The organism is Halomonas sp. RT37, from assembly GCF_040070525.1.
In the GTDB taxonomy this organism is placed as follows: domain Bacteria; phylum Pseudomonadota; class Gammaproteobacteria; order Pseudomonadales; family Halomonadaceae; genus Halomonas; species Halomonas litopenaei.
Map to the genome: position 1 here is coordinate 2,576,546 of NZ_CP098827.1, position 226,533 is coordinate 2,803,078.

Consider the following 226,533-nt stretch of genomic DNA (forward strand, 5'->3'; position numbering starts at 1 on the left):
CTCCCGCTACCGTTCCCTACTGCCTTTGCAATCACATCCGATCCATAATCGGTGACATTTCACGCTTATTCAGCAAATATTCTGGTCATCATTGCCGGCCTGAAACGCCCTACTTGTTGGCCAAGACATCCCCGAAACATCCTTTCACGCCCACGATCATTCCTGGCTACGATATTGCTCAGGGCGCATCCTCTTCTCCGACCAGGCTGGCGACAAACTCGGTCAGTAGTTCAGGCCAGGGCTCGCCCTTGCGCGTGAGCACGCCGTAGTAGCCCAGCGGCTCACCGATGGTCAGCGGCAGTACCGCGAAACGGCCTTGAGAGAAGGTGGTCTTGACCACCGAGCTTGGCAACAGCGACAGGGTATCGGTACTCGCCACCAGCTGAAGCGAGGCCTGGGTGGAGGTGGTCTCGATGACGTTGCGCGGCGAGGCGACGCCGGCCTCGGCCAGGGCCGCCTCGAACAACCCGCGCATGGGGCTCGCCATGGGGTGCAGCACCCAGGGCCAGCGCACCACCTCGGCCAACTCAGGCGTCCCCTGACACAGCGGATGGTCGGGTCGCGCCACCACCGACACCGGCTCCTCCTTGAGCGGCAGAAAGTCGAACAGATGACGCTGGGACGGCTCGGTGTAGCGGCCAATGACGGCGTCGAGCAGCTTGTATTCGAGATCCACCAGCAGTCGATCGCTAGAGTTCTCGATCAACGAGATGGCGAGCCGCGGCCGGTGCGACTTCAACTCCGCCATGGCCCTTGGCAACATCACCGGGGCGGCACCGGGTACCGAGCCAAGCGCCAGCCGACCGTGCCCGCCTTCGCGCAGTGAAGCCAGTTCTTCGACCAGCCGATCGGTGTCGTTGAGCAGACGCCGTGCATAGCGCAATACCGTCACACCGGCGTCGGTCGGTTCCATCCGCCCGGGCTCACGCAGAAACAGCGGTATTCCGAGAAATCCCTCGATGTCCTTGAGCATCTTGCTGGCCGCCGGCTGGCTGATATTCAGCTGCCTTGCAGCCGCGTGCATGTTACGACTTTCGTCCAAGGCGACCAGCAATACCATATGCCTGATCCGTAGCCACGTCTTGGCGTGAATACCGCTGTCATGGGGCATGTAGCGCATCATCCCGATGATTGAAAAACACATGATAACCTGAGGTTATCAAATGGCCAAAAACTTGGATTGGCCGTTCTTTTAGCGCTCTGTTTAGACTGCCCTCACTGACAATAGAACGACGAGACAGCAGCAACAGAGGAACGGGAGAGCAACCAGAGAGGTAGGCGCTTTCCGCAAGCAGCCAACCGCTGATCGACGCCCATGATGCTTTCCCTGGCCACTCGTCGGACAACCAACAATATTCACCACAAGGCCGCCAGCATGACCACCATCACTCGGGTCGACGCCCGCGATATCCGCTTCCCCACCTCACGCCAGCTCGATGGCTCCGATGCCATGAACGAGGCACCGGACTACTCGGCCACCTACGTCATCCTGCACACCGATCAGGAAGACGAGGGCCACGGTCTGAGTTTCACCATCGGCCGCGGCAATGATCTCTGCGTCGCTGCGGTCAACGCCCTGGCACCCACCCTGGTGGGCCGCAAGCTCGAGGACATCACCGCGAACATGGGCACCTTCTGGCGCGAGCTGACCAGTGGCGATAGCCAGCTGCGCTGGCTGGGTCCGGAAAAGGGCGTGATGCACCTGGCCAGCGCCGCCCTGGTCAATGCTATCTGGGACCTGTGGGCCAAGCGTGAAGGCAAGCCGATCTGGAAGCTGCTTACCGACATGAGCCCGGAACAGCTGGTGCGCTGCCTGGACTTCCGCTTCGTTACCGACGCCATCACCCCCGAGGAGGCCATCGCCCTGCTGCGTCGCAAGGCCGGCACCAAGGGCGAGCGCGAGGCCGAGATGAAGGCCGAGGGCTACCCCGGCTATACCACCTCCGCAGGCTGGCTTGGCTATTCCGAGGAAAAGATGCGTCGACTGTGCCGCGAAGCCCTGGCCGAGGGCTGGCAGCACTTCAAGCAGAAGGTCGGTGGCGACATCGAGGAAGATCGCCGGCGCGCGGCGATCCTGCGCGAGGAGATCGGCGAACAACGCACCCTGATGATGGACGCCAACCAGATGTGGGATGTGGACGAGACCATCGTCAACATGCGCCGTCTGGCCGAGTTCAATCCTCACTGGATCGAGGAGCCCACCAGCCCCGACGACATCCTCGGTCACGCCGAGATCCGTCGTCGCCTCAGGGGCGGCCTGGAAGGTGGCATCGGCGTCGCCACCGGCGAGCACTGCCACAACCGGGTGATGTTCAAGCAGCTGCTGCAGGCAGGCGCCATCGACTTCTGTCAGCTCGACGCGGCGCGTCTGGGCGGGCTAAACGAGGTCATCATCGTGGTGCTGCTGGCGGCCAAGTACGGCGTGCCGATCTGCCCCCACGGCGGTGGCGTGGGCCTATGCGAATACACCCAGCACATCTCGCTGTTCGACTACATCGCCGTCTCCGGTTCACTGGAAGGTCGCCTGCTGGAGTACGTCGACCACCTGCACGAGCACTTTGTCGACCCGGTGCGTATCCGTCAGGGTCGCTACCTGGTGCCCGAGGCGCCGGGCTACAGCATCACCATGAAGCCCGAGTCCCTCGAGATGCATCGCTACCCCGAAGGCGCGGCCTGGCAAGACGCCTGAGCCGCTCCACCGGCCAGCGGCCCCGGGATGAAACGCTTCCCGGGGCCGCTGGCCAGCACGCCAAGCAAGGGCCAGAGCGCTACGCAATGGCCAGCACGCCACGCAAATTGGAGAGAAGCATGACAACAATCACAACGTCCGTCGCCCCCTTCACCCGTCGCCGCCTGGGCGCGGCCATCGCCGCCCTGACCATCGGCAGCCTGACGCTGGGTGGTGTTGCCACCGCCCAGGCCGCCAGCGAGATGCCGCCGATCCCCGAGGTCGACGGACCCGTGGTCGAAGGTGACGGCAACGACTACACCCTCAAGTTCAGCATCGGCACCACCCAGTCCGGCGCCCAGTACCGTGGCCTCGAGTACTTCGAGGACATCGTCGAGGCACGCAGTGACGGCCATATCCAGGTCGAGCTGTTCCACAGCGCACAGCTTGGCGATGACCTCCAGGCGGTCAGCGCGCTGCAGTCCGGCACCCTGGAGATGACCTCGCCGTCCACGTCGCCGCTGGTCAACATGTTCCCGGAGTTCGCGGTCTTCGACCTGCCGTTCCTGTTCCCCACTCCGGAAGTGGCCGACGAGGTGCTCGACGGCGAGATCGGTGATCGCATGCTGGAAACCGCCAGCACCAATGGCCTCAAGGCCCTCGGCTGGGCCGAGAACGGCTATCGCCAGCTGACCAACAGCCAGAACGCGGTGGCCTCGCCCGAGGATCTGGATGGCCTCAAGGTCAGGACCATGCAGAACCCGATCCACCTGGATATCTGGAAGACCCTGGGCGCCAACCCGACGCCGATGTCCTTCGCCGAGCTGTTCACCGCCCTCGAGCAGGGCGTGGTCGACGGCCAGGAGAACCCCTGGATCACCATTCAGTCGTCCAAGTTCAACGAAGTGCAGGACTACGCCACCGAGTCCAACCACGTCTACACGCCCTTTATCACCCTGGTCTCCGAGCGCTTCTGGAGCCGTCTGCCCGAGGGCTATCAGGATCTGCTGTCCGACGCCGCCAAGCAGATGGGCGACTACCAGCGTGAAGTCAGCCGCACCCTCAACGACCAGATCAAGCAGGAGCTGATGGACGAGGGCATGAACATCACCGAGCTGACCCCGGAACAGGTGGCCACCTTCCAAGAGACCCTGTCGCCGGTCTATGACGAGTGGCGCGAGAAGATTGGCGGAGAGCTGATCGACGATATCCGCGCTGTTTCCCAGTAAGCCCTAGCCCGACCCCGCCGCTGTCGGCGGCGGGGTCGTCGTCACCACGGAGGTGACCCATGACCACCCTATCCTCCACTTCCACCCCGGGACTCCTGGGGTGGTTGATTACCACGCTGCGCATCGCCGTCGGATTGCTGGTGCTCGGCGTGGTGTTCTGCGTGACCGCCAACGTCTTCGGTCGCTTCGTGCTCAATACCTCCTACGCCTGGGCCGAGGAGCTGTCCCGGGTGCTGTTCATCTGGCTGGTACTGCTTGGCGCCGGACTCGGCAGCCTCGAGAAGGAACACGTGGCGGTGACCTACTTCAAGGACCTGGCCCCGGCCGGGCTGCGCCGCGTGCTGGGACTGACCGCCGTGGCGGTGATCTACCTCGTCTGCATCTGCATCCTGCTCGGCTTCAAGGAGCTGATCTCCGGCTATACCAGCGCTACCCCCATGCTCGGCATCCCCAAGACCTGGCTCTATAGCGCCATGCCGGTGATGGCAGGGCTGACCCTGATCGCCAACACCCTGGCCCTGGTGGCCCTGCTCAGGAGGTCCGAACCATGATCCTGTGGAGCATCCTTATCGGGCTTGCCATCTGCATCGTCATTGGCATGCCGATCTCGTTTGGCCTCGGCGCCATCAGCCTGTTCATCTTCTTCTATTCCGACTATTCGCTGTCGCCCATCGTCGCCCAGGCAGTCAACGGCCTGGACTCCTTTCCGTTGCTGGCCATTCCGCTGTTCATCCTGGTCGGCGAGGTGATGAGCGAGGGCGGCATCGCCACCCGCCTGGTCCGACTGGCCAGCGCCATGGTCGGCTTCGTCGCCGGTGGCCTGGGTCAGGTGGCAGTGATGACCTCGATGTTCTTCGGCGGCATCAGCGGCTCCGCCGTGGCCGACGCCTCGGCGGTCGGCAGCATGATGATCGAGCCGATGAAGCAGCATCGCTACAGCGCGCCCATGGCCACCGCCATCGTGGTCGCGGCCTCGGTGGTCGGCATCATCATCCCACCGTCGATCCCGATGATCCTGTTCGGCGTGGTCACCAACACCTCGATCTCTCAGCTGTTCCTGGCCGGCATCGTGCCCGGCATCCTGATCACCCTGGGACTGGCGGCCACCACCTACGTGCAGTCACGCAAGAACGGCAAGGGCCAGGCCTTCTCCTTCCCGGAACTGACCAGTGCCCTCAAGGACGCCATCCTGGCGCTGCTGCTGCCGGTGATCATCGTCGGTGGCATCCTCACCGGGGTCTTCACCCCCACCGAGAGCGCCGCCATCGCGCTGGTCTATGCCTTCGCGGTGTCCTTCTTCGTCTATCGCAGCCTGTCGCTCAAGCGCTTCTTCGAGCTGTGCGTGAGCACCGGTCGACTGACAGGTGTGGTCATGCTGCTGCTGGCCTTCGCCAGCGTGCTGGCCTGGCTTCTGACCGCCAACATGATTCCCCAGCAACTGGTAGTGAGCCTGTCCGCCATCACCGAAAACAAGCTTCTGCTGCTGCTGATCCTGTCGGCCTTCCTGCTGGTGGTGGGCTTCTTCATGGACCTGACCCCTGCCATGGTGATCCTGGCACCGCTGATGACGCCGGTGGTGGTCAAGCTTGGCATCGACCCGGTGTACTTCGGCGTGCTGATGTCCTTCATCCTGGGTATCGGCCTGATCACCCCGCCGGTGGGCACCGTGCTCTATGTCGGCTGTGGCGTCGGCAAGGTCGGCATGGAAAGCCTGGTCAAGAGCCTGCTGCCCTTCTACTTCACCCTGGTGGCACTGCTAGTCGTATTCCTGCTGTTCCCGGGAGTGGTGCTGTGGTTCCGATAACCCCGAACTTGAACAACCTGGGCGGCCCCTGGCCGCCCGCCGAGCGGAGAAGCCCCCGATGAGCGCCAACGACGACCTGCTGACCTTTCTGCGAGAGACCCTGGGCAGCACCGGCGTGCTGACAGACGACCTCGAGCGCTATCGGGTCGACTGGGCCGGCGCCCGCGGCGGTCTGCCGTTGGCGGTGGCTCGCCCGGCGACCTCTGAGCAGGTGGCGCAGGTACTCGGCTACTGTCATCGCCACGATATTCCGGTGGTCCCCCAGGGCGGCGGCAGCGGCCTGGTCGAAGGCGCCCTGCCGGACAGCCAGACACCGGAGCTGGTCATCAGCCTGGAGCGGCTTAATAAAATTCGCTCCATCGATCCGATCAACTTCACCCTGAGCGTCGACGCCGGCTGCGTGCTGCAGACCATCAAGGACGCCGCCGAGGCCGAGGATTGCACCTTTCCGCTGGCCCTCGGCGCCCAGGGCAGCTGCCAGATCGGCGGCAACATCGCCACCAACGCCGGCGGCCTTAACGTGCTGCGCTACGGCATGATGCGCCAGCTGGTACTGGGTATCGAGGTAGCACTGCCGGACGGCCGTCTGCTCGACGACATGAAGGCACTGCACAAGAACAACACCGGCTACGACCTGAAGCAGCTGTTCATCGGTGCCGAGGGTACCCTGGGCATCGTCACCGGCGCGGTACTCAAGCTCTACCCCCGTCCCCAGGTGACACGCACGGCGCTGATCGGCTGCCCCGACGTGGCCTCGGTGCTGAAACTCTATGCCCAGGCAAGACGCAGCTGCTGCGACCTGCTGACCGCCTTCGAGCTGATTCCGCGGGCCTGCATGGAGCTTGCCCTGGAGGCCGATCCCTCACTGCCGGACCCGCTGGATGCACCCCACCCGGTGTACGTGCTGATGGAAGTCGCCGCCAGCGGGCCTGCCGATCTCGACAGCATGATCGAGTCGCTATTCGAGCGAGGACTCGAGGAAGGCCTGCTGGAGGATGGTGTGCTGGCCTCCAGCGATACCCAGGCGGCCCAGCTATGGCAGCTGCGCGAGGCCATGCTGGAAGGCCAGCAGCGCCGCGGCGAGCACCTGCGTACCGACGTCTCGCTGCCGATCTCCCAGCTTACCGCCTTCCATGACCAGGCGGAGGCGGCGATCACCGAGGCCTCGCCAGACTCTCAGGTCATCGCCTACGGCCACGTCGGCGATGGCAACCTGCACTTCAATATCCTGCCGCCGGCGCATCTGGACGACGACGACAAGCGCAGTCTGCTGCATGAGCTGGAAGAGCAGCTGTTTGCCATTGTCGCCGAGTTCGACGGCAGCATCAGCGCCGAGCACGGCATCGGTCGCGTCAAGCAGCCCTACTTCCTCGAAAGCCTGTCGGCGCCGGAGCACGACATCATGCGTGGCCTGAAGCGCCTGCTGGACCCCCGCGGCCTGATGAGCCCCGGACGCATCCTGCCCAGAATGCAGCGCTGAGCCATCGACTTCCCCTTTTCAACAGATAGAGGCCCTAACATGAGTCCCCGCCTTACCGCCCGCGACATCCTGCCCGACGACGCCGACCGTGCCCTGCTGGTCGGCCGAGTGTGGCGCGACGACCAGCAAGGCCCCGTCCTGGTAACCGTTCGCGATGGCCAGCTTATCGACCTGTCGGCCACCATCAATGTCATGGCCGACCTGCTCGAACGCGACGACGCCGCCGAGCTGATCGCCAACGCCGAGGGCGAGTCCCTGGGTAGCCTGGACAGCCTGCTCGAAAATTCCTGCCAGACACCCCAGCGCGCCCCGCACCTGCTCGCGCCCTGCGACGTCCAGGCGATCAAGGCCTGTGGAGTGACCTTCGCGGTCAGCCTGCTGGAACGCGTCATCGAGGAGCAGGCCGGTGGCGACGCCGCCCGCGCCGGCGAGCTGCGCGAGGAACTCAAGCGCGTGATCGGCGGTGACCTGTCGAAGATCCGCCCCGGCTCCGACGAGGCCATGGCGCTCAAGGCCGAGCTTCAGTCCCGTGGCGCCTGGTCCCAGTACATGGAGGTCGGCATCGGCCCCGACGCCGAGGTCTTCACCAAGTCGCAGCCGCTGTCCGCGGTGGGCCAGGGCGCGGCGGTGGGGCTGCACCCGTCATCGCGCTGGAACAACCCCGAGCCCGAGATCGTGCTGGCGGTGGATGCACAAGGCAACGCCCGCGGCGCGACGCTGGGCAATGACGTCAATCTGCGCGATGTCGAAGGACGCAGTGCCCTGCTGCTTGGCAAGGCCAAGGATAACAACGCCTCCTGTGCCATCGGGCCCTTCATTCGCCTGTTCGATGACCACTTCTCGATCGACGACGTGCGCTCGGCCATGGTCAGCCTGCGCATCGAAGGCAACGACGACGACTTCCTGCTGGAAGACCAGAGCGACATGCGCGAGATCAGTCGCGACCCGCTGGACCTGGTGGGCCAGACCATCGGCGCGCATCACCAGTACCCCGATGGCTTCATGCTGTTCCTCGGCACCATGTTCTCGCCGATTCAGGACCGCGACGGGCCCGGCCAGGGCTTTACCCATCACCTGGGTGATGTGGTCACCATCTCGACGCCTAGCCTGGGCGCTCTGGTCAATCGCGTCGAACGCTCCGACCAGCTGCCCCCCTGGACCTACGGTATCCGCGCCTGGCTCGCCCACCAGCGCGGCTGACACCACGCAAGACCCGCACGAACCGACATCTCCCTTTCTGCCTCGCCCTCGGCGAGGCTTTTTTGTTTCAGGCCGCCAACTGTGCCATTACGCGCTGCTACTCAAGCATTTGCGCATGCGGTATGCGAGTTCCCGCGCCGGACATGGCGAGTGACATGGCTCTGACATATACCTTCAAGACCCCTCCCGCCGATGTCAGTCAGTGTTTCGACATATGACGGTTGTTCTTGCGCAAGGCGCATTGCATCGCGAACGCAAGATCAGGAACAACGCAAGGTCAGGAACAAGACCGGCAACGTCATCGCTGCACTCGCGCGAGCGAGGGGACCAAGGAACATCGACCATCATCAGACAAGGGCCTCAAGGCCCGGATAAAGGACAGGGAGCAAGCCAAAGGCCACCCAAGAAGCCTGCGCCGCCCTTGCCGTGACTCGTCGCCGTCAGCGCAGCACCCGTGGATGGATGCGTCCAGGTGCGCCTCGGTGACCAAGGAGGACAGACCATGCTCAGGATTTCCCGTCTCACCGCCATCGCCGCCGCCATGGGCGCCAGCCTGATCACCTTTGACGCGGTCGCCGAGACCTACTTCGAGATCACCGACGGGGAGCTCACGCGCCCCACCGGCTTCCGCGAATGGGTGTTCGTCGGCACCCCGCTCACGCCCAATGACATGAACAACGGCAAGGCGCCTTTTCCCGAGTTCCACGCCGTCTACATCGATCCGGAAAGCTGGGACCACTGGAAGGAAACCGGTGAATTCCGCGATGGCGCCATCATGATCAAGGAGCTGATCAGCGTCGGCAGCAAGCAGGCGGCCAGCGGCAACGGCTACTTCATGGGCGAATACATCGGCCTCGAGGCGACCATCAAGAGCAGCGAGCACTTCCCGGACGAGCCCGGCAACTGGGCCTACTACAGCTTCTCGACGCCGGACCACTCGAGCCTCAAGGAGACTGCGGCGCCCTTCCCCACCGCAGCCTGCAACGCCTGCCACGCGGCGGCGGCTGCCGATGACTTCGTCTTTACCCAGTACTACCCGGTACTGACCGCCGGCAAGGGCGCCGGCGACGACGCCGGTGGCGGCACCCAGTCCCAGCTTGGCAACGACGGCTGATCGGCTGTCTGGCCCCGTTCCGACAGTCCAGGGCCTGAACCATCGGCCAGGGAGTCAGAGTCAGGAACGGGGACCATCTGGAATATGGTGCCTAAAGGTGCCAATGAAAGGTGCCAATGAAAGGTGCTATGTAGAAACGTGCGGTACGTGCACATGCGAACCGCAGCCGGCCGTATAGACATATAAACACCCGATACCCAGTAGCACGAAGGCAGGCAAGACAAGCACCTGGCACCACCGAGCATGAAGCGATGGCGGTGACCCTGCGTCACCCTATGGCCTTGCAGGGTACGTCTACCGGCGAGCCACTGGATTCGCCCCGGAGTCCAGAAGTGGCATAGGGGCTGCCCCGAGAGAAGGATGTCTCTCGGCAGCGATATCCGCCATCCTTCTTGCGTTCCCTGCCCTCCTGGCGGCCCTCCCCGGCCGCCTTTTTTTATGTTCTCGGCGCCCTCTTCCCGCGGACCAGCGTTATCCGTCCCCGCTCTTTGCTATCGGCCATATTCCGCTACCCCGGCTCTCTTGATCCCTTGCGACCAAAGTCGGCCCTTGGCGCCAATTGCAATCCAGCCAACCTGCGCCATACTACGGATAATGTCATGCTAGCATCCTGTCATACCACCTAGCGAAAACCCGCGGCACCAGCAGGCTTCAGCTAGAGGGAGAGCACCAGGCCTTCGTCACTACGACACCTGATGTTTCGCCGCCATGACAACAACCTCGTCGCCCCTGCCAACAGGAGACATCATGCGTCTGTCAGGAAAGACCGCCTTGATCACCGCCGCCGGCCAGGGCATCGGTCGCGCCACCGTCGAGCGCTTTATCGCCGAGGGCGCGGAGGTCCACGCCACCGACCTCGATCCGGCCAAGCTCGAGGATCTGGCAGATCGCCGGGGTGTCCGCTGCCACACCCTGGATGTGACCGACCCTGCGGCGATCGCCGAGCTGGGGGCGAAGATTCCGACACCGACCATCCTGTTCAACTGTGCCGGTTACGTGCATAGCGGCAGCCTGCTGGAGTGCTCCATCGAGGACTTCGATCGCTCCATGGCGATCAACGTCACCGCCATGTACCACACCATCTCGACCTTTCTTCCCGGTATGCTGGAGGCCGGTGGTGGCAGCATCATCAACATGGCGTCGGTCGCCAGCAGCCTGAAGGGTGTTGCCGGACGCTTTGCCTACGGCACCAGCAAGGCCGCCGTCATCGGTCTGACGCGCTCGGTGGCGGCGGACTACGTGACCCACGGCATCCGCTGCAACGCCATCTGTCCGGGTACCGTGGAGTCGCCCTCCCTGGCGCAGCGTATTCGCGCCCAGGCCGAGGCTCAGGGACAGGACGAAGCCCAGGTGCGCCAGGCCTTCCTCGACCGCCAGCCAATGGGACGCCTGGGCAGGCCCGAGGAGATCGCCGCACTGGCCGTCTATCTGGCCTCCGATGAATCGGCGTATACCACAGGTACCAGCCAGATCATCGATGGCGGCTGGCTGGCGTAAAAGACGACACAACGACATCAATCCATCGACCTTATCCATCCAATCAACGACAAAGGACACCCCATGAAACTGCTGCGATTCGGCGCCCCCGGCCAGGAAGCTCCCGGTATTCTCGACGCCAACGGACGTGTCCGTGACCTGTCCGGCGTCATCGATGACGTTGCCGGAGAGGCCCTCGGACGTGACAGCCTGGCGCGCATCGCCGGTCTCGATCTGGAAAGCCTGCCCGAGGTTCCCGCCGACACCCGTATCGGCCCCTGCGTCGGCCAGGTCGGCAAGTTCATCTGCATCGGCCTCAACTACGCCGACCACGCCGCCGAGAGTGGCGCCGAGGTGCCGCCGGAGCCGGTGATCTTCAACAAGTGGACCAGCGCCATCTGCGGCCCCGATGACGACGTCATTATTCCCCGCGATTCCTCCAAGACCGACTGGGAGGTCGAACTCGGCGTGGTGATCGGCAAGGGCGGTCGCTATATCGACGAAGCCGACGCCCTCGAGCACGTGGCGGGCTACTGCGTGATCAACGACGTATCCGAGCGGGAATTCCAGCTCGAGCGCAGCGGTACCTGGGACAAGGGCAAGGGTTGCGACACCTTCGGTCCCCTCGGCCCCTGGCTGGTGACCCCGGATGAAGTGGAAGATCCCCAGGCGCTGAACCTGTGGCTCGAGGTCGACGGCAAGCGATACCAGGACGGCAATACCCGCACCATGGTCTATCAGGTGGCCTACCTGATCAGCTACCTGAGCCGTTTCATGAGCCTGCAGCCAGGCGACGTCATCTCCACCGGCACGCCGCCTGGTGTCGGCCTGGGCCAGAATCCGCCGGTGTTCCTGCGTCCGGGTCAGACCATGCGCCTGGGCATCGAGGGCCTCGGGGTGCAGACCCAGAAGGTCGTGGCGGATTCGAACGCATGAGCCAGTCCGACCAGCCCATGACCGTGGCGGTGTGCGTCGAACCAGGGCAGATGGCCCTGGAACAGCGCCCCCGCCCCGAGCTTGCCGGCGGCGAGGCCCTGGTGCGCATTTCGCGCATCGGGGTCTGCGGCACCGATATCCACGCCTTCGGCGGCAACCAACCCTACTTCGAATACCCCCGGGTGCTGGGGCACGAACTGGCCGGTACGGTGGAGGCCCTTGCCGACGACGTGGACGAGGCGACCCGTGCCCGCCTCGAGCACCAGCCGGTGTACGTGATCCCCTACCTGCACTGTGGCGAGTGTCGCGCCTGCCGGCGCGGCAAGACCAACTGCTGTCAGGCGATGCAGGTGATCGGCGTCCATCGCGACGGCGGCATGGCCGAGTGGCTGAAGGTTCCGGTCGATCATCTGGTGGCCTGCCCGGCACTGGAACCAGACGAGCTGGCACTGATCGAGTGCCAGGCCATCGGTGCCCACGCGGTGCGCCGGGCCGCGGTGGAAGCGGATGAACTGGTGGCGGTGGTCGGCGCCGGACCCATCGGCATCGGCGTCGCCCAGGTCGCCCGGGCCCGCGGTGCACGAGTGCTGCTGCTCGATACCAGCGCCGAACGCCTGACCTTCTGCCGCGAAGCGCTCGGCTTCGAGCAGACCCTGGTAGTGGGTGAGGACGATCCGCAGGCGCGCCTGGCCGGTCTCAACGACGGCGCCCTGGCCGACGTGGTGTTCGACGCCACCGGCAACCCGAGCGCCATGGAGGCCGGCTTCGGCCTGGCCGGACACGGCGGCCGCTACGTACTGGTCAGCATCGTCAAGTCAGACATTCGCTTTGACGACCCGAGCTTTCACGGCCGAGAACTGACCCTGCTCGCCAGCCGCAACGCCACCCGCGAAGACTTCGACTGCGTCACCGAACTGCTGGAAGAAGGCCGTATCCAGGTGCGCCCGATGATCACCCATCGTGCCAAGCTCGAGGCCCTGCCGGAGACCATGCCGGTGTGGTGCGGCGGTGAGGCCGGCGTGATCAAGGCGATGATTCACCTCGATCGATAAGTCGGCGCCAGGACCGGCAAGCTCCCTTCGACGGGCACCGAACACTCTTTCACCAGGCGGCGTACGGCACCCACCGTCATCTGCTGCACCCGATCACCAGGCCGTCACGATAACAACGTCAACGCCTTTGCCGAGGACCGTCCCATGTCCACACAGTCATCGACCACCGCTGCATCGAACAAGGCAGCGTCGTCCAACGCGACCATCGCCAGCGACCAGCCCGCCCAGGAAAGCCTGCGGGTCCATCCTGCCGACAATGTGCGTGTCGCCCTGCGCGACCTGCCCCAGGGGCACCGCATCGACGAGGGTGCCGACACCCTGACGCTGGTGGAAGCCATCCGCCACAAGCACAAGTTCTCCCTCGAGGATCTGGCCGTCGGTGACACCGTCACCATGTACGGCGTCACCGTCGGCCGGGCCACCCGGGCGATCGCCCGTGGCAGCGTGATCCGCACCGACAACCTGGAGCACTTCACCCACTCGGATACCCCGGTCACCCGCCGGGAACACTGGCAGGCACCGGACGTTTCCGCCTTAGAGGATCACACCTTCGATGGCTTCCATCGTCCGGACGGTGGCGTGGGCACCGCCAACCTGTGGCTGGTGGTGCCGCTGGTGTTCTGCGAGAACCGCAATATCGAGGTGCTTCGCCAGTGTGTGGCGGACGCCCTGGGTGACGACCCTTTCCGCGACTACAAGCAGATGGCACGCCAGATGCTTCATGGCGATAGCCCGAGCCATGTGACCGAGCCTCCCTCCTCGCCCTTTCCCAACGTGGATGGCGTGCGTTTTCTGACCCATACCCTGGGTTGTGGCGGCACCGACGACGACGCCCAGGCGCTGTGCAACCTGCTGGCGGGCTATATCACCCACCCTAACGTTGCCTGCGCCACGGTGCTGAGCCTTGGCTGCCAGAAGGCCCAGATCGCCATGCTCAAGCAGGCGGTGGCAAGCAAGGACCCGCAGGGCCTGCGCCCGGTGCACTACCTCGAGCAACAGGCCAGCACCAGCGAAGACGCCTTGATCGAACAGGCCCTGGGCACCATCTTCGATGGCCTGCGCGAGGCCAACCAGGTGACCCGCCAGCCGGCGCCGCTATCGGCCCTGCGCATCGGGGTGGAGTGCGGCGGGTCCGACGGCTTCTCGGGTCTGTCGGCCAACCCGGTGGTGGGCGGTGTCATCGATCGCCTGGTTGCCCTCGGCGGCAGCGGCATCCTCAGCGAATTTCCCGAGCTCTGCGGAGTCGAGCACGAACTGCTGTCGCGCTGCGTCGACGACACCACCGCCGAACGTTTCTCGTCGCTGATGCAGGCCTACCAGCGCCACGCCGACGCGGTCGGTGCGAGTTTCTCGATGAACCCCTCGCCGGGCAATATCCGCGATGGTCTGATCACCGATGCCATGAAGTCCGCCGGGGCCGCCAAGAAAGGCGGCGATAGCCCGGTGGTCGAGGTCCTCGACTACACCGAGACCGCCACGCGGCCCGGCCTGGCGCTGCTGTGCAGTCCCGGCAACGATGTCGAGTCCACTACCGCTCTGGTCGGCTCTGGCGCCAACCTGGTGATCTTCACCACCGGGCTCGGCACGCCCACGGGTAACCCGGTGGCACCGACCCTAAAGGTCGCCAGCAACTCGGACCTGGCCCGCCGCATGGCGGACATCATCGACTTCGATAGCGGAGCGGTGATCCGGGGCGAGGCCTCCATCGACGAGCTCGCCGATGACCTGCTGGCGCTGTGCATCGAGACCGCGTCTGGGCGCTACACCACCCGCGCCGTGGGGCTGGCCCAGCACGACTTCATTCCCTGGAAGCGTGGGGTGTCCTTGTGAGAGAGCCTGTGAGCTTCCCTTGAGAGAGCCTGACAACATGCAAAACGCAACCACCGTCACCCTGATGCAGTTCGGCATCGGCCGTTTTCTGCTGGCCCACGTCGACCTGTTCGCCAGCCAGGCCCGGGACGAACACGGCAGTGATATCCGTATCATTGCGGTACAGAGCTCGGACCGTGCGGCCGGGCGAACCAAGGCCCACGCCCTGGCCCGGGACCCGCTCTACCCGGTCAGGATGCGCGGCCGACGTGATGGCGAATTGATCGATACCACCCATCAGGTCGACAGCATCACCACCGCGCTGGTTGCCAGCGAAGCCTGGGCCGAAGTGGAGCGGCGTTTTCGCGATGAGGTAACTCACGTGGTCTCCAACACCTCCGAGGCGGGCTATCAGGTCCCGGCGGGCGATGGCCCACGGCGGGACTGCCCCGAGAGCTTCCCCGCCAAGCTGACGCACCTGTTGAAGACCCGCTTCGACGCCGGCCGTCCCGGCGTCACCCTGCTGCCATGCGAGCTGCTGACCGACAACGCCCTCAAGCTCAAGGACGTCATCCTGGAATTGGCACAGGCCCACTACGACGACGATGGCTTCATGGCATGGCTCGAGCGGGACTGCGTGTGGGCGGTGACCCTGGTGGACCGCATCGTCTCCGCCGAGCTGGATCCGGTGGGCGCCGTCGCCGAGCCCTATGGCCTCTGGGCGATTCAGCAAACGCCCGGGCTGGTGATGCCGTTCTCCCACCCGGACGTACATCTGGTCGACGATATCCGTCCCTTCGAGCGTCGCAAGCTACACCTCTTGAACCTGGCTCATACCTGGCTGGTCGCTCGCGTCATGGATCTCGGTCTCGGCGAGGAGGTGACACTGGTTCGCCAGGCGATAGACGACCCCCGCCTGGGAGACGAACTGGAGAAGATGCTGCGCCAGGAGGTGGTACCGGTACTCGATCAGGAACTTCCGGGCATGGAACTCGAGGACTACGTCGACAGCATTCTGGATCGTTTCCGCAATCCATGGCTGGACCACCGACTGGCCGATATCGCCCAGAATCATCCCCAGAAGCTGGAGCGAAGGCTGGCGCCGGTGGTACAGATGGCCGCCCGCCAGGGTCGGGACGTACCACGCCTGGCCAGCGCTTTCCCCTCGACGGCTTCCGCGTCGACCTCGTCCCTGTCCTCGACCTGACAACGTCCTGGCCAGGCTGGCGGCTCACTCAAACAAGGCACCCTTCAATAACACGCCGCCGCCGGATGTCATCCGGCGGCGGCGTATGGCTTCGGCTCACGCCCTTGGCCCAAGGCCGTTCTCATTGCCCGGTGCAGCACGGGTGCTTCCGCTCCCTCAGGCTCAGGCGTCGTCCTGGCGACCCTTGAGGCGTTGCTTGAGCTGCATATAGGTGCCGTAGTGACGATCGAGGTGCCGTCGCATGGCGGCCTCGGCGGCTTCCGGGTCCCGGACGGCGATGGCCTCGACGATCTCGGTGTGGGCCTCCAGGGCAGCCAGGTCCTCCCCGGGCTGCTGCAGCGCCAGGGCGCGACGGTCATCGAGCCACTCGGATAGTGCCTGATGGATGGCGTCGTAGATGGGGTTGTGCCCGATACTCGCCAGGACGCCATGAAAGTCGTTATCGGCCCGCTTGACGGCGGCTTCATCGCCGATCACCGAACGCTGATGCGCCAGAGCGTCGCGCAACGCCTGGATCTCGTCATCGCTTGCGTGCTGCGCCGCCTGACGGGCCAGCGCGACCTCGAAAAGCGCCCGAGCCTCCTGAAAGTACTGCTGCCCTTCGGGTTTGGCCAACAACTGCCGGGTGACCCCGGACAGCCTCGCCATCACGGCCTCGGCGGTGGGCCGGATAACCCGTGCCCGGGTGCCGCTGTTGATCGCGATCAAGCCTAGCTGCTGCAGGTAGAACAGCGCCTCCCGCACCGCCGGGCGCCCGACCCCGAACTGCTCCATCAATTCACGTTCGGACGGCAATTGATCATTCTCGCCCAGCCGCCCTTCGAGGATTTCAGCCTCCAGTTGTTCGGCCACCTGCTCGGACAGCGTCTTGCGCTCCACCCGATATTTGCTCATCGACGCGGGTCTCCCTCGATCCATCACCCGGAGCGTCTCCGGGACACGGCGCACATGGTACTGCAAGGCGCACCCCCTGGGCAGCAAGGCGTCACTGCGGCACACTCACCCCCCGGGCCAGGCCAAGCCTCGACGGCGCTCGGTCAGTGCTCGGTCAGCGCCGTCAGCGCAAAGCGCTCGGCGATCTGGCGATACTGATCGCGCTGGGCATGGTCCAGGGGAATGCCGGTCTGCTTGCGCTCATCGCGGGTCTGCCACTCGCGATCCCCCGGCGCCAGCACCCGCTGACCCTCTACCGGCGTCATCTCGCGCAGATCCTTGAGGTACTCGGCCAGGCGACGCTCGAAGGCGCTGCGCTCCTCGAAGGCGCCCGGGTCCATCACCAGAAAGAAGTGGCCGACGCCGCGCGGAGTCGACATGTCCGGCCCGCCCATCGGCAGCAGGCGAAAACCGTGGACCATGTTGGCCAGGGTCGAACTCAGCACCTCGACCATGCCACCGAGCCCGGCCCCCTTGAAACCGAAGCCGGCGCCACCTACCGGCAACAAGGCGCTGACCTGGCGGGCATCGGTGGTCGTGCTGCCGTCGCTGGTCGCGGCGATGTCCGCCGGCAAGGGCCGTCCGATGGCCGCATACTGCTGCACCCGATTCATGGGCACCGAGCTGGTGGCCATGTCCAGCAGATACGGATCCTCGCCGGCCACCGGTGCAGCGAAGGCGATCGGATTGGTGCCGTGGAAGGCCCGCTGACTACCGTGGAGCAGGACGAACGGATCGGAATTGCAAAAGGCCATGCCGAGCATGCCCTGCTCTGCCGCGGCGAGGGCGTAGCAGCCGGCGGCACCGAAGTGCGACGAGTTGCCGACCGCCACCGCACCGATGCCGACCTCCCGGGCCATGCTGACGGCATGATCGATGGCCCGATACCCGGCCAGGTGGCCGAAGCCATCATCGGCGTCCAGTACCGCAGTGCCGGCCAGACGCTGCTTGATGCTCGGCGTCGGGCTGCCCTTGATCCGCCCGCCTTGCAGGGCGTTGAGGTAGTGCGGCAATAGCCTCAGGCCGTGGCTGTCGGTGCCCATCAGCGAGGCCGTGACCAACGCCTTGGCCACCGCTTCCCGGGAGGCCTGATCGGCGCCGGCAGCCGCCAGCGCCTGTTCGATAAAGCGATGCAGATCCTTGTAATCGACCCGACAGGCCTCGTATTGACTGGCACTCATGGGGATTCCTTGTGAGGGGGATAAGGGCCGCAAGGCGCGCGCCGATCGCTCGGCGCCGCCTTGACTCGGCCATACCGCGTCACCGCCGCAGCGGCGACCCGGGACTCAGCGGTAGACCAGCGTCGGCAACCACAGCGAAATCGCCGGAATGAAGGTCACCAGCAACAGCGCCACCACCAGAGGGATCAGGAAAGGCAGGGTGCCGCGCATGCACTTCTCGAAGGAGATATGCGACACCCGCGACAGCACGTAGAGCACCATGCCCACCGGCGGGGTCAACAGGCCGATCATCAGGTTGAGCACCATGATCACACCAAAGTGCACCGGGTCCACCCCGGAGGCCACCGCTACCGGCAGCAGCACCGGCACCAGGATGGTAATGGCGGCGATGGTCTCCATGAAGCAGCCCACCACGATCAGCACCAGATTGATGATCAGGAGCACGGCGATGGGATTGTCCTGGAAGGGTCCCAGCAGCCCCATGACGTGCTGGGTGACCTGGTTGCTGGTCAGGATCCAGGCGAAGATCGAGGCGCCGGCAACGATGAACAGGATCACCGCGGTGGTCTCGATGGTTTCCATGCTGACCTTCAACAGTCGCCGCCAGGTCAGGGTACGGTAGACCAGTCCCCCCAGAATCAGCGCATAGACCACCGCCGCGATCGCCGCCTCGGTCGGGGTAAAGGCACCGGTGACGATGCCGCCGACGATGATCACCGGGGTCAGCAGCGACAGGAAGGCCCGCGAGAACGTCTTGCCCAGCACCGAGACCGAGAACCGCGCGTCACGCTTGTAGCCGCGACGCCGCGACAGCCAGGTGATCATCACCATCAGCGTCAGACCCATCAGCAGGCCCGGCACCAGGCCGGCGGCGAACAACTGCCCCACCGAGACCGACGCCATCACCCCGTAGATCACCATGGGCAGGCTTGGCGGAATGATTGGGCCGATGGTCGAGGACGCTGCGGTGATGCCTACGGCAAACTCCTGATCATAGCCGGCGTCGCGCATGGCCTTGATCTCGATGGTGCCGAGGCCACCGGCATCGGCCACGGCGGCACCGGACATCCCCGAAAAGACAATGCTGGCACCGACGTTGACGTGGCCCAGGCCCCCACGCATCCAACCCATCAGCGCCTTGGCGAAGTCAAAGATGCGGGTGGTGATGCCGCCGTTGTTCATCAGGTTGCCGGCGAGGATAAAGAAAGGGATCGCCAGCAGCGGGAAGCTGTCAATGCCGTTGACCATGCGGTGCACCACGACCACGTCGGGCACGCGTCCTGTCAGCAGAACGTACATCAGGCAGGAGCCGGCCAGGCTGATGGCGATGGGCACCCCGCAGACCAGCAGGGTAAATAGGGCGGCAAACAGAAACGAAAGGTAGTTCTCGAAAAACGCCAGCGCGATGCAGCCGACGACCGCCAGTGCCGCCACCACCGGAGGCACTGGCGATCCGCGCCGGGCACTGATCATTGCTTCAGTCATGGGGTTGTTCCTTGTTCGTGGCGCTCAGTCGTCATCGTCGCGAAACATCAATTCGCTCTCGCCGGTGCGCCAGTGACGCACCGCCAGCTGGATCGAGCGCACCAGCATCAGCACCACCCCGAAGAGCACCACGTAATAGAGCAGACTCTTGGGCAGGTCCACCGACACCATCATCGAATTGGTGCGCTGGGCCAGCTGCCAGGTGATCCAGGCCAGCATGCCGAGAAAGGCGATACGCACCAGATCCACCAGGGTCCACATGACCCGGGCGGTGGGCTCCGACAGGTAGCGATAGAAGAATTCCACGGCGATATGCGAGCCCTTGCGGGCGGCCATGGCGCTGCCGAGAAAACCCACCGCTACCAGCAGGTAGCGGGCGATCTCCTCGGTCCAGGCGATGGAGTTGCCGAGCACGTAGCGACTGAAGAACTGAACAAAGACGTCCAACGCCAGAAGCCAGAAGACCACCAGCGTCAGATAGTCCTCGATGCCGTAGTCACCCGGCCGGATCCGGTCGTCGTCATCGGGCACCTCGAAGGCGCTGGTGGTCTCGTGTTCGACGCCAGGGTCACTCACGTCAGATCGGGTCATGAAGGATCTCCCGAGGGAGGGCGCACGGCGCCCTCCCCTCCGTCGTTTACTGGCCGATAGCCTGGAGGCGATCGTAGGTTTCCTGGTCCCAGGTCGCCGCGTCACCGTTGTGAGCCGGCATCACTGCTTCGCGGAACGGTGCGGTGTCGACCTCGTTGACGGTGACGCCCTGCTCCTCGAACCAGGCCACCAGGTCCTGCTCCTGCTGCACGATATCGGCGGTGATCTTCTCGCCGGCCTCTTCATAGACGTCACGGAAGATCTGCCGATCCTCTTCTGACAGGCGATTCCACAGCGGACCGCCGGCAATCGTGATCAGGGAGTCGGTGATATGACCGGTCAGGTTGATGACGTCCTGAACCTCGTAGAAGGCCTTGGCCTTGATCGTGGGCAGGGGGTTTTCCTGGGCGTCGACGACACCCTGCTGCAGGGCCAGGTAGACCTCGGCGAAGGCGATCGGCGTGGGATTGGCGTCGACCTGCTCGGGGAACATCATGTACATCGGCGCGTTGGGGACGCGGATCTTCAGGTCCTGCATGTCCTCCGGCGTATTGATCGGCTCGTTGGACGTGGTGTGGCGCTTGCCGTAGTAGTTCATCGCCAGCGGCACGTTGCCGGTAGCGTCCTCATAGCCCTGGGCGATCTCGGCGAACAGGTCGCTGTCGACGTAGGCCTGCCAGTGATCGAAATCGCGGAACATGTAGGGCGCACCGGCGATGCCGATGGGACCGTAGGAACGGCCGGCGAACTGATTGCCGGTAAAGATGAGGTCGACGGTGCCGAGGCTCAGCCCCTCGTTGATGTCGGCTTCCTTGCCCAGTGAAGAGGCTGGGTGCACCTCCACCGAGTAGCGGCCATCGGTGCGTTTCTCGATCTCTTCGCCGGCCCAGACGGCCCACTCGTGGTAAGGCTCCGAGGTCTCGTAGACGTGGGCGAAGGTCAGCGTTTCCGCCTGGGCGGCCGCCGACAGACTGACGCCGACCATGGCGGCGATCAGGCTACGACGAATGAAGCGGGCGGGCGGCTGGCAGTGATTGGGGCGCATCTTGTTGTTCTCCCGGGCTCTTGTGGCGTGTGGAGTGTGCAAGGTGGATGCACGCAATCGAATCGACAGGCTCCATGCCTGCGCGACTGTATACGTGTCATACCACCGAGACTGAATCTAGTTGTCCCCACTGGCCCATGCAAGGAAGTGACGACGAGACTTTGGTCGATGCTCCACCAACGTCGGCCATGAAGAGGCACCAGTGCAAGGGAGCTTTGCAGGCGTGTGCGGAAGATCATGGCGCCTACCCACAGGACCTGGGACTTATCCTGCATCGCCCTGACATCACCGGCCTGAGCCTGGTCCCGCAGACGCTCGCCCTGGACGCCAGCAGCCTGCCGTCAGACTCGCTGGCCGGCGAAACGAGGCGACCTCACCTATGCTCCAGTAAGCCACGACGCGATCCCCAGAGGATCCCTTCGACGAGCCCGGAGACACGCCGTGACCGACAATGCCTATCTTGCCCCTCGACTCACCCTGCGCGTGGGCGTGACCGGGCACCGCCCCAAGGACCTGGCGGAGGCCGACCATGATGCGCTGGGCAAGGCGGCTCAGGACATACTCGAACGCCTCGCCACCGAGACGCGCCGGCTGGGAGCACAGGCCGAACCCGGCCTCTATGCCGATGAGCCTGCCTGCATGCGACTGGCCAGCGCCATCGCCGAGGGAGCCGACCGGCTGGTCACCGAGGCGGCGGCCTCACGTGGCTACGAGATCAACCTGATCCTGCCCTTTCGACGTCGGCAATACGCCGACGACTTCGATGGCGACGCCCTGGCCGACTACTGGCGCTGGTTCGAGCATCCGGCGGTGACCAGCTGTACCGAACTCGACCTCGGCGAGCCCGGCGATCAGCGGGAAGCCGGCTACGAGGCGGCCGGCCATCTGGTGCTGGCGCATTCCGACGTATTGCTGGCGGTATGGGACGGCAAGCCCTCACGAGGGCGTGGAGGTACCGCCGAGATCATCGACGAGGCACGCCTGCGTGGCCTGATCACACTGTGGCTCGACCTGCAGGGCCAGTTGCACCTGTGGGTCCCCCGAGAGCACGTCGTCGAGCCCCTGGAAGACGGCGACTGGAAAGCCCTGACGCCAGGTGACATCAGCCAGCTACTGAACGACCGACTCGAACAGCTGCTGTTGCTGGGCCGCGGCCCCGACGACGCCAGCTGCCCGCTCAAGGGCCTTGGCGACTTTGCCCGCCAGACCCCACGGCCGCGCACCCGTCACTGTGTTCATGAGTGGCTGCGCGCCCTGCTGGTGCGCGACATACCCTTCGCCACATCGGTCGACCTGGGGCTTGAACGTGAACGCAGCGGAGCCTGGAAGGAAACACTCAGAGCCGCACACCATCTTGGCGGTGATAGCTACGAGGCGACCCTGGACCAGCGCCTGCGACAACGCTGGATCGCCGCAGACAATCGCGCCATCGACTACGCTCACCGCTTTCGCAGCGCCTACACCACCAACTTCCTGCTGGCAGCGCTCGCCGTGCTGGTGGGTCTGCTGGCGGTGCTGGCGTGGGACAGCAAGGGCGTCAAGGCGCTGCTGGTCAGCATGGAGCTTGCGATCATCGCCAGCATCCTGTTCATCACCTGGCTCGGGCGTCGTGGGCAGTGGCAGAGCCGCTGGCTGGCCTACCGCAGCCTGGCCGAGGCGATCCGCCCGGCACGGCTATCGCTGCTGATCGGTACCTCACCCGTCGGCGCCGCCGAGCCGCCGGTGGACAACGGTCGCTTCGACTGGATTCCCTGGTACGTGCGCTGCTCACTGCGGGAAATCGGCCCACCCGACGCCGTCGTCTCCGGTGATAGCCTCAGGCGGGCCCTGGACGTGGCCCTGCACGAAGAGATCGACGGCCAGATCGGCTATCACCAAAAAACCGCCGAGCGCCTGGAGACTCAGGACGATCGCCTCGAGTACCTGGCGAAGGGGGCGCTCTGGCTGACGCTGGCCAGTGGCGTCCTGTATCTGGTGTGCTATCTGGTCTACCTCAACGGTCCGGCACTTCCGGCGGAGCTCTACAAGCCCGTAGCCACTCTGCTCGGCGGCTTTCTGCCGGTGCTGGGCGCGGCTATCTTCGGCATCCGCGCCACCGGCGATCTACGTGCCGCCGCTCAGCAGTCCCGGCGCATGAGTCAACGCCTGAAGCGCCTGGGCAGCAAGCTGACCTCTCGCCTGAACACACCGGAGCGCCCCGTGGTCCGTCGTCTGCTCGGTCAGCTGCAGCTGACGATGGCCGACGACCTCAAGGTCTGGAGCATGATTTACAGCGAGCGGGAACTGGTACCCGGATTCTAGGGCTTGTCTGAAAAGTGCCTGCACTCGGTAATACGGCGTTAAAAATCGGCTGGTGCGCCAGCCCGGTCAAAATGCTCATTTACACCCCGTAAACTGCGCTTTCTCACCGATTTTTGCCTTGTCTAACCTTCGCTCGTCGACTTTTCGGACAGCGCCTAGGCACGAGTTCTAGCCCTCGCTTCCAGCACCTTGAGGCTTTTCAGTGGCGGGCACCCACTTTGCGGCGCTCCGCCACTCCTGAACCGTCAATTCAATGAACGGTCGGCACTACCTTCAGCGGAAAGTTGCAAGCGACCGGCAGTTTCTCGATCAATGGGTCGTCATTGATCATCTCGATGTTTCCGCGAAAAAATACTTTCATATCAGCAGCGAACAGCGCGTTTCCGTAAAAGATCAGAGTGGACAGCAAAAAACTGCTGGTCGCCTCATCGGATCGATGGAGACGGGGAGGCCGGTAGAGCGCATCTGGAGTCGGACCTTCCCCTCGCCCTTCCTTGGTGGCTGACCAGAAGTCCGCTGGTAGCAGGGGATCGTCTTTGCGCTCTAGCACATAGAAGGGCCCGGCATCGCCTCGAACAAAGAAGCAGAAGAATGACAGATAGTCCACCACATTTGCCTCGTCAAGACGCAGGCTGGCCTCGGCATTGGCTTGATGAATCGGTGCCGAATCTCCGTTCAGCCTGAGCCTCGCACCACCCGCATGCTCCAGAAAGCAGACTCTTGTCTGGTCTTTCCAGTCGTCACAGACAAGGCTTAGCAGAAACATGTCATCATAAAATGGTAACTGCCTTCGCCAACAGGTAATTTGTGAGTCACGCCAAGGCAAAAGATCGATAGGCGCCTCCTTCTCCAGGATACTGTCAACGATATCTGAGCCAACCTTCTTCCATGAGTCCTCATTACAGAACAATAGCGACATTATTATGTTCCTCTAGACCTTGGATATTTCATCATGGATTCGATAACATCAATGCAGCTCTCTGGCGCGAGGTCTGTCAACCTCCTCCCATACTCATCAACGAGGTCATCGACCTCGATTTCACTCAGTTTCTCAAGTTCCACTCGCAGCGCCTCGACGTTACCTCGCCTTGCCAGATCGGCCAATTCCTCGAACAGGGATTTAGCCTCATGCAATTCATCATTCTGCTCCGCGGGAAGGTCGACAGGATCAGGAGCGCGTTCAAATTCGTGCTGCAATGTCTCAGGCGCAAGATCACCCGGCGTCAACCCCCATTCGTCGGTCGGTGCCTCCTTGTCGCAAGCCTCCACCAGTTGTTGATAGGCAATGAGGTCTCCATACATGGCAGCGGTATGCAGCAACGTACGTTTGGTATTTTTTTGCTTATAGAGAGGGCGCGCGCCCATTTCCAACAGCACCGATAAATAGCGTGATGTTTGACCGGTGCGGATAGTGGCTATGACCGCCTGATTCAATAGATGGCTAAACCCGCCTTTACCGGGATGTTCTTTCGCTTTCCATTTATCAACGATCAGATCGAATATACAGGATGATCTCGCGTAGATCGCCGCGACAAGGCCATTGGACCTTACGCCATACCTTTCCCAAGGGTCAAATTTAGACAGCTTCATAAGTCTAACGGCAATATCACCCATTCCATGTTGAATCAGCAATTCCAATGAAAGTTGTTTATTCTCTCCCGAAGCTCCATCCGTGACCTCTCCTCCTGCCAGAAGAGATTCGACCCCCCTTCGATCACCCGTCGTGATCATATGGTTGAATACCGAACTACCGTCTGGCAATGCCCCTACTATCTTCGTCATAAGATACCGCCGAACGAGCGGAAGGAACTTTGCTCTTTCCAAGACATGGATGCCATCTTCTGTTCTTATGCTAAAATCTATATCTGGGCATGAATCCAACAAAGCCTTTACAGTACGCAATGCCGCTTGTCGTGAGGCTCTGGTTTCGGGTTCCTTGTTTACATCCTGACCTGACGCTACTCTTTTCTCCGTGTAAAATTCTCGATTCGCACCTGCCAAGGCATAATGCAATGCGGTCCAATCCTTCTCTTGAATGTTGACCGCATTACTGTTCTGTCGATTGACATCACAGGCCGGAGCGAGCAAGGCAACCACCGCCGCATGACGATTTTCGGCGGCAAGCATCAAAGGCGTTTTCCCCGCTTTATTCTTGGCCTCGAACTGGCCGCTAAAGCTCGGGAATCTCTTTATTCTTTCAACAACTTTAATAGATCCATGTGCCGCTGCCATATGAAGCACGGTATCATCAAAGTTTGAAATAGCATTAATGGGCAAACAGTGACAAAAAATCTCGAAAGTGTCAGTCTTGTCTGTCATGGCTGCGTAATGCAACGGTGTAAAACCCTTGCGATCACGAAGCTTTTCAGGATCGAATCCCTGAATGCTCATGAGTCGTTTACAGATTCTTGATGCCCCCCTCAGAGCGGCAATATGAAGCATCGTCGTACCATCCGGCCCTGAAAGACTGTCCCACCCCGCATTTTCATAATTGGGTAAAAGTAACTCAAAGATATCCAGGTTTTTTTGCCATATGGGGGCCGCTATTGTCGGCCATCCATTCACGTCAGTATTTAATGGATGGTGATCATGTCTTAGCAACATCCTGACAGTGCTGCTACTCGTCCAGGCGGCGGCATCCAGTGCCTTTCGCCCTTTCCACGATCGGCATTCTATACATTCTGGACACCTTCGTATAAATTCTTCCAGGGTGTCGTCCATTCCGTACATTGCTGCGATATGTGCGTAAGTTGCAAAGACCTTCCCGCCCCTTTCGACCGGCGTCTTTGGCGCATCACTTCTGGACAGAAGCGATTGGCAGTAGTTCTTCAATGCACGATCTTCTTCCGTCATATCATCATCTAAGATAAACGGCCAGTATCGTATATAACCGTATAGAACAACAGCGGCTTCATGAATGGATTCACGATCTTGCGGATTTTTTTTATCTCCTCGGGTTTCCCGCCAGGTCAGTGAATCCCTACGAAACCGCCTGTCCAGTTCAAGTTCGTCTGCATAGCTTTTCAGCCATTCGTTTGCCAGCGGCCATTGCCGGATAACTGACTGATGAATGAAGCGTTTCAGACCGTTGCTTTCATTGACGACGAGTCTGACATCTGCGAGCGCCTTGATCCTGTCGCGAAAATCCCTGCTACCTCCGTCGCCCACGGCGCGCAGCGTTATTGATTCTTCGACGGAGTTCGATAGGCCGACAAGTGGTTTGAACAGGAAATTCAGGTCAGCGAGTCGCTGAACCTTCTCATCTTCTACCAACTCGGCGTTAAAAGACTTGGCTTCACCGGGCAATGCCTGCTCAACCAACAGCCCAACTTCATTGTCAAGGTCCAGGTAATCCTTTACTTCCTCATAGCTAATAAAGTGGTCCGCACCGTGAAATCGGCTCCACAATGACGGAGACGCTCCGCCTTCATTTTCGGTGTTTTTTTGCTCGACCAACCCGGCTCCGACCAACGACTGCGCCCTTTCATAAAGTTGCTCAAGCAGCAGCGATAGCAAAGGAAGTGGTGACGATAGATGGCCATGCTTCTGATTGTAGTTTCCAAACGAATCAATCAGGCTCCGTGTTATTTTTCCATCCAACTGAATATCTGGAAGAAACGGGCTCTCTATGACTTCCGTCAGGAATTCGTCACCGCTTGATAAACGGATAGTCGCTCCGGGCTTCAAAAATACCGTCGGAATTGATATTAAACTGGGTGAATGACTAATGTTCGCTTCAGAATCAAGATAGTCTACTTTCAATTTCTCGATGGTGTAGAGGCAACAGACCACTCCGCGCTTCGTTGCCTCTTCGATAAAAGCCAGAAAAGGACCCCAAAAATCAGCATAAGGCCGCCTTTCCGCATTTGCCAGATCATCGACAATTTCTTCAAACTGATCCAGCCCAACGACCAGAGGTTTTCCGCCAAAATTATGTTTAATCGCCTCTTCGATAATATTCGTCACTACCGTTGGTGCTCTAGGCCCCACAAGGCGTCCCTCAAGTCTCGCTTCCGCAAGCTGTCCTCCAAATAACGGGTATCTGATTGTGACCTGGTCCAGGAATTTCTCAAGCACGTTGGCATCGGGGCGACCCGTACTATCATGAAGATCGCCTGGGCGTACCGCTACGACAGGAAAAGGGTTCCTCCTGTCCTTTCCGTTGCCTGCCAGTTCCGCCAGTAGCCCTCGACGGAGAAAAGAAGACTTGCCGCAACCACTTTCTCCTACAATGCGAACCGAATAGGCTCTACCATCGTCTAAAAAACATCTAATCTTTAATGCCTCATCGACGGCCCTATGGCTTCTACCCGGCAGTGGACAAGGATCATCCATATCATAGTAGTCCAGTCCTCGATAGGGATTTTCAAATGATGCTGACTCGGGGGTCAATCGCTTGACGAACTTGCTGATTTCCCCACCAGCCTCATCAAAGCTTTGAAAACAATGTAGAGGAAGACTTCTTTCAGAAAATGCCTTGATAAAATTGATCAAAGCACCAGTCTGAACCATATAAACATCTTTTGTCCACTTAATCTGCTTTTCATGATCATCTGTTTTATCGAGTATTTCCTTACTTTCTTCGCTGTACCAACTTCTACCATTAAGGCACACTCCTTCATCTTTGTCGCAGGATACAGGAGAATCACTAAAATAACAGACAAATAGTCGGCTTATTTCTTCATTTGGCTTGTCTTTAAAACTCTGCCAAGCGTCGAGAACCTCAAAGACAGGACCTGTGAGCGGATACCACCCTTGATCTACGAGATCTTGTTGCTCTTTGGGTTCGGAAGGCCAATCACCCGGCATTTTGAGTCGGTAGCGATATACATTATTGGTCTCTGTCCATAACGTAAAATCAGGCATGGGCTGGCACTGGAAATTCGATAACGGTTCACCAATCCTTTCGCCAAGCAGACAGATAACGCCTATACATCGCGGATCGGAGGGACGTAGAATATTTTCCTGATAGGTCTTTAGTTGATCAATCCCCTGTTCCTCGATCCAGGTTCGCCATTCCATAGCTTCGATAAAATTATGCCGCGCCGCCCGCTGCAGTTTCGCACTGGACGTGTCGCGCACCCTTTCCATATAGTCTTTCATATCTCGGGAATAAGAAATGAAAAGCTGATCGTTATCCGCCCGAGAACGTCCTGCCTCTCTCGGCATGATGTTTTTAATTGGCATACCTCCTCCTTCCCGATTTTTTGCCATCTTATATCTGTCGCCATACACTTCAGAACAAAAATACATTCTAGAATGCGACTGTTGTAACAAATCTTCCTGTTGGAAATTTTGTATTTCCTCTCTTTCTTGTCGACACCACCCATCAATCATGGCTCGCTAAACACACACGAGCCTCCATGTCGACAAACGCAGTAAATTTAGCGATTCGATATATCCAAAATTTTTACCTCTCTCGACCGCTCATTACTTATTCAAGCAACCTCATCTTGAGAAGATTGCTTTCGTGCAAAAGACCACCATGTAAAATCGATTGTGGGCTTTTCCATTGAGCCTTCCCGGGCAAATCGCTAGAGAGCGATTCCAGCCTGGCCCAGCGGTCGTCATCTGCTACCACCACCATGTCGCAATACTGAAGTAGCCAGGCATCCGCCAATTGGTACTGTTGGTACAACGGGCACCTTTGCTCCTCCTTGTCACGGCGATGACCCAACCGTTCAAGATTGCCAAAGCGCAGTGGCATTTCCAGATGACGCGTCGCCCTGGCCGCCATGGCGCAATACTCTTCCACCGACTCCAGGCGCTGCTTGTCATCCTCGGCGAAGTCCTGGTACAGAATGTCGAAGGGCAGCGGCAGCACCAGCATCAGATCAGCGTCCAAAGCGTCGATCAGATAGCCGGTCAACTCACGCTCTGGTCCCTCGGTGAGTGCACTATGGATCTCGTAACGGATCGGCATACCAGCGGCAATCGAGGCGGCTCGATCCAACAACGGCTTGAGATCGACAACTGATGTCTTCCCCGACTGCTTGCGTCGCTGACGGCGTTCTTCCCGATCAAGGGTCGCCTTGCCGAGTCGCTCGCACCACTGGCGTCTGACGTCACTGTCCTGGGTCAGACGATCCCGGGGGTGACGAAAACCTCCCGTCACACCGATTCGGATACAGCGACATACCGTCTGCTGGTGACCTGTGGCTTCGGCCAGCAGCATCGGCAGTTGGACGATGCCCTTGCGATCGTAACCCCGGGTCTGATCCGACAAGTCGTCCCAGGAGACCAGGTTGTCGTGGACACGGGCCGGATCGACGCGCGGGCTCCCGCCTCGCCAGCCATTCAGATAGTGAAAGAGGTTCCAGCGATCATGCTCGACTCGCGACAGTCGCTCCCAGGGCGTCAAGGCCGTCTCCGTCGCATCCTGGTGGTCCACCGGCTGTGGGCGCCTCGAAAGCAGCAAGCGCTGCCAGGGGCTGCCCAGTATCAGGTGGGCGGGTCGCGATGGCCCACGCTCGATTTCTACAGCACCGCTCGCTCGACCAATGGCTACCCACCAATCGCCACCTTCTTCCACCAGCAGCGCCAGCGCCGTCAGCCGCGCCCCCTGCTCCAGCACGATACACTGTTGTCCACCATCGGGAGTCTCCACCTGCAGCTCTCCCTCGCGTGGCGACGATAGCCGGCCACCCTTGTCCACCACGCCAAGGCGAAAGCAGGCTGATACCCAGGATTCCGCAAGTCGATCGAGACGAAGATCTGTCCCTGCCTCGACTCGTTGCTCACCGTCCGACTTCCAGTCCTCGCACGGTTTGAGCGAGGAGTTTGCCTGGTGCTTTTGCCCGTGGGGCAGATCCCACTGCATGACATTGCTCGGCAAGGCCTCGCCCTCGCTATCGAAGGCCACCAGCAGGCGACGATGCTCAGGCTCAAACGCCAGGCCCCAGACCGGCTCCGAGCTGATCCGGGCGTCCTTTTCGGCCCTCTCGATCATGCTCTTTGCCTCGCTCCGCCCTTGTTGCCTGTGACCATCGTCGTCAGGTGTCAGTACCACCGAAGGCTCTGAGGCGACGCAGTGGAGTGCCCGCAGCTTGACCGGTACGTGGTCGGCCTGGGCTCGACTGGAGCGTTTGAAGAATATCTTAAGCTCCTCCCACCCCACGTTGGTCTGCTTTTTCCAGACATTGCCTGGCGCTGCTGCCATCGGGCTGTAGCTCTGTTCATGGAAGGTTCGAGCCAGATTGTCGCGGCGCTCATTGACCAGCGCTTCCCACTTCATGACCTCGTCGAGCATGCCAAAGGGCGTCAGGCCATCGGGTATCTCGTAGCGCCTGGCGTCGCCCTGACGAGTCCCTGCCTGACACCGAGTCATGACATCAAACAACCTGGCGAGTCCTTGACGCCTCTTGAGCCTGACAAAGACGGGGGCGTTCCATGGGCGGATCTCTGCGTTGACGCAAAGCGGCTCACGGGATAGCAATTCGCCCCTTAGTGCCAGGGCAAGCCGTGCCGACAGGCTGTCATCATCGATGCACACAAAGTGCTGTGTCGGAGGAGTCCCGGCGAAACGCGCGCATTCGGTGAGGCCTGCCCTCGGTACCCGACACGCATCCTCCAGAGGGTAGCGTCGAAACTCCACCCAGGAGGCAAGCTCCTCGCGCGCCGGCAGTTCGGCCAGTGAATCCGGCCAGGCGTCTCCTGGTTCTCGCGTAAAACGGCTGATGCACAGCGAGGCACCGCCATGCCGCATCGCGGCAGACAGCTGCAAGAGGTGAATGATCAACGCCTCGGCCATGGGATTGTCGCCGTACAGGGCGATGTGGATTCGATCGGCGTCGGCGACCCGAGCGTAGATGTCCGGTCCGTGCTTCGCCAACACCTGACGCGCGCTGGATTCGAACAGATTGAAGAAACGCAGGCTGACGCTCTGTTGCAGCGACAGCCGACTGGCATCTTCAGCCCGACGCGCCAGGGCAATATCGTCCACGTGCACCATCAGTATGGTGCGGCTGTCATTGGGATCGTTCGACGATGGCCGTTGTGTGAAGCACCCATTGCGAATGGCAATGGCCAGCTCGATATTGCGGGTATCATCGGGCAGGGTCAGCAGAATGGTTCGAGCACGCCCCATGCAGGCGCGCTGGTGAATCTTGCTATCAAAGACGTCGCGCACCAACACCAGATAGCCGCGATCGAGGCACCAGTCGATACCGGGATTCGAGGCATCCTGCTCGATCACCACCAGCCCGCTGCGGTGTCGCAAGCGCTGCAACAAGGGCAATGCCTGTCCCTGGCGGTGGTAGGATTCGACAAACTGCATTCCTAGCTCACCCAGACCACAGACAACGACGCGCCCCTTGCCATGGACGATTCTGGCGGTAGCCTCCAACAGGACTCCGTGGCAATTGCGAAACAGCGCCAACACCAGCGACAGCGTGGCCAACAGGCCGAGCAGTCGAACCCCATGTATTAGCCTGTCTGGCGGACCCTCACCGTGAGCACGCGCCAACAGAGTGCTCGTCCAATCCGCTTGGCCGGCGAACAGCTGCAAGGTGCGATAGACGTTGGTCAACCCCGGGCCGTCATCCACGTGAGTCGCGAGATAACTGCCGAGTATCAGCACCATTGCCGCAGCAAACTGCGGAACACGACCAAGCCAGCGCCTGCGATATTGCAGCACCAGCACCAACAACAGCAGCACCAGCAACAGAGCGCTCAGCGTGCCCCAGGTCTCCAGCACCTGATACAGGTTCTCCCCGCCACCGAAGCCGGCGGGCTCGCGCTCGCTCAGGCACTGTTTCGATTCAGGGTCACACGCCATCGTCGATGGCCTCCCGCCTCACCTCTCCTATCTATAAGAAGATAGCGGCTGACTTGCTCCGCCTTGGCACGGAATTCATGATCACGAAGAACCAGTTTTTTGACGCTCTGTTTGGCGCCGAAGCCGTTGCCAAGACGACAGCGCCTATCTAGGGTGAAGACAGCCCCCCGGCCCCTGCTGCACCACCGGGGCTTCTGAAGCGGTAGCCCCAATACAGGCGGAGGCCTGCATGGACCGAGATCGCTGGGAGACATTTCTCGAGAAGCACCTCACGCCTGCAGACCAGGCCTTTCCCAGCGTGCCGCCCGTCCCGGGGGACTGGAAGACGCTGTCCCCCGAGGACAGTCTGCCGCTGTTGCTGGACCTGACCCAGGCCCAGCTCGCCGGCGATATCCGGCCCACCTGCGAGTGCTTCACCGCACTGGCGATCCGCGCCATGCCACTGTTGTGCTATCGCCGTCATCTGCTCTGCGACGTCCTGCTGGAGACCGAAGAAGGCCCCGGCCTATTCGCCTTCATCTATGGCCAGAGCGGTGTCTGGCCGCTGGACCTGACCAGCAAGGCGCTGTTTCGACTGAACAGTGTCTATGGCGACCCCGCCACCTCCCCGGCCGCGGCGCTGGAATACCTGCACCTGTTCACCGGTTTCATCATCGGAGGCGCCGAAAGCGGCCGTTTCCGCGTGCTGGAATCCGCTGACTATTTTCCCTGGGTCGATGCCGATCCGCCGCCTCAGGCGCTCGATGCGGTCCGTCAGGCGCTGTCCAAGGTGAGCTATCCCCCCCGTGTGGTATGCGCCAACGACGAAGCCGACGCGCCAGCCCCCATGACCTTGCACAGCGGGGATCTGGCTGAACAGCGCTCACTCAACAGCGACGTCGACAGTCCGGTCGTCGCCTGGCACATCCAGGTACCGGTGGTCTACGGGCGCTCGCTGTGGGACTGCGACTTCACGGTGCTGCGCGACGGCGAGGTCCACATGGAAGAGGACCGCACCCTGCTCGACGATCTGCCGCTGCGACTGGAACGCTTTATCGGCGCGGTGCGCCTGCCCTGAATCAGCTTACCTGCGCTGAGCCCCCTTGCCTGCCCACGAGGACCGCACACCATGACCCTGGTACCGGATGATTCGCCTCTGCCCCCTCGTCGCCTGCCGTCATCGGTGGAGGGGGACGGTCTGCTGGTGGGCTGGTCGCTGGAGCAGGGCCAGCCTCATCAGCCGTTCGGTTTCCGCATCGGGGCACCCACCACCAATGCGAACCAGGAGCAACTCGATCCGATCCTGTTCGAGGGCAGCGGCCATCTGATGACCATTGCCCCCACCGGCTCGGGCAAGGGAACCGGCTGCATCATCCCCACCCTGCTGCGTTATCCGGGGCCGGTGATCGTGGTCGACCCCAAGGGCGAGAACGCGGCGGTGACCGCCCGTCGTCGCCGCCAGATGGGCCACAGGGTCATCGTGCTCGACCCCATGGGCATCACCGACCTGCCGGCGGATCGGCTGGACCCCACCGACATCGTCATCCCCAATTCACGCACCGAGCTCGATGACATCGCCATGCTGTCGGAGCTGATGATGGAGTCACACGGCTTCGACGGCCGTGACCGCTTCTGGCTGCAGCGCGCCCAGCAGGTGCTCAATGGTCTGCTGCTCTACCTGATCCGCAGCCAGCCGGAACAGCGCAAGGGGCTGCTCGGCAAGCTACGCAAGATGGTCAGCCAGGACACCGAAGAGCTGGCCAAGCTGGCCGAGCGCATGCGCCAGATGCAGGATCCGGACCTGGAAGCCACCGCCGCCAGTCTGACCCTGCCGGCCGAGACCACCCTGGCCGGCTACATGGCCTTCGCCCAGAACAGTCTCGGCTTCCTGCGCGGCGAAGCGGTACTGGAGGCTACCCAGGACTCCACCTTTTCGCTGGATGACGTCACCCGCGGGGAACTGGTGTCGATCTACCTGGTGATTCCCCCCGAGAAGCTCGAATCCCACGGCCGCCTGCTGAGACTGTGGATCGGCGTGCTGATCGCGGCGGTGGTGCGCCGACGCCGGGCGCCAGCGCTGCGCACCCTGTTCCTGCTCGACGAAGCGCCCCAGCTCGGCCCTCTGCCGCAGCTGCGACAGGCCATCACCCTGCTGCGCGGCTACGGCCTGCAGACCTGGAGCTTCTGGCAGGACATGAGCCAGTTGCGTCAGCTGTATCCCCAGGACTGGCAGACCATGCTCAACAACTGTCGGGTGGTGCAGTCCTTTGGCGTACCCAACATGAACGCGGCGATGGACCTGGCGACCCTGACCGGCTTCCCGCGCCCGGAGGAGCTGCTCGACCTGGATTTCGACGAGATGCTTTTGCTGATCGCCGGCGACGAGGCACGCCTGGCCAGGCGACCGGAATACCGCAGCGACCCGCTGTTTCGTGGCCAGTTCGACCGCAACCCCTTGCACGACAGCAGCCGAGAGATCATGCCCCAGGCGCTGCGTCCGCAACGTCGTCTGCGCAGAGTCAGTCCGGCACGGCCAAAGCCTACGCCACCACCGGTGGTCGATCCTGCCTTCCTGGATCGACTGCTGGCGCAGTGGGCCTGACGCCCGGGACAGGACCCAGCCCATGAGCGACGTCTCCCGCGAGCCCCCGAGCGCCACAGCGACCGACCTCCCCCCTCCCGGGACAGCCGGTTCATCTGGAAACACCTTTCCGTCGCTGGAACACCCCAGCATCTTTCTTGCGTCACCCGGTGACGTGGCCTACCTGCGCCGCGCCTGCAGGGACGAGATCGAGACGCTGCATCACCAGGCCGCCGACGATCACGGCCTTCGGCTCTACGCCTGGGAGGTCGATACCGCCGAAGACGGTTTCGATGATGCGGTGCCGGCCCAGCAGCAGATTCCCCACCCCTCGGATCCCCTCTGCAGAGGGGTGATCTGCCTTTTCGGTGAAAAGGTCGGTAGCCCTCTGGCAAGCCATCACCCCATCGATGACCTGCGGGTCCTCGATCCCATGAAGCCCGACGACGGCGGCGATACCCCAGGCCTGGTGATTCCCTGGGACAACGCCTGGGCCGACCGTGGTGGATTCGCCCTTACCGGTTCCACCTTTGAACTGCTGGCCACCCTGGCCTACCGCGAGCGACAGCGTCAGGAGGCATCGGCAGGATCTCGCGCACTGCCACTGCTGCTGTGTCTGGTCGGGCCGAGGGACCTGCTGGACACCACCGAGCCACTGAAAGCCGCCTGGGGCAACTATCGTCACTTTCATGAATGCCAGGACAAGTGCGGAACGGATTCGGCCTGCATCACCAGGCGACTGGAAGACCGCACCCAGCAGCTCAAGCAACTGATCAATCTGGTGGCCTTCGTGCAACGTCGCGGCCACGTCATTCGTGTCATCGATTCTCAGGACGCCTTTATCGGTGAATTGCGACGTTTCATGGAGCGGGACCTGAACCTGGCCCTGACGGCGTCGGACCGAGACCCCTTCAAGGGTCTGGAGTCCTACGACGTCGGGGACCACGCGCTTTTCTGCGGGCGATCCGACCAGCGAAGCACCTTGAGAGAGGAACTCAAGCAGCGCTGGAACCAGCAGGACCGGGTCCCTGTGGTCTGGGTCGAGGGCGGAAGCGGCTCGGGCAAGTCGTCGTTCCTGCGTGCCGGCATCATCGGAGCCCTGGTAGCGGACAGCGCCGATCATCGCTGCCTTGATTGCATATTGCGCCCTTCCGACCTGGCCCCGGATAGCCGAGCCACGGACGCAGGAAGTGGCGACAGATGCGTGCTGACGATGCTCTTCGACGCCATCGTGAAACGCCTGGAAGGCGCCGGCTGGTGCGATGAACCAACTGCCAGGCGAGCTCGCCGTCTGCTGGGAAGGACGTCAACGGACCTGCGTATCGAAGCCCTGAACGAGGAGTTGTGTCTGCTGCTGGACGCCGCCACCACGCGCCTGGCTCGACCTCCTCGTCTGCTGCTGGGGTTCGACCAGTTCGAGGAGATCGTCGACGCTCTGTATGGCGAACAGCAGGAAGCCGAGTTCTGGGATCCGCTGGTGCAGTGGCTCCACGCGGCCCATTCATGCCGCGCCCTGGCCTCGCGTCTGGGCATCTTTGTCACCCTCCAGGGAAACCGTCAGGAGCTGGTGGAGCGCGACAGTCTGCTCAACGAACTCCATGCCACTGGCCAGGTAACGAGGATGTCGTTTCCTCCTGACAACAGTCTCGACGAAATCATTCGCAAGCCCTTCCGGCTGACCGGACGCCTGGCCATCAGCGACGCCCTGGTAGCCCGGCTCAAGGACAATATCCAGCGGATTCGCGGCCATCATGGTCGAGGCGACGCCCAGGACAGCCTGCTGCCGCTGTTGTCACTGGCGCTGCGCAATCTCTACGAGCACGGCCTGCGGCTTGCCGAGGAAGCCACCATCGCTGACTCGGCGTCCCTGGGTGACGCTATCACCACGAGCTTTGGCCGCAGTGGTGACCGCCAGGCCGACAACGACATCCAGGGGCTCGGCACCAGCGCCACAGCAGGTTTCACCGAGAGCGCGTCTGGCTCCGAGGCCTTCCAGACCACCGGTCACCTTCGTACCCCCGACGGGGGCGACCGCCAGCGGGAGCCCCCCCTGTGGGTACTGGACACCGCCAACGCCGAGGGCCACGACAGTATCGAAGGCGCCATCACCCAACTCGCCAATGAGGCCTTCGAGCAGGCCAAGGCGGCGTCCGGCGCACTGTGGTCGGATAGCGTCGTCGGTGACCTGCTGCGTCGCCTGGTGGATTGGCGCCAGGTCGGCGAAAAGCATTTTACGCTACCCGCCACGGTCTTCCCCGCGGCGGATGCCACAGACGCCTTTCAACTGGCCCGGGCGTTGCGCGAGCGGCGCCTGCTGATCGATGAACGCCACGGGCGTGTCCGCCTGGTCCACGAAGCGGTACTCCACCACTGGCCCCAGGCCAGCGAGTGGCTGGAACGGGAGCGCCCGGTACGCGAATGCGTCCGCCAACTGGTGGGGGAAGCCGAGCACTGTCTTGCCAGCCCGCCGGACGCCGCGCGCTGGAACGCCTATCGCCTGCTCTACCTGGATCGCGCGGCCCGGGTGCTGGCGATCTGGCATGATGTGCTCGGCGAAGGCCCGCCAACGACCAAGGAGCTTGCCCGCCTGCGGGAGTTCTGCCTCACCCTGCTGCTGCTGGAAGCCGATCCTGCTGCGGTGGTCGCCCAGAGCCCTCGCAAGCCGACACACCTGATCCTGGCCACCTTCTACCAGCGCGCCGATATCATCGCGGCAATGGTGGCCAGAAGGCCCGAGGCGGTCGATCTACCTCGCAAGGATGGCCGCACCGCGACCTTCTGGGCGGTCTGGAAAAACCGCCTCGACCTGTTGCAACCGCTGCTGGCGGCCGGTGCCGATCCTGACCACGCCGATGAGGACCACTGGCGCCCCGTACACCTGGCGGCACAGGCAGGAGCCGTCGACTGCCTGCAGCGACTGGTGGAAGCAGGGGCCAGCCTGGACGCACAGCAAGCGCCCCACGGCCAGACACCGATGCACCTGGCCGCGCTCGCCGGCCAGCACAGGGTGCTCGACTACCTGATACAGCAACGCGGCCAGAGCCCCGACCTCACCAACGCCAACCGTCAGACCCCGCTGGAACAGGCGATCGCCAACGATCGAGCCGACACCATCAGCCACCTGATTGCCCTCGGGGCCGACCCGGCAGCCCCCCATCAGACGCACTGGAGCTATCTGCACTTCGCCGCCCGCGGCAATCATGTGAAGGCCGCCGAGGCGCTGGTGGCCAAAGGACTCGAGATCGACGCCAGGTTGGCCAACGACGCCACGCCGTTGCACCTGGCCGCCTACAATGATCATCCGGAAATAGCCCGCTGGCTGATCGAACGCGGCGCCGACCTCGGTGCCCTCGCGCTCGCCGCGGACTGGGGCAAGGAAAGCAGCGCCCGGGAACGGCTGGATGCCTGGCGCAAGGAAGGCGCAAAGGGGGTCCCGTCAGGCAAGCTCGGCGACTTCGAACACACCCCCTTGCACATCGCCGCCGCCCGCGGAGCCACCAGGGTGGCCGAGCTGTTGCTCGAGCACGGGGCCGATCCCGCCGCGGCGATCGGCGACGGCCGCACGGCGCTGCACCTGGCCGCCGAGCACGGCCACCCGGATACCCTGGCCCTGCTCTGCCATACAACTGCCACACTCGACGCCAGAGACCATCGAGAAGACACCAAGGCAGAGCAACCGATCCATCAGACCGCGCTGCAGGCATCGGTGACCGGTGGTCATGTCGCCTGTGCCGAGGTACTGCTACGCGCCGGCAGCGACCCGAACACCCAATTGCACTGGCCTGGTCGCAGCCCCTTTGCCGGCTGGAACCTGGTGCACCTGTGCGCCGATCGGGGAAATGCCGAGCCAATCAGGCTGCTGGCTCGCCACGGGGCCGACATGCAGGCCACCACCCCGGATGGCCGCACGGCGCTTCACCTGGCCGCCCTGGCCAATCGAGCCGAGGTCGTCACGGCATTGCTGGATCTCGGCGGCGTATCGGTGGATGTCCTCGACAAGCACGCCATGAGCGCCCTGCAGCTCGCCTGCCTCAAGGGCGCGAGCGAGGCGGCCAAGGTCCTGCTCATCGGGCAGGGGGTCATCGAGCAGGCGGACATCGAGCAGGCAACCGAGCCAGGCGTTGCCACAAGAGGAAGCGCCAAGGCGCCCCTAGCCCCCACGCTGCTCCACCTGGCCTGTGTCGGCGGAGCGCTGGACCTGGTCGAGACGCTTATCATGGCGGGGGCAGACTGTGACGCCAGCGACGCCGAGGGCTGGCACCCCCTGCACCTGGCCGTACAGTTCAATCACCAAACCCTGGTCGAACGGCTTGTAGCCGCCGGCGCAGAGGTCGATGCCTGCGCAGAACAGCCAGGCGTCACCGCCTTGCAACTGGCCGCCGAAGGCGGTTACAAGGACATCGCTATCGTGCTGGCAGACGCCGGAGCCGATATTGACATGGCCACTCGTGACCGCGATGCACCGGTGCTGATCGCGCTGTCACTAGGCCAGTTTCCACTGGCGCTGGCCTTGATTCAGCGAAACGCCGATGCGGCCATGCGAACTCGCGATGGACGCAGCGTCGCCCAGGTATACGCTGAACGTCTGACCCGGACATGCACTCGCGACGACGCTGGACGCGCCCTCGAGGACGGCCCGGTGGCCGACCCCAGGATACTTGCCTGGCTCGAAGGCGCGGGTCAGTCCACCGCGGTTATCGAGAAAGCGGTGGCGGCCTTGCGCGCCCCTGCGGCGGATGGGGACCAGGAACAGTGCGCAGGCACCTCGCCCAACGACATGGACCCCGATCCAGCGATTGCCCGCGGCGCTCTCGCCCCGACCCTGGAAGGCAACCCCTGGCAGTACCCCTGGCGGCGCTGCAGGCCGGCATTTGTCGAGTCCCACTGGCCCTGCGGCAGCCGTATTGATGGAAAGCATCTCGCCGACAACAGACTGGTGGCCGACGCCTGCCGACTGCCCTGGTACCCCGACGCCACCCTGATACGCCTGCAACATCCCGACTGGATGCAGGGCCTGGCGCTGTACTTCGTCGAGGAAGGCGCTGCTGGAGACCACGTGCCGCGCCCGCTGACCCGGCTGACCGGTACTGCACCGCCGATCCACGAGTTGAACGCTCGCCAGCCGATCCAGCTTTGCGCTGCCAATGCGCTCGGCTACCTGCGCTTCTTCTGCTTCTTCGTCAGGGGGCCGGACGGTCCCTTCTATATTGTCGATTCGCTCGAGGATCCGCTGCTCCCGGTCCATCCCGATATTCAGGCCATCGTCGCCGGAAGCTGTCACGCGCCGCGCCAGGACCCGGCCGATGACGAAGACGTCTATCGCTACCTGGCGACGCTCTACTATGCCGACGCCTTTTTTCTCGCCCGCTTCATGCTGAGCGCCAGCGGCAACATCGAGATGCTCGATGACGAACCCATCGGTGCCGGATTGCCCGAGCGCATCCACGCGCCGCTGGACTGACCAAGCTACGGACGTCAGGACGACGGAACCGAAGAGGCGGTGGCATCTGAACCGCCCCCGGCCATCAGCCGCGATTCGCTCATCGCCAGCGCTTCGGCGATTCGCTCGCCCCCTAGCGGGCCCTTCCTCGAGCGCCAGTACGCCAGAATCTGCGGGAACTGATTGAAGCAAAGCCCCTGTTGACTGACGACCCGCCGATCCAGCGGAAAAAGGCGCAAGCCTTGCTGCATCAGGCCGTCCGCTCGCCCCTCTCCCCTCGCTCTCAGCAACTCGACCAGGGTCAGTGGATCGTCGCTACCGAAGCGTTCTCTGGCGGCGGCTCGCGCCTCCATCACACGCTCCAGCAGGGCGCGTGCTCGCAGTTGCAGCCGCCTGTCGAGGCGCGCAGCAAAAATGACGGGGGCCAGCCGATTGAGGTCCGCCTGGGTCACGCCGGGCAGCCACACCAGTACACCGGAACGCATGGAAGGCACCAGATCCAGGCGATTCACCTGATCACAGAACAGACAGGCCGTCACGATATCATCGACATTGCGACTGTCAGTCCCCAGGGTCACCGCCTGCTGATACTTGGCGCTGCGAAAGCCACAAAAGCGACAACGGTAGTCGTCCCTGGCCCAGACCGCTTCGCGCGCGCCTGGCGGGGTGCAAGGTATCCCCGTGCAACGATAGCCAAGGACGTCATAGGCGCTGGTGGGACGCGCCAGGCGAAAACGCAACTTGTCGGCGAGCAGGGAGTCTTGTTCAGACAGGGGACAGGACATGGCGCAACCTTGGCCAGACTGGCCATCCAGAGGACTCGATCGGGACACGGGGCCGCACTACGCAGCCAGTGCGCACCAGATCAAGGCGTGTCGTGGACGCAATCGTGCTTTCATTGACGCCGGTCAAGTTCAGCATAGCCTGCCGGCGCGTCCGCATGACGGTTTCGCCCGTCCATCGCCATGGTCTCGCCTTGGCGGCGCCCGGTTCACGCCTACGACACTGCACACCCGCCCTGCGGCTGGTAACATGAAATGACGCGACAGGCGGCATCACATCAAGCCAACCTAGACGTTGGGGCTCATGCAGCAGTCCCGGGCGACAAGCGCCCGATACCGCGGCGCGCCGCTATCAGAGATATAGCACACTATCAATGCAGCTATGCTGAAAACGCCGTCGCCCCCCGGAGACCCAATTCCCCTTAGGATCAATTTGTGACAGTCTACTGCGAATCATCATGAGAAGACCCCGCAATGAGCATTGGCTCGCCTCGGTCAAATCCATGATCCCAGTTTTCACCTTTTCCAGGAGTATCGGCATTGATCAGGGTTCTTGTCGCTGACGATCATCACCTGGTACGCACCAGCATCGTTCATCTGCTCAATGCAGAGAAGGACATCAATGTCGTCGGGGAAGCCGCGGACGGAGAAGAGGCCATTGCTCAGACTCGCCGCCTCAATCCCGACGTGGTGGTGATGGACATTCGCATGCCGGGCATCGGCGGGCTCGAGGCCACTCGCAAGATCCGCCGACTGACCTCGGACATCCGTATTCTTGTGCTGACGGCCTTTATCGAGGAAGCCTTTGCCCAGCGGCTGCTGGAAGCCGGTGCCCACGGCTTCATCAGCAAGGGTTCCCAGCACGACGAGATGGTCAAGGCCATCCGCGCGGTGTTCGCCGGACAGCGCTTCGTCAGCCCGGAGATCGCTCAACGGCTGGTACTGTCGCGCATCGACCACGAGGAAAATCCGTTCGATCAGTTGTCCCAGCGCGAGCTTCAGGTCGCGATGATGATCGTCAACGCCCAACGCGTCGCCGACATCGCCGATCGCATGTTCCTGAGCCCGAAGACGGTCAACACCTACCGCTATCGCATCTTCGAAAAGCTCGGCGTCAACTCCGACGTGGCGCTGACCCACCTGGGGCTGCGGCATGGGCTGGTCGAAGGCTTCAAGGAAGACTAGAAGCCAGCCTGAGGCTCTTACCCAATGTGCCGTCGGGGACGATACGTGCCCCGCCAGGCTCTGGTAGCATGAGCTCCCTGACGTGATGTGACAGGGTGAGCCTTACCAGACCATGACCTTCGATGCCCGACGCTTTCTCGAGACCGTCAGCGAATCACCCGGTATCTACCGGATGTTCGATGACCAGTCCAATACCCTCTATATCGGCAAGGCTCGTCGCCTGAAGGCCCGCCTGGCGAGCTATTTCCGCGGCGCACTCAATACCAAGACTCAGGCGCTGGTCGCTCGCATCCACGACATCCAGGTCACGGTGACCAACAGCGAGACCGAGGCGCTGCTGCTCGAACAGACCCTGATAAAGCAGCTCAGACCGCCCTACAACATCCTGTTGCGTGACGACAAGTCCTACCCCTTCGTGTTTGTCACCGACCGTCATCCCTTCCCCGCTCTGGAACACAAGAGAGCACGGACCCGCCACGATGACGGCCGCTATTTCGGGCCCTATCCCTCCAGCGGCGCCGTGCGCGAAACGCTATCGCTGATGCAGAAGGTGTTCCGTATCCGCAACTGCGAGGACGGCGTCTTCGCACACCGCACCCGGCCCTGCCTGCAGTATCAGATTCAGCGCTGCAGCGCCCCCTGCGTGGGCTACATCAGCGAAGAAGACTACCGCCGCGACATCGAACACGCCATCCAGTGCCTGGAGGGACGCAGCGAATCGGTCAGTCAGGAGCTGACCCGCGACATGGAGGCCGCAAGCCAGGCCCTCGACTTCGAGGAAGCGGCACGTCTGCGCGACCAGTTGCAGGATCTGCGCCGTCTGCAGCAGCGCCAGGTGGTGGATACCGGCAGCGGAGACGCCGACGCCTTTGCCCTAGCCTCCCAGCCGGGCGCCCTGTGCATCTCGGTGCTGTCGATTCGTCAGGGGCGTCTGCTGGGGGCGCGGCACTACAGTCCCGCCAACAGTCTCGATCTCGGGGAGCCGGAACTGCTGGGTGACTTCGTCAGCCAGTACTACCTCGGCCAGGCCCGGGAGATCCCCACCGAAGTGCTGACCAGCCACGCCGTACCGGACGCCGAACTGATCGCCCGGGCGCTGAGCGAGCATGCCGGACGCCGGGTACGCATGACCGACAAGGTCCGCGGTCACCGCGCCCAGTGGCGTGAACTCGCCCGTACCAACGCCGAGCAGCAACTGGCTGGCCAACTGGCCAACCAGACCCAGCTCGCCAAACGTTTCGAAGATCTTCGCCAGGCACTCGAGCTCGACGAGACGCCGCAACGACTCGAATGCTTCGATATCAGCCACAGCCACGGCGAGGCCACGGTGGCATCCTGCGTAGTGTTCGACCAGGACGGCCCGCGCAAGAGCGACTATCGGCGTTTCAACATCAAGGGAGTCGCCGCCGGCGATGACTACGCAGCGATGCAGCAGGCGCTGACTCGTCGCTTCAAGCGCTTCAACGAAGGGGAAGGCGTATTACCCGACATCCTGGTCGTGGACGGCGGCAAGGGCCAGTTGAACATGGCGCGGGAGGTGCTCGCCGAGCTCGCCATCAACGGCGTGATCCTGCTCGGGGTGGCCAAGGGCACCACCCGCAAGGCTGGCCTCGAGACCCTCTTTGTCGAGACCGTGGATCGCTCTCTGGCGCTGCCACCGACCTCGCCGGGTCTTCACCTTATCCAGCACATCCGCGACGAATCGCACCGTTTCGCTATCGCCGGCCACCGTGCCAAGCGAGACAAGGCCAGGCGCACCTCGACACTTCAGGATATCCCCGGCGTCGGCCCCAAACGCCGACGTGAACTGCTGCGCTTCTTCGGCGGACTCCAGGGCATCAAGCAGGCCACCCGCGATGAACTGGCTCGGGTCCCCGGCATCAGCGCCACCATGGCAGACACAATTCATCGTGCCCTGCATGGATGAGTTGAGGTATCACGGATAGAATGAACCACTTTGACGGGCGCCAACGTCGTCCGTCGCTTCTTGTCGCCCCCCTCCAGCAAGGACAGCGGTATCGATGAACATTCCCAATATTCTGACCCTGGCACGCATCGTCTTCATCCCCCTGCTGGTGGTGCTGTTCTACCTGCCCTTCGAATACAGCATGCTGACCGCCGCCGCCCTGTTCGGCCTGGCCTCCATCACCGACTGGCTGGATGGCTATCTGGCGCGCAAGTGGGACCAGTCGACGCCATTTGGCGCCTTCCTCGACCCGGTGGCGGACAAGCTGATGGTGGCAGTGGCGCTGGCACTGCTGATCGAGCGCTACGACGCCGCCTGGCTGACGTTGCCGGCGCTGGTGATCATCGGCCGCGAGATCGTCATCTCGGCACTGCGCGAGTGGATGGCGGAGATGGGTAAGCGCGGTTCGGTCGCGGTGTCCTGGATCGGCAAGGTAAAGACCACCCTGCAGATGGTCGCCCTGCTGCTGCTGCTGGCCTTCCCTCCCGGCCACCTGATCGCCGAACTGGGCGTTGTCACCCTGTACGCCGCCGCCATACTGACGCTGTGGTCGATGATCCAGTACCTGCGTGCCGCCTGGCCGCACCTTAGCCGCTCGCTGTAGGCAGCGCTCTGGCGATCCGGGGCCTATTCGAAAATTCAGGGAAAAGCGTTTGACAGTCACCGACTTATCCGTATAATACGTCCTCGAGTCAGGCGGGAATAGCTCAGTGGTAGAGCACAACCTTGCCAAGGTTGGGGTCGCGAGTTCGAATCTCGTTTCCCGCTCCATCATTAGACGATGGATGACTCATGAGGCTGGATGGCAGAGTGGTTATGCAGCGGACTGCAACTCCGTGTACGCCGGTTCGATTCCGACTCCAGCCTCCATTTTTCCTTTCAGGTGTGCCCCGCTTCCCAGAAGCCGTGTCCGATCCCTTCGGACCCTATCGCCTTACCTCTGGCGACGTTCCTGCCCGGATGGCGAAATTGGTAGACGCAAGGGACTTAAAATCCCTCGGTGGCAACACCGTGCCGGTTCGAGCCCGGCTCCGGGCACCAACAGTTTCAATGCCTTACGCTACCTAATCCCTCGACGCCCTCCTCCCTGGTCGCAATTTGGTCGCAAAGCTTCGGCAACCTGCCAGCCACTTGATCCAGACGCGAGTCGAACATATGCGCGTAGCGGCTGGTCACCACCAAGCTGCTGTGGCCAAGTAGCGCCTGCACCGTCGTCATCACTTCCCCCGCCTCAGCCAGCAGGCTGGCGTAGGTGTGGCGAAGGTCATGAAAGCGCAGATCATCACGCTTTATAGCCCGCCGGGCAGCTTCAAATGCTTTCCGCAATTGATGAGCGTCAGATGCAAACGGCAGGTTGGCCACCAATGCCGCACCATCCTCCGGCAGCGGCACAACCCTGGCCTTGCCACTCTTGGTCTGCCCTGGTCGCAACACGATGCGACCACCCTGGATGTTGCCAGGGTCCAGCGCCAGGAGTTCGCCGCGGCGCAGCCCCGTCAAAGCAGCCAGCGTGATGATTCGCCGCTCCTCCGGATACTCTTCCGGCACAGCCTCAACCAGACGCCGAATATCCCCTGCGGTCAGGTAGACGTGGCGCTCGTTTTTCGGGGTAGGCTTGCGCAGCTTGCCGTCCAGCGGCTGATCCAGCCAATCCCACTCCCGATACGCCAGGCTCAGCACTCGCTTGACCACCTGGGTCCGGTTATTGATTGTGCTTTGGCTGAGCCGCTTCCTGCGCATATCTTTCTGCATCGACCGCGCGGCATCCAACACCTCTTGACCAAGAAGCACGTCTTGCGCGTTCTCGTCGAACCAGCGGGCGACTGCACGAATGCTCGCGCCCTGGCTGTTCGTGTCGTACTCATCGACCCAGCGCAGAAGACCCTCCATGAAGGTCCTCCGCTCCTGCCGACCCATGAGGCCATTGAATTGAGCCTCGTTTAGTTCAGCCTCTCGCTTCGTGGCGAACTGCCTTGCTTCCTTTTCCGTGATAAACGTTCGCTGATATCTGCCGCGCTCACCCGACTCGGTGACGACCCACCTGTTCCGAGATGCGCGGTATCGAACCGTGATACCCATTTTTGTTGCTCCCCTCGTGAGGGGCCGCGCTTGCAGCTCTCAATGTAAGCGTCGACCGCCTCTCGCTCAAACCGTACGTTGCCGCCCAGGGCGACATAGCCAATCAGGTGCTTGATCGCGTAGACCTTGCGCTCACTGATGGCCAAGAGTTCCGCCACCTCGCTCGGCGGCATCAGGGGTGTCATGATCAAGCTCTCCTTCAGGGCAAAAGAAAGCCGCCTCGGTGGGCGGCATGATGATCGGCAGTTCACTGGCGGTATCGTCGCCGCCATTCAAGGAAGTCGCGTAAACAAGGTTCATCTGCAAGGCGGTAGTACACGGTACGGCCTGACCGATCCGCCTTTACAAGACCTGCTTCGCGCATTTTGGTGAGATGCTTGCTGGTCTGATTCTGGGTCAGAGATAGCACCTCAGAAATCCTAGACACACAGATCGGATCGAATTTTTGGACTACATTAAGAATTTCGGCACGAGTAGGGAAAGCGGCTAGATACAGTAGCTCGTCGACATCGAAGGACATGAATGGCTTCCAGTTTTTGCGTTTCACCTACTATACCCCGCAACCCTTGCTCGGGTGGGCACAATGATGCTCACCAGGCTCACTCTGTTTTCCACGGGCGCCGCTGAATCTATACCTGGCATACCAGGAACCGCACCAGCTAAGGCTCATCGCCTCCTCCCGACTTCGGCGCCGCTGCGATCATGTCGCAGTAGATCCCCTCGACATGGCACCCTGCTTCCGAAGCAATCTGGCCTGACTCTGCCATCTCCCGCGTCGGCTCCACCGGCACGCACTGCCAGGGCTCGTCCGGCGTTGGGATGCGCGGGCCGATCTCGGCGAAACAGTCTTCGTCGACCCCGGCAAAGTCCACTCCGTTCCAGTGCCATGCCACCCAGTTCTCATAGGAATGCTCTTTCACCCAGTACCACCCGTCCTGCCTACTCATCACCACCTCCCTCGGCCTGTTGGCGGTATCCATCGCGCAATTTGACGGCCTTGGCCCTAACCGGCTCCCCACCCATTCGCGGGAACATCAGAAGCTCGTGAAGCGCCTCCGCCTTCACCCTGGCATCGCGGCAGGCGAGGCTTTGGGAGAATCTGGCATCCAGTGCGTCGTTCAGCTCACGAAGCTCGTCGGGGGTGGGGCTGAATCCCTCCTCATGAACCTGTACGCACGCCTCTGCCGCCCGGTGAAGTCGATCCACATGCGCTACCAGCGCGTCCCGCTCCTCCTGTAGCTGTGCGAAGGACGTAGCTGCTCGATGCAGACGTTCCACGTGGGGGGAAAGGTCGTCATGTCTGCGCTCCCGTCGATACAGGTTGCTGTCTGCATCGCGGCGGGCGAGGCTGGTGGTGGGCGAGTCATCATCAATCCTGTCGAACTCATCAAGCAGAGCGGTTGGTAGAAGTCGCTCCCAATCATCGTTGACCACTGACGTATTGGTCAGTTTTACGTAGGCACTTCTATAGCGCTCTATATGCGCCGCCAGCGTGTCCCTCTCAAGGCGGAGCTCCGCGGCTTCCTTCTCGGCGCGCTGCTGGAAGCCAAATGCCTGCTTACCCTTCTCGAAGGCCTTATCCCGCTCCGCCTCCAGCGCGTCGATATACTTCTCAATCGGCAAGGCATCCGTGCCCAGGTCTTCCAGCGTCAGGTTCACTATCTGTGGCCTACTCATGCCCTTCTCCTCTGCTCTCTGTACGCCCGCCCCGCTTCTCGCAGCACCAGCGCCCCGCCGGCCATGATCAGCAGGCCGAGAATGATGGCCGCGATCATGCTGCCACCAAGCTGATCTTCTTCTCGGGACCGCAGTGCGCAACGCGCCCCCAGGCGTCATAGGCGTCAAACACACCGGCTTCGTCCATATGGCCGGTGTATCCCTGCGCGCTACACCTCCACCACATGTGCCACTCACCAGACCAAATGCGTACCCGATTGAACCGCTCCAACTTCTCGGGGTGCTTCTTGAGGTGCTGCTGTGTCAGTTTCATCCCGCCTTCCTCCATGCCGGTATCCCGTCGAGCGTGCCGTCGCGCTGAATCCGCCCGTGCTCGTGCCATGAGCGGATCATCTCCAGCGCCGCACCGGGCGCCTTCGCTGACCGCCCCTTACTCAGCTCAGCGCCGAGGCCCGCCGCCACGTGCCGGGCGCTGAACCGCACCGGCAGTCCTTCCCGCACCCTGATCTCCTGCTGCACGGACACCAGGCCGCGCAGTCTGTCTACTCGCTGCATGCCCACTCCCTCCACATCTGATCGGCCAGCGCCTGCTCGACAGCTCTGGCGCCGACCTCGCCCCATACCTCGATGTCGTTGATCCACTCGGTTGGTGTCATGCGGCCTCCCCTTGCTCAGTTGCCGGCATGAACCGACGCTCGTGGGTGAAGTTCGCCTCGACGATGGCCTTGGCCAGCGGCGGGCACACGCTGTTGCCGATCAGCCGAACCTGCTGATACTTCGGCACCGGCTTGCCGTTGACCTGGGCGAATTCGTAGTGATCTGGAAAGCCCTGCGCTGCAGCCAGCTCATGGGGCTGCAGCATCCTCATGCCAATGTCGACGATGGCGTACTGCTCTCCGGCGATGGTCACGGTGACCAGCCCGAAACGATCCTTCGTCGGCATGGTGTGCATCGGATCGCTCATGACCTGGCCAACGCCCTGCCCGTAATATTTCACCAAGAAGGCGGCTACGGCCGCCGCGTGGGTGCCGCCGGCGCAGATGGTGGGCATCGGTTGCCGAGGGTCCCGACCGCCTCGCTCACTGCCTTTGAGGTTCACCAAGCTGACGGCCACCGGCGCGCTGTGATCTGTGGCTGTGATCGTGGGGAGGGGATCCCGTAGGTCCGCCCCTACAACGCCGCCGTAGTGCTTGGCGAGGAAGGCGGAGACGAGGGCGAAGCTGCCGCCCTTTGGCCAGGCCGTGACAGTGCGTAGAGGTTCGCCTATGGCGTTGACCAATTCCGAGCCATTGCCGTAGTTGGCGATTGGCACGATGAAGGGGTCGCCACTCTCGACCACGTAGCGCATCACGCCCTTGGCAATGCGGCGCAGAGTGGCGTCGGCCAGGGGGCGCTGCCGCTCGAAGATGCTGGGACACGGGATCGACCAATCGATGCACTCGGCGGCGGTACGCCAGGGCTGCAGCTTCCCCCTCCGAACGGCAGGCGAGCCCGGGTCGCCATGAGTTGGCTTCGGCCACTTGATGGGCAGCCCATCACGGCGGGCCACCAGGAATAGCCGACGGCGAATGGTTGGGGCTCCGAAGTCGCAGGCTTTCAGGATCCGCCAATCCACCTGGTACCCATGCCGGCGCAAGGCACGCACAAAGCCATTGAAGGTCTGCCCCTTTCGAGCTGGATCCGGCACCAATTGGCCCTTGGCGTTCTTGATCAGCGGGCCCCAGTCCAGAAATTCTTCGACGTTCTCCAGCGCGATGACCCGAGGCTTCACCTTCGCCGCCCAGCGCGCGGCAACCCATGCCAGGCCGCGCACGCTCTTGCTGACGGGGCGCCCGCCCTTGGCCTTGCTGTGGTGACGGCAGTCCGGCGAGAACCAGGCGAGCCCCACCGGACGACCAGTGGCGGCCGTCTCGGGATCGATGTCCCATACGTCAGCAACACTGTGTTCAGAGCCTGGGTGGTTCGCGGTGTGCACGGCGATGGCCGTGGCGTCGTGATTGATGGCGAGGTCTACTGGCCGGCCCAGGGCCTGCTCGATCCCCTCACTGGCTCCGCCGCCGCCGGCGAAGTTGTCGACCACCAGCTCGTGGCCGAACAGGTTCAGACTGGTCATGCGTCTCTCCGTGGCATGAAAAAGCCCCGGCGTGTGCCGAGGCTGGAAAGAAATTGCCGCTTCACGTGCGGCACCCGACCCGCCCTGCCGCCTACTGCTGTGCAGTGAACTCGCCCGCGCTCAGCACGGGTGGAGCTGAGGAGACGGCGGCCAGCGGGCTGACTCCGTTTTGAGACACGGTGGCCTGGCCTCGGCTCCGGTCATTCAGCGCCACCGGGCACGGCGCGTTTATTCATGCCGCCCGCTTGATCCGCAAGCGCATTCGATAGGCATTGCTGGCTTGGCGACGGGCCGCGTTGACGCTGGCCTGAAACTGGACCGAAGCGGGCATCAGCTTGACCCGGTTATTGATGCTGGAATAACAGGTCGATATGCCTTGAAGTCGCAGGTAGCTGACAACTTGGCGAATGGACATGCACTGGACCTCGATGCAGTCCCGCACCGTTCGATCGATGTCCGTCCAGTCGCGCCGACGCCACGCGCCGCGGCGACGGGGGTCAGTAAAACCACTGCGCTTGGCCAGGCCATGGACCTGGTCTCGCCCAAGCCCCAACTCTGTTGCGATGTCCTTGTAGGTGGCGCCCTCATCGAGACGGCGCTTCACGTACTGTTTTTCCGTGGTCTTCCATTGGTGTTGTTCCATGCCGCCTCCCACAAAAAAGGCCCCGGAGTGGGGCCTAAACTGGTTTCAACGACTGGAATTGCTGCCTAGCCTGTGTGCCGGTGGCGACCAGGCGCCCCTTCGCGTAAAGCTCCTCACCGCCAACACGGCCACAGGAGCCGCACGCCTGATAGGTCAGGCTCACCCTCTTAACGGTTGCCGTTCGCGAGACAGTCGCCCCTCCGCATGGACACTGCATTCCTGCCTCCTCATGCCGCCAGTACTCGGCCCATTCGGGTTTCCATTTCCTCGTAGAACGCATCGACGCGCTCTGCGATGGTTCGGATCATCTTCTCGTCGCGATATGCCCGCTTCACGAAAAGCGGCATCCCAGGCCAGTAGCTGACGAAGTCGATCCACTCACGTTCCGAAATCCAGAGTCCGCCCTGGCACTGGGCGATGTGATCCTTGGGGATCTCGCCTGCCAGTAGCACTTCTATCTGATGCTTCGGCTGCTTGGTCTTAATCTCAATCAGACCGTCATTGCTCACGAGGCCATCCGGGGAATATCCCGCGCCGTGGTTCAGGATGATGCCCACTTCCTCGGCCTCGTTGCCGGTAGTGTCGGCGTAAAGCTGGCGTGCCAGCGGCTCAAGCTCGTGCCCGCGCTCAGTGTGGCGATTGCCTTGGAACGAATCATCCAGCTCCCCGGTGATCCGCTCCCCAATTAGCTGGTTCATGTAGGTGTAGGCGTCCTTGCCGAAACCTGATGCGCTCTTACCGTTGACCAGCAAAGCGCTCAGCCGCGACATGGTGACGATGCCCAGCCTGGCCTCCAGCCACTCGGGCGAGCCTTGCTCAAGTTCATGAATGATCTGCATCACCGGCCTCCTGGATGATCTTGTTGAGTTGCGCCATCATTCCGTCGAACTTGGTGCGCGGGACGCGGCTTGCGTCACCATAGGTCTCGGCAAACCATGCCTGAGTCTTCTCGGGGCACTGGGCCAAGCGCTGTGCGATCTGCCCGGCTTGGAACGCAGTGACAGTCTTGGTTGGCGCTGCCGACACGCCATCGTCGTCCTCGCCGCGAGTCGTGATATTCAGGAGTGCGCACAGCACGTACCGCTTGCCGTAGCTGGTGGTCGAGCCGAAGGCCTGGACGGCGTTCTTGTTGCCGCTGGTGTCGGCGGGCAGCAGCATTGCGGTCTCCTCCCGATGGCCGCCCTTGTGCATCAGCACGCCCGTGACTTCGATCCCCTTGTCGACCGTCTTGACGCGGAAGCTGACCGCGAAGCCGTGCTTCTGCATCACTGGCCGAACGGTGTCGACGATGTCCTCGAGCGTGGCGTACTTCCCGTTGTTCGTCTTGCCGCGCTCAGCGATGCTCGGCATTTCCGTCTGCATGGCTGCCATCGCTGCGCTGTATTCCATGGCCGCCTGGCGCTCCATGACGCGCTCCTGCATTTGCAGCAGCCGCTCCATCTTGTCGATGTCGACGTCGGGGTTCATGGCCGCCCGCTCGATCACCTGGATGATCGCTGCCGACTCACTCACCTGCTGCGCGGGAGCCTGAACCGCTCCGTCCTGTCGTGTAGCCAATTCGGTGCTCATTGATCTACCCTCTCCTCGATACTGTTGGTATCCGCCCCAGTCCGACCGCCATCGGCTGGGGCTTCTCGTCAGTCAACCCCGTGATGGATTGCCCCTGTGGACTGGATCATCGACCGCATGGCGTCGTAGCCGTGGCGGTGTCCGAATTCCCGGTCGATCGGCTGGCTGCTGCACCCGGTCAAGGCCAGGGCGGTGATCAAGATCAGTGCTCGCATGCTTTCCTCCTCATGCCGCCCAGGCGCCCCGCTCTCTGCGGTACTCCTCGAGCAGCCGGTCGTAGTCGTTGTCGGTCAATTTCCGCTCGAGCCACGCCGCCGGATAACCGCGGCGGTCGAGGATGTCGAACTCGAATTCCTCCGGCTCGTCGGGATCGCGATCGCCAAACCCTGAGCCGGTGGTGCGCATCGGTGCCCCATGGCTGTAGAACGTCACCCGGCACCGGCACGGAATACCGGCAACGGTGGTCATGAACGTCATGCCGTTCCCTCCGCGTATGCGGCCTCCAGCTCGTCAATCAGCTTGATAGCGATCCCGCCGCAGTCATCTGCAAACTGCCCCGTGAGCACATATGTCTCGGGGGTATAACTGGTTCGCAGGAAAAGGCCATATCCCTCGAGAAAAAACCCGAATGTTCGATGCTCGGGCTGGAAGGTCGGAGTCTCGTGCACAAATCCGCTAGCAATGGAGCTGGCCAAGTCCTCGAGGTCCACGAGGTCGTAGAACGACTCCTTCCAGTCGCCATCGATAAAAAACGCTTTCGACTTGGGCTCATCAGAGAACTCGACGCGGACCTTCATCTCGAAATCGATGTTGAAGCTCATGCCGCCGCCCTCCTCCGGTAGTGCTGATCCAGGGCGATCTCGATCGCTGTGTTGACGTCGGGCCCGCCCCGGTACCCGTTGGTCAAAAACGCCTCGACAGCGGCCATGACCAACCGATCCATCGACAGCGGGTCGGCCAGCAGAATGGCCTTGATGTCGTCATCAATCGGGTGCGCCCCCGGCTCTCGGCCAGCGTCTCGGAGGGCCTCGATGTCCCTCGAGTGTTTGCTCCATCCGCTTGTACACATCAGGAATCCTCCAGCGCTTCGAGTAGTGCGTCGGCGTACTTCACCGCGCCTGCGGCGGTGGCCCGTGGCCCTAGCCGCCCCTTGATGTCCATCGACATCAGCCCGTTCATCGCCAAGGCGGCGAAGTGCTCGCGCTTGGTGAGGCCGGTATGGCTGTACCTATAGCCTTGCGCGATGTCGCCTTCGGCCTGGCTGTCTAGGGGCATAGCCGGCATATCTGCGTTCTTCATACCTACCTCCTGCCGCACCAAGCGGCGCCGATGAATGCCAGGGCGTAGAGAAGGGCCGCCACCGCGACCCAGCAAGAATCCGGTGTCATGCCCTACCCCTCGTGCAGATCCACCCCAGAAGGCCAGCCAGGCCGCCCAGGGCTGTGAAGAATGCGAAAAACGAGCCCATCACGGTGATGGCGATAGTCTCGTTCGATGCGTCAGGGGGCAGCATGCTGACCGCCCAGACGGCGAACTCGCGGATTGGGTTCATGTGCTGCCCTCCTTGAATGAGGCTCATAAAAAAGCCCGCACGGTGGCGGGCAATGCAGGGAACAGATGGTGATGCGGGTGCATCGAGGTGGCGGCTGCCCTTTCAGGGACGGCTGGGCGCTCCCGGCCTTCTCAACCGCCACTTCGATGGCCCCGTACTCTGGCCCGGGGCGGGGCGCTGGGCCGCACTGCGTAGCGGATCACGTAGTGCTCAGGCAATCTTCTCGTAAAGCCACTCCAGGGCTCGGGCAGCCGCCTCGCTTTTGGCGTCGAGCGCCTTGTCGTTGATCCAGCCGGCAAGCCTCCATCGGATGTTTTTCATCACTCCCCCTCGCCCGCAGGCTCCGTTGTCACGCCTTTAGCTAGCCAGCAACCTATCCTTGGCCCTTGTCAGTTCTGCCCGATCAATCCAGATGACCATCCCAAACTGCTTTGTCCCGTTGAGATCAAAATCTTGGTCAGTCGCGAACGCTAGCTCGTTGTGGTCTCGGCGTTTATTCATGCTGACCAGTGATTGATCGATTGGCTGCATCAGCAAATTATCGTTACCGATTTCCGCTATCAGTTCGGACAGCCCGATTGGCTTGCTCATCTCTCGACTCCTTTACGCCCTGCGGCGCAGCTCGCTGTAGATGTCCTGCATGAACTCCCGGCCCTGCATTCCAGCCAGCGTCTCGACGCCCGCCTTCTGATCTTCCTTGTGGGCATCCAGCGCTTCGAAGGCCTTGCACGCCATGTGCTCGACGACCCGCTGCGTCTCTTGCGCCACTTCCCGACCCATCCGGGCCATTTCCGCATCGGTCTCCGGCATGCCGTTCTCGCTGATCCAGCGCTCGGCGGCGAGCAGGTGGTGCGGAGATACCATGTCTTCGGTGATGTGCATCTCGTCTCTCCCGTTGTCATCCGAAAGCGGTGGCCGGTGCTGATCTCCGGCATGGCTCACCACCAACCCATTACACTCAGGTGCGTAGCCAGGAACTGTTTTCAGGGTTCATTCGCATGCCCTACCGTTTCCGCCTGGCATCCTCTGCGCGCATCAGCCTGCGCATTCACCGCTTTCGGATGGGCTCTGCCGTGGCAAAGCCCGATGGCACTCTCGCAGTACCCGCGCCGTCTCACCCGCTTGCGATGGCAGGCGGTCAGGTCAGTCCTCGTGCTGGGCTTGGGCTTCCCTCCAGACGGCTCAATCGCATTGCCGCCCTTCGCAGGGCCATTACAACGCCGGCGGTGCAGCCCTGTGCCCTAGCTCGTAGTGGCACGACCGGCGAGGTTGGCGATGGATGGTCGATCCGCACGCTCGAAAGCTGCGGCACGCATCGCCTGAAACCTTTTGCTTAACGTCATCCCTCTCGGGCATCTCAGCTACTGGCAACTCAGTCCAGCTCGCTCTCGGCTCCACCCTATGTTTCAGACGTTCGGGCTTCATCGCGTCGGCTACATCCGGTAGCTCGGGTGGTGGGCTGCTGCCCTGGCCACGCTTCCAAATATAGGCATACCTATTTATCGCGTCAACAGCTTTCCCTATATTTTATCGCAAATACCTATATCTCATTGTTTTCCCTATGCGGAATGCGCAAAGAAAAACCGCCTCAAGGGCGGCTATCGGGCGGGAGCGCTACAGGCGGGCACAAAAAACCCGCCTCGAGGGCGGGTTCTTTAGGTGGAAGGGGCTTGCTGTTCGGCTGGCGGCGACTCGGGTAGGCGATCCAAAATAGCTTGCTGCGTTGCCTGAATTGACTTCATGGTCTCACGAAACTCAGCCCGCTCGTCGGCAGCTTGCTGCATCTCGACCTGATTCTCGCCATAGGACTTGGCATAAGTGCCTTGATCGCTGATCCACCCTGCCCCCAAAGTGGTCACCAAGGCCAGCGCCGCAAGCACACCGCCAATGGTGCCAAATATTGTCACCGCAGCCATATTGCTCGCGTGCTTTCTAGAGCCATCTACGAGGTTGAACAGGCTGCGATAGGACTCATCGGTTTTTTGACGCTGGAGCGCTAGCTCAGCGTCATGCCTCTCCGTAGCTCTCTCAAACCGATCTTCAGCACGCTCCTGGAATCGCTGAAGATCAGCCATACGCCTTTCAAGCCCTTGCTCGATTAAGGCGAGTCTCTCGTCTATGTGGCGGTCGTGCGTGGCCATTTTCTGAGAATCCTTAGGAACGTTGCTTCTAATTTTAGCACGAGGATTGATAGGGTGACGACGAAGACCGTGATAGTCGACCGACTGAAACTGGCGCGTGTTGTCTTTTCTGGCCGAACCATACACGCCTGTGGCGCGCATGAAACTCAAGAAATCCTCTGCTGAGCCCTTAGTCTGCACTCACTCCCTCCTCCCTATCCCTCATCCATTCCAGCAGTGGCCCAACTGAAAAACTCATATTGTAGCCACAGTTTGAGCAGCATAGATGAAACGCCGGAATCTGGAGAAAAAAACCAGAGGGGGGAATTTCGTGGACATGGCGCCTGGTCAAGGCAGGCTTTTCCCAAGTGATCTCAATTCCTCTCTGATCTTGTCTCGGCTGCACGGCGGTGACGATCGCAAGTTTTTTGGCCCCGCAGTAGAGACAGGATTTTGGACCTTCGATGTGCTCAAGAAACTCCTGAATATCAGATGCGCTTAGGGCTTTGATTTCAGGTGAGAAATCATCATATTCGCTATCTAAAAATCCTGTCATCTAACGCCCCTTCCTGCCTAACAAAACCTAATTCGAAGGCTCTCACCGCACTCTTGCCGACCTAGACTATGCAGTGGCAATCAGTCGAAGTTCTCCCACCAGAAGACCCTGCCGAGGATCTTCGGTGCGTCCGGATCGGCAAGGCTATACACTTCCTCCGGGTACTCCTCGCTGTTCTCGCTGACCACGCGCACACGGTTCAGAGGCATGCGGTAAAGACGCTTCACGCGCAGCATACCGTCATGGTCGAGGGCGTAGATTTTTCCATCAACGACGCTCCGGCTTCCCTTGTCGATGCCGATAGTGGCGCCATCGTTGATGGCCGGGCACATTGAGTCACCCTTGACGATAGCGAGAGCGGCGTTCTCAGGCTGCACTCCAGCTCTCGACAGACGCGGCAGGCTAAAGCGCTCCTCCGCCCCGTGATTCTCAATGACCTGGGTGGCACAGCCATCGCCAGCGGCAAACTCCACCTCTCTGAACACTGGCAACATCACCTCGTCAGGACGCAGCGGCTCGCTACCCTCAATGATCTCGTGATCAATCAGCTCGGCATTGCCTTCTGCTGGGCGGCGCGGGCGCAAGGTCGAGACGTTGCTGGCACCGAGCATTTCCCCTTTACCCGTCGCCAGCCATTCTGCGCTGACAGAGCACACGTCAGCGATCTGGACGAGGTATGCGCTTGAGCGGGATTCACCCTTCTCAAGATCAGAGATAGTGGCCTGCCGAACCCCTACCGCGTCCCCAAGCTGTTTCTGCGTTAAGCCTGCGTTTTTCCGGGCGCGGCGAACCCGATCTCCGATGTTCATACCAGAGAAAGATATAGGCGCACCTATACCGTTGCAAAAAGGAGTTCCTGTATCTACTATATAGGCATTCCTTTTTTCCAAGGCCGGCATGATGGAAACTCCTATTTCTCGACTCATCAAGCACTTCGGTACCCAAGAGCGAACCGCTGAGGCGCTCGGGGTCAGTCAGGCAAGCGTTTCCGGCTGGTCCAGTGGAAAGCACGGCATTTCCGAGCTTCACGCATTGAAGGCTGAGCGACTCACTGGCGGGGCCGTTACGGCTGTCGAGCTTTGCCCCCGCCTGGCGTCCGCCGCCTAACCACAACCACAGATTAGCCACGAGAGAACGAGATGCCCATGTCGAACCTACGACACCCCACCAGAGACGCCCTGCTCCGCGACGGGCTGAACCAGATTCGCGAGCAGCGCGGCATCTCTATGTCGAAGTTTGCCAAGACGCTAAACGCGCTGGCCCACGCCATGGCGCCGGGGAAGGTTTCGAAGTGGGTCGATCTCAACTCCCTGACCGATGCCGACGAATACGCCTCAGCGCTGATCACCTGGCACAAGCAGGTCGAGCGCTGGGCGGCAGGCACTACGGAATTCCCAGCATGGCTGGAAGAGCCGTGGGTGACTGCGTTGGAAGAGCTGGGAGATGAAGGCACCCGCGCCGAGCTGGCGAACCGTCACGGCTATCTGGCGGTTTCCCGCCACAGCGGCAAGGGCGATGCCGGCTCGCTGATGAGCGGCGTAGGGAATCTCAACAAGGCGTCAGGCGGTGCCACCGTTCTGATCGCCAAGATCGCGTGCGACGGGGTCATTGACGGGGACGACCTGCAGTACTTGCCCGAAGCACAGCGAATTCTTCTCGATGTGGCCGCCCAGGCAATGGGTATGGCCGATGTGATGAAACGAGCCGAAGCCGGACTGGCCAAGGCCTGATGCAACGAAGCCCCGCCGGCGACCAACCATAACGGGGCTTCATCACAACTCAAGGTGATAGGTGAATCATGACAGATACCGCTCAGATATTCCAGTTCCCAAGCGCACCCGAGGCGCCCAGGGAAAAGCGAGGCCCGCAGGTGGAAGACGGATACACCCGCATTGCCAACGACCTGCTCGATGCGCTCTGCCAGGCAGACTTCACGTCGCGTGAGTTCAAGGTGGTCCACTTCGTCATCCGCCAGACCTACGGCTGGAACGATAAGGCCAAGCGCATGGCGTCTACCTTCATCGCCGGCGGCACCGGGCTGCATGAGTCGGATTGCTCCAAGGTGCTCAATGAGCTGATTCGTCGCAAGGTGGTCATTCGTCATGGCGGAAGCCGCTCGCCCATCTCGCTGAACAAGCACTTCGGCGAGTGGCTGGCATCCGAACAGGGCAAAAAGACCCCTCCCGTAAAACGCCCTGAGTCAGGTCAAGATGCCCTAGCTCAGTCAGGGCAAGATGCCCTAGCAAAGAAAGACAGGAAAGACACTCCTACCTCTAACGAGGTAGAGGCCACGGCTAACGCCGAGACCGTCCCGAAGAAACGCTCTGTATCTTCTGCCCTGCCTTCCTGCCCCCACGGTGACCTGCTCGACCTTTGGGCCGAGATCATGCCGGACAAGCGCCAACCGATTCGCAGCATGTGGAGCAAAGGCGCCCGATCCAAGAACCTGGCCGCCCGCTGGAAACAGGGCTTCTCGATCAAGCACGAACAGACCGGCGAACCGCTGTACACCGACACCGAGAGCGGAATCGCTTGGTGGGGCAAGTTCTTTGCCTTCCTTCGCAAGTCCGACTTTCTGATGCGCGACGACTCGCGGTTCTTCGGCCTCGACTGGATCGCCAAGGCCGAGAACTTCGAGAAGATCATGGAGCTGAAATACCACGGGGGTGACGCATGACTTACCAGATCAGCTTTTCCGGCGGCCTGGGGTCGGGCGTCTCTGCCCTGATCGCCCACGAGCAGGGGCTCGACTTTAACCTGATCTTCGCCGACACCCGCATCGAGGATGAAGACCTCTATCGCTTCAACGATGACATCGCCAGCGCGGTCGGCCAGGAGATCGTCCACCTGACGGATGGCCGCACCCCGTGGGATGTCTACATCGACAAGCGGTGGATCGGCAACACCAGAACGGCGCATTGCAGCACCGAGCTGAAGACCAAGCCGGTGATGGCGTGGCTGGCAGAGAATGCCGCGCCAACTGATCCGCTGGTGCTGGGCATGGACATGTCGGAGATAGACCGCATCGAGCGGGCGCAACGCAATTGGGCACCCCGCCCGGTGGTCTCGCTGCTCAACCGCTTCGAGGTGTGGCGCCCTGACTATGACGCCATCCTGGCACGCCACGGCATCCGTAAGCCGCGCCTTTATGCCATGGGCTACGAGCACAACAACTGCGGCGGGTTCTGCTGCAAGGCGGGCCTGGTGCAGTTCGAGCGGCTGTATCGCACCAACCCGGAGCGCTTCGCCTGGCATGAGGCCGAGATGGAACGCGCCATAGCAGAGATCGGCGACACCGCCCGGCCCTTTCTGCGCCAAGACACGCACGGCAAGACGCATTATCTGACCCTGCGCGAGTTCCGCGAGCAACTGGAGGCCGGCACCGCCGAGCTGCCGATGTTCGACGTCAGCGGCTGCGGCTGCTTCACCGATGAGGAGGAGTACGCATGAGCCTGCACAGCCACGAGGCCGAGCAGAGCGTCATCGGCGCCTGCCTGCTGGACAACAAGCTGATCGACCGGGCTTCCGACGTGCTGACCCACGCCGACTTTGCTGCCCTCGAGCATGCTGTGATCTGGTCCGCTCTGGTAGCCCTGCGCAACGCTGGCCAAGCCTGCGACGTGGTAACGGTCGCTGAACGCCTGGAAGGCGATCAGACAAGCGATCAGGTGGGCGGCCTTGCCTACCTGGCCGAGATCGCCAAGAACACGCCCAGCGCAGCTAACGGCCTCGCCTACGCCGACGTGGTAGCCGACCTCGCCGCCCGGCGCCGCATGGTCTCCGAGCTGGACACCATTGGTCGCCTGGCTCACGACAAAACTCGCCCCCTGCTGACCACCGTTGATGATGCCCAGGGCCGCCTCATGCGGTTGGTACGTGCCGACGCCGACCAGGCTGGCCCCATGAGCGCAGACCTCGCCGACATGATCGACGAGTTGGACCGCAAGTGGAATGGCGAGGAGGAGGCCATGGGCCTGTCCTTCGGCCTCACCGACCTTGACCGCCAGACAATGGGGATGCACCCGGGGCAGATGATCCTTGTTGCGGGCCGCCCAGCCATGGGCAAGACCGCCTTCGCCCTCAACATCCTGCGCGCCTGCTGCGTGCGCGACGGCCGCCCGGCGCTGATCTTCTCGATGGAGATGGATCGACGAGCCCTGCGCAACCGCATGACAGCCGCCATCGGCGACCTGCCGCTCCAGGCGATCCGCGACCCCAAGAGCCACATGACCGACGAGCACTGGCCGAAGCTGACCAAAGCGGTGAGCGCGCTCAAGAGCGCCCCGCTGATCGTTGACGACCGGTCGGCAATGAGCCCCTCGCAGATCCGTGGCGCCGCCAAGCGCTGGCGGGACCACTACGGCGACCTGGGCGTGGTGATGGTCGACTACATGCAGCTCATGCGCCCAGACGGCAAGCACGGCAGCCGCGAGCAAGAGGTGGCGGAGATGAGCCGCACCATGAAGACGATGGCCAAGGAGCTTGGCTGCCCGGTGGTCGCGCTCTCACAGCTCAACCGCAGCTTGGAAAGCCGCCCCGAGAAGCGCCCGATGATGGCCGACTTGCGAGAGTCAGGCGCCCTGGAGCAAGACGCCGACCTGATCCTGTTCCTGTACCGGCACGAGCGGTACTTCCCCAAAGACGAGCTTCACCAAGGGGTGGCCGAGATCATCATCGGCAAGCAACGCGAGGGCGATGTCGGCACCGTCTACGCCGCTGCTCAGCTTGCCAACGCCCGATTCGCCGACCTGGAAGCCGAGACCATCCATCGCCTGCGCACCCCTGCCCCCGCTGAGCCTGCACGCAAAGCGAAGTCAGCTATGGAGATGATCTGACATGAGCACCTTGACCTATGCCCAGCGCTCCACGCTCGCCAGTCGGGGCGTCATCGTCACCATCGAGTATTCCGACGGCACCGTGAGGTGCCGCACCAAGGAAGGCATGAAGACGTACACCAAGCGCGACCTGCAAGAGATGGCGAAGCCGCGCTTCATGGATCGCCTGACCGCCTGGATTGGGGGTGTCGCGCAATGATCATCACCGACTTTGAGCGCGGTGTCCGCAGCCCCGCCGACTTCATTCAAGCACTCGCAGAATCCGGGCCGAAGCCCAAGCGCCGCAAGCGCGGCATCGACCTGGCCGTCAAGCGCCTGGGGCGGCAAGAGGTCGAGCGTCGCCGCTCTCTGGTGGTTGAGGCTGCCGCCGCCGCAGGTAGCTGTTCCCTGCTTGCGCAGCAGATCGGCGTCAACCGTAGCACCGTCTCCCGCTGGGCCGCTGGCGACGTGCCGGTGCTGGACAAGTACCTGGATGTCGTAGAGCAGAAAGCGAGGGCCGCCGCATGAACGCCGCCATCAAGTGCAACTACCGATCAACCATGACTGACTGCCCAGCGCACGCCGTGCACATGGCTGTGAACCGTGCCGAGATCAGCGGGAGGCGATACGGCGTTTTCTCATGCGGAGAGGGCAAGTTTCGTGTCCGCCGCGTCAAGGGCCGCCCTCAAAGCGCCCTGGAGATCATCACGCCCTCCTGGAGCTACGACAAAGCGTACCGCGAGGAGGTGGTATGAGCAGCAAAGAGCTGACCTACCAGATCGCCACCCTGCGGGACCTGGGCGGCGTCATCCAGATGGCGGCCCGAATGGCTGGCCGGGGCCTGGAGGCAGGCCCTGTCGAGCTGGTGCTTCGCCGGCCCAAGAACCAGCGGAGCCTCGACCAGAACCGCCGTCTGTGGGCCGTTCTGTCCGACGTCAGCCGACAGGTTGAGTGGTATGGCCGGTATCTGACCAAGGAGGCCTGGAAGGACATTTTTTCAGCCGCCCTTGAGCGGCAGGACGTGGTGCCGGGACTGGAAGGCGGCTTCGTCATGATCGGCGGCCGCACCTCGAAGATGACCAAGCAGCGTTTCGCCGACCTGCTCACCCTGATCGACGCCTTCGGGGCCGAGCACGGTGTCCAGTGGAGTGATCCCGCCCTGCGCGTGTTCGACGAATACCGGGAGGCCGCATGAACCCGACATTCGCCCTATTCGCCTTCGCCATCGTGACCTGCCTCGGCGCCTGCGCAGCCTTGGCGTGGGCGCAGCGCGAGGAGAAGCGCCGGGCCCGCGAGGAGATGCGCAGCTTTCTCGAGCAGATCGACAGGAGGGATTCTTGATGCCTACCAGGATTCTCACAAACAGCCTGGCAATCGCCATCACCAGTGCCGCCTGGGTTATCGGAGTGATCGGGGGTCACATGGCTATCGCGTGGACGATTGTCGTCATTACATGGGTCGCCATGAAGCTGACGAAGCAGGTTGAGGGCTATCCCTTCGACTGGGCTATCAACCTGATTCGGGGGCGCTGATGAAGATCTTCAAGATTGGCATGCAGTTTGGCGCAGGCGCTTTTTTGGCGGTCTCCGCCATCATTTGGCTGGCGGCCGTCATCGCCGATTTCACCACTCCCTTCGACGACTGCGATGGTCCGACTGAGCGCTGCGGGATGCGCGTGCTAACCGACCACAAGACAGGCCTGCAATATCTGGAAGCGCGAGGCGGTGGAATCGTCCCGAGGCTGACTGTGACCGGAGCACATATGCGGGATGACTCCCAATGAAGCGCTCAGCCCTCCAGCGGAAGACCCCGCTTCGCAACCGGGCGCCGATGGCCCGCAAGCCTATGCAGAAGCGCCGCAAGGCAGCACAGAAGGCATCGACCGACACCCGGTGGCGCAGTGAGCGTTACCTGGCGTTCGTCCGGCCCCTGTCCTGCTGCGTCTGCGATGGCCAAGCGCATTCAGCGCACCACGTGATCGGCATTTGGCACGCCAGCGGTATGGGCCTGAAGGCGCCCGATTCCCTGGCGATGCCTGTCTGCGATGGCCCCGGCGGCTGCCATCAGGCGATCCATGCCAGCCCCGAGATGCAGGCCCGACAGCCCTGGTGGCTGACCCACACCATCAACCGCGGCCTCGACCACTTCACTGACGAGCCCATCGTCGGCGCCCTGGCCGACGCCCTCGAGTTCATCGCCGCCAAGGAGGATGCCCATGGCTGACATTGTTAAAAAACTGGCCCGGCAAGGCATCTCAATAGCCAGCCAAGTGGACCTGGCATGGATTGTAGGCACCACGTCGCACTGCATCTGGGAGACAGGAAAAGATAGCCCCCACGGCTACATACGGCGTATCGCCACAGGGAGTCGGGCACGGGCAATCGTAAACCACGACCGCGTTCTCAACATCGAAGAGACCATGCGCCGGAGGGATGCCAAGTGACTGACCACATCGACAATGCCCTGCTCCGTCACGAGGAGACGCTTGTCAGCGTCAGGGATCTTGCCCGGCCAATCCGCATGGGTGATGAGAAGGCCGGCATGAAGTTCGACGGCGAGAAGCCCCGAATGGACCTGCTGGTCTCCGACATGCCTAGAGCCCTTGAGGCCATCGGCCACGTCCTCACCGCCGGCGCCGAGAAATACGCCCCGGGCAACTGGCAGTACGTCGAGAACGCTGACAGCCGATACCTGGCCGCCGCGCTTCGCCACGAGATGGCTCTCGCCAGGGGTGAGCAGAATGATCCCGAGACGGGCGTTCACCACCTGGCGCACGTCGCCTGCTGCGTCCTGTTCCGGCTTGAGCTGGCGATGCGGGAGGCTGCCCGATGATCACCCTCACCCTGCCCTGGCCGCCCAGCACCAACACCGTCTGGCGCAACGTCCATGGCCGCACGCTGCTGTCCCGCAAGGGGCGGCAGTTCCGCAAAGACGTGGCTACCGCCGTCGCCGGCCAACACCAGGGCGAACCCCTGGCCGCCCGACTGGATGTTGTCGTCACCCTGCTGCCGCCCGACCGTCGCAAGCGGGATATCGATAACCACGGCGGCAAGGCGCTTCTCGACGCGCTGACCCACGCGGGCATCTGGCTGGACGACGAGCAGATTGACCGGCTGACGATCATCCGGGGCGAGCGCATGGCTGGCGGCCAGTGCCTGGTCGAGATCAAGGAGGCCGCATGAGCGACAAGCAATCCGAGCGCCCGCCAGATCGGCGCTACCACCACAACGACCCGAGGCGCCGGTCGTGAAGTGGTCACGGCGCAGCTCGCACAGCATCCAGAGCGGCGAGTGGACGATCAGCAGGACACGCCATGAAGGGAAGGATCTTTTCACCCTGTGGCGGCAATCAGAAGCAATCGGCATCTGCGGCACCGCCGACGAGGCCAAGGCAAAAGCGAAACGGGAGAGCGCGGCATGATTACGACTGATCCGAAACTGGCATGGGCCATGGCACTCGATACCGGTGTTCGCTCTCAGATGGGCCCCATCCTCGAGGAGCTGGAAAGCGGTGGCGGCGTGCAGTTCACGAAGAAAGGCGGCACCGGCGCTGCCCACGGCATTGAGTACGGGCCGGTCTACGCCCGCATCTGCCGTCTGGAGCGTGAGCAGCCCACCCTGGCTGCAATCGGGCATGTGCTGTGCCATCCCTCGACCGAGCAGGCGAACGCCTATCTGGATGACGCTGTAGAAGCCGTCGAGGGCAAGGTGATCGCCAGCATCCCGAACTGGGGCGATGGTCGAGCCTGGCGCCCCGCGAAGAAAGAGCGCGTGCACTACCTGATCCACGTCGCCCTACTGGAGCGGCAGCGCAATCTGTCGAACGAGCAGCCGGCATGGGGCCCTGAGCGTATCGGCGCCACTATGGCCGAGTGGTACGGCGTGGCGATCACCACCCGGAAGTGGCACCAGGACTGGATGCCGGTGTGGTCCGTGATCCAGGCGTCGATCAACCACTGGGAGGGCGAAGCCATGGAGCCAATCAGCGAGACGATCGGCGATATGGTGAGAAATATCAGGAAGGCTGCATAAAGTGCTGGATTTCTAAGCCCCGATGTTGTACGTTATCTGTAAGCTGGACGGCGTACACCCAAACAGCTAGCACATATCAAAGCCTCGCCCTCTCCGGCGGGGTTTTTTCTTATTTCACTAAGCTGCACGATAGCTTAGCTATTCAGGCCGCTCAAACAACGACATACTTCTGCCTCATACCGAAGGCCACGGGAATTGTACTCTTGGCCAATACACCAGCTCGACACTATTCTGCATTCTTCACGAAAATCTAATACGAATGTTAAGAAAGTTGTACAATATAGACAGAAGTCAAAGAGACTGATGCCGGGATGAGCCATGCGGGAATCTGCAAAAAACGAAGATCAGCTCAGCGAGAACGAGATACGCTGCATTTTCCAGAGTCTTGATGCGCTCATTTACGTCAGCGATCTAGATACCCACGAACTTATCTTCGTCAACAAAGCACTCCAAAGTAAATTTGGAGAGCCTTTAGGTAAAAAGTGTTGGCAATATTTACAACAAGACCAAGTCGGTCCGTGCAATTTCTGCACAAATTCTCTGATAGCGCCAGGGAACAAACCCTCGCTAGATCCAGTTGTGTGGGAGTTCAGAAACACTAGAGATAACCGGTGGTATCAATGCCGAGATATTGCAACCGTGTGGCCTGACGGCCGACTGGTTCGCATCGAAATAGCCATCGACATTACTGCGCAGAAGGACCTTGAGGAGAAGCTTCGTGTATCTAAAAAGGCTGCACAAAGGCTCGCATTACAGGATGAGTTGACCCATCTTCCTAATCGCCGATCCTTTCTAGCTGAGTGCGACAACGTACTTACATCCAGTGGTGATAATGCCCCGTTTTCTCTAGTAATGATTGATCTGGATAGCTTCAAGGCTGTTAATGATACCTATGGTCACCCAGCAGGAGACCATGTCTTGCATGCTGCTGCTCAACGCCTAAAAAGTCTAACGCGATCGTCAGACATCATTTGTCGTTTTGGAGGCGAAGAATTTGCCCTTGCGGTGCCTGGGGCGTCTACAGACGAAGCTTTATTATTGGCTGACAGGTTACGAAAAAATCTCAAAAGCTCACCTATTAATTACAAAGATTTTTCCATTACTGTCACTGCAAGCTTTGGAATTTCTGGCACGAATGGACAGGAAGCTTCGAGCCTCTCCCGACTATTAAGAGAAGCTGATATTGCTATGTATCAAGCTAAAAGAAACGGGCGAGATCGCGTGGAGGTCTACTCCTCGAATGAGGTGTGATTCTAAACTCTTCATTCGGCGCAGCAGGCTGTTGCACGACTCAATGATCCCTCGAAGTTAGTAACCGCATACCGTCCTTGATACTCGATCCGTTAGTTCAGGCAGACTTGTTCTTTCCTGCGCCCTGGCCTCCCGCCGGGGCGTAGTTCGTTATGCCGCCCTGCGAGCCTTCCCTCGCCCTGGTCGGGCGGCACCCTTTCCCGTGATGACGCCGCCACCTGGTGTCTTTGCCCGTTCCTGCGGGCTGTTTTATTCCCGAGGTGTCGCCATGAAGACCAGCCAGCGCGGACTGAACCTGGTCGCCGAGTTCGAGGGCCTCGAGCTTGAGGCGTACCCCGACCCCGGTACCGGCGGCCATCCCTGGACCATCGGCCTGGGCACGACCCGGTACCCCGATGGCTCCCGCGTACAGCCCGGAGACACGATCACCGAGGATGAGGCGTTCGCCCTACTCCGCCATGACGTTGCCCGGTTCGAGGACGACGTCGAGCGCCTGGTGGCCGTGCCGCTCAACCAGAACCAGTTCGACGCTCTGGTCTCGTTCACCTACAACGTCGGCCCTGGCGCCCTCGAGACCTCTACCCTGCTGCGCAAGCTGAATGCCTGCGACTACCGTGGCGCCGCTGACGAGCTTCCCCGCTGGAACAAAGCCGGCGGCCGCGTACTGGCTGGCCTGACCCGGCGCCGAGCGGCAGAGCGCGATCTATTCCTGACGCCTGAGAGCGTCCAGTTCCATTGGCTTGACGAGACCGTCAGAGTCTCGCGGCCCTGATCCCTATTCCCATACGCAGGCCCACCCAGGAGGCGGGATGTCTGAAACGAGTCCCGATACTGCCTTGAAGGCCAAGCCTATCCTCGAGAGGCACGTTCAAACCGTGCTCTTAGCCCTCGTCGTCGGCCTGCTCGCCTGGTCAGGCAACACCACCCTGACCCTGATCGAGACATCAGCTCGCCAGGACGAGCGCATCAGTCAACTGATCGCCCTGACGGAACAGCTTCGTGCTGATCTGCGAGAGGTCGGCAACGACTACATGACGATCAACGACGCGGCCATGTACCGCGATCAGATCAACAGCCGCATCGATGCCCTGGGTGCCCGGGTGTCGCGCCTGGAGAACCGGTGATGAACTGGAGATCAGCCGTTGAAGAAGTCGCCAAGTACGCGCCTGCCGTGGCTACTGCGCTTGGCGGTCCTGCTGTGGGCGGCGCCGCAGCTGGTGCGTCTCTCATGGTTACTTCTGCGCTGGGCATCGAGAACGATCCTGCTGCACTGGTGGCAGCGACTCAGGATCCTGCCAAGCGTGCTGAGCTGGTCCGCCTCAACAACGAGCATCGCCAGGCACTGGAGGCTATGCGCCTCGAGGCTGAGAAGGCCGCTGCCGCCGAGCAGACGGCTCGACTGACCGAGACACAGCGCACCATGCGTGCCGAACTGGAGCACGAGGGCTGGTTTAAGAGCGGGTGGCGCCCTGCCCTGGGCTGGGTGTTCGCCTTCTCCCTGGGCTCACTGTCCGCCGTTATGGCCTACACCATAGTGATCGACCCCACGGTCGTGGGTGATCCCGAGTTCACTGGCATGCTGATCTGGCTATTCGTGACCATGGGCGCCGCCCTGGGCATCAACGTCCGCCAGCGCACCGTAAACAAGGCGCTCGAGCGTGGGCAGCAGCCCCGCACGTTCATGGATTCAATCAGAACAAAGTGAGCCCGACAGCTATTCAGTCAGCCTCGCTATCGCGGTTGAGTTTTTCGGCTTCTCGTTCAGCTGCTTCGCAGTCGTGGTAGGAAGCAATTACGTCATCGTTCAGGTGCGTATCGACCACCTGCCAGTAATCGACCTTGGTGCTGTCGGGGTCCGTGAGCACTGAGCGAACTTGGAATCTGGCAGGCATTGTGGAGCTACCTCACAATCAAAGGGGGGGGGCAGCCACAAGGATAGCCTAGGTGACAGGCTGCAAATCGAACGATAGAGCTGCTGCTTCGGCACGGGCTTCTGCCTCATCCACATGCCGCGAAACAACCTCGCGGGACTCCTCATTGTAGTGTCGAGATAGCTTCACCACCGCCCACCTCACTTGACGGCGCGTAGGGGTTAAGTAGCTCTCGACTAAATACTTGTTCACCGCGACCGCTCCTGATGGTGGACTAAAGCGGCAGCAGAGTAGTCGCTGAACGATCCGGTGGCAAGACGCCTATCATCGATCTATCAACGCTTTCTACTTTACGACCGCGGCTAAGAGCGAGTCACTATCGTTCGAGATCGGTGAGGATCCCGCAGGTTCACACGTGATCAAGATGAGGTGATGGATGCAATGCCCTGAATGCCCGAGAGGACGAGACGACTGCATGCCGCTGTCGAACCAGATTTCCGACTGTGGTGGCTCATTCCTCTGCGTGGGCTACAACCGACCGCAGGATCGGGCGGTGCCTGGTGATCGATTCACCCACTGCTGGAAGAACGACGCTGTGGACGAGCGAGGCCACTGGGATCGCCGCGACCTGCTCGACACAGTGATGGTCATGACGCATGCCCTAAGCCAGGACGAGAACATCCGTGTAGCCGAAGGCATGACTGACGAGCAGATGAACGAAGTCGTGTTCACGCCTGACTGAACACCCTGCAGCACCCGGAGGTGGTCCCCACTTACCAAGGGCGGACGCTGTGAAGCACTGCACTCCGTAGCCGCCGACGACTCTCAGGCGGCCTCTATGCGATGGTGACGAAATCGGAGCATCGCTCCTCATCTCGTTCGAAACACAAGGTATGGAATTCCTTCTCGCCCGAAGTAAAAAGAGCCCATCAACTCTTCACCGACCATAGATGCTTTGCTATCTGCCCGTCTCACGACGAAGGCATAAAGCTGTTTAGCCGAGTCATCGATGTACCGGTAGTGGATATAGCCAGCTGTAGAACCTACGTCGTACGTAAAGCCGAGTATCTCCGCGACGGGGAGAGAAAAATTTTGCGGAATATCAGGCGCTTGTTCGTTTGGCAATTTTATTTGCTTAAAAGCTAGCTGGGCCATTTTCCCTCCTGCCTAATAAAATGTTGGATATCAATAATGGCCAGACCCACCAAGTACAAAGCGGAGTTCGCCGAGCAGGCCCGCAAGCTGTGCTTGCTGGGCGCCACAGACGCCGAACTCGCTGACTTTTTTGGAGTGGCAGAATCCACTATCAATAAGTGGAAGCTCAATCACAAGGGGTTTTCGGAGTCCATAAAAAGCGGAAAGGTGATGGCAGATGCGGAGGTAGCCACTCGCCTCTATGAGAGAGCTCTCGGATACAGCCACCCCGAGGAGAAAGTGTTCAACAACCAGGGCGAGATCGTCACCCACCAGACGACTAAGCACTACCCGCCTGACACTACCGCCGCCGCCATATGGCTGAACAACCGCAAGCCAGACAGGTGGCGCAACAAACCCGAACCAGACGGACAGGACGACGCACCTCAACCGGTCAACGTCGTCTTCAAGGTGCAGGATGCCAGCGACCCCGATCGAAACCGAGGCGACGCTTAATCGCCCGCAAGGTCAGTTCCTGGCGATGCAGCAGAAGTTCCGGGCCTACGTGGCCGGCTTTGGCTCTGGCAAGACGTGGGTCGGCTGTAGCGGAATCGGCGCCCACGCTTGGCAACACCCGCGCATCAATATGGGGTACTTCGCCCCGACCTATCCTCAGATCCGGGACATCTTCTACCCGACCATCGAGGAGGTCGCGCACTCACTCGCCTTGCGCGCTGAGGTGCGAGAGGCAAACCGCGAGGTCCACCTGTATAGCGGCCGGCAGTACCGCTCCACGGTGATATGCCGCTCGATGGACAAGCCTGGCAGCATCGTCGGTTTCAAGATCGGACACGCCCTGGTCGACGAGCTCGACCTGATGGCTACAGCCAAGGCCGAAATGGCCTGGCGCAAAATCATGGCGCGGATGCGCTACAAGGTCGACGGGCTCAAGAACGGCATCGACGTTACGACGACGCCCGAGGGGTTCAAGTTCGTCCACCAGCAGTTCGTCAAGGCGCTTCGTGATAAGCCGACCATGGCTCAGCGCTACGGTCTGGTTCAGGCATCGACCTATGACAACGAGGCGAACCTGCCAGATGACTACATCGACGCTCTGCTGGAGGCCTATCCGCCGCAGCTGATCGATGCCTACCTGCGTGGCCTATTCGTCAACCTGACCACTGGCACGGTCTACCGTCAGTTCGATCGGGCGCTGAATGCTTGCATGGACACCGTGCAGCAGGGCGAACCGCTGTTTATAGGCATGGACTTCAACGTCGGCAAGATGGCGGCGGTGACCCATGTGAAACGTGACGGCGATCCTCGTGCGGTGGACGAAATCATGGGGGGGCACGACACCCCCGACATGATCCGCCGCATCAAAGAGCGCTATTGGCGCTATGACGGCGACGATTACATCAAGACCTGCGAAATCCACGTATACCCCGACGCCTCGGGCGACTCGCGCCGGTCAGTGAATGCGTCGACAACGGACATTGCTCAATTGCGTGACGCCGGCTTTCGGGTGGTGGTGAACGCCAGCAACCCACCCGTCAAGGACCGCGTCAACTCGATGAATGCGGCGTTTTGCAACGCCAAGGGCGAGCGCCGTTACAAGGTAAACCCCCATGCATGCCCAGCTTATACCGACGCGTTAGAGCAGCAGGCATGGAACAAACAGGGCGAACCTGACAAAGAGAACGACAAGGATCACCCCAACGACGCTGCCGGGTACTTCATTGTGAAGGATTACTTGGTCAACAAGCCGAAGGTCGGCATGAAACGCATTCGAGGACTCGCCTGATATGCCTGTCACCACGACACACCCCCAATACGACGACAAGCTCACTGATTGGGAGCTGATGCGCGACAGCATCGAAGGGGAAGGCGCTATCAAGGGTGCTGGCATCGGCTACCTGCCGAAGACCAGCGGTCAGCTGGCCCTCGAGCACCAGGCGAAAACCGACGAAAGCGCGATGCTGTCGCTCGACGAGGCCCGGGAGATCTACCAGTCCTATAAGCGGCGCGCCCAATACCCGCTGTGGGTGAAGGACTCACTGCGCACGATGATGGGGCTTGTGTCTCGCCAGGAACCCGAGGTAAACCTACCGACCTCCCTAGCCTCCCTTCAGGACGAGGCCACGGCCGACGGCTTCCCGCTCAAGACGCTGTTTCTTCGCTCAGTGCTGGGTCTGCTGGCCTATGGCCGACAACCTCTACTCGCTGACTGGGATGGCGACGGCCGACCCTATGTGGCCCTCTACGGCGCGCTCGACGCCATCAACTGGCGCGAAGCTGACGTCGACGGGCGCCGCGACCTGGTGCTGAGCGTGCTGCGCGAGGCCGTACACCAGGGTGACGAGTTCAGTCACGACAGTGAGGCCCGCTACCGAGTGCTCGACCTCAACGAGGGTCGATACCGGGTGCGTCTGCTGGATGAGCATGGTGAAGCAGTCGGCGAGGAAGACATGCCGGGCACTAACCAGGCGCCGCTCGACTTCATCCCCCTGGTCTTCTTGGGCAGCACCGACAACAACACCGACACCGACGAGATTCCGCTGCTGACCATGGCGAAGGCGGCGCTCAAGAGCTACCAGCTCTCGGCAGACTACTACACCAGCCTCCATTACACCTCGCATCCCCAGCCGTGGATCGCCGCGGACCTTGGCCAGGACGAGCAATTCAGCGTCTCCGGCCCTATGGCGGCGTGGAACGTGGGCAAGGACGGCAAGGTCGGGTATCTCGAGTTTCAGGGTGCGGGCATCGAGGCCAACCGTACGGCAATGCAGGACCAACGCAACACTGCGCTCGAGGCCGGAGCTAGGGTGATCGACGCCGGAGCCGACGAATCCGGCGAGGCCCGCAAGGCCCGCCAGAGCGATCAGCACACCAGCCTGTACAGCGTCGTGGTTACTGCGGCCGAGGGTATCGAGCAGTTGCTTCGCTACTTCGGCCGCTGGCTGAACCTGCCGCAGGCCGACATCGATGCCATCACGTTCAAGGTCGAGCCCGAATTCACCAAGGCCGAGATCGATGCCGCAATGATGGGCATCGTTCGCGATCTGCGCCTGGCCGACGAGGTGCCGCAGGCGGTCCTGTTCGAGTCGTTGCGCAAGGCCGGGGTCACCAATCTCGCCGACAAGGACCTGTTGGCCCTGCTCGATGGTCAGGTAACCGACAATGAGTGATCGTGAGGACGCACAGCGCCGGATCGTCACCGCGCTGGCGCAGCATGTCTCATACCTGCACCGCACCGGCACGGCGCACGTCAATAAGGCGCTGGCGATCATCGACGAAATGAGCGCCGAGATTCCCCGGGAGATCGGCGAGCGCCTCGACAACCTGACGCCTGCCGAGCTCCAGGCGTTCGCCCGGGGCCGCTACCACACGACTCGGCTCAAGGGGTTGCGCGACGCAATCGACCGCTGGGTCTCGACGCTTGGCGAGCGCATCAAGTCCATGAGTCTCAAGGAGCTGGCGGCCCTAGCCGAGCAGGAGGCGGGATACGTCCGCGACCTCATCGCCCAGGCGGTAGAGGGCGAGATCCCGCCGGCTCCTGCTGTGGCATCGGCCGCTCTCTCCCGACCGGTGATGGGGGAGTTCGTCGAGGACATGCTGGCCGACATCGGACCGGCCACCCGCAACCGGGTCTACAGCACCATCCGCCAAGGCGTCAGCGAGGGCCAGAGCAACAGCCAGATCATCCGGGCCCTGCGCGGGACACCGGCGCTCAAGTACCGCGACGGCGTGCTGCAGACGACGCGCAACAACGTCGACAACGTGGTTCGCACGGCCCGGCAGCACATGAGCAACGAGGCCTACCGGGAGACCTACAACGCCCTGGGCGTCACGCATGTGGTCTGGGTGGCTCAGCTTGAGGGCCGGACCTGTCGCCGCTGTGCCCCGCTGGACGGTCGGCGCTGGAAGATCGACGAGCCGCACCCGGAACCGCCGCTTCATCACCGATGCCGATGCAGCCTGGCGCCCTCCCTCGACGGCGACATCATGGGCCAGCGGCCCTACGTGCGCGCCCTTAAGGTCAAGGGGCGCGACGACCAGGCCAAGTTCCGCAGCATCGGCAACATGACCAAGAAGCAGCGCGAAGCTGCCGGCCTTGAGGTTGGTCAGGTTAGCGCAGGCACCACATACGCCGACTGGTTCGCGAGCCAGAGCGCCCGGTATCAGCGCGAATGGCTGGGAGACCGGCGCTACCGCCTCTACAAAGAGGGCGGCTACAGCCTGGACCGATTCACCGATCCTCGGCAACGCGAGTACACGCTGGACGAGTTGAGAGCACGCGACCGCGAGACATTCGCCGAGGTGTTTGGCGAGGCGGCATGAGGTAGGCTGACAGCATGACCCCAGCCGATCCCGATTTCATCACCTGGTGGCGACTGTGGCGCCTGCTGCAGTCCGGCAGCGGAACGCTCGCCGACCAACTCCAGGCCCGCCTCTGCTGGAACCTCTCTTTCGAGGTTCGACGCCGCCTAGGCGATTTCGAAGACTGACCAACAATTTTATTCAAAGCCCCGCCATTGAGCGGGGTTTTTTAATGGCTGCTCGCCAGGCGGGCGGCCTCAACGCGCTCAAGGAGCACAACACCATGCCACTGGAAATCGACTTCTCTGAACTCGGCATCGAGCTGGAAGAAGACAAGGCCAAGGCTCTCAAGGAGGCGCTGGACGCCAAACATGAGGAAGCGCTCAACAGCGAGGTCAGCGGCCTCAAGTCAAAGCGCGACCAACTGCTCGAATCACAGAAAACGCTCAAGTCTCAGCTCAAGCAATTCGAGGGGCTGGACCCCGAGCGGGCCCGCAGGCTCGAGCAGCAGCTGGCCGAGAACGAGGAGGCCCAGCTGATCGCCGACGGCAAGCTCGACGAGGTGCTGAACAAGCGCACAGAGCGGATGCGGGAAGGCTATGACCGCCAGCTGAGCGAGGCTCAGCAGACCGCAGAGAGCGCCAAGGCGTTCGCCGACAAGTTCCGCGGCCGGGTCATGAGCGACGAGATCCGAACTGCGGCCGCCGAAGTCGGCATCGTGGACTCGGCTGTTCAAGACGCAGTCTACCGCGCAAGTTCGCTGTTCGAAGTCGATGACGAGGGCAACGTTGTGCCCCGAGAGGAGGCCGGTCTGGATGCAGACGGCAAGCCTCTCACCCCTTCCGCATGGCTTGAGTCCATGCGAGAGAAAGCTCCGCACTGGTTCCCGCAGCCCAAGGGGTCAGGGGCGCCGGGTGGCGGAGGTGGTTCCTCAGCGCCAAGGGCGTGGAAGGACGCGAAGTCTACCGCCGAAAAGGTAGAAATCCTGAAACGCAAGCAAAACCAATGAGGTAGCGCCCTATGGCACTCTCTGATATGAAAGTCTTCAACGACTTCCTGTACTCGGCAGCCACCGAGACCATCCGCCAGCAGATCGAACTGTTCAACGCCGCCACCGGCGGTGCTCTGCAGCTCCAGCAGGCGGGCAACGTGGGCGATTTCGCTCACGAGGCCTCCTACAAGGCCATCGCCAACCTGATGCGTCGTCGCAACGCCTACGGCACCGGCGCCGTCACCCCGACCACTCTAGCCCAGATGGACCATGTGGCGGTGAAGATCGCCGGCGGCACCTCCCCGGTGGAGTTCCAGCCGCAGCAGTTTCAGTGGATCCAGCGTCAGCCCGAAGAAGCCGGTGTGGTGATCGGCGAGCAGGTCGCTCGAGGCGTCATCGCCGATGAGGTGAACACCGCTATTCTGGCCCTGCAGACCGCGATGATCGGCAACTCCGCCGTGGCGCACGACGCCACCGCTGGCACTCTGAATCTGAACGCCCTCAACAAGGGCGCCGGCAAGTTTGGCGATCGCATGATGGACATCATGGTCTGGGTGCTCCACTCCAAGCCGATGACCGACCTGTTCGACGGCGCCCTGACCAACGGCAATCAGCTGTTCGAATTCGGCACCGTGCGCGTCACCCAGGATGGTTTCGGCCGCCGGTTCGTGATGACCGACTCTCCTGCGCTGTACGAGGCCGATGGTGGCGGTGCTGGCACCGACCACTATCACACCCTTGGCCTGGCCGAAGGCGCCGCGGTTGTCGAGGACAACAACGACTACTACGCCACCGTCGAGGAGAAGACCGGCGACGAGAACATCCGCCGGATCTTCCAGGCCGAGTACACCTACAACCTCGGCCTCAAGGGCTACTCCTATGGCGGCACCAAGTCGCCCGACGACGCCACCATCGGCACCGGCGGGAACTGGTCGCAGATCGCCAGCGATGTTAAGGACACCGCCGGCGTCATCGTGACCTCTCTGTGATCCCTGGCGGGCGGCCTACGGGTCGCCCGCTGGCCAGCTGATAGGAGTCAGCCATGCACCTGATCTACACCACGCGCCGCCGCGGCTTCGAGCCCGGGCGGCAGTACCGCAATCCCCGCTTCTTCGCCGGCGCCGACAAGGCCGCCACCAGCGTCACCGTCGAGGGCCATCACCCCGACGTGGTCGCCGCCTACGAGGCCGCCGGCATCGAGGTCGAGGTGATCGGCGCCGAAGAACCGCGTCCGGACGATGCCGAGTCCGACGAGCGGGCCCGCCGCGCCGAACTGATGGACGCCATCGAGCAGACCACCGGCAAGCGCCCCGGTGCCAACACCAAGACCGAGACCCTGGAACAGCGGATGGCCGAGATCGAGTCCAGCAGCCAGGCCGAAGACGGGCAGGAGTAACCCATGGCCACCTACGTCACCGTTGACGATGTCGACACCAAACTGGGCGCGGGCTGGGAAGGCACGGGCGACAAGACGCGCGCCGTGCTGGATGCTAACACCTGGCTGACCGCCAAGCGGGTCCGGCTCTCCGATCCTGTCGACGATGACGTGGTCATGGCCGGCGCCCTGCTGGCCCAGGAGGCGGCGAATGGCCGGCTCTACGCCGACACCGACGGCGCCGTGAAGCGCGAGCGGGTCAGGGCCGACACCGTCGAGGTGGAGACCGAGTACCAGGACGGCGCCCAGGCGCAGACCGGCGCGCTGTCGATGATCTCCGACCTGCTGGCCACGTACCTGCCGAAGACCAACGGGGTCACCATCCTCAAGAGGTTGTAATGGGCTACATCCAGGACAAGATCAACGCCAAGGTGCCCAAGGCGTTCGACGGCAAGCTGAGTGACGCCGTGCGGCCCTTCACTGGCTCCCGCGAGATAGCCGGCGAGTACGATCCAGTGACTGGCAGCAGTACGACAACGGTAGCCTACTCTGGCCGAGGGGTATTCAGCGGATACTCGGTCCAAGAGGTCGACGATCAGCACATCAGGCGTACCGACGTGAAACTCTCCGGCGTACTCCAGAACGAACTGATCTTGGACGCTGACCAGGCCCCGGCCACGCCCAAGGTCGACGACACCATCGACGGCATGCTGGTGGTTAACGTTGGGCAGGATCCGGCCAAAGCCACTTGGACTCTGCAGCTCAGGAGACCGTAAACTGAGTTGGAACAAGCGGCTACAATAGCTACACCTCCCAAACCCGACGGTTACAGAATGGGCAATGACAACGAATTACTGGATCAATTCGCCGTTGAGGCGATGAAGTCTCTGGTCACGGCCGAGGGCGTGGAGCTTCTCAGCACCGACACTCGGCATCGGACGGCGATCGCAAGAACCGCATACAGCATCGCGGCGGAGATGTTGAAAGAGCGAGAATTGGCTCACAAAGAGCAGGAATGGTCTGCAGTCAATGTTCACGACCTCGTCAAACGCGCAAAGACCAAGTCTTTCCTGCGTCACTTTGGCATATCCACCGTTGCTCAAGCCATGAAGCTATCCCTTCAGGAGCTGCGCAGAACGGAAGGGGTTGGTCCAGCCCTCATTGAAGATTTGCAGCAAGCTTTGAAACCCTACGGTGGCCTGCGATCACGCTAGGGCCTGCCGCTACTTGCCCAGCCGACGTGCTGGGTTTTTTACGCCTGGAGAAAAAATGACGACGCGCAAGGGATGGTCCAAATCACTTTCCGGCTTTGCGCGAGAAGTGGAGTACGCCCTGGACAAAAAGCAGGGTGAAATGGTGCTGTTCGCTCTGCAGCAGCTCATTCTTCACTCACCTGTCGACACAGGAGCCTACAAGGGGAGTCATCTGGTTACCGTGAATGGCAGTGACAACTCAGCGGTGCCCGAGCCGGACAAGTCAGGCGCCCGAGTCCGGCGAGATGCCGAGGCTGTTTTGTCAGCCGCCCGGGGCAAGCCCTTCAAAGCTGTGATCCTTCAGTCAAACATAATCTACGGCGAGAGCCTGGAACATGGGCATTCGCAGCAGGCGCCTCTAGGCGTCTATTCCATTGCCTTCGAATCCTTGCGTGCGAGGTATATCAATTGACCTTCGACGAGATCCGCATCGCTATCGAGTCGCGCATGGTGGCGTGGGATGGCGTGCCTGTGGCCTATGACGGCGCCCCCAACGGACCGAGCGTGGATGCGGCCATCGCCAACCAAGAACCCTGGGTGAGGCTGACCATCCAGCACGGCGACAGCTTCGTCGCTGGTCTCGGCTCCGAACCCTGCGTTCGTCGACCCGGGCTGATCATGTGCCAGGTGTTCACCAAGGACAATCAGGGCAGCCGCCAGGCGTACCAGATCGCCGACTCCCTGGCTGCGCAACTGCAGTTCTGGCGCACTGGCCACCTTGAGACGCTCGCCTCCTCAATGCAGCGCGCAGGCCCCTCTGACGGCTGGTATCAACTGAACGTATCGACGCCCTTCCGCGTCGGCTAAACCGCCCCACCGCCCACCTCCGAGCCGCCTTGAGCGGCTTTTTTCATGCCTGGAGAAAATCATGAGCTCAGGTTCTCAGATCGCAACCTACCTCGCTCCCGAGTCCACGCCCGGGGAAACGCCCGATCCGGCGACCTGGGACACCCTGCGCCTCACCGGCAATACCCTGACGCCCAACGTCTCCACCGAGGTCTCTGCCGAGAAACGTGAGACGCGCATGCAGGGCGGCAGCATCATCACCAGCCTCGACTACTCCGGCGACCTGGCCGGCGAGATGAGCGCGGGCACGTTCGACAAGCTGCTCGAGGCGGCCTTCTACGGCACCTGGACGACTGATGTGCTGGAGATTGGTGCTGACCGCCACACCTTCACCATCGTGAAGGCATTCAAAGACATCGGTGTCTACTCAACCTTCAAGGGCGTGCACATCGGTGCCATGCAGCTCGACATCCCCGAAGAAGGCAAGGTGACCTGCAGCTTCACCGGCATGGGCCTCGGCTATGAGGACGGCGAGACCGACCCGACCGCCGCTGGGACCGTGAATCCTCAAACAACCACCGTGGCGATGGGCTCGGCCACCAGTGTTGGCGACATTCTGGTCGACGGCGCTACCTTGGCCGGCGAGGCCTGTATCAGCGCCCTGTCCATGTCCATCGACAACACACTGCAAACCCAGCGCTGCCTCGGCAAGGCCGGCCCCGGCGCCCTGATTGCCACGTCGGCCAACGTCTCCGGCTCGCTCACCATGGCCTGGAGCAAGGCGGCCTGGAACCAGTGGAAGAAGATGCTGACCCGCGAGGCTATCGGTGTGTCCTTCCCTCTGACCGATGCCGCTGGCAATGAGTACACGTTCGAGCTGCCCGAGATCGAGATCGATGGCGAGCTGCCAGATGGTGGTAACGAGGACATCGTGCAGGTGTCGCTCAACTACACCGCCAAGAACACTCCCATCAAAGTCACCCGCGTGCTGGTATAAGGAATCCCCGATGGCTTTCAATGCAGAGCAGAACGACCCCGCCAAGATCGATGGCGGCGCCTGGGTAGAATTGCGCGGAGCCAAGTGGCTGATTGCCCGCTCAGGCAACGCCGCATACCGCGAGGAGCTTGAGGCCCTGCGCACCAACCTGCCCGAGTCACAAGTGGAGCGCATGGAGGCTGAGGCGCGGGCTCTGGCGAAGGGTATCCTTCGAGGCTGGGAAGATGTCGTCGATCGCAATGGCGACCCTATCCCCTTCACGGTGGCCAATGCCACGCGCGTGCTGCTCGACAACGATGACCTGGCCGTTGAGCTTGCCCAGGAATCGCGCCGGCGTGAGCACTTCCGCAGGGAGGACATTGCCGAGCAGGGAAAAAAGCCGCGGCAGCGCTCAAGTACCGCCTGACAGCAGCCGGGCGAGAAACCAAGCTCGCCACCATCGCTAAGGCGCTCAATCTCTCGAGACAGATTGAGCCGCCCGAGATCGACGAGCGCTGCGCCTTCTGGCTGCATCTGTTCGACATCCTCTCCCCTTCAAGGCCTGCCGGCTTCGGCACCATCCAACCCATACCGTTGTCTGAGATGGCTGCCTTGCGCCAGATGATGGTGCTACCCTGCTCAGCGGATGAATTCATCTCTGTCATTCGGGAGATGGACTGGGCATACATGGAAAGCAGGGGATAACAACATGAAGGGATGGCTGACGCTTGCGGCCGCCGCGCTCCTGGCGGGTTGCGCAACCTCACCGATTCCAGCAGAGCAAGCCGACCACGTTCCTGATGAGCGCCTCATGTTGCATCAGGAGACTCCGACTGGACCCTATGGCACGTTAACGGTCACCAGGGATACTGGGATAACTGGGTCCGCCTGCAACGCACGGCTCAGCATCGACGGCGAGCTAGCGGCCGAGATCGCGGTTGGAGAGACAGCCTCTTTCTTTCTGTCGCCCGGGGAACATGTTCTCGGCGTGATCACAGGCGTAGGCTTATGCCCTGAGCGCCTGAAAGAGACGGCCGCCACAATCATTGAGGGAGAGGCGAAGCGGTACCGTATCTCGCTGGACCTCAACGGCTCCATCGATCTGTCACGCACCGCTTTCTGAGACGCTCATGGAAGCCGGATACGCGTACGTCCAGAGCCTGCCTTTCCACCCGCTGGTAACACTAGCGCTGTTTGTGGCCGTCTACTTCCTGCCCTGCATCATCGCCGGGGCGAGGAACATGCGCCACGCCGGGGCCATCACAGTGCTGAACTTTGTTGCCGGCTGGACCTTTGTCGGATGGGTCGTCGCACTCACCTGGGCCTGCCTAGACAAGCCTCCGCCTGAGAAATAGTCGCCAACGCTAGCTAATTGAAGCCCGCCATCGAGCGGGCTTTTTCGTGCCCGGAGAATACGATGGCCTACGAATCACGCCTAGAGCTCACGATCGACAGCCGCAGCGGTGAACGCCAGCTACGACGCCTCGATCAAAGCCTAGATAAGGTCGAACGCCAGGGCTCCAAGACCGCGGCAACGACGAACAAGATTGGCCTTGCGCTCACGGCAGCCTCCGGCGCGATGGCTGGGCTCACAGTCGGCACGGGGATCTTTGCTGCAGTCTCGAGGCAAGCTTCCGACGCCGCCGTCGAGATCGAGCGCATGGCGCGCATCTCGAATTCAGGTGTAGAGCAGTTCCAGCGACTGTCCTACGCGGCCCGCGAGTACAACCTTGAGCAAGGCAAGGTCGCGGACATTCTTCGAGACGTCCAGGACCGTATCGGTGACTTCCTGCAAACGGGTGGCGGTGAGTTCGCGGACTTCTTCGAGAACATCGCGCCCCAGGTCGGCCTGACCGCCGAGGCTCTGGCAAACATGTCAGGCCCGGACGCCCTGCAGGCGATCTACAACGCTCTGGATCGGGCCAATCTGTCCGCTTCCGAGATGACCTTCTACATGGAGGCTCTCGCCAGCGACACAACAGAGCTGATCCCGCTTCTCCAGGGCAATGGTGAAGCACTTCGGCGACTCGGTGATGAAGCCGACCGTACAGGGAAGGTGCTGTCGGCACTCGATGTGCAAAGGCTCAAGGATGTGCGCAACGAGTTCCACGGCCTGGAGCAGCAGCTGACGGTCGAGACCGCCCGTGCGGTCAGCCAGTTTGATGACATGATGAAGTCGTCGCTGGAGGGGATCAGCTGGGCCATCGAGAACGTCTCGCGTGGCTTTAGCGCCTTCATGGACTACTTCCGCGAGAACGACCTCAAGCGCTCCATCGTGGGCATCGATGACGAACTCAGCCGAGTGTTTGACGACAAGCGTCGACTCGAACTGCGCATCGAGATGTACGGCGCCGATTCTCCTCAAGGCCAGGACGCACTCGCCGCCCTGGATGAGGTGAAGGCGAGCTATGACGAGCTCATCGATCGCAAGAAAGAGCTGATCAGCCAGCCAGACGGCTTTGAGCCACCGCCGGCACGGACATTTGACCGCGTCAGCAGCAAGGACCGGGCGGCGGCCGAGCGGGAGCTGGCCAAAGCAGAGCGTGAGCGTATCCGCGAAGAGGAGCGACTGGCGCAGTCCCAGCAGACGCTGCTCGACCGACTCTATCCGCTGGAGGCTGCACACCGACGGTATCGCGAAGAACTCGATCTGCTCGACCTCAAGGCCGCAGCCGACGACACACTGAATCTCGCAGACGCCCAGGAGCGACTACGCACACAGTATTCGGTAGAGCTGACCGGCGGCTTCATGGAGCAGATCGCCACCGGCGGGCTGGCTGAGAAGGTCAAGGAGACTGACGACCTCACTCGGGATCTCGGCCTGACCTTCTCCAGCGCGTTTGAGGACGCCATCGTGGGCGGAGAAGGTTTCCGGGACGTCCTGGCTGGCATTGCCGAGGACATTGCTCGCCTTGCGGTTCGCAAGAGCATCACCGAGCCGGCGGTGGACTGGCTTGGAACTGCCGTTTCTGCAGGCATGGCGGCCTACGGCGGCGGCTCAGCAGGTACGTACAGCGGTGGCACTGTTGGCGGCTTATACGCTGACGGCGGCTACACCGGGCCGGGCGGCAAGAATGACCCGGCGGGCATCGTGCATGCCGGTGAGTACGTGGTGAAAAAGTCGGTGGTCGATCAGCCAGGTGTCCTGCCTATGCTTGAGCGCCTCAACAGCATGCCCGGCTACGCCAATGGCGGCCTGGTGGGCGGTAGTGCATCGTCCTCGATGGCCCCGCAGATCACGTACGCCCCGCAGATCACAGTTGAAGCCCAGCCAGGCGCCACACAGCAAGATACAGAGCGCCAGGCTGACGCCTTCAAGCGCGCCAACAAGGCCCAGTTCGCTCAGTTCATCATCGAACAGCAGCGCCCCGGTGGGCTGCTCGCCAAGAGGTAACCCATGGAGATCGACTTCCTCCCCGATATTGGCCGGGAGCCTGACTATGGGCTGACCGGCGGCGGCTCGTTTGCTGTGGATGCGGTGAGCTTTGGTGACGGGTACGAGCAGCGCAGTGCAGCCGGTATCAACTCGTCCAGGCGAGAGTGGACCGTGACGTGGAGCCTCATTACCCAAGAGCAGATGGAGCGCTTGCGGGACTTTCTGCTGGATCGCCGGGGCGTTTACGCCTTCCTGTGGCAGGTCTCCGAAGAACCCGAGGCATGGCGGGTGGTTTGCAAAGAGCACCCCAAGGTCACCGAGGACACCTTTAAGCGGCACACCCTGACAGCCACTTTCATCGAGGACTTCGGGCTATGAGCCAGGTCATCGCTTCCGACACCCAGCACCTGGAGCAGGACGCGATCGTCACCATGTTCGAGCTAGATGCTCGCAACTATGGCGACGGCATTCTGCGATTCGCACCCTACCCAGTCGACGGCGGTCCAGTTCGGTTCAATGGCTACGAGTACCAGCCGGTGCCGATCAAGGCCGCCGGCTTCGAGTGGAACGGCCAGGGCACCCTGCCCCGGCCGACGCTTACGGTCACCGCCATGGAGCTCGCGTTTCTGTCGCTGGTGATCAGTGCCGACGACCTGGTCGGCGCCCCGGTCAAGCGCCTGCGCACCTACCGCCGGCACCTGGATGACGGCACAGCGCCCGACCCCGAGGCCTTGTTCCCGATCGACTACTACGTGATCGAGCGCAAGGCCTCGCAGAACCGCCGGCAGATCCAGTTTGAGCTGTCGGTACAGATGGATCAGGAAGGCCGGATGATTCCCCACCGGCAGATCCTGCGGGACTCGTGCACGCATCGTTACCGCTGGTGGGATGGCACCCAGTACCGCTACGAGGGCGTGACCTGCCCTTATTCTGGCTCCGGCGAGTGGGAGGCTGACGGATCCAGTGCCCTGCCCGGTATGGGGCGCGATGTGTGCGGCAAGCGGTTGAGCGACTGCCGACTGAGGTTCGGGCAGGCGGGCGTTCTCCCGACGCGGGCCTTCCCCGGCGTCGGGAGGGTTCGCTGATGTTCGAGCAGCACACCGACCAGATCCGCGCCGAGGCCCTGGCCACCTATCCCGATGAGGCTGTGTGGTTGATCACCGACCACGGCTGCCGGCAGGTAGCCAATGTGGCAGACGATCCCCGATCCACCTTCGCCATCGCCAAGCGCGACATGGCAGCGGCCACCGCCCAGGGCCTACGGGCCATTGTTCACTCACACCCGGACTATCCGGACTGCCCCAGCGAGGCCGACATGCGCGGCCAGCTTGCCTCTGGGGTTCCGTGGGGGATTGTGGCCACCGATGGCACCACCACGACACCCATTCGCTGGTGGGGCGGCGGCGACCGGCCTGACCTGGTCGGCCGGGGCTTCGTCCACGGCGTGACCGACTGCTACGCCCTGATCCGCGACTACTACGCGATAGAACTGGGCGTCGACCTCCCCGAATTTCCTCGCTCATGGGAATGGTGGCTCAAGGGGCAAGACCTCTACCGCCAGGGTTTCGAGCAGGCGGGGTTCCGCGTCATCGAGGCAGACGAGGCCATGCCTGGCGATATGTGGTTCGCCCAACTTCGCAGCGACGTGCCCAACCATGGCGGCGTCCTGGTGGAGAACGGGCTATGCCTGCACCACCCGTCTGGCCGGCAGCCTGTCGACCCCACCCGGCTCTCGCGCCGAGACCCGGCCGCCCGCTGGCTCCCTTACATCACCCACTGGCTCCGTCACACGTCGAGGGACTGATGAAAACGCTCTATCTGCATGGCTTTCTTGGGGCTCGCTTCGGCGAGTCCTTTTCGTTGGACGTCCGTGATCCTGCCGAGGCCATCCGTGCGCTGCTGATCCAAATCCCCGGCTTTGAGGCTGTCATCCGTGATGGCGACTGGCATGTCGTGCGCGGCCCCCTCGATGGCGGCGTGTCGCTCGACGAAGCAGGGCTGGCGGTGGCTGTGAGTGACGAGTCGGAAATTCACATTCTGCCTGCCGTTTCAGGTGCTGGTGGAGATGGGCTGTTCCAGACAATCGCAGGAGCTGTTTTGGTCGCGGTGGGTGTCTACACAGGGCAAGGCTGGCTTGTAAACGCTGGTGTCGCGCTGACCCTCGGCGGCGTCTCACAGATGCTGTCGCCCACCCCGCAGACAGGCGACTACGGCGAGCGAGAGCGACCCGACGAGCGCCCTTCTTTCCTGTTCGATGGGCCCACCAACACCAGCACCCAGGGCCTGCCGGTGCCGGTGATCTACGGCCGCGTGAAGGTCGGCAGCGTTGTGGCATCTGCCGGCATGACTGCTGAGGAGCTGGACGAATGACCGATCTGGTTGTCTATGGCGCGAAAGGCGGCAAGGGCGGCGGCGATGAAGCCCGTACGCCCCGCGAGGCGCCCAACACCCTTCGCTCCACCTCCAAGGCCAGGATCATCGACGTGCTGGGCGAGGGGCCGATTGTCGGCCTGACCAATGGCCTCAAGAGCATCTATCTGGATGAGACGCCGCTGCAGGACGAGGGCGGCGACTTCAACTTCCAAGGCGTGACCGTTCACACCCGCACTGGTGAGCCTGATCAGTCGCACATCGTCGGCTTCCCTGCGGTGGAGACTGCCAACGATGTATCGACCGAGGTGACCAACGCCACACCAGTCGTTCGCACCGTCACCAACCCGGAGGCCGATGCCGCTCGCGTTACCGTCCAGGTGCAGGCGCTCAGCTATCAGAACGTCGAGAATGGCGATCTGCTGCCCACCGAGGTGGCGGTGGCCGTCGATGTTCGCCCCAATGGAGGCAGCTGGTCCGAGAAGCGCTACGACATCATCAAGGGCAAGACCACCAGCCCCTACCAGCGGTCCTATCGTGTGCCGCTCACCGGCGATGGCCCCTGGGACATCCGCGTGCGCCGAGTGACGCCCGACAACGGCAGCGCCACCCTGCGCAACGCGACGTACTGGGCCACTTACACCGAGATCATCGACGCCAAGCTGCAGTATCCCGATACCGCACTGGTCGGGCTCGAGGTCGATGCCCAGGACTTTGGCAGCCAGATCCCCTCGCGGAGCTACGACGTCAAGGGCTTGATCGTCCGGGTGCCGACCAACTACAACCCCGAGACTCGCGAATACACCGGCCTGTGGAATGGCTCGTTCAAGCTGGCTTGGACCGACAACCCCGCCTGGTGCTTCCTCGACCTGGCCACCAGCGAGCGCTACGGCGCCGGGCTGGAGAACGTCGACAAGTGGGGCCTCTACCAGATCGCCCAATACTGCGATGAGCTGATTCCTGATGGGTTCGGCGGCCAAGAGCCGCGCTTCACCTTCAACACCGTGCTGTCGAGCCGAGAGGAAGCCATCAAGGCGCTCGACACCCTGGCGACTGCGTTCCGTGGCATGACCTACTGGGGCGCCAATACCGTCATGGCGACAGCCGACATGCCGACCGATCCGGTCAAGCTGGTGTCACCGGCCAATGTCGTCGACGGTGAATTCGAGTACAGCGGTACCGCGCTCAAGGCCAGGCACTCGGTCGCCCTGGTGAGCTGGAATGACCCTGGCGACAACTACCGCCTCCAGGTCGAGGTCGTTGAGGATGCCGATGCCGTCCAGCAATTCGGCTGGAAGCAGATCGACGTCACCGCCGTAGGCTGCACCAGCCGTGGCCAGGCGCACCGCCTTGGCAAGTGGATGCTCTATAGCGAGCGCGCTGAGACCGAGACGATCACCTACCAGGCCAGCGTCGACCATGCCGACCTGCGCCCGGGCGACATTATTGCAGTCAACGACCCGACCACGGCCGGCGCCCGGCTCTCTGGCCGGATCATTCGCCCTGGGCTGTCTGCCCTGGTTCTTGACCAAGTGCCCGAGCAGGTCAGCGGCAGCGACTGGTATCTGGACGTGCTGCTGCCCACCGGGGGGATTGAGCGCCGGCAGGTCGATCGGTTCGCCGGTGATCATGTCGAGCTGGTCAGCCCGCTCTCAGCTGAGCCGATCCGTGGCGCCATCTGGATGCTGTCGAGCCAGGACGTTGAGCCGCCCAAGTTCCGGGTGCTGTCCGTCGCTGAGCAGGAGACGGCGATCTACCAGATCACCGCCGTCGAGCATGACCCGACGAAGTACGATCGCGTCGAGCAGGGCCTCAACCTGCCGGACGAGGATTACACGCTGATCCCGACCGGCCCGGTGGCGGCGCCCTACTCCATTACCGTCGAGGCATCCAAGTACCTGGCCGGCGGCACCGAGCACCAGAAGATCACCGTCAGTTGGACGCCCAGCGATGACGCTCGAGTCGTCCGTTACATTGCCGAGGTACAGGGGCCGAATGACGTGTCATGGGGTGAGGCCTTCGCTGGCCCGGGCACGTCGTTCGACATCCTCGATGCAGAGCCGGGTGAATGGCAGATCCGTGTCCGTGGCATCACCGGTACCGGCTCCGCGTCGCCCTGGGCGTACCGGACCACCAACGTGGCCGGCCTGCTGCTGCCGACGCCGCCGGATAGCGTGGACATCCGAGCGGGAACCTTCGAGATCACGCTGATCCCGAATGGCCTCTACCCTGGGCAGATGTGGGAATTCTGGCGCTCTAACGTCGCACTCGACACAGGACTGATCGAGTCGAATGCAGTGCGCGTCGGTGTGGCGCCTACCCTGACCGACACCGACCTCGAGCCCGACACCACCTATTACTACTACGTGCGCGGCACCAACGCCTACGGCGTCTCGAGTTGGTACCCGGTGCAGGCCACCACCGAGAACGACCCCGACAAAATCATGTCGGTGATCAGCGGGCAGATAAAACAGACGGATCTGTTCACGGACCTGAGCCAGAACATCGACGGGCTCAACTCCAGCTATGTGCTGAACGTGACTGGCGGCGGTCGAGTGGCGGGCTTTGGCACGGCCTACGACGAAGATCAGGACGTCTTCGACTTCGGTGTGCTGGCGGACCGGTTCTACATCGCCCAGCCAGGTGACGGCGACGCCGAGGTGATCCCGTTCATCTTCACCGATGGCACGCTGTACCTGAAAGAAGCGCTGATCCAGTACCTGACGTTCACCAAGCTCAAGGCGTCCGATGGCTCGTTCATTGTGGAGAACGGCAAGGTCAAGGCCAGCTACATCCAGGCCGATGAGCTCCATGTGGATTACGGCAAGCTGTTCAACATCGACGTCCAGAACGCCCATATTCGCAACGGCGCAATCACCAACGCCAAGATCGGCAATGCAGCGATCACCAGCGCCAAGATTGGTAATGCACAGGTCGACACGCTGCAGATTGCCGGGCAAGCGGTGACTATCCCTGTCGGTACGTCACGAACCTCTGGAAGAAGCAGCAACGGGAGCTGGGTCAGCTGGCTATCGGTGTACCTCAATGCCGAGGGCGGCCGAGTCTTCGCCAACTTCGCAGCAACGAATGCGACAGGCGGCGGCGGCCGGCCCTACTTCCGATGGAAGGTCGATGGGAGTGTCTGGTTCGAAATTCCCACGGGTACCGGCGAGCTCAACCACGCCTGCACCCTCGATGTAGGCAACCGCCATGGCGTCACTATTGCCATTGAGTGTCGCGGTGCCAGCACCGTCAATTCCACCCAATCCACCCTGACAGCAGAGGGCAAAAAGCGATGATCGTCGCAATCTACTGCGAACTGACCGGTGCCATCCTGCGCGTCACAGACTGCCCCGAAGACCATGTCGAGATGCAGTGTGGTGAGCACGAAGACTATGTCGAGGTCGAGGCAGGCTTTGACGATGCCGCCCACTACGTGGACCTGGCGGACGGCCAGATCAAGCCAAAGCAGCACCGGGATGCTCAGGTTGCCGTCGAGGGCTTAACAGCCACCATCACTGGGCTGGAGCCTGGCACCCTGCTGGCGATGGACGGCCAACAGATGGTCACCACCAGCGACAGCGCCCAGCTCGATGTCGACGTGCCGGGCACCTACCAGATCCAGCTGGTCGGCCCCGCCTGGCGCCTCGATGAAACCCTGGAGGTGGCGATCGATGGATAGGCTGAGCATTCGCCGGTTCTCCTCGCGGGCAGAGGCCGAGCGGCACTATCTGGCATTGGTGGACAGCGAGGCCGAGGCTGCTCGCTACGTTTCACCCGCCCAAGAGGCCGTCTACCAGCTCAAGCTGGCCGAGGCGGCCCAAGGCTCGGGGCCGATGGTCGAAGCCGAGGCGGACGCCACAGGCGCTGACGTGACCACCGTATGTCGGCGCATCAAGCGCGCTCGCACCCGATGGGAAAAGCGCGCTGGCACCATCGAGGAGGCGCGTATCGCGGCCAAGGCAGATATTCGACGATCAAGCACAACCGCCGACATGCATCGGGCCCTGGCCCGCTTTCGCAACGCACTCTAACAGCCCGCCAAGCGCGGGCTTTTTTGTGGGAGACACACCATGGCAGTGACGCTTACCGGCGTACTGAAAGACCCCTACGGCCATCCGCTGCCCGGGGCAACCATTCGCTTTGACGCCGTCAGGACATCCGCCACCGTCCTGAACCACATTCGTGCCGAGGCTATCACCGACGCCCAGGGCGACTACTCCATCTCCGTCGAGGTGGGTCGCTACGACGTGCGTGTGATGCAGGGCCGGTCATTCCTCGAGCTCGCCAAGAATCTGGAGGTGCGTGCCGACTCCACCGCCACCGATCTCAATGAACTGGTGGTCGAGTGGCAAGGCGAACAGGACCTGACGCCTGGCATCGTGATCGAGTTCCGGGCATTGGTGGACGAAGCCCGCGGGTACCGGGATGAGGCGGGAGCCTCTGCCGGTGAGGCGGCCGCAAGCGAATCCAGCGCTGCCGACAGTGCTACGGCGGCCAGCGAATCAGCCTCAAACGCGGCCACGAGTGAGCAGAATGCTGCCAGCTCGGCCAGCGCCGCCAGCGCATCGGCATCCAGCGCCTCCGACAGTGCCGACGCCGCGTCGACCAGCGAGGCGAATGCCGCCAGTTCAGCCAGTGCAGCAGCAGCGAGCGAGGGTAGTGCGGCCACCTCTGCCTCGAACGCGGCGGGCTCTGCAAGCGCCGCTGCAGCCAGCGAATCAAACGCCGCGGGATCAGAAAGCGCCGCAGACGACTCTGCCCTAGAGGCCCAACACTGGGCCCAATACCCGAACGATACACCGGTGCCAGAGGGTGACGGCTCCCAGTTCTCCGCCGCTCACTGGGCGGAAGTTTCCCGACAGCGTGCCGTTAACGCCATGGTCGCCCAAGGCGCCTGGGATGCGAGCACCGGCTCCCTGCCGCCCGAGCCGACCGGGGCCAGCTACTGGATGGTCACTGGCGCGGCGAATGGCGAGACCATCGGCGGTGTCGAGTACCGCAACAAGGACATGCTGCTCTGGACGCCCAACGAGAGCGGTGGCGGTGGCACCTGGTCAAAGATCGATAACACCGACAGCGTCGCCAGCGTTGCCGGCAAAACTGGCGCCGTCACGCTCGTACCGGGAGACGTTGGCGCAGACCCCGCTGGAACAGCTTCATCTGCGGTCGCCGCGCACGAGGCAAAAAGCTCCGCTCATACTCCCGCGCAGGTCGGCGCCGACCCTGCGGGATCAGCCGCCAGTGCCGAGCAAGCCGCCAAGGACTATGCGGTACAGCGCGCCAACCACACCGGCACCCAGCTGTTGAGCACTATCTCGGATGCTGGAACGGCAGCAGCGGCAAATGTGGGTACCGGTGCGAGTGACGTTCCCAAGACTTCGCAGGCTGATGCACGGTATGCGCGGCTGTCGGGGGCCAACGATTTCGATACTGCGCCTTCTGTTGCTGGTGACACAATGGCAACTCAAAAGCAGACATTTTCCGCCCCGGATAAGTCGTGGATAGATGTTACTTCGACTCGCTCAGAAGGGGTGCAGTACACAAACAGTACACCCGGCCCCATTGAAGTGCTTGTGGTAGGCGGCACTACTACTGAATCGGGGTCAGCACCCGGATTTTATGTGGTAGTCATGCAAGTGACAATTGATGGCGTCTCCGCCGCAACACAAGGGTTGGGAAAGAACATATATTACAGATACCCTGTTAGCTTCGTAGTGCCCCCAGGCAGTACCTATGAAGTGACTATTCAAGGCGGAATCGGGAGTATTGAAGAATGGCTGGAACTAAGATGAAGCACTTTATAACGCCGAGTCGTAAGGTAGTCGCATTTGGTGTCGATGGTAGCCAAGACCACCTTATTACAAAGGATCTTAAACCAGTCACCTTGCCAGATGCTCCTCGCGAAACTTGGATTATTGACTATGAGGAAGGTGAAGTACGTGTTGATCGGCACAAAGTGTTCCTCCTCGCTAGAAACTCTGCAATACGCCGCATCAACGCGGCCTACGAGGCCGAGCTGGCCAGCATTCGCAGCGAGTACCCCGAGTCGGAGCAAATGACCTGGGACAAGCAGGAGCGTGAGGCAAGGGCATTCCTGGCTGACTCAGCTACCGACACGCCCCTACTGGATGCCATGGCCACTGGCCGGGGTATAGACAAGACCGAGCTAGCGACGCGGATCATCGCCAAGGCCGATGCCTGGATGCAGGCAAGCGGCCTGGCAACAGGGAAGCGCCAGGCTCTTGAGGGTCAGGTGAAGGCCGCTGAGACGGTGGAAGCGGTTGAGGCGATCAGCTGGGAGTGAGATGAAGGGGCCAAGGATGGCGTTCAACACGACCTGCCATAGGGTAGCCCATGGCGTGCTACCATTTCCTCTAGAACAGCCTCCCACCCAAGCCTAGCCGACGGCACCGTGTATGGCCTGGTGTATGGTAGAGCACATTTCTTCCCGCCAGCCCAGTAACCACGGGCATGTATCAGTCCTGCAGAGGGCTTCATCAATCCGGCTGCAGTGTATTTCGGAGAGCCTCGTGGCCACATGAACGGCATTTTATGATGTAGCACCTCCCATGCGGGGCACCCGGCCGGATCTCGAACTGGCTCCACGGTGAGCGATCCGTGACGTTGAACTCGGCAGAGTGGCATTTCAGGCAGTACATTTCCCAGCCGCCTTCCACGGTCGCAAAATTGATCATCGGCATGTCCAACATGACTATCCTACGCCTAGCCTCCTAGTGCTTAGCGTAGAACATAATGTCAGCTTCTGTGCCAAAGCGGTACTAGCCGAGTAAGTCTTTGCAGGCTCAGCCGTCGGCCTGCCGACTACCAAAGACACCAGGCTCACGAGCACCGGGGCTCCTTGAGATGGCGTCACAGCATGATGTCGTAGCTGACTGCCCACCTCAGCCATACCAGTCAGGCTGCAAAGAGGCGCGCAGGTTCTTGTGGCCACAGGCCCTGCACGTAATGATGAAGCATCTGCCCCAAGGACCGTCTGGCACCACTTCGAAAAGCCTCCAGCCTTGCCGCCCTGTCTCCTGAAATTCGACGGTCTGACACACCAGGCAACGCATTTCCAGCCCGCTCTCCACAACCTGGTAACTGATCATCTGCGTGAGCATCCCTGTCTCCTGAAAGCAAAGTGCTTGGCTCAGCGTAGATCAGAGCGGTACGAGGTGCGATCCACAATCTACGATCTGCTATAACCTTTCCGCCAGCGCCACTACCTTGCTCGCAACCCGAATCTAAGATGGTCGAAGACTATCCGGGTGCAGCGATTTTCGTCGCGATACATGGCGGCATACGCGGCACCTGACGGTGTAGCGTCCCCCATTTTTTGTTTCAGGCTGAATTTCGAATTGGAGCCACGGAGAATCTGAGTAGTGGTTAAACTCTAGCGTGTAACAGTTTCTACAGAACAGCTCCCATCCACCATCTACAGCTGTAAAGCTTATTATTTCTTCTCTCATGAGCCCTGCCCCTGCGAGCCAAAATTCACTGACCTGTGCTCGAACGCGCCGCAACCAGGCCTTAAAACTATCTTTTTTCACTTCTCTATGCTGGTCCGAGCGTGAGCATCCCAATGTCTCAAAATACTGTTACACTCAGGAACATAGAAGACTTGGAGAGACGCTATGAATGTCACAACATCCATCAAGGTAGAAGCGCATTACAGCGAGATTGGGTCAGAAATCGAGTGGGACATTGTGGAGTACAAGCCGGGTGCCCAACGACATGTACTTGATACACTCGAAAGTGAGGTTGATGCTCGCTGCAAAGCAGCCTGCATTGCCTTTGAGACTTATATGAAATCAGTGGGAATTTCTACGCAAAAATAGGCAATACATTATCTTTAACTATCTCCATTCCCTGCATCATCATTGTTGATGACCATCACGCCGCCTCTGTGACGTGAAGTCTTCTATAACATCGATGAGAAGCATGCAAGTATGAGACAATCGCCCAATTCTCACCCTGTTTCTATCATCTCGCCAATCGGTAGACTTAGATATAATTTCTATAGAAGACAGTATCTCCCTGAGCAGCTCTAACTTTTCCTTAAGCTCATCTTGCTCGCAACCATCAGTTTCTTCTAACAAAAGCGTTCCTGTTTCAGCAATTCATATAGTATATGCTGACATAGCAAAGCTCGTAGGACCACAACGTTGCTCACACCTGCACAATTCTGGAAAATCACTCCGTAAAAGTAATAAAAATCAACTAGACAACTCATAAAAGAAGCTAAGCAATGACTAGATCTCTAGTACATTGCTTGTGAAAATACCAGTCAGATGCTTTGCTAGACGCCTTTGTCCCGTTCCTAAGTAAAAGTCGTTGTCACCAAGAAATCTCACCGTACCTTAATATGGTCGCAATTTGGTCGCACAGTCAATGCCTGAGAGGCAGCTATGTCCAGCATTACGCAACTTTAAGTGACTGATTTTCATAAAAACCGCATTGCAAGCGCGGCCGCCAATTAGATCAGATTGAACTTAAAATCCCTCGGTGGCAACACCGTGCCGGTTCGAGCCCGGCTCCGGGCACCAACCCTATCGATGTCTTACGTGACTCACTCCCTCGATGACCTACCTTGTGGTGGTGTTCTGGTCGCGTTCTGGTCGCGCAGCCCACTTTAGCCATCTAGCCGTTGGCGTTGCACGCCAGACGCTTTCCCTGCCCCGCCCCGTCTTTCGTCATCCTCTGATCGCCCTCTCGTCGCTTTGTCATCGCCTTCTCATCGTTCCCCACACCCTTGCTCATCGCTTGCGCCGAAATATCAATAATGGCGAATAAAGAAATACCTCCTATAGTGAATTGTGCCAGTTCAGTTCACGGACGGCAGAGCGCCATATCGCCTCGATGGAGTGAGCGCGGGCCTTCACAGGGTTCAGGGACGACTTCCAGGAGATGCCACATGAAACGCACGCTAGTCGGATCGACCATGATCGCCGCATTTGTGATGGCGGGCAGCACCTTCGCCATGGATTCGGAAGCCCTGCAGGAGCACATGCAGGAAATCGAGGAGAAAGCCCAGCAGAACAGCGAAGAGGACCGGGTGGAAGCCCTCGAGCAACAGGTCGAGGACCTCAAGGAGCTCATTCACAAGATGATGGAAGAGGACGCTGCCGCCTGAGCCTTTGGCGCTGAGCCTTGCCGAGTCATGACGTGCGGCCATGACCCACCACGATGACTCACCATGATGAAAGGGGCCCCAGGGACGGGGCCCCTTTCCGTTGTCAGCCACCTGGACACCGTCCCTCGAGACATCATTTGGCTCGGGACGGCACGCGAGCCTGCGTGGTAAACTTCACCCCCATTTTCATCAGCACTGCACGGTCTTCAGCATCTTGAGCGACAATGCTTCTCTACCCCGAGATCCCCTGCCCGACGATCTCGGACAGCGTATGACGGCGCCTCCCACCGCCCACCCTCAACCGGCTCGAGAGCCGGCCCCAGGCCGACAGAGAGGCTGAACCATGCTGCTCGGACGCCTGCGCGACCCCTTCATCAATCACCGCCATCGCCGCCTCTTCCACGTACTCCGGGTCAGTCTGGCACTGATCGTGACCTTTGCCATCGTCCAGACGTTCCCCTTCCAGCACAGTGGCTGGGCGCTGGTGAGCACGGTCATGGTGATGGGCAACCTTCCCCATATCGGGGGCGTACTGGACAAGGGGCGCCAGCGCCTGGCCGGCACCCTGATCGGCGCCGCCCTCGGCCTGGCGCTGATCATCCTCCCGCTGCCAGGCTGGGGGGTACAACTCGGCGCGCTGATCGGCATCGCCATCGCCACCTGGGTGGTCTTCGGCGGTCGCCAGGCCTACAGCGGACTGATGTTCGCCATCAGCCTGCTGCTGGTGATCGGCGACGGCTCGCAACAGCTCAGCGTGGCACTCTGGCGAAGCGCCGACGTACTGCTCGGCACCCTGGTCGGCATCGGCGCCACCCTGGTCTTCCTGCCACACAAGGCCACCGACATGCTGCGCTTCCTGCTGGCCGACTGTCTGGATCGCATGGCGCGGCTGTATCACACCCACACCAGTGCCACATCGGCACCGGGCATCGATACCCAGGCACTGTTCAAGGCCGCCAGCCAATTGCTGGTCAAGCAGCGCGGACTGACCGACGCGGTCCACCGCGAAGGACGCCTGACCCGCAGCGAAGTCGACGAGCTGATCTCCTACCAGCGACGCATGCTGTCCACCCTGGAGCTATTACTCGAGACCCACTGGACCACGCGCGCCGGTCACGAACAGATCGATGCCATGGCAGGACTGCGCGATCAGCAGCACGCCCTGGCGCGGGATCTCGGCACCCTCGCCTTCGAGGTGCGCACCGGACGCCCGGTCACGCTCGAGGTCACACCCTTCGCGCTGGACGATTTCGCCGACCTCGCCTCCACGGCCCGCGCCGAGGATGGCAGAATGCTGTTCAGCCCCAGCGGCTATCTCTGGCTGAACCGGGAGCTGGCCCGCCTGACCGAAGCGACCGCCCGCCGCCTGGGCGGACTCGAGCGGCTACCCAGCAGGCGCCTGCGCCGCCGCGCCCCCCGACACGGGCTCCACCGAGCCCCCTCTTTCGACCGCAAGGAAGGAACCACGCATGGCAAACGCCCCTCTTGACGTCCTCATCATCGGTGGCGGCGTCGCCGGTCTGGCGATGGCCCTGGAGATCGCCGATCGCCGGCCGGTCACCCTGCTGCGCCCCGGTGTCGAGGCGCAAGGTGCCAGTCGCTGGGCCCAGGGTGGTATTGCCGCGGTGCTGTCGCCTCAGGACGACATCGAGGCCCACATCCAGGATACCCTGATTGCCGGGGACGGGCTGTGCGATGAAGCGGCGGTGCGCTTCACCGTGGAAAACGGCCCCGACGCCATCGCCTGGCTGTTGAGCCTTGGCGTGCCCTTCACCCCGGATCCCGAGGCGGCCAGCGGCTATCCCTACCACCTCACGCGGGAAGGCGGCCACAACGCTCGCCGAATCATCCATGCCGACGACGCCACCGGCCGCGCCGTGACCGACACCCTGCTGGCCCGGGTGCGCGCCCATCCGCAGATCACGCTGCGCGACGACCTGATCGCGGTCGAACTGCTCACCGATGACCTGGGTGCCTGCTGCGGTGCCCGCTGCCTGGACGCCCACCAGCGCCCTCACGACCTTGTCGCCCAGGACACCGTCCTGGCTACCGGCGGCGCCAGCGGGCTCTACCTGCATACCACCAGCCCCGCCCCGGCCAGTGGCGAGGGCATGGTCATGGCCTGGGAGATCGGCGCCGAACTGATGAACCTGGAGTTCCAGCAGTTCCACCCCACCTGCCTGTTCGATCCACAGGGACCGCCCTTTCTGGTTAGCGAGGCGGTAAGAGGCGAAGGCGGCCTGCTGCTGAACGTGCGTGGCGAGCGGTTCATGCCCGCCATCGATGAGCGCGCCGAACTGGCCCCGCGAGACGTGGTCGCCCGCGCCATCGACGCCGAGATGCAGCGCACCTCGAGCGACCATGTGCTGCTGGACATCCGCCACCTCGGCGACGCCGCCATACGTCACCACTTCCCCACCATCCACGCCCACTGCCTCGCGCGCGGCCTGGATATCACCACCCAGGCCATCCCGGTGGTGCCGGCGGCCCACTATAGCTGCGGCGGCGTCGCCACCGACCATCGGGGAGCCACGCGCGTGGTGGGGCTCTACGCCATCGGCGAAGTCGCCTGCACCGGACTGCACGGAGCCAATCGCATGGCCAGCAACTCCTTGCTCGAGTGCCTGGTCTACGCCAGATCCGCCGCTCGCCACCTGAGTGAGCCGGCGCCGGGACGCACCTTGACACCACGGCCGAGCGCAACAACCGGAGATCGACAGGTTTCCAGCGAGAGACTCGCCTCGTTGCGCCAGCGCGTCCGCCAGATCATGAGCGCGAGGGTCGCCATCGTGCGCCAGGACGAAGGGCTGGCCGAGGCACGCACGACCCTCGAGCAACTGGAATCGGAGTTTCATGACCTGACTCGGAGCGGCGCCGCGAGTGTCGAGCTGCACGCCTGTCGCCAGGCGCTCACTCTGGCCAGTCTGACGGTCGCCAGCGCCTGCACAAGGCGAGAATCCCGGGGGCTGCACTACAATCCGGACTGCGCCCGCCACGCGGACCCGACACCGCAACCGTCACGCCAGATCAAACCCGCCTGAGGCAAGGTCGCGGCCCTGCTCAGCTCACGGGCCCCGGCCGCCGCGACCATCGTCGTCCAGGTAACGGCTGTCGTTGAAGGTGGCGACCCAGTGTGGGTGGTAGAACATCAGAATGCTCAGCAGCATGCCGCTGATAAAGGCCTCCGACGGCATCAGCAGCGGCAGGAAACGCGCGTACTCACTGGCCTGGAATAACGCTGACGGGTCACTGGCGCCGAGCCGCGTCAACCCCAGCACCGCGAGCCCCGAAGCCAGTGCCGACAACGCCGCGCACCAGAACCCGCCGATAAACAGGAAAACCATGGGATGAGATGGCAGCCGTCGATCGACCAGGCGCCAGATCAGCACCGTCACCAGCATCGGCACCAGGCCGGTGACCACCAGATTGACGCCCAGCAGTGGCCAGGCGACGCGCCCGGTCAGCACCAGTGACAGATTGACCAGCAGACAGCTCAAGAGCGCCAGGGGGCCTCGAAAGACCAGCGTCATCAGAGTGGTGAACAGCAGATGCAGACTGAGCCAATCGACCGCCTGGGCCCTTAGTTGCCACAGCATCGCCACCATCAGCGTTGCCGCCAGCCAGCGATGCTGCAGGCCAGAATCTTGAAAGAGGGCGCGCCAGGGACGCTGGAAAAGGGCAAGCACCAGGGCCGACAGCGCCACCCCCGCGCAAACCCAGATCAGCCAGGGGGCAAGGATCACCTGAGCAAAGGACATGACCCCTCCTCTTCCTGCTGCCTACCTGTACGGGCGATTCCGGCTCGGTTGGCATGCCTGGGTGAGTGACCGGACCAGGCTTTCGAGACTCTCGCGCTCACCCATTCCCGCCCAGGCGCCGGGCGTCGAAAGAACGGCCGGCGCCCTTGATGCCGGCTCAGGCAAAGACGACGGTCTTGTTGTCGTGGATCAGCACCCGATCCTCGAGGTGCCAACGCAGCCCCCGTGCCAGCACGGTCTTTTCTACATCGCGCCCGAAACGCACCAGATCATCCGGCGTATGACAGTGACTGACCCTGTGAATATCCTGCTCGATGATCGGCCCGGCGTCGAGTTCCTCGGTGACGTAGTGGCAGGTCGCACCAATCAGCTTGACGCCGCGCTGGTAAGCCTGGTGATACGGCTTGGCCCCGGCAAAGGATGGCAGGAAGCTATGGTGAATGTTGATGACTCGCCCACTGTAGCGCTCGCACAGATCAGGCGGAAGAATCTGCATATAGCGCGCCAGCACGATACTGTCGGCCTCGGACGCCTCGACCAGACGCTCGACCTCGGCGAAGGCGGCACTCTTGTCGTCTGCCGAAACCGGCACATGATGGTAGGGAATACCGTGCCACTCGACCATCTTGCGCATGTCGTCATGGTTCGAAATCACCGCCGCGATCTCGCAATCGAGCTCACCAGCGGTCCATCGATACAACAGATCCACCAGGCAATGAGATTCCCTGGAAACCATCAGCACGACGCGCCGCTTCTGACGAGTGTCGCGCAGCGCCCAGTCCATCTCGAATTCACGCGCTACCGGCGCAAAGGCCTCGCACAGGGCCTCCTTCGACATGCCGATGGAGTCGGCCAGGATTTCGTAGCGCATGAAGAAGCGACCAGAGGCCAGGTCCGAGTGCTGATTGGCCTCGGTGATGGAACCACCGTGGCCAGCAATGAAGTTCGACACCCTGGCGACAATACCCAGTCGATCGGGACACGACACGACCAGACGATAGAAATGGGACATAACACCTGTATCCTTGGACCAACGCTCGGTGACCAACCTTGCACCACCATGGGGAGGGGCGATGAGCACGCCCGTTCGGGGCATGCATTGTAGCGAAAAGTGAGATGGCGAACGACCGCTGCACGGGTCCTTTGACCTCTCGCGTTGAGTCGTGCGCGGTCGATCCCGTATAGTGAAATGAACACCGTCCACGATGCCGAGCATGATGCCGATTCCGCGAGCCCAGATTCGACCACGACGACGCCCACCGGTGCATTTTCTGCCCCTGGGAGGCTGTGGCGAGATCGGCATGAATCTAAGCCTGTACGGCTATCAGGACGCCTGGATTGCCGTCGACTGTGGCATGCTTATTCGCCAGGACCTTCCAGGTGAGCCGCTCCAGGTGCCAGACACCTCGATACTGGATACCCGCGGCATCCGTCCGCAGGCGCTGCTCATTACCCATGGCCACGAAGATCATATCGGTGCCGCCGCCTGGCTATGGCCACGCTGGGCCTGCCCTATTCTGGCGACCCCTCTGGTCGCCGCCATGTTGCGCGTCAAGTTCGGCGAACGGGGACTTCCCACCGACGCGATAGACGTCATCGAACCCGGGGACGCCAGGGACATCGCAGGGTTTTCCCTTCGTTTCCTGCCGCTGACCCATTCCATCCCGGAAAGCTGCGCCCTGCTCATTCAGGCAGGCAACTCGCGCATCCTGCATACCGGCGACTGGAAACTGGACCCAGAGCCGCTGATCGGCCAGCCGGTGAACGAAGATCTGTTTCGCGCCCTCGCGCCGGTCGATCTGGTGGTGGGTGATTCCACCAATGCCAACGTGACCGGCCATTCACGCAGTGAAGGCGAGGTCGCAAGGGCCATGGTGTCTACCATCTCCCGCTGCCAGGGCCGCGTTGTCGTTTCCTGCTTCGCCAGCAATCTGGCACGGGTCCTTGCCATCGGCCGCGCCGCTGCTCGTTGCGGACGTCGGGTCAGCCTGCTCGGGCGCTCCATGGAGCGCATGGTGGGCCATGCCAGGCAACTGGGCTATCTCGACGACTTTCCAGCGCTGGTGCCCGTCAGCGACCTGGGCTATCTACCACCCGAGGAAGTGCTGGTCATTGCCACGGGGAGCCAGGGCGAACCCCGCGCCGCGCTGTCGCGCCTTGCCCAGGGAAGGCACCCCCACTTCGAGCTGACCACTGGCGATAGCGTCATCTTCTCGGCCAAGGCCATTCCCGGCAACGAGCACCTTATCGAGCGGCTCAAGCGCGGCCTGGCGCGCTTTCAGGTCACCATCATCGATGATGCCAGCCACCCCGAACTGCATGCCTCCGGGCACCCCGCACAGCAGGAACTGGAACGCTTCTATCGCTGGCTCCAGCCAACCAGGCTGCTGCCGGTCCATGGCGAGGAAAACCATCAGTCAGCTCATCAGGAACTGGCCCGTCGCCTGGGCATCGAGGCTCCGCTGGCACCTCGCAATGGCGATCTGATCCGGTTCGACCAGGGCGGCCTGACCCGCGAGGAAAGCTTCCCTCTGTCTCAGTGCATCATCGAGCGCGGGGGCATCGACCGGCGTCAATCTCCGGCACATGCGCGCAATCGCCACGGCGTACTCTTCCTCGCCATCAGCCTGGTGGCGACCGACACCGGCTGGGCCAGAATTGGCCGACTGATGATCGACTCAAGCCAGACCAGCCCCCTGGACGAGGACAATTTCATCGACTGGCTCGACGAACAACTCGACGACCTGGCCGTCGATACCCTGTCGGCGCTCCGTCGTGGCCTCTACCCTCGTATTCAGGCCTGGCTGGGCGAACACTTGCAGCGTCTGCCACAGGTCGAACTCCAGTTGATGGCGAGCGATATCGAAGGCATCGCCGGCGACGTCTGAGCCCCCACCCCTATATAAATAAAACAACCGGCCCTGGAAGTTTCCAGGGCCGGTCGCGGCTCGACGTTCGCCGTACTTGTGGCCGCGCCGTCACCATTCACGCGCTTTGCGTCATGCACGCTCTTTGGTGACACAGCGGCCAAGCTGCACTGGCGACGCGACACGTCCGTGCAAGGTCAGGTCACCCGAACTCGCGTGACCACACCTGCGCCAGCAGAATCACTTGGCGTTCTTGGGCGGACGTCCACGCTTGCGCTTGGGCTGCTCCGATACGAGATCATTCAGCGACAGGCCGGCTTCGGTGATCTGCTCACGGATCTCCGCCAGCTTCTGGGCCTTCTGCATCTCTTCTTCCTGGCGCTGGCGCTCCTCGTCGCGCTTCTGATCGATGACCTCCTCGACCACTTCCGCCAGTTTTTGCAGCTGTTCCATGCTCAGTTGACGAGCCGCTGCCCGTGCCACGTTCTTGTTTCTCGCAATGCGTTCCAATGATTCGCTGGACATAGCTCACTCCATAGCTTTGACACCAAGCGGCGCACGCCGCAATTCACTTGAAGAAAAGTATATGCAACCGGCCACTCTTGGCAAGAAATGCTGGAGATTTTTCCTTGTCAATTACCGAAATATTGGCGGTCTTTATACGTCAACAGCGAGCTCATTGGACGAGCCCAGTCACCCCTTGACCGGTCAATATTGGTTGAAACGCTGACACCTCGAGGAAAAAAGACAGCGGCCAGGATACAAAGAGCGGGCGCCCAAGGCGCCCACGCAGGTAAGGAAACAAACGGTCACTTGGCGAAAGCGCTGTCAGCCACCGGTCATGTTCATGAAGCGAACCACCTGAACATCCCCATCGGTGGTGAAATGGTGCCGTTCAGGCTTTAGCGGCATCGCCTCCACGATGGCGGCCTTGAGCTTCTCCAGGTCACCGGGGTAGCGCCTCAATACCGCCCTGAGATCCACCGAATGCTCGTTGCCAAGGCACAGCAGCAAGCGCCCTTCCACCGTGACCCGAACACGATTGCAGGAAGCACAGAAGTTATGGCTATGGGGCGAGATGAATCCGACCCGAGTCTCGCTATCCTCCATACGGTAGTAGCGAGAAGGCCCTGCGGTGGCTTCCGTCGTGGCCATCAGGGGGTAGCGCTGCTCGATCCTTTCGCGCACCTCGTCACTTGAACAATAGGTCTCGGCACGGGAATGGTCGGACACATCGCCCAGCGGCATCTCCTCGATAAAGCTGATATCCAGCCCCTCTGCCCTGGAGAACTCGACAAGATCCAGCACCTCGTCTTCGTTGCGCCCCTTGAGCACCACCGCATTGAGCTTGATGCGCTCAAAGCCGGCCTGCCGAGCGGCGCTGATGCCGTCCAGCACCTTGTCGAGGTCACCGGTACGCGTCAGCCGTCGAAAGCGCTCGGGATCCAGCGAATCCAGGCTGATGTTGAGACGCTTCATGCCGCCCTGGCGCAGCGCCTCGGCATGCCGCCTCAGGCCCGCCCCGTTGGTGGTCATGGCAAAGTCCCGAAGCCCCGGCAAGGCCCCTATACTGGACACCAGTTGCTCGATATTGCGACGGACCAGCGGCTCCCCCCCGGTCAAACGAATCTTTTCCACGCCGAGCTCGGTGAAGGCTTGCGCCACCTGAGAGATTTCCTCCAGCGTCAGCACCTGGGCACGTGGCAGGAAGGTCATCTCCTCGCTCATGCAGTAGACGCAGCGAAAGTCGCAGCGGTCGGTGACAGACAATCGGACGTAGGTCACCCGGCGACCGAAACTATCGATCAACTGTTGTGTCATTGCGAAGCGACCTCCCAACGCTTGGCGTCGTCATGATCCTGACGACGTTCAGATACCCAGTAATCGCCGCTTTCGGTGTGCTCCTTCTTCCAGAATGGCGCCCGGGTCTTCAGATGGTCCATCAAGAATTCGCAGGCTTCGAAGGCGGCACGCCGATGTGCGCTGGCCACCACCACCAGTACGATGGGATCACCGGGCTCCAGACGACCGATCCGGTGGATCAGGGTTACCTCATCGAGCGGCCAGCGCTGTCGCGCCTCAGCTTCGATCTCGGACAGCGACGCTTCTGTCATGCCGGGATAATGCTCAAGCGTCAGCGCCGTGACGTCCGGGCGTTCATTGAAGTCCCTGACCAGTCCAGTGAAGCTGACCACCGCTCCGATGTCGGTGCGATGTTCGAGCATCCGGCGCTGTTCATGACCTGCATCGAAGGTCTCATGCTGCACGCGTATCATCGATCAGCCTCCTGTCACCGGCGGGAAGAAGGCCACCTCGTCCTCACAGGTCAGACGGGTACCGTCACTCGCCATCACCTGATTGACGGCGCACAGCACGCGCCCTTCATCCAGCCCCTTGAAGCGATCATCCAGGGTCTTCAGTGCCTGCTTGAGACCGGCAACATCGGCACTGGGCAACCTGTCCAGTGGCACCGATGCTTCACCGACGCCAAGCCTTTCGCGCAGTTCAGCCAGGCACTTCACCCTGACACACTGCTCCGCGGCGGACGCAAGCCCCAGGGTCAACGCCGGGCTGTTCTCGGGGCTGGTCACGATCGGCGTTGCCGTCGCAGCGGTCGCGCTCCGACGCAGATAGTCACCGGACTTGCCGCCCTGCTTGGCATCCACGTGGATTTCGCCGATCTCCATCTCCTTGTCCACCGCCTTGCACATGTCGTAAAGGGTGAGACAGGCCACCGATACGGCCGTCAGGGCTTCCATCTCGACCCCGGTCCGTCCGGTCAGACGGCAGGTGGCGGACACCCTGACACAGCTGGATTCGGCGTCGATCTCGAAGTCGACGCTGACCTTGGACAACGCCAGCTGGTGGCAAAGCGGGATCAGCTCGTGGGTGCGTTTCGCGGCCTGAATACCGGCAATCCTGGCGGTCGCCAGCACGTCGCCCTTGGGCAACTTGCCATCGCTCAACAGCGCCAGAGTCTCCGGCGCCATGGAGATGCTTCCGGTCGCCGTCGCCTCCCGTCGGGTCGCTGCCTTGTCGCCGACATCGACCATGTTGGCTTCGCCGCGTGCGTTGAGATGGGAAAGCGTCATGTTCAAGCCTCAGGAAAATCGAAAGAGAGGGAATACCATCACGATATCATCGATGGACGCCGAGTCCGTGTCCTCGGGAATCTCGACCAGGCAATTGGCCGAGACCATGGACGACAGAATACCGGAACCCTGATTGCCTGTATTGACCACCCGCAAGGTCCCGTCCGCATCACAGTGAAAGACACCGCGACTGTAGTCCGTACGTCCGACCCTGCTACGAAAGGCGCTACCGGCGACGGCCTTCCAGCGTGGCTGAGTGGGTGAGCGCCCTTCCAGAGCCGCCAGCATCGGCACCACAAACACCAGACAGGTCACCATGCAGGCCACCGGGTTACCCGGCAGTCCCAGCAAGGGTGTCTCGTCGGGGCCAATCACCCCACATGCCATGGGCCGGCCTGGCCGCATGGCGATCCGCCACAGGGTCAACCTGCCAAGACGCTCCACCGCTTCCCGGGTGTGGTCGGCCTGCCCCACCGACACTCCGCCACTGGAGACCACCAGATCCGCGGTCCGGGCGGCGTCAGCGAGCTGTTCGACCAGGGCGTCGGTGTCATCGGCGACGATGCCGAGATCGATTACCTCGGCGCCATGCTCCTGCAACAACCCCATCAGAGAATAGCGGTTGGCATCATAGATCGCCGCCTGGGCGCGTGCCTCACCGGGTGCTGTGACCTCATCGCCGGTGGAGAACACGGCTACCCGAGGACGTCGCCGCACCCGGACCTCGGCCTGCCCGAGAGACGCCAACAGGCCAAGCGCGGCGGCTTCGAGGCGCCTGCCTGCTGCAATGGCCACCTGGCCGGCACGCAGATCCTCGCCCGCCTGGCGCACGTTCTGCCCCTGCTTGACGCGGTCGACGCGTGTCACCCTCACACGATCGCCATCTCGCTCGAGCTGTTCGAGCATGACCACGGTGTCGGCCCCTGGCGGCAAGGGCGCCCCCGTGGTGATGGCAATACACTCACCGTCGCCCAGGCGACCCTGAAAAGGCTGCCCCGCCAGGGCTTCTCCCACCTGGAGAAAGACCTCGCCGGGGTCCTCGGTCGACCAGTTGAGCGCCACCCCATCCATCGCGGAGTTGGTATGCCCGGGCACATCGAAAGGCGCTTCTACCGCCTCGGCCAGCACTCGGCCGTGGGCCCTGGCCAGGGGCACCTTTTCCGCCGCCAGGCGACCTGCCACCAGCGTCAACAGGGCATCGCGCGCCTCCTCGACGCCGAGCATGCGCTCACCAAGATCGAAACAGGAGAGCGTTGTCATGACGTTTCTCCTCCCTGGTGCGCGACAAGCCACTCGGGCCATCGCCTCACCCAGGCCTGGACCCAGGCGGCGATGGCGTCATGATCATTGAGATCGAGCGCATCGCCCCTGGTCGCCAAGGGGGCGTCACTGGCGACGGCCTGAATCCATGGATCGTCTTCCGCCATCAGCGGCTTTTCCAGCGCCGGCCGATGGAGCTCCAGCTTGGGCAAAGGCCAGTCCTTGAAGCCCTCGACCAGCACCAGTTGCGGTTCCAGCGGCGCGACCATGGCCAGCAGGGTTGCCAGATCGGCCTCTTCGCCCCCCGGCGTCTCCATCATCAATGCCAGCCGGGCTCGGGAGGCGATCAGGATAGGTTCGGCCCCCGCCATACGCAGGCGATGACTGTCCTTGCCAGGCTGGTCTACCTCGAAGCGGTGGTGGGCGTGCTTGATCACCGCCACCTTGAGCCCGGCGCCCTTCAACATCGGTACCAGACGTTCCAGCAGGGTGGTCTTGCCGGTCCCGCTCCAGGCGGCGATGCCCAACAGCGGCTGATCGGGGCGCAAGCTCAGCGCCTGCGTCATGAGTCACGCTCCTGGCGACACGCCTCCAGCCGTCGCCTTTCCTCTTCGGTGTTGAGATTGGCGAAGGCGGCAGCGCAGTCGCTGACGTCGACCCGATCCCAGCGGTGGCGATCGTACCAGCGGTCGATCTTGCGTTCGCCCTGCTCCAGTACCGCCGCCAGATCCTCATGCAGGTGACGGGACAGCAACGCCACCACGGGGTGCAGCCGCTCGCCGTCATGGGCGACGACAATATCCAGCCCATCGCGCCAGCCAGCCACCAGCCGGGGCACCAGATCGGCGGGCAGCGCCGGGCTGTCACAGGGCACCACCACCACCCAGGGCGTAGAGGACGCGACCAGACCACTGTAGATACCCATCAAGGGTCCGTGGTAGCCCGCCTGGTGATCCTCGACCACTCGATCGGCAAGAGTCGCGTACTCGTCCAGATGGCGATTGGCATTGATCATCACGCTAGCCACATGGGGCTTCAGACAGGCAACGGCGTGCGCCGCCAGCGGCTTGCCGTCGAACGGCACCAGCCCCTTGTCGACTCCTCCCATGCGTCGCCCCTGGCCTCCCGCCAGAACCACGCCGCTTATCTCCTTCGCGTCCAGCCTCGCCACCATTGCACCTCTTTTATTGGTCGTCGACAGCATCCTCCATGATGCCTTAGCCACCCGCAGGCTGCCATGAGCGTATCGGGGTAGACAGTAGGCGCCAGGGATGTCGGACAGCGACGTTAGCGGGTATCATGTGTCCATCATTATGCACAACATCGGCTTTGCCGAGACGGGAAACAGGATGGAAGACAGTTTCGACGTCGGCGCCAGATTGCGCCAACTACGACAGGAAAAGCAGCTTTCTCAACGCGAACTGGCGAAAAGAGCCGGTGTGACCAACAGCACCATTTCGCTGATTGAGCTTAACAATGTGAGCCCATCGGTCAGCTCGCTTAAGAAGATTCTTGACGCCTTGCCGGTATCGATCAGCGCTTTCTTCGCGGGTGACGAACCGAACCACCCCAGCCCCTTCTATCGCGCCGCGGAGCTCACCGAGATCGGTGATGGCCATCTGTCCTGGCGGCTTGTCGCGGCCAGACGCCCGGACCGACGCATGTCGGTGCTCCACGAGCGCTATCCGCCCGGAGCCGATACCGGCGAAGAGATGCTTGAACACGACGGCGAGGAAGGCGGCGTCATCATCGCCGGCGAGATCGAGATCACCGTCAACGGCGAGACAGGTCTGCTCGGCCCCGGCGACGCCTACTACTTCGACTCACGCCTGCCCCATCGGTTTCGCAACCTGGGGGATCAGGAATGCGTGATTGTCAGTGCGAACACTCCCCCCACCTTTTCCGATGGCGGAGAGCAACTGCACCATTGATTGCCCCCCACCGTCTCCGATGGCGGAGAGCAACTGCACCATTGATTGCCCCCACCTTTTCCGGTGGTGGCGAGAAGTTGCACCATTAATTCCCCCCACCTTTTCCGATGGCGGAGAGCAGCTACATCATTGATCAAAGACGACGACAGGGCATGATCGTCAGTGCCCGGTCGCCAACAGCCGATGGCCCGGCTGTCACGCCGGGCCATGGTAATAGCAGGGTTCATTCGTCCTCGCTGGCCCGGGGCAACACCAGGTTAAGGGCGATGCCGATCAAGGCGGCGAGGCTGACCCCCTGCAGGGCGAACTGGCCATCGCCGAACTGCATACCACCGATGCCGAACACCAGGATCAGCGAGACCACCACCAGGTTACGCGGGGCGGTCAGGGGTTTGCCGGCGCGCACCAGGGTATTCATGCCGACCACCGCGATGGAGCCGAACAGCAGGGTCATGATCCCGCCCATCACCGGGGTAGGAATGGTCTGCAATACTGCCCCCAGCTTGGCGACGAAGGCCAGGGTGATGGCTACCAGTGCGGCGGACACCATGAACATCGGATTGAAGGCGCGGGTCAGGGTGACCGCCCCGGTGACCTCCGAGTAAGTGGTGTTGGGCGGCCCACCGAACAGCGCCGCCGAAATGGTCGCCAGGCCGTCGCCCAACAGGGTGCGGTGAAGGCCTGGTTTCTCCAGGTAGTTGCGTCGGGTCACCGAGCCGATCGCCACCATATCACCGATATGCTCCACCGCCGGCGCGATGGCGACGGGGATCATGAACAGGACCGCCGCCCAGTGAAAGCTCGGCGCGGTGAAGGATGGCAACGCCAGCCAGGCCGCCTCACGTACCGGGCTGAAGTCGACCACTCCCATCAGCAATGCCATCAGATAGCCGGTGACGATCCCCCCCATGATCGGCACCAGGCGCAACAGACCGCGCCCGAAGACCGCCAGGATCAGCGTCACCAGCAGGCTCGACATGGACAGCACCATGGCCTGGGTGTAACCGATGGTCTCGCTGTTCTCGCCGGTGGCCATGCTCACCGCGACTGGTGCCAGGGCAAGACCGATGACCATGATCACCGGTCCTACCACCACCGGCGGCAGCAGCCGATGCAGCCACCCCGTCCCCTTCAGCCGAACCGCCTGGGAGATCGCCACGTAGACGAAACCGGCAGCGATCAGCCCGCCCAGGGTGGCGGAGACACCAAAGTGGGCGATGGAGCCCTGAATAGGGGCAATAAAGGCAAAGGACGACGCCAGAAACACCGGAACCGTCAGACGCGTGGTCAGATGGAACACCAGGGTGCCGATACCGGCGGTGAACATGGCGACGTTGGGATCGAGGCCGGTCAGCAATGGCACCAGCACCAGGGCGCCGAACGCCACGAACAGCATCTGGGCACCGACCAGCACCAGCCGAGGCAAGGAATCCGTCGTTGCTTCGACGGGCGAGGAAGAGGACGAGGGGTCTGACATGGAGGGCTCCGCGGTGGACAAACGCCGGCTATGGTACCAACGCACGCGCAACGTTTCGGCAAAATTTTGCGCGTCTTTCGACGCCACCGCCAACGCTTGGCAGACGCTCCTCTCATCCAGACTGTGCTATCCACCCGGCGCCATGTATTGCCCACAAGGCACCGGGCCCCCGCTGTCTCCAGCGAGGGCCCGGCGTCCTGCACATCAGGGGCCATGCACGAAAGGCGACCTGCGAAGCGCCGTCACCTGCGCACAAGTCCCCGTCCTACTCACGGGTACCGGCCGACATCCATTCCTCCATCATCTGCTCGTAGGGCACTGTGGTGCCCTGGGGCATCTCGTTGTCCAGCTTGGCCTTGGGCGCGCCGGGCTGGCTCAACCATTCTTCGGGATCCTTGGGTTCATTGAGCACCGGCGCGTAGGTGGCAAACACCTTGGCCCGCGCCAGACGCGCCATGATGTTGTCGAGGTCACCGGCCAGATTATCCAGCGCCTCCTGGGCCGAGATGTCGCCATTGACCGCAGGGGCCAGATTCTGCCACCACAGCGGCGCCATGCGCGGATAGTCAGGCACGTTGGTGCCGGTAGGCGTCCAGTTGGACTCGTTGGGACTGCGGTAGAATTCCACCAGGCCACCCAGCTTCGGCGCCATCTCGGTCATCTGGTCGGAGAAGATGTCGGACCGGCGGATCGGCGTCAGCCCCGCCATCAGCTTCTCCAGCGAGACGGTCTTGGACACGGTGAACTGGGCAAACAGCCAGGCTGCGCTGCGCCGATCCTCCGGCGTCGAATCGAAGAAGGTCCAGGCCCCCACGTCCTGATAGCCGACTTTCATCCCCTCTTCCCAGTACGGGCCGGTGGGAGACGGCGCCATGCGCCACTTGGGATTGCCCTCATCGTCGGTCACCGCCACATCGGGACTGACCATGTCGGCGGTAAAGGCGGTGTACCAGAACATCTGCTGGGCCACGTTGCCCTGGGCCGGCACCGGCCCGGCCTCGCCGAAGGTCATGCCCTGGGCTTCGGGCGGCGCATAGTCTCGAAGCCACTCCACCATCTTGGTGACGGCGAACACCGAGGCCGGTGAATTGGTGGCGCCGCCACGGCTGACGCTGGCCCCCACCGGGTGGCTCTCTTCATCGACCCGAATGCCCCAGTCGTCTACCGGGTTGCCGAACGGCACCCCGGGACTGCCCATGCCGGCCATGGACAGCCAGGAGTCATGGAAGCGCCACCCCAGCGACGGATCCCGACGGCCGTAGTCCATGTGGCCGTAGACCTTCTGACCGTCGATCTCGCCGACGTGCTCGCTGAAGAACTCGGCGATGTCCTGATAGGCGGTCCAGTTGGTGGGCACACCCAGATCATAGCCGTAGATGTCCTTGAACTCTGCCTTCAGATCATCGCGCTGGAACCAGTCATAGCGGAACCAGTAGAGGTTGGCGAACTGCTGGTCGGGCAGCTGGTAGATGCTACCGTCGGGCCCGGTGGTGTACTGAATGCCGATAAAGTCGTCCAGATCGAGGGTCGGCAGCGTCAGGTCCTTCCACTCGTTGGCCATGGCCTCGCTCAGGTTGATGGTCGAGCCGTAGCGAATGTGGGTACCGATGGCGTCCGAGTCGTTGACGTAGGCGTCATAGATATTGCGCCCCGACTGCATCTGGGTCTGCATGTTCTGCACCACATCACCTTCGCCGATGATGTTGTGGGTTACCTCGATACCGGTCAGCTCGGTAAAGGCCGGCGCCAGCACGTCGCGCTCCCAGGTATGGGTGGTCAGGCCCTCGGCGACGGTGTTGATCTCCATGCCTTCAAACGGCTCGGCAGCCTTGGCAAACCATTCCAGTTCAGCGATGCGTTCCTCGCGACTCAGGGTCGAGTCCTTGAACACCTCGTCGGCCAGGCGCTCGATCACCGCCGTTCGATCGTCCTGGGCCAGGGCGCCGCCGCTGAGCAGCAATAGCCCCACAGCACCTAGTCTGGTCAGCTTGAGTCTAGCGTTCATGGTCACCTCTATTGTTGTCGTCGACCGTCAGGTCGATCGTTGTCGTCGAAGGGAGCCTGGCCCCCGCTAGCCCCATCGCAGCAGGACCAGCATCCACACCACCGATACGCCCAGCGCCAGCCACAGACTCAGGCTGGTGAAGCCCACGACCGCCAGATGGATGTAGGCCGCCGACAGCATGCCGATGAAGAAACGGTCCCCCCGGGTGGTGCTGATCGGCAGAAAACCGCGCCGTTCCCGAGTCGGCGATACCAGCTCCCAGGTCGTCATGACCACCAGCAACAGCGCAATGACACCAAAGAAGATCGCCGTGGGCAGGGTCCATACCATCCAGTCCATGTCGGTGCTCCTCAGGTCCGGCCCAGGGCAAAGCCCTTGGCGATGTGATGGCGCACGAAGAACACCACCACGATGCCCGGCACGATGGTCAGTACCCCGGCCGCCGCCAGGGTGCCCCAGTCGATGCCCGAGGCGGTCGAGGTTCGCGTCATCACCGAGGCGATGGGCTGGGCCTCGGTGGAGGTCAGAGTGCGTGCCAGCAACAGCTCGACCCAGGAGAACATGAACAGGAAGAACAGCGTCACGCCGATGCCGGAGCGAATCATCGGAATGAACACCTGGACGAAGAAGCGCGGGAAGCTGTAACCATCAATAAAGGCGGTCTCGTCGATCTCCTTGGGCACGCTGGACATGAAGCCTTCGAGGATCCATACCGCCAGCGGAATATTGAACAGACAGTGGGCCAGCGCCACGGCGATGTGGGTATCGAACAGGCCCACCGTGTAGTAGAGCTGAAAGTACGGCAGCAGGAACACCGCCGGTGGCGCCATCATGTTGGTCAACAGCCAGAAGAACAGGTGCTTGTCACCGATGAAACGGTACCGACTGAAGGCATAGGCCGCCGGCAGCGCCACGCTCATGCTGATGGCCATGTTCATCAACACATAGGTGATCGAGTTGACGTAACCCATGTACCAGCTCGGGTCGGTGAATATCTTGGCGTAGTTGGCCAAGGTCAGCGATTGCGGCCACAGGGTCAGCTCGCCGAGGATCTCGCTATTGGTCTGCAGCGACATGTTGACCAGCCAGTAGATCGGCAGCAGTACAAACACGATGTAGGCCAGCATCAAGAAGCCACGGCGAAAGCGTCGTCCTGTCGAACGGCCCTGTCGACGGCGGCGGGCCGCCTCCTTTTCCGCGCGCTTTCGCACCCGGTCGGGACTGGATGGCGTGGAATCAGTCATGGCGAGCCCCTCCCTGCCGGTCCTTCTGCAGATTCATGATGGCGGTATAGAACACCCAGCAGACCAGCAGGATGATCAGGAAGTAGATCAGCGAAAAGGCCGCCGAAGGCCCTACATCGAACTGGGCGGTGGCCATGATCGCCAGCGATTGACTGAGAAAGGTGGTCGCGCTTCCCGGCCCGCCGCCGGTCAACACGAAGGGTTCGGCGTAGATCATGAAGGAATGCATGAAACGCAGCAGCACCCCGATCACCAGTACGTTGGTGAGCTTGGGTAGCTGGATATAGCGAAACACCGCCCAGCGTGAAGCGCGATCGATGCGCGCCGCCTGATAGTAGGCCTCGGGAATCGCCTGCAGACCGCTGTAGCAGAGCAGTGCGATCAGCGAGGTCCAGTGCCAGACATCCATCAGCACGATGGTCACCCAGGCGTCCAGCGGACTCGAGGTGATGTTGTAGGGATAGCCGATCTGGCGCAGGCTCCAGCCCATCAGACCGATGTCGCCACGGGTGAAGATCTGCCAGATGCTGCCCACCACGTTCCACGGGATCAACAAGGGCAAGGTCACCAGGATCAACACCAGTGACGCCCGCCAGCCACGCTTGGGCATCAACAGCGCGATCCCCACCCCCAGCGGCACCTGAATCGCCAGAATGGTCAGCGAAAACGCAAACTGCCGGGCCAGCGCCGCCTGCAGCGCCGGATCGTTGAGCATCTTGACGAACCATTCGGTGCCGGTGAAGAACCGGGTATTGGCGTCGAAGACGTCCTGCACCGAGTAGTTGACCACCGTCATCAGCGGCACGATGGCGGAAAAGGCGACCAGCGCCAGCATCGGCAGCACCAGCCACCAGGCGCGATTATTGGGGACCTTGTTCATGACGCCACCTCTATACGGGATTCATCTACGTACAAAGTCAGCCATCTTTCAGGGAAGCGCACCGACACGCGCCCGGAAAGCGCGAGCCCGCCCTCCTCCACGCGCACCTTGAAGCGCGCCTGGTCTAGCGCCAGCGTCAAGATCGAGTAGGTCCCGAGATCCTGGCAGTGGTCCACCACGGCGCTGAGGGTGCCGCTCGTGCCGTCCTCGGCAAGCTCGATGAATTCCGGACGAATGCCCAGCTTGAGGTTGTCGCTGCGTTCACGAGCATCAAGCAGCGACCGTCGCATCTCGGCGGACAGCTCGAGGCGCTGGCCGTCGATCAGGATGTTGTCGCCATCAATGCATGGCGTGAAGAAGTTCATGCCGGGACTACCGATGAAGTAGCCGACGAAGGTGTGAGCGGGGCTCTCGAACAGCTCGCGAGGGGTACCGAACTGGACGATTCGACCGTCGTACATCACCGCAATCTTGTCGGCAAAGGTCGAGGCTTCGAGTTGATCGTGGGTCACGTAGATCATGGTGATGGCGAAGCGCTGATGGATCTCCTTCAGCTTGCGCCGCAGCTTCCACTTGAGCTGCGGGTCGATCACCGTCAGTGGCTCGTCGAACAGGATGGCCGCCACATCATCACGGACCAGGCCACGCCCCATGGACACCTTCTGTTTCTCGTCGGCGCTGAGGTTGCGCGCCTTGCTGGCCAGGCGGTCGGTCAGGTCGAGGATGTCCGCGACCTCCTCGACCCTCTCGCGAACCCGCTCCTCCGGGGTCTTCACGTTGCGCAGCGGGAAGGCCAGGTTGTCGTAGACCGTCATGGTGTCGTAGACCACCGGGAACTGAAACACCTGGGCGATGTTGCGCTCTTCAGGCGGCAGCTCGTTGACCATGACCCCGTCGAAGCGCACCTCGCCCTGGGAAGGCACCAGCAGCCCGGAGATGATATTGAGCAGGGTCGACTTGCCGCAGCCGGATGGCCCCAGCAGGGCATAGGCACCACCCTGCTCCCACACGTGATCCATCTGTTCGATGGCGTAGTCGCTGCGCTTCGAAGGCGACGCCGAATAGCTGTGCGCCAACTGTGAAAGGCGAATCTCGGCCATACTAGCGCTCCTCCCCCGACGCCGGCGGTGCCTGCTGTGACGACGGAAGCGGCGGACGCACCCCTCCGTCACCGGCTTCCGGCGGCACGTGCAGGGTCTTGCCATCCATGTCGAACACGAACAGGCGATGCACCGGTACATAGAGTGTGATCGGCTCATCCACACGAAAGCTGTGAACACCGGGAAGATGCGCCACCAGGGACATCCTCTCGTTGCCCACGTGCAGGAAGGTCTCGGAGCCACTGATCTCGGCCAGCTCGACCTTGACGTCAAGCGCCAGGTCATCGTCCGCCCGGGGCTGCATGGCCAGATGAGCCGGCCGCACACCGAAGCGGTAGCTGCCCTCGTCAAGCGCCGCCAGAGCTTCATCGAGCGGGAAGTGCACCTCGTCGTCGAAGCTGACTTCACCGTCGCGGATACGTCCTTCCAGCACATTGATGGGGGGTTCGGAGAACATCTCCGCCGCGGTCAGGGAGGCCGGCTGGCGGAACACCGTGGCGGTCGAGCCATGCTGAACCAGGCGCCCCTCGTGCAGAATTGCCGTGTTGCCACCCAGCGCCAGCGCTTCCGCCGGTTCGGTGGTGGCGTAGACCGCGATGCAGTCACGCCGGGCGAACAAGGCACTCAACTCCTCGCGAAACTCCTCGCGCAGCTTGTAGTCGAGGTTGACCAGAGGCTCATCGAACAGCACCAGGTCCGCGTCCTTGACCAGCGCCCGTGCCATGGCGGTGCGCTGCTGCTGGCCACCGGACAGCTCCAGCGGCTGGCGGTCGAGCAGGCCTTCGATGTGCAGCAGCTCAGCGATCTCGTGGACACGCCGCTGGATCTCGCTCTTGGCGACACGGGCCAGCTTCAGCGGAGAGGCAATATTGTCGAAGACACTCTGGTGGGGGTAGTTGATGAACTGCTGGTAGACCATCGCCACGTTGCGTTGGCGCACCCCCTTGCCGGTCACGTCTTCACCCTGCATCAGGATGCGCCCGCGGGTCGGCTGGTCCAGCCCGGCCATCAGGCGCATCAGGCTGGTCTTGCCGGCCAGGGTGCGGCCCAGCAGGACATTGAAGGAACCCGGCTCCAGGGTCAGGCTGACGTCATCGATGTGGGTCTCGCTCGCCACCTTGCGGGTGACGCCGTCGAGGATCAGGGACATGGGCGTACTCTTTCGCGCAGAGGTTCCCCTCGTCTCCGAGGGGCGTCATCTGTACGGTAGTAGAGAATCTCTACTCGCCCGTGATGTTTTTAAACGAAAGGGCCCACCACGCGCTAGAAGACGCCCTTTTTATGCCTCATCCTCTTGTTCTTGCTTTTCTTTTCCACCGCTACCAACTTTTGTCTAATGCGAAAAGCCACCTCTCTGGTAGCTGAGCATTGGTGCAGATGTTGTTTCCAGAAAAAAAAAGCGCCCAATGTTCGCAAAGGAACATTGGGCGCACGACGGAGGCGGGAGAACCCGCTGACGTCAGTTCAACAGCGTACGCACTGGCTTATCCAGCGCATCATCGACCTTCCCGCCCGCTCGCTCGACGCTGTCGTGTGCAGTATCCACCCGATCGGAAACCCCACCCCGAGCATCGTCGACGTGATCCGCGACCCCGTCCCGGGCGTCATCGACACGATCATTGACGTTGTCCTTGGCATTTTCCACGGCGCGATCTGCGGTGCAACGACCAGAAACCCCCACCGTGGCCTCGAGTGCCGCATTCTTGGCGACCTTTTCAGCATCGCAGTCGGGGCGTATCACCCCAGCTTGAACGCTTGCCGCCAGACTCAGAATTACTGCAGCACTAGCTGCCACACGCAACAACTTCATCCATGCCTCCTTGATTCTTGAATCAACCACCGAAAGCCACAACGAGAGCGCGGCGTCTGTCCAGACGGACAATGGCTGAACTGCGTTCCCGCCCAACTGACTTGCGGACACAGCAAAGCAGACATTTCACCTGAAATGTCTGCTTTCGATCATAGGCATGAAACCACTGGGTAAAATGCCACCGCTGGATAGTCTGGCCGTGGCATTGGCGGGATATCGCGTGCTTAGCGGGTACCGAAGATCTTGTCCCCGGCGTCGCCCAGTCCCGGCACGATATAACCGTTTTCGTCGAGGCGCTCGTCCACCGAGGCGGTGTAGATCTCGATATCCGGGTAGGCTTCCTGAACGCGGCGGATGCCTTCGGGAGCTGCCACCAGCACGATCACTCGCATCAACTGGCAGCCACGGTCGCGCAGCATGTCCAGGGTGGCCACCATGGAACCTCCGGTGGCCAGCATCGGATCGATGACCACTGCCATGCGCTCGTCCAGGTCGTTGGCGAACTTGGAGAAATAGGGCACTGGCTCGAGGGTCTCTTCATCGCGGTAGAGACCGACCACGCTGACCCGTGCACTGGGAATCAGGTCGGTGACACCTTCCAGCATGCCTAGTCCCGCTCGCAGGATCGGTACGATGGTGACCTTCTTGCCCTTGAGCTGCTTGACGGTGATGGTCTCGCCACTCCAGCCATCGATGTCATAGTCCTGCAACTCCAGGTCCTGGGTCGCCTCGTAGGTGAGCAGTTTTGCCACCTCGCCGGCCAGTTCACGGAAGCTCTTGGTGCTAATGCCGGCTTCACGCATCAGACCGAGTTTGTGCTGGACCAGGGGGTGATCGATGGCATGGACGCTCATTGGCGAGTCCTCTTTGATAACGGGAGGTGGTGCTTGGACGACCTTCGTCGCATGGACGCGGGCGACAAATTGCGCGCCATTCTACCTGCAACGCCGCGTCAGGTTAACCCGCTGCGTGCACCGAAAGCCGGCGGACGTCCAGGCCGTCCGTCCAACACGTTCAGGGAGTCGGCGGCAGCTGCCAATCCACCGTGGATCTCCCGTGCTCGGCGAGAAAGGCGTTGGCCCGAGAGAAATGGTGATTGCCGAAAAAGCCGCGGTGGGCCGACAACGGCGACGGGTGCGGCGACTCCAGTACCAGATGACGCTCCTGATCCACCAGCGCCTTCTTCTGGCGGGCGTGGCTGCCCCACAGCAGAAAGACACAGGGCGGCGCCTCGGCGTTGACGGTCTCGATGGCGCGGTCGGTGAAGGTCTCCCATCCCTTGCCCCGGTGGGAGCCGGCGTTGCCCTCCTCCACCGTCAAGGAGGTGTTGAGCAGCAACACCCCCTGGCGCGCCCAGGCCTCGAGGTGGCCGTGGTTGACCGGCGTCACCCCCAGGTCCTGGGCCAGCTCCTTGTAGATATTGACCAGCGACGGCGGCGGCTTGACGCCCTCGCGCACCGAAAAGCATAACCCATGAGCCTGGCCAGGACCGTGGTAGGGATCTTGCCCCAGGATCACCACTCGTACCTCGTCCAGCGGCGTCAGCTCGAAGGCCCGAAACCAGTCCGACGAGTGCGGATAGATGGTCTTCCTGGCGGCCTTCTCTGCCGCCAGAAACGCCTTGAGCTGCTGCATGTAGGGCGCCTGGAACTCGGCTCCGAGCCAGCGTTCCCAGCTGTCGGGCAATACCTGAACCATGTCGCTCACCGCCGCTGGTCCGCCAGGGGCTCGACGTAGGCCACGCCCATGTCCCAGGGGAACTGGATCCAGCAGTCCTGGGCGACCTCGGTGAGGTACTGATCCACCAGCGGACGACCCTCGGGCTTGGCGTAGATGGTCACGAAGTGCGCCTTGGGCAGCATCTCGCGCACCTTGCGCGCGGTCTTGCCGGTGTCCACCAGATCATCGACCAGCAGCCAACCTTCGCCGTCGTGATCCACGCCCTTGAGCACCTCGAGGCTGTCCTGCTCCATATGGTCGTAGCTCTTGATGCAGACGGTGTCGATCAGGCGAACATTGAGCTCCCGAGCGATCAGCGCGGCGGGAATCAGCCCACCCCGGGTGATCGCAATGATGCCCTTGGTATCGCGCTCGATCAGGCGATGACACAGCTCGCGCACGTCGCGATGAAGCTGGTCCCAGGACACCACGAAATGGCGATGGTAGCGTTGACTGCTCATGGGTCACTCGTCCTCGGTGAAGGAACACACGGCGAACACGCTGTGGCCAGCGTCACGGATTCTCTGGGAGCCGCCGAGATCCGGCAGATCGACGATGGCAGACGTCTCCACCACATGTCCCCCGCTGCGGCTGATCAGTTCGGCCGCGGCCAGCATGGTGCCACCGGTGGCAATCAGGTCGTCCACCACCAGGATACGGTCGCCATCGCGGAAGGCATCGGAGTGCAGCTCTACCTCGGCCTGGCCGTATTCCAGGGTGTAGGTCTGACTGATGGTCTTGAACGGCAGCTTGCCCTTCTTGCGTACCGGCACAAAACTGCAGCCCAGCTCGTAGGCCACCGGCGCGCCGACGATGAAACCGCGGGCGTCGATGGCGGCGATGGCGTCCAGATCCATCTCCTGATAGCGGTGCACAAAGCTGTCGATCAGCTTGCGAAAGGCCGCACTGTTCTGCAGTAGCGGGGTGATGTCACGAAAGTTGACACCCGGCTGGGGCCAGTCGGGAACGGTGCGAATGACGGACTTGATGTAGTCGCCGTAGATACTCATGGCGGTTCTCGCTAGGGGTCGAAAGAAGAATGCATGACACATGCGGCGCCTTGTCTCGGCGCCGCACGGCGGGGCTGGCCAACCTGCCGGCTCAGCCGGTCCTGGCCAGCCAGCCCCGGTCAGCCCGATGGGCTCAATCGAGGTAGATCATCTTGATCGCGAACAGCACACCGAGGATCACCACGGCGGCGTTCAGGTCCTTGAAGCGACCGGACAGGGCCTTGATCGCCACGTAGCTGACGAAGCCGAAGGCGATACCTTCGGCGATGGAGAAGGTCAGCGGCATGGCCAGGGCGGCGATCAATACCGGCGCCGCCTCGGTGGCGTCGTCCCAGTCGGCATGGGCAAGGCTTCCCGCCATCAGCGACGCCACGTACAGGAGCGCCCCCGCGGTGGCATAGGCCGGAATGGAGCCCGCCAGCGGAGCGAAGAAAAGGCTGGCCAGAAACAGTACCGCGACCACCACGGCGGTCAGACCGGTACGCCCACCGGCGGCGATGCCGGCGGTGCTTTCCACATAGCTGGTGGTGGTCGAGGTGCCGAGGGCAGCACCGGCCATGGAGGCGGTGGAGTCCGCCATCAACGCACGGCCCAGGCGCGGCAGCTTGCCGTCCTTGTCGAGCAGGCCACCGCGATGGGCAACGCCCACCAGCGTACCGGAGGTGTCGAACAGATCTACGAACAGGAAGGCAAAGACCACGCTGATCATGGCCACATCGAAGGCACCGGCCAGGTCCATGGACATCAAGGTCGGCGCGATCGACGGCGGCATCGACACCACCCCGCTGAATTCATTGTGGCCCAGCAGCATGGCCACCAGGGTCACCCCCAGAATACCGATCATCACCGCCCCGGTGACGCGCAGATGGGCCAGCGCGGTAATCACGAAGAACCCGGCCAGGGCGTACAGCGGGGCCGGCTCGGACAGATCGCCCACCGACACCAGGGTGGCCGGGTTGTCGACGATGATGCCGGCATTCTTCATCGCGACCATGGCCAGAAACAGACCGATACCCGCCGCGATGCCGAGTCTCAAGGTGATCGGAATCGAGTTGATGATCCACTCGCGGATGCGAAAGATGCTGAGCAGAAAGAAGGTAACACCGGACAGGAAGACCGCTCCCAGCGCTGCCTCCCAGGTGTAGCCCATGCCCAGCACCACACCGTAGGTAAAGAAGGCGTTCAAACCCATGCCTGGCGCCAGAGCGATGGGATAGTTGGCCCACAGCCCCATTACCAGACAGCCCACCGCGGCGGCGACACAGGTCGCCACGAAGACCGCCCCGTAGTCCATGCCCGCCTCGGACAGGATGCTCGGGTTGACAAAGATGATGTACGCCATGGTCAGGAAGGTGGTGATCCCGGCGATCACCTCCGTCTTGACGGTGGTGCGGTGCTCACTGAGCTTGAAGAAGCGATCGAGCGGGCTCTTGCCGGAGCTCGGTTCAGGCTGCTGGTTGGACATGCGCTGGGTCCTGCACGTGGAGTCAATAGGGGAGTGTCCAGGACGAGAGTTCGCCGAACGCGCCCTGCCACCCTGCGACTAGTGACACCATATAGCAGGCCGTCCAGGGAATCACGACGATCCTGCACAACCTGGCCAACGCACAGGGAGCACGCAGGGTCGTCCGCGCGACCTCCAGCGCCACCACGTCAAGCAAGGCTGCCCGCCCCATAAAGCGGCATCCCAGCCCTCGACGATCGGCCGGGGCCAAACGCACATCGGGCGCGGTACGGCGAGTCCGCCGTACCGCGCCCGATGTCGGCGACTCTCGAAGGCGCGCTACTCTACCAGAATCGGATAGGCTTCGGTATAGATCCAGTCCTTGTCCTGGGCCGGGACATGACAGCCAAGACAGTCGGCCTTGTAGTCGGCCGAAACGTTGGTGGAAGGATCATCGGTCTTGAACAGCGCCCAACCCCAGCCATCGCCCCAACTGCCATTGCTGTCGGCAAAGCGGTCGGTGGAGTCCTTGACCATCACGAACCACTGCTTGATGGTCTCGTTCTCGTAGCTCACCCCGGCGCCGGTGGTGTAGTCGCCGGTGCTGTGTGCCCGCAACTCCTTGACCAGCACGGCGCCGTCGGGGAAGACCCCGTTCTCGCGGAAGGACGCGACGCTCTCGGGCTCGGTATAGACGTTATGGAAGCCACTGGCGTCCCCTTCGGGCACGAACCAGGAGCCCAGATGCGCCATCTCGGTGCGGAAGTTGTCCGGCAAGGAGATGGTGCCCTCGCTGTCCACCCAGGAAGACAGATCCTGGGCCACGGCAGCCGTGGCAATTCCCAACGCCGCTGCGGCGCACACGCCTGTCGCCAATGCCTTGGCTGTCATTTTCATGGTAGTCCCTCGCTGATCACGGTCGGTGCACTTAAAGGAATGTTACATCCGGTTAAGTTAGCAGCTTCTCAAGCGAGGGAGACCACCGCCGACGCCCGTCCGGGCGCTGCGGCACAAAGCTACAGCACTTGGCTGCAAAGGTACTTGTCGACGCTCAGCCCCTGGCCGCCATGACCCGCTCTACCGTCTCGACGATGGCCTGGGTCTGGGGATCGATCTCGAGATTGACCCTGTCTCCCGGGCGACGGTCGGCCAGTGTGGTACGGGCCAGCGTTTCCGGGATCAGGTCGACGCAAAAGGCCGGCCCCCGGGTATCGTTGCGCAACTCACCAATGGTCAGGCTGATGCCGTCCACGCCGATGTAGCCCTTGGCAAAGACAAAGCGCTCGAGCCCTTGCGGCAACAGGAACCACAGGCGACGGTTGTTGGGTGCCTCGTCGAGTTCCACCAGCTCCGCCTGCCCCATGACGTGACCGGACATGGCGTGCCCGCCGATCTCGTCACCGAAGCGCGCCGCCCGCTCGACGTTGACGCGATCACCGACGCTCAGACCGCCGAGATTGGTGACCCGCAGGGTTTCGCGCATCAGGTCGAAGCTGACCAGATCCCCATCGATATCGGTGACGGTCAGACAGACCCCGTTGTGGGCCACCGATGCGCCCAGCTCCAAGCCGTCACACAGGTGACGCGGCAACCGCACCAGATGGCTGCGAAAGGCCTCCGCTTCCTTGATCTCGACCACCTCGGCGGTGCCCTGAACGATACCGGTGAACATCTTTGTCTCCTTGCCATCACGGGGCCTTCCCCGAACCGGCCCAGTCTAGAAGCCGCGCCTCCAAAGGTCCACGCTTGCGCTGTTGTTCAGAAAACCTATCGCCAGTCACGGCGTCCGGCGGGCGGATCCACTACGACGTGGCGCCTACCCCGAAAGACCTTGCCAGCGGCTATGCGTAAACGATTGACAGGGTCCTTCGCTCGCCCTATCCTTGCCCGCTACATTTTTAGGCGCCGATTTGTACCCGGATTGCGGGCGCCCGTGCCGCGACGCTCACAAGGCGTCGGTGCATGAAGTGCAGCTAAAAGGGTGTGTCCAGCGTTGATGGCCACCCGTCAGGGTGGCCTTTTTTTGCCTGCCCATTGCCGTTCTCTTGCCCGCCCAGGTCCCTCGGTGCCCACCCGGTAGCTGAGATGATACGACTGACCAACCTTTCCAAGACCTTTGGTGCCGGCTCACGCGCCGTCAAGGCGCTAGCCGACGTCGACCTGCACGTACCCCAGGGGCAGATTCACGGCGTCATCGGCCTGTCCGGCGCCGGCAAGTCGACGCTGATTCGCTGCGTCAACCTGCTCGAGCGGCCTACCTCCGGCACCGTGGAGGTGGATGGCCAGACGTTGACCAGCCTCTCCGGCCCCGCCCTCAATCAGGCGCGCCACCGTATCGGCATGATCTTCCAGCACTTCAACCTGCTGACCTCGCGCACGGTATTCGCCAACGTCGCCCTGCCGCTGGAACTGATGGGCGTCAAGCGCGACGAGATCACCAAGCGCGTCACGCCCCTGCTGGAGCTGGTCGGCCTGGCCGACAAGGCCCAGCAGTATCCGGCACAGCTGTCCGGCGGTCAGAAGCAGCGCGTGGCCATCGCCCGCGCCCTGGCCAGCCGTCCCCAGGTACTGCTGTGCGACGAGGCCACCTCGGCGCTGGACCCACACACCACCGCCTCGATCCTCGAACTGCTCAAGGACATCAACCAGAAGCTCGGGTTGACCATTCTGCTGATCACCCACGAGATGGAGGTGGTCAAGTCGATCTGCCATCGCGTCAGCCTGATCTCCGGTGGCAGGCTGGTCGAGGAAGCCGATGTCGGTGACTTCTTCACCGCCCCGCGCACTCAGCTCGGCCGCGACTTCCTCAACGAATTCCTCGAACTCGAACCGCCCAGGGAGCTGATCGACCGCCTCGAGCAGACACCCGGGCCGAATTCGCATCCGGTGGTACGCCTGGCGTTTTCCGGCGACGCCGTGTCCACCCCGCTGATCTCGCGGCTGGCGCGGGAGTGCGGCGTGGACGTCAGCATTCTGCAGGCCAAGGTCGAGTCCATCCAGGAGCGAACCCTGGGCCTGATGATCGCCGAACTGATGGGGGATGCCGAGGACACCCGGCGCGCCCTCGCCTACCTGCAATCTCACGACCTGACAGTGGAGGTGCTTGGCCATGTCCAGCGCGATGTTTAACCTCATCCTCGAAGCCACCCTCGACACTCTCTATATGGTGGCGGTGTCCGGTGTGATCGCGGCCCTGGTCGGCATCCCTCTGGGCGTGCTTCTTTATGTCACTCGCCCGGGCCAGATCCTGGCCCAGCCGGTGCTGCAGTCGGTCCTCGGCATCATCACCAACATCGGCCGCTCGATCCCCTTCATCATCCTGATGGTGGCGATCATTCCGTTCACGCGCATGCTGGTGGGGTCGTCCATCGGCACCAACGCTGCCGCCGTGCCGCTGACCATCGCCGCGATTCCGTTTATCGCACGCCTGGTCGAGGGCGCGCTGAACGAGATTTCTCCCGGGCTGGTGGAAGCCGCCCAGTCCATGGGCGCCACCCCGTGGCAGATCATCACCAAGGTACTGCTGCCGGAGGCCCGCGGGGGCATCTTCACCGCCCTGACCGTCACCGCGGTGACCCTGGTCAGCTACTCGGCCATGGCCGGCGCCGTGGGCGGAGGTGGTCTTGGCGACCTGGGCATTCGCTACGGCTACAACCGCTTCAATCCGACCATCATGCTGATCACCGTTGCCATCCTGGTGGTCATGGTTCAGGCCTTCCAGAGCCTGGGCGACTATCTGGTGCGCAAGAGTGACCACAAGTGACATGCACCCTGCATGGCCTTAATAACCAAATTGCATTAGCGAAAGACGTGTTATTCCATTAACATCGCCACACACGTCACACACCGTTTCGGGAGACACTGAAGATGCGCAAGACACTGCTGGGCGCCCTGGCGCTTTCCACCCTGTCACTGGCGATCAGCCAGGCCAACGCCGATGAGCACAGCCTGAAGGTGGGCACCGTCGCCGGCCCCGAGACCGACGTCATGCAGGTCGCCGCCGATCTGGCCGAGGAGCGCTATGGTCTGGAGATCGAGATCATCGAGTTCACCGACTACGTGACGCCCAACGCCGCCCTGGCCGACGGCAGCCTCGACGCCAACGCCTACCAGCACGAGCCCTACATGAACGCCATGGTCAACGACCGCGGCTACGACTTCGCCATCGCCGGGCGCACCTTCGTCTACCCGATCGGGGCCTACTCCGAGAAGTACGAGAGCATCGAGGACCTGCCCGAGGGCGCCACCATCGCGCTGCCCAACGACCCGTCCAACGAAGGCCGCTCACTGATCCTGCTCCACAACGAGGGCCTGATCACTCTGGACGACCCCGAAAATCTGGAAGCCACGCCGCTGAATATCGTGGAAAACCCCCACGACTTCGACTTCCGCGAGATCGAGGCGGCCCAGCTGCCGCGCGTATTGCCCGACGTGGATATGGCCTTCATCAACAATACCTTCGCCCAGCCGGCCGGCCTGACCCTGGACGACGCCCTGGTCAAGGAAGGCCCCGAGTCGCCCTACGTCAACATCATCGCCGTGCGCGGTGGCGACGAGGATCGCGAGGAGATCCAGCAGCTGGTCGACGCCTACCAGAGCGACGAAGTCGCCGCCAAGGCAGAAGAGCTGTTCAAGGGCGCCGCCGTTCCTGGCTGGAAGTAAGCCTGACGCGCGCCCCCTCTCGAGGCCGGCCCCAGGGCCGGCCTCGCCGTTTTCACCCGCGGACACTGCCACACTCGACATGTCTTCCTACGATCTTCTCGACCGCCAGCTCACCGCCCTGCTCGACTCCGGCGACTGGCTGACCAACGCCGCCCAGACCTCGGCCTTCATCATGCAGGAAGTCCCGCGCCTCAACTGGGTCGGCTTCTATCTGCAGCGCCAGCCGCGCATGCTGTCCCTGGGCCCCTTTCAGGGCAAGCCAGCCTGCCATCCGATCCCCTTCGACAAGGGTGTCTGTGGCGCCGCCGCCCGAAGCCGCCAGACCCAACGCGTCGACGACGTCCACGCGGTCGCGGACCATATCGCCTGCGACAGCGCCTCGCGCTCCGAGCTGGTGGTACCGGTGCTCGACAAGGACGGTGAACTATGGGGCGTGCTCGACCTGGACAGCCCCGACCAGGGGCGCTTCAGCGAAGACGACCAGGCCGGCATCGAGCGCCTGGTGGCCACCTTCCGCCGCTTGAGCGGGCTCAGCGACGCCTGAACCGTCCGAACGGATGAATCGCGCCGCCCCAGAGGCGGCGCACTCACTTCAATGCCCACCCGCGGCTTGGCCACTGCGTTGATCAGGCGATGGCAGCAGTTGCCAAACACCGGCGACGGCGACGACCCTAGAAACGACAAAAGCCCCGAGGCGAGGCCGCGGGGCTTTTGTCTGTAATCTGGTAGGACCAGGCGGATTTGAACCGCCGACCTCCACGATGTCAACGTGGCGCTCTAACCAACTGAGCTATGGTCCTGAAGCAGGAAAGCGAGATGGCACGTCGCAATACGCCTTGCAATGGCACTGCGAGGTAGTGCTGGTAGGACCAGGCGGATTTGAACCGCCGACCTCCACGATGTCAACGTGGCGCTCTAACCAACTGAGCTATGGTCCTGCATCACTCGATGTGCGATCTAGCTGGTAGGACCAGGCGGATTTGAACCGCCGACCTCCACGATGTCAACGTGGCGCTCTAACCAACTGAGCTATGGTCCTACACGGCTGCCGAAACGAGGGAGTCACCACCCTCGCTGCTGACAACGGATGCGAATTCTACGCCTTCGGCAGAATTTTGCAAGCCCTTGAGTTCACCGAATGATTTTTTCCTTCGTGGGTCGCGTTCGGCGTCTCAAACGCCTTCACCGCAGCGCGATTCCACCATCGCCAAATCCGGTCGCGTTCGTTTACGATCATCGGGAATGCGTCTGGTGAAGCGAGATCCACGACAGCCTCATCGGCGTCTCCAAAGCGACGTCCTCGCCTGCAATGTACCAGGACGTTCCATGCACCAGGGCCTGCCTGTTCCAAGGGCATCGATGCACAAGGGCTTTCCATCTATCGAGGCCTTTCATCTACCAGGGCCTTTCAGACACAAGGGCTTTTCTTCTATCGAGGCCTTCCGTCTATCAGGGGCCTTTCAGGCACAAGGGCTTTCCATCTTTCAAGGCCTTCCAAGCACAAGGGCAATCGGGATGAACCAGCAGCAGCGTCAGGACGCCATCATTGCACTGGTCAGTCGCCAGGGATACGCCAGCATCGAGCAGTTGACCGATCACTTCGCGGTGACCCCTCAGACCATCCGCCGCGACCTCAACACACTGGCAAGCGAAGGCCGCTTGCGCCGAGTCCACGGTGGCGCGGGCCTCGAGTCGAGCACCGTCAATACCGCCTACGCCACCCGCAAGACGCTCAACCTCGACGCCAAACGACGCATCGCCGATGCCGTGGCGCGCCAGGTGCCGCACCACGCCTCGCTGTTCATCAATATCGGCACCAGCAACGAACTGGTGGCCGAGGCACTGCTTGAGCATCAGGGCCTGGAGATCATCACCAACAACCTCAATGTGGCGTCCATCCTGCATCACAAGGAAGACTTCAAGGTGATCGTCGCCGGCGGCCAGGTCAGACCCCGTGACGGCGGGATCATCGGCGAAGCGACCATCGACTTCATCCATCAGTTCAAGGTGGACATTGGGCTGATCGGGATCAGCGGCATCGATCAGGACGGCTCCCTGCTCGAGTTCGACTATCAGGAAGTCCGCGTCGCTCAGGCGATTATCGAGAACTCACGTCAGGTGTTTCTGGCCGCCGATCACTCCAAGTTTCACCGCAACCCGGTGGTGCGCCAGGGCAACGTATCCCAACTCGACGCCCTGTTCACCGATCGTGAGCCACCGGAGGCCATCGCACGGCTACTGCAGGAACACGGGGTCGCCCTGCACCTGGCCTGATCCTGCACCTGGCCTGGCCCAGCAGCTCTGTGTCATCTTGCGAAAACGTCAGGCCATCCCGATTCCTCTTCGGCCCCGTGGACGCCTTGGCGCACAAACCCAGCCGAGGCGACGTTCTTCCCCTGCTCTCCAGACGGCACGACCAAAGTGCTATCGAAAACTTTCGCGCTCTGGTTGTTCGTTCACGACCTCAACGCTACCTTTATTTTCGATAACGAACTTGTTGTGGCCTCGTACGACCATTGATCACCCGCGGCGGCGACGTTGCATAGGGGCACCCGACGTCGCTGCATCTGGCCATGTCCCTGCCGGCAGCACTAGACGGAAACCGTCTGCTCACCGAAGGTGAAGGTATCGCTCGACCACAACAACCGTCAGGACACCGGAACATGCCAACACGCTATATTCTCGCCTTTGATCAGGGCACCACCAGCTGCCGGGCCATCCTGTTCGACCAGGACACCCGCATCGTCGGCATCGCGCAGAAGGAATTCACCCAGCACTACCCCAAGCCAGGCCAGGTGGAACACGATGCCATGGAGATCTGGGGCAGCCAGATGGGAGTCGCACGAGAAGTGCTGGAAACCCAGGGCGTCAAGCCGTCCCAGGTAGCCGCCATCGGCATCACCAACCAGCGCGAGACCACCCTGATCTGGGACCGACACACCGGCAAACCGATCCACAACGCCATCGTCTGGCAGGATCGACGCACCGCACCGCTATGCGACGAGCTCAAGGCCCAGGGGCTGGAAGCCCATATCCGCGACACCACCGGCCTGGTGGTCGACGCCTACTTCTCCGCCACCAAGATTCGCTGGATCCTCGACCAGGTGGACGGTGCCCAGCAGCGCGCCGAGGCCGGCGATCTGCTGTTTGGCACCATGGACAGCTGGCTGGTGTGGAACCTGACCCGCGGCGAACGCCACCTGACCGATGTCTCCAACGCCTCGCGCACCATGCTGTTCGACATCAAACGGCTCGACTGGGACGACCGACTGCTCGAGGCCCTCGATATTCCCCGGGCGATGCTGCCCGAGGTCAGGCCATCCAGCGAGGTCTACGGTACCACCGCCAAGGAAATGTTCGGTGGCGCCCAGATCCCCATCGCCGGTATCGCCGGTGACCAGCAAGCCGCCCTGTTCGGCCAGGCCTGCTTCGACAAGGGCATGGTCAAGAACACCTACGGTACCGGCTGTTTTCTGCTGATGAATACCGGCGAGACCCCGGTGCCTTCGACCTCGGGCCTGCTGACCACCATCGCCTGGGGGCTCGACGGCAAGGTCACCTATGCGCTGGAAGGATCGATCTTCATCGCCGGCGCGGCGGTGCAGTGGCTGCGCGACGAACTCAAGATGATCGACTCGGCGGAAGACTCCGAATACTACGCCAGCAAGGTCGAGGATGCGGGTGGTGTCTACGTGGTCCCCGCCTTCGCCGGCCTCGGCGCTCCTTACTGGGACATGTACGCCCGTGGAGCGATCTTCGGCCTGACCCGAGGCTCGGGCAAGGAGCATATCACCCGCGCCACCCTGGACGCCCTGGCCTACCAGACGCGAGACATCATCGACGCCATGCAGAAGGACTCGGGGATCACCCTCAAGGCCCTGCGGGTCGACGGCGGCGCCGTCGCCAATAACATCATGATGCAATTCCAGGCTGACATGCTGGCGGTCGACGTCGAACGCCCCAGGGTCATCGAGAGCACCGCCCTGGGGGCGGCCTACCTGGCGGGGATCGCGGTGGGCATGTGGAACCTGCCGGGGCTCGCCACCCGGGGCGACATCGAACGCACCTTTACGCCTGCCATGGAAGACGCCGAACGGGAACGACGCTACAAGGGCTGGAAGAAGGCGGTGCGACGGACCATGAACTGGGAGCGCGACGAAGACTGAGCAGAAGGCCGTGCGACGGACCGTAAACCGGGAGCGCGACGAAGACTGAGCAGAAGGTCGTGCGACGGACCATAAACCGGCAGCGCGACCAGGACTGACCAGGCCGGGACTTTGCGCCCCCCTTCAGGAACCGCGGAGGACATGCATGCAACTACGTGACACCAATCTTCAGCGCCTGAAGGAAGAACGCTTCGATGTGCTGATCATCGGCGCCGGCATCAATGGCGCCGCCAGCGCCGCCGCGCTGGCCGGCAAGGGCGCCCGGGTGGCCCTGATCGACCGTGGCGACTTCGCCGGCGAAACCAGCCAGCACTCGTCCAACCTGGTATGGGGCGGCATCAAGTACATGGAAAGCTATGACTTTGCCCTGGTGCGCAAGCTGTGCAAGAGCCGCAATCACCTGATCAAAAGCTTCCCGTCGACGGTCCAGGAAATTCGCTTCCTGACCACCATCGACAAAGGGTTTCGCTATCATCCGCGCTTGCTCTGGGCAGGTACCTGGTTGTACTGGCTGATGGGCAACGCCTTCACCAGGCTACCGCGCTTCTTGACGCCAAAAGGCATCAATCGACGCGAGCCACTGGTCGATACGCGTGCGGCGATCGGTGGCTTCGAGTACTCCGACGCCTACCTGCATGACAACGATGCCCGCTTCGTCTACAGCTTCGTACGCTCGGCGCTGGACTACGGCGCGGCGGCGGCCAACTACGTCGAGTCGCGGGGGGCACGACGCAGCGACAACGGCTGGGTCGTTGACGCCCGGGACAACCAGAGCGGCGAGACCTTCAGCCTGCGCGCCGGAATCATCATCAATGCCACCGGCCCCTGGGTGGACGACCATAACGCCTTGAGCCGACAGACCACCGATCACCACCACGCCTATTCCAAGGGCATCCACCTGATCGTGCCACGGCTGTCGGAGCGCCAGCGCGTGCTGGCCTTCTTTGCCGACGACGGGCGGCTGTTCTTCGCCATTCCCATGGGGCCGCGCACCTGCATCGGCACCACCGACACCAAGGAAGAGCGCCCGGAGGTCGCGATCAGCGACGCCGACATCGACTTCGTGCTGGACAACATCAACAAGCGCCTGAGTCTGAAGCGCCCACTCGACCGTTCGGACATCATCGCCACCCGCTGCGGCGTGCGCCCGCTGGCGGTCAAGGCCAACGCCGGCAATGGCCGCGACTTTCTCCAGATGTCGCGCAAGCATGCCATCGACATCAACGCCAAGGAGCGCCATATCAGCATCTTTGGCGGCAAGCTTACCGACTGCCTCAACGTCGGCGAGGAGATCGTCAGAGAGGTGCAACGATTAGGCCTCGAGCTGCCACAGCCGCGCGCCCGCTGGTACGGCGAACCTTCGGACACGGACAGGCGAGAATTCCTGCACCAGGCAAGCCTGCTGGGCCTCGATGAGCGCACCCCCTCCTCGTCCAGTGAACCTCTGAGCAAGCGCCTGTGGCGTCGCTACGGCCTCAACGCCTTCGACATGCTGGAGCAGATCCGCCAGGACCCGCGACAGGGAGAGCTGTTGATCGAGGGTACCGAATACCTGCGCTGCGAGCTCGAGCACGCCGCCCGGCGAGAGATGATCACACGACTCGAGGACTTCCTGCGCCGCCGCTCCAAGATCGCCCTGGTGGTGGACACTCAGACCCTGCACGGGTCACCTGGCCTCGATGAGGCCGCCCGAATCCTGTTCGGCGACGAGGCCCAAGAACGGCTCGAGGAATACTTCGCGAGTGCCACACCGACATCGCGCGAACGGGCCTGAGGTCCTCAACGGCGCTCCTTGGCTCTATCGTTAAAGGCCGAGGACCGTTAGGCTCGTCATCATCATTGTTGCGCCGAGCCGGTGCGCCGGACCGAAAAGGGACCCCTGCATGCTCTCACTTGTCATCGATACCCTTCTGATCGCGGTGGTGACCATCGTCGCCGGCGCTACCCTGATCGCCAGGATTCCGTCCCACTGGTGGTGGCTCAGGGCCTGTGAGTTCCCCCGTGTCCAGATCGGACTCATCGGGTTGTTCTGTGCTTTGGCAAGCCCGCTGGCGAGCGACTCCCTGACACTCTGGATTGCCACGGCCGGCCTGGTCGTCTTTGCCATCCAGGCTTTCTATGTACTGCCCTGGACACCGCTGTGGCCGGTGCAGGTCATGGCCGCCAAGGGCGACGCCCCGGAGCGTTGCCTGACGCTCTTGATCGCCAATGTACTGACGCCGAACCGGCGCAGCGACGACCTGCTGGAGATCATCGCCGAGCGCGACCCGGACATGGTGCTGACCCTGGAATCCGACCAATGGTGGGGCGACAAGCTCGATGCCGGCCTGGCAGACGGCTACCCCCACGCCGTGCGGGTCCCGCTGGACAACCTCTACGGCATGCACCTGTATTCCCGTCGCCCGCTGATCGACACCGAGGTCAAGTGGCTGATCCAGGATGACATCCCCTCGATCCACTGTGAGGTGGAACTCGAAAGCGGAGATCATATCCGCTTTCGCGCCCTTCACCCCAGGCCACCGGCGCCGAGCGAGAGCGAGGAATCGCTGTGGCGGGACGCGGAGCTTTCGCTGGTCGCCGAAGAGATCCACCAGAACCCGGTACCGACGCTGGTCGCCGGCGACCTCAACGACGTTGCCTGGTCACGCAGCACGCGCCTGTTCTGCCGCGTCAGCGGCATGCTGGACCTGCGGCGCGGCCGCGGCATGTTCTCGAGCTTCCACGCCGGCTATCCGTTCCTGCGCTGGCCGCTGGACCATGTCTTCGTCAGCGAGCACTTCACCCTTGCCAAGATGGATCGGCTGCGGGCCTTTGGCTCAGACCATTTCCCGATCCTTGCCACCGTCTGTTATCGCCCCTCCAGAGCCGACGAGCACGACACCCCGGACGCCGACAACGAAGAGCATCACGACGCCCGTGAAACCGTCGAGGAAGCCAAGGAGCGCGATCAGTCGAGTTGAGTTCCCGCCTTCCAGGCGATGTCCATGTAGTGGTAACAAGTGTGGCGATGGACTCGCAGCAATAGAAAAGACGGGTAGCAGTAGAAAAGAAGAGCCTTGCCGTCGTGGCAAGGCTCTTCTTCTTCAAGGGGCGCTATTCCAAGGGGCGTTATTCCAAGAGGCGCTATTCCAAGAGGCGCCATGTCGGCCGCGCCCTCGTCACCTCTATTCGGGAATACCGCCACGAGTCAGGGAGGCGGGATCCAGCAGGCGTTCGAGCTCATCGCGTCCGAGGTCGGTCTCCTCCTCGGCCACGTCGATGATCGGCCGACCGGCCTGGTAGGCCTTCTTGGCGATGGCCGCCGCGGCGTTATAGCCGATCACCGAATTCAATGCCGTCACCAGGATGGGATTGCGCGCCAGTGGCTCACTCAGGTTGTCCTCGCGCACCTTGAAGGTGGCGATCGCCTTGTCCGCCAGCAGCCGCGATGTCTGGCTCATCAGGGTGATCGACGTCAGCAGGTTGCTTGCCACCAGTGGCAGCATCACGTTGAGCTGGAAGTTGCCGCTCTGTCCGGCGACGGTCACGGCGGTGTCCAGACCGATCACCTGAGCGGCGGCCTGGGCGGCGGATTCGGGTATCACAGGATTGACCTTGCCCGGCATGATCGAACTGCCCGGCTGCAAGGCTTCAAGCTCGATCTCGCCAAGCCCCGCCAGCGGGCCGGAGTTCATCCAGCGCAGATCATTGGCGATCTTCATCACCACACACGCCAGACCCTTGAGCTGACCCGACAGTTCCACCGCTGCGTCCTGGGAGCCAAGGCTGGCAAAGAAGCTGTCATTGGGCGTCAGAGCGAGCCCGGTGCGGGCGGAGAGCTCGGCGGCCATGCGCTCGGCAAACTCGGGATGGGCATTGATACCCGTGCCGACCGCAGTCCCCCCCTGGGCCAGCCGACACAGCCGCACCATGGCGCTGTCGAGACGCTCGATGGCCTGCCCCACCTGGCTCGACCAGCCACCGAGTTCCTGACCAAGACGCAGTGGCATGGCATCCATCAGGTGAGTGCGTCCGGTCTTGACCACCTCGTCCAGCTCTTCTGCCCTGGCGTCGATGACACCTCTGAGGTGCTCGAGCGCCGGGCGTAGCGTACCGGTAACTTCCAGCGCCGCCGACAGGTGCAGGGCGGTGGGAATGACGTCGTTGCTCGACTGTCCCATGTTGACGTGGTCGTTGGGCCCGACGCTCAAGTCATCGGAGCTCGCCAGGTGGGCGATTACCTCGTTGACGTTCATGTTGCTCGAGGTGCCGGACCCGGTCTGAAACACATCGATGGGAAACTGATCATCGTGCTGACCCGCGATGATCGCGTCTGCCGCCTCGACGATGGCACGACGACGATCGTCGTCCAGCAATCCCAGGTCGCCGTTGACCACCGCCGCCGCTCGCTTGATGCGAGCAATGGCGTGGATAAAGGCCGACGGCATCGGCTGGCCCGACACCGGGAAGTTGTTGACCGCGCGCTGCGTCTGGGCGCCATAGAGCGCATTGGCGGGAACCTCGAGCTCCCCCATGCTGTCGCGTTCGATACGGGTCTGCGTCATGGATCACTCCTGATCGTCAAAGGCAAAGGGTTAAGGGTACGGTCCTTCGTTTTCTCTTGAATACCATGGTGGCGAGACTTCCTGCTTGCAAGGCTTGCAGGGATCACATCGCTGTCATGTCTCCACACTAGGCTGAAGGCGATCCAGGGGCACGGTGAACTTGCACGCCGGTATCCCATCAAAGGGCGATGAAGGCTAGATAACGGACTTTTCGTCGTTTTTTCGCTGTTTCAAGCATTCTTTGGATCCAAACCCCTTTTCCCCCGATTCTCGACCCAATCCATGTTGCGATGCACAAAACCCTCTGCTATTGTGCACTGCAACAGACGACGCAACGGCATCGACCACTGGGAATGGTCCCACGGTCATCGCCGACAAGTAGTTCGAAACCCCAGGAGGTTCACATGATGCGCACTATCGATACCAAAGCACTGTTCAACAACGAGCAAGTCGAAAACCTGTTCTTCGGCCCGGCCCGCGCTTACGCCAGCCTGACCGTCGACTTCGCCGAGAAGCTGACCAGCGCCCAGCTGGAAGCCGCCAAGGCCTACACCGAGACCGGTCTGGCCCAGGCTCGCGCCTTCACTTCCGTCAAGGACGTCGAAGGTCTGCGCTCCTACATGGAAGGCCAGCAGAAGGTCGCCAAGGACCTGACCGAGCGCCTGAAAGGCGACGCCGAGAAGGTCGTGGCCCTGCAGCAGGACTTCGTCTCCAAGAGCCAGAAGCTGGCCGAAGAGAACGTCAAGCAGGCTACCGACACCGCCACCAAGGCTACCGCCAACGCCAAGTAATCTGGCTACGGCAGACGCCTGAACGACTCAGGTCGTTCACCAAGCGGCCCCCGATTTCAATCGGGGGCCGTTTTGCGTCTGCAGCCAGCGTCAATCAAGGCGCTGCCTTGTGACACCGCCACCAAGGCTAGCGCCAACGCCAAGTAAACATGGCTGTCTCGGGCAGACGCCTCGACGACTCAGGTCGTTCACCAAGCGGCCCCCGATTTCGATCGGGGGCCGTTTTGCGTCTGCAGCCAGCGTCAAGGCGCTGCCTTGTGACACCGCCTCCAATAAGTGACATTCGCAAGGCGGCAGACGCCTGTCCGGCCACGCACACGCCACGCGTGGCAATTCCGACGCCGATTCCATAAGCTGACAGCACACAGGGCCCAACGACATTCGTTGCAAGGAGACCGCGCCATGAAGGCACCCTACCCGCTGTTGTCACGCCGATTCCCCCTGGCGGTAATCGCCATCCTCGCCTTGCTGATCACCGGCTGTCAGAGCGTCAGCACCACCGGCACGTCCCGCGCCCCGGAGGTCATCGATATCGGCGAACCCGACACCCCGATCGAACAGCCGGGCCCGAGAGACGACCAGCCCACCGCCGATCAAGCCAGGGTCCCCAGGGAGATCCCCTTCCCCGCCGACGTCTACGCCCAGCTGCCGAAGAGCGGCAGCGCCGTGCTGTCCGGCAGACTCACCCTGAACACCCCCGCAGGCCCGGTCATCGGCGGTGGCGAGACGGTATCGGTCGCACCGATCACCAAGTACTCCGCCGAGGCGGCGGCCCAGGCGCTGGCCGGCCGGGCGGTGGAACGCGCCGACCCACGGGCCCGCGAATACACCCACACCACCCGCACCGACACCAACGGCTACTTTCAGCTACGCGACCTGCCCCCCGGCGACTTCTACGTTTCGGGCACGGTGGTCGATCCGGCCAGTGGCAGCCGCCAGATCGTGATCAAGGAAGTCACGCTAAGAAATGGTGGCCACAGCGAGATTCAGCTCAGCCGCTGATACCGCGTACCGATTCGACCTGGCCCTGACAGCAGGACGGCGACCCATTGCGGGTCGCCGTCTTGCTTTCCTGGAGAGCTTTCCTGGAGATGCCCAGACCGCTACCAGTCCAGTGCCTTCTTGACGAAGGGGATGGTCAACTTGCGCTGCGCCGACAGCGAGGCGTTGTCCAGCACCTCGAGCGAGCGAAACAGCTCACTGAGCTCGCGTGCACCACGATGCAGGATGTAGCGTGCCACCTCGTCGGGCAACTCCATGCCACGCAGGTGGGCACGCAGCTTCAACGCTTGCATGCGGTCCTCGTCGGACAGCTGCCTGAGGTGGAAGGTCATGCCCCAGGTCAGCCGTGACGCCAGGTCCGCCAGCTTGATATCGAGCTGCCGGGGCGGGCGATCCGCGGCGATCAACAATCGCTTGCCGCTGTCTCGCAGCCGGTTGAAGGCATGGAACAGCGCCTCCTCCCAGCGCTTGCGCCCCACCACTCGATCCAGATCATCGATGGCCACCAGGTCGAGACGCTCCACATCCTCGAGCATCAACGGCGGGAAGTGGCCCAGCTCCTCCAGTGGTAGATAGAGGGTTCGCAGGTCCCGCGCGGAGGCCTGGTGGCAGGCCGCCTGCAACAGGTGGCTACGACCGACGCCGTCGCCCCCCCACAGGTACAGAAAGGGCTCGCCGTTGTCATCGAACTGATGGCTCAGGCACTCCACCAGGGTGGCGTTGGCTCCCGGATGGTAGTTGTCGAAGGTCGCGTCGTCGCGCAGTCCGACGCCCAGAGGCAACTGCGCGGGGGCTCGACTCATGAGGACTCCTCGTTGGCGGCGGAGGGCTCCTTGTCGGATTCATGCTCCGCGTCATAGAGCGACGAATTCTTATACGTATCATGCAGGTAGCGCAAGATGACCATCACCATGGCCGCCACCGGCAGCGCCAGCAGCACACCGGTGAAGCCGAACAGCTGGCCGCCGGCCAGCACCGCAAAGATGACCGCGACAGGATGCAGGCCAATCTTGTCCCCCAGCAGCTTCGGCTGCAGCAGGGTGCTTTCCACCAGTTGCCCGAAGCCGAACACCAGCCCCACGCCCAGCAGTACCAGCCAGTCGCCGAACTGGAAGAAGGCCACCACACCGGCCACCGAGATCCCCACGATCACGCCCAGATAGGGCACGATGCTGGCAAGCCCTGAGAGCAGCCCGATCAGCAGGCCAAAGCGAACACCCAGCAGCGTCAGTCCGATGGCATAGATGACGCCGAGACACAGCATCACGATCAACTGGCCACGCAGGAAGGCCGCCAGCACCTCGTCGCACTCCTTGGCCAGCCGAACGGCCGTCGGCTCCCACTGACGCGGCAGCAGCCGCCTGACCTTGCCCACCAGCACGTCCCAGTCCAGCAGCAGGTAGAAGGTCACCACCGGAATCAACGCCAGATTGGCCAGCCAGCCGACCAGCGCCATACCCGACCGCGACACCTGGGCCAGTACGCTGGCGGCGACGGTACCGGTTTCTTTCCAGTTTTCCAGTACTGCCTTGCGCAGTGCATCGAAGTCGGTGCTGAGATCGAGCCCGGTCAACGACTGCAGCTCCGGCAACACCGTGCTCTGAATCCAGCTCAGTACCGCCGGCAGCGCTTCCACCAGCTGCCCGATCTGCTGTCCCAGCAGCGGCACCAGCAGCAGCAGCGTCAGCCCTACCAGCAGCGTCAACAGCACAAACACGACGCAGACCGCCCATTGACGCGACAGCCCGCGCTCCTCCAGGCGATCGGCGATAGGGTCACCCAGGTACGCCAGCACCATGCTGACGAAGAAGGGCGCCAACACCGGTTCGATGCTGACGAAGAACCACAGCACAACAGCCGCCACCGCGGCGACAATCCACCACTGCTTGCTCATTCGCTTTTCCCCGAAAGAAACCACCATTCCCTGTGATGCCCGACCGATAGTGTGCCATGGCTGCGATGGCCGAAGCACAGTGCTACAATCTCCGCCCCCAACGTGCCCATTGTCTCACGTTCGTCCGCTGGTGCGCACCACGCCCGCGGGTCGACCGACTCCACAGGATCTGTCATGACCGACTCCTCCTCCTCCCCCGAAAGGGCTTCGCTCAGCTACAAGGACGCCGGTGTCGATATCGACGCCGGCAACGCCCTGGTCGATCGCATCAAGGGCGTCGCCAAACGCACCACCCGCCCCGAGGTAATGGGCGGGCTGGGAGGCTTCGGCGCGCTGTGCCAGCTGCCCAGCGGCTACCGTGAGCCGGTGCTGGTCTCCGGCACCGACGGGGTCGGCACCAAGCTGCGCCTGGCCATGGACCTGGGTCGCCATGACACCATCGGCATCGATCTGGTTGCGATGTGTGTCAACGACCTGGTGGTCGCCGGCGCCGAGCCGCTGCTGTTCCTCGACTACTATGCCACCGGCAAGCTGGACGTCGATATCGCCGCCGACGTGGTCAGCGGCATCGGCGAAGGCTGCGAACGTGCCGGCTGTGCTCTGGTCGGTGGCGAAACCGCCGAGATGCCCGGCATGTACGAAGGTAGCGACTACGATCTGGCCGGCTTCTGTGTCGGCGTGGTGGAGAAGGACGAGATCCTCGACGGCACCAAGGTCGCCGCCGGTGACGTACTGCTGGGCCTGAGCTCATCCGGCCCTCACTCCAATGGCTACTCGCTGATCCGCAAGATCCTCGAGGTGGCTGACGCCGACCTGTCCACCGACATCGACGGCCAATCACTGGGCGACGCCCTGATGGCGCCGACACGCATCTACGTCAAGCCGCTGCTGGAACTGCTGCGCCACGACGACTATCAGGTCCACGCCCTGTCCCACATCACCGGTGGTGGCCTGCTCGAGAACCTGCCCCGGGTACTTCCCGAGGACCTCACCGCCCACGTCGATACCAGCCTGTGGCAGCGCCCTGCGGTGTTCGACTGGCTCAAGCAGCAGGGCAACGTGGACGAACATGAGATGCACCGCGTGCTCAACTGCGGCATCGGCATGGTGCTGGTGGTACCTGAAGATCAGGCCGACCAGATCCGCGCTCACCTGCAGGCCCAGGGCGAAGGCGTCCATCGCATTGGCCACATCGCCGCGCGCCAGGGCGACGAGGAGCAGGTGCAACTGGAGATGCCGGCGTCATGAGCGAGGGCGTGAACGAGGGCGAGCTCAACGGCTTCACCCCGGAAGAGGCCACCCAGCCACGGGTGGTAGTGCTGATCTCGGGGGGTGGCACCAACCTGCAGGCCCTGATCGACGCCCAGAGCCACGACGAACTGGGTGGCGAGATCGTGGCCGTGGTGTCCAATGTCGCTGACGCCTACGGTCTGAAGCGGGCGCGTGATGCCGGCATCAACGCGGTGGCCCTGCCCCACCGCGAGTACGACAGCCGCGAGGCCTTCGACGGCGCCCTGATCAAGGTGATCGAGCGCCACGAGCCTGACCTGGTGGTGCTGGCCGGCTTCATGCGCATCCTGACGCCACGTTTCGTCCAGCGCTTCATGGGGCGGATGATCAACATCCATCCGTCGCTGTTGCCGGCCTATCAGGGCCTGCACACCCACGCCAGGGCACTGGCCGACGGCATCGACGAGCACGGCTGCAGCGTACACTTCGTCACCGAGGAACTCGATGGCGGGCCGGTGGCGATCCAGGCCGTGGTCAAGGTTAACAAGGATGACACCGAAGAGACCCTCAAGGAGCGAGTGCTGAGTCGTGAGCACCTGATCTTCCCGATCGCGGTACGCTGGTTCCTCGAGGGGCGTCTGCGCCTGCAGGGCGACATCGCGACCATCGACGGCCATCCGCTGCCGCCGGGCGGCATGCGACTGTCCCACGAGGACGCCGCCGAGGAACTCGACGAGGACGACGAGTCCCGTTGAAACCTGGCCGCGCTGTCGACTGAAACAACAAGGCCCGCCGAGCGATCGGCGGGCCTTGTTGTCTGTGGGCCTTGCATGCAGCAGTCGCGTGAGCGGTAAGCCCTCGCCTCTTCGCACTCAGGTGCGCGGCAGAGTCACTCCACGCTGGCCCATGTACTTGCCGCCACGATCGGCGTAGGAAGTGTCACAGATCTCGTCAGATTCCAGAAACAGCATCTGTGCCACGCCCTCGTTGGCGTAGATCTTGGCCGGCAGATTGGTGGTGTTGGAAAACTCGAGGGTCACGTGACCTTCCCACTCCGGCTCCAGCGGCGTCACGTTGACGATGATGCCGCAACGCGCATAGGTGGACTTGCCCAGGCAAATGGTCAGCACGCTGCGCGGGATGCGAAAGTACTCGACGGTCCGCGCCAGCGCGAAGGAGTTGGGCGGAATCACGCAGACATCGCCCTTGATGTCGACAAAACTCTTCTCGTCGAAGGCCTTGGGATCGACCACCGCCGAGTGAATGTTGGTGAACACCTTGAACTCGTCGGCGCAGCGTACGTCATAGCCGTAGCTCGAGGTCCCATAGGAGATGACCCGCCGGTCGTTGACGTAGCGAACCTGATCGGCCTCGAAGGGCTCGATCATGCCCTCGTTCTCGGCCATGCGGCGGATCCATTTGTCGGACTTGATGCTCATGGGACTTCCTGCTGGGTGCTCGAAGAGTGGACGCGTTCGGTGGGGCCACATGATAGCGGCCCCTCGCTGCCACGTCACGATGCAAAGGTGATAGGCGCCTGACAGGCGCTTGATGAGGATCAGCCGGCGACGCCGCCAAGCGTCATCCTCCGCCGGCCCTTACTCGCTGAAGCTGATGCTCGGCCCCTGGTCGCCACCGTCACCGTCGATCTGCTCGGCCACCTGACGCGCCATGGTGCGGAAGGTCATCGCCACTTCGCCGTCGGGCTCGGCGACCACGCTGGGACGTCCACCGTCCACCTGCTCACGAATGCCCATCGACAGCGGCAGGCGCCCCAGCACCCGGGTATCGTACTCCGCAGCGATGCGCTCACCGCCCCCCTCGCCGAAGACCGGCTCACTGTGGCCGCACTTCGAACAGGTATGCAGACTCATGTTCTCGACCACGCCCAGCACCGGGACCTTGACCTTGCGGAACATCTCGATGCCCTTGCGCGCGTCCAGCAAGGCGATGTCCTGGGGCGTGGTGACGATCACCGCGCCGTCCACCGGTACCTTCTGGGCCAGGGTGAGCTGGATGTCACCGGTGCCCGGCGGCATGTCCACGAACAGATAGTCCAGGTCGCTCCAGCGTGTCTGGTTGAGCATCTGCTGGAAGGCCCCCGCCACCATCGGGCCACGCCACACCATGGGCTCGCGAACGTCGACCATGAACGCCATGGACATGGCCTGGAGGCCGTGGGCCTCCAGCGGCAGGAACTGGTTCTCGCCGCTCGCCTGGGGGCGCACGCCTTCGCCGACTCCCAGCATCTGCGCCTGGCTGGGCCCGTAGATATCGGCGTCGAGAACGCCGACGCGATAGCCTTCGGCGGCCATGGCCAGCGCCAGATTCACGGTCACCGTCGACTTGCCGACACCACCCTTGCCCGATGCCACGGCAACGATATGCTTGACCCCTTCGATCACGTCTCGCTCCTGTTTCCAGATGGGCGCGGTTAATCCGCCGGGCCAGTATAGGGCCCAGGCGGCGCGAGGTTAAGCGAAGCGGGACCGCCAAACGCAGCGGCGGGCCCGAAGGCCCGCCGCTGTTGCTTCCCGCAACCTTGCCGACGTCACCGCCGGCAACCGTCTCGCTGACGCTCAGTTGGTGCTTTCGGTGCTGGCGTCGTCGGTGACCGAGGCTGCCGCATCGCGCACCTTCTCGGCAGCCTGACGGGCCACGTCCTTGACCGTCTCGACGGCCTCGGCGGCACCGGAGGCTACCTCATCGGTCCACTGGGTAGACGACTCCTCGCCCTCGGCGGCCGCATCGGCGGAGCCCTCTTCGCTGGCCGCATCCGCCTGGGAAGCGTCGGCGGAGGAACCTTCCCCGCTCTGGGAGGCGTCGGCAGAAGCCTGATCACCCTCGCTGCCACCCGGGGTCTTCTCCATGGACTCGGACGAGGCCACGTCCTCGTCCTCGGCGGCGCTCTCGTTGGAGCCCTGCTCGCTGGCCGAGGCCGCGCTGTTGCCCGAGGACTGAGAAGAGTCCTGCTCCTGCGACGACTGTTCCTCTGCCGCCGACCGCTTCGCCGATTGAACGGCGATATCGGCCTGGCTCATGCCATCACTGCTCTGGTCGCCGCTGTTTTCGCCGCCACCACTCTGGTCGCCATTGCTCTGGTCGCCCCCCCCGGAGCTGATGACCTCGACGGAGCCGCTGCTGCTTTCGCCCTGGGACGAGGCCTGCTCATCGGCACTACCCTCGCTGTCGCTGCCTTGACCGGAGGATGCGCCATCGGAGAGCTCGGCGGTGGCACGATCGAGGTTCTCGAGCTCGATGCGCCAGGTGTCGAGTTGATTGTTGAGACGAGCCAGACGCTGGCGACGCTCGTCGGCGCGGGCCTCGAGTTCATCGATCCTGGCCTGCAGCTCATCGCGGCGGGCGACCGCTTCCTCGGCACGGGACTCGGCCTGGCGAACACGCGCCTCGGCCTGCTCGCGTTGCTCGGCGGTGCTGGCCAGCGTCTGCTCGAGGCGGGCCTGGGCCTGCTCGGCCTGCTTCTGCGCCTCCTGCTGCTGGCTCTCGAGGCTCGCCACTTCTTCCTCGAGTGAACCGACGGCGCTCTGCTTCTCTTCGATGGAGCTTTCCAGATCACTCAGGCGCTTCTCGGCGTCATCGACCTCACCGGTCAAGGACTCAGCCTCGGACTTGAGCGAATCACGACGCTCCACCAGCTGCTGCTGTTCGTTCTGCGCCTCTTCCAGACGATTGCGCGCCGCCACCAGGTCGGACTGCAAGGATGCCTGGGTGGATTCGAGTTCCTTCAGATCGGCCTGTACCTGGGCGGCCTGCTCTTCGGCTGCCGCCTGGGCGGTACGCGCTTCGGCCTCCTCGGCCTTCAGGGTTTCGAGCTGGGCACGCATTTCCTCAAGCGAGGTCTCGGCCTCTTCCCACTGGGATACCTGGCTCTCGAGCTCGGCACGCTGGGCTTCCAGGGTCGCCTGGCTCTCTTCCAGCCCGGACACCTGCTCGCGCAGGGTCTCGACGCGTGATTCGCTGGCATCGAGTTCCTTGGTCAGGGCAGTGCGTGCCTCGCCGTTGGAACTGGCGCTGAGCTGGGCACCGATGGCCCAGATCAGGCTGACGCCGGCCACCGCCGCCAGGCCCTTGACGCGGTTGTCCTTGAACAGCTCCTTGGCATCCTTGCCGGAGGCTGAAGACTGGGTCGCCTCGGAGGTGTTGCCATCCTTCTCGGTGTTGTTGTCCTTGTCGGGATTGATCTCTTCCATTCGGGGGTCTCCCTTGGGGTGGGACGGGTCCTGAGGTTCGAGGACCAAAGTGATCACAGCATACTGCCTGACTGCGGGCGCGTCAGGGGTGTGCTCCATCAAAAATACGCGCTAGCGAGCATTAGAAAATTGCCGTGTACCCTATCCGAGCATGTTTTCCGCAGAGCGTCGAGCCCCATGACCGAAGCGCAGGAGTCTGCGGAAAGCCGCCCTCACAAGCGTTCACGATGCAGCACCTGTTCGACGCACTACGTCTCCGGCTTGCCGCGTAGCGACTTGAGCTTGCCCCGCTGCTTCTTGCCTTCGAGGCGACGCCGCTTGGCCGCCTTGCTGGGCCGGGTGGCGCGACGCGCCTTGGGAATCACCAGTCCCTGCTGCAACAGCGATTTCAGCCTCGCCAGTGCCGCTGCGCGGTTGGCCTCCTGGGTGCGTTCCGACTGGGCCTTGATGATCACCACTCCGTCCTGGGTGATGCGATGATCATTGAGCGCCAAAAGGCGCTCCTTGACGTCGTCAGGCAACGACGATGCCTGAATATCGAAGCGCAGATGAATCGCCGAGGCGACCTTGTTGACGTTCTGGCCGCCGGCTCCCTGGGCACGAATCGCACTCATGGCGATCTCGCTATGAGGGACCGACAGACGTCGACTTAGTTGCATCTTGCCTCCCTCCTGGTGGCTTGATAAATGACGGTAGATGAACGGCGTTGGTGACCAGTACCGCTGGTCGGCGCCGATGCCCGGCGCTGATGCCCGTTGCCGATGCTCAATGTTGATGATCAACGCCAGGCCGTCGGCGGCCCCATCCGGTGGGAGCGACACACTTCAAGGCCTGATCGGACCGACGCCGAGCCCCTTGAGCATGACACGACGAACGGCCTTGAGCAGCGGATAGCTGAGGCGTGCTCGCCGTCTCGACGACAGCCACCACAGCATCCCACGCGACAGCGGACCTCGACCTCGCCCGGCCAGTGCCGCCATACGTACCGCCTGATCACCGTGGTAGCGCTCGTCGCCGAGCTCCAGCACCATACCCTCGTCCAGGCGACAGCCCAGACGCTCCAGACGCCGGACCTCTTCGGGGTGATGGCGCGCATCAACGAGATCCAGCCGTCCCTTGGACAGTCCGTAGCGCGACACGAAGCTCCGACACAATGGACACTGTCCATCGTAGATCAGCCTGGCGTCGGATTCGGTGCGGGATTCCTGGTCTGCAGATGCCACTCGTTCCTCCCGGCGTACACCCGCCCTTTGACCATCTGGTTGGGCAAGGGTTTGACGCTGACACTGACTCCCAGCGTATCATGCCCTATCCCTCAAGGACGATTCGGGCCCATGACAGCACCGCGCTGGTACCAACACGCCGTCTTTACTCTGCTGCCACGGCTCGCCTTCTTCATGTGGCGGGTGCTGACCCACTTTCTGCATAATCGGGGAATGCTGCTGGCGGGCGGGGTCGGCTTCAATATTCTGCTGTCCACCATTCCGCTGTTCGCACTGATGGTGGTGGCGATGGCTCAGGTCGTGGACGAGCAGCAGCTGCTCAATGTGATCGCCATGCAGGCACGCCACATCGCTCCTACCCACGCCGAAGTGATGCTGGAGTCGGTGCGCGCACTGCTGGACTCCCGCGACGCGATCGGCATCTACGGCATCCCGGTGCTGCTGATCTTCAGCTCCTTCGCCTTTCGCATGCTGGAAGACGCCCTGGCGCTGATCTTCAGAAAGCCCGACGTCAAGGACACCCGCAGCCTCTGGGTGTCCTTCCTGTTGCCCTACGCCTTCATGCTGGTACTGAGTGCGGCGCTGCTGGCGCTGGCCATGGCGGTCAGCCTGGCCAGCACCCTCAATGGACTGTGGATGGCGCTATACGGCCGTGAGCTGCCCATGGCCTCGTTGTCGGAGCCGGCCCTCAACCTGACCAGCTTCGTCGGCGTCTTCCTGCTGTTCAGCGCCATCTACAAGGTCCTGCCGGTGGTACGCATTTCCCTGAGGCGCGCCCTGGCCGGGGGCTTTGCCGCCGCCCTGATGTGGGAAGGGGTCAGGATCGCCCTGGTCTACTACTTCGCCAACCTGTCACTGGTAAGCGCGGTCTACGGCCCCCTGGCGACCCTGATCGTGGTGCTGCTGAGCCTCGAGATCGGCGCCGTGATCCTGCTGCTGGGCGCCCAGGTCATCGCAGAGCTCGAGCACAACTGCCGCCTCGGCCTGCCCTGGCACCAGGACCCTCGCAAGCGCTCGCGGGTCGATGCCCTCAGCGGCGCTGCGGCTCCTTGCCCTGCAGGCGACGAATCAGCCCCATCAGGCCGCGACCGCTGATCATGCCCAGCAGGTAGATCACCACCACCAGCAGGGCCATCGGCATGGCAATGGTCCAGCCGAGCAGTTTCACCTGCACCATCTCGATGTTCTGCACCACCAGGATGGCGATCAGCGCCAGAATCACGACCTTTACCACCAACCAGAACTTTTCCATCGAAGACTCTCCTTGTGCCCGACACGGGCGTTGCGATGTCGCCACGCCGAGCTCGAAATTGTGTCAAATCGAGCGTCGGCCAGCGTGTGAAACATGGTCGCGGGGTGGCGGACTGTCAAGCTGGCCGGTCGAGGCATATCCTGCTCCCGCGTCGGTATCTCCACCGTCCTGCACAGCCCACCAGCGAGGTCAGAAGGTGGACAGGCCGCTGGCCTCCATCAATCGATAGCGCCAGCCATCGAACCAGCCAGCCTCGTCCCGCGGCGCCCAGGCTCGGCTGGTTCGACGTCCGTCGCTCGAGTCCCAGCGCTGGTCGAACCAGGCGCCGATTTCGTCGATGGCGGCGACCCCTCGCCCTTTTAGCAAGACGCTGCTTTCAAGATTGAAATCGTCGAGATTGCGTCGGGTCAGGTTGGCCGAGCCCAGAATCACGGCGTCTGCCAGCTCGTCCTGCGCCGGACCCCTTCTCACCAGCACCACCTTGCTGTGGCACTGCTCACCGTCGGTGACACACCAGCGCACCTGAACGCCCGCGTCCAACAGCTCTTCGGCCACCGGCTGGTTGGGCAGGCCTCCCTTTTCGAAACCGAAGGCCTCACGATTGGGGTCAAGCAGCACCCGAACCGCCACTCCTCGCTCGCTGGCCTCCTTCAGCGCCTGGACCACCCCGCGGTGGGCGACGTAGAAAGCGGCGACATCCAGCCGATCGCCAGCGACGGTGTCATCGACCTGAGCGTGCACAGCGTCACGGATGGCGGCTTCGGTCAGCAGTTGCGCCATCGCGCTATCCGATGGCTCGGCCTCGGGCGCTGGCGACTGCGATACCTCGACGCCGGACCAGGACGCCACCTCGGCCTCGGAGGCGATGACGTCACGGGCCACCGGCCCATCGATCCTCAGCGCCACGTTGGAGTGCAGGCTGCTGCCGTCGTGAGGATTGGCCGAGGTGATCAGTGTCGACCACCCTTCGGCGTGATCCACCGTCAGCGTCTTGCGATGATTGGCGCGAAAATTGAGCAGCGCCAGGTAGCTTCTCAGGGTCACCGGCTCGCCACCGAAGGCATTGGGCAGCCAGCCCCCGTCCGGGTCGTTGCCAAGCCGATCCAGTCCCAGATGCCAAAGGCCTGACCACAGCGGGTTGGAGGCGCGCAGGCGATCGAGACGGGTGATGGCAAGCTCGACCCCCGCCGCCTCGAGGCGCTGATAGAGCGGCACCCGCTGGCCTCCATAGAGAGTATTTAGGGGGTCGGTGATCACTACCACTCGCGGCGCCGGTTGGCGCTGGCGGGCGGCGATCAGCGCATCGGCAAGGCGTTCGGCCAGGGGCAGAAAGTCGCCCCCGCCACTGCCCTCGAGGCGATTGAACAGGAACATGTCGACGACGATCAGCCGGCGGGCACCCTCGATCATCGCCACCGCTTCGTCAAAGATGTGCTGATCAAGATGACGGCGGCCACCCTCGTCATACCAGGTTCGATCGGCGAGAAATTCGACCTCGCCCACTGGCCGCTCGGGCCAGGCCTTGCCGACGTTTTCCGGTAGTGGCTTGATACTCTGCCACAGCCCCATCCCCGCCCAGGCGACCAGCAGTACTGCCCCGCTCCATTTGATCGTGCGTCCCAGCCTGGCCATAGCGTCCTCTTGGCGAATTCATCCGTGGCGCACGAGCATAGCCCAAAACGTTTCACCCACACACGTACCCGTCTCCGCCGTCGCAGGCGGGACGATGCAGCAGCCTCAAACGCTCGCGCCCGGCACAGGGCCGGGCGCGAGAGACCATCGACGGTCAGTGGGAGATCGCTCAGCTCAGCGCCAGCACCCCACCGCAGACCGCGATGGCGGCGCCGAGGGCACGCACCAGGCGCTGTTCACGGCTGGCCAGCCAGCCACCCAGCACCCGCGCCAGCATGGTGATGGCAAGCGTCGAGGCCGAAAAGCCCACCACGTAGGCGACGAGTGAGGCGGCTGCGGGCATCTCGGCGCCGTGGGCGATGCCATGCATCGTCATCAGGGCGATCACCAGGCCTCCGCCAAGCGCTGCCGGCAGACGCATCAGCGCCGCCACCATGACCCCGGCGATCAGCACCGACAGGGCAATTCCCCCTTCCACACCGGGCAAGGCGCCGGCGGGAAGCGCGCCGGACAGCGCCAGACCAGCCCCGGCCAGCATGCCAGCCAGTGCCATCAGCGGGGTAAAGCGTCGCATGGCTGCCCCCTGCCCCAGACTCCACAGGCCAATAGCCGCCATCGCCAGCAGGTGATCGAGCCCCAACCAGGGATGCATCAGGCCGGCGGCAAGGCCGCCATGCTCGACGCCGTGGCCGGGGTGCGCCAGCGCCAGCGGTGCGACAAGGCCAGCGGCCATGGCGCCGGCGATCGCCAGGGAACGGGAAGAAACACGAGAACGCTGTGTCATGACAGACTCCTTGTTGACTGAGAACGCAACGCTTCGGCTGCGTGGTAACGGGCGATTCAGGCTTCCACTGCCTCGGCTCGCCGGTCGGGCAACATGCCCCGCTCGAGAATGAAACCGATGATGGTGTCGAGACCGACGCCGTCATACAGATTGGTGAAGACGAAAGGACGTTCGCCACGCATCTTGCGCGAGTCACGGTCCATCACCTCCAGCGAAGCATGCACCTGCTCGGCAATGTCGATCTTGTTGATGATCAACAGATCCGACTTGGTGATGCCCGGCCCGCCCTTGCGCGGGATCTTGTCACCCGCGGAGACGTCGATGACGTAGAGCGTCAGGTCCGACAGCTCAGGACTGAAGGTGGCCGACAGGTTGTCGCCGCCGGACTCCACCAGCACCAGTTCGAGCCCAGGATGGCGGCGGTGCAGCTCGTCGATGGCCGCCAGGTTCATCGAGGCGTCCTCGCGGATCGCGGTGTGCGGACAGCCGCCGGTTTCGACGCCGAGGATGCGATCCGGCGACAGCGCCTCGTTGCGGGTCAGGAAGTCGGCGTCTTCCTTGGTGTAGATGTCGTTGGTCACCACGGCGATATCGTAGTGATCACGCAGGGCCCGACACAGCTGCTTGAGCAGCGCCGTCTTGCCCGAGCCCACCGGGCCGCCCACGCCGACGCGCAGGCACTGGGAGGGAGTGGTTGAAGTGGTCATGGTGTTCTCCTGCCTGTCATGTAAGGCCATTCCCCGACGTGTCGAAGACCGGAGAATGGCGCCGTCGACACCCCGGTATCGATGGCATCGTTGTCACTCGCTCAGCTGCGAAACAGCCGCGAGTACTGGGTTTCGTGCAGGCCGCTGGCCAGGGCGAGCCCCGGCAGCGCCGGCCCCATGTCGTCATCGTCGATGATCAGGGCACGCCCCACCGCCTCGACCAGCGCCGGACGCAGCCGCTCGACCAGTCGCTGGGCCGCGGTATGCCCGAGCGGCAGCGCCTTGCAGGCTGCCGCCAGCTGGTTCTCGAGCCAGGCCCAGGCAAAGCCCAGCATGGCCTGGCGCGGCGGCAACCCGCGGGCTACCGCCAGGGCGCTGAAGGCGGTCACATAGCCAGGCTCGTCAGGCAACCCGGCTTCGGGCGCCAGCCCCAGGCTGCGCATCAGGCGCACCAGCGACGCGCCCAGCTGGCGATCCTCCTCGCGCAGCTCTCGGGTCTCGCGTACCGCCCCCAGCCAGCAGTCCCAATGCGCCACCCTATCCTCGTCGCCCTGCTGCCAGGCCTCGACGAGTCGCGCCAGGGCAGGCAGTTCCGCCACCGCCAGGCCATCCTCCAGCACGCCCTCGAGCCAGTCGCCAAGACTCTTTTCATCGTGAACCCAGCCCAGTTCGAAGGCGCTCTCGAGCCCCTGGGACCAGGCGAAGGCGCCGATCGGCAACGCCGGGCTGACCAGCTGCAGCAGCCCCAGCAGGGCCAGATCATCGTGCGCCTGTGACGCAGACTCGATCCCGGCCATCAGGTGATCCCCTGAGCGTGGCTGTGTGAGGAGCCATGTGAGGAGCCATGTGAAGAGCCATGTGGCGAGCCGTGTGAATGGCCATGCCCGTGCGAATGCCCGTGCCCATGGTCATGGTCATGAGAATCGCTGTGCGAATGACCATGCGAATGCCCACCCATGGTGTAGGCGCCCGGCTCGGGATCAAACGGCGCCTGGTGGTGCTCGAGCCGCGCACCAAGCCGCTCGGCCAGCTCTTCCAGCACATGGTCCGGCGCAAAGCGCACGTAGCAGCAGGCGTCACCCTGGTACTCGCCCTCGCCGATACCGAGGGTCACGTGGCGGTTGCCCAGGTGGTAGCACAACCGAGCCAACGCAAGGCCGGCGTCCGGCCCCGGCGCTACCCAGGCGGTAACCACCGGTTCCGGCGCAGCGATGACCCGGACGCGGCTGCCGTCCTCGGCCTGAAGACCGTCGCCGTGGCGCAGCACCGGACCGCGTTCGAGAAACAGACCCGCCGCACGCCCGCTGTCCAGGGTCACCCGCAGGCGCCCCTTGATGCGATCGTCGTAGCTCAGGGTCAGGGTGTCCTGGACGCCGTCTTGCCCATCGCCGACGGGCAACGGCCCGAGCCGGCGGGTCAGCGACAATAGCGAACTCATGGATGACTCCTTGGTACTGTCAGCGGCACTGTCGAAAACCGTCATCATCGCTGACTCAAAAAAGGTGATAGCGCTGGGCCAACGGCAGCACGTCCAGCGGTTCACAGGTCAGAAGCTCGCCATCGCAGGTGACCTCGTAGGTCTGGGCGTCGACCTTGAGATCCGGGCAACGGTCATTGAGCTTCATGTCGCCCTTGCGCACCGCACGCACATCCCGGCAAGCCACCAGGCGGCTTTGAAGCCCCAGCCGATCCTTGAGCCCCGCATCCAGCGCGGCCTGAGAGACAAAGCTCACCCGGGTCGCCGCGGCGGCCTGGCCCAGCGCCCCGAACATCGGACGGTAGTGCACCGGCTGGGGTGTCGGGATAGAGGCATTGGGGTCGCCCATGGGGGCCATGGCGATCATTCCCCCCTTGAGCACCAGCGCCGGCTTGACGCCGAAGAAGGCCGGATCCCACAGCACCAGGTCAGCAAGCTTGCCCACCTCGACAGAACCGATCTCATCGGCCAGGCCGTGGGTGATGGCGGGGTTGATGGTGTACTTGGCCACATAGCGGCGGGCACGCAGGTTGTCGGCGCCACGTTCTTGATCTTCCGGCAGTAAACCACGCTGCACCTTCATCTTGTGAGCGGTCTGCCAGGTCCTGCACACCACCTCACCGACGCGTCCCATGGCCTGCGAATCCGAGGCGATCATCGAGATGACGCCGAGGTCATGCAGGATGTCCTCGGCGGCGATGGTCTCGCGGCGAATGCGCGAATCGGCGAAAGCCACGTCCTCGGGAATGTTGGGGTCGAGGTGATGACATACCATCAGCATGTCCAGGTGCTCGTCGACGGTGTTGACCGTGTAGGGCCGGGTCGGGTTGGTCGACGACGGCAGCACATAGTCCTTCGAGCAGGCGGTGATGATGTCCGGTGCGTGGCCGCCCCCGGCGCCCTCGGTATGGTAGGTATGGATGCCGCGCTGCTTGAACGCCGCCAGGGTGTCCTCGACGAAACCGGACTCGTTGAGGGTGTCGGTGTGGATCGCGATCTGAACGTCGTAGCGCTCGGCCACGCTCAGGCAGGTATCGATGGAGGCCGGGGTGGTACCCCAGTCCTCGTGCAGCTTGAGCCCCATGGCGCCCGCTTCGATCTGGGCCTCCAGCGCCTCAGGCAGGCTGGCGTTGCCCTTGCCGAGCAGACCGATGTTCATCGGCAGGCTGTCGCAGGCCTTGAGCATCTGATGGATGTGCCAGGCCCCCGGCGTGCAGGTGGTGGCGTTCGATCCGGTGGCAGGCCCGGTACCGCCCCCCAGCATGGTGGTGATGCCGCTGGCCAGGGCCTCGTCCACCAGCTGCGGACAGATGAAGTGCACGTGGGCGTCGATGGCGCCGGCGGTGAGGATCTTGCCCTCGCCGGCGATGACCTCGGTGCCGGGTCCGATCACGATGGTGACGTCCGGCTGGGTGTCTGGATTGCCGGCCTTGCCGATGGCGGCGATGCGACCCGCCTGAAGGCCCACGTCGGCCTTGACGATGCCCCACCAGTCAAGGATCAGGGCATTGGTGATGACGGTGTCCATCACCGTCTGGTCGAGACGCTGGCTCTGCCCCATACCGTCACGAATGACCTTGCCACCACCAAACTTGACCTCGTCGCCGTAGTGGGTGGCGTCCTTCTCTACCTCGATCCACAGCTCGGTGTCTCCCAGGCGCACCCGGTCTCCGACGGTGGGGCCATAGATGTCGGCATAAGCCTGACGACTGATCTTCATCGGGCGTCCTCCTGGCCGCTGTCGCCGCTGGGTGCACCGGCATCGTCCAGCGCGCCCATGACTTCACCGCGAAAGCCGTAGATATGACGACGTCCGGCGAAGCTCACCAGGGTGACCTCACGGCTCTGCCCCGGCTCGAAGCGCACCGCGCTGCCGGCGGCCACGTCCAGACGAAAGCCCCGCGCCCTGTCGCGATCGAACGCCAGTGCCGGGTTGGTCTCGGCGAAGTGATAGTGGGATCCGACCTGAATCGGTCGATCTCCGCGATTGGCCACCTCCAGCGTGACCCTGTCGCGACCCTCGCACAGGGCGATGTCACCGTCCTTCAGTTGGTATTCTCCGGGGATCATCCCGCGCCCTCCCTATTGGTATCAGCGTATGAGCCTGTCGCGTCGCCCCCGGATCAAGCCGGGGCCTGGCAGCGTCACGAGATCGGGTTGTGCACCGTTACCAGCTTGGTGCCGTCGGGAAAGGTGGCCTCGACCTGCACCTCGTCGACCATTTCCGCCACCCCTTCCATCACCTCGTCACGCCCCAGTATCTGGCGCCCTCGGCTCATCATCTCGGCCACACTCAGGCCTTCCCGGGCACCCTCCATGATCTCGCAGCTGATCAAGGCCACCGCCTCGGGATAGTTCAGCTTGAGCCCCTTGGCGCGTCGCCGCTCGGCCACCAGGCCAGCGGTAAACAGCAAGAGCTTGTCCTTGTCACGCGGTGTCAGCTCCATCCTTTCATCCTCGATGTTGGTCAGGGTGGCCAGGGGTCGCCTGTCCCGCCCGGCATGACATTCAGGTAAACCAGATGCGTGGCACACAGGCCTCGCGATCCATCAGCATCGGACGCAGCAACGTCCAGGCCGCCTCGCACAGCGACCAGGCCTCGCGCCGCGAGTGACCGAGGTAGCGCAGCAGCAGGACGCCATCACGTACGGTGACGGCCCAGCGCTCGGCTTCACCAGCGCCGGGACTGCCGGCAAGGTCATTCCCTCCCTGCCCCAACCCTTGGCGCAGACGTTCGATCGCCGCGGACTCGTCTTCGAGCCCGACCGCCCACAGGGTTGCCTGGACGCTGCACCCTCGCTGCCCCCAGGCGCCGTGAAAACGACGATGGTCAGGGTCGAGGGGCTGGCGCTCGATCCACAGTGGTCGTCCGTCCCGGGATAACCGGAAGCGCTGTTCGAGGTGGCCGCTGGCAAACGGCAGATCACTGGCCGGCCGGCCCAGCGCCAGCACCTCCCAGCCCAGGCAGCGGGCGCTGCCGGAAAGCTCGATCTCGGTGGCCTGCACCCCTCGCGAGCCGTCGAAGGCGATGGTTTCCTGGGGCAACCACTCGAGCAGCCCGCCCTCCTCGACCACCAGACGAGTGCGCTGGGACCAGGCCACGGCGTTGCGGTCGGCCCGATACAGCTTGTTGGCCGCCGGTGTGGTCAGCAGCGCCCGCGCGCCCGCGCCCACCCGCGCCTGGATATCCAGGATATCGCCGCTGACCAGCCCCCCCGGGGGATGCAGCAGATAGACGTGGCAGGTGCCGTCGCGGCCTTCGGGGTAGAAGGGACGCTGCACCCGCAGGGGGCCGCGATGATCCACCCGATAGAGGCGAGTGGCCTGGCCATCATGGCGAAAGCCGAGATCGAGGCTGGCCTCCCAGCGCCGTCCCGCGTCGAAGCGATGGCCGTGCCGATCGGTCGAATCCTGTGTTGTCTGCGCGCTCATGGCTCTCCCGGGCGGTCCGTCGAGTCGGCGTGGCAAGCGAAAGTAAAAAAGGCCACCACCATTGCCCAATCAAGGTGCAAGCCCCGTACCAGCTTCTCGAATCTCTATTTTTCTACTTAATTTTCAATTTCTTATAGAACAACCAAGGATTGCACCAGAGAAAAGCACGCCTTTGGTCGCGCACAAAAAAAGTGCGCAACCTTACGATTGCGCACCATTGATGTGCAGCGATTCATCCTGATTGACGCGCTACCGCTCAGACGGTCAGGTAGCGCTTCACCACGGCGTCGTCGAGCTCACCGATATCACCGACGGCGACTCTCCGCCCGCGATCGAGGATGGCGAAGTGGTCGGCGAAGCGACGGGCAAAGGGCAGTTTCTGCTCCACCAGCAGCACGGTCAGCCCATCATCGGCGATCAACCGACGGATGACTTCGCCGATCTGGGCGACGATATTGGGCTGGATGCCCTCCCCCGGCTCGTCGAGGATCAACAGCTTCGGCTCGATCACCAGGGCGCGCCCGATCGCCAGCTGCTGCTGCTGACCGCCGGACAGATCGCCGCCACGCCGGTGACGCATCTCCTTGAGTACCGGGAACAGCTCATAGATCCGTTCGGGCACCTGGCGCAGGCCATCACCACGGGCGGCGAGGCCCGTGCGCAGGTTCTCCTCAACCGTCATCAGCGGAAAGATCTGGCGTCCCTGGGGCACATAGCCCACGCCCAGGCGTGAGCGATCCTCGAGGCGACGCTTCTCCAGCGCGACACCGTCGGCGTAGTGAAGCTCACCGCCGGTGATCGGCACCTCGCCCATGATCGCCTTCATCAGGGTGGTCTTGCCGACGCCATTACGACCCAGCACACAGGTACAGGCCGCCCTGGGCACGTCGAGATCGAGATCCCACAGGGTGTGGCTCTCGCCATAGAACTGATTGAGCCCGCGAATGCTCAGCATCGATCCACCTCCTTGCCTGTCTCTCGCGCCCACCGGCCGCAGACCTTCGCCCACAGCGTGGCCAGCCTGCCGCGGGATGCGCCGTCCGCCCAGTACAGCGCTCTTACCGAAGACTGCTGAGGTACTCGCTCCAGTCCGATCATGCCGCCTCCTCGTCGCCACCCAGGTAGACCTCGATCACCCTGGGGTCGCTTGCCACCTTGTCCATACTGCCCTCGGCCAGCACCGAACCCTGATGCAGCACCGTCACCGTGCGGGCGATCGAACGCACAAAGCCCATGTCGTGCTCCACCACCACCACCGAGTGCTTGCCGGCGAGGCTCAACAACAGCTCTGCGGTACGCTCCATCTCCTGCTCGGTCATCCCCGCCACCGGCTCGTCGACCAGCAACAGTCGAGGGCGCTGCATCAACAGCATGCCGATCTCGAGCCACTGCTTCTGTCCGTGGGACAGGATGCCCGCCTGGCGGCGACTGAGCGACGCCAGGCCCACCGTCTCGAGCACCTCCTCGATTCGCGCCAGCACCTCCCCGGTCATGCGCGCCTTGAGCGTCGGCCACAGACTCTTGTCCATGGCCATCGCCAGCTCGAGGTTCTCGAACACCGTCAGCGCCTCGAACACCGTGGGCTTCTGGAACTTGCGCCCGATGCCGAGCCGGGCGATCTCCGGCTCGTTCTTGGTCAACAGGTTGTGGCGGCTGCCGAACCACACGCTGCCCTGATCCGGGCGCGTCTTGCCGGTGATGATGTCCATCATGGTGGTCTTGCCAGCACCGTTGGGGCCGATGATGCAGCGCAGTTCGCCGTCGTCGATGGTCAGGTTGAGATCATTGATGGCCTTGAAGCCGTCGAAGCTCACCGACACGTCCTCGAGATAGAGGATCGGGCCGTGGCGCACGTCGACCGGCGATTGTTCCGGGACCAGGAAGTCGAAGACCCGATCGCGATCGGCCAGGCTCTGAAGAAAGCTCATGGGGTGGCCTCCCTGGGGGTTGCATCCAGCGTGTCGGTTGGCGTGTCGGGTTGCGTGTCGCTGTCATCGTCGCTGCCTTGCTGGCGAGAGCGTGACAAAAGCCCGGCGATGCCCTGGGGCAGCAGCACCGTCACCAGCACGAACAGCGCACCGAGCGCGAACAGCCAGGCCTCCGGCATCACCCCGGTGAACACGCTCTTGGCGTAGTTCACCGCCAGCGCACCGATCACCGCGCCATAGAGGGTGGCACGGCCACCCAGGGCCACCCACACCACCACCTCGATGGAGAACAGCGGCGAGAACTCGCTGGGGTTGATGATGCCAACCTGGGGCACATAGAGGGCGCCGGCGACCCCGGCCAGCATGGCCGAGACGACGAACACGAACAGCTGATAGCGCTCCACCCGGTAGCCGAGAAAGCGGGTGCGGGACTCGGCGTCGCGCACCGCCACGCAGACCCGCCCGAGCTTGCTGACCACGATGGCGCGGCACAGCAGGAAGCCCAGCGCCAGCGCCACGCCGGATGCAATGAACAGCCCCAGTCGTGTGGCGTCGGCGGACAGGTCGAAGCCCAGCAGTTCCTTGAAGTCGGTCAGGCCGTTGTTGCCGCCAAAGCCCATCTCGTTGCGGAAGAACGCCAGCATCAGCGCAAAGGTCAGCGCCTGGGTGATGATCGACAGATAGACCCCGGTGACCCGCGAACGGAACGCCAGGAAGCCGAACACCAGCGCCAGCAGGCCCGGCGCCAGCAGCACCATCACAAAGGCAAAACCGGCCATATCGAAGCCAAGCCAGTACCAGGGCAGACTGTCCCAGTCGAGGAACACCATGAAGTCCGGCAGCAGTGGATCGCCGTAGACACCGCGGTCGCCGATCTGGCGCATCAGGTACATGCCCATGGCGTAGCCGCCGAGGGCGAAGAAGGCGCCGTGGCCCAGGCTGAGAATCCCCAGGTAACCCCAGACCAGATCCACCGCCACCGCCAGCAGCGCGTAGCACAGGTACTTGCCCAGCAAGGTAACGGTATAAGTAGAGACATGCAGCGGATGCTCCGGCGCCAGCAGCAGATTTGCCGCCACCACCAGCGCCATGGTGGCACCGAGCACCGCCAGGAAGATCAGAGTCGACCGCTCGCCAAACGGGCGAGCCAGCCATAGTCGGGATGATGGCATCGCTCAGCCCTCCGCCGCGCGGCCCTCCTGGGGAAAGAGTCCCCTCGGGCGCTTTTGAATGAACAGAATGATGAACACCAGCACCAGGATCTTGGCCAGTACCGCCCCGGCCCAGGGCTCCAGCACCTGATTGATCACCCCCAGCGAGAGCCCCGCCACCAGGGTGCCCCACAGATTGCCGACCCCGCCGAACACCACCACCATGAAGGAGTCGATGATGTAGTTCTGGCCGAGGTTGGGACCGACGTTGGTGAGCTGTGACAGCGCCACCCCGGCAAGGCCAGCCACCCCCGACCCCAGCGCGAAGGTCAGGATGTCGACGCGGGTCGCGCGAATGCCCATGGAGCGTGCCATGGCACGGTTCTGGGTTACCGCCCGTACCTCCAGTCCCAGCCGGGTGCGGCGCATCACCAGCATCAGGGCGGCAAACACCAGGATGGCGAAGCCGAGCACATAGAGGCGATTGAGGGTCAGCGACAGCGCCTCGTTGATCACCAGCGAGCCGCTCATCCACTCGGGCGTCACCACGGTACGGTTGAGCGGTGAGATCAGGGTGCGCACCAGCTGCTGCAGGATCAGGCTGACGCCGAAGGTCGCCAGCAGGGTTTCCAGCGGACGCCCCTTGAGGAACTGGATGACGCCTCGCTCGATGGCCACACCCACCAGCGCCGCCACCAGAAAGCCCGCCGGAATCGCCAGCAGCAGCGCAAGCCCCGGCTGCCCCGGCAACAGCTGCTGCATCGCCCAGGTGGTGTAGGCCCCCAGCATGATCAGCTCGCCGTGGGCCATGTTGATCACCCCCATGACGCCGAAGGTGATAGCCAGGCCGATCGCCGCCAGTACCAGCACCGAGCCCAGCGACAGGCCGAAGTAGAGCGTCTCGGCGGCGCGGTTGAGCTTGAGCGCCTGCTCGCTCTCGGCCAGCGCCGCCTGGGCGGCTTCCGCCAGCGCCACGTCGTCGCTGCGGCTGGCCTGCATCAGCGCGGCCCTGGCCTGGCCATTGAGGCTGCCGGACAGCGCCTCGACCGCCGCGACGTCCCCCTGCTCGACCCGTGCGATGGCAATGGCCTGCTCCAGGGTCGCGGCCACCTCGGGGTCGCTCTCGGCGGCGGCCAGCTCGCTCAGCGAATCGACGGCCTCGGCCTCGACCTCGCCCAGCAGATCCCGCGCCGCCGCCAGCCGCTGGGCGGGGTCGTCGACACGCAGGTCGATCAGCGCCAGGGTGCTGTCCAGATAGCCCCTGAGACTGTTGTTGATGGAGACGCGGTCGAGCTCGCGGCGCGATATTTTGCCCGCCGGTTCCAGCGTCAGGGCGTCGGCCACGGGCCAGTTGCGACCGCGATTTTCCAGTACCACGACGATAGCGCCGCTGTCCTTGACGCGGGCGAGCTTGCCCTCGGCGAAGCTCTCGAGCCAGCGCCGGGCGCGCTCGTCACCGCTCTCGGCGATGGCGTCGATGGCCGCTTCCTTGTCGCGGAAGCTGGACTCGGCCAGCGCCGACAACAGCGCCGGCCCCTGGTCGGAAGACGCGGCCTTAGAAGCGCCGGCGTCCTGAGCCCAAGCCTGGCCCAGCCCCAGGGCGACGAGGCAAAGCAGCACCAGCGCGCTCAGCCAGTGACGACCTGCAATTAAATTCATGGTGAGGTCCCTTGAGACACCCGGGTGCCGACGGCACCACGGGCAGGGTTGGCGTGATCCGGGCCGGTGCGCCGTGCACACCGGCCCCTTGTCGTTATGTTCTATTCGCTGGAGGCGACGTCTGAGCCACCACCGCAGCTACCCTGCACCACGTTGTAGTTGCCGCACTCAAGCGGAGCACGCCAGTCGCTGATCAGATCGCGGGAGCCTTCCAGATAGTCGGACCAGGCGTCGCCGGCCACGGTGGACGGGGTCTGCCACACCACCGAGAACTGGCCGTTGTCCTGGATCTCGCCGATCAGCACCGGCTTGGTGATGTGGTGGTTGGGCATCATGGTGGCGTAGCCACCGGTGAGATTGGGCACCGACACACCGATGATCGCTTCCTTGACCGCATCTACATCGGTGGTCTCGGCCTTGCGCACCGCCTCGGCCCACATGTTGAAGCCGATATAGTGGGCTTCCATGGGGTCGTTGGTGACGGCGTTGTCGTCGCCGGTGTAGTCGTACCAGGCGTCGATGAAGTCGTAGTTGACGTCTTCATCCACGCTCATGAAGTAGTTCCAGGCCGCCAGGTGGCCGACCAGCGGCGCGGTGTCGAGACCGGACAGCTCCTGCTCGCCCACCGAGAAGGCCACCACCGGGATGTCCGAGGCCTCGACGCCCTGGTTGGCCAGCTCCCGGTAGAAGGGCACGTTGGCGTCGCCATTGATGGTGGAGACCACCGCCGTCTTCTTGCCGGCACCACCGAACTGCTTGATCTCGGAGACGATGTTCTGCCAGTCGGAATGACCGAAGGGGGTGTAGTTGACCATGATGTCCTCGTCGGCCACGCCCTGTGATTTCAGGTAGGCTTCGAGGATCTTGTTGGTCGTGCGCGGATAGACATAGTCGGTACCGGCCAGCACCCAGCGCTCAACACCGACCTCGTTCATCAGGTAGTCCACCGCAGGAATCGCCTGCTGGTTGGGCGCAGCGCCGGTGTAGAAGACGTTTTCGGAGGATTCCTCGCCTTCGTACTGCACCGGATAGAACAGCAGACCGTTGAGCTCCTCGACCACCGGCAGCACCGACTTGCGCGACACCGAGGTCCAGTTGCCGAAGATCACGTCGACCTCTTCCTGCGCCAGCAGCTCGCGGGCCTTCTCGGCAAACAGCGGCCAGTTGGAGGCCGGGTCCACCACCACCGGCTCAAGCTCGCGGCCGAGCAGGCCACCCGCTTCGTTCTGCTGCTCGATCAGCATCAGCATGGTGTCTTTCAGGGTCGACTCGCTGATCGCCATGGTACCGGACAGGGAATGCAGGATACCGACCTTGATCGGGTCCTCCTGGGCGAGCGCCGGTGCGGCGATGGCCAGCGACAGCGTGGACACGGCCAGGCTGGCCAGCGCCTTTCTAGAAAGCGCTTTGGAACGGTGGGCACAAACCTGCGTAGAAGAGATCGAAGCGGTGGGCATGGGAAACCTCCAGGGGTTGCCTTGTCGTTGTGATGGACCATCGTCGAGAGGGAGCCAGGCGGTTCAGGTAAAACCGCTGTATCGCTCAGGCCTGACGTCTTGCGACGTCGACCTCCATCACCACTTCAAGCAAGTCCCATGCCAGCCATATAAAACATTTATAAATTCCGACATTACGTCGGCCAAGACGGGGGCTTACCCACCCCGCCTTGCGCCACAAGAGAGCATCTCGCGCCACCGGGGCGCACCAATGCACCACATGTGGTGCACTTCGCTACCCCGCCCCCTACTTCTGCACCACCACAGCGCCAAGCACCGGTGCACCCCGCAACGGCCGGCACCAGAATGGACCGCATATTACTGGCCCACTCTGTTCAATCTGCCGCGTTAGTACCATTACGCTGGCAGACGGTCGAGCTGGCGGAGCACCTGTTCGGTAAAGGCGCTGCAGCCGGTATCGCCGCCGAATTCCCGGGGCCGATACCGGCCATCGGACAGTACGCCGTCCACCGCTTGACGCAACCGACCGGCGGCGTCAGACAAACGATCGTCGGCGTGCTCCACCGCCAGCCATTCGAGCATCATGGCCCCGGACAACAGGGTGGCGATGGGGTTGGCGGCGTCCTGCCCGGCGATATCCGGGGCGCTGCCGTGGGCCCCCTGGAACAGACCGTGGCGATCGCCCAGTTCGGCAGACGGCGACACCCCCATCCCGCCGACGGTGGCCGCCCCCAGGTCCGAGATGATGTCACCGAACAGATTCTCGGCAACGATCACGTCATAGAAGTCCGGGCGCTTGACCAGGTGCACCGTCATGGCGTCAACGTAGGCATAGTCGAGTTCGACGTCGTTGAACTCGGCGCCTACCTCGTCGCATACCCGACGGAAGAAGGCGTAGCTTCTGAGGATGTTGGCCTTGTCGCAGACGGTGAGCCGCCGCTTGCCGTCCTTCGGTGCGCCCTGACGTCGCCGTGACAGCTCCAGGGCGAAGCGCGCGACTCGCTCGGTGCCCTTGCGGGTGATCACCAGGCTGTCGCTGGCCATCTCGTCTCGCAGCACCACCCCGGCGCCGCGGCTGGCGTAGAGGCCTTCGGTGTTCTCGCGCACGATGACATAGTCGATGGTACCGGGCTGATGGTGTCTCAGCGGCGACTCGACCCCGGGCAGCAGGCGGATCGGACGCACGTTAGCGTAAAGGTCCAGTCCGAAGCGCAGCTTGAGGTGCAGGTCGTTGCCCACCTCGGTACCGTCGTCGTAGGTCACCCCCGGCAGCCCGGCGGCTCCATGCAGGATGGCGTGACTGGCCCGACAGGCGTCCAGCGTCGACTGGGGCAGCACCTCGCCGGTCTTGTCATAGTGCCCCGCTCCACCGTCGAGCCAGTCGAAACGCAGCACGTCGCTACCCAGCAGCGCTTGCAGTACCTGCACCGTGGCGCCCGCCACCTCCGGGCCAATACCGTCACCAGCGATGGTGGCAATTCGATAACTCACAGAGATTCCCTCGTCTTGTTGTTGTCCATTGATGGTGGCCTCGCAGTATCGTGGTGCAGCGATGTTCTATCCATGGGACCTTATGGTCGATGGCGATGGCGATGGCTACGTCAGAGATCACGCCGCATGATCAGATCCCTGTCCACCACATCGCCCATCTGAAAACTGTGGGTGCCTACCTCGACAAAGCCCCGGGAGCGATAGAAGGCGATGGCGGGATGATTGTTTTCCCACACGCCCAGCCAGACGAAAGCCCTGGCCTGTTCTCGCGCCTCGGTGATGGCCTTGTCGTACAGCATCTTGCCAAGCCCTCGGCCCTGGGCCTCGGCCAGCAGATAGATGCGCTCGATCTCGAGACCATTGTGCTCGCTCAGATCGGTCTGGGCCTCCCCCCAGTTGAGCTTGAGATAGCCGACCGCTACGGGCCCCTTGGCAACGCCCTCGCGCTCCTTTCCCGCTTCACCCGTCTCGCTGCGGCCGGCCTCTTCCAGCAGCCAGAATCGCGACTGTGGGCAGGCCAACTCGCGCTGCACCCTTCCCAGGTCAAAGGCATCACTCAGATAGCGCTCCATGGTCGCCTTGGAGTAAAAGTCGACAAAGGTCTGGTAAAAGGTGCGGCGCCCCAGGGCGGCCAGCGTTTCGGCGTCCTCCAGCGTTGCCTGCCTCAGGCAGTCATTCATCTCGCGTCCTTACTCCATCGTTGTTCATACCCGCACGCAGGATCGTCGTCATGGGTCGCCACTGAGCACGGCGGCGGCGTGGTCAGCAAGCCCATCCCCTCGAAGGCCTTCGCGGATGCCCTCGCGTTCTTCCTGGGCTTGTGCTGCCGGGCTTGTACTAGTCAGCCAAGTGCTTGCCCACCAGTCGCCCGATCTCGAATGCCAGTCCAAGGGGTCAATCGCCTTCGTACCTTGGCGCTGGATCATCTCCACACAGCACGGCAGCGTCACAAGCCGAACGCCCATCCTCTCGAAGGCCTTCGCGGATACCCTCGCGTTCTTCCAACGGCTTGTGCTGGCTGGCCTTGTGTTTGCCCACCAGGCGCGTCACCTCAAGCTCTACCCCCACAATGCCACGACGCATCCCCTCCAGGTAGTCTTCGGGGGCGTCGTCCACCGCCCAGGGCGCTTCCCGGCCCGCCTCGAAGCGATCGACCAGCGACGTCAGGTGCGAGGTGAGCCAATCGCTTTCACGCGGGAAGACGAGCCGACCATGGGCATGCACCACCTGGTAGTTCCAGGTCGGCACCACGCGACCATGGCGGCGCTTGTCGGGATACCAGCCAGGCGAAATATAGGCGTCGGGGCCATGAAAGATCGCCACCGCCTCGATCGCTGCCGCGTCTGCTCGCTCACCCTCACCCAGCCGCCAGAGGGCATTGGCTCGGGCGATATGGCCACGCAGCACCAGCGCGCCCTGTGACGTCTGCTCGACCATCAGCGGCAGGTGGTCGATACACACCCCCTGGTCACCGTCGGTGACCAGGGTCGCAAAGGGATAGGCTCGGACCACCGCCATCATGGCGTCTTCGTCGGTCATGGCGAAGTGTCTTGGCTGATACAAGGGTCACGCGCTCCTTCAGAGTGGTTGGCATCCATCAATGTTGACTGCGAGAAGTAGAAGTTTATGTGCCCGCAGGGTCATCCAGGTTCAGGGTATAGGCGTAGAAGGCGTCGTTGCGTTGCCAGTTAAGTGACTCATACAGCGCCTGGGCGGTGTGGTTGTGGGTCTGGGTATTAAGCGTCAACTGGCCCACGCCCTGCTCCCTCGCCAGGTTCGCGGCGGCCTCCATCAGCTCACGGCCGATCCCCTTGCCACGCGCCTCGGGCGCCACGAACAGGTCGGCCAGGGTCCAGCGCGGTCCCACCCGTACCGTGGATAGCGTCGGATAGAGCTGAACGAAGCCTTCGAGCACACCCTCGTTGTCGCTGACCAGCAGGCGCGAGTCGGCGAGCGCGAGGCGCGTCTGGAGAAAGTCGCGGGCAGCCTGGATGTCGCTTTCCTGTGAATAGAACACCCGGTAGCCATCGAGCAGCTCACTCAGGGGTTGTAGATCGGCGATACAGGCAGGACGAACATGGTTCATGAGTCACCTTTCACATTGGCGGTCGTGTGCGCCGGCTGGCCAGAGGCGCACCGGCTCGTCGGGATGACAGGCACCCAGTCTTGCGCAATAGTGGTCCCACCATAAGAACCAATACTGTCCAGAAAAGGGGAACCAGTGCCCAGCCTTCACCGTCACGCCGAATGGATCACCGAAGCGCTGGCCATGCGCCTGGCGCCACCCGCCGCCGAACCCCCGTCGGGTTCGCTGTCCCAGCGCCTGTACGCGGCCCTGCGCGAGTGGATACAGCAAGGTAGCTTGCCCGCCGCCAGCGCCCTGCCCTCGTCTCGACGGCTGGCCGCGGACCTCGGCATCGGCCGCAACACGGTGCTTGCCGCCATGGACCGCCTGGTGGCAGAAGGCTTCGTCGAGGCGCGCCCGGGGGCCGGGCTATTCGTGGCGTCTTTGGCGCTGCCCGAACCCAGCCCGTTGCCCGGCGCCCCCATCCAGGCGAGCCGCTGGCATTCTCGGCGAGGTCAGCGCCTGCTGGAGAGCTGCGGCGAGATGGAGGGCTCCCGGGATGCCTTCGCCCCGGGCGTCCCCGCCCTCGATCTGTTCCCGCGCGAGGCGTGGCAGCGCCTGCTACGGCGCCATCGCCACCAGGCCAGCCTGGATGCCTTCGGCTACGCCACCAGCGGCGGGCATCACGCCCTCAAGACGGCGCTGTGTGACTACCTGCGTCTATCGCGCTCGGTCAATTGCCAACCACATCAGATCCTGATTACCCAGGGCGCCCAGCAGGGCTTCGAGCTGATCGCCCGCCTGCTGGCCGACCCCGGTGACAGCGTCTGGGTCGAGGATCCCGGCTATGCCGGTGCCAAGGCCTGCTTCAACATGGCCGGGCTAACGCCCGTCCCGGTACCGGTGGACGCACAGGGCATGCAGCCTGAGGCTCTCGCCCCGGATAGCCCGCCACCTCGACTGATCTATGTCACCCCTTCGCATCAGTACCCCTGCGGCGTGACGATGCCGGTGGCACGGCGTCTCGCCCTGCTCGACTTCGCCCGCCACCACGGCGCGCTGATCATCGAGGACGACTACGACAGCGAATTTCGCTATACCACTGCGCCGGTGGCCTCCCTCCAGGGGCTGGCCGGGGGCGGTCCGGTGCTCTACGTCGGCACCTTCAGCAAGGTGCTCTACCCGGGCCTCAGGCTCGGCTACCTGGTACTTCCCGAGGCCCTGGTGGACGACTTTCGCCGCGCCAACGCGCGACTGCATCGGGAAGGCCAGTACGTCTCCCAGTCAGCGCTGGCAGACTTTATCGTCGAGGGACACTTCTCTCGCCACATCGCGCGCATGCGCCACTGCTATCGACAGCGCCAGGCATGCCTGCGCGAGGCCCTGGCGCCTGCCGTGGAGCAAGGACTTGAACTGTCGGCCGGCCAGGCCGGCATGCACCTGGTGGCACGGCTCGCCTCACTGAAACAGGAGCAACGCCTGATCGAGCGTGGACGGCGCGAGGGCGTCACCCTGTCACCGCTATCGGGTCACTACCTGGCACCTGACGCCATGCCTGGGCTGGTGCTGGGCTACGCCGGCTCGACACCGGAGCGGATCGCCGAGGCCGGCGGCTGGCTGGCCAGGAGCTGGATCGATGACCGACAACACCAGCCAGCGGGCTGATATGCCTCCGCATACGCCCGCTCGGTCATGATGCACACAAAAAAAGGGCGCCCCATCGGGGCGCCCAAGGTCGTTAGTCGAGTCGAGCCCGAAGGCCTTCGTCAACCACCGGGAGCGGGGTCGCTCAATCGCCCGGTGTGGTGTGGCCGGTCTGAACCTCCATGCGCTTTCTCAGGATCGGGCCGACGATGTACGGCAGGATCAGGCCGAGACCGGCGAACAGCCACAGGCCGATGGCCAGGCCGCTGTCCCACAGGATCGTCCAGTCGCCGTCGGAGATGTCCATGGCGTGGCGCAGGTTCTTCTCCATCTCCGGGCCAAGCAGCAGACCCAGGATCACCGGCACCAGCGGGATCTCGAGCTTCCTGAGGATGTAGCCACCGACCCCGAAGGCCACCATGAAGTACAGATCAAAGGTGGTGTTGGAGATCGAGTAGATGCCGACGAAAGCCACCATGGTGACGATCGGCAACAGATACATCGGCGGCACCGACAGCAGCTTGACGAAGATACCGACCAGCGGAATGTTGAGCACCAGCAGCAGGAAGTTACCGATCAGCAGCGCCGCGATCACACCCCACACGATGTCCGCGTTCTGGGTGAACATCAGCGGACCAGGGGTGATATTCAGCGAGATCAGCAGCGCCAGCAGCACCGCGGTGGTGCCGCTGCCCGGGACGCCCAGGGTCAGCATCGGCACCAGGGCACCGCTGGAGGCGCCATTGTTGCCAGCCTCGGGGCCAGCCACGCCGCGCGGGTCACCTTCACCGAAGTAGCCCTTCTTGCCGATCACCTTCTTCTCGAGGGTGTAGCCGATAAAGCTGCCCAGCGAAGCACCGGCCCCCGGCAGGACGCCGGCGATAAAGCCGAGGATGCCACCACGGATGCTCGAGGGCATGATGCCCTTGATGTCGGCCCAGGAAAGCTTGAGCTTGTTGACCTTGATGGTCTTCTTGCCCTTGCCGGCACGGTCCTCGATAAAGAACAGAAGCTCCGAGATGGCGAACAGGCCGACGATGGCGATGATGAAGTCGACACCCTCGTAAAGTTCGAGCACCTGGAAGGTGTAGCGCTGCACCCCGGTATTGTCGATACCGATGGTCGCGATCATCAGACCGATGCAGGCGGCCACCACGGTCTTCATCGGGTTCTTGCCGGTGATACCGCCAAGGGTCGCGAAGGCCAGCAGGAACAGCGCGAAGTATTCCGCAGGACCAAAGGTCAGGGCGAAATCGGCCAGGATCGGCGCCAGCAGGATCAGGCCCACGGTGGCGATCAGGCTGCCCATGAAGGAAGCTATGGCGGAGATCGCCAGGGCCTCGGCGGCCTTACCCTTCTGGGCCATCGGATAGCCGTCGAGGCAGGTCATCATGGCCGGCTCGTCACCGGGTATATTCAACAGAATCGACGAGATACGCCCGCCGTACATGGCGCCAGCGTAGACCGCAGTGAGCATGATCAGGGCGGTCTCGGGCTTGAGCCCCAGGGTAAAGGCCAGCGGGATCAGGATCGCCACACCGTTGGCCGGGCCGAGTCCGGGCAGCGCGCCGATCAGGGTGCCGAGAAAGGCGCCCAGCAGCGCAAACATCAGGTTATGCGGGGCGAGCGCCACCCCGAAGCCATCGATCAGGTAGCCAAGGGTTTCCATCAGCCCACCTCCAGGAAGGACAGCACACCCAGGGGCAGGGGCAGGTCCAGCGCAAAGTTGAAGATCAGAAATACCACCACGCCGGAAATACCGCCGACGATGAAGGCCTTGACCGGCGGCGCGCCCATGCGCCAGCACAGGGTGCCCACCGCCAGCAGGGTCGCCAGGATGAAGCCGAGCGGCTGCAGCAGGGCCGCGTAGAGCACCAGCACCACCAGGGCGATGATCAGCTCGACGCCGGTGCGGCTCCATGGCCAGGCATTGTCAGGATCCGGGCGCACCACCATGTACAGGCTGGACAGCCCCAGCACGACGGCCAGCAGGTAGGGGAAGGTTTCGGGGCCTACCGCCTCGGCCCCGCCAAAGGGTTCGGGAAACTGGGTAGCGCCCCAGCCGTACGCGACGGCCAGGACGATCATCAAGACCCCGAATACGCGGTCGTTGAACATGCTCATTGCTGGATCAGTCCGATATCTTTGGAGAGCTGGTTGATGTCGGCGATCTGCTCCTTGACGAAGGTCTCGAACTCACCGGCGCTCATGTGGAACGGCATCAGGCCGTTGCTTTCCATGACGTCCTTCCACTCCTGGCTCTCGTAGATGGTGTCCATGGCGTCGACCCAGTACTGCTTGGCGTCTTCAGGAATATCCGCCGGCATGTAGAAGCCGCGCCAGTTCGGACCCACGGCGTCGATGCCCTGCTCCTTGGCGGTGGGGATCTCGCTGAACTCGCCCGGCAGACGCTCCTCGGACAGCACCGCCACCACGCGCAGGTCACCGGACTCCATGAAGCCCTGGGCCTCGGTGATGTCACCGGTGAAGGCGTCCACGTGGCCGCCGACCACCTGGGTCATGGCCTCGCCACCGTTGTTGTAGGACAGGTAGGGGATCCTCGGCAGGTTCTCGACGCCGGCGGCCTGAGCCGCGATCAGCACCTTGAGGTGATCCCAGCCGCCCTTGGCGCTGCCACCGGCGAACTTCACCGCACGCGGGTCTTCCTTGATCGCGTCCATGATGGCGTTGAGGTCCTGGTACTCGCTGTCGGCGCTGACCGCGATGACCCCATAGTCCGCCCCCAGGGCGCCGACCCAGTTGACCATGTCGGCGGTCATTCCCGGGAACTGCCCCTGGGCCAGGCGTGTGGTGGTGGCGGTGGAAGCCGCGACCAGTAGCTGGTCATCACCGGCGCGCTTGCTGACGGTGTGAGCGTAAGCCACGCCACCACCGGCACCGGCCATGTTGACGGTCTGAACACCGCGCGGCACCAGGTCCAGCTCTTCGAGCACGGTACCGACGCTGCGGCAGGTGAAGTCCCAGCCGCCGCCCGGGTCGGCAGGCGCCAGGCACTCGACCTTGCCTTCGGGCTCAAAGGCAACGGCAGTGCTGGCTGCACCGGTGATGGCAGCGATGGCGATCAGTTTGACTGGCGTGTTCATGGACATGACGAAGTCCTCTGTTGTTGTCTGCTGACAGGAGGCACGAGCCGACATCCCGTCGCGATTGACGCCGAGACGGCGCCGAGATTTCCACTTGTTGGAAACTGACACCTGGCTTACAATTCTGTAAGGCAGAACGTCGTTCCCTTGGATGGAAAGCTAAGCCCGGACAGCATCCGGGTCAACGCGCGATCGCGTAATTCCGACCAAAGTTGAATGCCAGCGACATCATTCGCTATCACCGACAGGAAGGTTCACATGGCACAGGATCGCGTCGAGGCGGTCGAACGGGCCCTCTCGGTCCTGGAGGTCTTCGATACTCCTCAGGATAGTTTCAGTCTGGCAGAACTGGCCGACGCCACCGGCTTCTACAAGAGCACCCTGCTCAGGCTTCTGGCCTCGCTGGAACGCTTCGACTACACCCAGCGTGGAGAGGATGGCCGCTGGCGCATTGGCGGTGCTCCGGTGCGCCTCGCCCGTCGCCACGCCCCCAGTCGCGATCTCGCGGCGCTGATCCAGCCGCTGCTCGACGGCCTGGCGCGACAACTCGGCGACACCGCCAGCCTGCTCGAGGTGACCGCCGGCGTGGTTCACTGTCGCCTGGCCGCCCTGCCCGATCAGAGCCTGCGCCATGACCTTGTTCCCGGCAGCCAGTGGCCCCTGCGGGACACTGACACTCCGGCGCCGGCCCTTGCGGGAGGCATCATGGTGTGTCGGCGGCTGCCGCTGGAAGGTCGTCACGAACTCTGGCTGGCCCTGTCCGGGCCCGAGGGACGGTTGGACACACAGGCCGCCGCGACACGGCTCGACGAGGCGGTGACACAGTTGATCGATCAGCGGGACACCCAAGGGAGGCGCGCATGACACTGCTGCTGGTGGAAGACGATCGGCTTCTGGCCGAGACCCTGGTCGATGCCCTCGGCATCGCAGGCCACGAGGTTGTGCATCTCGACAACGGCATCGACGCCCGCGACCGCCTCCAGGGAAATCACCGACTGGACATGGTACTTCTGGATCTGAACCTTCCTGGGCTCGGCGGCCTGGAGGTGCTGGAGGCGTTGAGGCGCCACGACAGCTCGACCCCGGTGCTGATTCTCACCGCTCGCGGCGCGGTAGAAGATCGCGTGCGAGGGCTCGACCTGGGTGCCGATGACTACCTGGCCAAGCCCTTCTCGCTGGAGGAGCTGGAGGCCCGGGTACGCGCCCTGATGCGTCGCCGCGCCCCCTCCGGCCTGATCACCGTGGGCGAACTCAGCTTCGATAGCCTGGCCCAGCGCTTCAGCCTGGGCGACGAGGCGCTGGCACTGCCTCCGCGAGAGCAGCGCCTGCTGGGGTGCCTGATGCGACACGCCGGCCAGCCGGTGGACAAGGCTACCCTGGTGCGTGAAGCCTTCGGCGAGGAGGAACTCGGCGACAATGCCATCGAGGTCTACGTGCATCGTCTGCGCAAGCGCCTTCAGGGGCATCGAGTGAACCTGCGCACGGTGCGCGGTCTCGGCTACCTGCTGGAAGCACCATGAGCGGGGATTCACTGCATCGCCGACTGTTGACCTGGCTGCTGCTGCCGATGCTGATCGTCGGCTCGGTGGTGCTGTGGCGGGCCTGGCTGGACGCTCGCCAGACCGCCGACCGGGCCTTCGATCGATTGCTCGACGCCGCCAGTCTGTCGATCGCCGAACAGGCCCAGTGGCAGGACGACCGACTATGGCTCGACCTGCCTCCGGCGGCCCTGGAAATGCTCGCCTCGCGCCACGACGAACGGGTGTTCTATACCCTGGTGGACGCTCGCGGTGAGCGGGTCACCGGCAACGCCGACCTGCCCGGTATCGAAGGCGCCGCCCAGGACGCGAGCGACGTCGTCTATGGCGACGTTGACTACCACGATATGCCTCTGCGCCTCGGCGTGCGCCGCTCTCGGCTTGAGGACTGGCGCCTGCGCGAGCCCTTCGAGATCCGGGTCGCCCACACGCGCGAGGGGCGCGACGCGCTCAGCGGCGAACTGTTTCGCCAGAGCCTCGCCTACCTGCTGGCGGTGGCGGTGCTGTCGGTGGCCGCCCTGCTGATCGCCATTCGCCTGGCGCTGGCACCGCTGACACGACTGCGACGCCAGATACGCACCCGTGATCCGCGCACCCTGGCACCGCTGGAATTGCCGCTGCCGCGAGAGCTGGCCGAGCTGCGCGATACCGTCAACGAGCTGCTGGCACGGATGCGTCGGGTCAAGGCCAACCAGGAACGCTTTATCGGCGACGCCTCGCATCAGCTCCGCACCCCACTGGCGGGGCTTTCCGCCCGGGCCGAACTGGCCCTGCGCCAGGACGACCCCGCCATCTGGCGCAGGGCCCTCGGCGCCATGCAGACCACCAGCCAGAGCGCCTCGCGCCTGGCCATGCAACTGCTGTCGCTGACCCGCCTGGACAATCCCGAGTACCAGCCCGAACTGGCCCCCACCGATCTGGTTCAGGTCGCCCGTGAGGCGGTGATGGCCCATTGGCAACGCTGTCAGCGCGCCGGCGTCGACCTTGGTCTGGAGGCGCCAGAGGCACCGGTGCACGTGCAGGGGCTCGACTGGCAGCTGGGCGAGGCGCTGGCCAATCTGATCGACAACGCCTGCCACTACGGTGCCAGGCACATCACCGTCGAGGTCAGCGCCGACCCGATCGCTCTGGCGGTCGTCGATGACGGCCCAGGCATCCCCCACGAGCGTCGACTGCTGGTACTGCGCCCCTTCCACCGCGGTGAGCACACCAGCGAAGGCTCGGGTCTGGGCCTGGCCATCGTCGACGGCATCGCCCGCACCCACGGCGCTCGACTGAGCCTCGGTGACGCCCGGGAAGCACCACCGCCGGGCCTGCGAGTCAGCCTGCAATTCGGCGAAGGCGTCGACAAGGGATCGACGTCCGCCCCTTCACGGAGCCAGCCATGATATCCCACACCCTTGCGCTGCCCCCCTGGATGACCGCCGTTGTCACGCTGGTGGCGTCGCTAGCGCTGTGGTCGCTTCTGCCTGATGAGTCCCTGGCGCAATCCATACCCGAGGCCGGGTCCGACTCCCCCCTCGAGGCACACCCGGGGAACGCCTCGCAGCAGCCAGCCTACGATGAGGTCACCTTAGAAGGTACAGGAGAGTCGTCAGATGCGCTGGTGATCCACGCAGCCCTGGATATCCCCTACGCCCTGCCGCTACTCGAGGACTTCCATCGTCGTCATCCGCGCTACACCATCACCTACCGCAACTTCTCGACGCTGGACGTGCATCAGCGCTTTCTCGACGCCCCCGCAGAGGCCGATGTGGTCATCTCGTCGGCCATGCCCTGGCAGTACCTGCTGGTCAACGAGGGTCACGCCCAGAGCATCGACACCGCCATCACCCAGCGCTGGCCGGACACGGCCAAGTGGCGTCAGGAGCTGTTTGCCTTTACCTTCGAACCCATCGTGATGGTGGTCAGCCGCCGCCTCGAGCAGCGCCTCGGCCCCGTCGACAGCCGCGCCGATCTGCTCGGCCTGCTGGCCGAGGCGCGCTCGCCGCTGCAAGGACGCCTGGTCACCTACGACCCCACCTCCAGCGGCGCCGGCTACACCTACGCCATCGAGGAGTCGCGCCTGTCCCCGCGCTACTGGGATCTGGTGGCGGCGCTGGGCAAGGCAGATACCGCCCTGGTGAATACCACCGGCGCCATGCTGGAAGGCCTCAGGCAGGGTCGCTACGACATCGCCTACAACGTGCTGGGCAGCTATGCCCGGGAAAGGATCGCCGATGACCCCGAGCTCAGGCTGGTGATTCCCGACGACTATGCCCTGGTCATTCGACGTCTGGCCTTCGTGCCTCGCCAGGCGCCGCACACGGGGGCAGCGCGCCGCTTTATCGACTACCTGCTGAGCGCCGACGGCCAAAGGGTCATCGCCGAGGCCGGCGAACTCGGCGCCCTGCACCCCCAGCTGGATGGCCCGGGCACCGCCACTGCCATGCGCCGCGACTACCCTGACGGCCTGAGACCGATTCCTCTGAGCCCCGGCTTGCTGGCGACCCTCGATGAGTTGAAGCGCACCGCCCTGCTCGCCCGCTGGCAGCGCGAATTTCACGATCAGCCGGTCGATACCCGGGCGATCGAGCAGTTCTCGCGGTGACGATGCGCCCTGCCATCATTGCGCAGACACGACAAGGCCCGCCAGGCAAGCCTGGCGGGCCTTGGTCGATCACCTGCGATCGCACATCTTCGTTTCGACGTACCGATGCTTGTGGCCCCTGTTGGTGCCCCGGGTCAAGCTCCGGGCAGGTAGGTCAGAAGGACCGGCGCGGTGCCGCGCTTGAGCATGCCTAGCTCGCGGGCGGCACGCTTGGACAGGTCGATGACCCGTCCCTGGACGAAGGGGCCGCGGTCATTGATCTCGACCTCGACGCTCTGGCCGGTATCACGACGGGTGACCAGCACCTTGGTACCGAAGGGCAGACTGCGATGGGCGGCGGTCAGCGCCTGCTGGTCGAAGGACTCGCCGCTGGCGGTTCGACGCCCCTGGAAGCGATCGCTGTAGTAGGAAGCCTGGCCGCGCTGGGAAGCAACCTCTCCGTCGTCACGGGCCATTGCCGGCGCGCTCGCAAGCGACGCCATGGCCAGAACAACGGCGGCCGCCCAGGCGGCCATGGTCGATCGACCGGAAAACATACGACGCAGAGAAATGGACAACATCATCTTCACCTCAGGTAACCCGCGAGACGCGGGGATTCAGAGCCTGGTGCGAAGTCTCCAGCGATGGCGCACGTTCAATCCGAAGAACGTTCTCGGGGTGACGGATGCTTGCCGTGCATCCACCCACGACTCCCCGCTTGCGCATGATCGAACCAGGCCAGTTGCTCGTGCAGCGATACCACGCTGCCGACGATGATCAAGGTGGGCGGTCGAATGATATCCCGATCATTCAACTTCGGCAAATTAGCCAAGCTGGATAGATGGACGCGCTGGCGCTGGGTAGTTCCCTGCTCGACCAGCGCCACCGGGGTGTCCGGACTCAGTCCCTCGCCGATCAGGCCCTGGCTGATGTAGTCGAGACTGCCAAGCCCCATGTAGAACACCAGCGTCTGACCGGGGCTTGCCAGCGCCCGCCAGTCGAGTTCGCACCCCCCTTCCTTCAAGTGCCCGGTGATAAAGCGCACCGACTGGGCGTGATCCCGATGGGTCAAAGGGATGCCGGCGTAGGCGCTGCAGCCGGAAGCCGCGGTGATGCCCGGTACCACTTCCACCTGAACGCCTTCGGCCACCAGGGTCTCAAGCTCCTCACCACCACGACCGAAGATGAAAGGGTCGCCCCCCTTGAGCCTGACCACACGCTTGCCCTGACGGGCCCAGTCGACCAGCGAGCGGTTGATGTCCTGCTGGGGCAGGCTGTGATCGGAGCGAGCCTTGCCGACGTAGTAGCGATCCGCCGATGCCGGCACCAGCGCCAGGATTTCTTCACTGACCAGTCGATCGTGCAGCACCACCTCGGCCTCGCACAGTCGCCGCCAGGCTCGCAGGGTCAGAAGCTCAGGATCGCCGGGACCGGCACCGACGAGACTCACGCTACCGGCCGGAAAGCCACTGTGGGCAGGCAACTGGGAAGGGCTCATGACGGTGGACTCCAGAGTGAACAACGGGCGATGACAACGGGCATCATTATGCCATGCCGGAATTAAACGTCCACTTCGTTATTACCAAAAACACACTTCATTGCTGCTGCAAGGCGTCGTCACCCCACACCAGAGCGCCGCCTTCCCCGACGGGGAAAGCGGCGCTCTGGCGGCTTTGGCAGGGTCAGTGGGGTGACTGTCTTACCCCTTGGCGCTCAGCGTCCGCCGCAGCCTCGGGCTGAGGGTTTCACCGAGACCGGTCATCACGACCAGGATCAGTGCCAGCCACAACCAGTGGGCGGCGAAATCTACAGCGACGATGCCCAGCGCATCGACGAAGATCACCAGGATGCCCAGGGGACTGACGTAGCGCACCATGAACAGCCACAGGGCGTGCATGCCCGCCGGCAGATCCAGCTCATCGCGTACCGCTTCGCTCTTGAGGAAGAAACCGGCCAGCAGCGCCATGCCGAGTCCGCCCAGCGGCATCATCAGACGCGAGGTGAGGAAGTCGAGCCAATCGAAGAAGTGCTTGCCGGCCAGTGTCCAGTCGGCACCGATATTGAACGACAGCATCGCCAGCGTGCTCATCAGCCACAGCACGATGCCGGTGCCCCAGGCGGCCGCCTTGCGGCTGATGCCCTTGTTGTCGTTGAGCCAGGACACCGTGGCCTCGACCATCGAGATCGAGGAGGTCAGCGCCGCCATCGACAGCATGATGAAGAACAGGATGCCAAACAGCGTGCCCATCGGCATCGCCTGGAACGCCAGCGGCAGGCTCATGAAGATCAGGCCGGGTCCGCTGTTGGGCTCCATGCCGTTGGCGAAGATCACCGGGAAGATCGCCAGCCCCGCCATCAGCGCCACCAGGGTATCGGCCACCGCGACTGTCAGGGTGGTACGACCGATGGAAGCACGTCTCGGCAGGTAGCTGCCGTAGGTGAGGATGGCCCCGGAGGCCAGTGACAGGGTAAAGAAGGCATGGCCCATGGCGGCCAGCATGCCTTCGCTTGACAGACTGGAAGCCTTGAAGTCGAACAGGAAGTGGACGGCCTGACCGAAGCCACCGGAGAACATGCCGTAGACGATCATGATCAGCAGCATGATCACCATACCCGGCATCATCCAGCCGACGCTCTTCTCGATGCCCTGCTGCACCCCCTTGCCGACGATCACCATGGTGGCCACGGTCACCAGGGTGCTCCAGCCGCCGAGGCTGAAGGGGTTGGCATTGTTGGCGCCGAAGATGGCCGCCATGTCATCGACGCTGGAACCGACCAGTCCGCCGGAGATCATCTTCCACAGGTAGGCGAAGGACCAGCCGGCGACCACCACGTAGAAGCTCAGGATCAAAAAGCCGCAGAGCATCGCCATCCAGCCGAACAGCGACCACAGCGAACTGCCTCCGGATTCCTTGACCACCCGGCGAATGGCGTCGATAGGGCTGCCCCGACCACGCCGCCCCAGGGCGATCTCGGTCATCATGATGGGCACACCGACCGACAGGATACAGACCAGGTAGACCAGCACGAAGGCGCCGCCGCCGTACTCTCCGGTCATGTACGGAAATTTCCAGATATTGCCCAGGCCCACAGCGGAGCCGGTCGCGGCCAGAACGAAGCCCCAGCGGCCTAGCCACTGGGTGCGAGAGGGTTCATTGGTTGTCATGACTCACCAGAGATCGCTTGCGCACTTTTGTTTGTCCACCATGGCGGTGGCGCCCTGAAAACAGCCTGAAACAGCACAGACCCAGGGCATCCAGCGCGCCATTGTGACGGATTTTGTTGTGATTGGGCAGGCCGACGACGCAAAGTCGCGGCCAAGGGCCTACCTGGCGAAGGATCCGCTGCCGCTCACCTGGCCGACAAGACGCCAGTGACGACAGCGGCTGTAGCCGACCGACGTCAGTCGGCGTCGAGGACACCGCGGCGAATCTGATCTTCCTCGATGGATTCGAACAGCGCCTTGAAGTTGCCCTCGCCGAAGCCGTCGTTACCCTTGCGCTGGATGATCTCGAAGAAGATCGGACCGATCACGGTCTCGGTGAAGATCTGCAGCAGCACCCCCTGATCCGGACCGCCATCGATCAGCAGGCTCAACTCACGCAGATCCTCGACCCGCTCTTCGTGGTTGGGCACCCGCACATCGACCTTCTCGTAGTAGGTGTCGGGGGTGGACAGGAAGCGAATGCCGTTGGCCTTCAGCGCGCGCACCGTGGCGTAGATGTCGTCGGTGGCCATGGCCAGGTGCTGGATACCCTCGCCGTTGTACTCGCGGATAAACTCGGCGATCTGGGAGTTGTCGTCGGCGGACTCGTTGATCGGGATATGCATCTTGCCGCAGGGTGCGGTCATGGCGCGGGAATGAAGCCCGGTCTTCTTGCCCTCGATGTCGAAATAGCGATTCTCACGGAAGTTGGCGATACGGGTATAGAAGTCGGCCCAGGGATCCATCTGACCCCGCGCCACGTTGTGGGTCAGGTGATCCAGCACCTTGAGACCAACGCTGTTGTCCTGAGCCGAGGTGCCGGCGATGGGCTCGAAGTCGATGTCGTAGATGGTACGTCCCTGTTCGTCGACCCGATCATCGACGAAATACAGCAAAGAACCACCAATACCCTCCACCGCCGGAATGCCGACCTCGCCAGCACCGACAGGGTTATCGACCTGACGGGCGCCCTGATCGATGGCGTAGGACAGTGCCTGACGAGCATCCGCTACCTTCCACGCCATGGCGCAGGCGCCCGGACCGTGAATCTCGGCGAACCTGGCGGCGTGACTGCCGGGTTCCGCGTTGAGCACGAAGTTCACCCCCTCCTGCTGAAACAGGGTGACCCGCTTCGAGCGGTGGCGGCGCGTCTCGGTAAACCCCATGGCGAGAAACAGCTCGCGCAGGGCGTCGATGCCAGCCTGATCCGGGGCGCTGTATTCGACGAACTCGAAGCCATTGGTGCCGATGGGGTTGTGGGTATCGATGGGAGCGACTGCGGTCATGTGGGCCTCCGTCATTGTGATTGTCACTCCCCATCCTAGGCTTCTCGACACGCGCCCCCCATCCCCCCGGAGCGGCTTGAGGTGGTAGCGCACACGCCCCGGCATCGGCCAGCTGTAGCGCTGGCGTGACACCCCGTGTGCGCTCTGCACCCCAGGCGTCACGAAATCCTTACACGACGTCACGCTGGCATGACAGGCTGCCTATCGCTGGGACCTTTACAGCGTCAGCGTCACCAGCTGCCACGCCACCAGCAGCATGATCACGGCGATGATCCCATCCACCCACTGCCATGCCCTCGGGCTCTTCAACCGCGGTGCCAGGGCGCCGGCGGCGCTTACCAGACCGAAGAACCAGACAAAGGAAGCAATGGTCGCCCCCACGTAGAACCCCACCGGGCTCTCTTGCAGCGAACCGATGGCGCCCAGCATCACCAGGGTGTCCAGATAGACCTGGGGGTTGAGCAGCGTCACCGCCAGGGTCGCCAGCACCACCTGGGCAAGGCTGGCACTGGAGGCAGACGATGCAACGTCCATGCCCCTGGGCCGTCGAACCCGACCAATGGCCAGCCAGGCCTGCCAGGCAAGAAAGGCGGCGCCGCCGTAGCGCGCCAACAGCATGGCCCCTTCGCTCTGGGCGATCAGGGCGCCGAGACCCATCACCCCCAGGCCGATCAGCACGGCATCGCACAGGGCGCAGATCCCCGCCACCCACCAGACGTGTTGTCGCCTCAGTCCCTTGGACAACACAAAGGCGTTCTGCGCGCCGATGGCGATGATCAGTCCCGCTCCGGTGCCCACGCCCTGGATCAGTGAAAGCCACATGGTCTGTCCTTCCTCACGATGATTGTCGACGCTGCGCCGATGTTGCGCGCTGCGGGATGTGGCAGAGACTAGGGCAAGCTGGTAAATAAGAGAAATCACTTCTCCCACTGCCTCATTACCATTTCTTATACTCAAGGACATGGATAGACGCCCATGCTGGACTACAAACTGCTCGATGCACTGGCCGCCGTGCTGACCCACCAGGGCTTCGAGCGCGCGGCCCGCGCGCTGGGGCTGACCCAATCGGCGGTATCCCAGCGCATCAAGCTGCTGGAGGCTCGCCTGGGACAGCCGGTGCTGGTGAGGGGCTCCCCGCCGACACCGACCGAACTGGGTCAACGGCTGTTGAACCACGTCCAGCAGGTACAACTGCTGGAGGGCGAGTTGATCCAGGATGCACCGCAGCTGGCACTGGGCCACCGTCAGCTACGTATCGCCATCAATGCCGATAGCCTCGCCACCTGGTGGCCGGGCGCCATCGCCGGCTACCTCAAGCATCAGGCGATTACCCTGGATCTGGTCATCGAGGATCAGGAGGTCGGACTTGAACGCATGCGCCTGGGCGAAGTGGCTGCCTGCCTGTGCGCCAGCGACATGCCGGTTCAGGGCGCCAGAGTCATCGCCCTGGGCGTGATGCGCTACCGCGCCCTGGCGAGTCCCGACTTCATGGCCCGACACTGCCCCCAGGGCGCGGACGCCGGTTCTCTGGCCCAGGCGCCGGCCATCATCTTCGGGCCCAACGATCAACTGCAACACCGCTTCATGGCGGCCCATGGCGTCAACGGCCCCTTCCCGCACCACCGCTGCGCCAGCGTCGAGGGATTTCTGCGCCTGGCCCACGCGGGCCTCGGCTTCGGGCTCATTCCCGAAATCCAGGCGTATCGGGAGCTCTCGACGGGGGAGCTTGAGGACGTGGTGCCGGGCTGGCATCTGGACGTACCGCTGTACTGGCACTACTGGCGCCACGGCGGCGAGCCGCTGGAGCGACTCGGCCGCCACCTGGCCGACCAGGCCGGTCACCATCTGTTGCCACCTGCGGACTGACGGGGCCCGGCTAGGTACGCGCCCCGTCTCATGCAGCGATCAGCGTCGCGAGGTCGGGGCAGGCGGTAAAGTGTGCTTTCGAAGTGAGCCGTCAGTCACCCAGGCGTCGTGCCACGCTCTCGACCTTGTCTGCCATGCTCTGATCGCGGTCGGTCCGGGTACCGAGTTTCAAGGTGGTGGTGATGCGTGGCGCCCCCATCTCGTGCACCACCTCATGGCAGCGCTTGACCACCGCCATGACCTCGTCCCAGGGGCCTTCGATATTGGTGCCATAGGCGTGCATCTGGTGGCTGAGACCGGACGCCTGGATCTCCCGCTGGCAAGCGGCCACGTGGTCGGAGACCGAAACGCCCACACCCAGGGGGACCACGCAAAGATCGACGATAACGTGCATAACTTAAGCCTCCTTGATTCTGTGCCAACCCGCCCGCGTTCTTCGCTGGAAAGGCATGCCAGCTGAACTATGCTGTTTTGCAACAATAAAGATAGCCGAAGGTGATTCAGGCCCCTGCCGAGGTGGCGGACCTGGCCTCACTTCGGAGCGGGCAACTCTCCTGCCCGCTTCTCGTTTCCTCGGACATGCCGCCTGCACGGACACCAGGAGGCCACATGACCAGCGACGCCCGCCCCCATCCCATCGCACTGCCGAACAATCGCCCTCGACGGATCATCGAGCAGTTGCTCGAGGGCTCGGGCATTCGCCTCAACGGACCTGAACCCCACGATATCCAAATCTATCATCCCGATCTGTTCGCCCGCATCCTGCACCAGGGCACGCTGGGGCTCGGGGAAGCCTACATGGATGGCTGGTGGGAGGCGCGGCGTATCGACCAGCTTGCCCATCGGCTACTGCGCCACGGTCTGGGCCAACGCTCGCGTAGCGCCGCGAGCCACCTCTTCTATCGCCTGCAGGCGGGCTTCTTCAACCTCCAGAGTCGCGCCCGAGCCTATCAGGTCGGCGAGGTTCACTACGACCTCGGCAACGACCTGTTTCGGTATATGCTGGACGACACCATGTGCTACTCCTGTGGCTACTGGCGCCAGGCAACGACGCTGCATCAGGCCCAGCTCGCCAAGCTCGATCTGGTCTGTCGAAAGCTGGCCCTGCGCCCTGGCATGCACCTTCTCGACATCGGCTGCGGCTGGGGCAGCCTGGCCGAGCACGCCGCCCGTCACTACGGCGTCAGCGTGACCGGCATCACCATATCCCGGGAGCAGGTGGCACTGGCCAGGGAGCGCTGCCAGGGCTTGCCCGTCGATATCCAGTTGGCCGACTACCGCGACCTGCAAGGCCAGTACGACCGGATCGCCTCGATCGGCATGTTCGAACACGTAGGACAGCGCAACTACACGACCTTCTTTCGGACGGTGGCCGACCTGCTGCCGGATGACGGGCTCTTCCTGCTGCATACCATTGGCTCCAATACTTCTCGCATCACCGCAGACCCCTGGATCCATCGCTACATCTTTCCCAACGGCGTGTTGCCGTCCGCCCGCCAGATCTGCCAGCACAGCGAGGAGATGTTGATGGTGGAAGACTGGCAGAACTTCGGCTCCGACTACGATCCCACCCTGCTGGCGTGGCTGGCCAACCTTGACGCCTGCAGGCATGACATTGCACGTCACTACAACACACGGCACTACAACGAACGCACCTATCGGATGCTGCGCTACTACCTGGCGATCTGTGCCGGAGCCTTCCGTGCCCGCTACCTGCAACTGTGGCAGGTAGTCTTTTCCAGGGGGCGAGAGCTTCGCTATGACGCACCCCGGTGACCGCGAAGTTGCCGGAAATGCGCGCGCTTTCGGTGAATCATGACGGGAACCTGCCTAGTCACTCTCGCTGCGGCATATCCTTGATCAAGCCCTCACGCCGATGTCTGCCGATCGATCAGCTCCCGGCTCCACGGCCACAACGCCCGCTATCAGCGGCCTAGCGAGAACGTTCAAGCCTTTCCTCCCTATGGCGCAATCCATAAATGCAGAATTTTGTCTGATATTTCTTAGTCCCTTGGACTGATATACCCGCAATGCCCTGCCTTTAAGATGGTGGTGAAGGCCCGATACCTCGGGTTGACCCGCCATCCCGTGGCCAAGGACTGCCTGCTATGGAAGATCGTGACCCGCCGTCACCCTCCCCGACCTGCAATGAAAGCGCGAGTCTTGCCTGTCTCAAGCGTGTCCCGGGGGTGCTGTTCACCCTGAAGCGAGACGCTCGCGGCCGCCTGCAGCTTCCCGCCCTGACAGGTGAAGACCCGATGACGGCTCGCCTTGAGCCACTGCTGTCGATCAATGACGTGCGTCAGCGGCTCGGCGATCTGCTGGGTGACGCCTATGGTGAATTCATCCGGGCCATCGAACACTCTGCGCACTGGCTGTCGCCGGTATCCACGCGACTGCGCCTGCCGATCGGCGAACTCACCCCGCACTGGTATTCGCTGGAGGCACTGCCGGAGCGCTCGGACGAAGGCATCCTGTGGCACGGCCTGCTGGTGGACATCGAGGATCAGGTCGCCGAAGAGCAACGTCTTCGCTACCTGTCCGGCACCGACGAACTCACCGGGCTGACCAACCGACGTTCGATGATGGGACACATCGACAAGATCGCCTCCATGTCCAACCGCCATGGCACGCCGCTATCGCTGTTGCTGATCGACCTGGACCACTTTGCCCTGATCAACGACACCTGGGGGCGCGGACTCGGTGATCGGGTGCTCTGTCAGATCGCCGCCCTGGCATCCAGCCAGTTGCGCCAGGAGGACATGCTGGCACGCATGGGCAGCGACGAATTCGCCCTGCTGCTGCCGATGACACCCGCTGGCAGAGCGCGCGAGCTGGCGGAGCGCCTGCGCGAGAGCATCTCTCGTCAGGACTTCGGCATCGGTCGCCACAAGGTCACCGTCAGTATCGGTGTCTCCGACTTTGTTCGTGGCTTGAGCAGCGCGCAACTGATGCAGCAGGTCCACACCAACCTGATGGAAGCCAAGCAACAGGGCCGCGATCGCGTGATCCAGCGCTGGCTGCCCCAGGGATCATCCTGACACCGCCAGCTGAGCTGGCACGTCGTCGCTTCATGCCGGTGACTGTTTTGGGTACCCTTGCCCCCGATCCTGCCGCTGTCACAGGGCCCGCCATCAGGGAGCCAGCATGTCCACCACCATCGACCAGACCCTCGAGAACGTCTTCGGCCACCGCCACTTCAGGCCAGGACAGCGGGAGACCATCAACGCCATCGCAGAAGGCCGCAGCGCAGCGGCGATCTTCCCGACCGGCTCGGGCAAGTCGCTGTGCTATCAGCTGCCGGCATTGCACCTGCCCTACCTCACCCTGGTGGTATCCCCTCTACTGGCGCTGATGCAGGACCAGCTGGCGACGCTGACCTCGCGCGGTATCGCCGCCGCCAGCATCGATTCGAGTCAGGATCGCGATCAGGCTCGGGAGGTCATGGCAGCGGCCCGCAACGGCCAGCTCAAGGTCCTGATGGTATCGGTCGAGCGCCTGCGCAATGAACGCTTTCGCGCCTTTCTGCGCGACGTGCGGGTCTCGTTGATGGTGATCGACGAGGCCCACTGCCTGTCGGAATGGGGACATAACTTTCGCCCGGACTACCAGAAACTGCCCGACTATCGCCGGGAGTTCGGCATCGACCAGGTGCTGCTGCTGACCGCCACCGCCACGCCCAAGGTCATCGATGACATGCGTCGAGGCTTCGATATCGCGCCTGACGATGTCATCACCACCGGCTTCTACCGCGCCAATCTGGACCTTGCCGTCTCCCCGCTGCCCGCCGACAACAGGGCTCGCCATCTGGCCAGTTGGCTGGCGCCAAGACTCGGCAACGGCGGCACCATCGTCTACGTCACCCTGCAGCAAAGCGCCGAGCGCCTGGCGGCCTACCTCAAGGCCGCCGGGCTCGAGGTCGCCGCCTACCACGCCGGGCTCGACAGTGAGACCCGCCAGCGACTGCAGGCGGACTTCATGAGCGGACGCCTGCCCGGCATCGTCGCCACCATTGCCTTCGGCATGGGCATCGACAAGGCCGATATTCGCCAGGTGGTGCACTTCGACCTGCCCAAGTCCATCGAGAACTACAGCCAGGAGATCGGACGCGCCGGGCGCGACGGCAAGCCGTCGGAGTGCCTGATGCTGGCCGGACGTGAACACCTGCCAGTGCTCGAGAACTTTATCCATGGTGACGTACCACCGCTGTCGGGCATCGAGGCGGTATTGACCGACCTGGCGGATGCCTCCGATAGCTGGGAGCTGTCGCTCAACGCCCTGTCACGCCTCTCGGACATCCGCGAGCTGCCGCTGAAGACGCTGCTGGTCAAGCTGGAACTGGCCGGCGTGGTGCGCGCCAGCCACAGCTACTTCGCCGAGTATCGCTTCAGCCTGGCGATCGAACCCGACGCCCTCCTCGCCCGCTTTCCCGGCGAGCGCGGCGCCTTTCTCGGCGCACTGCTCGATGCCTCGCACAAGGCCCGTACCTGGTATCGGCTGGACTTCGAACGCCTCGACCAGCTGGGCCAGGAACGCGGCCTCGACACCTCCCGCCCGCGGGTGCTCAAGGCGCTCGACTACCTGGCGGAACAGGGGCTGATGCGCCTGGAAAGCAAGCAGATGACCGAGGTCTACCACAAACTCGCGGCCGTGGACCCCAGACAGCTGGCCCCCGATCTGCATCAGCAGTTCGTCGAGCGCGCGGGGGTCGAACTCGAGCGACTCGACGCCATGCTGGCGCTGTTCGAGGCCGACGACTGCATCAGCGCGCGACTCGCCGACTGGTTCGGTGACCCCAATGCCCCCCGACGCTGTGGCCACTGTTCAGCCTGTCGCGGCGAGACCGCCAGCCTGCCGCCCGCCCCGGCTCCGGCACTCCCCGACGAGGGCGAACTGCGAGCCTGGCTGACGGGCCTGGCCCAGGCACTGGAAAGTGTCGAGCCAGGCAAGCCGCTGGACCTTGAGCTTGCTACCCGCTTCCTGTGCGGCGTCATCAGCCCGCGCCTGAGCCAGGCCAAGGCGCGACGCCTGCCGGGATTCGCCAGCCAGGAAAGCGCCCGCTATACCGACGTCAGGCAGGCCCTCGCACCACTATTCGAAGGCTAGCCTTGCGACCGCCAGCTATTCGAACGCCAGCTATTCGACCGTGAGCAGTGGGCCTCGATGCCTCGTCGGTGCCTCGAGCCCCCTCCGTCTCACTTTCACTCTCACACTCACCGTCAGCCTTCGCTGCCGGTGATGCCATAGCGATTCAGCTTGTTGGCGATGGTGGTGTGGGATACGCCAAGGCGCCGCGCCAACTGGCGACTGGACGGATGCTGGGGGTACAGCGAGGCCAAGACGCGCCGCTCGACCTCGCCCAGGATGTCGTTGAGCGAGCCGTCCAGGTCGATACCGGCAAGACCCGCCGGCGCCCCCGAGGCCGGCAGCCGCAGATGGGCCGGCTCGATGAGCCCGGTCTCGCACAGCGACACCGCCTGGAACAGCACGTTCTCGAGTTGCCGCACATTGCCGGGCCAGTGATAGCTGGCCATGCGCGCCAGTGCCGCGGGGGAAAGCGCAGGCAGCGCGCAGCCGATCTGGCGCGCGGCTCGGTCGACAAAGTGCCCGGCCAGGGCTTCGATGCCATCCAGGCAATCCCTCAGCGGCGGAACGCTCAACGACAGCACGTTGAGGCGATGATAGAGGTCCTGCCGAAACAGCCCCTGGCCGCACAGGGCCAGCAGATCCTGCTGGGTGGCACAGATCACCCGCACGTCCAGGTAGGTCTCGTCGTCGGCGCCGACCCGGCGAAAGCCACCGTCCTGCAGAAAGCGCAACAGCTTGGCCTGCAGCCGCGGACTCATCTCGCCGACCTCATCGAGGAAGATGGTGCCACCGGCGGTCAGCTCCAGCAGACCCAGCTTGCCCTCGGGGCGAGCGCCATCGAAGGCGCCCGGGGCATAGCCAAACAGTTCGGTCTCGGCCATGGACTCCGGCAGGCCGGCGCAGTTCAGCGCCATGAACGGCGCCTGACCGCGCTGGCTGGCCAGGTGACAGGCCCGCGCCAGCACCTCCTTGCCGGTGCCGGTCTCACCAAAGATCAACAGCGGCGCGTCCAGCGGCGCCATGCGTCGCGCCTCGTGGATCAGGGAGGCGAGTCGGGGGCTGGCCGCGAACATCGCCTCAAAGCCGCGCATCTCCTGGCGCTGCACCTGATAGATACGCTCGCCGATACGATCGGCGCTATGCAGCGTGACCACGGCACCGGCCAGCGAGGCCACGTCGTCGTGGTGTTCGCGATGCAGCGGCGCGATATCGGCCAGGTAGGTGGCGTCCTTGAGCCGGATCCTGAGGCCATTGACCCGAGCATTGTTGCGACGAATCACTTCCGGCAGGTCGAGCTCCGGCAGGTAGCGATTCAGCGACAGCCCGGGCACCTCGTCGACGCGCACGCCGAGCAACTGGCTCGCCGCCCGGTTGGCCGCCACCAGGTGCCCCTCCATGTCGATGGACATCACCGGGTCGGAGAGTGACGACAGCAGCGCCTCCAGCTCGAGCTGGTGGCGCTCGCTGGGCATCAGGCTGACCCGGCGCACCCCGAATACGCCGGACACCTGCTCGAGGCTGGGCTTCAGCGTCGCCAGCTGGGCGTGCAACAGTTGCGGCACGTGCAGATAGATGGCGTTGCCGTGCTCGCCGCCCACCTCGCCCCGGGCCACGTTCACCCCATAGTCGGCCAGCAGGGCCACTATGTCGCGAAGGATGCCGACACGATTCTGGCAGTGAACTCTCAGGCGCATGAAGGGAATGGCTCCGCAAAAGGGTCACACCATCTGAAGTTTCCGTCAGGCTGGTCTGACTCGTATGTCAAGATTTCGTTACAGCCTATCGAAGACAGAGGAGCGCGTCCTGCATCTTTGGTCGATAGACACCATCTCGAGCACCAGCTGTAAAGATTTCCTGACAGAAAAGGGCCGCCTTCTGGTGCCTATCCCCCCGATGCACGGCTGCGTGACGAAAGCCCCCATGCCTAGACTCGACTCAGTCTCGATACCACAACAGTCGACAATCGCCGGGAGACACCATGCACGCACCTTCTTCGTCCACCCCGTCCACCAAGGGCACCGCCTATCAGGCCCGTGAGCCGGATGCCGACGGCATCATCCATTGGAGCGAGGTCGAGAACCGGACCTGGCAGACGCTGATGGAACGCCAGCTGACGTTGATCGAAGGGCGCGTGTGCCAGCAGTATCTGGACGGCCTCGAGCGCCTCGGCCTGCCCAGCGATCGTATTCCGCAACTGGGCGACGTCGATCGGGTGCTACAGCAAGCCACCGGCTGGCAGACCGCCCAGGTACCGGCCCTGATCCCCTTCGACACCTTCTTTCAACTGCTGGCCAACCGTCGTTTTCCGGTCGCGACCTTCATCCGTACCCCCGAGGAGCTGGACTACCTCAAGGAACCGGACATCTTCCACGAGATCTTCGGCCACTGCCCGATGCTGACCAACGAGGCCTTCGCCGAGTTCACCGCCACCTACGGCCGCATCGGCCTCGCCGCCGAACCCAAGGACCGGGTCTACCTGGCCAGGCTCTACTGGATGACCGTGGAATTCGGCCTGGTGGACACCCCGCAAGGCCGGCGCATCTATGGCGGCGGTATCATCTCCTCGCCCAAGGAGACCCTGCACGCCCTGTCCGACACCCCTGCACATGCGCCCTTCGACGCCCTCGACGCCCTGCGCACCCCCTACCGCATCGACATCCTGCAGCCCCTTTACTACGTTCTGGACAGCCTCGACCGGCTTGAGGAGCTGTCACAACGCGACCTGATGGCGCTGGTCGAGGAAGCCAAGGCGCTGGGGTTATTCGAACCGCGCTTTCCGCCCAAGCCCAATTCAACGGCCAAGCCCAAGCCAACGCCCGGCGAGACCGGCGAGAACGGCCCCATCGCCCACGACGGTGCCGACAACGACCGACGCAGCGAACACGCCTGAACATCCACATTCCCTAACCGACACCACCAGGAGACAGCATGAACGACACCACCCAGACCCTCACCGAGCAGTCCTGCGAAGCCTGCAGCTGGGACGCCCCCCACGCCACCGAGGACGAGATCGAACAGTGGCACGCGCAGATCCCCGAGTGGCGGATCGTCGAGCGCGATGGCATCATGCAACTGGAGCGGAGCTACAAGTTCCGCAACTTTCGGCAGGCCCTTGCCTTTACCAACAGCGTCGGCGAGATCGCCGAGGAAGCCGGCCATCACCCGGCCCTGTTGACCGAGTGGGGCAAGGTCACCGTGACCTGGTGGTCCCACGAGATGAAGGGCCTGCACAAGAACGATTTCATCCTAGCGGCCAGAACCGACGAGGTAGCAAGCTAAAATGTTCGAGAAGATTGAGCGGGTTCCCGGAGATGCCATCCTCGGGCTCATCGAGGCCTTCAAGAAGGACACCAATCCCCAGAAGGTCGATCTTGGCGTCGGCGTCTACCGTGATGCAAAGGGCAACACTCCGGTGATGCGTGCGGTCAAGGAGGCCGAAGCCCTGCTGCTCAACAACGAGACCACCAAGACCTACATCGGCTCACACGGCGCCGCCCAGTACGGTGCCGTGGTGCTGCCGATGGTGCTGGGCCAGGACTCCCCCGTACTCGAGGCCGGCCGCGCCAGCGTCACCCAGTCCCCCGGCGGTACCGGCGCCCTGCGCCTGGCGGCGGACTTCGTCGCGACCCAACTGCCCGGCAAGGGCATCTGGGTCAGCGACCCGACCTGGCCGAACCACCACGGCATCTTCACCGCCGCCGGCATCGAACTGCACAAGTATCCCTACGTCGACGCCGACAACCGTCTCGACTTCGACGGCATGCTGGAAGCCCTCAAGCAGATCCCCCAGGGCGACGTGGTGGTGCTGCACGCCTGCTGCCATAACCCCACCGGCTTCGACCTGAACCACCAGCAGTGGCAACAGGTACTCGAAGTGATCCAGCAGCGCGACCTGCTGCCGCTGGTCGACTTCGCCTACCAGGGCTTCGCCGAGGGCCTCGACGAGGACGCCTACGCCGTTCGCCTGCTGGCCGAGAACCTCGACAACGTGCTGATCACCAGCTCCTGCTCGAAGAACTTCGGCATCTACAACGAGCGTACCGGCGCCCTGATCGTGGTGGCGAAGAACAGCGAGGAGATGGAGAACGTCCGCTCGCAGATCGCCATCGTCGCCCGTGAGAACTACTCCAACCCGCCGGCCCACGGCGGCAGCATCGTGGCAGAGATCCTCAACTCGGCGGAACTCGCCGCGGTGTGGCGCGAGGAACTCACCGAAATGCGCGATCGCATCAACACCCTGCGTCGTGACTTCGTCGAGGCCTTGAAGCCCTACGGGCTGGACCAGAAGTACGCCCACATCGCCGAGCAGCGTGGCATGTTCTCCTACACCGGCCTGACGCCGGAACAGGTGGACCGCCTGCGCGACGAGTACGGCATCTACATGGTGCGCTCGGGCCGCGCCAACGTCGCCGGCTTCTCCCAGGAGAACCTGCCGTACCTGGCCAAGGCGGTGGCCGCCGTCAACGACTGACGCCCTGCCAGCGGGCTGTGCCAGCCAGCAAACGACGCCCGGGCCTGTCCCGGGCGTTGTCGTATCCGGACGCCCCCCCGGCGCTATCGTGAGGAGTCACGGTTCCTGCAAGCCTGTTTCTGCAAGCCCTAGCCCAGGCCATGCTTGGTGGCCCACACCGCTGCTTCCACCCGTGAGCGAAGATCCAGCTTCTTGAACAGATGCTTGACGTGGACCTTGACGGTGCCCTCGGCGATGTCCAGCTCGCGGGCGATCATCTTGTTGGACAGGCCACGCGCCAGGGTGCGCAGGATGTCCCTCTCCCGAGCGGTCAGGCACGACATGCCGTCGTCGCCCCCTGCCGGGAGCTCGCCCTTGACCACGCTGGCCAGCAGCGACGCCATCTGTGGCCCCAGCACCACCTGACCCTGGGCCGCCTCGCGAATCAACCGCAACACCTCCTCGGGGTCCATGTCCTTGAGCAGATAGCCATCGGCGCCTTCCTTGAGCGCGCGCACCACGTCGTCGTCGGAGTCGGACACGGTCAGGATCACGATACGGCTCTTGACCCGGGCGTCACGCATCCGCCGGAGCACCTCGATGCCGTCGATGGGCTGCATGTTGAGGTCGAGCAGGATCAGGTTGGGTTGCAGATCGACGGCCTTGCGCACCGCCTCGGCGCCATCCGAGGCTTCACCGACCACCACCAGACTAGGATCCATGTCCACCAGTTGACGCACCCCACGCCGGAACAGGGGGTGATCGTCCACGATCATCAATCGAAGCATGCTCATAGTGCTATCTCCAGAGTGGTTTCACCCGACCCGCTGCCGGGCAACACGTTCAGCAGGCCACGTCGTCGCGACCTCGCGCCCGTGAAAGCCCATCACTCGGACGCCACAGGTAACTGCGCCAACAGACGCGGCAGAAAGCGGACGGTCACCACGGTGCCGCAGGGCTTGATGCCCCTGACCGTGAGCTTTCCACTCAGGCTTCGTGCCCGCTCCTCCATGATCGCCATCCCGTGGGACATGGAAGGATCCGATTGCGGTCCGATGCCTACACCGTCGTCCGTGACCGAAAGTTGATAGTGCCCCGTGTCGTCGACGGCGAGGCTGATGGTGCAGTGCCGAGCACGTGCATGGCGGGCCACGTTGGACAGCGACTCTCGCACGATCTGCAGCACATGAATTTCCTCGTTGGGGGTCAGCGACAGCCCGCTCCACTGGCCTTTCAGGGTCAGCTCGAAGTCGCCCCGCTTGGAGTACTCCAGCACCGTTTCCTCCAACGCCGCTTCCAGACCCGACTCATGGATGCGCAGACGAAAGGTGTTGAGCAGCTCCCTGAGCTGGCGGTAGGACGAATTGAGACCGTGCCGGAGTTCCGCGACCACCTGCGCCACCTGCTCGTGGCGTTGCTGATCGAGCTGCATCTGTAGACGGGTCACCTGGATCTTCAGGTAGGACAGCGACTGCGCCAGCGAGTCGTGAAGCTCTCGCGCAATCACCGCGCGCTCATCCATCAGCGCCAGCCGACGCTGCTCGTCGGCTTTCTCGGACAGCGACAAGGCCGCGGCAATCAGCCCGGCCACCGTCTCCACCAGCTCGATCTTCCACTGGGCAAGCATATGGCCGGGAGGCTGATGGACACGCAACTCGCCAAAATCCCGACCCGCTTCGCGCACCCTGACCGCGTATTCATTGCCGTTGGCATACAATCCGGCAGCCGCCTTGTCTGATATTTCACGCCCGCGCGATGGTTCCTGAACGAAAGCGCTTTCCGCGCCGGGGCGAGAGCTGAGTCTGACAATATCCTTGCCATTGCCTCCCATGGACAGGCGCAGCTCGAAGGGGCCTTCGTCGGTCACCGCCTCAAGCTGGCGCAGCACTTCCTCGAGCTCTTCCCGGGTCAGCGGAGTAACCCCATTGAGACGCCGCGCGGTCAGATAAAGCATACGCAACGCATCATTGCTGCGCTTCAGTTCATGGGTCTTCGCCGCGACACGCTTTTCCAGCTGACCGTACATTTCCGACAGGCTGGCATTCATCTTGTTGATTGTTCTGGATAACAAGCCTAACTCGTCGTTACCTCGGTAGATGGTTCTCCCCGAAAAGTCACCGACCATCACGCCATTTACAACGCGAATAAGGTCACGAAATGGCGGCATGACACCGCAGACTATTCGATAGACAACCATCACCATAAATATCACGAGAACGGCGAGTGATGCCCCCTGAAAAACCTCAAGAAATACGACCTTTGACTCGGCATATTCTTGAAGCCTTCCCACCAAAATATCGACCTTGTCGACGAACTCGGCGACCTTGTCATCCAGCCGAAAGACGTCACCACCTTCGAAATCCACCGTGTTGGGACGCAGGGTTTCGTGCCAGCACTCCACCACCCTGTCGTAGGCCTCTCTGAGCGGATCATCGGCGTCCACCGGAATCAGCGCGATGATCGCCCCGGCAGCCAGCGTGGCCTCCATCTGTTCGTGCTGCCAGCGTCGCCTGGGGTGATCCGCCGGCAGCAACTCCGACGTCGCCAGCAGTCGATAGGCCTGCATTCGCAGCGAGCCCGCCTGGTTGATGGCGTCGGCGTAACCTCCCGCGCTCTTTGCGATGACGATGGAGCCCAGCAGGCTGACCAGAGCCAGACAGGATATCGCCGCCATGGCGACCAGCATGCGCAGCATCAGTGATCGGCGCAGGTAAAAGGCGCCGTTCATCTACTACACCTTCCCTTTTTGACCCAGATCAAGGGTTTCATCATCTAGAAATTTCCGGAATGTCGCATCCATCTGAGAGGGCAGATAATACGTGACGAACACCTCAAAAACACCCGGATACCTCCATGGAGGTAATTAAGCAAATGCGCTGGATATAGCACGCAATTCTCTTGACCACAATCAAGTGCCATACAGATACATTGTAGCAAGGTTTAGGGGCCGAACCGGCACCCCTAAAGAGGAAAGCACATGCTCCAACATGACACCGTACCCCGGCGTCAGCAGAACAGAGCGCTAGGCCTATCCACACTCGCCTTCACTCTCTGCTTCGCCGTCTGGACCCTGTTCTCGATTCTCGGTATCCAGATCAAGGAGGACTTCGCGCTCTCCGACACCCAACTTGGCCTGCTGATGGCCACTCCAGTGCTGACGGGTTCGATCAGCCGACTCTTTCTCGGTGTACTGACTGACCGCTTCGGGGGCCGCTGGGTCTTCGGCCTGCTCATGCTGGTCACCGCTACCTGTGTCTACCTGCTGACCTTCGCCAACAGCTACGTGATGCTGCTGGTCGGCGCACTGGGTATCGGCCTGGCCGGTGGCTCTTTCATCGTCGGCGTGGCCTACACCTCGGCCTGGTTCGAGAAGGAACGCCAGGGTACGGCGCTGGGCATCTTCGGGGCCGGTAACGTCGGTGCCGCCGTCACCAACTTCGGCGCGCCCTTCCTGCTGATGGCAATGGGCTGGAAAAGCACCGCCCTGGTCTACGCCACCATCATGGCGATCATGGGCGTGGCCTTTATCCTGCTGGCCAAGGAAGACCCCCAGAATCAGTCGCGCAATGCCGTGCGCCTGCCGTTGTCCGAGCAGTTCGCGCCCCTGGCCGACCTGCGCGTATGGCGCTTCTCGCTCTACTACTTCTTCGTCTTCGGTGGCTTCGTCGCCCTCGCCCTTTGGCTGCCCCACTACCTGATCGAGGTCTACGGCCTGAGCCTGTCAGCGGCGGGTATCGTGGCGGCGCTGTACACCATCCCGGCCTCGCTGTTCCGTATCCTCGGCGGCTGGATGTCCGACCGCTACGGCGCCCGTCGCGTGATGTACTGGACCTTCCTGGCCTCGGTCATCTGCACCTTCCTGCTGAGCTATCCGCCCACCCAGTACGTCGTCGATGGCGTCCGTGGTCCGGTCGAGTTCACCTTCGCCATGCCGCTGGTCGGCTTCATCCTGTTGACCATGGTGCTGGGCTTCTTCATGTCGCTGGGCAAGGCCGCCGTGTACAAGCACATCCCGGTCTACTATCCCAAGAGCGTCGGCCTGGTCGGTGGCGCCGTCGGCATGGTCGGTGGCCTCGGCGGCTTCTTCCTGCCGCTGACCTTCGGCATGCTCAACGATGTCATCGGCATCTGGCAGAGCTGCTTCATGCTGATGTTCGTCGTGGTTGCCGCCGCGCTCATGTGGATGCACTTCGCCATCCGCAAGGCCGAGCGTATCGAGGCCCGCGATCGCTGCGAGTCCACCGACCTGCCCGAGCTGTCCACCCCGAGCCGCTTCGTGCTCGAGGACTGGCGCCCCGAGGACGAGTCCTTCTGGCAGTCCACCGGTCGCAAGATCGCCACGCGTAACCTGTGGATCTCCATCCCCTGTCTGCTGCTGGCCTTCTGCATCTGGATGGTGTGGTCCATGGTCGTGGCCAAGCTGCCCCAGGTAGGCTTCGAGTACACCCCGAACCAGCTGTTCTGGCTGGCGGCCCTGCCGGGTCTTTCCGGTGCCACCCTGCGGATCTTCTACAGCTTTACCGTGCCGATCTTCGGCGGCCGTCGCTTCACCGCGATTTCCACCGCCTCGCTGCTGCTGCCTGCTCTGTGGATCGGCTTCGCCGTCCAGAATCCCGAAACGCCCTACCTGGTGATGGCGATCATCGCCCTGCTGTGTGGTTTCGGTGGCGGCAACTTTGCGTCCTCCATGGCCAACATCGCCTTCTTCTATCCCAAGCGTGAGAAGGGCAAGGCCCTGGCCATGAACGCCGGCCTCGGCAACCTCGGCGTGTCGGTGATGCAGTTCCTGGTGCCCGTGGTCATCTCCACCGGCAGCTTCGTGATGTTCACCGGCAGTGGCCAGCCGATGTCCGACACTGATCTTCTGTGGCTGCAGAACGCCGGCTTCGTGTGGGTGCCGTTCATCGCCATCGCCACCGTTGCCGCCTGGTTCGGCATGAACGACATCGCCAGCGCCAAGTCCTCCTTCAAGGAGCAGTCGGTCATCTTCAAGCGCAAGCACAACTGGCTGATGTGCATCCTCTATACCGGCACCTTTGGCAGCTTCATCGGCTTCTCCGCCGGCTTCCCGCTGTTGACCAAGACCCAGTTCCCGGCCATCGATGCCCTCCAGTACGCCTTCCTCGGCCCGTTCGTCGGCGCCCTGAGCCGTGCCTGGACCGGTGGACTGGCCGACCGCTTCGGTGGTGCCCGGGTCACCTTCTGGACCTTCCTGACCATGATCGGCGGCGTGATCGGCGTGCTGTTCTTCCTGATGAACAAGGACATGTCGATCGCTTTCTACGGCTTCTTCGCCTCCTTCATGCTGCTGTTCTTCGCCACCGGCGTCGGCAATGCCAGCACCTTCCAGATGATCCCGTCGATCTTCCGCAAGGAAGTGCCGCGGCTGATGCCGAACCTGACCGCCGCCGAGCAGCTGGTCCACGCCGAGCGCGAATCCGCTGCCACCATCGGCTTCACCTCGGCCATCGCCGCCTACGGCGCCTTCCTGATTCCGAAGTCCTTCGGTACCTCGATCTCGCTGACCGGCGGCGCCGAGGCGGCGCTGATCGGCTTTATCGTGTTCTACGTGTTCTGCACCGCCCTGACCTGGTTCTACTACAGCCGCAAGGGCGCGGAGATCGAACTGAACCTGGATGCGGGTCCCACCCGCAAGCCAAGCGCCGGTGCGGCTCAGACCCAGCACTGACGTTCCCGTCAAGACCGTGACATTCGAGTCCACAAGGACCGTCTAGCCAGGCCCCCTTCGGGGGGCCTTTGAGGAGACCTCCATGAGTCATTTTCTCGATCGCCTGAGATACCTGACCAAACGTCCTCCGGAATTCGCCAACGGACACGGCGAAACCCGCGAAGAGACACGTGACTGGGAAGACGGCTATCGCGCCCGCTGGCAGCACGACAAGATCGTGCGCTCCACCCACGGGGTGAACTGCACCGGCTCGTGCAGCTGGAAGATCTACGTCAAGAATGGCCTGGTCACCTGGGAAACCCAGCAGACCGACTATCCGCGTACCCGCGCCGATCTGCCCAACCACGAGCCCCGCGGTTGCCCACGTGGCGCCAGCTACTCCTGGTACCTGTACAGTGCCAACCGCCTCAAGTACCCGCTGATTCGCCAGGAGCTGGTCAGCCTGTGGCGACGCGCGCTGGACAAGCACGCCGACCCGGTGGATGCCTGGGCCTCCATCGTCGAGGACCCGGTCCTGGCCAATCAGTACAAGCGTGCCCGCGGCATGGGCGGCTTCGTCCGCGCCGACTGGGACGAGGCGCAGACCCTGATCGCGGCGGCCAACGTCTACACCGCCAAGACCTACGGCCCCGACCGCATCATCGGCTTCTCGCCGATCCCGGCCATGTCGATGGTCTCCTACGCCGCCGGCGCCCGCTACCTGTCGCTGATCGGTGGTGTCTGCCTGTCGTTCTATGACTGGTACTGCGACCTGCCGCCGGCCTCCCCCCAGACCTGGGGCGAGCAGACCGACGTGCCGGAATCCGCCGACTGGTACAACTCCGGCTACATCATCGCCTGGGGCTCCAACGTGCCGCAGACGCGTACCCCGGACGCCCACTTCTTCACCGAGGTGCGCTACAAGGGCACCAAGACGGTGTCGATCACCCCGGACTACGCCGAGGTCTCGAAGCTCACCGACGAATGGCTGTCCGCCAAGCAGGGCACCGACGCCGCCCTGGCCATGGCCATGGGCCACGTCATCCTGAAGGAATTCCACCTCGCCTCGCCCAGCGTCTACTTCACCGACTACGTCAAGCGCTACACCGACATGCCCTTCCTGGTGGCCCTCGAGCCCCGCGAGGACGGCACCTACGCCCCGGGCAAGCAGCTGCGTGCGGCCGACTTCGACGCCTCGCTCGGCCAGGACAACAACCCCGAGTGGAAGACCGTCGCCTGGGACGAGACCCGTGACCAGCTGGTGGTGCCGCGCGGTTCCATCGGCTTCCGCTGGGGCGAGAACGGCGACGACGAAAAGGGCAAGTGGAGCCTTGAGTCACTGGACGCCGACGGCCAGGAGATCGACCTGCGACTGTCGCTGGCCGACGCCCACGACAGCGTCGCCAAGGTGGCCTTCCCCTATTTCGGTGGCATCGCCCACGAGCACTTCGACCACGTCGAAGGCAACGAGGTGCTGCACCACTGCCTGCCGGCCAAGAAGCTGACCCTGGCCGATGGCAAGGAAGTGCTGGCGGTCACCGTGTTCGACCTGATGTGCGCCAACTACGGTATCGACCGTGGCCTCGGCGGCGAAGGCGAGGACGACGGCGCCACCGCACTGGACCAGCTGCGCCCCTACACCCCGGCGTGGCAGGAAAAGATCACCGGCGTGCCCGCCAACCAGTGTATTCGCATCGCCCGCGAGTTCGCCCACAACGCCGACAAGACCCAGGGTCGGTCCATGATCATCGTCGGTGCCGGGATGAACCACTGGTACCACATGGACATGAACTACCGTGGCCTGATCAACATGCTGGTGCTGTGCGGCTGTATCGGTCAGTCCGGCGGCGGCTGGTCCCACTATGTGGGCCAGGAAAAGCTGCGTCCCCAGACCGGCTGGACCCCGCTGGCCTTCGGCCTGGACTGGCAGCGTCCGCCGCGCCACATGAACGGCACCTCGTTCTTCTACAACCACTCGAGCCAGTGGCGCTACGAGAAGCTCGAGGTCAAGGAACTGCTGTCGCCGCTGGCCAAGGCCGACAAGTACGACGGCAGCCTGATCGACTTCAACGTGCGCGCCGAGCGCATGGGCTGGCTGCCGTCGGCGCCGCAGCTCGGGGTCAACCCGCTGCGCCTGGCAGGCCCCGCCAGTGAAGCGGGCATGTCCACCGCCGACTACGTGGTCAGCCAGCTCAAGCAGGGCCGTCTTGGCTTCGCCGCCGAGGACCCGGACAACCCCCAGAACTTCCCGCGCAACATGTTCGTGTGGCGCTCCAACCTGCTGGGCTCCTCGGGCAAGGGTCACGAGTACATGCTCAAGTACCTGCTGGGCACCCGTCACGGGCTGCAGGGCAAGGACCTGGGCGAATCCGGCGGCGCCATGCCCCGGGAAGTCACCTGGCACGACGAGGCCCCCGAGGGCAAGGTGGACCTGTTCACCACCTTGGACTTCCGCATGTCGACCACCTGCCTGTACTCCGACGTGGTGCTGCCCACCGCGACCTGGTACGAGAAGGACGACCTCAACACCTCGGACATGCACCCCTTCATCCACCCGCTGACCGCCGCCACCGATCCGGCCTGGGAAGCGCGCAGCGACTGGGACATCTACAAGGGCATCGCCAAGAGATTCTCCCAGGTCTGCCCCGGCCACCTGGGCGAGGAAACCGACCTGGTCACCTTGCCGCTGCAGCATGACAGCCCCGGCGAGCTGGCCCAGCCCGAAGTGCTCGACTGGAAGCGCGGCGAGTGCGAGCCGATCCCCGGCAAGACCATGCCGAGCCTGATCGAGGTCAAGCGCAACTACCCCGAGACCTACGAGCGCTTCACCTCGGTGGGCCCGCTGCTCGAGAGCATCGGCAACGGTGGCAAGGGCATCGGCTGGAACACCGACAAGGAGGTCGAGCTGTTGCGTGGCCTCAACCACGTCAAGCTCGAGGGCCCGGCCAAGGGTCAGCCAAGACTCGAAAGCGCCATCGACGCCGCCGAAATGATCCTGGCGCTGGCACCGGAGACCAACGGTCAGGTGGCGGTCAAGGCCTGGGACGCGCTGTCGAAGATCACCGGACGCGACCACACCCACCTGGCGATTCCCAAGGAAGAGGAGAAGATCCGCTTCCGCGACGTGGTGGCCCAGCCGCGCAAGATCATCTCCAGCCCGACCTGGTCTGGCCTGGAGGACGAGCACGTGTCCTACAACGCCGGCTACACCAACGTCCACGAGCTGATTCCCTGGCGTACCGTCAGCGGCCGCCAGCAGTTCTACCAGGATCACGCCTGGATGCGTGACTTCGGCGAGAGCCTGCTGGTCTACCGTCCGCCCATCGACACCAAGGCCACCAAGGCCATGGCGATGCCGCGGCCCAACGGTAACCCGGAGATCGCGCTGAACTGGATCACCCCGCACCAGAAGTGGGGCATCCACTCCACCTACTCCGACAACCTGTTGATGCTGACCCTGTCGCGTGGCGGCCCCATCGTCTGGCTGTCCGAGGAGGACGCGGTCGCCATCGGTGTCGAGGACAACGACTGGATCGAGCTGTACAACGCCAACGGCGCCATCGCCGCCCGCGCGGTGGTCAGCCAGCGGGTCAAGACCGGCATGGCGATGATGTACCACGCCCAGGAGCGCATCGTGAACGTGCCCGGCTCCGAGGTCACCGGTACCCGCGGCGGTATTCACAACTCGGTCACCCGCGTCTGCCCCAAGCCGACCCACATGATCGGCGGCTACGGACAGCTCTCCTACGGCTTCAACTACTACGGCACCGTCGGCTCCAACCGCGATGAGTTCGTCATGGTGCGCAAGATGAAGCACGTCAACTGGTTGGACGGCGAAGGACAGGACAGCGCCCAGGAGGCAGTGAAATGAAGATCCGTTCCCAAGTGGGCATGGTGCTCAACCTCGACAAGTGCATCGGCTGTCACACCTGTTCGGTGACCTGCAAGAACGTCTGGACCAGTCGTGAAGGCGTCGAGTACGCCTGGTTCAACAACGTCGAGACCAAGCCAGGCATCGGCTATCCCAAGGAGTGGGAGAACCAGGCGCGCTGGAAAGGCGGCTGGCTGAGGCGCGAGGACGGCACCATCGAGCCGCGCATCGGTGGCAAGTGGCGGGTGCTGGCGAACATCTTCGCCAACCCCGACCTGCCAGAGATCGACGACTACTACGAGCCGTTCACCTTCGACTACCAGCACCTGCACCAGGCCAAGAAAGGCCGCCACCAGCCGGTGGCGCGCCCCCGTTCGCTGATCTCCGGTCAGCGCATGGAGAAGATCGAGTGGGGCCCGAACTGGGAAGAGATTCTCGGCACCGAGTTCGCCAAGCGCCGCAAGGACGCCAACTTCGACAAGATCCAGGCGGACATCTACGGCCAGTTCGAAAACACCTTCATGATGTACCTGCCGCGCCTGTGCGAGCACTGCCTCAACCCGGCCTGTGTGGCCAGCTGCCCGAGCGGTGCGATCTACAAGCGTGAAGAGGACGGCATCGTCCTGATCGACCAGGACAAGTGTCGCGGCTGGCGGATGTGCGTGTCCGGCTGTCCGTACAAGAAGATCTACTACAACTGGAAGTCCGGCAAGTCCGAGAAGTGCATCTTCTGCTACCCGCGTATCGAGTCGGGCCAGCCGACAGTGTGTTCCGAGACCTGCGTCGGTCGCATCCGCTACCTGGGCGTGCTGCTCTACGACGCCGATCGCATCGAGGAGGTCGCCGCCTCCCAGGACGAGCGCGACCTGTACAAGCGCCAGTGCGAGATCTTCCTCGACCCCAATGATCCCGAGGTCATCGCCCAGGCCAAGCGTGACGGCATCGATGACAACGTGATCAAGGCGGCCCAGGAGTCCCCGGTCTACAAGATGGCCATGGACTGGCAGCTGGCGCTGCCGCTGCACCCGGAGTACCGCACCCTGCCGATGGTCTGGTACGTGCCGCCGCTGTCGCCGATCCAGTCGGCGGTGGACGGTGGCCACGTGGAAACCGACGGCGTGCTGCCCAAGGTCGAATCACTGCGTATCCCGGTGAAGTACCTGGCCAACATGCTCACCGCCGGTGACGAGGCGCCGGTGGTTCGCGCGCTCAAGCGCATGATGGCCATGCGCGAGTACATGCGCGGCAAGCACGTGGACGGTGAGTTGCGCCACGACGTCCTCGACGAGGTCGATCTGAGCGAGGCCCAGGTCGAGGAGATGTACCGCTACCTGGCCATCGCCAACTACGAGGACCGCTTCGTCATCCCGACCAGCCACCGCGAGCAGGCTCGCGAGGCCTTCCCGGAGCGTGGCGGCTGCGGCTTCACCTTCGGCAACGGCTGCCAAGGCGGCAGCGACAAGACCAGCCTGTTCGGTGGACGCAAGCAGACCACCACCCTGGTCAACGTCGAGCAGTACGACCCCAGCCATCCGGAGGTCGAGCATGACTAATCCACTCGCCCAGGGTCTGCGCGCCCTGGCCCGGCTGCTCGACTATCCCGACCGGGAACTGATCGAGGGGCTTGCCGAGGTCAAGGCGGCAATTGCCGCCATGCCACTGCCGGGGGGAGCCCCCCGGCAGGCACTGCTCGACTGGTGTGATCGCCTGGCGGATGCCCGCCTGCCGGACGTTCAGGCGGCCTACGTCGCCCAGTTCGATCGTGGCCGCGCCACCTCGCTTCTGCTGTTCGAGCACGTCCACGGCGAATCCCGCGACCGCGGCCAGGCGATGGTCGACCTTCTCGGCGAGTACGAGGACGCCGGCTTTGCCCTCGACAGCCGCGAGCTGCCCGACCACCTGCCGCTGCTGCTCGAGTTCCTCTCCACCCGCGAGGGTGATGAGGTCGCCCGCTGGATCGGTGACGTCAGCCATATCCTGGCACTCATCACCGCCCGCCTGGAGGCCAAGCACTGCGACCAGGCGCTGGTGACCCTGACCCTGCTGTCGCTGATCGGCGCCGAGGATCAGGTGGACCTCCACCGCGAGGCGGTCAAGGAAGAACCGGCCGACAACACCCCTGCCGCCCTCGACGCCGTGTGGGAGGAGGAGGCCGTGCGTTTCTCGGCCGAATCCGACCAGGACTGCGCGCTGACCTCCGCCGAGGGCAAGCGCCTCGCCGAACGTCGGGGCAGTATCCAGCCCGACACCGTTCGCCTCCCCGATGCCATGCCCTCTCGACCCACTGGAGGTCTGTCATGAACTACCTGCACACCCTGCTGTTCGGCCTCTATCCCTACCTGGCGGGCAGCGTCTTTCTGATCGGTAGCCTGTTGCGCTTCGACCATGGCCAGTACACCTGGAAGACCGGCTCGAGCCAGATGCTGTCGTCCAGGCGCATGCGCCTGGCCAGTCCGCTGTTCCACGTCGGCATCCTGGTGATCTTCTTCGGTCACCTGGTCGGCCTGCTGACACCGCATTGGGTCTACGCCCCCTTCATCAGCGCCGGCACCAAGCAGGTGTTCGCCATCCTGGTCGGAGGCCTTGCCGGTATCGCCTGTCTGATCGGTGGCGCCATGCTGCTGCATCGCCGCTTCACCGACCCACGGGTCAAGGCGTCCTCCAGCTTCATGGACAACCTGATCATCGTGCTGCTGGTGGTTCAGGTCACCCTGGGCCTGCTGACCATTCCTGCCGCCCTGCATCACCTGGACGGCGGCGTGATGATCAAGCTCGCCGAATGGGCACAGGCCATCGTCTTCTTCCAGGGCGGCGCCGCCACCCACCTCGAAGGCATTGGCTTCATCTACCACCTGCACATTCTGGTCGGTCTGACCATCGTGCTGGTGTTCCCGTTCACTCGTCTGGTTCACGCCTGGAGCGCTCCCCTGGGTTACCTGGGCCGTCGCTACCAGATCGTCCGGCGCCGTGCCTGAGGAGGCATGTCATGCAAACCATCCCCGTGGAAACCCTGCCGCACACAACGGTTCCCAGCATTCGTGTTGGTGACAGCGTGATCGGCGAGGAAGCCATCGCCGGGGAGATGCAGTTCCATCCGTCAACGGATCGCGAGGCCGCCGCCAAGGCGGCGGCCCGCGCCCTGGTCATCCAGGAACTCTTGCGCCAGCGCGCCGAGATCCTGGGCATCGAGACGGGCTCGTTGCACGAGCCCGACGAACGTGCGATCGCCGTGATGCTGGATCAGGAACTGCAAGTCCCCCCGCCCGATGAAGAGGCCTGCGTGCGCTTTCACGCGGCTCACCCCGAACGCTTCTGCGAGCCCACTCGTCTCAAGGTCCGGCATATCCTGCTGGCGGCGGCCCCCGACGACCTGGACGCCCGCGACGAGCAGTTCAAGAAGGCCGAAGGGCTGATCGACACCCTCAAGCAGCATCCCGAACGCTTCGACGAGATGGCTCAGCGGTTTTCGCAGTGCCCATCGAAGGACGAAGGCGGGAGCCTTGGCTGGGTCAGCCGCGGCCAGACCGTCAGCGAGCTCGACCGCGCGCTGGAACCCCTGCCCGAAGGCCTGCACGAGCGTCCGCTGCCGTCACGCTACGGTTGGCACGTGGTCGTCATCGACGCCCGTCTGGAGCGCCAGCCACTGCCCTACGCCGAGGTCAAGGACAGGGTCGCCCACGAGCTGACCGAACAGGCCACACGCGTCGCCCTGCGCCACTACCTGCTGGCGCTGGAAAGCGAGATCGGCGTCGAGGGTTTCACCCTGGCCGACGATGACGTCGACGGTCCCCTGGTGCGCTGACAAGGGCGCTGAAAGAGCACAGACAGAGCGCCGACCAGGCGCCACTAGCGAATGACGCGTGCCGACTCCCCCTTCCCTCCCACCTGACACCCCCGCCAGACCTCAGGGTCCGGCGGGCTCCCTTCACGTTCTCTCCACCGGAGTCCTTGCATGTCTCATACGTCCACGTGCGCCGTGTTCACCCCGCTGGATATCGCCATCCTCACCGTGTCCGATACCCGTGGCCTGGACGAAGACGGCAGCGGCAACCTGCTGGCAGACCGGTTAGCCGGCACCGGACACCGCCTGACCGAGCGCGCCCTGGTCCCCGACGACATCTATCGCATTCGCGCCCAGGTCAGCGCCTGGGTGATCCGTTCCGACATCCAGGTGGTGCTGGTCAACGGCGGCACCGGCTTTACCGCCCGGGACAACACACCGGAGGCACTGACGGTACTGTTCGACAAGGTCGTCGAAGGCTACGGCGAGCTGTTTCGTCTGCGTTCCTTCGAGGCCATCGGCACCTCCACCATCCAGTCCCGCGCCGTGGCCGGGGTGATCGATCGCACCCTGGTGTTCTCCATGCCCGGCTCGCCCAAGGCCTGCGCCATGGCCTGGGACGACATTCTTGCAGCCCAGCTCGACGCCCGCACCCGGCCCTGCAACTTCGTCGCCATGGTGGTGAAGGACAGCCAGCGCTGCACCAGCCGCAGCGCGGATCACCACGTCGCTTCCGTCAACGGGACGACGGCTCGACACGAAGCCCTGGAGGTCACCCCATGAGCGAGACCTGCGGCTGTGACACACCGACCAGAAGCCACACCCTGGTCGATCCCTGGCAGGCCCGCGAGCAGGTCATCGCCTTGACCCGCCCACTGGAGGACACCGAGACGCTGAGAACGACCCACGCCCGTGGCCGCATCCTGGCCGCGCCGCTCAAGGCGCTGCACGACGTTCCCGGCATCGACAACAGCGCCATGGACGGCTACGCCCTGCGTCTGGCCGACCTCAAGCACCGGCGTGCCCTGCCCGTGGTGGCCCGGGTACCCGCCGGCGCCGCCCCGATCACCCTGCCCTTCGACGGCTGTGCGCGCATCTTCACCGGCGCACCGATTCCCCGCGGTGCCGACGTGGTGGTGCCCCAGGAACGGGTACGGATCGATGACGCCGGCCAGATCCACTTTCCCTCGGATTTACACCTGGGAGACCATATCCGGCGACGTGGCGAAGAGCTCACCCTGGGAGCGGCGCTGCTCGAGCCAGGTGAGCCCCTCGATGCCATCCGCCTGGCACTGCTGGCGGCCCAGGGCATCACCGAGGTGCCCTGCCGGCGTCGGGTGCGCGTCGCCGTCATCAGTACCGGCTCGGAGCTGGTCACGCCGGGCAAGCCGCTGGCCCCGGGCCAGATCTACAACTCGAACGCCGGCATGCTGCATGCCCTGCTGCAGGATCACAACGCCGAGCTTGTCGACCTTGGCATCATCAGCGACACCGCCACGGCACTCGAAGAAGCGCTGACCTTCGCCGCCCGCCAGGCCGATCTGATCGTCTGTACCGGCGGCGTCTCGGTGGGTGAGGAAGACCACGTCAGGCCCTGTCTCGAGCGCCTTGGCGGCATCTGCCTCAGCGGCGTAGCGATGAAGCCCGGCAAGCCCTTCACCCTGGGCTACATCGGCCAGTCCCCATCCACCGGTACCCCGCTGCTGGGACTTCCCGGCAACCCCACCGCTGCCCTGGTCGCCTGGCACCTGCTGGGCCTGGCGGTGCTGCATCGCCGACAGGGTCGAACCATCGCCCCGCTGGCGAGCTTTGCAGTACACGCAGGCTTCACCTACCGCGCCAACCGCACGCGCACCCAGTGGCTGCGCGTCCGCCTGGATCACAGCGACATTGCCCCGGTGGCCAGGATCGCCGGCGACCAGGGCTCCAATATGCTCAAGAGTGCAGCACAAGCCGACGGCTACCTACAGGTGCCCCCCGGCCAGCAGGTGGTGCCCGGCCAGCGCTATCCCTACCTGCCGCTAAGCCAGTTCGCCCGCTAGCGCGACGACCTGAACACCGACAGCACACCTAAAAAATGTTCCGACAAGGAGAGCCCACCATGGCCACCCCCTCACCCCTTCCCCTGGTCTACGCCTGCTCCGGCTGCTCAGACGTTGCCCAGCTCGCCAACAGCGTTGCTGTTGCGCTCGACCATCGCGGCATCGCCGAGATGTCGTGCATCTCGGGCGTTGGTGGCGGCGTGCCGGGGCTGGTGCGCAAGGCCCAATCCGGGCGGCCGATCGTGGCGCTGGACGGCTGCCAGATGCACTGCACCGCCCACTGCCTGGACAAGGCCGGCGTCAGCGCCACCCATCATCTGCGACTGTACGAGCAGGGCTTCAAGAAGCGACGTGGCCGCCGCTACGATGACGATTGCGTGGAAGCTGTCATCACACAGCTCATTCCCGTCGTCGACGCACTCGCCTGCGGCGACGCGACCCTCGACCACAGCGACTCCCCTGTCAGACTCACCGCCCACCACTGAGCAAACGCGACGCAATAAAGCCAGCCCCGTCGGGTGAAAGTGGCGTGGCACGTGAGAGCAATACGCAAGAACGACAAGGCCCCGCCGGGCTGCAGTGCAGCAGCTCCCCGGCGGGGCCTTATCATTGGCCATATCATGTTAGCGGTGCGTCATGACATCGACGTCGCTGCTCAGCTCATACCCGCTGTCTCGTCGAGCCCATACTCCCGCTCCACCAGTGCCACCCTGACGCGATAGCTTGCATACCAGCGCTCGCGGCCCCTGGCCTGGGCCTCGCGATGATCCAGGTTGGCCTTCCAGGCGCGGATCGATGCCAGGTCAGACCAGTAGGACACCGTGATGCCGGCGGCATATTCACCCGGCGAGCGCGCCGACTCCACCCCCAGAAACCCCGGCTGCTGTGCCGCCAGTTCGACCATGCGCTCGGCCATCTCGCCGTAGCCGTCATCCCCCGGCGTTCTCGTGGAGGTGAAGATCACCGCATAGTACGGCGGTGTCGGTGTGGTGGCGATGGCACTCAACGGTTTTCCTCAGTGACGATGGACTGGACACTCAGCGGCCGTCACGGAAATCGCAATCCGCCACGGCGAGCTTGGCAATGTAGCATGAGACGACGTCAACGGCCTTCCCGGTGCATATGCCAGGCTGACACCAAAGACCTGCGCTGACGCCAGAGACCTGCGCCAGAGACCCGCACTGACAAGAGCGGATCAGAAACCACCGCTACCCGAGCCAATCGCCCCCTCATTGATCTGTTCAGTAAACGGATCATCGAACCCCGAGCCTACCGCGCCTTCATTGATACCCGGGGTAAAAGGATCGTCGCGCCCTGATCCGACTGCGCCCTCGTTGATATCGTCGGTGAACGGATCATCGATGCCCGAGCCGATCACGCCTTCATTGACATCTTCCGTGAACGCATCATCGAAACCGGTTCCTACCGCCGCTTCGTTGATGCCTTGCGAAAAAGGATCATCAAAGCCGGAACCCACCGCCGCTTCGTTGATGTCCCTGGTCCAGGGATCATCATGGGCCACGGCGCCTCCCGGCAACAGCGCTAGCATCAGGAAAAGACCACAGACGCCATACCTCATGACATACCCCATGTCCGCAAAATATCAGGATACAAGACCCCATTCGCTGCCATGCTGACCCGCGTCCATAAAAAAAGGGCCGGAACCCTGCTCGGGTACCGGCCCCTCCTGCCATCTCTTTTCCTTCTACTTTCTTGCGTTTCTTGTGGACTCGAGCCTAGCCGATGGGATCTACCTCGACCAGCGGCTCCCGCGGCAGCAAGGGTCGCCAGTAGGCAAGCTCAGCGGCCACCGGCAACAGATTGACCGACACATCCTTGCGAGTCGGTTTGCACGGACGGCAGCGTCGCTCGATACCGGGCTGATTGAGCTGGATACAGGTGTACAGCTCCAGGCCACGGGCATCGATGGCGCTGACACACAGCTCGCACTTGAACGACTGGCCCATTTCGGTCGCGATCTTGAGGCGTCGTCCCTCCAGTCGATAGGTAATGATGCCTGCCGCGCTCTTCACCTTGCCATCGCCCTGTTCCAGGGTCTGCCCACACAGGCACCACTCGTAGTCCACCGGGAAGGCGGTAAGCCTGGGCCAGGCTTCAAATACACCGGACCATCGCACCGGGCTGGAACGACAACGAGAACAGTCCTTCGCAACGTAGTGCGTCACCTCTCCGCGCTCTGTCACGCTCCATCGTGCCGCAATATCCAGCGATGGCGTCGGGGTGTCGAAGGTGATCCAGTCCAGATGCAGTGCACCCTGCTGATCGATCTGGCGCCAGGCACGTAACTTGGCCAGGCGCCCTTCGGACGTGCGCATCCCGAAGACCACCTCATGGTGAGGCATGAACAGGAACCATCGTGGCCACGTGAGGGGTATCAGGCCCAGAGACATCTGGCTTGTTGCCAGCGGCAGGCGCGATATCTGCACCGGTGTCAGCGCGCCGAAGGAGGTCCCCGTGACCGTCAGCCCACTGCCACCGACGGCATTCAAGCCGCTTGCGGGATTCCAGGCGAGATCGGTTCCGGGCAGCACCCCCGCACTGAGGGCGCCACTGTCCAGATCCACCGAGAACCCTCCGAGACCGATGTTTCCGCCCTGGTGTTTTACCGGCACCGAGACCGACCGCACGATGCTCGAGCGCAATTCCAGATCATCGAGGACGATACTGGACAGCGTCAGACCACCACCGATGGGCCCGAGCGGGATCGCCGGCAGGCCACCAATGGCCCCGCTGATTCCATCCGAAATCAGACCATCGGCGATGCCTTCTGCCACCGCCTCGACAATCGCCAGCACCACGGCGGCAATGATCACCCCGACGATACCGCCGAACAGACCTCCCAGACCGAGTGAGGCAAGCCACACCCACCAGGCCAGGTCCACATCGGTATCCACCACCGGCGTGGTGGCAGTCACCGTGATCGCCCCAGCATCCAGACCGATATCGATGAAGAACGAGAAATTCGACTCCGCCGACCAACCACTACCCGAGTCGGTGGCACGTCCCGTGACGGATATACGATTACCGACAACGCGAGCCTCGAGACTGCGAAGCGTCCCCTGACCGCCCGGTGCGGGGATACTGCGGTTTAGCCTCAAGGGGGTGTCGAAATCGGTGACAGGTCTGCCCATGGAGCTTGCGATGCGTGGGCGCATTACCCTGGCCAGCAACCAGAAGTTGCTCATCGTCACCAGCGACTGGCTCCCGGCAGGGATCAAGCTGGAGGTGACGTTATTGATATTACCCCCGCCGTCGCTGGACATGCGCACACCGAACGCAAGGCAATCACGATCCAGCGCCGTGGTATCGTTCACGGTGGTGACGTCGATGTCGAAGACGGTTGTCGCATCCGTATCGTCGACGACCGGGATCGCTGGCGTCAGATCGATTCGACCAATGCTGGACTGAAGCTGGTCGAGCACGACTCCCGCCATCATGTTCTGCGCCTGCGTGAGGCTCAGCCCCGCAACATCCAGAAGCGGCTCAAGCAGTGACACCGACGCAGGATCGAACGCCACATTGACCGTGGGCGCACCGGCATTGAAGTCGATGGTGGCGAACTGATTGCTGCCCTCGGTCACCATGGCGATGCTGTCCACCACCGTGATGGCGCCACCGATCGGGGCGACCGTCAACGCCAGGGGCGCGGTGATCTGGAGCTGAGAATTGGAAAAGGGAACGGTCAGCCCCATTCTCGGCCGAGGGCGGTCCAGGTCGGCGACGGGGGTATCGAAATTCAGATCGGCGCTCCCGCTGACACCGCCTGCATTGACCGGCACGCTGATACTGGGTGGAAAGATCCCTCCGGCGAGGAAGGCCGTGGCAAGTTGATTGTTGAGTTCGTTCTCGGAAATCTGAACGAGCATGTCAAAACCGGCAGTTCGATCAAGTGCCATGACTAGCCCTCCTTGTGAACGGCAAAGCCATCATCGTCCTGCGGCTTCGCACCCGGCTTGATCTCGCCGATACGACCACGCGGGAAGGCCGCAGCCTTGAAACCCGCCACCTTCACTCCGGGACCTACCACTGCTGTCTGTTCGACCTCCCCGTGGGCCCGCTCGACGGCCTTCAGCTCCTGCCTTGACAATTTGACACCGGCCTTGAGCAAGGCCTCGACAGGATGCGCCATGTATAGGCTCGCGTTCGCCTCGTCCTTGGCCAACCACTCCATCATCAACTTGTCGGCCTCCTGGAGTTTCTTCATCACCTCCTCTGGTAACGCAAGAGGCTCGGCATCCCGACGGGGCGCTCCCTTGCGAGGACGGCAGCGCAGAGGACGCTTGGGGAGCGCGAAGTCTCCTCCAGGCACGAGGCGCACATTGATGTTGGCCTCAAAGCCCTGGGGCACCTTGGCCACCACGAGCTCTTCCGCCCGATCCTTGCCCAGCCCCACCTGAGAGCGGCATGGGCAGGGATCGGGGTCTTTTGACGTGTTCATGTGTTGGCTCCTTGACGTTGAATGACGTTTGCAACTTCGCAGGGCAGCGCAGTACAGGTCGTCAACAAGAAGCTCGGCGAGAAATAACGCTACCCGGGTCATCGAAACGATGACCGAGCGGGGGTAGTCGACTTCCGGGACGTCAGCCCACCGAAACAGGAGGCAGGCGACCGGAATCTGGTGCTATGCGAGGAAGGAGGGAAACATGCTCGGACACCGGAGCTTTGGATAACGGGCAAGGCGCCCCGACAGCGTCCCCGCGCTGACCTCTTTCATCTGACACGGAAAGGAAAGCGCTTCTGGCGGCGCAGCCCTGAATAAAATGTGCTTAAAAAGGCACCAAGGCCGCGACCGCAGGACACCAAACATCTCGGCAAATTTATCAAGTACTTACCAAGTATTCCTGATGGATTCAATCAGAATGACTACCCCCGTAGAACACTCTCCCTAAGTAAACTTGGCCTTTGAAGCATAGACTGTCTTCGTCAATGTGACGATGTTCAATCAACCACCAGGTCAACAAACGAAGGCACCCCGCCGAGAGGCTTTCTCGACGGGGTGCCTGAAGGGGGCGGCGTAACGGGTACCGGAACAACCGGTGGTCCCTAGCGATTGATCTCGACACGAATGATGCGATTGGTGGCGCTCTGATGAATCAGCAGCTCGCCATTCCGGGTCGGTCGCATATGCCGCACGATACCGGCGTAAATACCGCCAGACGGGATCGCCCAGCTCTGGAAGGTCTCGGTGACGGAATCAAAGCGCACCAGGGCATCGGGGCGCATCCCGGATTCGTTGTACCAGACCACGCCATCAAGTACCGCGATCGCGTAGGGATGAGACTTCTCGCCGCTTGGCGATGGCCACTCCTGCACCTCACCGCTGTGGGGGTCATAGCGCCCAAGCCGGCCCCTTCCCGAATTGACGTACCAGATCATGCCGTCATCGGCGATATCGAGCCTGCGCACAGTGGTTGCCTGGTGGGGAAGTTCGATTTCGGTAAGCGCCATGGTGTCGGGATCGACCCGTACCAGGCAGTTGCTGCCATTGCAGGCCACCCAGGGTGTGCCCTCTGCATCGATCTTGATGCCGTAGGGCCGCGCCCCAGTAGTGGGCATGGCAACGAGTTCGACCTCACCGGTTTGTGGATCGAGGCGTCCGACGCGATTGGCGTGCTGCGCCGTAAACCAGAGAAGGCCGTCATCATCGAACACGGCCGTGTGGGGATCACGCACCGAGGGGTCAGGCATGTCGACCACCTCGATATCCCCACTGGCCGGGTCGAGACGCCCCAGCGTCCCGTTCTTGTTACCGGTAAACCACACGCCGCCGTCACGATCTAGCGTTACCGAGTGAGGCATGCTGCCAGGCGGCAGTGGGTATTCGCGCATCTCACCGGACATGGGATCAATGCGCCCCACCAGATTTCCCCATTGGCCCGCCCACCAGATCCCGCCATCTGGCGCCTCGGCCGGATCCCGCGAGCGTTGCCCGAGCGTCGGCACTACCCATTCGTGGAAGCTGATATCGGTATCTCCCTCAAGCAACGTCGGTGCCCGTCGCTCATTGGGAGGAAAATGCTCCGCCAGATAGTCGGCGATAGCCCCGCGGCGGGCAGGATCACTCGAGAGATCCACCATGGTGCCCATCAACTCGAGCCACCCCTCACGGCTGTAGCCAAGGCTCTGGCTGATGCGACTGACCGGATGGCACGCCGAGCACTGCACTTCGACAGCCTCCCTGCCCTCCCCCGATGGCAAGCCGGCGCCCAGGGCCACCGACGAACCAGCGAGCAGCCAAATCGAGAGACATAGCCCCTGAACCCCCGTCTGCCTGGTCATACGCCACCTCTTCGAGCCTGAGTGCACCGAAAGTGCGCACTCTGGTGTACCGCTTCTTTTGATCGCCAGGCTCCGATGGTCTGGTGCTTTATCCGCCACCAGCGCAACAAATCGATACCTGTCGGCACCAACCCCGTGCTATCGCGACACGCAACGCACGTCGCGAGCCACATGCCTTTCGCCGACGTCGATACCTATCCAGCGTAGGCAAGATGACGCCACACTGCAGCGCCATCATCGAAAGCCCAAGTGGTGAAATCACTGGATAGGTGTCACAAGCAGTGACACGACGGGTGGTACCAGGCCCCCATTCCTGCGATGAAAGACTGGCAGAACCGGCGTCCTGAACTATTCACCAAGTGCGTGATCAATCATCCGGGACCTGACACTTAAGGGACGAGTACTACAACATTTCCTCGCTTGCGGCGAGATGCTACGCGTGCGTGCGCCTCGCGCATCTGGGAGAAATCATAACGCTCGTCGATGAAAGGGCGGAGAACGGCTTCTGTTGCGAGTTGGGCGAGCCGCTCCGCGACCATACGCGACTCAGGCGCGACGCCAGCGATCAGCTTCTTGGTCCCGAGCGCGGTGACGATAGGGGCTCCAACAATCGTGGAGAGCGAACCGGCGACCGCGAGCAGCCGGCCGCCACGCCGCAGCGCGTGCCTGCACCGGGACATGGGGGTATCCCCAACAGTGTCGACGATGACATCGTACCCATCCGTGATTTGCAATGGGTCCTCGCGTTTGTAGTCAATCACCCCGTCAGCGCCCATTGCCCGGACAATCTCGGCGTTCGCTCCGCTGGTGACGCCCGTGACGTGTGCGCCAAGATGCTTCGCGAGCTGGATGGTCGCGGTGCCCACGCTACCCGAAGCTCCAATGACCAGGACTCGCTCACCTGGCTGAACTGAGGCTTTGCCGAGGAAGTGGAGCGCCGTCGCGCCGCCGAACGAGAGTGCTGCGGCCTCCTCGAACGACAGATATTGCGGCTTCCGCGCGAGGTGCTCGTTCTCCCCGAAGACAACGAACTGCGCGTGGCAACCCATCCGCCAGCCGTTCGCCCCGAACACCGCGTCGTCCACGCGGAATCGCGTGACCGAGCGGCCAACTTGAGCCACTACGCCCGAGAACTCACCGCCCAAGATGGCTTTCCTCGGACGGCGTAGGCCGAAAATGAGCCGGCCGATCGCCCCAAACCCCTTAGGCATCTCGAGCGTACGCGCGCGCCAATCGGCAACCGTGACTGTCGTCGCGAGCACCTTGATGACCATCTCGTCATCCTTCGGCACCGGCGTCGGGACCTCCTCAAGGTGGACCACCTCTGGCCCGCCGTATTCACGATACACCCAAGCTTTCATGCACTGCCCTGCTATCGTCGTCTATGGCCCTTTGGAACGTCTCACCCGTGTCCGTCGAACGCCTCAAACACAGGCGTGGTGTAGATGGCGGCTTTTGTGCGTTTTTTTGCACAAAAAATGACAGCTTTGCCACGTCCGCGTGATTTGACTTGTTAGGTGATTTAATCACTGTAGATTATATTACCTTCTAAATCATATACCTCTTCATATTGGAGGAGGCTTGATACAAACTCATTAAAAGTATTTGCTACCACGAGGCTATTACCATCATCTGTCTCTGTGGCAATAACTTTCGGATCAGTTAGGGAATCGCTGTAGTCTAGAGCTAACCAAGTATGGCCATCACCTTCAAGCGGCACATATGGTTTTGGAAGTCCCCATTCCCTACCAGAACTCATAGAGCTAAATATGGAATTCTCGGCATTTGGATCAAGATTTGGAAAAGTACCAACTTCATAGAACCCTTCACCCAAATAGCACTTCAGGGCTTCGTTATTACAAGGCGGCAGTTTAACTATTTTAGCTTCTTCTAATTTTAGTAAATTTACGTATTCTTTAGGTATTAAAAATCCGTACTTTTTTTCGAAATAACTAAGAGCCTCTTCGGCTGAACAAACACGATAATTTTCAATTTCACGAACATTACCGCATTCAGGGAAAACAAAATAAGCCTTTCCATCAACAACATCTGGACTAGATAGCTCTTTTTTACAACATCTCATACTCTGTTGCCTTCTTGTCACCTAACGCCTGAGCTCAGGCGCGTTTGAGGCGACGCCTGCTTTTGCGGAAGCAAAAGTAGGTGGCGGGTCAAACGTCGCCTGCAGCGATTTGTTAGCCGTCATGTGGCACGCTCGATCCCTCGTTGCACTCTCTGTGGCAAAACGAACAGCAATTCTCCTAGCGCAGAAGCGAAATCAATTACCCGCGCGGCATCCTCTTCACTTGGTAAGTCCGCCGTATGATCTGCATGCCGTTGATCATTCGCGTCTAGCCGAACTTCGTGCGCCCAACGTGCCATGTCTGGGGTGATTAAATGATCCTCGGCGGCTTTTTCTATACGTTTATAAAGTGAGCCGTCCAGGAGCCCTTTGGCTTTTAGCATGGCATCCACTGCACTAGCGGCGAGCATCACTGCTCCCGCAGGTGCATGCAAACTTTCAATAGCTTGTTGAAGATAAGCTTTCGGGCGATCAGGTAGTGCCTCGTCTATTGAACGAGACCCTGGATACATTTCAAGGACCTCTTGATTTGGGCTCGATGCCGATGCGGATACGACTCCTCCGCACCTTCCGCACACATAAAGAAACCAGGCTCTCTTGTTTCCTCCGGCATGATTCGTTGTTTCAAAGTGCTGTTGTACGCGCAGATTCGGATTCGCGACGGAACAGTGCGGACAACGCCCGAGAATCAAATTGGGTTCTAGTTTTGGCACTGCAATCTCCTTGACGGCTAACGCCCGCCATAAACGGCGCGAGGAACGAGCGTCCGGCGACCGCAGGGAGCGAATTTAATGGCTTTGTTAGGCATTTTCATCGCCAAGCACCCCAGACAGAACGGCTGCATCTATAACCATGTATTCATTTGTGTATTCGTTGAACTCGATCACGGTACCACCGAATCGAATGTTTCCATCTCGATCCACCCCGTAAACCGCACTCCCACTCATACCCCGCGGTGAAAAGCCTTCAGGAACAGGCGTTTTTACTTTCACCATGTGGCAATGATCGAAAGTACTTTTCCTTGAAGAAACGATTCCGTTGGTGATGTAAGCCTGCTGCCGAATCTTGCTATTTTCGTAGCAAACCTCATGAGCAGGATTGTCGAACACGAAGCCCCTTAACCAAACATCGCCGAGGGAAGAATCGGAAAGCGAAATTGAATTCTTGGGTATGCTCAGATCAAGAGCATTAACAGAACCTAGAGCGGTTTCATCGTGAACTTCACAAGATACTTCTAGTGCGATTTGGTCATAATGCTTTTGATCGTTTGCGCCCCGCACCTTTCCTCGCAACGTTTTACAGAACCCAAAAAAGCTTCTCGAATCGGAAGGAACTGAGTAAAGCGTATTTTCTGGAGCAACCTGGTGATTTTCGTAACAATGGTATGCTGAAACAATATACAGGCTGCCTTCCCAGCGCACAGGGAAGCATGAACCGGCATACGCATAGGGCCATTCATCAAATCCCGTTTCATACAGCAGCGGCTGAGTGGATTTAAGTATTGTCGGAATATTGCGCATAGGTGTATTTATGCCTAACGCTGAGCGAAGAGGCGGCTGAAAGCCGTCCGCCTTTCGCGATTTGTTAATGGGACGCTGAAATACCATTCACATTGTCCGAGGTTAAAATCTCTCGAATCAGGAACTCTTCAAGAGCGGCTGCCTCAAATGATGTTTCATTGGGGACACCAACAATCCATACGTACCGTGGCTGTACTTTCCATTTGTCGTGTTTCAATTTACACTTTTTATCTTTGCCGTACTGGCAATACGAATTCAACCGAGCGCTCACGGAACTCTTCATTGAAGATTTTCCTATATATACAACGCGACCATCATCATCAAGAAACGCATAGATTCCAGCTTTACCATTACTTGGCCAAGTGTCATTCCAACAATACTGCGCCTTCAATGCACCTCCCTCTCGCTCTGGAAATAGGTCGTAAAGAGGACCGGAACTGAAATCGCTCATATCCGGATGTCGGTAGCACGAATAATACTCATCGACTTTAGCCTTCAGATCATCAAATGTTCCGAACATAGATATCCCATTAACATTTTTAATCGTATGCGTGCTTAAATTGACGCCGCGCGGATCTGCACAAGGTGCTTCACATCTTCTTGATACTACCAAGAAATTCATCCTATGCCTTCTTCGCCCTTAGTCGCCAACACGCGCATGCTCGAATTCCTGCGAAAGTGTGCGCGACATTCCACCGGACTCTGCTCACATCTCTCTGATGTTCTGCCTTTTTTCTAGAATTTGTGCGGAGAAAACATGCGTTCTTCTGTTGCTTTCCAGGCGCGTCAGCTGGACGCTTCTCGATATACTGTATGAATGTATAGTTACCGTATTTTGGAGGTTGCACATGAGCAAGAGCCCGTTCCTGGAGTCCATCCGCCGAGATCTACGCTTGCGTGGCTACAGTATTCGAACAGAAAAAACCTACCTGCACTGGATCAAGCGATTCATCTTGTTTCATCAACGCCGACATCCTGCTGAGATGGGTGCACCCGAGGTGCGCGTCTTCCTGACATCGCTCGCCAACGACAACGGTGTCTCGGTCAATACGCAAAAGATTGCGTTGAATGCTCTCGCCTTTCTGTACCACAAGTTTCTTGGTGTCGAGTTGGGACCGCTCGACTTCAAGCATGCTCGCCAACATCGTAGGCTTCCCACCGTACTGACGCGTGCCGAGGTCGCGGCAATCCTGTCGTGCATGTCGGGACGAAACTGGCTGATCTTCTCTTTACTTTATGGCAGTGGGCTACGTATCGCGGAATGTCTTCGGCTTCGTGTCAAAGACATCGATTTCGATACAAGGGCCTTGACCATCGTCAGCGGCAAGGGAGGCAAGGATCGCAAGACATTGCTGAGTACAACCCTGATGTCTGAACTGACTCGGCAGATGGATACTGCCTTGTCCCTTCAACGCGAGGATGTCGCACGTGGGGTAGGCCCTTCGCTGCCCTTTGCGCTGGATAAGAAATACCCAGGTGCCTACCGCCAACCGGCCTGGATGTTCGTGTTTCCTTCAACTGGCCTATGTGCCCATCCTGTTTCGGGAGTTCTGTGTCGGCATCACCTGCACGACTCGGTCCCTCGCAAGGCGCTGAAGGTGGTGGTGAAACAAGCAGGTATCGTGGACAAGCGGGTCGGCTGTCATACCTTCCGCCATTCGTTTGCTACCCACCTGCTTGAGGCAGGTCAGGACATTCGTACGGTGCAGGAATTGCTGGGCCACACCGATGTCCGAACTACGCAGATCTATACCCACGTCATCGGCAAACGGTTTGCTGGCACATCCAGCCCATTGGATCTGCTATAGCATCGACACAGGCCCGGCGTGGATACTCCGGTTGCCGATTACCCTTCAGGCAGGCTACCGCGGGAGAATGTCACACAGACACGCCCCTTCCATGACGATTGTTGCCACTTCCTTCTATGAAATCAGCACTACCCCACCAGACTTGAATAAGGCGTCCTGGCTTCGACGCCCTGATCAACCTGGATCGTCTGCCATTGTGGCTAAGTTTAGTTGTTGCCTTTCAGCTTATACCGGCGAACCTGCAGATTCGAGCTTTGCCGAGACATCGGTCGACACCTCTTGGCTGTTCACGCAGGGGTGAGGTTCGCAAGCCCACCTTGCACATCGTCGCCACAAACAACGACACCCCGGCGGGCAAGGCCCGTCGGGGTGTCGTTTGGTGGCTGCGCGGGAGGCGGTGCTACTGCATCCCCCTGCCCTGGCTATCTATCGGTAGCGGCTGTGTCTTGGCGCTGTGCCTTGACGTTGAGCCTTGTCTTCCCTCTACAGCCTCAGACTTCAGGCGGCGTAGCGGGACACGGCCAGACCATCGGGGTTGATGGCGGGCGTGCGACCGTCGATCAGGTCGGACAGCAGCTGAGCACTGCCACAGCTCATGGTCCAGCCCAGGGTGCCGTGGCCGGTATTGAGCCACAGGTTGTCGTACTTGGTGGCGCCGATGATCGGTGTGGAGTCCGGGGTCATCGGGCGCAGGCCGGTCCAGAATTCAGCCTTGGCCAGATCGCCGCCTTCCGGGAACACATCACGCACAACCATGGAAATGGTGGCACGACGCTTCTCGGCCAGGCTGAGGTCGTAGGATGCCAGCTCCGCAGTGCCGCCGACACGGATTCGGTCGTCGAAGCGCGAAATCGCCACCTTGAAGGTTTCGTCCATGACGGTGGACTGGGGCGCGCCGCCGTCATCGACCACCGGCAGGGTCAGGCTGTAGCCCTTGACCGGGTAGATCGGCAGGCGGATGTCCAGGTCACGGGCGAGGAACGGCGAGTAGCTGCCCAGCGCCATCACGTAGGCGTCGGCGGTCAGGGTGCCGGCGCTGGTGTGCACCGCCTCTACCTTGCCGGAGACCCGCGTCAGCCGCTCGATGGTGGTGTTGAACATGAACTCGACACCGAGCTTCTCGCGGCAGTAGTCGGCCAGGCGATTGGTGAACAGGTGGCAGTCACCGGTCTGATCGTCGGGCAGATGCAGGCCACCGACAAACTTGCCGGGCACACGGGCAAGCGCCGGCTCCACCTGGGCGATGCGGCTGGCGTCCAGCAGTTCATGACGCACGCCGCACTGCTCGAGGACCTTCATGTCCTTGCCCACCGCTTCGACCTGCTTGTCGGTACGGAACAGCTGCAGCAGGCCACGCTGGCGATCTTCGTAGCGCAGCCCGGTCTCGTCACGCAGCGCATTGATGCAGGCGCGGCTGTGCTCAGCGACGCGGACCATGCGCTCCTTGTTGAGGGCGTAGCTGTCGGGATTGCAGTTGCTGAGCATCTGCATCATGAAGCGACCCATGTTCGAGTCCATCTTGGGCTGGATCTTGAGCGGCGCATGCTCCTGGAACATCCACTTGACCGCCTTCTGGGGAATGCCCGGAGCGGCCCAGGGGGAAGAGAAGCCGAAGGATACCTGGCCGGCGTTGCCGTAGCTGGTCTCCATCGCCACGGAGGGCTGACGATCGACCACCTTTACCTCGTGTCCCTGACGGGCCAGATAATAGGCGGTGGTAACCCCTACGACACCCGCTCCCAGTACCAGTACCTTCATGTCGCCACTCCTCTGTTCTCGTTGTCGATGGCCCGTCCCGATCCCGGGCGTTGTGCATGAGATAGGCCGTGGCCAATGGCCACGGCCTGCAATGAGAGGAGTATAGGGTCGAGCCCGAAGTGTTTTATTCTTTTTTACCCACCTTTTCCGAACGGTGATATCGAAGTTATCACCTACAGCAGGTTTTACTTTCTTACAATTGCCTCATAACAGTTGATTCAACCACCCTGGATTTCACCCTTGCCGCTACGCTTCGGACGCGACAGGGTCCGCCGCAGCAACAGGTAGGCGCCAAGCCCCGCCAGCAGGTTGCCTACCCCCGCTCCAAGCCCAAGGCCGGTAACACCTCCCATCAGCGTTACACCGAGCCACAGGCACGGCAGGTAGAACACGAACAACCGCGCGGCAGACAGCAGCATGGCGCGCATCGGCCAGCCGAGGGCATTGCCGGCCGACACCACCAGCATGCACACCCCGAGTGCGGCATAGCTCGGCAACATGAAGCGCATCAGCACCATCAGCGATTCGCTGACCTCCGGCGTGCCGGCCAGGGCACGGGCGACCCAGGGCGAAGCCAGCGCCAGCGACACACCCAGCATCAACTGCCACACCACCACCACCTTGAGGGCAAGGCGCATCAGGCGGTGCACCTGGGCCCAGTCGCCGGCGCCGTAGCAGCGCCCGAGCCAGGGTGGCAGCGACATGGTCAGCGCCAGCACCACCATCAGCGACACCGTCTCCAGACGGCTGGCAAGTCCCCAGGCCGCCACGGCGGATTCGCCCAGGCGTGACACGGTGGAAATCGCCAGCATCGCCGCCAGCGGCGGCATCAATTGGCTGACCATGGCGGGACAGGCGACCCCGGCAAAGGAGCGCCCCGATAGCCGCCATTCCTCCCGGAGGCCTTCGAACGCGAGCCAGTGGCGTCCCTTCAACTGCCAGCCGAGCAAGGCAAGGCCACTGCCAAAGGCGATCACCGTGGCCCAGGCGGCCCCGGGCAGGCCCAGCCCGTCCCAGTTGCCGATACCAAATATCAGAATCGGATCGAGACACAGGTTTACCAGGCTGGTCAGCACCATCATGCTGCCGGGAAAGCTGGTGTTGCCGTGGGCACGAAACAGGCTGTAGCCGAAGTACACCACCGCCCCTAGCCAGGCGGCGACCAGCTGGGGTGCCCAGTAGGCGCGAATCAGCTCCCGCGCGTGAGCGTCGGCCCCAAGGGCCCCGAAGATGGGACTCTGCAGGGCCCATAACACCAGCGCCAGCAGGCCGATGGCGACTGTCCCCATCATCAGCGACAGACTGCCCAGACGCCGGGCGCGGTCGTCTTCGCCTCCGCCCAGCGCCCGGGAAATCAAGGCGGCAATGGCGATCCCCATGCCCACCTGTACGCCGATGATCAGAAACGACAGCGGAAAGGTGTAGGACTGGGCCGCCAGGGGAGCGGTGCCCAGGCGCGCGACGAAGGCAGAGTCGACCAGCTGAAAGCCGAGCAGCGACAACACTCCGATCGCCATCGGCCAGGTCTTTTGCCACAGGGTGCGCCCCAGGGAGGTAGAGTCGGAACTTAGGTGCACGGTGTCTCCGGATGGTAGATAGGCCGCTTATGGTAAGCCATAACGAACCCTCGCTCAGCCTCCTTCAACGGCAAAAGCCCCGGGCACCTGTCCCGGGGCTTTCGTCATGTTGAACAAGGCGTGTTACTGACGAATGCCTTCGAAGGTCACGTAGAGCTCAAGGTTGTGCATCGGCTCGGGGAACTTGCTCATGTCGATGTCGTAGTCGGACAGCGCCAGCTCGGTGGAACCTTCGAAGCCTGCGCGATAGCCGCCCCAGGGGTCGTCACCCTCGCCCAGCAGGGTCACCGGCATCTCGATGCTGTTGGTCACACCGTGCAGGGTCAGGTCACCGCTCAGCACACCTTCACCATCGCCGGTAGATTCAAAGCCGGTGGAGGTAAAGGTGGCGGTCGGGTACTCACCGGCGTCGAGGAAGTCACCGCTCAGGATGTGCTTGTCGCGCTCGGCGTGGTTGGTGTTCAGACTGGTGACATCGACCTCAACCTCGGCGGACGCCGCCTCGACGTTTTCCGGATCGTAGCTGAAGGTACCGTCGAAGGACTCGAAGCTACCCAGAATATAGGAATAGCCGAGGTGGCTGATCTTGAACTGGATAAAGGCGTGCTGGCCTTCAGAATCGATGGCGTAGTCGGCGGCCTGGGCCTGGGCCAGCGGCAGCAGCGAAGCGGCGGTCAGGGCGGCGATGGCGGTCTTCTTGAACATGTTACTCTCCTTGATGGTTACGCGGTAATTGCGTCAGCACTCTTTCTCTATACCGACCTTGGGTCATGTATCGGCCCCGGGGCGGTCGATTCTTGACGTCCGGACAACACTTGCCGGCGGTCGCAAGGTCACGTTGGCGTCTTCAGGCCTGCTCCCCGGTGGTCTTGTCAGGCTTGGCCCGACGCGCCAGGCGCGGGTCGACCATGCGAACCAGGGTGTCCTGACGGTCCAGGTAGTGATGCTTGAATGCCGCCAGGGCGTGGCCCGCCGACAGGATGATCAGCGCCAGCGCACTGTACCAGTGCACCACGCCGGCGCGGGAGGCCTGCTCCGGCAGGTCACTGATCAGCGCGGGCACGGTAAACAGGTCGAGCACGGCGATGCCCTTGCCGTCGGCGGTGGAGATGAGATACCCGCTGATCAGCACCGTGGTCATCAGCAGATAGAGCGCCAGATGACCGAGCGCCGCTCCGCGACGCTCAAGCGCTGAACCGTGGGCCTCGGGGGATGGCTGCACCAGCCGCCAGAGAATGCGGCCAGCCACCACGAACAGCAGTAACATGCCGACGCCACGATGCCACCAGGGTGCCAGGTTGTACCAGTTGCTGTAGTAGTCGAGACCGGTCATCCACCAGCCCAGGGCGAACAGACCGAGAATCGCCAGCGCACTTGTCCAGTGCAGCAGGATGGCGAACAGGCCCCACCCCTGGCGTGAATTTCGCCACATGCCAACGTCCTTTGATTAATCGATGAAATCGAGCTTAACGCATCTTTAGACGGCAAACCGTGGAAAAATTTCGAACGATAGATACGATAAAACCGCGATATGGCGTGCCTGGCTGCTGCCCTTCCCCCGTAACGCAACGACCGCCGACGAGCGGACTCGTGCGGCGGTCGTGGCAAAGCAGCGCTTCAACACATCACTATTGGGAGGCTCCAGCATGGCAGCCTCGGGCGAACCTCTAGACCAGGGCGTCGAGCCCCCTGGCCAGGTCAGCCTTGATGTCGTCGAGATTCTCGAGCCCCACAGCGATGCGCAGCAGATTCTCGGAAATGCCGGCGGTTGCCTTCTGTTCGTCCGACAGACGCCCGTGGGTAGTGGTCGCCGGGTGGGTAATGGTGGTCTTGGCATCCCCCAGGTTGCCGGTGATCGACAGCATGCGGGTGGCATCGACCACTGACCAGGCCTGCTCGCGCCCGCCCTTGACCTCGACCCCGACCACGGCGCCGAAGCCCTGCTGCTGGCGGCTCGCCACCTGGTGCTGGGGATGACTCTCGAGTCCGCTATAGTGAACCTTCTCTACCGCCGGGTGAGCGTCAAGCCAGCGCGCCAGTTCCAGCGCCGAGGCGGCGTGAGCCTTCATCCGCAGGTTCAGCGTCTCCAGTCCCTTGGTGAAGATCCAGGCATTGAAGGGACTGAGGCATGGGCCGCAGGTCCGCACCACTCCGAAGACTTCCTCGAGCTCCTTGTCACGCCCGACCACGGCCCCGCCGATGGCGCGCCCCTGGCCATCCAGGTACTTGGTGGCCGAATGGATCACCAGATCGGCGCCCAGTGACAGCGGCCGCTGCAGCGCCGGCGTCAAGAAGCAGTTGTCGATGGCGAGCAAGGCATCGTGGCGATGGGCCAGTTCGGCCAACGCTTCGATATCGACGACCTCGGACAGCGGGTTGGAAGGCGTCTCGGCGAACAGCAGCCGAGTCGCCGGGGTCATCGCCGCTTCCCAGGCGTCCAGATCGGAAAGCTCCACATAGCGTGTGGTGATACCGAACTTGCCGAGATACTTGTCGAACAGGCTGACGGTGGAGCCGAACAACGAGCGCGAGGCGACGATCTCGTCACCAGCCTGAAGCAGTGCCAGCGCGGTGGACAGGATGGCGGCCATGCCGGAACTGGTGGCCACACAGCGCTCACCCCCTTCCATCGCCGCCAGGCGACGTTCGAAGGTACGTACCGTGGGGTTGGTGAAGCGCGAGTAGACGTTGCCCGGCTCATCACCGGAAAACTTGCGCGCCGCTTCGGCTGCGCTGCCGTAGACAAAGCTCGAGGTCGGAAAGATCGGCTCGGAGTGTTCCTGCTCCTGGGTGCGATCGTGCCCCGCCCGGATGGCCAGGGTCTCGAGGTTCCATTCGTCCTGCGTCGGGTCCAGCATATCCGTCTCCATCACTCGCCAGGGTGCCGTCGACTCGGACAGGCCGAGAGGGAGCGCCTTCGAGCACTCCCCCTGCCGACCGACGACGCCCTGCGGTTAGCTGTTGGGTATCAGTCGATATCGTCCTGATTGTGCATGCCGACCAGGGCGTGATCGCCAGCGCTCTGATCCTGCTTGGCGCCATCGTTGCGCGAAGCCTCGAGATCGGACAGGTAGGCCTCGTCGATGTCGCCGGTGATGTACTTGCCATCAAACACCGAACAGTCGAACTCGGCCAGCGCCGGATTGACCTCACGACAGGCCGCCTTCAGGTCCTCAAGGTCCTGGTAGACGATACGATCGGCGCCGATCAGCTCACCCACCTCGGCCTCGCTGCGGCCGTGGGCGATCAGCTCGCTGGCGGCGGGCATGTCGATGCCGTAGACGTTGGGATAACGCACGGGCGGCGCGGCAGAGGCAAAGTATACCTTGTTGGCGCCGGCGTCGCGGGCCATCTGGATGATCTGCTTGCAGGTGGTGCCGCGCACGATGGAGTCGTCCACCAGAAGCACGTTCTTGCCCTTGAACTCGATATCGATGGCGTTGAGCTTCTGGCGCACGGACTTCTTGCGCTGGGTCTGCCCGGGCATGATGAAGGTCCGCCCGATGTAGCGGTTCTTCATGAAGCCTTCGCGATAGGTGACCCCCAGGTGCTGGGCCATCTCGAGTGCCGAGGTGCGCGAGGTGTCGGGAATCGGGATGACCACATCGATATCGTGATCCGGCCATTCGCTCTTGATGCGATCGGCGAGCTTGCGGCCCATCTGCAGGCGGGTGCCGTAGACGTAGGCACCGTCCAGCAGCGAATCGGGGCGCGCCAGGTAGACGTGCTCGAAGATGCAGGGGGCTAGCAGCGGACGATCGGCACAGGACTGAGTGTGGTAGTTGCCATCCATGTCGACGAAGATGGCCTCGCCCGGCGCCAGGTCGCGCACCAGCTCGAAACCACCGACGTCCAGCGCCACCGACTCGGAGGCGATCATCACTTCCTGCCCCTCGCCCTGATCGCGGGTGCCGAAGACCACCGGACGGATGCCCTGGGGATCACGGAAGGCGACCAGGCCGACACCGTTGATCACCGCCACCGCAGCGTAGCCGCCCCGGCAACGACGGTGCACCCGACGCACGGCGTCGAAGATGTCGCCCGGCAGCAGATGGGGCCCCTGCTTGCCCAGCTCATGGGCGAAGACGTTGAGCAGCACCTCGGAGTCCGAGCTTGTGTTGATGTGGCGCAGATCCGAGGAGAACAGTTCCTTCTTGAGCTGCTCGGAATTGGTCAGGTTGCCGTTGTGCGCCAGCGCCAGACCGTACGGGGAATTCACGTAGAACGGCTGGGACTCGGCCTCGCTGGACGAGCCGGCGGTGGGATAGCGCACGTGGCCGATGCCCAGGTTGCCCTTCAGGCGCGCCATGTGGCGAGTGTGGAAGACGTCACGTACCAGACCGTTGCTCTTGCGCAGCAGGAAACGGCCCTCGTTCCAGGTCATCATGCCCGCCGCGTCCTGACCCCGGTGCTGCAGCACCGTCAGGGCGTCGTAGATTGCCTGGTTAACCGCCTGCTTGGCCATCAGGCCGACGATACCGCACATTCAACTTACCTCATTTACCGTGAAACGCCGCCCGGGGGCCAGCGCAAGAGTCGTCTGTCACTGGCGAAGTCAGAGCGTGCTTGTGGCACCTTGCTTCGCATCGTCGATGGCAGATCCCTCTGCCTCGCCACCGGTCGGCGGCGATGGTTCTGCCTGGGGCAGCTCGCGCAGGGACTCGGGAAAGTCCGGCAGGCTGCCCTCGAAATCACTCAGTTGGCCAAGGCCCCAGTCGCGCAGTTGCTCGAAGTGGGGGCGCACGCTGGCATCCTGCCAGGCCGTCAGTTGATCCAGCGGGGTAAAGCCGATCAGCAGCGTGACCAGGGTCAGCACTGCTGCCGCCTTCACCCCACCGAACAAGGCGCCGGTCAGGCGGTTGAGAAAGCCTGCGCCGGCCCACTCCACCGCCGCCTGGATCATCCGTATCAGGATGCCGCCGAGCAGGATCGTGATCACGATGATCAGGATAAAGGCCACGATTAGCCGGCCATCCGGACTGTCGATCCAGTTGCCCAGCACCTCGGCCACCGGCTCGGCGAACATGCGTGCCGCCAAAAGCGCCACGATCCAGCTGGCCAGGCCCAGCGCCTCACGCACCAGGCCACGGACGAACCCCGCCGCCACGGCCAGCGCCAGCACGGCGACGAAGACCCAGTCCACCCATGTCACCAGCATCAGCTATCCACCTTGACCAGAAGCCCCTGCAGATTTTCCCGGGACTTGAGCTCGCTCATCACGCCCTCGGCGTCCTCGGACGCCCCGAAGGGACCCACGTAGACCGTGGTCAGCGAATTGTTGCGCTCACGTGAGTAGGCGGGGTAACCCAGGTCGCGCAGCTTCTGCATCAGGCGCTGGGCGTTGCCGGCCTCGCCGAAGCTGCCCACCTGCACCGCCCACTCACCGCCTTCCACCGCGGTGGGGCCGCTCGTCGTGCGCTGCTCGGCCTGGCGCGCCAGGGCGGCGATAGGATCTTCCCGCGGCTGGCTGGCCTCGGGCGCCGGTTCGGGCTCGGCCTGGCGCTCGGAGGACGCCTGTTCGGCCACCTGCTGCGCCGGTTCAGGATCCACCTGCTGTGGTTGGCTGGACTCGGAGGGTTCGCTCTGGCCCTGGTCGGCCTGCGAAGCGTTGCCCTCGCCAGGGGCAACCGGTGCCTGAATCTGTCCAAGCCCTTCCGGCGGGGTGGGCTCAGGCACGTCGCGGCGCTCCACATCCACCGGCGGGTCGATGGTCAGCACCGGGTCCGGCCGCTGCTCGGGGGATTCGGGCTCATCAAACAACATCGGCACGAAGATGACGCCCAGCGCCACCACGATAATGATCCCGCTGATCCGCTCACGCATTCCGTATTTCATGTCGCTCCCTCGATGACGCCACCGCCACTGGACTGGCGGCTCCATCTCGCCAGTATGGCAGCCACGGTGAAGAAGGATCCCGTCACCAGTACACGATCTGCCGGCTCGACGCACGATTCGAGCCAGTCGGCGCCGTCATCGACGCTATCGGCGTGGTGAAGGATGGTGCCACCTTGATGTTCGATGCGTGCCGCCAGGTCGGCTGCGCTACGTCCGCGATCGCCCTCGAGCGTCACCGGCAGCCAGGCGTCCACCACCGGCGACAGCGCGGCGATGACCCCCTCGGCGTCCTTGTCCTCGAGCATGCCGATCAGACACAGGGTCCGCCCCTGGACGTCCCTTTGCACTTCACGCCGTTCGGCCAGTCGCCCAGCCAGGTAGTTGGCGGCGTGAGGGTTGTGGCCCACGTCAAGGCACCAGTTACCGCGCCACTGCATCCGCCCGGGAAGACGCACCTCGGCCAGTGCCTGGCGACAGGCGCCTGGATCGAGTTCACCAAGGGCCAGCCACAGTGCCTGCAGCGCAGAAGCGGCGTTGTCCAGCGGCAGCCCGGGATCGCTTAGTCGTTCCAGGCCGATCGGCTGGCCTTGCGCGTCGCTGCCGCGCCACGACCAGCCGCCCTGTTCGCCATCAGGTCCTGCACAAGGTGCTGCTTGAGGGCCTGCATGGCTGCCCGAATGGGCGAAGGCCTCACCGAGCGCAAAGATCGTCGCACCCAGCGAACGGGCATGGTCGGCAACGCTCGAGGGCAGGTCACGACTGCCCAGCACCGCCGGGCGCCCGGTACGCATGATCCCGGCCTTCTCGCGGCCGATGATGGCAATATCGTTGCCCAGGAAGGCGGCGTGGTCCTGAGCCACGGTGGTCACCACGGCCACATCCGGATCCACCACATTGACCGCATCCAGGCGACCACCGAGGCCCACCTCCAGCACCGCCAGCTCGGGCTGGCGCCTGGCGATGGTCCACAGCGCGGCCAGGGTACCGACCTCGAAGTAGGTCAGGCTGACCGGGGATGGCGCGAGCCTGGCCTGCTCCACCGCGACGAAGCCTTCGATCAGCACCTCGTCGCTGGCCTCGCTGGCGTCCAGCCGAAGGCGCTCGTTGTAACGCACCAGATGGGGCGAGGTGTAGGCCGCCGTGGACAGCCCATGGGCCCGTCCCAGCGCCTCGAGCATGGCCACCGTGGACCCCTTGCCGTTGGTGCCGGCGACGGTGATCACCCGGCGTGCAATCGGCCGCTCGCTCAGACCGAGACGCTGTGCCACACAGGCGACCCGCTCGAGGCCCAGATCGATGCCGACGGGGTGGGCGGCCTCGAGTCGGGCGAGCCAGCTATCCAGTGTGGTGGGCAGACCGTCGTTGTCCATGGGCTAGCGCGGTGTGTCCTGGGTGCGTTCGCCGTCCTTCGGCTCCTCGCCTTGGGCAGCATCGGCTTCATCGCTTTGCGTCTGCTGCTCGGCCGTCTCCGGCGCGTGCTCGGCCTGGGCGCCTTCACTGTCTGCCATGGCCACCGCCAGGTCACGCTCGGCAGCTTCGGCGGCGTCCACCAGGTCGGGCTCACTGTCGTCGGCGATACCTACTGCAGGTTGATGGGTCAGCTTGCGCAGCACCCCACCCAGCCGCGAACGCATCTCGTGGCGATGGACGATCATGTCGACGGTGCCGTGCTCGAGCAGGAACTCGCTGCGCTGGAAGCCTTCAGGCAGCTTCTCGCGCACCGTCTGTTCGATGACCCGAGGACCGGCAAAGCCGATCAGGGCGTTGGGCTCGGCCACGTTGAGATCGCCGAGCATGGCCAGTGACGCCGACACGCCACCGAACACCGGATCGGTCAACACCGAGATATAGGGCACGCCGGCCTGCTTGAGGCGCTCAAGCGCGGCGGAGGTCTTGGCCATCTGCATCAGCGAGAACAGCGCTTCCTGCATGCGCGCACCGCCGGATGCCGAGAAGCACACCAGCGGCTGGCCCTCTTCGAGAGCGATAGTGGCGGCACGCACGAACTTCTCGCCGACCACGGCCCCCATGGAGCCACCCATGAAGGTGAACTCGAAGGCCACCGCGACCACCGGCAGGCCATCCAGCGAACCGCGCATGGCGATCAGGGCGTCGTTCTCGCCGGTGTCCTTCTGGGCCGCGGCCAGGCGGTCCTTGTACTTCTTGGAGTCACGGAACTTGAGACGATCCACCGGCTCGAGGTCGGCGGCGATCTCTTCGCGACCTTCCTTGTCGAGGAACCAGTCAAGGCGCTTGCGCGCGGTCAGGCGCAGATGGTGATCACACTTGGGACACACGTTGTGGTGCTTTTCGAGTTCGGGCAGGTAAAGCACCGACTCGCACTTGGGGCACTTACGCCAGAGACCGTCCGGAACGCTCGCCCGGCGGTCCTTGCGCTGAATGCGGCCCACCGAGGGCACAATCTTGTCTAGCCAGCTCATGTCAGAAGTCTTCCGTTGCTACGGTCGCCGGCGGTGGCCGACGACAGGGTCGAATCTCTTCCCCGATCGCCTCTCAGGCGTCCAGGGCCTGGCGTATCTCTGTCATCACCGCCTTCAATTCGGCGATGGCCTCGCGGGGAGCGTCACAGTGCTCGGCGATGCGTGAGACCAGGGCACTGCCGACGATGACGCCATCGGCAACCTTTGCCACTTCCGCGGCGGAGGCGCCGTCGCGGATACCGAAACCGACACACAGGGGCAGATCGGTTAGTTCGCGCAGCGGCGCCAGATGGGCCGCCACATCGTCGGCGTTGAGGCTCGCCGAGCCGGTCACTCCCTTGAGCGACACATAGTAGAGATAGCCATGCGCGTGGGCGCATATTGTAGCGGCACGCTCTGGGGAAGTGGTAGGGGCGACAAGAAAGATTGGCGCCAAATCCTCGGCTTCCAGCAAGGGCCCCAGTTCATCGGCCTCTTCCGGCGGCATGTCCACCACCAGCACGCCATCGACGCCGGCCGCCCTCGCCTCCC

General features: G+C 63.0%; 226 protein-coding genes and 6 tRNA genes (1 of these 232 running past the window's edge). 112 read left to right on the forward strand and 120 right to left on the reverse strand.

The genetic code is table 11. From position 1 onward, the window contains the following. Positions 1-178: 178 nt before the first annotated feature. The gene (locus NFG58_RS10880; RefSeq protein ID WP_083970676.1) at positions 179-1,144 is read right to left on the reverse strand and encodes a LysR family transcriptional regulator; all 966 of its coding nucleotides are present in this window, start codon (positions 1,142-1,144) and stop codon (positions 179-181) included. 231 nt (positions 1,145-1,375) lie between these two features. Here NFG58_RS10880 and NFG58_RS10885 point away from each other — a divergent pair, with 231 nt between their 5' ends. The 12 genes from NFG58_RS10885 (at position 1,376) to NFG58_RS10940 (ending at position 15,975) form a co-directional block, all read left to right on the forward strand. Further along, positions 1,376-2,689, forward strand: a complete 1,314-nt coding sequence (locus NFG58_RS10885; protein WP_348816175.1) for an L-fuconate dehydratase — start codon at positions 1,376-1,378, stop codon at positions 2,687-2,689. A gap of 119 nt (positions 2,690-2,808) precedes the next feature. Further along, positions 2,809-3,897: a TRAP transporter substrate-binding protein gene (locus tag NFG58_RS10890; protein WP_108450229.1), complete on the forward strand. Its 1,089-nt coding sequence runs from the start codon at positions 2,809-2,811 to the stop codon at positions 3,895-3,897. Between the two features lie 59 nt (positions 3,898-3,956). Continuing rightward, complete coding sequence (locus NFG58_RS10895) at positions 3,957-4,448, forward strand: TRAP transporter small permease (protein WP_045995049.1); 492 nt, start codon at positions 3,957-3,959, stop codon at positions 4,446-4,448. Then, positions 4,445-5,701, forward strand: a complete 1,257-nt coding sequence (locus NFG58_RS10900; RefSeq protein ID WP_108450228.1) for a TRAP transporter large permease — start codon at positions 4,445-4,447, stop codon at positions 5,699-5,701. The genes NFG58_RS10895 and NFG58_RS10900 overlap by 4 nt, the downstream gene beginning before the upstream one ends. A gap of 58 nt (positions 5,702-5,759) precedes the next feature. Beyond that, entirely contained in the window at positions 5,760-7,181 is a 1,422-nt protein-coding gene (locus tag NFG58_RS10905) for an FAD-binding oxidoreductase (RefSeq protein WP_348826473.1), read from the forward strand. Between the two features lie 39 nt (positions 7,182-7,220). Next, a complete protein-coding gene (locus tag NFG58_RS10910; RefSeq protein ID WP_108133187.1) occupies positions 7,221-8,381 on the forward strand; it encodes a fumarylacetoacetate hydrolase family protein in 1,161 nt (386 codons plus the stop codon). Between the two features lie 502 nt (positions 8,382-8,883). Beyond that, positions 8,884-9,495, forward strand: a complete 612-nt coding sequence (locus tag NFG58_RS10915; protein WP_348826474.1) for a cytochrome P460 family protein — start codon at positions 8,884-8,886, stop codon at positions 9,493-9,495. Positions 9,496-10,242: 747 nt separating this feature from the next. After that, positions 10,243-10,992 (forward strand): SDR family oxidoreductase, encoded by a 750-nt coding sequence (locus NFG58_RS10920; protein ID WP_108133185.1) that lies wholly within the window; start codon positions 10,243-10,245, stop codon positions 10,990-10,992. Positions 10,993-11,055: 63 nt separating this feature from the next. Beyond that, on the forward strand, positions 11,056-11,907 hold the full coding sequence (locus NFG58_RS10925; RefSeq protein WP_348826475.1) for a fumarylacetoacetate hydrolase family protein: 852 nt from the start codon (positions 11,056-11,058) through the stop codon (positions 11,905-11,907). Further along, positions 11,904-12,959, forward strand: coding sequence for a zinc-binding alcohol dehydrogenase family protein (locus NFG58_RS10930; protein WP_348826476.1), 1,056 nt, complete (start codon positions 11,904-11,906; stop codon positions 12,957-12,959). The genes NFG58_RS10925 and NFG58_RS10930 overlap by 4 nt, the downstream gene beginning before the upstream one ends. Before the next feature lie 144 nt (positions 12,960-13,103). Further along, on the forward strand, positions 13,104-14,789 hold the full coding sequence (locus NFG58_RS10935; RefSeq protein WP_348826477.1) for an altronate dehydratase family protein: 1,686 nt from the start codon (positions 13,104-13,106) through the stop codon (positions 14,787-14,789). Between the two features lie 37 nt (positions 14,790-14,826). Next, positions 14,827-15,975 (forward strand): mannitol dehydrogenase, encoded by a 1,149-nt coding sequence (locus NFG58_RS10940; RefSeq protein WP_348826478.1) that lies wholly within the window; start codon positions 14,827-14,829, stop codon positions 15,973-15,975. A gap of 162 nt (positions 15,976-16,137) precedes the next feature. On the opposite strand, the gene NFG58_RS10945 is transcribed toward NFG58_RS10940, so the two are convergent. The 5 genes from NFG58_RS10945 to NFG58_RS10965 form a co-directional block, all read right to left on the reverse strand. Further along, positions 16,138-16,869, reverse strand: coding sequence for an FCD domain-containing protein (locus tag NFG58_RS10945; RefSeq protein WP_348826479.1), 732 nt, complete (start codon positions 16,867-16,869; stop codon positions 16,138-16,140). A gap of 143 nt (positions 16,870-17,012) precedes the next feature. Then, positions 17,013-18,089 carry an Ldh family oxidoreductase gene (locus tag NFG58_RS10950; protein WP_108133180.1) on the reverse strand — a complete coding sequence of 359 codons (1,077 nt, stop codon included), beginning with the start codon at positions 18,087-18,089 and terminating at the stop codon, positions 17,013-17,015. 105 nt (positions 18,090-18,194) lie between these two features. Continuing rightward, positions 18,195-19,574, reverse strand: a complete 1,380-nt coding sequence (locus NFG58_RS10955; RefSeq protein WP_045995039.1) for a TRAP transporter large permease — start codon at positions 19,572-19,574, stop codon at positions 18,195-18,197. A gap of 24 nt (positions 19,575-19,598) precedes the next feature. Then, on the reverse strand, positions 19,599-20,165 hold the full coding sequence (locus tag NFG58_RS10960) for a TRAP transporter small permease (RefSeq protein ID WP_052704549.1): 567 nt from the start codon (positions 20,163-20,165) through the stop codon (positions 19,599-19,601). 46 nt (positions 20,166-20,211) lie between these two features. Next, on the reverse strand, positions 20,212-21,210 hold the full coding sequence (locus tag NFG58_RS10965) for a sialic acid TRAP transporter substrate-binding protein SiaP (RefSeq protein ID WP_045995038.1): 999 nt from the start codon (positions 21,208-21,210) through the stop codon (positions 20,212-20,214). A 441-nt stretch (positions 21,211-21,651) separates the two neighbouring features. On the opposite strand from NFG58_RS10965, the gene NFG58_RS10970 reads away from it, so the two are divergent. After that, entirely contained in the window at positions 21,652-23,511 is a 1,860-nt protein-coding gene (locus NFG58_RS10970; protein ID WP_348826480.1) for a hypothetical protein, read from the forward strand. A 250-nt stretch (positions 23,512-23,761) separates the two neighbouring features. Here the strand turns inward: NFG58_RS10970 and NFG58_RS10975 are convergent, their stop codons facing one another. From NFG58_RS10975 to NFG58_RS10985, 3 genes are all read right to left on the reverse strand, one after another. Further along, a complete protein-coding gene (locus tag NFG58_RS10975) occupies positions 23,762-24,430 on the reverse strand; it encodes a hypothetical protein (protein ID WP_348826481.1) in 669 nt (222 codons plus the stop codon). 2 nt (positions 24,431-24,432) lie between these two features. Continuing rightward, entirely contained in the window at positions 24,433-28,698 is a 4,266-nt protein-coding gene (locus NFG58_RS10980; RefSeq protein ID WP_348826482.1) for an ankyrin repeat domain-containing protein, read from the reverse strand. Positions 28,699-28,945: 247 nt separating this feature from the next. Continuing rightward, positions 28,946-32,287 (reverse strand): NAD-binding protein, encoded by a 3,342-nt coding sequence (locus NFG58_RS10985; RefSeq protein ID WP_348826483.1) that lies wholly within the window; start codon positions 32,285-32,287, stop codon positions 28,946-28,948. Positions 32,288-32,516: 229 nt separating this feature from the next. Here NFG58_RS10985 and NFG58_RS10990 point away from each other — a divergent pair, with 229 nt between their 5' ends. From NFG58_RS10990 to NFG58_RS11000, 3 genes are read left to right on the forward strand one after another with little or no spacing between them, the layout of a single operon-like run. Then, complete coding sequence (locus NFG58_RS10990; RefSeq protein ID WP_108133175.1) at positions 32,517-33,344, forward strand: hypothetical protein; 828 nt, start codon at positions 32,517-32,519, stop codon at positions 33,342-33,344. A 51-nt stretch (positions 33,345-33,395) separates the two neighbouring features. Continuing rightward, positions 33,396-34,868 carry a type IV secretory system conjugative DNA transfer family protein gene (locus NFG58_RS10995; RefSeq protein ID WP_253551639.1) on the forward strand — a complete coding sequence of 491 codons (1,473 nt, stop codon included), beginning with the start codon at positions 33,396-33,398 and terminating at the stop codon, positions 34,866-34,868. A gap of 22 nt (positions 34,869-34,890) precedes the next feature. Then, entirely contained in the window at positions 34,891-40,308 is a 5,418-nt protein-coding gene (locus NFG58_RS11000; protein WP_348826484.1) for an ankyrin repeat domain-containing protein, read from the forward strand. A 14-nt stretch (positions 40,309-40,322) separates the two neighbouring features. Here NFG58_RS11000 and NFG58_RS11005 read toward each other — a convergent pair whose 3' ends face one another. Continuing rightward, positions 40,323-41,072, reverse strand: a complete 750-nt coding sequence (locus tag NFG58_RS11005; protein WP_348826485.1) for a hypothetical protein — start codon at positions 41,070-41,072, stop codon at positions 40,323-40,325. Between the two features lie 537 nt (positions 41,073-41,609). Here NFG58_RS11005 and NFG58_RS11010 point away from each other — a divergent pair. The 6 genes from NFG58_RS11010 to NFG58_RS11035 all read left to right on the forward strand — a co-directional run bounded on the left by NFG58_RS11010 (position 41,610) and on the right by NFG58_RS11035 (position 45,261). Beyond that, the gene (locus tag NFG58_RS11010; RefSeq protein WP_045994188.1) at positions 41,610-42,254 is read left to right on the forward strand and encodes a response regulator; all 645 of its coding nucleotides are present in this window, start codon (positions 41,610-41,612) and stop codon (positions 42,252-42,254) included. Between the two features lie 112 nt (positions 42,255-42,366). Then, a complete protein-coding gene (gene uvrC / locus NFG58_RS11015; protein WP_045994189.1) occupies positions 42,367-44,181 on the forward strand; it encodes an excinuclease ABC subunit UvrC in 1,815 nt (604 codons plus the stop codon). Positions 44,182-44,275: 94 nt separating this feature from the next. Continuing rightward, on the forward strand, positions 44,276-44,824 hold the full coding sequence (pgsA, locus tag NFG58_RS11020; protein ID WP_108133171.1) for a CDP-diacylglycerol--glycerol-3-phosphate 3-phosphatidyltransferase: 549 nt from the start codon (positions 44,276-44,278) through the stop codon (positions 44,822-44,824). Positions 44,825-44,916: 92 nt separating this feature from the next. Next, positions 44,917-44,991: transfer RNA gene (locus NFG58_RS11025), tRNA-Gly, on the forward strand. Positions 44,992-45,016: 25 nt separating this feature from the next. Then, positions 45,017-45,090, forward strand: a tRNA-Cys gene (locus tag NFG58_RS11030). An 84-nt stretch (positions 45,091-45,174) separates the two neighbouring features. After that, positions 45,175-45,261, forward strand: a tRNA-Leu gene (locus NFG58_RS11035). Between the two features lie 6 nt (positions 45,262-45,267). Here NFG58_RS11035 and NFG58_RS11040 read toward each other — a convergent pair. Together NFG58_RS11040 and NFG58_RS11045 are read right to left on the reverse strand one after the other, a co-directional pair. Continuing rightward, complete coding sequence (locus tag NFG58_RS11040) at positions 45,268-46,110, reverse strand: site-specific integrase (RefSeq protein WP_306168796.1); 843 nt, start codon at positions 46,108-46,110, stop codon at positions 45,268-45,270. 50 nt (positions 46,111-46,160) lie between these two features. Then, a complete protein-coding gene (locus tag NFG58_RS11045) occupies positions 46,161-46,484 on the reverse strand; it encodes a helix-turn-helix domain-containing protein (protein ID WP_181248717.1) in 324 nt (107 codons plus the stop codon). Between NFG58_RS11045 and NFG58_RS11050 the strand changes: the two genes are divergently transcribed. Further along, complete coding sequence (locus tag NFG58_RS11050; RefSeq protein ID WP_306168797.1) at positions 46,483-46,671, forward strand: hypothetical protein; 189 nt, start codon at positions 46,483-46,485, stop codon at positions 46,669-46,671. The two genes, NFG58_RS11045 and NFG58_RS11050, sit on opposite strands and share 2 nt — an antisense overlap. Before the next feature lie 287 nt (positions 46,672-46,958). Here the strand turns inward: NFG58_RS11050 and NFG58_RS11055 are convergent, their stop codons facing one another. The 19 genes from NFG58_RS11055 to NFG58_RS11145 form a co-directional block, all read right to left on the reverse strand. Then, a complete protein-coding gene (locus NFG58_RS11055; protein WP_348826486.1) occupies positions 46,959-47,246 on the reverse strand; it encodes a hypothetical protein in 288 nt (95 codons plus the stop codon). Beyond that, on the reverse strand, positions 47,239-47,976 hold the full coding sequence (locus tag NFG58_RS11060; protein WP_348826487.1) for a hypothetical protein: 738 nt from the start codon (positions 47,974-47,976) through the stop codon (positions 47,239-47,241). Before NFG58_RS11060 ends, NFG58_RS11055 begins: the two co-directional genes overlap by 8 nt. 94 nt (positions 47,977-48,070) lie before the next feature. Beyond that, complete coding sequence (locus NFG58_RS11065; protein ID WP_348826488.1) at positions 48,071-48,289, reverse strand: hypothetical protein; 219 nt, start codon at positions 48,287-48,289, stop codon at positions 48,071-48,073. Further along, positions 48,286-48,531 (reverse strand): hypothetical protein, encoded by a 246-nt coding sequence (locus tag NFG58_RS11070; RefSeq protein ID WP_348826489.1) that lies wholly within the window; start codon positions 48,529-48,531, stop codon positions 48,286-48,288. Before NFG58_RS11070 ends, NFG58_RS11065 begins: the two co-directional genes overlap by 4 nt. Before the next feature lie 97 nt (positions 48,532-48,628). Further along, positions 48,629-50,089, reverse strand: a complete 1,461-nt coding sequence (locus NFG58_RS11075; RefSeq protein WP_348826490.1) for a DNA cytosine methyltransferase — start codon at positions 50,087-50,089, stop codon at positions 48,629-48,631. A 232-nt stretch (positions 50,090-50,321) separates the two neighbouring features. Next, positions 50,322-50,732, reverse strand: a complete 411-nt coding sequence (locus NFG58_RS11080; protein ID WP_348826491.1) for a hypothetical protein — start codon at positions 50,730-50,732, stop codon at positions 50,322-50,324. Between the two features lie 227 nt (positions 50,733-50,959). Next, on the reverse strand, positions 50,960-51,571 hold the full coding sequence (locus tag NFG58_RS11085) for a lambda exonuclease family protein (RefSeq protein ID WP_348826492.1): 612 nt from the start codon (positions 51,569-51,571) through the stop codon (positions 50,960-50,962). Then, entirely contained in the window at positions 51,555-52,301 is a 747-nt protein-coding gene (locus tag NFG58_RS11090; RefSeq protein ID WP_348826493.1) for an ERF family protein, read from the reverse strand. Before NFG58_RS11090 ends, NFG58_RS11085 begins: the two co-directional genes overlap by 17 nt. Positions 52,302-52,369: 68 nt before the next feature. Beyond that, complete coding sequence (locus tag NFG58_RS11095; RefSeq protein WP_348826494.1) at positions 52,370-52,516, reverse strand: hypothetical protein; 147 nt, start codon at positions 52,514-52,516, stop codon at positions 52,370-52,372. Positions 52,517-52,526: 10 nt separating this feature from the next. Then, positions 52,527-52,778 carry a hypothetical protein gene (locus NFG58_RS11100; protein ID WP_348826495.1) on the reverse strand — a complete coding sequence of 84 codons (252 nt, stop codon included), beginning with the start codon at positions 52,776-52,778 and terminating at the stop codon, positions 52,527-52,529. Continuing rightward, the gene (locus NFG58_RS11105) at positions 52,775-53,122 is read right to left on the reverse strand and encodes a hypothetical protein (RefSeq protein WP_348826496.1); all 348 of its coding nucleotides are present in this window, start codon (positions 53,120-53,122) and stop codon (positions 52,775-52,777) included. The genes NFG58_RS11100 and NFG58_RS11105 overlap by 4 nt, the downstream gene beginning before the upstream one ends. After that, a complete protein-coding gene (locus NFG58_RS11110; protein WP_108448728.1) occupies positions 53,119-53,370 on the reverse strand; it encodes a hypothetical protein in 252 nt (83 codons plus the stop codon). Before NFG58_RS11110 ends, NFG58_RS11105 begins: the two co-directional genes overlap by 4 nt. Further along, positions 53,370-53,600 (reverse strand): hypothetical protein, encoded by a 231-nt coding sequence (locus NFG58_RS11115; RefSeq protein ID WP_348826497.1) that lies wholly within the window; start codon positions 53,598-53,600, stop codon positions 53,370-53,372. Before NFG58_RS11115 ends, NFG58_RS11110 begins: the two co-directional genes overlap by 1 nt. Positions 53,601-53,685: 85 nt before the next feature. After that, positions 53,686-53,853 (reverse strand): hypothetical protein, encoded by a 168-nt coding sequence (locus tag NFG58_RS11120; RefSeq protein ID WP_213226956.1) that lies wholly within the window; start codon positions 53,851-53,853, stop codon positions 53,686-53,688. A 357-nt stretch (positions 53,854-54,210) separates the two neighbouring features. Continuing rightward, entirely contained in the window at positions 54,211-54,444 is a 234-nt protein-coding gene (locus tag NFG58_RS11125) for a hypothetical protein (RefSeq protein ID WP_348826498.1), read from the reverse strand. 12 nt (positions 54,445-54,456) lie between these two features. Then, positions 54,457-54,735 (reverse strand): hypothetical protein, encoded by a 279-nt coding sequence (locus NFG58_RS11130; protein WP_348826499.1) that lies wholly within the window; start codon positions 54,733-54,735, stop codon positions 54,457-54,459. A gap of 773 nt (positions 54,736-55,508) precedes the next feature. Then, complete coding sequence (locus tag NFG58_RS11135) at positions 55,509-56,174, reverse strand: hypothetical protein (RefSeq protein ID WP_348826500.1); 666 nt, start codon at positions 56,172-56,174, stop codon at positions 55,509-55,511. After that, on the reverse strand, positions 56,164-56,529 hold the full coding sequence (locus NFG58_RS11140) for a hypothetical protein (protein ID WP_306168807.1): 366 nt from the start codon (positions 56,527-56,529) through the stop codon (positions 56,164-56,166). The genes NFG58_RS11135 and NFG58_RS11140 overlap by 11 nt, the downstream gene beginning before the upstream one ends. Before the next feature lie 80 nt (positions 56,530-56,609). Continuing rightward, entirely contained in the window at positions 56,610-57,428 is an 819-nt protein-coding gene (locus tag NFG58_RS11145; protein ID WP_348826501.1) for a helix-turn-helix transcriptional regulator, read from the reverse strand. A gap of 1 nt (position 57,429) precedes the next feature. Between NFG58_RS11145 and NFG58_RS11150 the strand changes: the two genes are divergently transcribed. The 21 genes from NFG58_RS11150 (at position 57,430) to NFG58_RS11250 (ending at position 68,330) form a co-directional block, all read left to right on the forward strand. After that, positions 57,430-57,636: a Cro/CI family transcriptional regulator gene (locus tag NFG58_RS11150; protein WP_249742708.1), complete on the forward strand. Its 207-nt coding sequence runs from the start codon at positions 57,430-57,432 to the stop codon at positions 57,634-57,636. A 38-nt stretch (positions 57,637-57,674) separates the two neighbouring features. Then, positions 57,675-58,259 (forward strand): hypothetical protein, encoded by a 585-nt coding sequence (locus NFG58_RS11155; RefSeq protein WP_306168809.1) that lies wholly within the window; start codon positions 57,675-57,677, stop codon positions 58,257-58,259. 68 nt (positions 58,260-58,327) lie between these two features. Further along, positions 58,328-59,206 (forward strand): replication protein, encoded by an 879-nt coding sequence (locus NFG58_RS11160; RefSeq protein ID WP_306168810.1) that lies wholly within the window; start codon positions 58,328-58,330, stop codon positions 59,204-59,206. Further along, on the forward strand, positions 59,203-59,979 hold the full coding sequence (locus NFG58_RS11165; protein ID WP_348826502.1) for a phosphoadenosine phosphosulfate reductase family protein: 777 nt from the start codon (positions 59,203-59,205) through the stop codon (positions 59,977-59,979). The genes NFG58_RS11160 and NFG58_RS11165 overlap by 4 nt, the downstream gene beginning before the upstream one ends. Next, on the forward strand, positions 59,976-61,364 hold the full coding sequence (gene dnaB, locus NFG58_RS11170; RefSeq protein WP_348826503.1) for a replicative DNA helicase: 1,389 nt from the start codon (positions 59,976-59,978) through the stop codon (positions 61,362-61,364). Before NFG58_RS11165 ends, dnaB begins: the two co-directional genes overlap by 4 nt. A gap of 1 nt (position 61,365) precedes the next feature. Beyond that, positions 61,366-61,563, forward strand: a complete 198-nt coding sequence (locus NFG58_RS11175; protein WP_306168813.1) for a hypothetical protein — start codon at positions 61,366-61,368, stop codon at positions 61,561-61,563. Continuing rightward, positions 61,560-61,871: a hypothetical protein gene (locus NFG58_RS11180; RefSeq protein WP_213226977.1), complete on the forward strand. Its 312-nt coding sequence runs from the start codon at positions 61,560-61,562 to the stop codon at positions 61,869-61,871. The genes NFG58_RS11175 and NFG58_RS11180 overlap by 4 nt, the downstream gene beginning before the upstream one ends. Then, entirely contained in the window at positions 61,868-62,098 is a 231-nt protein-coding gene (locus NFG58_RS11185; RefSeq protein WP_108133147.1) for a hypothetical protein, read from the forward strand. Before NFG58_RS11180 ends, NFG58_RS11185 begins: the two co-directional genes overlap by 4 nt. Then, positions 62,095-62,538 carry a recombination protein NinB gene (locus NFG58_RS11190; RefSeq protein ID WP_348826504.1) on the forward strand — a complete coding sequence of 148 codons (444 nt, stop codon included), beginning with the start codon at positions 62,095-62,097 and terminating at the stop codon, positions 62,536-62,538. Before NFG58_RS11185 ends, NFG58_RS11190 begins: the two co-directional genes overlap by 4 nt. Then, positions 62,535-62,684, forward strand: coding sequence for a hypothetical protein (locus NFG58_RS11195; protein ID WP_348826505.1), 150 nt, complete (start codon positions 62,535-62,537; stop codon positions 62,682-62,684). The genes NFG58_RS11190 and NFG58_RS11195 overlap by 4 nt, the downstream gene beginning before the upstream one ends. After that, positions 62,684-62,875, forward strand: coding sequence for a hypothetical protein (locus tag NFG58_RS11200; RefSeq protein WP_348826506.1), 192 nt, complete (start codon positions 62,684-62,686; stop codon positions 62,873-62,875). The genes NFG58_RS11195 and NFG58_RS11200 overlap by 1 nt, the downstream gene beginning before the upstream one ends. Next, positions 62,875-63,126, forward strand: a complete 252-nt coding sequence (locus NFG58_RS11205) for a hypothetical protein (protein ID WP_348826507.1) — start codon at positions 62,875-62,877, stop codon at positions 63,124-63,126. The genes NFG58_RS11200 and NFG58_RS11205 overlap by 1 nt, the downstream gene beginning before the upstream one ends. A gap of 47 nt (positions 63,127-63,173) precedes the next feature. Further along, complete coding sequence (locus tag NFG58_RS11210) at positions 63,174-63,566, forward strand: hypothetical protein (RefSeq protein WP_348826508.1); 393 nt, start codon at positions 63,174-63,176, stop codon at positions 63,564-63,566. Beyond that, positions 63,559-63,786: a hypothetical protein gene (locus tag NFG58_RS11215; RefSeq protein ID WP_348826509.1), complete on the forward strand. Its 228-nt coding sequence runs from the start codon at positions 63,559-63,561 to the stop codon at positions 63,784-63,786. The genes NFG58_RS11210 and NFG58_RS11215 overlap by 8 nt, the downstream gene beginning before the upstream one ends. After that, on the forward strand, positions 63,783-64,175 hold the full coding sequence (locus NFG58_RS11220) for a dATP/dGTP diphosphohydrolase domain-containing protein (protein WP_348826510.1): 393 nt from the start codon (positions 63,783-63,785) through the stop codon (positions 64,173-64,175). Before NFG58_RS11215 ends, NFG58_RS11220 begins: the two co-directional genes overlap by 4 nt. Beyond that, on the forward strand, positions 64,172-64,525 hold the full coding sequence (locus NFG58_RS11225; RefSeq protein ID WP_253029458.1) for a RusA family crossover junction endodeoxyribonuclease: 354 nt from the start codon (positions 64,172-64,174) through the stop codon (positions 64,523-64,525). Before NFG58_RS11220 ends, NFG58_RS11225 begins: the two co-directional genes overlap by 4 nt. A gap of 234 nt (positions 64,526-64,759) precedes the next feature. After that, positions 64,760-65,374, forward strand: coding sequence for a hypothetical protein (locus NFG58_RS11230; RefSeq protein ID WP_289105743.1), 615 nt, complete (start codon positions 64,760-64,762; stop codon positions 65,372-65,374). Positions 65,375-65,692: 318 nt separating this feature from the next. Further along, the gene (locus tag NFG58_RS11235; RefSeq protein WP_222516470.1) at positions 65,693-66,625 is read left to right on the forward strand and encodes a sensor domain-containing diguanylate cyclase; all 933 of its coding nucleotides are present in this window, start codon (positions 65,693-65,695) and stop codon (positions 66,623-66,625) included. Positions 66,626-66,893: 268 nt separating this feature from the next. Beyond that, entirely contained in the window at positions 66,894-67,397 is a 504-nt protein-coding gene (locus tag NFG58_RS11240) for a lysozyme (protein WP_348826511.1), read from the forward strand. Positions 67,398-67,434: 37 nt separating this feature from the next. After that, a complete protein-coding gene (locus NFG58_RS11245; RefSeq protein WP_348826512.1) occupies positions 67,435-67,749 on the forward strand; it encodes a hypothetical protein in 315 nt (104 codons plus the stop codon). 104 nt (positions 67,750-67,853) lie between these two features. Beyond that, positions 67,854-68,330 (forward strand): 3TM-type holin, encoded by a 477-nt coding sequence (locus NFG58_RS11250; protein WP_348826513.1) that lies wholly within the window; start codon positions 67,854-67,856, stop codon positions 68,328-68,330. Between the two features lie 13 nt (positions 68,331-68,343). Here NFG58_RS11250 and NFG58_RS11255 read toward each other — a convergent pair whose 3' ends face one another. Further along, positions 68,344-68,517 carry a hypothetical protein gene (locus NFG58_RS11255; RefSeq protein WP_156088607.1) on the reverse strand — a complete coding sequence of 58 codons (174 nt, stop codon included), beginning with the start codon at positions 68,515-68,517 and terminating at the stop codon, positions 68,344-68,346. Positions 68,518-68,971: 454 nt separating this feature from the next. Here NFG58_RS11255 and NFG58_RS11260 point away from each other — a divergent pair, with 454 nt between their 5' ends. Further along, entirely contained in the window at positions 68,972-69,238 is a 267-nt protein-coding gene (locus NFG58_RS11260; RefSeq protein ID WP_348814335.1) for a hypothetical protein, read from the forward strand. Positions 69,239-69,366: 128 nt separating this feature from the next. On the opposite strand, the gene NFG58_RS11265 is transcribed toward NFG58_RS11260, so the two are convergent. After that, complete coding sequence (locus NFG58_RS11265) at positions 69,367-69,651, reverse strand: hypothetical protein (RefSeq protein ID WP_222561336.1); 285 nt, start codon at positions 69,649-69,651, stop codon at positions 69,367-69,369. 36 nt (positions 69,652-69,687) lie between these two features. Here NFG58_RS11265 and NFG58_RS11270 point away from each other — a divergent pair, with 36 nt between their 5' ends. The 30 genes from NFG58_RS11270 to nadB all read left to right on the forward strand — a co-directional run bounded on the left by NFG58_RS11270 (position 69,688) and on the right by nadB (position 97,254). After that, positions 69,688-70,146 (forward strand): hypothetical protein, encoded by a 459-nt coding sequence (locus NFG58_RS11270; protein WP_222516476.1) that lies wholly within the window; start codon positions 69,688-69,690, stop codon positions 70,144-70,146. Then, on the forward strand, positions 70,109-71,434 hold the full coding sequence (locus NFG58_RS11275) for a terminase family protein (RefSeq protein ID WP_348826514.1): 1,326 nt from the start codon (positions 70,109-70,111) through the stop codon (positions 71,432-71,434). Before NFG58_RS11270 ends, NFG58_RS11275 begins: the two co-directional genes overlap by 38 nt. Position 71,435: 1 nt before the next feature. Then, positions 71,436-72,818, forward strand: a complete 1,383-nt coding sequence (locus NFG58_RS11280) for a DUF4055 domain-containing protein (RefSeq protein ID WP_348826515.1) — start codon at positions 71,436-71,438, stop codon at positions 72,816-72,818. Then, the gene (locus NFG58_RS11285) at positions 72,811-73,971 is read left to right on the forward strand and encodes a phage minor head protein (RefSeq protein ID WP_348826516.1); all 1,161 of its coding nucleotides are present in this window, start codon (positions 72,811-72,813) and stop codon (positions 73,969-73,971) included. The genes NFG58_RS11280 and NFG58_RS11285 overlap by 8 nt, the downstream gene beginning before the upstream one ends. A 14-nt stretch (positions 73,972-73,985) precedes the next feature. Further along, complete coding sequence (locus tag NFG58_RS11290) at positions 73,986-74,138, forward strand: hypothetical protein (RefSeq protein WP_157033133.1); 153 nt, start codon at positions 73,986-73,988, stop codon at positions 74,136-74,138. Between the two features lie 95 nt (positions 74,139-74,233). Continuing rightward, the gene (locus NFG58_RS11295) at positions 74,234-74,959 is read left to right on the forward strand and encodes a hypothetical protein (protein WP_045994880.1); all 726 of its coding nucleotides are present in this window, start codon (positions 74,234-74,236) and stop codon (positions 74,957-74,959) included. Between the two features lie 11 nt (positions 74,960-74,970). Continuing rightward, positions 74,971-75,930, forward strand: a complete 960-nt coding sequence (locus NFG58_RS11300; RefSeq protein WP_108448748.1) for a major capsid protein — start codon at positions 74,971-74,973, stop codon at positions 75,928-75,930. A gap of 53 nt (positions 75,931-75,983) precedes the next feature. Then, the gene (locus NFG58_RS11305; protein ID WP_348826517.1) at positions 75,984-76,337 is read left to right on the forward strand and encodes a hypothetical protein; all 354 of its coding nucleotides are present in this window, start codon (positions 75,984-75,986) and stop codon (positions 76,335-76,337) included. A 3-nt stretch (positions 76,338-76,340) separates the two neighbouring features. Beyond that, a complete protein-coding gene (locus NFG58_RS11310) occupies positions 76,341-76,715 on the forward strand; it encodes a DnaT-like ssDNA-binding protein (RefSeq protein ID WP_348826518.1) in 375 nt (124 codons plus the stop codon). Beyond that, on the forward strand, positions 76,715-77,092 hold the full coding sequence (locus tag NFG58_RS11315; protein WP_045994877.1) for a hypothetical protein: 378 nt from the start codon (positions 76,715-76,717) through the stop codon (positions 77,090-77,092). Before NFG58_RS11310 ends, NFG58_RS11315 begins: the two co-directional genes overlap by 1 nt. A gap of 57 nt (positions 77,093-77,149) precedes the next feature. Continuing rightward, a complete protein-coding gene (locus NFG58_RS11320; RefSeq protein ID WP_348826519.1) occupies positions 77,150-77,530 on the forward strand; it encodes a hypothetical protein in 381 nt (126 codons plus the stop codon). Positions 77,531-77,585: 55 nt separating this feature from the next. Further along, positions 77,586-77,981 (forward strand): hypothetical protein, encoded by a 396-nt coding sequence (locus NFG58_RS11325; protein WP_348826520.1) that lies wholly within the window; start codon positions 77,586-77,588, stop codon positions 77,979-77,981. Further along, the gene (locus NFG58_RS11330) at positions 77,978-78,376 is read left to right on the forward strand and encodes a phage tail terminator-like protein (RefSeq protein ID WP_348826521.1); all 399 of its coding nucleotides are present in this window, start codon (positions 77,978-77,980) and stop codon (positions 78,374-78,376) included. Before NFG58_RS11325 ends, NFG58_RS11330 begins: the two co-directional genes overlap by 4 nt. A gap of 61 nt (positions 78,377-78,437) precedes the next feature. Continuing rightward, positions 78,438-79,352 (forward strand): phage tail tube protein, encoded by a 915-nt coding sequence (locus NFG58_RS11335; protein WP_348826522.1) that lies wholly within the window; start codon positions 78,438-78,440, stop codon positions 79,350-79,352. A gap of 10 nt (positions 79,353-79,362) precedes the next feature. Further along, positions 79,363-79,758: a hypothetical protein gene (locus NFG58_RS11340; RefSeq protein ID WP_348826523.1), complete on the forward strand. Its 396-nt coding sequence runs from the start codon at positions 79,363-79,365 to the stop codon at positions 79,756-79,758. Between the two features lie 282 nt (positions 79,759-80,040). Beyond that, positions 80,041-80,454 carry a hypothetical protein gene (locus NFG58_RS11345; RefSeq protein ID WP_348826524.1) on the forward strand — a complete coding sequence of 138 codons (414 nt, stop codon included), beginning with the start codon at positions 80,041-80,043 and terminating at the stop codon, positions 80,452-80,454. 7 nt (positions 80,455-80,461) lie between these two features. Then, the gene (locus NFG58_RS11350; RefSeq protein ID WP_348826525.1) at positions 80,462-80,686 is read left to right on the forward strand and encodes a superinfection immunity protein; all 225 of its coding nucleotides are present in this window, start codon (positions 80,462-80,464) and stop codon (positions 80,684-80,686) included. A gap of 62 nt (positions 80,687-80,748) precedes the next feature. Then, positions 80,749-82,725, forward strand: a complete 1,977-nt coding sequence (locus tag NFG58_RS11355; protein WP_348826526.1) for a hypothetical protein — start codon at positions 80,749-80,751, stop codon at positions 82,723-82,725. A 3-nt stretch (positions 82,726-82,728) separates the two neighbouring features. After that, positions 82,729-83,085, forward strand: coding sequence for a phage tail protein (locus tag NFG58_RS11360; RefSeq protein ID WP_348826527.1), 357 nt, complete (start codon positions 82,729-82,731; stop codon positions 83,083-83,085). Continuing rightward, complete coding sequence (locus NFG58_RS11365) at positions 83,082-83,792, forward strand: phage minor tail protein L (protein ID WP_348826528.1); 711 nt, start codon at positions 83,082-83,084, stop codon at positions 83,790-83,792. The genes NFG58_RS11360 and NFG58_RS11365 overlap by 4 nt, the downstream gene beginning before the upstream one ends. Further along, positions 83,792-84,511, forward strand: a complete 720-nt coding sequence (locus NFG58_RS11370; protein ID WP_348826529.1) for an NlpC/P60 family protein — start codon at positions 83,792-83,794, stop codon at positions 84,509-84,511. The genes NFG58_RS11365 and NFG58_RS11370 overlap by 1 nt, the downstream gene beginning before the upstream one ends. Further along, on the forward strand, positions 84,511-85,077 hold the full coding sequence (locus NFG58_RS11375; protein WP_348826530.1) for a hypothetical protein: 567 nt from the start codon (positions 84,511-84,513) through the stop codon (positions 85,075-85,077). Before NFG58_RS11370 ends, NFG58_RS11375 begins: the two co-directional genes overlap by 1 nt. Then, positions 85,074-88,376, forward strand: coding sequence for a phage tail protein (locus NFG58_RS11380; protein ID WP_348826531.1), 3,303 nt, complete (start codon positions 85,074-85,076; stop codon positions 88,374-88,376). Before NFG58_RS11375 ends, NFG58_RS11380 begins: the two co-directional genes overlap by 4 nt. Continuing rightward, entirely contained in the window at positions 88,373-88,759 is a 387-nt protein-coding gene (locus tag NFG58_RS11385; protein WP_108133118.1) for a hypothetical protein, read from the forward strand. The genes NFG58_RS11380 and NFG58_RS11385 overlap by 4 nt, the downstream gene beginning before the upstream one ends. Continuing rightward, a complete protein-coding gene (locus NFG58_RS11390) occupies positions 88,752-89,111 on the forward strand; it encodes a hypothetical protein (protein WP_348826532.1) in 360 nt (119 codons plus the stop codon). The genes NFG58_RS11385 and NFG58_RS11390 overlap by 8 nt, the downstream gene beginning before the upstream one ends. A 39-nt stretch (positions 89,112-89,150) precedes the next feature. Continuing rightward, on the forward strand, positions 89,151-90,872 hold the full coding sequence (locus tag NFG58_RS11395) for a prophage tail fiber N-terminal domain-containing protein (RefSeq protein WP_348826533.1): 1,722 nt from the start codon (positions 89,151-89,153) through the stop codon (positions 90,870-90,872). Continuing rightward, on the forward strand, positions 90,869-91,384 hold the full coding sequence (locus tag NFG58_RS11400; RefSeq protein ID WP_348826534.1) for a hypothetical protein: 516 nt from the start codon (positions 90,869-90,871) through the stop codon (positions 91,382-91,384). The genes NFG58_RS11395 and NFG58_RS11400 overlap by 4 nt, the downstream gene beginning before the upstream one ends. Before the next feature lie 2,610 nt (positions 91,385-93,994). Beyond that, a complete protein-coding gene (locus NFG58_RS11405; protein WP_045994191.1) occupies positions 93,995-94,213 on the forward strand; it encodes a hypothetical protein in 219 nt (72 codons plus the stop codon). Positions 94,214-94,556: 343 nt separating this feature from the next. Beyond that, the gene (locus NFG58_RS11410; RefSeq protein WP_253551746.1) at positions 94,557-95,702 is read left to right on the forward strand and encodes an FUSC family protein; all 1,146 of its coding nucleotides are present in this window, start codon (positions 94,557-94,559) and stop codon (positions 95,700-95,702) included. Next, positions 95,683-97,254, forward strand: coding sequence for an L-aspartate oxidase (gene nadB, locus NFG58_RS11415; RefSeq protein ID WP_348826535.1), 1,572 nt, complete (start codon positions 95,683-95,685; stop codon positions 97,252-97,254). The genes NFG58_RS11410 and nadB overlap by 20 nt, the downstream gene beginning before the upstream one ends. Positions 97,255-97,278: 24 nt before the next feature. Here the strand turns inward: nadB and NFG58_RS11420 are convergent, their stop codons facing one another. Then, positions 97,279-97,971, reverse strand: a complete 693-nt coding sequence (locus NFG58_RS11420; RefSeq protein WP_348814357.1) for an energy-coupling factor ABC transporter permease — start codon at positions 97,969-97,971, stop codon at positions 97,279-97,281. A gap of 157 nt (positions 97,972-98,128) precedes the next feature. Next, on the reverse strand, positions 98,129-98,983 hold the full coding sequence (gene purU / locus NFG58_RS11425) for a formyltetrahydrofolate deformylase (RefSeq protein ID WP_045994195.1): 855 nt from the start codon (positions 98,981-98,983) through the stop codon (positions 98,129-98,131). 289 nt (positions 98,984-99,272) lie between these two features. Here purU and NFG58_RS11430 point away from each other — a divergent pair, with 289 nt between their 5' ends. Continuing rightward, entirely contained in the window at positions 99,273-100,859 is a 1,587-nt protein-coding gene (locus NFG58_RS11430; protein ID WP_348826536.1) for a ribonuclease J, read from the forward strand. 219 nt (positions 100,860-101,078) lie between these two features. Here NFG58_RS11430 and NFG58_RS11435 read toward each other — a convergent pair whose 3' ends face one another. The 7 genes from NFG58_RS11435 to mobA all read right to left on the reverse strand — a co-directional run bounded on the left by NFG58_RS11435 (position 101,079) and on the right by mobA (position 106,364). Further along, positions 101,079-101,363, reverse strand: a complete 285-nt coding sequence (locus tag NFG58_RS11435; protein WP_348826537.1) for a hypothetical protein — start codon at positions 101,361-101,363, stop codon at positions 101,079-101,081. Positions 101,364-101,666: 303 nt separating this feature from the next. Further along, positions 101,667-102,659 (reverse strand): GTP 3',8-cyclase MoaA, encoded by a 993-nt coding sequence (moaA, locus tag NFG58_RS11440; protein WP_348826538.1) that lies wholly within the window; start codon positions 102,657-102,659, stop codon positions 101,667-101,669. Further along, on the reverse strand, positions 102,656-103,114 hold the full coding sequence (gene moaE / locus NFG58_RS11445; protein ID WP_045994198.1) for a molybdopterin synthase catalytic subunit MoaE: 459 nt from the start codon (positions 103,112-103,114) through the stop codon (positions 102,656-102,658). The genes moaA and moaE overlap by 4 nt, the downstream gene beginning before the upstream one ends. A gap of 3 nt (positions 103,115-103,117) precedes the next feature. Next, complete coding sequence (gene moaC, locus NFG58_RS11450) at positions 103,118-103,930, reverse strand: cyclic pyranopterin monophosphate synthase MoaC (protein ID WP_045994199.1); 813 nt, start codon at positions 103,928-103,930, stop codon at positions 103,118-103,120. A gap of 9 nt (positions 103,931-103,939) precedes the next feature. Next, entirely contained in the window at positions 103,940-105,190 is a 1,251-nt protein-coding gene (glp, locus tag NFG58_RS11455; protein ID WP_348826539.1) for a gephyrin-like molybdotransferase Glp, read from the reverse strand. Continuing rightward, complete coding sequence (gene mobB, locus NFG58_RS11460) at positions 105,187-105,756, reverse strand: molybdopterin-guanine dinucleotide biosynthesis protein B (RefSeq protein WP_348826540.1); 570 nt, start codon at positions 105,754-105,756, stop codon at positions 105,187-105,189. The genes glp (NFG58_RS11455) and mobB overlap by 4 nt, the downstream gene beginning before the upstream one ends. Further along, complete coding sequence (gene mobA, locus NFG58_RS11465) at positions 105,753-106,364, reverse strand: molybdenum cofactor guanylyltransferase MobA (RefSeq protein WP_222516516.1); 612 nt, start codon at positions 106,362-106,364, stop codon at positions 105,753-105,755. The genes mobB and mobA overlap by 4 nt, the downstream gene beginning before the upstream one ends. 175 nt (positions 106,365-106,539) lie before the next feature. On the opposite strand from mobA, the gene NFG58_RS11470 reads away from it, so the two are divergent. Then, on the forward strand, positions 106,540-107,121 hold the full coding sequence (locus tag NFG58_RS11470) for a cupin domain-containing protein (protein ID WP_045994203.1): 582 nt from the start codon (positions 106,540-106,542) through the stop codon (positions 107,119-107,121). A 223-nt stretch (positions 107,122-107,344) separates the two neighbouring features. Here NFG58_RS11470 and NFG58_RS11475 read toward each other — a convergent pair whose 3' ends face one another. The 15 genes from NFG58_RS11475 to NFG58_RS11545 form a co-directional block, all read right to left on the reverse strand. Beyond that, positions 107,345-108,598 (reverse strand): uracil-xanthine permease family protein, encoded by a 1,254-nt coding sequence (locus tag NFG58_RS11475; protein ID WP_124804852.1) that lies wholly within the window; start codon positions 108,596-108,598, stop codon positions 107,345-107,347. 265 nt (positions 108,599-108,863) lie between these two features. Beyond that, positions 108,864-110,603, reverse strand: coding sequence for an ABC transporter substrate-binding protein (locus tag NFG58_RS11480; RefSeq protein WP_287165595.1), 1,740 nt, complete (start codon positions 110,601-110,603; stop codon positions 108,864-108,866). 66 nt (positions 110,604-110,669) lie between these two features. Further along, positions 110,670-110,942 carry a DUF2160 domain-containing protein gene (locus NFG58_RS11485; protein ID WP_108133102.1) on the reverse strand — a complete coding sequence of 91 codons (273 nt, stop codon included), beginning with the start codon at positions 110,940-110,942 and terminating at the stop codon, positions 110,670-110,672. 11 nt (positions 110,943-110,953) lie between these two features. Further along, complete coding sequence (locus tag NFG58_RS11490) at positions 110,954-111,847, reverse strand: carbohydrate ABC transporter permease (protein WP_348826541.1); 894 nt, start codon at positions 111,845-111,847, stop codon at positions 110,954-110,956. Beyond that, the gene (locus NFG58_RS11495) at positions 111,840-112,727 is read right to left on the reverse strand and encodes a sugar ABC transporter permease (protein ID WP_045994208.1); all 888 of its coding nucleotides are present in this window, start codon (positions 112,725-112,727) and stop codon (positions 111,840-111,842) included. Before NFG58_RS11495 ends, NFG58_RS11490 begins: the two co-directional genes overlap by 8 nt. Continuing rightward, positions 112,724-113,827: an ABC transporter ATP-binding protein gene (locus tag NFG58_RS11500; RefSeq protein ID WP_348814362.1), complete on the reverse strand. Its 1,104-nt coding sequence runs from the start codon at positions 113,825-113,827 to the stop codon at positions 112,724-112,726. Before NFG58_RS11500 ends, NFG58_RS11495 begins: the two co-directional genes overlap by 4 nt. A 1-nt stretch (position 113,828) precedes the next feature. Then, a complete protein-coding gene (locus tag NFG58_RS11505; protein ID WP_348826542.1) occupies positions 113,829-114,977 on the reverse strand; it encodes an ABC transporter ATP-binding protein in 1,149 nt (382 codons plus the stop codon). Positions 114,978-115,286: 309 nt separating this feature from the next. Next, the gene (locus NFG58_RS11510) at positions 115,287-115,637 is read right to left on the reverse strand and encodes a hypothetical protein (protein ID WP_108133098.1); all 351 of its coding nucleotides are present in this window, start codon (positions 115,635-115,637) and stop codon (positions 115,287-115,289) included. A gap of 224 nt (positions 115,638-115,861) precedes the next feature. Then, positions 115,862-116,491 carry a uracil phosphoribosyltransferase gene (upp, locus tag NFG58_RS11515; protein ID WP_045994211.1) on the reverse strand — a complete coding sequence of 210 codons (630 nt, stop codon included), beginning with the start codon at positions 116,489-116,491 and terminating at the stop codon, positions 115,862-115,864. Positions 116,492-116,651: 160 nt separating this feature from the next. Further along, a complete protein-coding gene (gene ung, locus NFG58_RS11520) occupies positions 116,652-117,335 on the reverse strand; it encodes a uracil-DNA glycosylase (RefSeq protein ID WP_108133197.1) in 684 nt (227 codons plus the stop codon). Positions 117,336-117,340: 5 nt separating this feature from the next. Further along, positions 117,341-117,817: a xanthine phosphoribosyltransferase gene (gene gpt, locus NFG58_RS11525; RefSeq protein WP_045994212.1), complete on the reverse strand. Its 477-nt coding sequence runs from the start codon at positions 117,815-117,817 to the stop codon at positions 117,341-117,343. A 3-nt stretch (positions 117,818-117,820) separates the two neighbouring features. Next, positions 117,821-118,366, reverse strand: coding sequence for an adenine phosphoribosyltransferase (locus tag NFG58_RS11530; protein WP_108133097.1), 546 nt, complete (start codon positions 118,364-118,366; stop codon positions 117,821-117,823). 133 nt (positions 118,367-118,499) lie between these two features. Then, positions 118,500-119,831: an NCS2 family permease gene (locus NFG58_RS11535; protein WP_045992468.1), complete on the reverse strand. Its 1,332-nt coding sequence runs from the start codon at positions 119,829-119,831 to the stop codon at positions 118,500-118,502. 318 nt (positions 119,832-120,149) lie between these two features. Next, a complete protein-coding gene (locus tag NFG58_RS11540; RefSeq protein WP_348826543.1) occupies positions 120,150-120,707 on the reverse strand; it encodes a cytochrome P460 family protein in 558 nt (185 codons plus the stop codon). Positions 120,708-120,861: 154 nt separating this feature from the next. After that, complete coding sequence (locus NFG58_RS11545) at positions 120,862-121,482, reverse strand: riboflavin synthase subunit alpha (protein WP_348826544.1); 621 nt, start codon at positions 121,480-121,482, stop codon at positions 120,862-120,864. Positions 121,483-121,895: 413 nt separating this feature from the next. On the opposite strand from NFG58_RS11545, the gene NFG58_RS11550 reads away from it, so the two are divergent. From NFG58_RS11550 to NFG58_RS11565, 4 genes are all read left to right on the forward strand, one after another. Continuing rightward, positions 121,896-122,939, forward strand: a complete 1,044-nt coding sequence (locus NFG58_RS11550; protein ID WP_045992472.1) for a methionine ABC transporter ATP-binding protein — start codon at positions 121,896-121,898, stop codon at positions 122,937-122,939. Continuing rightward, positions 122,920-123,573, forward strand: coding sequence for a methionine ABC transporter permease (locus tag NFG58_RS11555; protein WP_045992473.1), 654 nt, complete (start codon positions 122,920-122,922; stop codon positions 123,571-123,573). Before NFG58_RS11550 ends, NFG58_RS11555 begins: the two co-directional genes overlap by 20 nt. Positions 123,574-123,677: 104 nt before the next feature. Continuing rightward, positions 123,678-124,472: a MetQ/NlpA family ABC transporter substrate-binding protein gene (locus NFG58_RS11560; RefSeq protein ID WP_045992474.1), complete on the forward strand. Its 795-nt coding sequence runs from the start codon at positions 123,678-123,680 to the stop codon at positions 124,470-124,472. Between the two features lie 79 nt (positions 124,473-124,551). Next, the gene (locus NFG58_RS11565) at positions 124,552-125,016 is read left to right on the forward strand and encodes a GAF domain-containing protein (protein WP_348826545.1); all 465 of its coding nucleotides are present in this window, start codon (positions 124,552-124,554) and stop codon (positions 125,014-125,016) included. 179 nt (positions 125,017-125,195) lie between these two features. On the opposite strand, the gene NFG58_RS11570 is transcribed toward NFG58_RS11565, so the two are convergent. From NFG58_RS11570 to NFG58_RS11580, 3 genes are all read right to left on the reverse strand, one after another. Then, positions 125,196-125,272, reverse strand: a tRNA-Val gene (locus tag NFG58_RS11570). 61 nt (positions 125,273-125,333) lie between these two features. Continuing rightward, positions 125,334-125,410: transfer RNA gene (locus NFG58_RS11575), tRNA-Val, on the reverse strand. A 24-nt stretch (positions 125,411-125,434) separates the two neighbouring features. Beyond that, positions 125,435-125,511 (reverse strand) — tRNA-Val (locus NFG58_RS11580). A gap of 476 nt (positions 125,512-125,987) precedes the next feature. Here NFG58_RS11580 and NFG58_RS11585 point away from each other — a divergent pair. The 4 genes from NFG58_RS11585 (at position 125,988) to NFG58_RS11600 (ending at position 131,598) form a co-directional block, all read left to right on the forward strand. Next, complete coding sequence (locus NFG58_RS11585; protein ID WP_108133093.1) at positions 125,988-126,746, forward strand: DeoR/GlpR family transcriptional regulator; 759 nt, start codon at positions 125,988-125,990, stop codon at positions 126,744-126,746. Between the two features lie 389 nt (positions 126,747-127,135). Continuing rightward, a complete protein-coding gene (gene glpK / locus NFG58_RS11590) occupies positions 127,136-128,638 on the forward strand; it encodes a glycerol kinase GlpK (protein WP_348826546.1) in 1,503 nt (500 codons plus the stop codon). Positions 128,639-128,783: 145 nt separating this feature from the next. Next, entirely contained in the window at positions 128,784-130,412 is a 1,629-nt protein-coding gene (locus tag NFG58_RS11595) for a glycerol-3-phosphate dehydrogenase/oxidase (RefSeq protein WP_348826547.1), read from the forward strand. Between the two features lie 109 nt (positions 130,413-130,521). Beyond that, positions 130,522-131,598: an endonuclease/exonuclease/phosphatase family protein gene (locus NFG58_RS11600; protein ID WP_348826548.1), complete on the forward strand. Its 1,077-nt coding sequence runs from the start codon at positions 130,522-130,524 to the stop codon at positions 131,596-131,598. A gap of 204 nt (positions 131,599-131,802) precedes the next feature. On the opposite strand, the gene NFG58_RS11605 is transcribed toward NFG58_RS11600, so the two are convergent. Beyond that, positions 131,803-133,182 carry a class II fumarate hydratase gene (locus NFG58_RS11605; protein WP_045992480.1) on the reverse strand — a complete coding sequence of 460 codons (1,380 nt, stop codon included), beginning with the start codon at positions 133,180-133,182 and terminating at the stop codon, positions 131,803-131,805. A gap of 407 nt (positions 133,183-133,589) precedes the next feature. Between NFG58_RS11605 and NFG58_RS11610 the strand changes: the two genes are divergently transcribed. Both NFG58_RS11610 and NFG58_RS11615 read left to right on the forward strand, forming a co-directional pair. Further along, positions 133,590-133,973: a phasin family protein gene (locus tag NFG58_RS11610; protein ID WP_045992506.1), complete on the forward strand. Its 384-nt coding sequence runs from the start codon at positions 133,590-133,592 to the stop codon at positions 133,971-133,973. Positions 133,974-134,375: 402 nt separating this feature from the next. Then, a complete protein-coding gene (locus NFG58_RS11615) occupies positions 134,376-134,975 on the forward strand; it encodes a carboxypeptidase-like regulatory domain-containing protein (RefSeq protein ID WP_348826549.1) in 600 nt (199 codons plus the stop codon). A gap of 101 nt (positions 134,976-135,076) precedes the next feature. Here NFG58_RS11615 and hda read toward each other — a convergent pair whose 3' ends face one another. Continuing rightward, positions 135,077-135,778 carry a DnaA regulatory inactivator Hda gene (gene hda, locus NFG58_RS11620; protein ID WP_045992482.1) on the reverse strand — a complete coding sequence of 234 codons (702 nt, stop codon included), beginning with the start codon at positions 135,776-135,778 and terminating at the stop codon, positions 135,077-135,079. Beyond that, on the reverse strand, positions 135,775-136,869 hold the full coding sequence (locus NFG58_RS11625) for an AI-2E family transporter (RefSeq protein WP_045992483.1): 1,095 nt from the start codon (positions 136,867-136,869) through the stop codon (positions 135,775-135,777). The genes hda and NFG58_RS11625 overlap by 4 nt, the downstream gene beginning before the upstream one ends. A gap of 174 nt (positions 136,870-137,043) precedes the next feature. Between NFG58_RS11625 and purM the strand changes: the two genes are divergently transcribed. Beyond that, a complete protein-coding gene (gene purM / locus NFG58_RS11630; protein WP_108133088.1) occupies positions 137,044-138,117 on the forward strand; it encodes a phosphoribosylformylglycinamidine cyclo-ligase in 1,074 nt (357 codons plus the stop codon). Then, positions 138,114-138,854, forward strand: a complete 741-nt coding sequence (gene purN, locus NFG58_RS11635; RefSeq protein ID WP_348826550.1) for a phosphoribosylglycinamide formyltransferase — start codon at positions 138,114-138,116, stop codon at positions 138,852-138,854. The genes purM and purN overlap by 4 nt, the downstream gene beginning before the upstream one ends. A gap of 117 nt (positions 138,855-138,971) precedes the next feature. On the opposite strand, the gene dcd is transcribed toward purN, so the two are convergent. From dcd to NFG58_RS11660, 5 genes are all read right to left on the reverse strand, one after another. Continuing rightward, positions 138,972-139,538 (reverse strand): dCTP deaminase, encoded by a 567-nt coding sequence (dcd, locus tag NFG58_RS11640; RefSeq protein ID WP_045992486.1) that lies wholly within the window; start codon positions 139,536-139,538, stop codon positions 138,972-138,974. A gap of 159 nt (positions 139,539-139,697) precedes the next feature. Continuing rightward, on the reverse strand, positions 139,698-140,501 hold the full coding sequence (gene apbC, locus NFG58_RS11645; protein WP_348828129.1) for an iron-sulfur cluster carrier protein ApbC: 804 nt from the start codon (positions 140,499-140,501) through the stop codon (positions 139,698-139,700). 177 nt (positions 140,502-140,678) lie between these two features. Beyond that, entirely contained in the window at positions 140,679-142,310 is a 1,632-nt protein-coding gene (locus tag NFG58_RS11650; RefSeq protein ID WP_045992487.1) for a hypothetical protein, read from the reverse strand. A 248-nt stretch (positions 142,311-142,558) separates the two neighbouring features. Further along, positions 142,559-142,969: an alternative ribosome rescue aminoacyl-tRNA hydrolase ArfB gene (gene arfB / locus NFG58_RS11655; protein WP_045992488.1), complete on the reverse strand. Its 411-nt coding sequence runs from the start codon at positions 142,967-142,969 to the stop codon at positions 142,559-142,561. A 165-nt stretch (positions 142,970-143,134) separates the two neighbouring features. Further along, complete coding sequence (locus NFG58_RS11660) at positions 143,135-143,533, reverse strand: DCC1-like thiol-disulfide oxidoreductase family protein (RefSeq protein WP_348826551.1); 399 nt, start codon at positions 143,531-143,533, stop codon at positions 143,135-143,137. A 111-nt stretch (positions 143,534-143,644) separates the two neighbouring features. Here NFG58_RS11660 and NFG58_RS11665 point away from each other — a divergent pair, with 111 nt between their 5' ends. Further along, positions 143,645-144,628 carry a YihY/virulence factor BrkB family protein gene (locus NFG58_RS11665; RefSeq protein WP_083970369.1) on the forward strand — a complete coding sequence of 328 codons (984 nt, stop codon included), beginning with the start codon at positions 143,645-143,647 and terminating at the stop codon, positions 144,626-144,628. Here the strand turns inward: NFG58_RS11665 and NFG58_RS11670 are convergent. The 19 genes from NFG58_RS11670 to NFG58_RS11760 form a co-directional block, all read right to left on the reverse strand. Beyond that, entirely contained in the window at positions 144,564-144,785 is a 222-nt protein-coding gene (locus tag NFG58_RS11670) for a DUF1049 domain-containing protein (RefSeq protein WP_045992490.1), read from the reverse strand. The genes NFG58_RS11665 and NFG58_RS11670 overlap by 65 nt on opposite strands. Before the next feature lie 189 nt (positions 144,786-144,974). Further along, on the reverse strand, positions 144,975-146,417 hold the full coding sequence (locus NFG58_RS11675) for a phospholipase D-like domain-containing protein (RefSeq protein ID WP_222516526.1): 1,443 nt from the start codon (positions 146,415-146,417) through the stop codon (positions 144,975-144,977). Positions 146,418-146,586: 169 nt separating this feature from the next. Next, a complete protein-coding gene (locus tag NFG58_RS11680) occupies positions 146,587-147,201 on the reverse strand; it encodes a HupE/UreJ family protein (RefSeq protein ID WP_108133082.1) in 615 nt (204 codons plus the stop codon). A 56-nt stretch (positions 147,202-147,257) separates the two neighbouring features. Then, positions 147,258-147,908 (reverse strand): urease accessory protein UreG, encoded by a 651-nt coding sequence (ureG, locus tag NFG58_RS11685; protein ID WP_045992492.1) that lies wholly within the window; start codon positions 147,906-147,908, stop codon positions 147,258-147,260. Positions 147,909-148,009: 101 nt separating this feature from the next. Next, complete coding sequence (locus tag NFG58_RS11690; protein WP_108448796.1) at positions 148,010-148,705, reverse strand: urease accessory protein UreF; 696 nt, start codon at positions 148,703-148,705, stop codon at positions 148,010-148,012. Continuing rightward, positions 148,705-149,346: an urease accessory protein UreE gene (gene ureE / locus NFG58_RS11695; protein WP_222516527.1), complete on the reverse strand. Its 642-nt coding sequence runs from the start codon at positions 149,344-149,346 to the stop codon at positions 148,705-148,707. Before ureE ends, NFG58_RS11690 begins: the two co-directional genes overlap by 1 nt. 55 nt (positions 149,347-149,401) lie before the next feature. Continuing rightward, complete coding sequence (gene ureC, locus NFG58_RS11700; RefSeq protein ID WP_045992494.1) at positions 149,402-151,105, reverse strand: urease subunit alpha; 1,704 nt, start codon at positions 151,103-151,105, stop codon at positions 149,402-149,404. Beyond that, a complete protein-coding gene (locus tag NFG58_RS11705; RefSeq protein WP_045992495.1) occupies positions 151,102-151,455 on the reverse strand; it encodes an urease subunit beta in 354 nt (117 codons plus the stop codon). The genes ureC and NFG58_RS11705 overlap by 4 nt, the downstream gene beginning before the upstream one ends. A 74-nt stretch (positions 151,456-151,529) precedes the next feature. Further along, positions 151,530-151,832 (reverse strand): urease subunit gamma, encoded by a 303-nt coding sequence (ureA, locus tag NFG58_RS11710; protein ID WP_045992496.1) that lies wholly within the window; start codon positions 151,830-151,832, stop codon positions 151,530-151,532. A gap of 61 nt (positions 151,833-151,893) precedes the next feature. After that, on the reverse strand, positions 151,894-152,817 hold the full coding sequence (locus NFG58_RS11715; RefSeq protein ID WP_108133077.1) for an urease accessory protein UreD: 924 nt from the start codon (positions 152,815-152,817) through the stop codon (positions 151,894-151,896). A 256-nt stretch (positions 152,818-153,073) separates the two neighbouring features. Then, complete coding sequence (urtE, locus tag NFG58_RS11720) at positions 153,074-153,772, reverse strand: urea ABC transporter ATP-binding subunit UrtE (protein ID WP_045992498.1); 699 nt, start codon at positions 153,770-153,772, stop codon at positions 153,074-153,076. A 139-nt stretch (positions 153,773-153,911) separates the two neighbouring features. Continuing rightward, the gene (urtD, locus tag NFG58_RS11725; protein WP_045992499.1) at positions 153,912-154,745 is read right to left on the reverse strand and encodes an urea ABC transporter ATP-binding protein UrtD; all 834 of its coding nucleotides are present in this window, start codon (positions 154,743-154,745) and stop codon (positions 153,912-153,914) included. After that, complete coding sequence (urtC, locus tag NFG58_RS11730) at positions 154,742-155,917, reverse strand: urea ABC transporter permease subunit UrtC (protein ID WP_222516528.1); 1,176 nt, start codon at positions 155,915-155,917, stop codon at positions 154,742-154,744. The genes urtD and urtC overlap by 4 nt, the downstream gene beginning before the upstream one ends. 3 nt (positions 155,918-155,920) lie before the next feature. Then, on the reverse strand, positions 155,921-157,555 hold the full coding sequence (gene urtB, locus NFG58_RS11735) for an urea ABC transporter permease subunit UrtB (RefSeq protein ID WP_348826552.1): 1,635 nt from the start codon (positions 157,553-157,555) through the stop codon (positions 155,921-155,923). A gap of 101 nt (positions 157,556-157,656) precedes the next feature. Next, positions 157,657-159,012 (reverse strand): urea ABC transporter substrate-binding protein, encoded by a 1,356-nt coding sequence (gene urtA, locus NFG58_RS11740; RefSeq protein WP_213227086.1) that lies wholly within the window; start codon positions 159,010-159,012, stop codon positions 157,657-157,659. Between the two features lie 396 nt (positions 159,013-159,408). Further along, entirely contained in the window at positions 159,409-160,503 is a 1,095-nt protein-coding gene (locus tag NFG58_RS11745) for an isocitrate/isopropylmalate dehydrogenase family protein (protein WP_348826553.1), read from the reverse strand. Between the two features lie 110 nt (positions 160,504-160,613). Further along, a complete protein-coding gene (locus tag NFG58_RS11750; protein ID WP_348826554.1) occupies positions 160,614-161,183 on the reverse strand; it encodes an N-acetyltransferase in 570 nt (189 codons plus the stop codon). 214 nt (positions 161,184-161,397) lie between these two features. Continuing rightward, the gene (locus tag NFG58_RS11755) at positions 161,398-162,066 is read right to left on the reverse strand and encodes an FMN-binding negative transcriptional regulator (RefSeq protein WP_348826555.1); all 669 of its coding nucleotides are present in this window, start codon (positions 162,064-162,066) and stop codon (positions 161,398-161,400) included. A gap of 61 nt (positions 162,067-162,127) precedes the next feature. Next, positions 162,128-162,589 carry a GNAT family N-acetyltransferase gene (locus tag NFG58_RS11760; RefSeq protein WP_045992505.1) on the reverse strand — a complete coding sequence of 154 codons (462 nt, stop codon included), beginning with the start codon at positions 162,587-162,589 and terminating at the stop codon, positions 162,128-162,130. A gap of 183 nt (positions 162,590-162,772) precedes the next feature. Between NFG58_RS11760 and NFG58_RS11765 the strand changes: the two genes are divergently transcribed. Continuing rightward, complete coding sequence (locus tag NFG58_RS11765) at positions 162,773-164,233, forward strand: PLP-dependent aminotransferase family protein (RefSeq protein ID WP_348828130.1); 1,461 nt, start codon at positions 162,773-162,775, stop codon at positions 164,231-164,233. 124 nt (positions 164,234-164,357) lie between these two features. Here the strand turns inward: NFG58_RS11765 and NFG58_RS11770 are convergent, their stop codons facing one another. Genes NFG58_RS11770 through NFG58_RS11780 form a run of 3 tightly spaced genes read right to left on the reverse strand, consistent with a single transcriptional unit; the run spans position 164,358 to position 167,322 of the window. Continuing rightward, complete coding sequence (locus NFG58_RS11770; protein WP_045994005.1) at positions 164,358-165,881, reverse strand: tripartite tricarboxylate transporter permease; 1,524 nt, start codon at positions 165,879-165,881, stop codon at positions 164,358-164,360. Further along, positions 165,881-166,336, reverse strand: a complete 456-nt coding sequence (locus tag NFG58_RS11775) for a tripartite tricarboxylate transporter TctB family protein (protein WP_045994006.1) — start codon at positions 166,334-166,336, stop codon at positions 165,881-165,883. Before NFG58_RS11775 ends, NFG58_RS11770 begins: the two co-directional genes overlap by 1 nt. Next, entirely contained in the window at positions 166,333-167,322 is a 990-nt protein-coding gene (locus NFG58_RS11780; RefSeq protein WP_045994007.1) for a tripartite tricarboxylate transporter substrate-binding protein, read from the reverse strand. The genes NFG58_RS11775 and NFG58_RS11780 overlap by 4 nt, the downstream gene beginning before the upstream one ends. A 252-nt stretch (positions 167,323-167,574) precedes the next feature. On the opposite strand from NFG58_RS11780, the gene NFG58_RS11785 reads away from it, so the two are divergent. From NFG58_RS11785 to NFG58_RS11800, 4 genes are read left to right on the forward strand one after another with little or no spacing between them, the layout of a single operon-like run. Beyond that, positions 167,575-168,180 carry a helix-turn-helix domain-containing protein gene (locus tag NFG58_RS11785; RefSeq protein WP_348826556.1) on the forward strand — a complete coding sequence of 202 codons (606 nt, stop codon included), beginning with the start codon at positions 167,575-167,577 and terminating at the stop codon, positions 168,178-168,180. After that, positions 168,177-168,836, forward strand: coding sequence for a response regulator transcription factor (locus tag NFG58_RS11790; protein WP_045994009.1), 660 nt, complete (start codon positions 168,177-168,179; stop codon positions 168,834-168,836). Before NFG58_RS11785 ends, NFG58_RS11790 begins: the two co-directional genes overlap by 4 nt. Further along, positions 168,833-170,242, forward strand: a complete 1,410-nt coding sequence (locus NFG58_RS11795) for a sensor histidine kinase N-terminal domain-containing protein (RefSeq protein ID WP_348826557.1) — start codon at positions 168,833-168,835, stop codon at positions 170,240-170,242. The genes NFG58_RS11790 and NFG58_RS11795 overlap by 4 nt, the downstream gene beginning before the upstream one ends. Further along, positions 170,239-171,444, forward strand: coding sequence for an ABC transporter substrate-binding protein (locus tag NFG58_RS11800; RefSeq protein ID WP_348826558.1), 1,206 nt, complete (start codon positions 170,239-170,241; stop codon positions 171,442-171,444). The genes NFG58_RS11795 and NFG58_RS11800 overlap by 4 nt, the downstream gene beginning before the upstream one ends. Positions 171,445-171,578: 134 nt before the next feature. Here NFG58_RS11800 and NFG58_RS11805 read toward each other — a convergent pair whose 3' ends face one another. The 5 genes from NFG58_RS11805 to NFG58_RS11825 form a co-directional block, all read right to left on the reverse strand. Further along, on the reverse strand, positions 171,579-171,926 hold the full coding sequence (locus tag NFG58_RS11805) for a septal ring lytic transglycosylase RlpA family protein (RefSeq protein ID WP_108448868.1): 348 nt from the start codon (positions 171,924-171,926) through the stop codon (positions 171,579-171,581). Positions 171,927-172,078: 152 nt separating this feature from the next. Next, entirely contained in the window at positions 172,079-172,921 is an 843-nt protein-coding gene (cobA, locus tag NFG58_RS11810) for a uroporphyrinogen-III C-methyltransferase (protein WP_045994011.1), read from the reverse strand. Positions 172,922-173,122: 201 nt separating this feature from the next. Then, a complete protein-coding gene (locus tag NFG58_RS11815; RefSeq protein WP_045994012.1) occupies positions 173,123-174,589 on the reverse strand; it encodes a sodium-dependent transporter in 1,467 nt (488 codons plus the stop codon). A gap of 236 nt (positions 174,590-174,825) precedes the next feature. Then, positions 174,826-175,914 carry a 4-hydroxyphenylpyruvate dioxygenase gene (gene hppD, locus NFG58_RS11820; protein ID WP_213227115.1) on the reverse strand — a complete coding sequence of 363 codons (1,089 nt, stop codon included), beginning with the start codon at positions 175,912-175,914 and terminating at the stop codon, positions 174,826-174,828. Between the two features lie 216 nt (positions 175,915-176,130). Beyond that, positions 176,131-176,736: a LysE family transporter gene (locus NFG58_RS11825; RefSeq protein WP_108133064.1), complete on the reverse strand. Its 606-nt coding sequence runs from the start codon at positions 176,734-176,736 to the stop codon at positions 176,131-176,133. Positions 176,737-176,889: 153 nt separating this feature from the next. Between NFG58_RS11825 and NFG58_RS11830 the strand changes: the two genes are divergently transcribed. Then, the gene (locus NFG58_RS11830) at positions 176,890-177,780 is read left to right on the forward strand and encodes a LysR family transcriptional regulator ArgP (protein WP_045994014.1); all 891 of its coding nucleotides are present in this window, start codon (positions 176,890-176,892) and stop codon (positions 177,778-177,780) included. A 91-nt stretch (positions 177,781-177,871) separates the two neighbouring features. On the opposite strand, the gene NFG58_RS11835 is transcribed toward NFG58_RS11830, so the two are convergent. Continuing rightward, positions 177,872-178,174, reverse strand: coding sequence for an MTH1187 family thiamine-binding protein (locus NFG58_RS11835; RefSeq protein ID WP_045994015.1), 303 nt, complete (start codon positions 178,172-178,174; stop codon positions 177,872-177,874). Positions 178,175-178,389: 215 nt separating this feature from the next. Here NFG58_RS11835 and cfa point away from each other — a divergent pair, with 215 nt between their 5' ends. The 3 genes from cfa to NFG58_RS11850 all read left to right on the forward strand — a co-directional run bounded on the left by cfa (position 178,390) and on the right by NFG58_RS11850 (position 182,886). After that, a complete protein-coding gene (gene cfa / locus NFG58_RS11840; protein ID WP_253028827.1) occupies positions 178,390-179,556 on the forward strand; it encodes a cyclopropane fatty acyl phospholipid synthase in 1,167 nt (388 codons plus the stop codon). Positions 179,557-179,888: 332 nt separating this feature from the next. Then, positions 179,889-180,821, forward strand: coding sequence for a GGDEF domain-containing protein (locus tag NFG58_RS11845; protein ID WP_213227121.1), 933 nt, complete (start codon positions 179,889-179,891; stop codon positions 180,819-180,821). Positions 180,822-180,927: 106 nt separating this feature from the next. Beyond that, complete coding sequence (locus NFG58_RS11850; protein ID WP_348826559.1) at positions 180,928-182,886, forward strand: RecQ family ATP-dependent DNA helicase; 1,959 nt, start codon at positions 180,928-180,930, stop codon at positions 182,884-182,886. A gap of 113 nt (positions 182,887-182,999) precedes the next feature. Here NFG58_RS11850 and NFG58_RS11855 read toward each other — a convergent pair whose 3' ends face one another. Continuing rightward, entirely contained in the window at positions 183,000-184,562 is a 1,563-nt protein-coding gene (locus tag NFG58_RS11855) for a sigma-54-dependent transcriptional regulator (protein ID WP_045994019.1), read from the reverse strand. A gap of 284 nt (positions 184,563-184,846) precedes the next feature. Between NFG58_RS11855 and phhA the strand changes: the two genes are divergently transcribed. Genes phhA through NFG58_RS11870 form a run of 3 tightly spaced genes read left to right on the forward strand, consistent with a single transcriptional unit; the run spans position 184,847 to position 187,339 of the window. Then, a complete protein-coding gene (gene phhA / locus NFG58_RS11860) occupies positions 184,847-185,758 on the forward strand; it encodes a phenylalanine 4-monooxygenase (RefSeq protein WP_348826560.1) in 912 nt (303 codons plus the stop codon). 38 nt (positions 185,759-185,796) lie between these two features. After that, positions 185,797-186,147 carry a 4a-hydroxytetrahydrobiopterin dehydratase gene (locus NFG58_RS11865; protein ID WP_045994020.1) on the forward strand — a complete coding sequence of 117 codons (351 nt, stop codon included), beginning with the start codon at positions 185,797-185,799 and terminating at the stop codon, positions 186,145-186,147. A 1-nt stretch (position 186,148) separates the two neighbouring features. Further along, a complete protein-coding gene (locus NFG58_RS11870) occupies positions 186,149-187,339 on the forward strand; it encodes an amino acid aminotransferase (RefSeq protein WP_108133056.1) in 1,191 nt (396 codons plus the stop codon). A gap of 128 nt (positions 187,340-187,467) precedes the next feature. Here the strand turns inward: NFG58_RS11870 and narL are convergent, their stop codons facing one another. Both narL and NFG58_RS11880 read right to left on the reverse strand, forming a co-directional pair. Then, the gene (narL, locus tag NFG58_RS11875) at positions 187,468-188,112 is read right to left on the reverse strand and encodes a two-component system response regulator NarL (RefSeq protein ID WP_045994022.1); all 645 of its coding nucleotides are present in this window, start codon (positions 188,110-188,112) and stop codon (positions 187,468-187,470) included. A 92-nt stretch (positions 188,113-188,204) separates the two neighbouring features. After that, positions 188,205-190,013 carry a histidine kinase gene (locus tag NFG58_RS11880; protein ID WP_348826561.1) on the reverse strand — a complete coding sequence of 603 codons (1,809 nt, stop codon included), beginning with the start codon at positions 190,011-190,013 and terminating at the stop codon, positions 188,205-188,207. Between the two features lie 282 nt (positions 190,014-190,295). Between NFG58_RS11880 and NFG58_RS11885 the strand changes: the two genes are divergently transcribed. The 9 genes from NFG58_RS11885 to NFG58_RS11925 all read left to right on the forward strand — a co-directional run bounded on the left by NFG58_RS11885 (position 190,296) and on the right by NFG58_RS11925 (position 203,165). After that, on the forward strand, positions 190,296-193,007 hold the full coding sequence (locus tag NFG58_RS11885; protein ID WP_108133053.1) for an MFS transporter: 2,712 nt from the start codon (positions 190,296-190,298) through the stop codon (positions 193,005-193,007). A gap of 82 nt (positions 193,008-193,089) precedes the next feature. Next, the gene (locus NFG58_RS11890; protein WP_348814389.1) at positions 193,090-196,857 is read left to right on the forward strand and encodes a nitrate reductase subunit alpha; all 3,768 of its coding nucleotides are present in this window, start codon (positions 193,090-193,092) and stop codon (positions 196,855-196,857) included. After that, the gene (gene narH, locus NFG58_RS11895) at positions 196,854-198,410 is read left to right on the forward strand and encodes a nitrate reductase subunit beta (RefSeq protein ID WP_348826562.1); all 1,557 of its coding nucleotides are present in this window, start codon (positions 196,854-196,856) and stop codon (positions 198,408-198,410) included. The genes NFG58_RS11890 and narH overlap by 4 nt, the downstream gene beginning before the upstream one ends. Further along, positions 198,403-199,158 (forward strand): nitrate reductase molybdenum cofactor assembly chaperone, encoded by a 756-nt coding sequence (narJ, locus tag NFG58_RS11900; RefSeq protein WP_348826563.1) that lies wholly within the window; start codon positions 198,403-198,405, stop codon positions 199,156-199,158. The genes narH and narJ overlap by 8 nt, the downstream gene beginning before the upstream one ends. Then, positions 199,155-199,832 carry a respiratory nitrate reductase subunit gamma gene (gene narI, locus NFG58_RS11905; protein WP_108133049.1) on the forward strand — a complete coding sequence of 226 codons (678 nt, stop codon included), beginning with the start codon at positions 199,155-199,157 and terminating at the stop codon, positions 199,830-199,832. The genes narJ and narI overlap by 4 nt, the downstream gene beginning before the upstream one ends. An 11-nt stretch (positions 199,833-199,843) precedes the next feature. Continuing rightward, positions 199,844-200,659 (forward strand): peptidylprolyl isomerase, encoded by an 816-nt coding sequence (locus tag NFG58_RS11910; RefSeq protein WP_348826564.1) that lies wholly within the window; start codon positions 199,844-199,846, stop codon positions 200,657-200,659. A 150-nt stretch (positions 200,660-200,809) separates the two neighbouring features. Beyond that, on the forward strand, positions 200,810-201,421 hold the full coding sequence (moaB, locus tag NFG58_RS11915; protein WP_348826565.1) for a molybdenum cofactor biosynthesis protein B: 612 nt from the start codon (positions 200,810-200,812) through the stop codon (positions 201,419-201,421). Continuing rightward, entirely contained in the window at positions 201,418-202,680 is a 1,263-nt protein-coding gene (gene glp, locus NFG58_RS11920; RefSeq protein ID WP_348826566.1) for a gephyrin-like molybdotransferase Glp, read from the forward strand. The genes moaB and glp (NFG58_RS11920) overlap by 4 nt, the downstream gene beginning before the upstream one ends. Positions 202,681-202,739: 59 nt before the next feature. Next, positions 202,740-203,165, forward strand: a complete 426-nt coding sequence (locus tag NFG58_RS11925) for a putative zinc-binding protein (RefSeq protein ID WP_348826567.1) — start codon at positions 202,740-202,742, stop codon at positions 203,163-203,165. A gap of 170 nt (positions 203,166-203,335) precedes the next feature. Here the strand turns inward: NFG58_RS11925 and NFG58_RS11930 are convergent, their stop codons facing one another. From NFG58_RS11930 to NFG58_RS11975, 10 genes are all read right to left on the reverse strand, one after another. Next, positions 203,336-203,686 carry an antibiotic biosynthesis monooxygenase gene (locus NFG58_RS11930; protein ID WP_045994429.1) on the reverse strand — a complete coding sequence of 117 codons (351 nt, stop codon included), beginning with the start codon at positions 203,684-203,686 and terminating at the stop codon, positions 203,336-203,338. Positions 203,687-203,875: 189 nt separating this feature from the next. Next, entirely contained in the window at positions 203,876-204,202 is a 327-nt protein-coding gene (locus NFG58_RS11935; protein WP_348826568.1) for a hypothetical protein, read from the reverse strand. Between the two features lie 214 nt (positions 204,203-204,416). Then, positions 204,417-206,597, reverse strand: a complete 2,181-nt coding sequence (locus NFG58_RS11940; RefSeq protein WP_348826569.1) for a hypothetical protein — start codon at positions 206,595-206,597, stop codon at positions 204,417-204,419. Positions 206,598-206,599: 2 nt separating this feature from the next. Further along, positions 206,600-207,139: a hypothetical protein gene (locus tag NFG58_RS11945; protein ID WP_045994426.1), complete on the reverse strand. Its 540-nt coding sequence runs from the start codon at positions 207,137-207,139 to the stop codon at positions 206,600-206,602. 605 nt (positions 207,140-207,744) lie between these two features. Next, the gene (locus NFG58_RS11950) at positions 207,745-208,980 is read right to left on the reverse strand and encodes a hypothetical protein (RefSeq protein ID WP_348826570.1); all 1,236 of its coding nucleotides are present in this window, start codon (positions 208,978-208,980) and stop codon (positions 207,745-207,747) included. Between the two features lie 389 nt (positions 208,981-209,369). Continuing rightward, complete coding sequence (locus NFG58_RS11955) at positions 209,370-210,341, reverse strand: NAD(P)-dependent alcohol dehydrogenase (RefSeq protein WP_124804887.1); 972 nt, start codon at positions 210,339-210,341, stop codon at positions 209,370-209,372. Positions 210,342-210,502: 161 nt separating this feature from the next. Continuing rightward, on the reverse strand, positions 210,503-211,084 hold the full coding sequence (locus NFG58_RS11960) for an SMI1/KNR4 family protein (RefSeq protein WP_348826571.1): 582 nt from the start codon (positions 211,082-211,084) through the stop codon (positions 210,503-210,505). 98 nt (positions 211,085-211,182) lie between these two features. Then, positions 211,183-211,776, reverse strand: coding sequence for a DUF4145 domain-containing protein (locus NFG58_RS11965; protein WP_348826572.1), 594 nt, complete (start codon positions 211,774-211,776; stop codon positions 211,183-211,185). A gap of 87 nt (positions 211,777-211,863) precedes the next feature. Beyond that, complete coding sequence (locus tag NFG58_RS11970) at positions 211,864-212,670, reverse strand: hypothetical protein (protein WP_348826573.1); 807 nt, start codon at positions 212,668-212,670, stop codon at positions 211,864-211,866. Next, positions 212,648-213,205 (reverse strand): GIY-YIG nuclease family protein, encoded by a 558-nt coding sequence (locus NFG58_RS11975; protein ID WP_348826574.1) that lies wholly within the window; start codon positions 213,203-213,205, stop codon positions 212,648-212,650. The genes NFG58_RS11970 and NFG58_RS11975 overlap by 23 nt, the downstream gene beginning before the upstream one ends. A 226-nt stretch (positions 213,206-213,431) precedes the next feature. Between NFG58_RS11975 and NFG58_RS11980 the strand changes: the two genes are divergently transcribed. Then, positions 213,432-214,391, forward strand: coding sequence for an integron integrase (locus NFG58_RS11980; protein WP_348826575.1), 960 nt, complete (start codon positions 213,432-213,434; stop codon positions 214,389-214,391). Positions 214,392-214,889: 498 nt separating this feature from the next. Here the strand turns inward: NFG58_RS11980 and NFG58_RS11985 are convergent, their stop codons facing one another. The 11 genes from NFG58_RS11985 to trpA all read right to left on the reverse strand — a co-directional run. Continuing rightward, a complete protein-coding gene (locus NFG58_RS11985; RefSeq protein ID WP_253028817.1) occupies positions 214,890-216,149 on the reverse strand; it encodes a D-amino acid dehydrogenase in 1,260 nt (419 codons plus the stop codon). Between the two features lie 218 nt (positions 216,150-216,367). Beyond that, positions 216,368-217,666: an MATE family efflux transporter gene (locus tag NFG58_RS11990; RefSeq protein WP_348828131.1), complete on the reverse strand. Its 1,299-nt coding sequence runs from the start codon at positions 217,664-217,666 to the stop codon at positions 216,368-216,370. 183 nt (positions 217,667-217,849) lie between these two features. Then, a complete protein-coding gene (locus NFG58_RS11995) occupies positions 217,850-218,431 on the reverse strand; it encodes a YceI family protein (protein WP_108448841.1) in 582 nt (193 codons plus the stop codon). A 142-nt stretch (positions 218,432-218,573) separates the two neighbouring features. Then, the gene (locus NFG58_RS12000; protein ID WP_045992461.1) at positions 218,574-219,158 is read right to left on the reverse strand and encodes a cytochrome b; all 585 of its coding nucleotides are present in this window, start codon (positions 219,156-219,158) and stop codon (positions 218,574-218,576) included. Positions 219,159-219,393: 235 nt separating this feature from the next. Further along, positions 219,394-220,584: an O-succinylhomoserine sulfhydrylase gene (locus NFG58_RS12005; protein ID WP_239452535.1), complete on the reverse strand. Its 1,191-nt coding sequence runs from the start codon at positions 220,582-220,584 to the stop codon at positions 219,394-219,396. 110 nt (positions 220,585-220,694) lie between these two features. After that, positions 220,695-222,212 carry an amidophosphoribosyltransferase gene (purF, locus tag NFG58_RS12010; protein ID WP_045992459.1) on the reverse strand — a complete coding sequence of 506 codons (1,518 nt, stop codon included), beginning with the start codon at positions 222,210-222,212 and terminating at the stop codon, positions 220,695-220,697. A gap of 69 nt (positions 222,213-222,281) precedes the next feature. Then, positions 222,282-222,884, reverse strand: a complete 603-nt coding sequence (locus NFG58_RS12015; protein ID WP_071211105.1) for a CvpA family protein — start codon at positions 222,882-222,884, stop codon at positions 222,282-222,284. Continuing rightward, on the reverse strand, positions 222,884-223,561 hold the full coding sequence (locus NFG58_RS12020; RefSeq protein ID WP_222568849.1) for an SPOR domain-containing protein: 678 nt from the start codon (positions 223,559-223,561) through the stop codon (positions 222,884-222,886). The genes NFG58_RS12015 and NFG58_RS12020 overlap by 1 nt, the downstream gene beginning before the upstream one ends. Further along, positions 223,558-224,931 carry a folylpolyglutamate synthase/dihydrofolate synthase family protein gene (locus NFG58_RS12025; RefSeq protein ID WP_348826576.1) on the reverse strand — a complete coding sequence of 458 codons (1,374 nt, stop codon included), beginning with the start codon at positions 224,929-224,931 and terminating at the stop codon, positions 223,558-223,560. Before NFG58_RS12025 ends, NFG58_RS12020 begins: the two co-directional genes overlap by 4 nt. A 3-nt stretch (positions 224,932-224,934) precedes the next feature. Further along, positions 224,935-226,002: an acetyl-CoA carboxylase, carboxyltransferase subunit beta gene (gene accD, locus NFG58_RS12030; protein ID WP_222516558.1), complete on the reverse strand. Its 1,068-nt coding sequence runs from the start codon at positions 226,000-226,002 to the stop codon at positions 224,935-224,937. Between the two features lie 73 nt (positions 226,003-226,075). Beyond that, positions 226,076-226,533, reverse strand: the 3' portion of a protein-coding gene (gene trpA, locus NFG58_RS12035) for a tryptophan synthase subunit alpha (RefSeq protein WP_108133029.1). The gene runs 346 nt beyond the window's last position; only the last 458 of its 804 coding nucleotides appear in the window; its start codon lies beyond the right edge, outside the window; the stop codon is at positions 226,076-226,078.

Excerpts from the sequence above, each read along its gene's own strand:
- NFG58_RS10880 (WP_083970676.1), bottom strand. The coding sequence starts at position 1,144 with ATGTGTTTTTCAATCATCGGGATGATGCGCTACATGCCCCATGACAGC.
- NFG58_RS10885 (WP_348816175.1), top strand. The coding sequence starts at position 1,376 with ATGACCACCATCACTCGGGTCGACGCCCGCGATATCCGCTTCCCCACC.
- NFG58_RS10890 (WP_108450229.1), top strand. The coding sequence starts at position 2,809 with ATGACAACAATCACAACGTCCGTCGCCCCCTTCACCCGTCGCCGCCTG.
- NFG58_RS10895 (WP_045995049.1), top strand. The coding sequence starts at position 3,957 with ATGACCACCCTATCCTCCACTTCCACCCCGGGACTCCTGGGGTGGTTG.
- NFG58_RS10900 (WP_108450228.1), top strand. The coding sequence starts at position 4,445 with ATGATCCTGTGGAGCATCCTTATCGGGCTTGCCATCTGCATCGTCATT.
- NFG58_RS10905 (WP_348826473.1), top strand. The coding sequence starts at position 5,760 with ATGAGCGCCAACGACGACCTGCTGACCTTTCTGCGAGAGACCCTGGGC.
- NFG58_RS10910 (WP_108133187.1), top strand. The coding sequence starts at position 7,221 with ATGAGTCCCCGCCTTACCGCCCGCGACATCCTGCCCGACGACGCCGAC.
- NFG58_RS10915 (WP_348826474.1), top strand. The coding sequence starts at position 8,884 with ATGCTCAGGATTTCCCGTCTCACCGCCATCGCCGCCGCCATGGGCGCC.
- NFG58_RS10920 (WP_108133185.1), top strand. The coding sequence starts at position 10,243 with ATGCGTCTGTCAGGAAAGACCGCCTTGATCACCGCCGCCGGCCAGGGC.
- NFG58_RS10925 (WP_348826475.1), top strand. The coding sequence starts at position 11,056 with ATGAAACTGCTGCGATTCGGCGCCCCCGGCCAGGAAGCTCCCGGTATT.
- NFG58_RS10930 (WP_348826476.1), top strand. The coding sequence starts at position 11,904 with ATGAGCCAGTCCGACCAGCCCATGACCGTGGCGGTGTGCGTCGAACCA.
- NFG58_RS10935 (WP_348826477.1), top strand. The coding sequence starts at position 13,104 with ATGTCCACACAGTCATCGACCACCGCTGCATCGAACAAGGCAGCGTCG.
- NFG58_RS10940 (WP_348826478.1), top strand. The coding sequence starts at position 14,827 with ATGCAAAACGCAACCACCGTCACCCTGATGCAGTTCGGCATCGGCCGT.
- NFG58_RS10945 (WP_348826479.1), bottom strand. The coding sequence starts at position 16,869 with ATGAGCAAATATCGGGTGGAGCGCAAGACGCTGTCCGAGCAGGTGGCC.
- NFG58_RS10950 (WP_108133180.1), bottom strand. The coding sequence starts at position 18,089 with ATGAGTGCCAGTCAATACGAGGCCTGTCGGGTCGATTACAAGGATCTG.
- NFG58_RS10955 (WP_045995039.1), bottom strand. The coding sequence starts at position 19,574 with ATGACTGAAGCAATGATCAGTGCCCGGCGCGGATCGCCAGTGCCTCCG.
- NFG58_RS10960 (WP_052704549.1), bottom strand. The coding sequence starts at position 20,165 with ATGACCCGATCTGACGTGAGTGACCCTGGCGTCGAACACGAGACCACC.
- NFG58_RS10965 (WP_045995038.1), bottom strand. The coding sequence starts at position 21,210 with ATGCGCCCCAATCACTGCCAGCCGCCCGCCCGCTTCATTCGTCGTAGC.
- NFG58_RS10975 (WP_348826481.1), bottom strand. The coding sequence starts at position 24,430 with ATGTCGCTATTGTTCTGTAATGAGGACTCATGGAAGAAGGTTGGCTCA.
- NFG58_RS10980 (WP_348826482.1), bottom strand. The coding sequence starts at position 28,698 with ATGCCAATTAAAAACATCATGCCGAGAGAGGCAGGACGTTCTCGGGCG.
- NFG58_RS10985 (WP_348826483.1), bottom strand. The coding sequence starts at position 32,287 with ATGGCGTGTGACCCTGAATCGAAACAGTGCCTGAGCGAGCGCGAGCCC.
- NFG58_RS10990 (WP_108133175.1), top strand. The coding sequence starts at position 32,517 with ATGGACCGAGATCGCTGGGAGACATTTCTCGAGAAGCACCTCACGCCT.
- NFG58_RS10995 (WP_253551639.1), top strand. The coding sequence starts at position 33,396 with ATGACCCTGGTACCGGATGATTCGCCTCTGCCCCCTCGTCGCCTGCCG.
- NFG58_RS11000 (WP_348826484.1), top strand. The coding sequence starts at position 34,891 with ATGAGCGACGTCTCCCGCGAGCCCCCGAGCGCCACAGCGACCGACCTC.
- NFG58_RS11005 (WP_348826485.1), bottom strand. The coding sequence starts at position 41,072 with ATGTCCTGTCCCCTGTCTGAACAAGACTCCCTGCTCGCCGACAAGTTG.
- uvrC (WP_045994189.1), top strand. The coding sequence starts at position 42,367 with ATGACCTTCGATGCCCGACGCTTTCTCGAGACCGTCAGCGAATCACCC.
- pgsA (WP_108133171.1), top strand. The coding sequence starts at position 44,276 with ATGAACATTCCCAATATTCTGACCCTGGCACGCATCGTCTTCATCCCC.
- NFG58_RS11040 (WP_306168796.1), bottom strand. The coding sequence starts at position 46,110 with ATGGAGGGTCTTCTGCGCTGGGTCGATGAGTACGACACGAACAGCCAG.
- NFG58_RS11050 (WP_306168797.1), top strand. The coding sequence starts at position 46,483 with ATGATCAAGCTCTCCTTCAGGGCAAAAGAAAGCCGCCTCGGTGGGCGG.
- NFG58_RS11045 (WP_181248717.1), bottom strand. The coding sequence starts at position 46,484 with ATGACACCCCTGATGCCGCCGAGCGAGGTGGCGGAACTCTTGGCCATC.
- NFG58_RS11055 (WP_348826486.1), bottom strand. The coding sequence starts at position 47,246 with ATGAGTAGGCAGGACGGGTGGTACTGGGTGAAAGAGCATTCCTATGAG.
- NFG58_RS11060 (WP_348826487.1), bottom strand. The coding sequence starts at position 47,976 with ATGAGTAGGCCACAGATAGTGAACCTGACGCTGGAAGACCTGGGCACG.
- NFG58_RS11065 (WP_348826488.1), bottom strand. The coding sequence starts at position 48,289 with ATGAAACTGACACAGCAGCACCTCAAGAAGCACCCCGAGAAGTTGGAG.
- NFG58_RS11070 (WP_348826489.1), bottom strand. The coding sequence starts at position 48,531 with ATGCAGCGAGTAGACAGACTGCGCGGCCTGGTGTCCGTGCAGCAGGAG.
- NFG58_RS11075 (WP_348826490.1), bottom strand. The coding sequence starts at position 50,089 with ATGACCAGTCTGAACCTGTTCGGCCACGAGCTGGTGGTCGACAACTTC.
- NFG58_RS11080 (WP_348826491.1), bottom strand. The coding sequence starts at position 50,732 with ATGGAACAACACCAATGGAAGACCACGGAAAAACAGTACGTGAAGCGC.
- NFG58_RS11085 (WP_348826492.1), bottom strand. The coding sequence starts at position 51,571 with ATGCAGATCATTCATGAACTTGAGCAAGGCTCGCCCGAGTGGCTGGAG.
- NFG58_RS11090 (WP_348826493.1), bottom strand. The coding sequence starts at position 52,301 with ATGAGCACCGAATTGGCTACACGACAGGACGGAGCGGTTCAGGCTCCC.
- NFG58_RS11095 (WP_348826494.1), bottom strand. The coding sequence starts at position 52,516 with ATGCGAGCACTGATCTTGATCACCGCCCTGGCCTTGACCGGGTGCAGC.
- NFG58_RS11100 (WP_348826495.1), bottom strand. The coding sequence starts at position 52,778 with ATGACGTTCATGACCACCGTTGCCGGTATTCCGTGCCGGTGCCGGGTG.
- NFG58_RS11105 (WP_348826496.1), bottom strand. The coding sequence starts at position 53,122 with ATGAGCTTCAACATCGATTTCGAGATGAAGGTCCGCGTCGAGTTCTCT.
- NFG58_RS11110 (WP_108448728.1), bottom strand. The coding sequence starts at position 53,370 with ATGTGTACAAGCGGATGGAGCAAACACTCGAGGGACATCGAGGCCCTC.
- NFG58_RS11115 (WP_348826497.1), bottom strand. The coding sequence starts at position 53,600 with ATGAAGAACGCAGATATGCCGGCTATGCCCCTAGACAGCCAGGCCGAA.
- NFG58_RS11120 (WP_213226956.1), bottom strand. The coding sequence starts at position 53,853 with ATGAACCCAATCCGCGAGTTCGCCGTCTGGGCGGTCAGCATGCTGCCC.
- NFG58_RS11125 (WP_348826498.1), bottom strand. The coding sequence starts at position 54,444 with ATGAGCAAGCCAATCGGGCTGTCCGAACTGATAGCGGAAATCGGTAAC.
- NFG58_RS11130 (WP_348826499.1), bottom strand. The coding sequence starts at position 54,735 with ATGCACATCACCGAAGACATGGTATCTCCGCACCACCTGCTCGCCGCC.
- NFG58_RS11140 (WP_306168807.1), bottom strand. The coding sequence starts at position 56,529 with ATGACAGGATTTTTAGATAGCGAATATGATGATTTCTCACCTGAAATC.
- NFG58_RS11145 (WP_348826501.1), bottom strand. The coding sequence starts at position 57,428 with ATGCCGGCCTTGGAAAAAAGGAATGCCTATATAGTAGATACAGGAACT.
- NFG58_RS11150 (WP_249742708.1), top strand. The coding sequence starts at position 57,430 with ATGGAAACTCCTATTTCTCGACTCATCAAGCACTTCGGTACCCAAGAG.
- NFG58_RS11155 (WP_306168809.1), top strand. The coding sequence starts at position 57,675 with ATGTCGAACCTACGACACCCCACCAGAGACGCCCTGCTCCGCGACGGG.
- NFG58_RS11160 (WP_306168810.1), top strand. The coding sequence starts at position 58,328 with ATGACAGATACCGCTCAGATATTCCAGTTCCCAAGCGCACCCGAGGCG.
- NFG58_RS11165 (WP_348826502.1), top strand. The coding sequence starts at position 59,203 with ATGACTTACCAGATCAGCTTTTCCGGCGGCCTGGGGTCGGGCGTCTCT.
- dnaB (WP_348826503.1), top strand. The coding sequence starts at position 59,976 with ATGAGCCTGCACAGCCACGAGGCCGAGCAGAGCGTCATCGGCGCCTGC.
- NFG58_RS11175 (WP_306168813.1), top strand. The coding sequence starts at position 61,366 with ATGAGCACCTTGACCTATGCCCAGCGCTCCACGCTCGCCAGTCGGGGC.
- NFG58_RS11180 (WP_213226977.1), top strand. The coding sequence starts at position 61,560 with ATGATCATCACCGACTTTGAGCGCGGTGTCCGCAGCCCCGCCGACTTC.
- NFG58_RS11185 (WP_108133147.1), top strand. The coding sequence starts at position 61,868 with ATGAACGCCGCCATCAAGTGCAACTACCGATCAACCATGACTGACTGC.
- NFG58_RS11190 (WP_348826504.1), top strand. The coding sequence starts at position 62,095 with ATGAGCAGCAAAGAGCTGACCTACCAGATCGCCACCCTGCGGGACCTG.
- NFG58_RS11195 (WP_348826505.1), top strand. The coding sequence starts at position 62,535 with ATGAACCCGACATTCGCCCTATTCGCCTTCGCCATCGTGACCTGCCTC.
- NFG58_RS11200 (WP_348826506.1), top strand. The coding sequence starts at position 62,684 with ATGCCTACCAGGATTCTCACAAACAGCCTGGCAATCGCCATCACCAGT.
- NFG58_RS11205 (WP_348826507.1), top strand. The coding sequence starts at position 62,875 with ATGAAGATCTTCAAGATTGGCATGCAGTTTGGCGCAGGCGCTTTTTTG.
- NFG58_RS11210 (WP_348826508.1), top strand. The coding sequence starts at position 63,174 with ATGGCCCGCAAGCCTATGCAGAAGCGCCGCAAGGCAGCACAGAAGGCA.
- NFG58_RS11215 (WP_348826509.1), top strand. The coding sequence starts at position 63,559 with ATGGCTGACATTGTTAAAAAACTGGCCCGGCAAGGCATCTCAATAGCC.
- NFG58_RS11225 (WP_253029458.1), top strand. The coding sequence starts at position 64,172 with ATGATCACCCTCACCCTGCCCTGGCCGCCCAGCACCAACACCGTCTGG.
- NFG58_RS11230 (WP_289105743.1), top strand. The coding sequence starts at position 64,760 with ATGATTACGACTGATCCGAAACTGGCATGGGCCATGGCACTCGATACC.
- NFG58_RS11235 (WP_222516470.1), top strand. The coding sequence starts at position 65,693 with ATGCGGGAATCTGCAAAAAACGAAGATCAGCTCAGCGAGAACGAGATA.
- NFG58_RS11240 (WP_348826511.1), top strand. The coding sequence starts at position 66,894 with ATGAAGACCAGCCAGCGCGGACTGAACCTGGTCGCCGAGTTCGAGGGC.
- NFG58_RS11245 (WP_348826512.1), top strand. The coding sequence starts at position 67,435 with ATGTCTGAAACGAGTCCCGATACTGCCTTGAAGGCCAAGCCTATCCTC.
- NFG58_RS11250 (WP_348826513.1), top strand. The coding sequence starts at position 67,854 with ATGGTTACTTCTGCGCTGGGCATCGAGAACGATCCTGCTGCACTGGTG.
- NFG58_RS11255 (WP_156088607.1), bottom strand. The coding sequence starts at position 68,517 with ATGCCTGCCAGATTCCAAGTTCGCTCAGTGCTCACGGACCCCGACAGC.
- NFG58_RS11260 (WP_348814335.1), top strand. The coding sequence starts at position 68,972 with ATGCCGCTGTCGAACCAGATTTCCGACTGTGGTGGCTCATTCCTCTGC.
- NFG58_RS11265 (WP_222561336.1), bottom strand. The coding sequence starts at position 69,651 with ATGGCCCAGCTAGCTTTTAAGCAAATAAAATTGCCAAACGAACAAGCG.
- NFG58_RS11270 (WP_222516476.1), top strand. The coding sequence starts at position 69,688 with ATGGCCAGACCCACCAAGTACAAAGCGGAGTTCGCCGAGCAGGCCCGC.
- NFG58_RS11275 (WP_348826514.1), top strand. The coding sequence starts at position 70,109 with ATGCCAGCGACCCCGATCGAAACCGAGGCGACGCTTAATCGCCCGCAA.
- NFG58_RS11280 (WP_348826515.1), top strand. The coding sequence starts at position 71,436 with ATGCCTGTCACCACGACACACCCCCAATACGACGACAAGCTCACTGAT.
- NFG58_RS11285 (WP_348826516.1), top strand. The coding sequence starts at position 72,811 with ATGAGTGATCGTGAGGACGCACAGCGCCGGATCGTCACCGCGCTGGCG.
- NFG58_RS11290 (WP_157033133.1), top strand. The coding sequence starts at position 73,986 with ATGACCCCAGCCGATCCCGATTTCATCACCTGGTGGCGACTGTGGCGC.
- NFG58_RS11295 (WP_045994880.1), top strand. The coding sequence starts at position 74,234 with ATGCCACTGGAAATCGACTTCTCTGAACTCGGCATCGAGCTGGAAGAA.
- NFG58_RS11300 (WP_108448748.1), top strand. The coding sequence starts at position 74,971 with ATGGCACTCTCTGATATGAAAGTCTTCAACGACTTCCTGTACTCGGCA.
- NFG58_RS11305 (WP_348826517.1), top strand. The coding sequence starts at position 75,984 with ATGCACCTGATCTACACCACGCGCCGCCGCGGCTTCGAGCCCGGGCGG.
- NFG58_RS11310 (WP_348826518.1), top strand. The coding sequence starts at position 76,341 with ATGGCCACCTACGTCACCGTTGACGATGTCGACACCAAACTGGGCGCG.
- NFG58_RS11315 (WP_045994877.1), top strand. The coding sequence starts at position 76,715 with ATGGGCTACATCCAGGACAAGATCAACGCCAAGGTGCCCAAGGCGTTC.
- NFG58_RS11320 (WP_348826519.1), top strand. The coding sequence starts at position 77,150 with ATGGGCAATGACAACGAATTACTGGATCAATTCGCCGTTGAGGCGATG.
- NFG58_RS11325 (WP_348826520.1), top strand. The coding sequence starts at position 77,586 with ATGACGACGCGCAAGGGATGGTCCAAATCACTTTCCGGCTTTGCGCGA.
- NFG58_RS11335 (WP_348826522.1), top strand. The coding sequence starts at position 78,438 with ATGAGCTCAGGTTCTCAGATCGCAACCTACCTCGCTCCCGAGTCCACG.
- NFG58_RS11340 (WP_348826523.1), top strand. The coding sequence starts at position 79,363 with ATGGCTTTCAATGCAGAGCAGAACGACCCCGCCAAGATCGATGGCGGC.
- NFG58_RS11345 (WP_348826524.1), top strand. The coding sequence starts at position 80,041 with ATGAAGGGATGGCTGACGCTTGCGGCCGCCGCGCTCCTGGCGGGTTGC.
- NFG58_RS11350 (WP_348826525.1), top strand. The coding sequence starts at position 80,462 with ATGGAAGCCGGATACGCGTACGTCCAGAGCCTGCCTTTCCACCCGCTG.
- NFG58_RS11355 (WP_348826526.1), top strand. The coding sequence starts at position 80,749 with ATGGCCTACGAATCACGCCTAGAGCTCACGATCGACAGCCGCAGCGGT.
- NFG58_RS11360 (WP_348826527.1), top strand. The coding sequence starts at position 82,729 with ATGGAGATCGACTTCCTCCCCGATATTGGCCGGGAGCCTGACTATGGG.
- NFG58_RS11365 (WP_348826528.1), top strand. The coding sequence starts at position 83,082 with ATGAGCCAGGTCATCGCTTCCGACACCCAGCACCTGGAGCAGGACGCG.
- NFG58_RS11370 (WP_348826529.1), top strand. The coding sequence starts at position 83,792 with ATGTTCGAGCAGCACACCGACCAGATCCGCGCCGAGGCCCTGGCCACC.
- NFG58_RS11375 (WP_348826530.1), top strand. The coding sequence starts at position 84,511 with ATGAAAACGCTCTATCTGCATGGCTTTCTTGGGGCTCGCTTCGGCGAG.
- NFG58_RS11380 (WP_348826531.1), top strand. The coding sequence starts at position 85,074 with ATGACCGATCTGGTTGTCTATGGCGCGAAAGGCGGCAAGGGCGGCGGC.
- NFG58_RS11385 (WP_108133118.1), top strand. The coding sequence starts at position 88,373 with ATGATCGTCGCAATCTACTGCGAACTGACCGGTGCCATCCTGCGCGTC.
- NFG58_RS11390 (WP_348826532.1), top strand. The coding sequence starts at position 88,752 with ATGGATAGGCTGAGCATTCGCCGGTTCTCCTCGCGGGCAGAGGCCGAG.
- NFG58_RS11395 (WP_348826533.1), top strand. The coding sequence starts at position 89,151 with ATGGCAGTGACGCTTACCGGCGTACTGAAAGACCCCTACGGCCATCCG.
- NFG58_RS11400 (WP_348826534.1), top strand. The coding sequence starts at position 90,869 with ATGAAGCACTTTATAACGCCGAGTCGTAAGGTAGTCGCATTTGGTGTC.
- NFG58_RS11405 (WP_045994191.1), top strand. The coding sequence starts at position 93,995 with ATGAAACGCACGCTAGTCGGATCGACCATGATCGCCGCATTTGTGATG.
- NFG58_RS11410 (WP_253551746.1), top strand. The coding sequence starts at position 94,557 with ATGCTGCTCGGACGCCTGCGCGACCCCTTCATCAATCACCGCCATCGC.
- nadB (WP_348826535.1), top strand. The coding sequence starts at position 95,683 with ATGGCAAACGCCCCTCTTGACGTCCTCATCATCGGTGGCGGCGTCGCC.
- NFG58_RS11420 (WP_348814357.1), bottom strand. The coding sequence starts at position 97,971 with ATGTCCTTTGCTCAGGTGATCCTTGCCCCCTGGCTGATCTGGGTTTGC.
- purU (WP_045994195.1), bottom strand. The coding sequence starts at position 98,983 with ATGTCCCATTTCTATCGTCTGGTCGTGTCGTGTCCCGATCGACTGGGT.
- NFG58_RS11430 (WP_348826536.1), top strand. The coding sequence starts at position 99,273 with ATGAATCTAAGCCTGTACGGCTATCAGGACGCCTGGATTGCCGTCGAC.
- NFG58_RS11435 (WP_348826537.1), bottom strand. The coding sequence starts at position 101,363 with ATGTCCAGCGAATCATTGGAACGCATTGCGAGAAACAAGAACGTGGCA.
- moaA (WP_348826538.1), bottom strand. The coding sequence starts at position 102,659 with ATGACACAACAGTTGATCGATAGTTTCGGTCGCCGGGTGACCTACGTC.
- moaE (WP_045994198.1), bottom strand. The coding sequence starts at position 103,114 with ATGATACGCGTGCAGCATGAGACCTTCGATGCAGGTCATGAACAGCGC.
- moaC (WP_045994199.1), bottom strand. The coding sequence starts at position 103,930 with ATGACGCTTTCCCATCTCAACGCACGCGGCGAAGCCAACATGGTCGAT.
- glp (WP_348826539.1), bottom strand. The coding sequence starts at position 105,190 with ATGACAACGCTCTCCTGTTTCGATCTTGGTGAGCGCATGCTCGGCGTC.
- mobB (WP_348826540.1), bottom strand. The coding sequence starts at position 105,756 with ATGACGCAGGCGCTGAGCTTGCGCCCCGATCAGCCGCTGTTGGGCATC.
- mobA (WP_222516516.1), bottom strand. The coding sequence starts at position 106,364 with ATGGTGGCGAGGCTGGACGCGAAGGAGATAAGCGGCGTGGTTCTGGCG.
- NFG58_RS11470 (WP_045994203.1), top strand. The coding sequence starts at position 106,540 with ATGGAAGACAGTTTCGACGTCGGCGCCAGATTGCGCCAACTACGACAG.
- NFG58_RS11475 (WP_124804852.1), bottom strand. The coding sequence starts at position 108,598 with ATGTCAGACCCCTCGTCCTCTTCCTCGCCCGTCGAAGCAACGACGGAT.
- NFG58_RS11480 (WP_287165595.1), bottom strand. The coding sequence starts at position 110,603 with ATGAACGCTAGACTCAAGCTGACCAGACTAGGTGCTGTGGGGCTATTG.
- NFG58_RS11485 (WP_108133102.1), bottom strand. The coding sequence starts at position 110,942 with ATGGACTGGATGGTATGGACCCTGCCCACGGCGATCTTCTTTGGTGTC.
- NFG58_RS11490 (WP_348826541.1), bottom strand. The coding sequence starts at position 111,847 with ATGACTGATTCCACGCCATCCAGTCCCGACCGGGTGCGAAAGCGCGCG.
- NFG58_RS11495 (WP_045994208.1), bottom strand. The coding sequence starts at position 112,727 with ATGAACAAGGTCCCCAATAATCGCGCCTGGTGGCTGGTGCTGCCGATG.
- NFG58_RS11500 (WP_348814362.1), bottom strand. The coding sequence starts at position 113,827 with ATGGCCGAGATTCGCCTTTCACAGTTGGCGCACAGCTATTCGGCGTCG.
- NFG58_RS11505 (WP_348826542.1), bottom strand. The coding sequence starts at position 114,977 with ATGTCCCTGATCCTCGACGGCGTCACCCGCAAGGTGGCGAGCGAGACC.
- NFG58_RS11510 (WP_108133098.1), bottom strand. The coding sequence starts at position 115,637 with ATGAAGTTGTTGCGTGTGGCAGCTAGTGCTGCAGTAATTCTGAGTCTG.
- upp (WP_045994211.1), bottom strand. The coding sequence starts at position 116,491 with ATGAGCGTCCATGCCATCGATCACCCCCTGGTCCAGCACAAACTCGGT.
- ung (WP_108133197.1), bottom strand. The coding sequence starts at position 117,335 with ATGGTTCAGGTATTGCCCGACAGCTGGGAACGCTGGCTCGGAGCCGAG.
- gpt (WP_045994212.1), bottom strand. The coding sequence starts at position 117,817 with ATGAGCAGTCAACGCTACCATCGCCATTTCGTGGTGTCCTGGGACCAG.
- NFG58_RS11530 (WP_108133097.1), bottom strand. The coding sequence starts at position 118,366 with ATGAGTATCTACGGCGACTACATCAAGTCCGTCATTCGCACCGTTCCC.
- NFG58_RS11535 (WP_045992468.1), bottom strand. The coding sequence starts at position 119,831 with ATGTCCAACCAGCAGCCTGAACCGAGCTCCGGCAAGAGCCCGCTCGAT.
- NFG58_RS11540 (WP_348826543.1), bottom strand. The coding sequence starts at position 120,707 with ATGAAAATGACAGCCAAGGCATTGGCGACAGGCGTGTGCGCCGCAGCG.
- NFG58_RS11545 (WP_348826544.1), bottom strand. The coding sequence starts at position 121,482 with ATGTTCACCGGTATCGTTCAGGGCACCGCCGAGGTGGTCGAGATCAAG.
- NFG58_RS11550 (WP_045992472.1), top strand. The coding sequence starts at position 121,896 with ATGATACGACTGACCAACCTTTCCAAGACCTTTGGTGCCGGCTCACGC.
- NFG58_RS11555 (WP_045992473.1), top strand. The coding sequence starts at position 122,920 with ATGTCCAGCGCGATGTTTAACCTCATCCTCGAAGCCACCCTCGACACT.
- NFG58_RS11560 (WP_045992474.1), top strand. The coding sequence starts at position 123,678 with ATGCGCAAGACACTGCTGGGCGCCCTGGCGCTTTCCACCCTGTCACTG.
- NFG58_RS11565 (WP_348826545.1), top strand. The coding sequence starts at position 124,552 with ATGTCTTCCTACGATCTTCTCGACCGCCAGCTCACCGCCCTGCTCGAC.
- NFG58_RS11585 (WP_108133093.1), top strand. The coding sequence starts at position 125,988 with ATGAACCAGCAGCAGCGTCAGGACGCCATCATTGCACTGGTCAGTCGC.
- glpK (WP_348826546.1), top strand. The coding sequence starts at position 127,136 with ATGCCAACACGCTATATTCTCGCCTTTGATCAGGGCACCACCAGCTGC.
- NFG58_RS11595 (WP_348826547.1), top strand. The coding sequence starts at position 128,784 with ATGCAACTACGTGACACCAATCTTCAGCGCCTGAAGGAAGAACGCTTC.
- NFG58_RS11600 (WP_348826548.1), top strand. The coding sequence starts at position 130,522 with ATGCTCTCACTTGTCATCGATACCCTTCTGATCGCGGTGGTGACCATC.
- NFG58_RS11605 (WP_045992480.1), bottom strand. The coding sequence starts at position 133,182 with ATGACGCAGACCCGTATCGAACGCGACAGCATGGGGGAGCTCGAGGTT.
- NFG58_RS11610 (WP_045992506.1), top strand. The coding sequence starts at position 133,590 with ATGCGCACTATCGATACCAAAGCACTGTTCAACAACGAGCAAGTCGAA.
- NFG58_RS11615 (WP_348826549.1), top strand. The coding sequence starts at position 134,376 with ATGAAGGCACCCTACCCGCTGTTGTCACGCCGATTCCCCCTGGCGGTA.
- hda (WP_045992482.1), bottom strand. The coding sequence starts at position 135,778 with ATGAGTCGAGCCCCCGCGCAGTTGCCTCTGGGCGTCGGACTGCGCGAC.
- NFG58_RS11625 (WP_045992483.1), bottom strand. The coding sequence starts at position 136,869 with ATGAGCAAGCAGTGGTGGATTGTCGCCGCGGTGGCGGCTGTTGTGCTG.
- purM (WP_108133088.1), top strand. The coding sequence starts at position 137,044 with ATGACCGACTCCTCCTCCTCCCCCGAAAGGGCTTCGCTCAGCTACAAG.
- purN (WP_348826550.1), top strand. The coding sequence starts at position 138,114 with ATGAGCGAGGGCGTGAACGAGGGCGAGCTCAACGGCTTCACCCCGGAA.
- dcd (WP_045992486.1), bottom strand. The coding sequence starts at position 139,538 with ATGAGCATCAAGTCCGACAAATGGATCCGCCGCATGGCCGAGAACGAG.
- NFG58_RS11650 (WP_045992487.1), bottom strand. The coding sequence starts at position 142,310 with ATGGAAGAGATCAATCCCGACAAGGACAACAACACCGAGAAGGATGGC.
- arfB (WP_045992488.1), bottom strand. The coding sequence starts at position 142,969 with ATGCAACTAAGTCGACGTCTGTCGGTCCCTCATAGCGAGATCGCCATG.
- NFG58_RS11665 (WP_083970369.1), top strand. The coding sequence starts at position 143,645 with ATGACAGCACCGCGCTGGTACCAACACGCCGTCTTTACTCTGCTGCCA.
- NFG58_RS11670 (WP_045992490.1), bottom strand. The coding sequence starts at position 144,785 with ATGGAAAAGTTCTGGTTGGTGGTAAAGGTCGTGATTCTGGCGCTGATC.
- NFG58_RS11675 (WP_222516526.1), bottom strand. The coding sequence starts at position 146,417 with ATGGCCAGGCTGGGACGCACGATCAAATGGAGCGGGGCAGTACTGCTG.
- NFG58_RS11680 (WP_108133082.1), bottom strand. The coding sequence starts at position 147,201 with ATGACACAGCGTTCTCGTGTTTCTTCCCGTTCCCTGGCGATCGCCGGC.
- ureG (WP_045992492.1), bottom strand. The coding sequence starts at position 147,908 with ATGACCACTTCAACCACTCCCTCCCAGTGCCTGCGCGTCGGCGTGGGC.
- NFG58_RS11690 (WP_108448796.1), bottom strand. The coding sequence starts at position 148,705 with ATGGCCGGGATCGAGTCTGCGTCACAGGCGCACGATGATCTGGCCCTG.
- ureE (WP_222516527.1), bottom strand. The coding sequence starts at position 149,346 with ATGAGTTCGCTATTGTCGCTGACCCGCCGGCTCGGGCCGTTGCCCGTC.
- ureC (WP_045992494.1), bottom strand. The coding sequence starts at position 151,105 with ATGAAGATCAGTCGTCAGGCTTATGCCGACATCTATGGCCCCACCGTC.
- NFG58_RS11705 (WP_045992495.1), bottom strand. The coding sequence starts at position 151,455 with ATGATCCCCGGAGAATACCAACTGAAGGACGGTGACATCGCCCTGTGC.
- ureA (WP_045992496.1), bottom strand. The coding sequence starts at position 151,832 with ATGGAGCTGACACCGCGTGACAAGGACAAGCTCTTGCTGTTTACCGCT.
- NFG58_RS11715 (WP_108133077.1), bottom strand. The coding sequence starts at position 152,817 with ATGAGCGCGCAGACAACACAGGATTCGACCGATCGGCACGGCCATCGC.
- urtE (WP_045992498.1), bottom strand. The coding sequence starts at position 153,772 with ATGCTGAGCATTCGCGGGCTCAATCAGTTCTATGGCGAGAGCCACACC.
- urtD (WP_045992499.1), bottom strand. The coding sequence starts at position 154,745 with ATGAGCTTTCTTCAGAGCCTGGCCGATCGCGATCGGGTCTTCGACTTC.
- urtC (WP_222516528.1), bottom strand. The coding sequence starts at position 155,917 with ATGCCATCATCCCGACTATGGCTGGCTCGCCCGTTTGGCGAGCGGTCG.
- urtB (WP_348826552.1), bottom strand. The coding sequence starts at position 157,555 with ATGAATTTAATTGCAGGTCGTCACTGGCTGAGCGCGCTGGTGCTGCTT.
- urtA (WP_213227086.1), bottom strand. The coding sequence starts at position 159,012 with ATGCCCACCGCTTCGATCTCTTCTACGCAGGTTTGTGCCCACCGTTCC.
- NFG58_RS11750 (WP_348826554.1), bottom strand. The coding sequence starts at position 161,183 with ATGAATGACTGCCTGAGGCAGGCAACGCTGGAGGACGCCGAAACGCTG.
- NFG58_RS11760 (WP_045992505.1), bottom strand. The coding sequence starts at position 162,589 with ATGAACCATGTTCGTCCTGCCTGTATCGCCGATCTACAACCCCTGAGT.
- NFG58_RS11765 (WP_348828130.1), top strand. The coding sequence starts at position 162,773 with ATGCGCCTGGCGCCACCCGCCGCCGAACCCCCGTCGGGTTCGCTGTCC.
- NFG58_RS11770 (WP_045994005.1), bottom strand. The coding sequence starts at position 165,881 with ATGGAAACCCTTGGCTACCTGATCGATGGCTTCGGGGTGGCGCTCGCC.
- NFG58_RS11775 (WP_045994006.1), bottom strand. The coding sequence starts at position 166,336 with ATGAGCATGTTCAACGACCGCGTATTCGGGGTCTTGATGATCGTCCTG.
- NFG58_RS11780 (WP_045994007.1), bottom strand. The coding sequence starts at position 167,322 with ATGTCCATGAACACGCCAGTCAAACTGATCGCCATCGCTGCCATCACC.
- NFG58_RS11785 (WP_348826556.1), top strand. The coding sequence starts at position 167,575 with ATGGCACAGGATCGCGTCGAGGCGGTCGAACGGGCCCTCTCGGTCCTG.
- NFG58_RS11790 (WP_045994009.1), top strand. The coding sequence starts at position 168,177 with ATGACACTGCTGCTGGTGGAAGACGATCGGCTTCTGGCCGAGACCCTG.
- NFG58_RS11795 (WP_348826557.1), top strand. The coding sequence starts at position 168,833 with ATGAGCGGGGATTCACTGCATCGCCGACTGTTGACCTGGCTGCTGCTG.
- NFG58_RS11800 (WP_348826558.1), top strand. The coding sequence starts at position 170,239 with ATGATATCCCACACCCTTGCGCTGCCCCCCTGGATGACCGCCGTTGTC.
- NFG58_RS11805 (WP_108448868.1), bottom strand. The coding sequence starts at position 171,926 with ATGGCGTCGCTTGCGAGCGCGCCGGCAATGGCCCGTGACGACGGAGAG.
- cobA (WP_045994011.1), bottom strand. The coding sequence starts at position 172,921 with ATGAGCCCTTCCCAGTTGCCTGCCCACAGTGGCTTTCCGGCCGGTAGC.
- NFG58_RS11815 (WP_045994012.1), bottom strand. The coding sequence starts at position 174,589 with ATGACAACCAATGAACCCTCTCGCACCCAGTGGCTAGGCCGCTGGGGC.
- hppD (WP_213227115.1), bottom strand. The coding sequence starts at position 175,914 with ATGACCGCAGTCGCTCCCATCGATACCCACAACCCCATCGGCACCAAT.
- NFG58_RS11825 (WP_108133064.1), bottom strand. The coding sequence starts at position 176,736 with ATGTGGCTTTCACTGATCCAGGGCGTGGGCACCGGAGCGGGACTGATC.
- NFG58_RS11830 (WP_045994014.1), top strand. The coding sequence starts at position 176,890 with ATGCTGGACTACAAACTGCTCGATGCACTGGCCGCCGTGCTGACCCAC.
- NFG58_RS11835 (WP_045994015.1), bottom strand. The coding sequence starts at position 178,174 with ATGCACGTTATCGTCGATCTTTGCGTGGTCCCCCTGGGTGTGGGCGTT.
- cfa (WP_253028827.1), top strand. The coding sequence starts at position 178,390 with ATGACCAGCGACGCCCGCCCCCATCCCATCGCACTGCCGAACAATCGC.
- NFG58_RS11845 (WP_213227121.1), top strand. The coding sequence starts at position 179,889 with ATGGAAGATCGTGACCCGCCGTCACCCTCCCCGACCTGCAATGAAAGC.
- NFG58_RS11850 (WP_348826559.1), top strand. The coding sequence starts at position 180,928 with ATGTCCACCACCATCGACCAGACCCTCGAGAACGTCTTCGGCCACCGC.
- NFG58_RS11855 (WP_045994019.1), bottom strand. The coding sequence starts at position 184,562 with ATGCGCCTGAGAGTTCACTGCCAGAATCGTGTCGGCATCCTTCGCGAC.
- phhA (WP_348826560.1), top strand. The coding sequence starts at position 184,847 with ATGCACGCACCTTCTTCGTCCACCCCGTCCACCAAGGGCACCGCCTAT.
- NFG58_RS11865 (WP_045994020.1), top strand. The coding sequence starts at position 185,797 with ATGAACGACACCACCCAGACCCTCACCGAGCAGTCCTGCGAAGCCTGC.
- NFG58_RS11870 (WP_108133056.1), top strand. The coding sequence starts at position 186,149 with ATGTTCGAGAAGATTGAGCGGGTTCCCGGAGATGCCATCCTCGGGCTC.
- narL (WP_045994022.1), bottom strand. The coding sequence starts at position 188,112 with ATGAGCATGCTTCGATTGATGATCGTGGACGATCACCCCCTGTTCCGG.
- NFG58_RS11880 (WP_348826561.1), bottom strand. The coding sequence starts at position 190,013 with ATGCTGCGCATGCTGGTCGCCATGGCGGCGATATCCTGTCTGGCTCTG.
- NFG58_RS11885 (WP_108133053.1), top strand. The coding sequence starts at position 190,296 with ATGCTCCAACATGACACCGTACCCCGGCGTCAGCAGAACAGAGCGCTA.
- NFG58_RS11890 (WP_348814389.1), top strand. The coding sequence starts at position 193,090 with ATGAGTCATTTTCTCGATCGCCTGAGATACCTGACCAAACGTCCTCCG.
- narH (WP_348826562.1), top strand. The coding sequence starts at position 196,854 with ATGAAGATCCGTTCCCAAGTGGGCATGGTGCTCAACCTCGACAAGTGC.
- narJ (WP_348826563.1), top strand. The coding sequence starts at position 198,403 with ATGACTAATCCACTCGCCCAGGGTCTGCGCGCCCTGGCCCGGCTGCTC.
- narI (WP_108133049.1), top strand. The coding sequence starts at position 199,155 with ATGAACTACCTGCACACCCTGCTGTTCGGCCTCTATCCCTACCTGGCG.
- NFG58_RS11910 (WP_348826564.1), top strand. The coding sequence starts at position 199,844 with ATGCAAACCATCCCCGTGGAAACCCTGCCGCACACAACGGTTCCCAGC.
- moaB (WP_348826565.1), top strand. The coding sequence starts at position 200,810 with ATGTCTCATACGTCCACGTGCGCCGTGTTCACCCCGCTGGATATCGCC.
- glp (WP_348826566.1), top strand. The coding sequence starts at position 201,418 with ATGAGCGAGACCTGCGGCTGTGACACACCGACCAGAAGCCACACCCTG.
- NFG58_RS11925 (WP_348826567.1), top strand. The coding sequence starts at position 202,740 with ATGGCCACCCCCTCACCCCTTCCCCTGGTCTACGCCTGCTCCGGCTGC.
- NFG58_RS11940 (WP_348826569.1), bottom strand. The coding sequence starts at position 206,597 with ATGGCACTTGATCGAACTGCCGGTTTTGACATGCTCGTTCAGATTTCC.
- NFG58_RS11945 (WP_045994426.1), bottom strand. The coding sequence starts at position 207,139 with ATGAACACGTCAAAAGACCCCGATCCCTGCCCATGCCGCTCTCAGGTG.
- NFG58_RS11950 (WP_348826570.1), bottom strand. The coding sequence starts at position 208,980 with ATGACCAGGCAGACGGGGGTTCAGGGGCTATGTCTCTCGATTTGGCTG.
- NFG58_RS11955 (WP_124804887.1), bottom strand. The coding sequence starts at position 210,341 with ATGAAAGCTTGGGTGTATCGTGAATACGGCGGGCCAGAGGTGGTCCAC.
- NFG58_RS11970 (WP_348826573.1), bottom strand. The coding sequence starts at position 212,670 with ATGGTATTTCAGCGTCCCATTAACAAATCGCGAAAGGCGGACGGCTTT.
- NFG58_RS11975 (WP_348826574.1), bottom strand. The coding sequence starts at position 213,205 with ATGAATTTCTTGGTAGTATCAAGAAGATGTGAAGCACCTTGTGCAGAT.
- NFG58_RS11980 (WP_348826575.1), top strand. The coding sequence starts at position 213,432 with ATGAGCAAGAGCCCGTTCCTGGAGTCCATCCGCCGAGATCTACGCTTG.
- NFG58_RS11985 (WP_253028817.1), bottom strand. The coding sequence starts at position 216,149 with ATGAAGGTACTGGTACTGGGAGCGGGTGTCGTAGGGGTTACCACCGCC.
- NFG58_RS11990 (WP_348828131.1), bottom strand. The coding sequence starts at position 217,666 with ATGGCGATCGGAGTGTTGTCGCTGCTCGGCTTTCAGCTGGTCGACTCT.
- NFG58_RS11995 (WP_108448841.1), bottom strand. The coding sequence starts at position 218,431 with ATGTTCAAGAAGACCGCCATCGCCGCCCTGACCGCCGCTTCGCTGCTG.
- NFG58_RS12000 (WP_045992461.1), bottom strand. The coding sequence starts at position 219,158 with ATGTGGCGAAATTCACGCCAGGGGTGGGGCCTGTTCGCCATCCTGCTG.
- NFG58_RS12005 (WP_239452535.1), bottom strand. The coding sequence starts at position 220,584 with ATGCTGGACCCGACGCAGGACGAATGGAACCTCGAGACCCTGGCCATC.
- purF (WP_045992459.1), bottom strand. The coding sequence starts at position 222,212 with ATGTGCGGTATCGTCGGCCTGATGGCCAAGCAGGCGGTTAACCAGGCA.
- NFG58_RS12015 (WP_071211105.1), bottom strand. The coding sequence starts at position 222,884 with ATGCTGGTGACATGGGTGGACTGGGTCTTCGTCGCCGTGCTGGCGCTG.
- NFG58_RS12020 (WP_222568849.1), bottom strand. The coding sequence starts at position 223,561 with ATGAAATACGGAATGCGTGAGCGGATCAGCGGGATCATTATCGTGGTG.
- NFG58_RS12025 (WP_348826576.1), bottom strand. The coding sequence starts at position 224,931 with ATGGACAACGACGGTCTGCCCACCACACTGGATAGCTGGCTCGCCCGA.
- accD (WP_222516558.1), bottom strand. The coding sequence starts at position 226,002 with ATGAGCTGGCTAGACAAGATTGTGCCCTCGGTGGGCCGCATTCAGCGC.